Below are 230,686 nucleotides of genomic sequence, written 5' to 3'. Positions count from 1 at the left end.
TCCTACCACACGTAAATTGCCATCAAGGGTACGCTGCACGAGATCGCCCGAATAGTAATAGTTGTCCTCATCAAAGACCTGTGAATTATGTTCAGGGCTTTGGTAATAACCACAAAAGGTATAAGGTCCCCGAGTCGCAAGCATCCCTATTTCACCTTCTGGGACTTCTTTATACTGCTCATCTACAATTTTGATTTCATCATCAGAACTGATAGGACGCCCTTGGGTTGTAAAGATTTGCTCATCGGAGTCATCGAGTCTGGTGTAATTGACCAAGCCTTCGGCCATTCCAAATACTTGTTGTAATTTACAATTGAGGACTTCAGGAACTTGACGGGCTAAAGATTCAGGGAAACTTGCTCCTCCCACTTGAAGCAACTCTAAAGACTGGATTTGATCTTTATATTGAGCGGCTTTTTCTAGCCACATAATGACAGCACTCGGCACTAAAGATGCCATATTGACTTGATGTCTTTGAATAATAGAGAAGCAATTGAGCGGTTCAGGATTTGGTGCCATAACAACACATCCACCTGCATGTAAAACGCCTAATGCACCGGGTGAACTCAACATAAAGTTATGCGGAGCTGGCAGAGCACACAATAACCGGGTATTTGTGTTTAAACCGCAAATCTCGGCACTGGCCCGCACACTATAGTCATAGTCATTATGCGTGCGTGGAATAAGTTTTGGTGTTCCCGTACTTCCACCTGACAACTGAAAGAAAGCAACTTCATCAGCAGGTGTAGATGAAAAATCGACAAAGGTCTCTGCTGGTGTTTCAATCCAGTCTAATAGTCCGAAATCGGTAGCTTGATGATTGAGCATCAAAATAATTTCAGGACTTAAATCTACTTCATGAAGTGAGTCAATAAATTGATTATTGCTAAAGACTTCATGCTGACGCGAACCAATTAAAAGCTTAGGTTGAATCTGTTTAATAAAGGCATTTAGTTCATATTGGCGATGGCTATATAGTGCATTGAGCACAACCACGCCTGCTTTAAGCAAGGCAAAAAAGACAATATAAAACTCCGTAACATTGGGAAGTTGTACTAACGCAGTATCACCCTTGCCCAAGCCTTTTTCAGCTAGTCGAGAAGCTAAATTCGTTGATAGCCGGTCCAGCTCGATATAACTTAACTGACGCTCACCACAAATAATTGCCGGCGAATGCGGATGCGATTGAACCCCTACCGTTAAAATGCGCGTCAAAGGTTGGTCAATCCAATAACCTTTATTTCGATAGTGTTGCGCTCTCTCTGGAGACCAGTGAACAAACTCAATCAACTGTTTTTTCATGACATTCTAAATATTCAATTTAATTTAATGGTTATCAAGCTATTGATTCTTCTTAAATTTTCTTACATATCGGTATAAATATTTAATTTGAATACCGACAAAAGAAAACTCTTAAGACGGACAAGCTATATATTCACAGCAAAATTGAAAATGATTAACAAATGCAACTGGTAATCATTTTCATTTGTTTGTATGATGCTGAAACAAGATTAATTTGTCAACCGAGTTATCGTTCAATGTGTGAATTAACTTCGATGCAAGCGGCCTGCTGGTTTGGCCGCTCTGGCAACGCAACTTTAGGTGGGGTTGCTGCCCACCTCTATGCAGAATTTGACGGTCAATTTATTGATCTACAAAAATTACATTTAGCACTTCAACGACTTTATAAAGAACACGCTATTTTGAGATTAAGTTTGAGCGCAGATGGCATCGCAAATATCATGTCTGAGAAGGCTCAACAGATATTAGAAGTCGATGATTTTTCAAAGCTTAGCAATCATCAAATTGAGCAAATGCTCATGCAAAAACGGGAGCAATGGACCCATCAAAAACTTGATTTAAGTCAGGGCCAGACTGCAAGATTTTCTGTAAGTGTTCTTAAAAATAACATTTTCCGTTTTCATATAGATACGGACATGATTGCTATAGATCCATCCAGCTTCTTGAATTTAATGGAAGATCTTTCTTTGTTTTATGAAGACCCAGAAATATCATTCTCCCGCCCGCCTAATTTTTTTGACTGGTATCAAAAAATACGGACGGACCCTGACCTAAAAAAATTAAACCAACGAGACCGCTTATGGTGGAAACAACGTTTGCCTCATATTAGCCCTGCTCCGTCTTTACCTTTCATTAATCAAGAATTTAAAACAGCAAAAAGTGATCGTTTAAGAACTTGGTTGTCGCCAAAAGAACGAACAGCATTACAACAACTTGCTAGAGAACAACGCATTACTCTGACTAACCTAATACTAGGTTTATTTGCCTATACGCTTAGTCATGCAACCAAAGATCACAGCTTCCGATTGAATATTCCTACTTTTTGGCGTGAACCGGTTTTAAAAAATGTCGAAGGCACTATTGGTGATTTCGCTAATTTAGTCATTCTAAATGTCGATATGAAAGAGACAACGACCTTAGCCGCATTCTGCAAACAAATAGCAAATCAAATGCTTGAGTTATTAGAGCATTCACATTATTCGGGTGTGAATGTTCTACGTGACCTGTCCCGTTATCATGGTAGTGCACAGATTGCTCCCGTGGTATTTACAGCGGCACTCGACTTAGAAAATGATAATTTACTTTCCGAACGTGTCCGCCGTGTTTTTGGCTCAATGAATTGGGTCATTTCACAAGGACCGCAAGTTGCACTTGATGCACAAGTTGCTCATGTAGATGACGGTATTTTAGTTAATTGGGACATCCGTTTAGATGCTCTACCCAAAGAATGGATCACGAATTTATTTGAATCTTTCATTCATTTACTTAAAAATCTTGCCGCACATCCTGAGCAACTGAATACACAAATTATAAGCCCAGTACAAAATACCTCGTCAGATCGTACGTCTCAAAAACCATTAAACGCGTTACAGCAAGCCTACCTATTAGGTCGAACTCAGGCCCTTCCGTTAGGTGGTGTTGCCATGCAAGAGTTTAGGCAGTATCACGGCAAAATGGATATTGTTTTATTAAAACAACGATTGACAGAAATGGTACGGCGGCATGACAGCTTACGAACCTATATTGATAAAAATAGGTTAGAACAATATGTAAGCGATCAAGTGAGTGTCAATTTAAAAGAAATAGACCTAACGACATGGGAACCTGAACGTGCTGCTCACCACATCCAGTCCTATAAAAATAGTTATACGCATGAGCTATTTGATTTAAATCAGTCGCCTTGGAATATCACCGTATTTTTATTAAAAAATAATCTACTAACGATTTTTGTCCGCTTTGATGCATTAATTTTAGATGGCCGATCTATAGCTTCACTTATGTTAGAGCTATTCGACGGACAACAACATGATATCCAAACGCAAATAGAAGAAAATGAAGCTGAAAATAGCTTACCTGTTCATCAGGAAGATATGGCTTACTGGGAAAGAAAATTTTCTAAATTATCGTCTATTCCAGCGCTTCCTTGGAAAACACCCTTACAACATTTACCGACTTCACGTTACCAACGTAACAGTCTAGTTATAGAAAAAGATCAATTTAAACAGTTGTCTAAAATTGGTGCAAAACATTCACTGTTTAAAAACTCAATTATTATGGCGATTATTTTGGAAGTGCTATCTCATTGGAGCACGGACAAATCTCTATGCGTTGCTGTTCCTACACTTCCCCTCTATGCCGGACCATTTTCAAATAGCTCTACGTTTATTGCTGTTGAGTGGAAAACTTCAGATCAATTTGCTGAACAAGCAAACCGTTTGCAGACGGAAGTTTTAGAGGGTTTACAGCATCTTTCATTTTCAGGCGTTGATCTCGCTCGACTATTATTTGAAAAAGTTGGTGTTGCTCCAGTACTACCAATTGTAATTACAAATGGTTTGTCATGGCCTGTATTATCTGAATCTCATCCTATTCAGCAACAAGATGGCCTTACTCAAACACCTCAAGTTGCAATTGATATTCGCTTTAGCACAAGAAATGACGGCGCTTTAATTTTCGATATTGATTATGCCCAAGAAGCATTTCCTTCCCATATGATTGAAGATTTCTTGAATGCACTGCAATTAGCAATCAAGCAAATTATTGGCTCAGAAATATTCAGTTTTGATCTCAGCAATTTTTTCAATGAGCTTCAAAATAAAAGGCCATATTTTAAGAATACTGAGTCCGACCATTCATCTACACCACTTGAAAATAATACCAAACAGCAAAATCAACTACTCGACATTTATCTAGAAGTAATAGGTCACATGCCAAATAAGGAAGTGGACAACTCAACTCATTTTACTCATCTCGGCCTGCGTCCACATCATTTAAAGGTCGTTTCAAAACGTATTAATGAAACATACGCGATTCAGCTCTCACCTGTTCAACTTATTCAATGTCGCAATATTGCTGATGTAGAGAAACTACTAACACCACATTAATTCGTATTTTTAACTTTCATAACTTTGGAAACAGATAAAGTATAAACATGAAAAAAATAGATATTACCGGAATTGGTATTGGGCCATTCAACTTAGGTTTAGCTGCTCTTTTGTCTCATCATCCCGAAATCAAAAGCGTATTTTTAGAACGCAAACCAGAATTTCGATGGCATGAAGGGTTGCTATTGCAAGGCACGACATTACAAGTTCCTTTCTTTGCCGACTTGGTTACTATGGCCAATCCTTGCCATTCATTAGGCTATATTAATTATTTACATCAACATGATCGTTTACATCAGTTTTATTATTACGACAGTTTTTTAATTCCACGCCGTGAATATGACCATTATTGCCGTTGGGCTTCAAAACAGTTACCAGACTGTCAATTTGGAGAAAACGTAAGTCATGTGGAATATGACGCCAAACTCGATAAATTTATTATAGAAAGTGAATCAGCCTCGGGCGAAAAACAAAAATATATAAGCCAAAATCTGGCGATTGGTATTGGAACTAAACCTCGAATTCCTAAATGGCTAGAAACATGCAAACACCCTTTGGTAAAACATTCTGCGGAGTTTGCAAAAATTCAGGAACAACTCAAACAATGTAAACAAGTCACGGTTATTGGTTCGGGCCAGAGTGCAGCAGAATGTGTACTTGCTTTATTTAATTCACTTACACCAGAACAAGTAAAAGCAGGTGCATCTATTCGTTGGATCACACGTTCTGCCGGCTTTCACCCGATGGAATATTCTAAGCTTGGACAAGAATGTTTTACTCCTGCATATATGCAATATTTCCAAAGTCTGCCTAGAGATAAACGTCGTGATATTGCTGCTAGTCAGGGCCTGATCTATAAAGGAATTAGTTTCTCAACCATTGGTGATATATATGATGTACTTTATGAGCGTTCAGTGGCTGGTGAGAAATCTGGTTTAAGTCTATATACAAGCTGTGAAGTTGTATCGGTTGAAGAACTTGAATCGGGTTCTCTGCGTTTAACCTGTTTGCATACCCAACTCGATCAACGTTGCGATTTAGAAACTGATGCCCTTGTCGCGGCTACAGGCTATGTTCATGATTGGCCAGAATGGTTCCAAAATATGAAAGGTTCTATTTTAGCGGTTGATGATAAAAATGATTGTATTGTTCAAGAAGACTTTACGGCTTTACGTTGTGATCAGGGCCAAGGTCGAATTTTCATTCAAAATGCCGAGATTTTTCAGCAAGGTGTAGGTTCTCCAGACTTAGGGATCGGAGCAACCCGAAACTCAGTGATTATTAATCAATTACTGGGGCGTAATGCTTATCGAATTCCTAAACAGTCTTCTTTCCAGCACTATGGTTTACCAGAATAAAATATGAATATCATAAAAAACCCGCGATTGCGGGTTTTTTATTCGGTTGAAGATTACAACAAATTAAAAGTCATATGATACAGATAGCATATATGTTCTTGGTGCACCTAAAGCCAAATTCGTCAATTGTGGCTGTGCCCAATACGCTTTGTTGGTTAAGTTGTAGATATTGGCACGGAAAGTCACTGGGTGGTTCTCGACTTTCGTGCTATAGCGTGCGCCAACATCTAAGAGCGTACGCCCAGGTACGGACAAGGTATTTTCTGCATTAATATATTGCTTGGAAACTGCATTGATATTTCCTGATAAGGTTAAAATCCCTTGTGCTACTTGAGTATCCCACTCTGCTCCAAGCTTAGCCTGATTTTTTGGCACAGCAACTGCTGTATGACCATCGTTTTTTCCACTCTTAGTCTTAGTAAGTTCAGGATCAAGATAAGTAAAGCCCCCCATTAAACGTACATGTTCAATCGGTGAACCAAAGAATGACCATTCAATACCACGATTTCGTTGTTCTCCATCCGAAACAAAGGTAGATAAGTTATTCACAAGCTTTGAAGGGTCTAAATAACTATTTGGTTTGGTAATTTCGAATGCACTCAAGGTATGCGCAAATGTCCCCAAATCAACCTTCAAACCAAGTTCCTGTTGTTTGGTTTTTTGAGGAGGAAATATTTCCCCTGGATTTGATGCATTTGCAGGTGCCTGATCTCCCTTTGTCAAACCTTCAATATAGTTTGCATAAACAGAAATTTTATCAGTCGCTTTAATCAGTAAGGCGACACCAGGGGTGGTTGCTGATTTAGCATTTTCAGGTAATGTATTAACAGAACTTGTTGCTTTTACAGTCTGATGACGAAGTCCTAAAGTCAACTGTACTTTATCTTGAGCAAACGACAATGTATCGGCTAAACCGAAGCTAGAGGTGGAGAGTGTCGAATGAAATAGAAACGGCGGTGTAAATTCCGGTTTAGGCCCCCAATTTGGATTAGGATCATAAATATTCGTAAAAACAGGTTCACCAAAACCTGGGATAATTCTATAACCATAATCATCTTGTGCATGATTATAGTAAGTTGCGTTGGCGACCCATTGATGTTTCACAGGCCCCGTCTCAAACTTGCCTTTAAAACCTGCATCTGCTGATTTTTTATCGACTTCAAAAGCAAGTTGCCCAAGTGTTGAACTCAGTGTTCCAGTGCTACTCGTAATCGTCCCTGCACTTGCCCCATTATATTTATATTTGGTTGTACTTTGTCCATAAGCCGCATATGCCATTAACTGATCAGAAAAATCATATTCGCCACGAATCATGGCACCTTTATCTTTGGTTTCAACAGAGCCCCAATCCGGACTAAGTAAGGTATCCGCTTTCGGTGGTTTCGGAATTCCAACTGCAGTAGAGACGTTAACACCACGTGTTACACCATCAACATGATCTAAGGCATCGTAAGCATCAACAAAAACACGTGCTTTTTCACCTTGCCAATCTAAGCCAAGCGAAAATAAACGACTTTCTTTCGACTGATCATTAACTGCTGCATCACCATCTCTATACATCCCATTGATACGAACGCCGAATTCTTTATTTTCACCAAATCTTCTTCCAACATCGACATGTCCACCAAACTGAGCATCCGACATATAAGTTGTGGTCAATCGTGCAAACGGTTCATCAGCCGCATATTTGGTCACTAGATTTACCGTTCCACCCACCGATCCTGCTGGCGGCATCCCATTTAACAAAGCGGAAGGGCCTTTCAACACCTCAACGCGGCTAAACATTTCCGGAGAAGTTCGATAAAATGGTGTGATACCGAAAAGTCCGTTCATTGACATATCATTCGTGCTCGAAGCATATCCACGAATATAATAGTTTTCACTCCAACCACCACTTGCACCGTTGGTATATATCGATGGATCAGTTGCTGCAATCACTTCTGTAATATCTTTTGCCTGTTTATCTTCGATATATTTATCGGTATAACTAATCGTATTAAATGGCGTATCTAGAAATTTTTTACTACCGAGAAATCCAACATTGCTCGATGTTGCAACTTGTCCGCCTGCATAAGTATCGTCTTGTTCAGCTTTTACGGTAATTGCTGGTAAAGCTGCTACATTTGTTTGAGCAGCTTGTTGTTCTAGAGTTTTTGTTGAATTATTAATAACAGCAGCATAGGTATTTGATGCACATAGTACAAATACAGTGCCTAATGCATAGCCTAATCGAAGGGCCATTTGTGCAGATGCAACACCATTTAATACAAAAGAACGTTGATTAATTCTTTGATCATTCCCACTTTTAAAATTACGGTTATCGCTAACGTTGTTCATTGAAAGACCTTTAATGTTGTGATTCATTTTTTATTAACTATCTGCTTAAAATACAAAGCAAAATAGTGAAAATTTATGCTGTAAAATTTGATTAAGTGATGTGAGTAAAAATTTATTGGTAGCCTTTTTTCACATCTTCCATCACTATTTTGAGTGAGGTTGGGCTTGCAGCAGTGGTGTACCACGCATCGGCATCGACAAAAATGACACGACCGTTTTTCCACGCTTTGGTTTGACGTAATAATGGATTTTCAACACTGGCAGCATTAATGTTTGAGCGATGTTCCATCACAGCAGTTCGGTCCACGATATAGAGAATATCTGGGTCCGCTTTTTTGATGAATTCACTCGAAATTGGTTGTCCATGTAGACTTGTATCCATCACACCACTTGCAGGCTTTACTCCAAAGGCATTAAAAATAAAGCCATAGCGTGACTGAATACCAAAATTACTAAATGCCCCATTGTTATGAAGAACAACTAACGCTCTTTCTGGGCGATTGGCCGTTACGGCTTGTACTTGCTTCACCTGTTCATCGAGTTCAGAAACTTTCTGGCGGGCTAAATCTTCTTTATTAAATATTTTTCCCAAGGTCATCATATGATCTTTAACCAGACCAATATGATTACTCTCACTATTGTTGAAGTTAATATCGTAGTGAATGGTCGGGGCAATTTTTGACAGTTCCTGATACTGATTAACGTGTAATGGCGTCATCAAAATCAAGTCTGGTTTTAATGCATATATTCTTTCCATGTTGGGCTGCACAATTGCACCCAAATCCTGAATTTGTGTATCTTTTTTATATTTTTCCAAAAAGTGTGGAACATAATCTTTTGGCATTCCCATAATCGGGACATTGAGTTGATCTAGAAAGTCAGCTTCATTCATATCAAGTACGGCAACGCGTTGCGGTAAATGATCTATCACCGTAGTTCCAAGCGCATGTTTCACCGTAATCGGTTCTGCGAGCTTCTGAGAAGCTTGAGTGGTATCTGCAACTTTTTGATCACATGCTTGTAGAGTGACAGCTGCCGCTATGATGAGGGCTACTCCCCCATACTTTTTCTTCCAGTTCATATGTATTCAAGCTCCAGATGAGTTGAAGTAATTACACATACAGCCACGCTCACTGTATGTAATTTCAAAATCAAGCTCGTACAGATCATTTAATTGCGCCTCTGTAATCACTTGTTCGGTTAACCCACTGAAATGAAGCTTGCCGTTCTTCAGCGCGACAATATGGTCCGAATAATTCGTGGCAAAATTGATGTCATGAATGACTAAAATCACAGTGCGCCCTTGTTCATCACATAAGCGCCTGAGTGCGCGCATAATTTGAACGGCATGTTTCATATCAAGGTTATTTAAGGGTTCATCTAATAAAAGTACGTCTGTTTGCTGGGCGATCGTCATCGCCAAAAAGGCCATTTGCCTTTGACCACCACTAATTTCATCTATGTAAGATTTGCGCAGCGGCTCTAAAGAAAGAAACTCAATCGCCTCATCAACCACCTGACGATCTTGCTCGGTTAAAACACCACGGCTATAGGGAAAGCGTCCAAATGACACCAGCTCTTCTACGGTTAAGCGCAAATTAAAGCCGGGTGCTTGACGTAAAGTCGCGACATGCTTCGCATAAACAGCGGTTTTAACATCCGCAATATTTTGATGATTAAGAAAAATCTCGCCTCTATCCGGCTCAATTAAACGTGCCATCATCATGAGTAAAGTCGATTTTCCGGCTCCATTTGGACCAATGAGTGACGTCACCTGACCTGTAGGAAATTCAACATTTACGTCAGTCAGTATTGGCTTATTTCCATATGACTTATTGATATTCTTGACATGAATCATGCAACACCTCGGGTACGAACCGTCAGCGCAAGGAAATAAATGCCACATACCAGATTGACCAAAATGCTGACGGTCGTTTTGTAATTAAAAACGTGCTCAACTAAAATTTGAGCAGCAATAAATATGGCAATCGTGATGGCACAACCCATAGGCAGCGTTAATTTATGCTTATAACTTCTTGCTAGTGCATAAGTAATATTGGCAATGAATACGCCCATAAATACTGTCGGGCCAATCAGACTGGTAGATACCGCAACCAAAATAGCGATCAGGGCTAAATAGAAGCTGACATAGCGGTGATGATGAATGCCTAATGAAATGGCTTGTTCACGTCCTAAAATCAGAACATCCAGAACAGGGAGTGCTTTTCTGCCGAGGAATAGAACAATGACTACGGCTACACTGGCATAAAATAAAGTTTCTGGCTGAGAGCGATTAAACGAAGCATAGCTAAGGCCTTGGAAAACAGAAAATTCACCAGGGTTAATTTTGAGTTGAATAAATTGAGTAACCGTCCCGACGACCATCGTAAGGACTAAACCTAAAAGCAACAGGAGAAACATATCATTTCTGCCATATGGCAATAACCACTTATGGATTACCCACGAATAAAGCAGCATTAAAACGATTGAGATAAAGAAATTACCATTTACCCCTAACTGGCTTAGTCCATGCGTTCCCCAAAAGAACAACAACAAAACTTGCCATAAGAGATAAATCGCTTCATAGCCCATAATGGAAGGGGTCAAAATACGATTACCGACCAATGTCTGAAAAACAATCGAGGAAAAAGCAACACAAATACCGGCTATAACAATCGTGGCAAGACGCAGAAGTCGGTTAGGAATGACGTAATCAAAATCTAACCCTGAGTTTAAAAATAAAAAACCTATTGCTAGACCAATGACAATCAAATAAATCATCCATAGCTTTGTAATACGCATTATCTGAACTCCCTCAAAATGAGGATGAGGAAAATAATTCCCCCCACACCACCTGCGGTAAGTCCAATTGGCACTTCAAATGGATAAATAATTGAACGACCAAGAATGTCGCAAATCAGTAATAGAGACGCTCCACCCAAAGCCACAATAGGCAAGGTTTTAGCTAAGTTCTCTCCGTATTTCAGTGCGACTAAATTGGGGACCACGAGTCCGACAAAAGGAATAGCGCCAACAGTAATCACTGTGGTTGAAACTGTAATGGCAACCAGTATTAAACCAATCGCGGCTATAGCTGCATAACTAAGTCCCAAGCTAGAAGCCATCTCTTCACCCATACCAATCACGGTAAAGCGGTGTGCAAAAAGATAAGTCAGGACAACAATCGGGAAAATAATGTAAATAACTTCATAGTGGCCTTGGACAATTTTTGAAAAATCCCCTAAAAGCCACCCTTGCATACTTTGTAAAATATTAAAGCGATAGGCATAAAACTCAGCTAAGGCACTCAGTACACTGCCGTACATCAAACCAATAACCGGTACTAACACCGTATTTCTAAAACGGATCCGACGAATAATTGCGATATAAATTAAGCTGGCAATAAAACAAAAAATGATCGCAAATATCATCTTACTCAGCGTGCTGGTTACTGGAACTAAAGTTAATGACACTAAAATTCCCAATTTGGCGGCATCTAAACCGCCCGAAGTTTCCGGTTCAACAAACTTGTTACGCACAATGTGCTGCAAGATGACACCACATACTGCCAACCCAATACCGGTGAGCACAATGGTAATTAAACGAGGGATACGGCTGGCTGTAAGAGTGAGCCAACTCTCATGAGAAAAAGAAAATAAGGTAGACCACTGTATTTGCTCAGCTCCGAGCAATAATGAACAAATACATAAAATGATAAAAATACAGAATAAGCCAAATCGCATCAGTGGCGTGCCCCACTTGAGCGTAATAAAGCCGATGCAAATTGCAAATTTAGTCCCATCAAACCAAAGCGAGGGAAAATTTGTTCAACATTTGATGGGCTTATTAACCTTTCATGATTGAATATTCTCATGAAAATTCCTCAATTTTATCGAGACAACAAAATAAGTTCCTTTTGAATAGGCAAAATCACAGCCCTATTCTTAGGATCGTTTTTTTCATCTTTAAATTATTTTTTGCCGAACCAATTTCAAATTAAATAAATATTAATCAATCACTTATTATTAATTTTCTATTTTAAAAATTCGTCATTCTCAATTGGCATTATCTTCTTGCAAATAATAATCTTGATGTAAATGAGAATCAATTATAGTATGTTTAAAGGTAAAATGTAACCCTACTGTTACATCAGTACAGTTCATGTGGACATCAACTCATTAGAAAAAGGTCAATTTTTGCAAAAAAGCAAATCTATAACATTATGAATTATTTGAAATTTAATCTAATGTAAAAAATTTGCGAAATAAAAATTGATGAAAATAGCCATTTGATAAACCAGGATTCATTTATGTTGGAACAATTTTCCAAATCGCCCTCTCTCCTTTCGGTTACTGATTACGAAGAACACATCTGGATGTTGCAACTACAGCAGCCTGAACAAGTTAATCGACGTTTTAATCTGTGGAAAATTAATCAAGGTTTAGACATTCAACTGCTCATTAAAGCTATTCAAGAGATTATTAAAACTACACCTGACTTAAATGTTCGCTATACATTTAGTGATGAAGGTGATTTATACAAATATCCATTTGATGATCATTCAGCTTGCCTAGAATTAAAAAAGAGCAATACAGAACAAGTATTTGAGCAGGTAGCTACCTTAAAAGCGCAATCATGGAATGCAGAATTTCATCCCCCTTTTTTTACAAGTCTCGTAGAAACTGAACAAGACTATTTTCTTATTTTAGCGCTCCACCCGATTCTTGATGAAAGCTATCAAAAGTCAGATTTTATTCAGGCTATACAAAATAGATATCTACAATATTCACCAAATAATATGCCATTGGTGCTGACTGAAATTGATATCTCACATCATCTAGATACAAGTTTCGCAAAAGCGTCAGAACAACCTAACCAAAACTATGTTTCAGAAATTATTTTAGAAGAGTTCCGAAATACTCTCGCTGAACCAGAAATGAGCCAACATGATGACTTTTTTGATTTTGGCGGCCATTCACTATTAGCAACACGAATTATTGGAAATCTACTTAATAAACATGGAATTGAGATTCAATTTAATGATTTCTTTAAATCTCCATCTGCTGCTGACTTAGCTCAATATGCTTTTGTTAAATCTGCAAAAACTGAAAAAACTACCTTACAAAGTGTCAATAAAGCCCCGCTTACTTTAGCTCAAGATTTCCTGTGGCAAGCTTATTCTGCATTCGATTTTAGCCCAATTTATAACTTGCCATTTGCCGTAGAATTCCTTGAAGAAATTAATGAAGACATTTTCTTTCAAGCCTTTACAGATATTGTTGAGCGCCATGCAGGTTTACGCACAATTTTTAATAGCGACAATGGTGAAACCTATCAACAGGTTGTTCCTACGTCTGAACTCCAACAATTCAAATGGTTTTGGAACAGTGCTGAAAGTAAAGATGCAACGCTTGCAAGTGAAGCTTCATATAAATTTGATTTAACCCGCGAACTTCCCTTAAGAATTCGTTTAATTCGAAATGCCAAAGGTCGCCAAACTCTATCGTTCTTAGTTCATCACATGGTGATTGATGAATGGTCTTTAAATACGATTATGGCTGACCTTGCGCATGCTTATCTTGCTCGCTCAAATGCTCAAGCACCAAACTGGAAGGCACCTGCCCAATCTATTCTTGATTTTTCTTTACTCCAGCAAAAGCAAGGGATCAACCAAGACCATCTAAATTATTGGACTAACCTGTTAAGAGGAGCAACCAAAGGTCTAAGCCTCCCTGTATCAGAACATGAATTAAATGCTGAAAAGGAAAAACCTCCAGTCCAATGGCTCGAACTTAAATTTGCACCAGAAATGTATGAAAAGCTCCTCGCATTTTCGAGACAACACAGCTCTTCTATTTTCGCGGTTCTCTATACTGCTATCGCCAATGCGTTACAGCAACAAGGTAATTTAAAAGATATTGTGATTGGTACTTCTGCTTCTGGACGAACTGATCCTGAGTTTTTTGATACAGTGGGTTACTTTACGACCATGGTTGCGCATCGCACACAGTTTAGCCCTTCAGATTCATTCCAATCATTGCTCCATAATATCAGCACAATGATTAATACCTCGATGGCCTATGCAGATATTCCAATCAACCATATTCAAAATGCATTAGGAATGAGCGTCGATGAAGGATTGTTATTTGATGTGTTTGTTCATATCCATTCAAATAACGCTTTGAACGGCGCACTCAAAACACCTCAGGGACAAGACCTTCCTTATCGCCAGATCTTGCCCGAACGTGATGAATCGATGTTTGGATTACATTTTGAAATTATGGAAAATGTGATTGATGGACAACATCAGTTAAGCATGATCATTACTTATCAAGCCCACCGCTTCCCGATAGTAACAGTGCAAAGTATCTGTGAAAAAATTAAGGCAACCTTAGCTCAAATCTAGTTGTCCTAAAACCAACCATGTGCTTAAAAGCAAACGGCTCAACTCGGCTTTTAAGCACATTTCAATTTTTCTATTTTATTTGCTGCTCTACTTTATTCACCACATCCTGAATTGTTTTGCAGCTAATGAGTGTATAAAAATCAATTTCTGTATTGAGCTTCTGAGAAAGTTTCTGAGCAATACTCATGAGTTGTTTCGGACGAATTCCTATCGCTAATATTTCACTTCTATAAAAAATATCCATTCTTTCAGCTTGGCTGTCAGCGATGCATTCACGGAAAACCGATAAGACCGAATCTCCCACCTCAGCGACTGATGACAGTGTTTTAGAGGAATTTGTAGCTAACGTAGAAGATACGTAAATTTTCCCCTGAGCGATTTCTTGCACAGCTTTACGATCAATTTTTCCATTTCGGGTCAAAGGTATGGTTTCGATGCCCAAATATTTCGAAGGAATATGTGAACTCGGCAAATGCACTTTTAAAAAGTTCTTTAATTCGGCGCTATTTAAGCGAGTAGTTTTGTATTTATTTTCTAAGGTGTAAACGGCGACTAACTCTTGAGTTTCAGTCGTTGGATGTACACAACTGACCACCACACAATTATGAATATACGGGTTCTTCGTTAAAGCATTTTCAACCTCGGCCGCAGAGATTCTCACGCCTTTTATCTTTAAATAACCTTCCTCACGTCCAGCAAAAATAATATTTCCATCTTCCCTAAAATATCCTTGATCACTCATGCGAAAAGCAGTTTGAGTTTCATTTTCGCTCACTTGAATTTCAACGAAATCTTTATAATTAATTTCCCCATCAAGTAAATAACCATTTGATAAATTCAGGCCGGTCATATACATGGTACCGACCTCGCCCATTTGGCAAGGCTTCAAATTTTCATCCAAAATAAAATAACGGTTATTTTCTAAAGCTTTTCCATAAGGAATAATTTCCTGATCTTGCTCATCAATTTCATGCCATATACTCCAAATTGTGGTCTCGGTAGGTCCACCTAATGAAAATAAACGAGCGTTAGGCAATTGTTGTCTTAACTTCGAGATGAGTGAAGGCTTGATATAGTCGCCACCTTGGGCAATTAAACGCAAAGACTGTAGTTGTTCTTTTTGAACTACGCTGAACAACATATCGACAATGGCAGGCACACTGCTCCAAAGCGTAACCTTGTAGCGATCTACTAAATTGGCCCAGACAACAGCATCTTTACTTTGCTCAAAGGATGGAACCACCAAAGTTGCGCCCACTGTCATTGAAGCAAATACATCAAATACCGACATATCATGATGAAACGGGGTTACCGCCATAATCACATCGTCAGCAGTAATTCTCCATTCCGAGATCGTCTGTTGTAGCGTATTTTCAGTGGCTTGATTATTTAGGACCACACATTTCGGAGTTCCTGTACTTCCCGAAGTATATAAATAATATGCCGGACGTCGGTTAATTTCGGCTTTAAAGCTCGGTTCATACTTAGTTGTGGCCGATAAAATTTCGTTAATATTTAGGTTTTGAACACCTGCAATGGATGAGCCACTCACCACAACATCTGCCCGACTATTCGTCAATAAATAGTTCAGTCTCGACGGTGGTGAATCCATATCTACAGGTAGCCAAATGATGCCCGTAAGCGCACATGCCAAAGCTGTATAAATATGTTCAGGACTTTTTCTCAGGCAAATTGCAACCACTGACCCTGTTGCCAAGTCTTGCTTTTTTAGCGCATACATGACTTTGGCAACCTGAGTCCCTACCTCAGCATAACTAATGCTACGGTCTTCAAAAACAAGTGCTGTTCGATTGGAATTTTGATCAAAAATATTTTCATAAATTTGCTTTAAGAAATTTTCTACGTTGTTATTTTTATCATTCATTTGCCCTAAATTTTGACTCAAATCTTTTAGCATTTATCTTGGTCCTCACCCTATTCTTTATGCAATACCACCCAACCTAATATTCAAAACAAAGTTATAAAAATGTCGTCTTTATCGCTGTTTGTTCGAATAATAGATATCCCAGCACAATAATACAAATGATAATCATTTACAAATACTATTAAGAGATATATCAATTTTCTCCTTTTAAAAGTCATTTATAAAAAATGATAAATATCAAAATAATAAGATATTTTTTGACAGTAATTTTAATCTCATAGAAGTCTATATTTGTGATCTAAAAACCACAATTAATAGTGATTATTATTTACATTTAGAACCAACTTGGTTATCGTAATGAATAGAGAGACTACATCTATATCAATTATTACGCTCTATAGTAATCATGAAGCTTAGGTTGTATGTATGACAAAAATTGCAGAAAAATCGAAACAAGAATATGGCGACTTACTAAAAGAAAAAGACCATTTACAAGATATGGAACAACTTGAGATGACTATTGTCTCGATCCATACGCCGTATCCATCCATTGTAAGAATTCAAGGAAAAATCAACACATTACAGCCAGAGCTTTGGCAAGCTCCCAATTTGGCAATTCGGTTAATTGTGAGCAATCCGCCAGAGGGACAACCCATCTCACGCGTCTATACAGTCCGTTCGTTCAATCCTGTAAACTGTCAAATCGAAATTGATTTTGTTAAACATGAAGATTTAAGCCCAGCAATGGAATGGCTTAATTCGGCTCAAGTGGGTACAAAAATCGGGCTTATTGGCCCCCGCCCTCATTTCATTCCCAATTTCATACATAAAAAACATGTGGTCATGTTTGCCGACGATACGGCTGTACCCGCGTTATATTCAATACTGAATGAATGGGAAAATGGCGTAAGTGCTGATATTTTTATTGAAAGTTTTGAAAAAGATATTGCTAGCCAATTACCCCATCATGACCATGTCAAAATCCATTCGTTCCATAAAGAACATCACACTCCACAAAAAGGTCTTCTTTTAAAAGCAGCATTTGCGCTAAAAACTTATGACAATATTACGATTTGGGCGGCTTGCGAACGCAAAGAAGCAAGAGCTTTACGCCAGTTTTTTCTAGAAGATAAACAGTTTAATAAAAATGACGTGCGTATTGCTGGCTATTGGAGAGATGGCGTGTCAAGTTCAGAACTAGACATACTCCGTGCTCAACATTATCAAAAACATATTCAGCAAGGTAAGACTTTGAATGAATATGATGACCTTGATCTAGCGAATTAAGATAAGCAATTATTTGACTAAAACCTGCTTTGTGCAGGTTTTTTTATGAGTCAACATACATCTATAAATATGAAACTATACGACCATATCAATTATGCAACGACATGTTGCAGTTAACCTATTTTTTAGCCCCACATAGAACATTAAGATATTTCTCAAGAGATAAATAAAAATTTGGGAGATTAGATCATGAATGCTTATCTACATCGTAGTGAAGATCGAGGTCATGTAAAAGCAGGTTGGTTAGAGTCTTATCACAGCTTTTCATTTGGTAGTTGGTACGACCCTAAATATATGGGTGTAAGCGCTTTACGCGTAATTAATGACGACCAGATTGATGCGCATAATGGTTTTGGTACGCACTCCCATGACAACATGGAAATCTTAACTTGTGTGCTAGATGGTGCAATTTCACACCGTGACACCATGGGCAATGAAGGCCAGATTAAAGCGGGTGAATGGCAACTCATGAGTGCCGGCACAGGTGTTGCGCACAGTGAAATCAACAACACTGATACGCCTGTACATTTACTACAAATCTGGATTATTCCTGATGAAAGAGATGCTGAGCCAAATTACCAACAGATTAATCTTGACCCGCGTAAAGATCCAAACAAATGGCATTTAATTGCAGGGCCTGATGCAAATGCACCCATGCATATTCGCCAAAATGCAGAAGTAAAATCTGCCGTATTGGAAAAAGGACATGAGTTAACTGTTGATACAGTTAAAAAAGTGAACTATGTGCACGTAATTTCAGGTGTAGTTCGTATTGGCGATCAAGAAGTTAAAGCAGGCGATGCTTTAGTTTTTGAAGATAAAGCGACAATGCAAGCGATTGAAGACAGTCAATTTATCTGGTTCGATTTACCTTAAAACATAAAAAAGCCCTTTGCATAAAAGGGCTTTTTTTAATCTCCCCCGCCACCACCGCCATCACATCCTCCTGAATCTGAAGATGACGATGAACAGTCATTTGAATAACTAGAGCTATGATGATGACTCGGACTATTATCATGAAAATGATGTGTTGAAGCAGATGAATGATCATGCTCACCAGATGGTGAATAATTTTTTAAATTTCTGAGTAGCGCAATTAAACAAATGAGTCCAATACTAGAAAAAATGACTATGAATATAATAATAAATAACTTCAAATAACGGCCTCCTAGATCAAGCTATAGAGATGTTTGTTGTGTTCCCATTTATTATATGCGTCATGTTTAATAAACAAGTTGTTTTTTGATCAATATAATTTGCATTAAACCAGCCCCGCCAAAAAACAATCCACCACCCTTTCTTGCTCGATTACCACATCCGAGCTTAAAAGCTGAATGATTGCGCCTTCAATCATATATAAAAATAATTTAGCATCCTGAAAAGTTGCATCGTTTTTGAGTGTTCTAAGCTGGCTATAGATTTCATTCATTAACCACGTTCTATATCTCACTGCGACCTTATAGGCTTTTGGATAAGTGAGTTTCGTTTCAAAAATTGCTTTAAATAATAAATAGTACAGCCCTTCTACATCGCTATGTAGAAAGTAAAGTTTTTTTAATTGATCAATCACGTTCATGCGGTTTACATGCTCGGCAATTGAAACTACTTTTTCTTTTAAGCGCTCTTTTTGTACGATCAAACAGATTTCAATAAACCGCTCTTTAGAGTGAAAGTAGTTATAAAAAGTCGCTTTTGGAATTTGTGACTCTTTCACTATTCTGTCGATGCCCACGGTATGAAAACCTTGGTGATGAAAGAGATCAATCGACTTATTTACAACTTTTATGGCACGCGTTGGGAGAACTAAATTTCGCATATTTTTACCGTTATAAATTCTTGTTGTTTCTAAACGAGATACTTTTTTGGGAGAAAAAAAGGCATAGCAAAGCCGTAAGACTGTGCTTGGCACATCTCAAGTTTTATTGTTGATACAAGTTTTTTTGAGCCGTAATGACTTAAAGCCTGAAAACCCTAAAGGGCATCAAGCTGATAAATATGATTTAAGTTGTGTCGTTATAGCTTTTGGCAAAGGCTGCCAAGAAATTAAGAATGTGCAAAGCCAACTCCTTTTTATAGGGAGTTCTGCCAGACGTTAAAAATTATGGTGGCAGAACGGAAGAAGGTTGACAGACTAGTAATAACTCAAACTAGCACACCCGAAGGTGTCCCTCTCCCGTCCTACCGCTACGGGAAAGAGACGAGTGGTCCACCACACACAAAACTATTCCTCAGAAGGAAAAGCTCTGATGCGGGAGTTATTATTCAGCCTGTCAAAGCCGGCTGGCAATGTGGCCAGCAGGCAAAGGATAGTGCTCTGCCCTTTTGCAGTCAAGCACACAAAATGACATTTGCTTTAAAATAGATCATTAAAAAGTAAGGATAAATAATGAATAAGTGATTGTTTAAGAGGGGTTTATAAAGGGGGGATTTGGGTATGTAATTTTGTTCTATAAAATAGACTGATCTATACATTTTGATAACTTGAGAGAAGCTAACTTGCCAAAACCATTTTATGAATAGCTTAATGACCTGCTTTTTGTCGTGATCATTTTTACAACTTGATCTCAATTGGGGGCAGATTTGTATCTAATCCACTACCCGCTTCAATCTTCGCTTTTGATTTTAATTCTAATTGGTCTAATGCAAAATTAGGTATTAAAAAAGGGTTACATGTTATTAAAACGATGTAAACCCTTTATCGTCACATTCATAATCCTAATAAACTTATGTTATTTAAACACTTATCTACTCCTTCTTTTCCTTCTCTCATCTCTCGAGATAGAGTGGAAATAAATAACAGAAAGTCTTTTAGCACTTCTATTTGTGCTTTGGTAAAACAATTTAATAACTTAGAAATTTCTTCAAAAGTATTTGAACTTCTTAAACGATAAAACCAAGATAAAAAACTAGGTGAAGATAGAACTTCGGTGTCTTTTAAAACAGAACTCATAATAGCTGGGGTATAAAACAGAAATCCTTGAGGTTTTAAAAAACTAAAACCCGTATGGTAGTTGTTTAAATATGAAACAGGTATTTCAAAAGGATTACTGTACCTATTATTCATTTTCCTCTTTTCTTTAATTGCATTTACAGCCTCTTTAAAGTCCTCTATAAACCAATTACCAGTCTCAAGAAGGTAAAGTTCCTGCTTTACCCATTCTTCCTCAGTTAAGTTTAAATCAGTGCGCCTTTTATCAAAGTACCAATAACTTGTATCGGCATAGTCTTCCTCAGGTAAGGTATAAGCATCTCCCAGAGTAACATTTTTATACTCTAATATTATTTTCTTCTTTAAAGTCTCTATGTCCATTTTATTGTCCTAGAACCCCTAGATAGCTTTTACAATCATTAGCGGTTGCTTTAGCCGCTCTTGCTTGAATTAAATGTTCTTGATCTTGTGGAGACCAGCATGCATTCTCTGCATCTCTAGCAGCACCCAACTCATTATATGCATTATATCTGGTGAGTAATTGACTTGAATTCATCCCTGCACTACATCCTCCTAGCCCATTAGTAACATCTTTTGCGTAGACAACACGACTTCTTATGGGTAGCCAAGATTCTCGAGAACAAACCCAACAATCACCATTGCTATTAGTTATACCACTTGGGCATCTATTCTCAGCATTGTTCTCAAGCTCTTCAACAACAGATTCAGCCTGAACAGCATCATTTAAAATATTCTGCGTAGCAGCGTTAGTTGCTACTTTAGCATCTGAACTACCAGTATCTGCGTTAGTAATGACTTGTTCTGCTACAGCTTCAAGAGGAAGGTTTTTTTCACCATAGTCTGGATTTTTAGAGGGTGAAAAAGGAACAACTCTGGCAGGTGTTTCGTTAGGGTATCCCCACATACAATCAATGCGATTATTTATATTAGGGTTAATATTGCAACCACCAAAAATATAATCTCTCTTAATTACACTAAAGAATTTTTTGAAAGCATTTTCTGCTTCAGCTATAGTATAAATATATTGAATTCCAGTATATTCTAGAACTTCACTATTGCTATAACGATATTGTTGATCATAATTAATAACTTTATAACGAATTTGATTATTCGCTGGATCTAACACCCAATCAACTGCATCAAGCAATTGATCTACAGCTATAGTTAAAGCAACTCCTGCGGTTCCGCCTCTCAATACCTCAGCTACTTGCTTTGCGTTCGGTGTTACTAATGCAGCTGAAACTCTAGAATCATTAACAGCATCAATTAATGTCGATGCCCCCATAACTGTCGAATTAGTAATAGACCAATTACCTAAAGGTGATATTGTTGGAGTTACCATTAGTGACGAAGCAGTTAAATTGTAATTAGTTACTGTTGGTACTGCTAATTCGATTGTTTGTAATTGTGTCGTCTGAGTATCAGATTGAGACGTATCACTCTGGTTATTATCCCCACACCCCGACAACCCCAATAATAATGCTACTAAAAATAGTTTTTTCATTTATTTCCCCTTATTTTCAAATATTTTATTTTACTTTTCAATCAAAAACTATAAAAAATAAAGCCTCCTAAAGGACTTTATATTCTCACTTGCTTCTTGGGGTTATATTCTCAATCAAGGAGCGAATAATAATCGAGTTCGGATTACCAACTCTGCCAAATATAGAATGAGATAAACATGCATAAAAAAAGGGCTTACATGTTATTAAAACAATGTAAACCCCTTATAAATCTTGGTAGGTATATCCAATACCAAACAAATTTATAATTCATTGATAATTATTGATTTAACAGATAAAAATATATCGGTGATACAAACCATGATACAAAAACATTCCTACTATCTTTACTGTCGCCTTATACCAATACCTATCTTCTCACTCTGATTTAAGAATCAGTTAAATTTTAGAGGTTACAAAGGTTACTGAGGTTACAGCCTTATGGGACAAGGCTTTCAGGGCGTAACCTTTTAGAAAATTGAAAAGGTTACAGATTTCTGAGGTTACATATTAATTTCATAAAAACTTAAATCTATATCGAGAAACACTTCATAAAGCCACATCCACCCATGATAAAAATTCATTCATCCTTGAGAATAAATCCATTGAAGCGAAATGTACATTTCACCTATCTTGAACCTGATTTAGTCAGGGAGAACTACAAATGAATCAGTGGAATTATTCAAATGCCAGAGCACAACTTACTATGATTATGGATCAAGCTGTGGCTGGGTATCCTGTAGAAATTACTCGCAGAGGTCGAGAATCTGCTGTTGTTATTAGCAAAGCATCTTATGAGGCTTACAAGAAAGCAGAATATGATGTTGCTTACTATAAAATTTCAGCATCAAAAGAAAATTCAGAAGCTTAAACCCTCTCCAAAAAACACTCTTTATTCATGCAGCAAGGTTCCATGAAGCTCAATATTTCTTTAATTCAACTTGGTGCCTTGTTTGCATTTATCTCTGCATTTCTTTTTAGCAGTAAAGCTATTTTCATAAAACAGGCATATAGCCTTACTCCGTCATTAGATGCCATTACTCTAATGGCTATCCGAATGGGCATTGCTCTACCCTTCTTTTTAGTTATCTGTTGGTTTTGTCGCCATCAAAATCGCAATATCAAGCTAAAAGATATTCTATATTTACTTTCTGTTGGCTTATTAGGCTATTACATTTCTAGCTGGCTCGACTTCTATGGACTCATGTTTATTACGGCATCACTAGAACGAATTATTTTATTCTTATATCCAACCATGACCGTATTGGCATCAAGTTTTATCCTCAAGCAAAAATTAAGTTCAAAAACGTTATTTGCACTTATCTTAAGTTACGGTGGAACAGTCATTGTGATGCTCCAAGAGCAAAAAACGCTTCCAGATCAACATAACTTCTGGTTTGGAGCAAGTTTAGTATTTGCTAGTGCAGTTGCTTTTGCTTGCTACCTCTTACTTACCCCGCCATTAATCAAAAAATTTGGTTCATGGAACTTAACGGGACTATCTTTATCAGCAGCTTGTATAGGTACTCTTATACATTTTATAGTTGTGACTAGTCATCCTGTACAGCTACTTACCTCTTTACCAGTACAAGTTATTTGGTACGGAATCTGTTTAGGTTTATTCGTTACTGTTCTACCCACACTCTTATTGATATTGAGTATAGAGTACGTAGGAGCAACACAGTCCGCTATTATTTCATCCATTAGCCCTATTGTTACTATTCTTTTTTCAGTCTTCCTTTTAAACGAGCATTTAAATACAATCCAATGGCTAGGTTGTTTTCTTAATATTTTTGGTGTGATGCTTATTACGCTTAAAAGAAAATAAAGCTAATAATTAAATTACAAAAAATATATTTTAAGTATTTTTATTATCTATTTTTAATAATGATAAAAAGTCATTAACTCATGATTATTTATCGTGCTCGATTAACTATTAAAGTGCCCATTTAAAAATTATGATTAATTTTTTAATCGGGTCTATCGTATGAGCCGCCAAATCTCAACCCTAATCGGTGTTTCAGCTTTATTACTTTGGTCCACTTTAGTCGGCTTACTCAGGCTTTCTACAGAAAGTTTTGGTCCAATCTATACAGTGACTTACGTATACACCATCAGTGCTATTATTTTGTTCTTAACATATGGTCTACCCGATTTAAAAAAGGTTTCAAAGAAATTTCTTATTTTATCTAGCTTGCTTTTTGTCGTTTTTGAATTGTGTTTTGCCTTTTCAATTACTCTAGCAAATTCATCAGAAAAATCGATTGAGATGAATATTATTTTTAATATGTGGCCAACTCTCATTATTATTATGTTGGCAGTATTAAAAGAAGAAAAAGTAAACTTAATGACCATATTAGGAGTAATCGTAAGTTTTGCAGGTATAGTTATCATTAACTATCATCCAAACCTAAACTTTATTGATAACTTTTTAAAAAACCCGATTAGTTACCTACTCATTTTTTTAGCAGCTATTCTTTGGGCCGTTTATTGTATCTATACCAAAAAGCAAAGCAATGGAACTAATGCTGTATCACTTTATTTTATCTTAACTGCTATAGCTTTATGGATTCTTACTCTCTCTACTCAAGGTTTTCACCTACCTCATGTAAATGGAATTAACGGCTATATATTCGTCTTAATTAATGCTGTTTTTTTCTCTATGGGCTATCTGGCTTGGAATATTGGTATTATCAAAGGCAACATGCCCGTTTTGATTATGCTTTCTTATTTTTCTCCAATTTTTTCATCAGCATTCTCAGCTTTTGTTTTGAACTCCGATTTAACAATCAATTTTTGGTATGGTGCATTAACGGTTACTTTAGGGTCGTTAATCTGCTGGTACTCAATTCGAAAAAACCATGTTCAACATAACCAAGCGAAATTAGCTTCTTAATTTCTTAGTCACAGCCATCGTATATGGCTGTGACGTTTACTCTTATCAAACTTTATCAATCAAACGTGTAACACCGTTCACAATCATATCGACTGCGATTGTTCCGATTAATAAAGCGGCTAACCTGCCTACAATATCAAAATAACGATCAATGTATTTGGCATGGCTATAACGTAAGTGATCATGAGAAAATTTCATTGCTATCAAAACACTACAACTTAGAAATAGTACTAAGGCGATCACTATAGCGGCCTCTACAAGAGACATACTCATGCCTGTCACTACAGCTGCGCTAATTGTTCCCGGACCAATCATAAAAGGCATAGCGACCGTCCCAGCCAAATGTTCAGGCGCTCCTCGCATTTCACCAATAGTATCGGCACCCTGAAATACATATCGATATCCAATCACTAGAAAAATCAGGCCACCAAAAATCTGAAATGATTCAAACCTTACATTTAAATACCGATTAAAAATTGCTTCTCCACCCCATGCAAATAAGAGAAAAACCACATATGCAATCAGTCCTCCTTGAATCAAAGCCTTATTAAACACTCTGGTTTCTGTATGACGAATTAAACCGATCATATAGATACTCATGAGGAATGGATTAAGTAGTGAGAAAAACAGAATAAATGTACTGATAAATGGTGATGACATTTTTATTATCCTTAAACGATTTCAGGAAGTTTTAAAAAACTCCCTGAAAAATTAAAAAATCCTTATTTCGAAAATGCTTATGGAAGTGATAATTTAGCCATCCTTCCTCCGTCAACTACATAAGTCTGGCCCGTAATAAATGAGGCATCTTCAGAAGCTAAAAAAGCCACTAAATTAGCCACTTCACTTGGCAGACCTATTCGTGCTAGAGGATGAATTTTTCTAATTTGATTTCGAAAACTTTCTGGATCTGGTTGATTACCGATAAATTCATTGTTTAGTTCCGTATCAATCCACCCTGGAGCAATCAGATTGCAGCGAATTTTTTCATGCCCATGATCAATAGCTATTGCTCGTGTTAAACCAGCAAGTCCAGCTTTACTGGCACAGTAAGCTGCGTGTAAAGGATTCGCAGCCATCCCTTCTATAGATCCAATATTTATTATATTCCCACGTGAAATACGTAAATAAGGTATAGCTTCTTTAATTAATAGAAATGGCGCAGTAAGATTAAGATTGAGATGTTTCTGCCACACTTCTAGCGGAATATCCTCAACAGATAGTTCTTTCATCATGCCTGCATTATTAATCAATAGATCAAGTCGGCCTGCACGATGGATAACCTCACGAATTACTTTCGCTGGCATAATAGGATTGGATAAATCAGCTGTTATGCTATTGAAAGTATTGTTTTCTTGACGTTGCACGGTAAATACCGTTGCGCCTTCATTAGCCAAACGTTGAGAAATAGCACTACCAATCCCTGTACTACCACCTGTTACAAGAGCAACTTTGCCTTCAAAGCGTTCCATTGCTAAATCCTTTTAAAAGCTATAAATCAACATTAGATTTAAGAGTTTGTTCCATTTCCCATCATCGCCTGCTGCAAGAGAACTACCATTGCCGCCAACAAACGGATCGTTTTTACTCATCACATATTCGGTATATAAAGAAATATTTTTATAGTCCCACGCCACACCAACGATGTTGCGCTGAGAGTCATCAAATCCATTTTCTTTCTTGTTAAAACCACTAAAAACAACATACGGCGTAACATTGAGCGAATCTTTAACATTCTTAAAGGTGTAACTCGTGTCTACTGTGTAGAAATAACCCTTGTTGGCAATGTCATATTCACCATCAAATGAACCAAAAGTTGAACTAGCTGAACTCAATGAATCTTTATTACTAATCGATTGTCGCCCTCCAGTTAACACGACATTCAGATTCTTATATTTAATACGGTTAAATAGCGCCCATGTATTTCTCGTACCATCAGCAGAAGTTTTTTTATTCTCAATGTCTGAATACCAATAACTTCCCCCAACCGATACCTTGAGATCATCTGTACTTAAAAACTTAAGATCTTGATCTACACGTGCCATCCACATGTTTTTTTCATTAAGGTTGGTTTTGATTGGATCAGATGAGGTGACAACATTAGCCGTATAACGCGCTGAGTCTTTACTAGTCCCGTGATAGTTACCGCCATCAGTTGCGAAATAAGCCAAATCCACTTTAGTCGCAGACGGTAATTCAAAGTGATAGTTTGCTCCTAGATTAGAAGCATCCTGCAAACCCATAGTGTTGTTAATACCAGCGTAAAAGCTGCTATCCCAAAAACGACCTGGACCAAAAGGAATGGGTTGCACACCTAAAGTAATATGATCTGTTGCGTTTAAATGGTAACCAGCATAGCCATAAACTAGAGTCGAGAAATCACAGAATTTATCGTATTGATAACAACGATATTCGACTTTTCCAAACCAGTCGGGTGACTCATAACCTAGTCTTAAAATAGCTGCATCAAATTTTATTTTCTGGTCTGATGCAGACTCGCCGTAATCCTTATCTTGATAATTTCCACGTAAAGCACCTGAAATTGTTAAAGCACCCGTATCACTTTTAGGATCTCCAAAAGTTACTCCGGCAAAAGCAGGTAATGCCATTCCAACCGAAATTAATCCAAATCCAAGTGTTAAATAGACTTTGCTCATTTACAAATCCTTGTTTAAATGAAGATTTGCAGAAAACCTTTCCTGTCCTCTGCTTATTTTTTTCAGACAATACTTCCCTGTTCAGGAGAAGCTCCTGAAATTTAAAATTTTCGTTAATTCGCCTTAGCCCTAATTCAGAGCTATGTTCTCATAAGAAAAAAACGACCCACATTATTCTTTTCCTGAACAATATGGGTCGTTTCTTTTATGCAATTCCGTGCAATTCTTTCCAGTTACCTGGATGTACTACGTAACCAAATACCGCATGTCCACCATAAATGAGTTCGGTTCCTTCAGGAATCCACAACATTTGTCCCGGACGAACTTCATATTTATGACCATTAGCAGTGAGTTCAAAACAGCCTTCGATTACAAAAATGACTTCGTCATAAAGTAATTTCCAACTTACTTCCGCGCCTTCCCAACGTGCAAAACCAATACCCATGTTTGGGGAAACATCAGCTCCTAATGCTCTTGCCACATAAGCAGTGCCGTCTGGTGTTTCGCCACGTAAATTAAAATCAAGTTGAGCGCTATCAACTAATTTTACTTCTTTCATCTATTTCTCCCGCTTACAATTCACTACGACTGCGCCATTTTTCAAATCTAATCCGTGTTCTAACACCTAAACCTAAGAACGGTTCTGGTGGATTTAAGCTAGGCATACCAGTGACATATTGAATATCTTTTAAAGCTTGGGAATCTGAACCAACAACGAGGTCAGCCAATAGCGTTCCAGAAATTGTGCCCCATGCTGCTCCTACACCATTGTCACAAGCACTCGCATAAACGCCGTCTTCTAACTCACCAAAGAAGTTAGTGAAGTTACGAGAAATAGCGTAAACACCACCCCATGTATGGGTAAATGGAACATTCGCTAAATCTGGATAACGATCTAAAAATGCTTTGCGATGATCTTCTTGTATCCAGCGACGATTATCATCGTTTATGTTTGCACCATATTTAGGTACATGTTTATAAGTGTTACGAATTAAGATACGGCGATCAGCTGTCATTCTTAACGTTGTTCCTGCATGATCGGCTGGAGTAAGCCCCCAATCCAACTCACCACGATAAACTTTCATTTCTTGATCAGTTAATGGACGTGTCCAGCTCGCAAAAGTCATGACTGGTAATAAACGGTTCTTCAAGTAACCAAATTCACGCGTAAAAATACTCGTCGCAAGTAGGACTTTAGGTGTTGTGATTGATCCATGATCACCTTGTAAAAGCCATTGGTTATTAGTTTTTTGCAAACTACGAATTGGTGATTGCTCTAATAACTCAACGCTGTCTGGTAAGTGATCACCCATACCCCGCACTAAAGCTGCTGGTTGCATCAAATATGAACCAGGAGTAAAAATCGCACGGCTATAAAAATCTGTACCTAAAACTTTTTTAAGTTCTGCTTTTTCGACCCAACGATATGGTTCACCTAAATCTTTCATTAGGTGCTCAAAATGATTGAGATGCGCTTCACCACGCTCACCTACAGCACCTTGATATTTACCGGCTGCAGACCATTGGCAATCAATGTTATGGCGCTCCACCAAGCCTTGTAATTGAGCAATTGCCGATCGATTCAGACTCAATAATTTTTGCTTATGCGAAGGATCAGGATGTGATAAAGCAAATTTATGCGGTAAATCAATTACAAACCCTGAGTTACGTCCTGAAGCGCCTTCTGCTACACGTTGTGCATCAACTAAAATAATACGGGCGTTCGGTTTGAGTTCAGCTAATCTGCGAGCTGCTGCTAAGCCTGCAAAGCCTGCTCCGATAATGGCATAGTCAGCTTTTTGTGGACCTATTAACTTTTTAGCAGGACCTGCTGGAGGTAATGCCGCATACCAACCACAGGTACTATCATCATTTGGTAAAGCAATCATTTTGTTATTCCCTTAACTTAAACTGTGGATGGACACGAATTTAGTTTTTCAAGCCACTCGCTACGATGGTGCTGTAATTGGCGACCAAGTAAGGCAAAGCCTGTTAATTTGCCTTGTTCATTGTAGAAACCCGCAGCTAATTCGCCGTCATGTTGTTCCACTTTCCACTCACCTGTTCCCATTGCTGGCAAGACAGAAAGTGGCAAAATTGGTGTTTTTACTAGAACTGGTGTTGATTTCAGATCCGCATCAGATGACTGACCTAAAAGGTTATTAACTAAAGCTGGTAAGGCTTGCGTGATTGGATTGATATAAGGTGCCCACTGACCGTTCACTTCTGCACAATCACCTAAAGCAAAAATTGCTGGATCACTACTACGGTGATCAAGTCCAGTACAAATACCACGTGCAGTCTCAAGACCCGCTGCTTGAGCAAGTGCAATATTTGGTCTCAGGCCAACTGCACTTAATACCAAGTCGGTTTCAAATGATTGACCATCTTGGAGTGTTAACTGGTAACGACCGTTTTCAGATTGAATAGAACGAATACTATTTTGTAATTTCCACTCTACGCCTAACTGGCTTAGAGCATTTTGTAGAGCATGACCTAAAGGTTCTGGAATAAGACGTTCCATTGCCCATTTACCAAGACCAACAACCGTAACTTTGATGCCATGTGCAGCTAAATCATTGGCAAATTCACAGCCGATCAAACCGTCACCAAGAATTGTGACATGCTGTTTATTTGATAATTGCTGGCGGAAACGGCGGTAATCCGCTAGATCATTTACGCTTAGTGTTGCCGTCGAATCACCATCTATTGGAATTACAACTGGTGTTGCCCCAGTTGCGAGTACGAGTCTGCCGTAAGGATAATCACCAATAGTGGTTTGAAGCTTTTTATTGGCACGGTCAATATGAGTTACTTTCGTATGTGGGTAAACGCGGATATTTAAACGTTGTTCCCAACTAAGAGCAGTCTCGCGAACTAAACTGTCTCCGTCTTTACCTAATGCTAAAGCATTAGATAAAGCTGGTTTACTGTATAAAGCGCCATCATCAGCAGTAAATACGGTAATAGACAAGTCTGGAGATTGTGCACGTAAAGTTGAAGCCACTTGATAGCCGGCATGGCCACTACCAATAATAACTACAGGTTCAATCACTGGAGCTGCAGCTACTACAGGAATTTCCTCATCCTCAATATCAGTAATATCGAGCATTTCAAAATCAGCTTTACCAACTTGACACTCTGGACACATCCAGTCATCTGGAATATCTTCCCATTTTGTTCCTGGAGCTATCCCGTCATCAGGCCAGCCTTTAGCTTCATCATAGATCCAGCCACAGACAATACATAACCACTTTCTCATCTTGTCTATTTCCCTTATTTCTTACAAATTACACGCCATGTTTCAAACGGATACCGATATTGCGAGTTTGAACATAACTGTAGATGGCTTCCTGCCCTTTTTCGCGACCAAAACCAGATAAGCCCACACCACCAAATGGTGTTTCGATACCGCCAGCAAACCATTCGTTAATAAAGACTTGACCAGCAATAAGTCGGTTTGCTACTCGAAGTGTTTGATTCAGATTTTCACCAAATACACCAGCAACAAGTCCAAAGTCCGTACCATTTGCGATTGCAACTGCTTGGTCTTCATCATCAAAAGGCATGATCACCATTACAGGACCAAACACTTCTTCTTGAGCAATCGACATATCATCTTTTGCTTCAATAATGGTTGGCAGAACGAAGTAACCTTCTAGATCTGCAGCCTTCCCACCTGTTAAAACATTGGCACCTTCTTCACGTGCCTTATCAATCATGGCAAGAATCTGTTGTTGCTGCTCTTTAGATACAACTGGAGTAAGTTCGGCATTACTTTCGCCAATACCTACAGTTAAGCTCTCTGCAAGATTAACTACGGCAGCTTTAACTTCTTCATAGCGACTGCTGTGCACTAATAAGCGAGACATCGCTGAGCAAACTTGACCTGAGTTATAGAAAATCCCAACTTTAACGCTACGTAGTAATTGCTCAAGATCAACATCAGCAAAAGCAATTGCAGCTGACTTACCGCCTAATTCCATTACTGAAGGCGTCGCACGTTCAGCCGCATCTTTCAAAATGCGTTGACCTGTTGGCACTGAACCGGTAAATACGATTTGATTGGTATCTTGGTGCTTAACAAGATGAGTACCAACTTCTGAACCTTTACCACAAAGCAAGTTCACTGCACCTTGCGGAAAACCAGCTTTCTCAATAGCTTTGATGAGTAAAACCATTCCTAAAGGTGAAACTTCAGGTGACTTAATTACAACTGCATTACCTGCTGCTAAAGCAGGTGCTAATGAGCGTGCACAGATTGAGACAGGAAAGTTCCAAGGTACGATTTGAACTGATACACCCATAGGAATATATGAAGTAAAATCAATGTAATCTTTACCTAAAGGTACTGAAATTCCTTCAACTTTATCTGCCATACCCGCGTAATATTCAAAATAGCGTGCTGCCTCATCGAACTCTTCACGTGCCGTATCAACATTTTTGCCATTTTCACGACACAGGATTAATGCACCCTCTTCAGCAATTTCACGAATTGCCTCAGCCGCTTTTAACATCCACGCTGTACGTTTAGCAGGACGAACATCAGTTAAAGCACCACTATTCACACAACGTCGAGCGGCTGCCATCGCGGCATCTGCATCTTCTACACTTGCACGAGCAACTGTTGCAAAAACCTTATCAGTTGCAGGGTTGATAACTTCCAATTGGCGAGAAGCATCTCGCCATTGTCCATCAACATAGTTGAGGTAATGTTGCATATTAAGCCTCCAATGCTTTTTTAGCTTGGCTTGCTAACCATTTTTGGAAGAAGTGGGTTGGTAAATCCATTTCAGGTGAGAAAACTCCACCACCAAAACCAGGTGAATGACGACCTTTTTGCATGGTTTCAACTGCAAACACATCTTCAGCAAATACAACTTTCCATGATTCTAAAGTTGCTTCACGGCATGCATCATATTTAGCGTCTAGTGATTCATCACCAACGTAATACAAGCGTAATTTTTCAATTGTTTGTTCTGGAGCGATTGGATCAATCATCATTGCAAATGCATGATCCGCTTGAATACCTAACAATACGTTCGGGAACACTGCTACATATTCAGCATGACGAAGTTGATCTTCTGGCCAGCTTGGGAATTTTGGTAAATGCGTACCCGCCGTAGCTGATAAGTTATATTTATAACTACCCTGACCAGCAAAACGATCTTCGAACATAATGTTGTAATGATCTTCAAGTTTTGAATACGTATTTAATGCTGGGTGTACCCATGGTAAGTGATAAGCTTCGCAATAGTTTTCAACTGTAAGTTTCCAGTTACTTTTTACAGGTAACTCAAAAGTTGAACCTACTTTACTGCTACGAATAAGCTCTAAACCGTTTTCACCCAAGAAAGGCTTCCAACGTTCAACCAACGGCGCAATATGCTCTTCAAAAGTTGGTGCATCACCAGAGATATTGACGAAAACCATATCCATCCAGATTGCTGAACGGAGAGCTTTTAAACCATGTTTTTCACATTTAAACCGTTCATCTTTATGTTGGTTAATTCCGCCAACATGTGGAGTACCTTTTAAGTTACCATTTAGGTCATAACTCCAAGAGTGGTATTGGCAACGAATCACACCTTCAATAGTGCCTTCTTCTTGCACCAAAATCATACCGCGATGGCTACAAACGTTATGGAAAACTTGGATTTCTCCTTCGCGATTGCGCATCATTACCAAAGGCATGCCCATAAAATTAACAGGCTTCACATAGCTCTTTTTAGGTAAATCTGAAGCAAAACCAATACACACCCAAGTTTTACTTAAAATATTGTCACGTTCAAAATTAAAATATTCGTTACTGGTATATGCTAAATTTGGCATACCATTTGATTCAGTAATAGGATTCAAAACGTTATCGACTTGCTGAACCGTAATTAATTGCTGGCTAACTCGACTATTCATCTGATGATCTCCATATATTTAAAACTAACGCAGAACTCCCTGCGTTGAGATGATTTGCACACTCTGCTATTTCTTTAGAGATTGTGTTAAATATCGATTCATCCGACAAACGACTTTTTAGCTAGGCATATATGAGTTTTTCTCATACGTATGAAACAGATTTAGTTACTACAATTTTTATAAAAACAATTGCTACTCATGACTAAAACTCATTAGTTGGTGAGAATAAATCAGTTGAGCTATCTTCTGCCACCTTACTACTCTGTAATATTAGTATTAAGCAGCTAATCGTTTTTTAGCTGTTGGAAACGCATCGAAGGAGTAGTTATGCGTACAACAACAGGAGTCATGAAAGGGCTTAATCCAACTGTTACTATTGTCTCGAAGTTATTACTCTTCATTTTTATTGCTTTTTGCATTTTTAAGGAAAAACAGGCAGGTGAATATTTTCAACTGATATCTAATACCTTATTACAAAATGCAAAATGGTATCTCTTGTTACTAGCCACAAGCTTATTAGTATTTCTTCTTTACTTATGTATGAGTCGTTTTGGACAAATAAAATTAGGAAAAGATAACGAAAAGCCTGAATATAGTAATTTGGCCTGGATATGTATGCTTTTCTCATGCGGTATGGGAATTGGCCTAATGTTTTGGTCTGTAGCTGAGCCAATCAGTCACTATGCTAGTAATCCTTTTACTCAAGGGCTATCTGATGAATCAGCCCGTATGGCAATGCAGTTAACATTTTTCCATTGGGGACTACACCCATGGGGACTGTTTTGTTTAGTAGCTGTTGCTTTAGGGTATTTTGCATATCGTAAAGACTTACCTTTCGCAATGCGCTCAGTCTTATACCCTCTAATTGGGAAAAAAATATATGGTCCAATTGGAGATATAGTCGATACATTAACTATTATCATTACCGCTTTTGGTATTTCCCAATCATTAAGTATGGGGATTCTTGAGCTAAATACAGGCCTTAATCATACTTTTGGTATTAGTATGGATGTGAAAATCCAATTAATCCTAGTACTAGTACTTTGTGCCCTAGCAACTCTCTCACTTTTATCTGCAATAAGTAAAGGATTTAAAATTATTGCCGAAGGTAATATGGTTCTTTCCTACATTCTAGTATTTGCTATTATCTTTATTGGTTCATCAAGTTACATTTTGAATACTTTTTTTGAAGGTATTGGTGACTATCTACAGAATATTATTGGGATGAGTTTATGGAGTGATGCTCAGAAAGATTCTGGCTGGCAAAACTCATGGACCGCTTATTATTGGCCGTGGTGGATGACTTGGGCGCCATTTGTAGGATTATTTATTGCCCGAATATCAAAAGGGCGTACCATTCGCCAAGTTATTTTAGGCTCACTTGCAGCCCCCACTTTACTTACTTTTCTTTGGATAGCCGCATTTGGTGGGGCCGCACTGAAAATAGAGAAAACTTCCCACCAACAAACATCTTCAACAATTGTTACGAATATCCCTTCTAGTACATCAGTCGATAAAGTTCCAGCTCACGAACTCACTATCACCGAAGCGACTCAACAAGATCCAGCACGAGCGGTATTCGTGTTCTTTGACCATCTCACTCCAAACTCTGATACTAAAATCATTCTCAGCGCCTTACTTTGCTTACTATTAGCCATTCATGTGATTACCTTAGTTAACTCTGGAATATTAGTACTTTGTTTCTTAGATTCTTCTGGTGCAACGGACCCATCAATCGGAATTCGGCTGATTTGGAGTGCTATTATTCCTTTAATTGGTGGAGGACTACTACTAGCTGGCGGTCTAACGGCTATAAAAACAGCTTGTATTATTGCGGGTTTTCCTATCTCGATTCTATTAGGAATTATGGGTTTCTCATTAATAAAAAGCTTACGACAAGATCCGAAATTTCAGGAAAATGAAATAGTTTATATTCAAGCCGATGCTCCCCCCTTGGAGAAAAAATTAGTTCAAACTCCTAAAAAAGAGGATAAAGAATTAAATGATCAACTGATTGTAGAGTAATTAACTATTATCTCCAATTGGCTAGAAGTAAAATCTTCTAGCCAATTTTATAATGTGTAATTTTTCATATTGTCTTCTATCCAACTACCTATGATAAAAACTCACTCAAGAGTGAAAATAAATCGGTTGAGCAAAATTAGTACTCCTCACTACTCTATATTATTCGTATAAAACAGCTAATGATTCTAGCTGTTTGCCACGCATCCAAGGAGGAGTTATGCGTACAACAAGGGTTGCTGAATCCAATTCTGCGGTTTCAATTATTTCAAAAATATTAGTAGTCGCATTTGTACTTTTTTGCGCAATTTATGCAACCGAAGCAGCGAAAATATTTGCTGATTTATCAAGCGCCTTACTGCGCAATATGAAATGGTTCATTTTGCTATCTGTTACAGCGATCTGCTTTTTCTTAATTTATGTCATGTGCAGCCGTTATGGTTTAATAAAACTGGGAAAAGATACAGATAAACCTGAATACAGTTATTTTGCATGGATTTCGATGTTGTTTTCATGTGCCATGGGAGTCGGTTTAGTATTTTGGGGCGTTGCTGAACCAATGAACCATTATGCGAGTAATCCATTTACAAAAGGCTTCACGGATGAAGCAGCTAGTATGGCAATGCAAATTACCTACTTTCACTGGGGATTACATGCATGGTCTGTTTACTGTATAGCAGCGTTAGCAATTGGTTATTTTTCTTATCGTAAAGGTCTACCTTTTTCTTTACGTTCAATTTTACATCCGCTTATTGGCGATCGTATTTATGGTCCTATCGGACATTTTATTGATATTGTCGTAATTGTTGTCACAACTTTTGGTATCTCTCAAACTCTCGCTTTAGGTGTTTTACAAATAAATGCTGGATTACATAAAGTTTTTGGCCTAGAAACCAACACAACTGTTCAATTTATTCTCATGATTACCTTATCCAGTATTGCCACTTTCTCTGTAGTGCGCGGTATTGGTACAGGAATGCGCCGTATTTCTGAACTTAATATTATCCTATCAATCATTTTGATTGTAATCCTTATGCTCATTGGACCTGCTAGATACATTACTAATTCTTACTTAGAAGGTATTGGTAACTATACATCTAATTTTGTAGGCATGAGTTTGTGGAGCGATACTCAAAAAGACTCCGAGTGGCAAAACTGGTGGACAGCTTTCTATTGGTTATGGTGGTCAACTTGGGCTCCATTTGTAGGGATGTTCATTGCTAAAATTTCAAAAGGACGTACTATCCGTCAACTCATTGCAGGTGTGCTTGTTGTTCCAACTTTGGTTACTTTTTTCTGGTTTGCAGTGTTCGGCGGTTCAGCTCTAAAAATTGAGCAAGACTCTCGCCATACATTTGAAAAACAGCAATCAGCTTTGGTAGAGAATACGCAATCAACCACTGCAACAACACATCCTACCATTACTTCTCAAACTGAAGATAAAGCAGAACCACAGGAAGAGTTTACTGGTGGTCCTATAGTAAAAGCGACACAAAAAGACAGTACCCTCGCCGTTTTTGCTTTATTTGATGCTGTTGGAGGAGGAGGTATTTTTGGACAAATTCTTAGTATTGCAACCTGTCTTCTACTCATTACTTATCTTGTAACATCACAAGATGGCGGAACACATGTTCTATGTTTCCTTGATACCTTATCTGAAAAAGACACTCCTATCCGTACTCGTCTTTTGTGGTGTGTGTTTGTTACTGCAATCAGCCTAGGTTTGCTTTATGTAGGAGGTCTCAAAGCGATTCAAGCCGCTGTCACACTATTTGGGTTCCCTATTATTGTTTTGCTCACAATTATGGCTGTAGCACTTATGAAAGCTTTCAGGCAAGAAGATATAGCAAATATTAACGTTGTACCTAAACATCCGAAGATTGAGCCTGAAGCATAATCTAGACTTCTATCTCACAGTTTAGAAGAAAGTTATAATCTAAAACTCTCTTCTAAACTTATATTTTCAATTTAAAACAAATAGTTAAACCATAATAAATTTCTAACAAAGAATTATAGGAAGATAAATCTCATCAAGGAAGCAATATGAAAAATATGAAACTTCATCAAAATCGTATTGGTAATCGTCACCCTGAACATTTAAATATGCATCAGATTGGACCAGGTGATTTAGCTATTTCTGAATGGCAGCAAGCAGGCCTCACTCTTCCTAACCTTGATCGAATGCATCAATATCGTTTAAACCGTATATGTGCTCTACTGAAGCAACAAGGATTAGCTGGAATATTGTTATATGACCCAATCAATATCCGCTATGCTACAGGCACAACTAATATGCAAGTATGGTTATTGCATAATGCTGGTCGATATACCTATATTTCTGCAGAGGGACAGGTAGTACTTTGGGAATTTGACCATTGCGATTTCCTAGCTGAACATTCTAAGGTGGTAACCCAAATTCGTCCTTGTATTTCATGGTTTTATTTTTGTGCAGGTTCTCGCATTGATGAACAAGTGAAAAAATGGGCAAACGAAATTTATGACGTTGTTTTACAATTTGGTAAAGGCAATAAACGAATTGCGATTGATAAATGTAATGACGAAGGTATCAAAGAACTTGAACATCTTGGCTTAAGCATTGAAAACGGCGAAGTTATTATGGAGCTTGCACGTGCAATTAAAGGTGAAGATGAAATCAATGCTATGCGTTGTGCTGTACATGCTACAGATTCAGCAATAAAAGTGATGCATGATCATCTTGAACCAGGTGTTTCAGAACAACGCCTATGGTCATACTTACATGCGGAAAATATTGCACGTGGGGGTGAATGGATTGAAACTCGTTTACTCTCATCTGGCCCACGCTGTAATCCATGGTACCAAGAATGCAGCGGCCGTATCATTCAGAATGGTGAGTTGGTCGGATTCGATACGGATATGATCGGTGCTTATGGTATTTGTGTTGATACTTCACGAACTTGGTTGTGTGGGGATGAAACTCCAACCGATGAGCAAAAACGAATTTATCAGATGGCATATGATCAAATTCACTTTAATACCGAATTATTGCGGGCTGGCATAACTTATAAAGAGCTTACTCATAAGGCTCTACAGTATGATCCAAATGAATATAACCACTATTCATTCCTTTATCATGGGGTTGGATTATGTGATGAAGCACCTGGCATCTACTTTAAAGAGGCTTGGGATAGCTATGGCTATGATGGCGTATTAGAATCAGGAATGGTGATGTGTGTAGAAAGTTATGTAGGTCATAAAGCTGGTGGACCAGGTGTCAAACTTGAAAATCAGATATTAATTACAGAAAAGGGTCCTGAAATTTTAACATTATATCCTTTTGAAACTAAGCTTTTATCAAATTAATTGAAGGTCTTGAAAACTAGAAATATCAAAATTCCTAGTTTTCAAGAGAAAATTATTACTAAAAATTAATTTAGACCTTTTTGTCCAACTTGCCCTGGTAATTGATCTAGCAGCCAACTGCGGAAATGCTTAACACTAGAAGGAATAACTCCCCTATCTGCTGGTTCTAGCATACTGAAATTTGCTTGAGTACGAAGAACAGTCTCAACAGGTCTAACTAAAGCACCACTTTGTAAATAATCATCCACGAGTGAACCCCACGCTAAAGCCACACCCTGACCATTAATTGCGGCCTGCAAAAGCATTGGATAGTTGTTGATATTCACCCTATTTTTTGGTTTTACAATAGGATAATTTACCGCTTCAAACCACTCAGACCAAGTAATCCAATCTTTTTGAGCGTCATCTAAATATAATAGAGCTTTTCCAAAAATCTCTTCGGGAGAGGTATCGTCTTTAAATTGAGCAAGATAATTTGGACTACAAACAGGAAAAACCTCTTCAGGAAATAGTGTAGTAACTCTCATTCCCGCTGGAGGGACACGACAATAAAATAATGCCAGATCGAAGTCCATTTTGTGCAAATCTGAAATATTGTCTGTCGTTAAAATTCTTAAATCAACGCCCTCATTATTCTGTTGAAAAGCAGCCACTTTCGGGAGTAACCAAAGAGCAGCCATAGCATTAGTCGTAGCCACAGTTATTTGATGCTCTCCTTGCCATTTCTTGATTTCAGCAGTAGCTTGGGCGACATCTAATAAAGCACTATAGATCGTTTGATAATATTGCAATCCAGTAGGAGTTAGGGAAATATTTCGATTAGCTCTTAGGAATAATTCCTTACCTAAATATTCTTCGAGCTGTCGAATTTGTCGACTGATAGCGCCTTGAGTAACATTCAATTCGTTTGCAGCTTTTGTAAAACTGAGGTGGCGTGCGGCTGCCTCGAATACAATTAAGCTGTTCATTGGCGGCAATGGCTTAATTTTCATGGACACTCCTAATTTGTCCTATTTCCTTAAAAACTCTTTTCCAATTCGAGTTCTTTTATTCCGCTATTTACTATGAAAATTATCTTTTGAACATACTAATAGCGAATAAACCAGATATTCTCGGCATAAATGGTTTGAATTTCTTCAATTATGATCCATTTCTCAGGAAAGCCCTAAAATCTCATAAATATAATTTAATAAAAAGTGAGTAAAAGTATTCGATCTATGAGTTTTTCTCATTTGAATTTTTTTAAAGAAGTGACTCCTGAAGAATTAAAATTTTAATCAATAAAGAAAATATTTTTTTGTTTGACGTAGTTTGACAAATTCAATGCTTCAAAATTCAGTCAAGGCCTTTCTATATCTAGTTTTTCAAAGAAACTAAAGATAACCGCCGTCAAACAAAAAGCTAAGTTTTTTGCTTTACGTGGCTTTACGAGATGGAGGTTTAGAAAAACTAAAACCCTACTGACCCATAGCGTACGGTGTATTTTTCATAAAACGCTGTAAAGCAAAATTTACTTGGACGTACTTGGACAGGTTTAGATAAATATACTTTCTAGAAATCTGCTTCATCCATTGATATACATAGCTTATAGAGCATTTTAAATTATTATCCATAGCTGAGTCGTCCAAGTAATTACTTAGATGTACTTAGATAGAATTGAATAAAAATCATGTTTTTGCTTTACGTAGCTTTACGAGATGAATATTTAAAAAAGCTACGAACCCTTATGGCACATAGCTTACGGCGTATTTTATATAAATGGACGTAAAGCAAAATTACTTAGACGTACTTAGACAGAATTGAATATAAATCACGCTTTTTGTTGTACGTAGCTGTACGAAATCAAAACTATAAAAAAGCCGAAATCATTGCCCTGCCTAGCATAAATGCTATTTTCAAAAATATTGTTGTACAGCTAAAAGCTCTATTACTGGATAAATAACTAAAGATTAAATTTTAAAATGCTATTTTACGTTGATGTACGTTGATGAAATTCAACTTTTCTAATCTATTAAAATTGCCTGCAAACTTTGCTATATAAAACTTTGAGACAGGTCTTCTGTTTTTAGGAGTTCTATATCAACCTAACTTGCAAACCCTTCATATACACAAAAAGCAGAAGCTTCCTTGACGTACCTTGACGAAATTCAATTTTTTAAAGCTTGTAAAAATATTCTGTAACCATTGGTATATAAAAGATTTAAATGAAAACTAATTAGCTTTTGGAGAGTAACCTGTCAAGGTAAATTGCGAGCACTTTATATAAGTAAAAAAAATGAGAGTTTCCTTGATGTCCCTTGATGAAATTTCAATTATCAAAAATAGATGAGATGTATTATTCGTGTACCTTTGAGAGCAATTTAATGATCTTTCTATAAGTTGGCCATCAAGGAAATGAGAAGTGATTTCGAGTTAAAGTTTTCCCTTTTGTTATACGTAGTCATACAAAATTTAAAAATGAATTTTTAGTTATTTACTCTTACGTAGTCTTACGAGAAGGTATTTGCCGGAAAAGGCGTAAAGCTTGTGCTATATAGGTTAGAACCTATCTCACTAGTATCCAAAAATATAGTGCCGTAAGACTAATTTTGCTAGATGTAGCTAGGAAAAGTTGAAGTAAGGCTTACGCTGTGAAGATCTTATAGCTATTTGAATTGTGTTTTAGATGTTAATTATCTGGCGAGATTCTACAATTTGTAATAAATGTACAGTTCAAAAACTAAAAATACAAAGAATATTAATTTTCAAATAATTCATAAGGTTGGTGGATATATTGAGATGAGATGTTATTATAAAAGATATATTGAAATCCAAAATTTAATAAGAACAACTCAATGCAGATAGATTTAGTATTTAACGATATAAATTCCGAGGTTTGATATGACAAAAAATGATTTTTCTAAACTATGGGAACAGAATACTGAAAACAAACCACCATTAACATTCATATATAACAAATACTTAGATGATATCAACAATGAGGATTTAGCATGTTTTTTTGCTGAAATACACAATAATGGGAAAGTAAATATCTTTAAAGAATTATCAAATCTCGAGTCTTATGAAGATAAAATAGACACATATATGTTAATCGATTTTATTAATAAATCTTCTAAGTACATTAAAAATTCCTCTATAGCTGATCTAGTCTCAACCATTGAAAAATTAGCATTAAAAAATAATATTGAATATTCTCATCTTATAGGTATATATGAAACAATAATTGGACAAGATTTAGAACAGGCGATTTTAGCTTTAGATTATATTCTAAAAATTAATATAGATATTTCTATCAATCTAATCACTCCTACTCTATATGCACTTTCTAGAAATAGTGGAGAAATTTGCTTAGATAGAATCATGAATTTATTGACATCTGAAAAAAATCACATAGTGGCAAATACATTATTAGCCTTAGGAAATATTAAAAATATTCCTATTAATGAGGAAGTCTCAAAATTAATTCTCGAAAAAAGTATTGGTAATTCTAATGAAAATGTTCTTTCTGGTCTTACATATACATTACTTAAATTTTACATTAGAGAAAAAGATCTCAAACTCCAAATTTTAAAAAAACTTAATGAAATAGTAAATCTAGATCCATCAAATCAAATTGTTTTACATTCAATAGCCGTAGAGTTGCAAAGCAATGGAAAAGAATTTGATATTGAAATGATTCAATTTTTATTAGATAAATTAGAAAACGTCGAATTAGATTCAATCAATACATTACGAAAAATAGATCACATTTTATACAACATTTCTTCCCAACATTTTGCAATGGTAATAAAATTTCTAGAAAGAATTTTCATACAATCTGAGCATAAAATTTCCATTAAAAATTTTAATTTTTTCTTATCTTACTACTTGTTAAGTGAAGAAAATAAAGAAGATTTATCATTTTTAATTACCAGATGGTTTCTAAGTAAAGATGGTTTTCTATGCAGATCAGCAGGAAATCTTATTTTAGAAAAAGAAATAGTTATTTATTTTGACTTAAACCAATTACAAGAAAATCATGATAATGATCTTTACTATTTAGCGAGAAAAGCATGTGGCTGGTATTTCACAAATCCAATAACAGCTATTAGTTTAATTTTCTCTACATTGAAAACTTGTACAGATCAAAAAATAATAAAAAAGATTTTTAATTTAATTTTCAACCCTCTTCTTATAAGCTACCCAGGAAAAGTTCATGATTACATAATAGAACAAAGAAAAAAAGTAGATAAAAAAATTAAAAAACATATTGATGAATGTTTAAAAAATTTAGATGAATATCATAAAAACCTTAATGAAGCTTATAAAATTAAGGAATTGAGGCCATCTCAATTAGAGAGCTATACTTATAGAAAATATCAACAAGACTTAATGCAAAAAAGATTTGAAGAACCAAATGAAAACTCTCTAATATCAAGTTTCTCAACAAGCACACTATTATATGGCAATAGTTCAGCTTTTCTTGTGCATACGTCGCAAGGAAGTTTTCGTCAAACAGTCCAAATGCAAAAATTTAGTCATAGTGTAGAATTTCCTTCAATGGAAATATTGGATCCTCTTACTCTTTATAACTTTTTAATTCATTGCAGAGGTGAGGCATTAAAATGAAATTAATTATTAAAGAATACTTAGCCTCTTTAAAAGAAAGAAATGAACTAGATGCACTTTTACCAGACCTGCTTTCTCAGATGGGATTGCAAATTTTATCTGCACCAAGTATAGGAAATCGACAATATGGAGTGGATATTTCCGCATTTGGATCAATAGAAGATGGTCCCCCAAAAATATACTTATTTTCTATCAAATCTGGTCACCTCGGAAGACAAGATTGGGATAGTGGTAATTCTCAAGATTTACGCCCGTCATTAAATGAAATTAGAGATGTGTATATTCCAACCCATATCCCTGTTGAGTTTAAAAATTTTCCAATCGAGATATGTCTCACATTTGGTGGCGATCTAAAACAAGAATTGGAACTAAACATTGCACAATATGAAAAATTAAATTCAACAGATACAGTTAGCTTCACTAGATGGGGCGGCGATCGTATTGCAGGTTTTTTAGAAAAATATCTTTTTAATGAACAATTATTCTTAAATGAAGAGGTAAAATCTTTACTTAGAAAATCTCTAGCATTAGTCGATCAACCTGAGGTTTCTTTCGCAAATTTTAAAAGTTTATTATCTTTTATATTTACTGGACTAGAATTGAAAGATGTAAAAGAACATCTCACTTCTCTTAGACAATGTTATCTAGCTTTAGGTATCCTTAATTCATGGTGTGAAGGTGAAAACAATCTTGAATCAGCTTTCCTATCATCTGAAAGGTTAATTCTATTAAGTTGGACTATTTTTAAATTACATGCGACATCAAAAAACCAAAATTCAAAAAAAGTTAAAAATATTTTTAATTCAATATTAATGCTTTATTTTTCTATTAATCAAAAATATCTCGATAAAATATTGAAGCATTGCAATAAATTACATGCATTATCTGCTGCGGTACATCCTAACTCTGAAGTAGACGTAAATTTAAAACTATTTGATATTTTAGGTAAAACAGCTTTATTTGGTTTATGGTCAAATTGGTTTTATAGTCGTTTATACACTTACAAACAGGAAGAGGTTTTTCAAGAAAAAGCTTTAGAGCAATATGAAGAATTATCAAAATCGATCAAGCAATTAATTTTAAATAATCCTATTTTATTTCAACCATACAAAGATGAGCAAGCTATAGAAATTTCCCTAGCTATTTTATACCTTTTAGAAAATGAACAGAATGATAAGGATATAAATAGCTGGTTAACAGATATGACTCATATTATCTATGAATCATTTAGATCAAATAGAAGATATCCTTCTACTCTTAATGAATATCTTAGCCTTATTCAACATCCAAGTAGTAGCTCTAAAATGTATAGAAAGTCTGTAACGAAAGGTTCAATTCTTTATCCATTATTAGCTTTTTTTTCTTATTACTTTCAAAACACAGAATTATTAAACATCTTAAAAATTATGGTAAAAGAGTATATTCCTGAATGTACAATGCAGATATGGAATCCAGACGAATACTCAGAAGAACATTTCTATAAAAATACTGATATTCATGGTACTACTTTAACTGGTATTTCCTTTGAAGAATTAGATACCGCATTCAAACAAATCAAAAGTGAATGTAAAGAAAATCAGAAAATAAATGACTTATCAGCTATAAAGTATGAGTTTTCTCCTTTAATTCTCACGGCATGTAGGCACTATAGACTGCCTGTTCCTTTCCATTATTTTTTGAGTATGCTTTCAATTCCACTTGATAATTAACTCATTTATTCTTTAATTCTGAATTTTTATATTTTTTATTTGCCAATCAGTCACTCCCATTTCAACAAGGATTTCCTCATCACCGTTTAGGAGCTCCTTATTGGTGTGATGGAAGTACCCTTCTTCATCTTTGCCTAATGTAATTATTGATTGGCCATATGGTGGAGTCTCTTTCTTAAGAGACTTCCACTCATTCACGGCGTACCCTTCTTGCTGCTCAAGCATCCTCAAAAATTCTTTCTTACTCATTGCCATTTTATTGCCCCCGTATTAATGAATTAGATAGAGCTATGTAACCTCAGAAATCTGTAACCTTTTCTCTTTTTTAAAAGGTTACACCCTCAAAGCCTTGTCCCATAAGGCTGTAACCTCAGTAACCTTTGTAACCTCAGTTTTTTCACCATTCCTAGAGTTCATCCAGATCATCTGTAAGTACCTTTTCATTAAATACATACATAGGAATTGCTTTAGGCATGCCATCAATTCCTCTTGTGAGCTTAGTAGACTTGCCATTATTTAGATGATCCAGCCATCTACGTTGTATAAGTAACTTGCCGACACGTTTAGGATTCAGCCCTTTGCAAAGTTCTTTCTTGAACTGTTCCGGATAAACCAAGTATTTCTTTTCGCCGTTCTCAATCTTCCAATAACCTACTCGATTAATAACTTTATCTAGATGTTCCGCATCTGGTGTCATACATTCAAAACGACTATTACCATGTGCTTCAAAGAAAGCTTTAATTTGAGCCAGAATTTCCAGATCTTCATAATTACCAACTCGGTCAAAGCTACCTAACCATTGTTTAAAAACAGCTTGTATAGCACTAAATGCAGTACCATTTTTCCAACCCGTTATTCCGGCTTGTGTTGCCAGTTCTCCAGCTGTAGCAATCAATGCGAATGTATTGGCTACACGAATAATATGTCCTTCTGAATGACCATCAATCAATGGCTCTCGGTATTGCTCCCATAACTGTCGAGCGTGTTTAATAATTTCATTTTTATCACTACAAAGATATTCAAGCCAAGCTATACCCGCTTCACCGTAATACATATTCGAACGTTCTACTAACATTCTGGATTGAATTGCACCATCCGAAGCAAAATCAATACTGTCAAACACGCCATACTCTGACTGATCTACATCAATATCGATTAACCGGATCTCTTGTCCTAGTTTGGCCTTTTGACCATGCTTGGCCATAATATCTTTAAGTCCTTCTTCCCCACTCGACAGAAAGATAAGCTTCCAATTAAAAGCAGGTTTAGCTGTGATTTGCTTGTTTAAACGAGCTTTACCCAATCCATTGGCTAGCATATAAACAATGTTGCCTAACTCTTTAGGATTGGCAATTTCTCCAATCTCATCTAAAGCCAAAAAGCTATCATTGTGCATATAAGCTGTATGCTCCAGAGCATTGCCGGTTGCTCTCCATGTACGATAAAAACGGCTCGGTTTACCCCATACACTACAGCCTAAAAATAATGCTGTTGATTTACCTTTTGATGATTTGCCAACGAAATGAACGCCTGCTCCATTCTGTTGTTCAAGTGGACCTAAAAGCTGGCCAGCAAATGCCGTGCTAATAGCACAAACTAACTTGCTATGGTTCTGTGTGAGCTTAGATACCTCTTCTCTCCATTGAATTAAAGAACCATTGCGTTGATAGCGATTATCTAAACCGTGAACAGCCTGATAGACAATTAAATCGTTATCTTTACTTTGGCCAACTTCACAATGAGGCAATACATATACTGCATCATGCCAGCCTACGCGATCGACACATAAGGCCCTCTGCTCAACTGGATAACTCATCAAATAACTTTGCAATAGACTTCTTGCTTTAGCGTCCGGCGCTATTGTCATTCCTTGATAAGAAAGTGCTTTACGTAGTTCTACGCCGTCAGACTGGAAGAACTCCATAGAAACAGCTTGTAGATGCTTAATACCATCTGGATCGTACCATTCGAGCAACCGTCCCCATGAGGTACTAGAATTATCTCGAGTCAGAGCAACGACTTTAATTGGACTAGAAATATAACGCTTATAGTCATCTCCCTTGTTATTCGTTTCTAAAAAGTACAATCCAGATTCTAAAAGATGAAAGCGTCCATCCCCCCATTTAAATGGCTTGGCCAAATGGCCTTTTGGTAAAGGTTCAGTATGAGGAAGTCTGGCAATGGCTTCTTTTAAAAATGCTGCAACTTCTTTCGGATCTTCATCTTTAGTCAGTTCAATTAGAAACTCATTCTCATCAATTTTCTGGTACTGGTTAATTAAGCGAACACAAGTATTCTGCTCGAGCTTCTGAAAGGCATCATTTTTGAAATATTCAGGTCTTACAGGTAGGTAAAGCTTTTTAAAACCAGCTTGTGTCAATTGATTAATGACAAACTGGATCTGCTCAAAATCAAAAGCCTTAAGCGTTTTTGCTAAGCGAGAAGCACATAAGTTATTGAGTACAACCAGAGCTACAGATAACCCACTAGAAGCAATCTTAAAGAAAGACTCAAGGCTATAAGTAATCATTACAGGCTTGTCATGCTGTAATTCACCATAACAAGCAAACCCTCTTGCTAATCCATCAGGAAAGACAGAAATAGTTTTTCCACTTTCCAGAACGGCGCATTGGATGATACTTAATTCGCCGTTATAGATCGGCAGAATTAAGGGATTAGAGTATTCAACTTTATCTATCTCAACTCTATTTCGATCAATGTAAATGGCCTGATTAGGTCCACCAAAACGCTGGATAATTTTATGCTGAAGATATTCAATTTGATCAGGTGTATATACCTGACAATGAGTCAAAACTTCACTTGACGTCATGTTTGAGGTGTCACGTTTAGTCATGCTTGTGACTCCTCATATTCTTTTTGAAACTTGTCTTCTTGTGCTTTGGAAAACTCCAGATTTTCATCAATCATGCTATCTGTAATACTCAAAAGACGTTTTAAATCTTTAAATACACTTTCTGGCACGCTATAGACTTGTTGTAAGTACTCTGCTGTTTTTTCATATTTACTACGAATGGAATCAAGCATTACGGCGAGGTCAGCAACCTGTTCATATGCCAACGCATAACCTTCAGACACATCACTGGCGTCATAAGTTTTTATAGCAATTTCTATATGAGAATTTTTTAAAGACGAGTTGTTATTAGGCATGATTAATGCGCTCCTAGCGATTCATTAGAAGCTTCACCATTCACGGCCAAATGAGGGTGGCGAAGCTGAAAAGGGTTGGCCGACAGGCTCACTAGGTCACCTGCACACCCGAAGGTGTCCCTCTCCAGCCCCGCCGTAACATGCAGGTGCATAGAGATTTCACGCACAAAAAAAGTCCTATGAGCGGACTGTGCGCCTAGTGAAAACTTGTAACCGGCCAAGGTTAGCTCATCTGCTTTTTGATGAACGTCCTTAGCATAACTAGGCACATGACAGCTTGCAAGAAGTATTGTTAAAAATATGGATAACAGATTCTTATGCTTTTCCATAAGGCGGCTCTCCCATAATACTGGTGAGTAATACCTGAAGGCTACCAGCGTGCAGAACTAAGACATCCTGCACAGATGGGTTTTGCAATAATAATTCTCGAGTATCTTTAACTTCCTGAAGCTCGCCATTTATGGCGAGGGTTTCAATAAACTTCATGGCGTGGTCATTCACAACCAAATCTGCCCTATCATCTTCTTCAGTAAGCGGTGCATAAGAAGCTAAAACAAAACTCTTCATCTTAAGCCCCCTTACCAAAATGTTTAGCTAGAACATTCATACCTTTAGGAAGGATGAAGAACTCTATTTTAGTAAAGGTATATGGATCACCATTAGGTCGAATTCGAGCCACTTCTTCATACTTGGTTTCGCAATAACCACGCTCTTGGCTATAGTAGGTTGAAGCACGCACTCCATTAAGCTTGCGATCCCAAGCGTGTTTACGTAGCCAATTGGCCAATACTTCTCTTTTAATATTTAAGATTTTGCATGCTTGCTGAAACTTCACACCTGCAGGTGTTTGAGTAATGGTGTCGATGGTTCGTTCTAAAGACTGATTCTGAGTTTCAAGATGAATTACTTGCTCTGTATAATCCAAAAGAGCGCGGCGTAAAGCATGAGGATTAGAAATATCTACCACCACTTCATCCTTAACCTTATATTCAAGCTCTCGCCAGCGATCGACTAAACTCGCCGTGAACTCTGGACAAAGCTGAGCAACAACAATAATGCTATCTCGTTTGCCTTGCTCACCTTCAAAAACATATACACCAACTTTTGAAGTAAACCCTAAGTTATTGATTCTTTCGAAATTCGTCATTGGCGTATTTCGAATAACTCCTTTTTGCATAAGTCTCTCAATTGAGACTTTTACATTTCTATGCTCAGATTGAACCAACTCAGAAATTTCCAAACTAGTCATCTTAAGAATTGATTGATTAACTAATTGATTCATTTCTTAAGCCTCCAATTCTGCATTGGCTTGGCTTTTGATTTGGTTGTTATGCCATTCAATTAGTTGTGCATAATCAAAATAGACCGGCGCCTGACGAGTCGTGCCGGCTTTATAAGCTTTAGGGAAAGTTGGATCATTTAAGGTGAGTTCGCGCAAAGCATTACGTTTAATACTCAATAACTCACATGCTTGGTTATACGTAACTCGAATTGGTTGCATTTATTTAGCTCCACATAGGTCTATATTGTGGAGCTAGTATGTTTATGATTTTTATATTGAAAAATATTTGTTCTAGCATAATACCCATTATGCTAGAACAATGGGTATTGTGCTTCCATTTTGGGTGACTTTTAAGATTTGCTATATTTTTTTGATAGCCATAGTTCTATTGTTTTTGGATTTAGATTAAATTTGTTAGAAAAATCTCTCGCACATTTAGAATAGCTGTGGAAGGTACCTTGCTCCCATTCTCTAAAAATTTCACTTTTATAAGAATCATATTTTTTTGCTCTGCTTTTTCCGCCTAATGATTGTATTTTTCCAAAAACATTAGAGTCATTTACTATATGGGAATAAATTCTTCCTATCATGCTATAAATTCTATCAAACGACTCTATTGCAAAGTTTATGTCTTCATCCGTTGGTAATATTTCTTTATCAAAAATATAGAAACATGCTTGATAAGTCATATAAGCATCGGCTAAAGAAATATAAGCATAATCTTCCATTTTTATTTTAGATGCATCTTTAATTTTTTTTATAATTTCATTCTCATTTTTTTCAAAAACGCTTACCACTTGAGGGGTCATTTTATTTTTACAGATATTAATCATACATTCATGTAATAATTGCATATCTTGAATACCTATCGAATCAAAAAGATTAAAAAGATCATTCAATAATGCACTATCAGAATTGTATATTTCTTTTAAGTAGAGAATCAATTCATGTTCTAAATCATCATGTTTTATGGTCACGTATACCTTCCCATAGCATCCCAATAAAAATAGCTAAGCCAATCGAATTAGGTATTCAACTTTCGGGAGCAAACCTAGACCTAGCAAACTAAATATAGATTATATTCAACTATATAAATACATATGAGTTGAAGTTTAGCGACAAATTAAGGCGCACAAATAAGCCTATCAATCTCATCTGCCCACCACTGCATCATTCCTACACGCTCTTCAAAATGGGCCCCTTTGTCATAGACACCTTTAACACCTTTCTTTAAATGTGCCAGTGTGGCTTCTACTACCTGCTCTTTATCGCTAAATCTATTATTTAGCTGAGTACTTGCAATGTGTCTAAAGCCATGAGGATTTTGTCTATCTTTATATCCCAATCGATTCAATGCTGTATTAAATGTATTGTCTGAAACAGGTTCGCTTAAGCTTCCTCTTCCAGGGAAAAGAAAATTAGATTCAGTTTTATAAGTTAATAATTCTTTTAAAAGGACTATGGCCTGACGTGGTAAAGGTACAGCATGAGGAATATCTTTTTTCATGATTACAGCTGGCTTAATCCACACAGCTTTATCAAGATCAAATTGATCCCAAGTGGCATATCTTAATTCGACAGGACGTGGAAACAATAAAGCAAATAATTCCAAACCAATTGCTTTATCCCGTTTAGGATAACTTCTGATAGCTCTAATCAAAGCAGGAAATTCATCAATATCGACAAACTTCATATTTCCACCCTGATTTTTATCAAGATGTTTTGTTATGCCTTCTAACGGATTAAATTTTATTTTCTCTTGGAACTTTGCCCAATCATATGCATTTCGACAATAAGACGTCAGCTTTTCAGTTTGAGTATAAATACCTAAATCACGCTGTAGACTTTGGAAGAAATCAAACCACTCTTTAGGTGAAATACCAGTAAAGTCTCTATTTCCAAATTTAGGAATAATATGTCTTTCGATAGATTTCTTTGCTTTATCAAAAGTATCAAATCCCCAATTTGGCTCTTTAGTATTTAACCAGTCATACATTAGATTTTTGAATAGCAGCGCTTTTTGCTCAGTGGCCTGTTTTCTTATATCTGCCTTAGTTTCTATCATCTCACCATTAGAGAGCTTATTTAATATTTCATTTGCCTTCTTTCTAGCTAATGCTCCACTAATAGCTGGATAAGCTCCTAACCCCATCCATGACCATTTGCCATCAGCCTTTTTATATCTTAATTGCCAAGATTTATTTCCTTTCTTTTGTACGAGGAAATACAGCCCATTACTATCTAGTTCTCTATAGTCTTTATCTTCTGGCTCAAGACTGGCCAAAGTCGTATCAGATAAGGGTCTTTTCTTAATTGCGGTTCTTTTCATACAAATTATGGCAAACAAGCTTGTATCATGAGTTCAGTAATTGAATCATGATACACACGATGATACAAGAATCTGTCTGCTATATGAGTTTATGTTAGTTTATATAAAGCAACAAAAAAGCCCTAAACCATTATAGTTTAGGGCTTTTTCAGTCATGTAAAGCTATTCGAGTTTATATGACTTTAAAATCTTGGTAGGTATATCCAGACTCGAACTGGAGACCTCTACGATGTCAACGTAGCGCTCTAACCAACTGAGCTATACACCTAGAATGGAAAGCATCATATTCATTTTTCAAAAGCAAAACAAGTGATTTTCAATTGAAAAAAATACAAATGAGCAGACTTTAAGCAAACTCTTTTTCATTTTCCAAAAAAGAAAAACGGTACATGGTTTAACCACATACCGTTTCTTTAGCTGACTATTAATCTCAACTTAACAAGGGCATTTCTTTAAATTACCACCTGCCGATGGATATCTCGAATCAACACAATGACGGTAGAAAGTCTTTGCATCCATTGGTGTTAAATCAGGATGATGAGCTTTCATGTGCTCCAGATAAGTTTGATAGTCTGGAACCCCAACCATGAGTCGGAAGCTTTGCTGCAAACGCTGCCACAAGGTTGCAATGCGCGACCAGTTCTTTGGAGAAAGCAATAGCTCTTTTTGTGAGAGCACTGTCATTTTGATGATTTTCGCAATAATGACAGTTCCATTTTTTGCAAATTTAAAATTCATCATGACTCTCCTCGTGGGCTTACCACTTCTGGGTCCGCATATACAGCTGGTGCTTCATGAGCAGTTGGTGTCGGGCTTGCTAATGCACGGCGCACAATACCAATTGCAGCAATGATCATCACAATCGCAACGATCATAAAGAAGCCACAAAGCGCAGCGTTGATTTGATTCGACATCACAATCGTCTGCATTTCTTCGAGTGTTTTTGCTGGTTTTAATATCTCACCACGAGCAATCGCATCTGAAAATCTATTCGCTTGCGCTAAGAAACCAATCTTTGGATTTTCGTGGAAAATCTTTTGCCAGCCCGCAGTCATACAGGTAATGAACAAGAAAATTGTTGGGAAAATCGTTACCCATACATATTTTTCTTTTTTCATTTTAAACAGAATAACTGTACCCAAAATGAGCGCCATTGAAGCCAACATCTGGTTACCCACACCAAATAAAGGCCAGAGTGAATTGACACCGCCTAACGGATCAATCACACCTTGATAGACGAAGAAGCCCCATCCACCTACCGCAACAGCAGTACCTAGCAAATTACCAAAGAATGAGCTTGAAGATTTAACCGCAGGAATAACAATACCCACAGTGTCTTGCACCATGAAACGACAAGCACGAGTACCCGCATCTACAGCAGTTAAAATGAATAATGCTTCGAATAAAATCGCAAAGTGGTACCAGAACGCCATCATGGCACGGCTATTAAAAATTTCCGAAATGATATGTGCCATACCAATCGCAAAAGTCGGCGCACCCCCCGTACGTGAAAGAATCGAGCTTTCACCTACTTCTTGAGCCAACACGGTTAACATTTCAGGAGTAACGACAAATCCTAGATTACGCACAGCTTCTGCCGCTGATTCTACAGTTGTACCAATTACAGCCGCAGGAGCATTAATCGCAAAGTACACGCCTGGATCTAAGACAGTTGCACAGATCATCGCCATAATACCGACGAAAGATTCCATGAGCATGCCACCATAGCCAATCACGCGAATATCAGCTTCGTTATTCACAAGTTTTGGTGTTGTACCACTTGATACAAGTGCGTGGAAGCCAGAAATAGCACCACAGGCAATAGTAATAAATAGGAATGGAAATAAGCTACCAGAGAATACAGGACCAGTACCATCAATAAAATGAGTCACTGCCGGCATTTTCAATTCAGGTAATGCAATCACAATACCCACAGCCAAGCCAAGAATGACACCAATTTTAAGGAATGTTGATAGATAATCACGTGGTGCTAACAATAACCAGACAGGTAAAACTGATGCAATAAAGCCATAAATGATTAAGCACCATGTGAGCTGTGTACCTGTTAAAGTGAAAAATTCACCCCAGTAAGGATCTGCTGCAACATGTCCACCATAAACAATCGCAAGCATCATTAAGACGAAGCCAATAATTGAAACTTCAGCAATACGTCCCGGGCGAATAAAACGCATGTAAACGCCCATAAATAATGCAATTGGAATCGTCGCTGCAATACTGAAAACACCCCATGGACTATGGGCAAGTGCTTTCACCACAACTAATGCCAGTACCGCAAGGATAATAATCATTACACCCAGCGCGCCGAGCATAACAACAATCCCCGCAAAAGAACCGAGTTCCTGTTTTGCCATTTCACCAAGCGATCGACCGTCTCGACGTGTTGAAATAAATAAAACTAAAAAGTCTTGTACCGCACCTGCCAGTACCACACCGACCAGTAACCAGATCGTTCCGGGTAAAAAGCCCATTTGTGCAGCCAAAATTGGTCCAACTAATGGCCCCGCTCCTGCAATTGCAGCAAAGTGGTGACCGAAAAGCACATATTTATTGGTGGGAACATAATCCAGACCATCGGCTAAACGATGCGCTGGGGTTAAACGTCTTGGGTTTAATTCAAATACTTTAGTTGCAATGAATAGACTATAAAATCGATATGCGATGCTATATACACATGCTGCAGCGAGTACAAGCCAAACCGCATTGACATGTTCACCACGGCTGAGTGCCAGCATCCCAAAAGAAATTGCACCTATTATTGCCACTAGGCTCCAGACCAGCTTGGAGGGAAGCGTAGATTTCGCTTGCATTGTGTCCATTCTTAACCTCTCAATAAATAACTACAGCATTTTTATATTGTTATGTACTGTTTTCTAACAAATCCTTGTGACTGTACTCCTCCTTTAATTTTTTTCCTCTTATACTTTCGCATAAAAAAAGGGATGATTTACATCATCCCTTCGATAATAGTGTATTTTTTAACTATTATGCACGCTCTAAATAATCGCCAGTACGAGTATCTACACGAACGCTTTCTTCTTGCTGAACAAATAACGGAACACGAACAACCGCACCTGTTTCAAGCTTAGCTGGTTTACCGCCGCCGCCAGATGTATCACCACGTACGCCCGGATCAGTTTCAACGATTTTCAATACAACGAAGTTCGGTGGGCTTACTGTTAAAGGTACGCCGTTGAACAACATAATTGTACATTTTTCATTTGAATCGTCTTTTAACCATTTAGCAGCATCGCCCATTGCAATTTTGTCTGCAGCGATTTGCTCAAAAGATACAGGATCCATGAAGTTCCACATTTCACCATCGTTGTATAGGTATTCCATTTCAACTTCAACGATGTCAGCTGCTTCTAAAGAGTCACCTGATTTGAAAGTTTTTTCTAATACTTTACCGGTTTTAAGGTTACGTAATTTTACACGGTTGAACGCTTGACCTTTACCTGGTTTTACATATTCGTTTTCCATGATTGAACATGGGTTACCATCAAGCATAACCTTAAGGCCTGCTTTGAAATCATTTGTAGAATAATAGGCCATGAAAGGCACACTCCAAACTTAACAAGTCAACTATGCGATATAATGCGTTGTTGCATTATCTTAATCGTGTCAAATGATAAACTATTTATACCAAGAGCAAAACTGGCAATCTCAACTGAGTGACCTTATTACTGATCCTTCTGAATTGCTAAGCCTACTCGAGTTATCCTCAGAACAGCTATTATCGGGTGCGATTCTGGCTTCTGAAAAGTTTAAATTGCGTGTTCCTCGCGCGTTCGTCGGAAAAATGAACGCTAAAAACCCGCTTGACCCGCTTTTGCTACAAGTATTACCTCATCATTTAGAACTCGAAGAACATCCTGAGTTTGTGACTGACCCATTAGGTGAAGAAGCAGCAAATCAATTACCGGGTGTATTACATAAATATAAATCGCGTTTTTTATTAACCTTGACTGGTGCTTGCGCCGTACATTGCCGTTATTGCTTCCGTCGCCATTTCCCCTATCAAGAAAATTTGCCAAAAAATGAAGACTGGCTAAATATTAAAAATTATATTGAAGCAAACCCAAATATTAATGAGATCATTTTAAGTGGTGGTGACCCGCTTACGCTTTCTAACCGTAAATTGGCACTTTGGTTAGAACGCCTATCATCTCTCAAACAAATCCAGATTCTGAGAATTCATTCACGAGTCCCCATTGTTATTCCTAACCGGATCGACGAAGAGCTAATTTCTTTATTAAAAAACAGTAGGCTGCGTATAGTTCTGGTGGTACACTCAAATCACGCTTCTGAACTCGATGACTTTACTTGTTCAAAATTGTTGCAGTTATCTGACCATCACATTACTGTACTGAATCAGGCAGTATTGCTGAAAGGTGTGAATGATTCTGCCCAGACCTTAGTTGATTTAAGTTATCGTTTATTTGAAGCTCGCGTTATGCCTTATTACTTACATGTTTTAGATAAAGTAAAAGGTGCACAACATTTTGATTTAGAATCATCCAAGATAGATGAGATCTATCGTGACGTGTTAGCGAACCTACCGGGGTATTTGGTTCCTAAACTCGTCAGGGAAATTGCGGGCGAAAAGAATAAAACACCGCTTTTTGGGGCTACAACTTTTTGAGTTATATAATAAGTGATGATGAATAATGCGCTGTCGGACATTTTTCACAATCAAACCGAACTCACTCGTGAACGGTTAAGCTTTTGTGAAGCCAATATTAAAGATCTTAATGAATGGGTCACTACCCTTTCTATTATGCAACTTGGCGATACGTCAAAAGCATTATTCACAGCCATTTTAGAGCTCAACGAGTTAAAGTGTAGTGAGACGCTACGTTTCGATCTCATACAAACGCTTCATCCGACCATTAATAATGTACTCGCCAGCCTAGAGAAAAACTTCTTTAACCAAGGCGTGATTAGTACAGACCGTAATGAGCACATTATTGAATTAGCAATGTTGCTCCGCTGCTATTTTGCCAGTATTTATTTGAATATTGCGCAAAACAGTCATGAGCAACTCCAGCATCAAAAGTTTTCACTCTTTGCTTATAAACAAAAAAAGAATTTGCAAACGGCACGCACCTTATCGACTTTTCATGCTCTAAAGCAGTTAACGAGTCTTCTATATCAACAGCATATGCTCTATAGCGAGCCGCTTAAAGGTCAATGGTTAATTGCGCATCAGCTTTATGAAACCGCAGTTCAACATAAATACCATCTCATCAATATTAACCATATTCAGGGTATTCAACATCCTCTAGCGAATATCACTCAGGCCTATGCTCAACTGATTTTGCTGGATATTTTAAATACCAACCAGATTCGCCAGTCAGAGATTCAGGCACTATTTCAATGTAGTTTTGACTGGGCAAGAATGATTCATATTTTGCCGAAAGATACCGCGTTAACGAAATATGTGGTCGATCCAAATAAAGACCATCCCCCTGTTTATAATACAAAGCGTAGCTCTAACTTTAATCCTAGCATCTTCATTGGTACGCAAGCTTTGCTTGAGCATGTCACTGCAACCATGCATAAAAATGCTCAATATATTTCTAAGAATGAAAAGTTTTATTTAAGCCCAGCTTTAAAGTTTCATGTTCAAACAATTTTAGGAACCACGGCTCAACGTCGTCATGAACGTTATGAGTACAATGCAGAACTTCAAATTTGTTTTGGATTAAGCACTGCTCACTTCTATCTGTCGAAAGCAAAAAACTTTGAAGAAACGCTACAGCTTAACCATAACTATAACTTACAAAGCGAATCTAAAGTTTTATCCAACTTAGAGAAAAAAGAGCAATCAACCAGCTCTTATCAGCGCTTGAGTCGTGAGAGCAAAACCATCTATCAAACTACGGTTCTTGATATTAGTGTCAATGGATACCGTATTAAATGGTCTGGCGAAGCACCGAAAAACTTAAGAACCGGTGAATACATTTTAGTTAAAGAGACTTTGCACGGACAATGGCGCGGTGGCGTGATTCGCTGGATTAAGCAATCGACAGAAAAATCCCTAGAGTTAGGTTTAGAGATTTTGTCGCAAGCCATGTTCCCTTGTTCAGTGCATATCCAAGCTGAGCGCCATACTCGCAATTATCATCCCGCACTATTACTACAAACACAAAATCTAGAAGAAATACAAAACACGCTTATTTTACCGGGCTCTCAAATTTTTAGAGAGCAACAAACAATTCATTTACGATTGGGGACAGAAGAAATCAAAGTGTATCTACTCAAAGCACAACTCATTACGCAAAGTTTTATTCAATTTCATTTCGAGCTTTTGAATGAGCAGCAACAAGGTCTGCTTGATCAGTTCATGATGAAAAAGGGTAATAACTCTAGCACTCAAGATTTATGGGAAGCACTAAAGTGAGAAACTCTTTATTATCTAAAAAGTTAAAACGTACTGAAACACGTTTACTCATTATTGATGACAACCAGCTACGTTATAACCAGATTTTAAATTTATTATTGGGGAATGATTATCAAGTTCAGGCATTATTACTTGATGATTTAAAAAGTTTTGAAAAACAGTTAAATACGCCATGGGATGCTATTATTTTTGGTCGTGCTTATGACCTAAAAATTGAACAAACTCTCTCCCTTATTCAAGCATCTGAACAGCCAAATTTACCTGTTTTATTATTACAACCTGAAGATTATCAACCTCAGCAATATCAGGCGTATATTCAAAAAGGCATTTATGATGTAGTTCCATTAGAACCATTAGATTATTTTTATATCACTCTTATTCGGACGTTGTCATATAGCCAGTTATTACAAACCGAACAACGCCTGACCAATGAGTTAGAAACGATTCACTCTCATACACAAACATTGGTCAATAACAGCCATAAAGCAGTTGCCCTTTTTCAAGAAGGCATGCATGTCAAGGCAAACACAGAATATCTCAACCTTTTTGGTTTTAAGCAAGAAGACGAGATTATTGGTCTGCCCATCTTAGATGTTTTACAACCTGATGATTTAAATTTTTTTAAACAACGATTTAAGAAAATTTCATTAGGCCAATTTGATCAGGCACGTTTTGAAATTCAAAGTCAACATGCAGCAATTGCAGGTAACAATGCTCTAAAACTAGAGTTTATTCCGAGTCAGGAAGAAAATGCGGTACAGTTGACCATTGATTACCAATTGGATTTAGCAACACCTGCAAATACTCTTTTTTCAGAAAAAAATTACAATGTCATTACACCATGGCAACAGATTAATCGTCAGCTAACGACACACCCTGCTCAAGCCAACGCGTTAATTTTATTTCGCTTAACTCAGTGTCCAGAACGAGTATTTCAACAAGATTGGCAAACTCCTGCACAATATTTTAATCAGCTGCAAAGTTTCTTAAAAGAACAGGCACAAATGCCGATTTTTAATATTGAACTTGGTGCCTATGTTGGCGTTTTACAAGCTGAAAACAGCACAGTCCTTAACTCTCAACTGGCTGGTCTGCAAAGTTTGCAAAAAGAGCATTTATTAAAGATCAATGAGCTTAACTACTCAATCCAGTTTAAGCTGAGCTATGCTCCAATTACTGAACCTTTAAATGAAGATAGTTTTGCAAAGCTACTTGAGCAAACAAGTCAGCAAGAGCTACCTAAGGCGCAGGCAGAAATTGAGTTGGCCCCAACCATTGATATTATCTCTCCTGAGCCTACCAACTCGCCTATATCGCTTGATCTAAGCCTTGAGCAAGTCGATGCCCCTTTGCAATCTTCGTTATTGCAGCAATTAAAGCAGCAACTAGCTCGAAGTGAAATTCATTTAAAATATCAGCAGATCTACGATAAGCACGATCAAGAAACCCATAACTATGAGGTGACTAGCGGTTTTATTAGCGATGAACAATGGTATGACATAAATGACTTGACTGAATTAAGAGAAGACAGCGAACTTTCTATCCAATTAGATCGCTGGATTTTGGTTGAGGCATGTAAGCAACTACATAATTTTATTACTCAGTACCCTAAAGCTAAACTGATTATTAACCTGAATATCGATATCTTGCTTAAAGATAAATCCTTCCCAGAGTTAATTTCAAAACTACTCACCATTATTGGGAGTAAGCTTGAAAGCCCACTGGTTTTACAATTTTCAGAACAAGCGATTCAACCTCATCTTGCAATTGCCCAGCAACACATCGCTCGCTTACGTCAACACGGCGCAGAAATTTCGATTCGGGATTTCAGCTCTTCTATTTATAGCGAATCAATATTGCAACAACTAGACGTTCAATATTTAAAACTGCAATCGAAGAAAACAGAGCTATTAAACTCAGATGATGGTCTAACACGCTTACAAGAAAAGGTTTTGAACTATTTGACTGTAAAACCTGTGGGGATTTTACTTGGTGATCTAGATGACATGAACTTATTTGCTAATGCATGGAATGTGGAAACACGTTTCTTACAAGGTCGTTATTTCCAGAAAAAACTTGATCGACTAACAGACGTACAAGACCAATAATGGTTTTGTACTGAAAAACAAAAAACGGGCATAAAGCCCGTTTTTTGTTTCGTGTTGCAGTATTAACGCTTGATAGAGCGAGACATACCAGCAAAACGTTGTTTGAATTTGTCGATACGACCACCAGTGTCTACATTCTTTTGCTTACCAGTGTAGAATGGGTGGCAAGCTGAACATACGTCAAGGTAGATAGTTTCTTTACCTAAAGCAGAACGAGTTTCGATTACGTTACCGCAAGAACAAGTTGCAACTAATTTTTCATATTTTGGGTGAATATCGGCGCGCATCGTCGATTACTCCTAATTGGAAGAAAGGCTTAAGCTGTCATCGCAATTGATCACTCTCAACTAAGTTGAGGACAGGCTCAAAATGAGCAGATCAACACCACAACAGACCATTCTTTTGGCCCACCGAAACCTCTAGGGTTAGAGCTAAGCACAACAAGTGGGCAACATTATACGTCAAATAATTTTCTTTTGCGAATTAATCTTGGGATTTAGCCAAGTAATTTGCGATCACCCCACACACCATTAACTGTATTTGGTGAAAAATCATAATAGGTAACACGATCATGCCTAAAGGTTGGCCAATAAATAAGATTTGCGCCATCGGAACACCACTTGCCAAGGTCTTTTTGGAGCTACAAAAGAAAACTGTAATTTGATCTGCTCGGTTAAAACCTAAAGCACGTGGTAGATAAAGTGCTAATAGCATAATAATTGTTAAAAGTACTGAGCACGCAATTGTTAGAATCAGTAAAGTTTTCCAACTTACTTGATGCCAAAGCCCTGCAACTACTGCTCCACTAAATGCGCCATACACCACCATCAAAATCGAGCCTTGATCGAATGCTTTAACAATACTCGGAACTTTTGCCATATAAGGGAAAATATAAGGACGTAATAATTGACCTAAAATAAATGGCACTAACAGTAATAATGTAATTTGTATAATTGAAGTCGTCGGGTCAAATCCATGTTGGCTTTGGCCTAAAATAAAAAAGCTCACCAAGACTGGTGTAATAAACATACCAATCAAGTTTGAAAAAGATGCACTGCATACCGCTCCCGCCACGTTCCCTTTTGCCACTGATGTAAATGCAATAGAGGATTGAACTGTAGAGGGTAAAAAGCACATAAATAAAAAACCCCAGTACAGCTGTTGACCTAACAGAGGTAATAAAATTGGCTTAGCCAACAGACCAATTACAGGGAAAATAAAGAAAGTAAATGCGAAGACCAGTAAATGCATTTTCCAATGCAAAATACCTTCAATTACAGCCTCACGTGATAGTTTCGCACCATGCAAAAAGAATAAGATTGCAATCGCGACTGTGGTCAGTGTATTGAAATATTGAGCTGCTTGACCACTGACTGGAAAAAATGTTGCTAGTAGTACCATTCCAACTAACAAAACTGTAAATCGATCAAGCGCCAATAACTTCAACATAGCCACATCCTATGATTATTTTAGATAATAAAAACCCAGTTGATAAATTGACCATCTGGTCAAGCGTTCATCATACTGGGCTAAAAAAATAAAGCTAGACTTTTAAGATCTAAATCTTAAAGTGTCATAGTCAATTTTTAGTTATTTGTCGCATTAGCATCTTGTTGAATCAATTCGACTTTATAGCCATCTGGATCTTCAACAAATGCGATAACGGTAATACCACCTTTCATTGGGCCCGCTTCACGCACAACTTTACCACCACGTGCTTTAATTTCTTCACACGCTTTATAGGCATCGTCAACACCAATGGCAATGTGACCATAGGCATTGCCTAAATCATAACTTGATGTATCCCAGTTATGGGTAAGCTCAAGCACGGTATTGGTTTCTTCATCACCATAGCCAACAAATGCTAGTGTAAAGCGCCCTTCTTCATAATCACGCTTACGAAGTAACTTCATCCCTAATACTTCGGTATAGAACTTTAAAGATTGTTCTAAATTGCCTACTCGCAACATTGTATGAAGCATTCGCATATATTTATCTCCTAGGAAACTTTCATTTTGATGATTGATTAGCCAACAACTTACCCACCCAAATCACGAGTAATAAAATTGGTAATCCCATCAAAAATGTAGCCGTAAAAAAGCCTGAATAACCGATATGATTCACTATTGTACCTGAGTAACCACCAATCGTTTTTGGTAACAACAGCATTAGCGAGCTAAAAATAGCATATTGCATGGCAGTAAATGACACACTAGTTAAACTAGAAAGAAATGCAATAAAAACTGCCCCAGCTAATCCGGAGGCTAAGTTATCAAATATAATGCCCATTACTAACCAAACTTTGCTATAAGGAACAACTACTTTTCCTTTCAATTCGATATCCATATTTTTATCAATCGGAATCGCTGGAATATCGGATAAACTCATACGATAACGAGGTTGATTCTCTTCTAGCTGCTTTTGATAAGAATGGTTTAAAGTTAAAGTATGTATTTGCTTATTGGCTTCATAGTTTGCTTCTACTTGTATTGAGTTAAGTTTAGCAAGATCATTTCCAGGAATAATAACATTCCAATCGCTACCTTTAATCTTACCTTCTATTTTATTTTGTGAATTCAATAAAATGCTAACCGATTTTAGCTCACTATTTTTAGGTAGATTCAATAAACTACCATGAAGAATTACATCTTTTTTCAGCTCATCTTTATATAAAAGATTATCTCCACCAATTGCTTGAACATAAATATCTGGTTGTGATTCTGAGTTAAATACTTTTAATGGAAGGTTTATCTTTAAAGGTTCAGCATATCCTACAGGCTGAGAATTAATTGAGACTTCATTCTGAGCTGACGTCAATGTATTACTCGGGAATTTTAGTGACCAATTTCCCACTTCATCAGGGCTTGTAGTATAAGTGTGATCCCCTATATGAACTTGAACATTTTGCATAGTAGCGCCAGATTTAACTAATCCAACAAAAATCAAGTTGGTAGTGCTTGCTAAAATTGCTCCTAACAACATCATTTTCATTACATTATAGCGTTGCGCTAACATTCCTCCGAGAAAACCACCCAATATGACAAAGAAGATTGCAAAAAACTTATTAAACCAAGCAATTTCCTCTTTATCAAAATTTAAGTCTAAATAGAATAAATTAGCCATTACACCAGCAACGACATCTGAAATACGATAAAAACCTATTAGCAATAAAATTGCTAAAGCAACTTTTAATCCATATCGCTTAAAAAAATCTAGTAAAGGTGACAACCATGTTTCTACAACAATTTTCTTATTAATTAGACCAAACTTAATTAACCCAAAAATTACAATAACCGCAATTGATATACTAATTAAAAATTTAATGACTAAAAGTACAAAGTTTAAAAAAGCATCTTCGATAGAAAACGAATCAAAAATTAAACCAATTTGGTAAAAGCTAATCCCAAAAACGATGGTTGAAATAACAAAAACCGAGAATAACTGAAAATAATCTTTAGCTTGATAGTGATGTTGAATACGTTTAACTTCAGGCTCATGAATAAATAATGTTGTAATTATTCCTATACCCATGAGGCCTGCCATTAATAAATATGTAGTTCGCCAAGCTTCATATATATAATTACCAACAGCTGTACCCAGTGAAGCTGCAAATAATAACGCACCTAATTGTGTAATGATTGTAGCAGTACGATATCCAGCATTATACGTTGAAGCTAAAACAGTTTGCACATTAGGATCTTCAGTTAATTCAATACGATAAGCATCAACAATAATATCTTGAGTAGCTGAAGAGAAGCCAAGGAAAATAGCAGCTGCTGCCATAATGGTCAGATTTGAAAATGAGCCAAAATCAGAAGTATTCGGTAAGGGATTTGTAAATGCCATTAAGCAAATTGCACAGATAACCAAAATTTGTGCAACTAATAGCCAACTACGTCTTAACCCCATTTTTCTTGTTAAATAAGGAAGTGGTAATTTATCTATCAAAGGTGCCCAAATAAACTTGAACGAATAAGCCAAAGCTGCCCAAGAGAACATGGTGATAGTACTTCTGTTAATTCCAGCTTCAGTCAACCAAAATGATAAGGTTGAAAAAATTAGAAATATGGGAATTCCTGATGAAAAGCCTAAAAACAACATAATAATTGCTCGGCGATCCAAGAAGGCCATAAAGGAACTTTTCCACCCTTTTGATTCAGCACTCATTCGTTTTTTATTTTCCATAAATTATAAATGTGCCTATTCAAACCCTTCTTACAATTCCTTTCAAGATTCTTTATGCAATCAATTTTGTTTTGGCGATAAAAACGGCAAGTTTGCTTGATATTTTATGCTAAACCTGTATACCTTTAAGCTTCAACCTTCGTTTTCTTTTGCTGGATATCAACAGTGACACAAAAACTTGATCAAGTGACCATCTCAACTTTATCACTCGCTAAAACAAACACCACAAACGTCACAATAAATGCATTTCCTTCAGCTTTTGAGCAACCTGATATAAAAATGACTTTGGATAAAACAGCCTTAAAACCCGAACAACTTACGCATATTCCAGATTTTGAAAATATTCCAGCTTCTACAAAACGTATAAAACCGCTTAATAACTTTTTAGGGCAAGACCGTGCCAAAGCATCGGTAGAAGCCGGTATTTCTTTACCTTACTCTGGCTATAATATTTTTGCAGTAGGAACAGCAGGCTTGGGTAAACGCACCATGATTAAGCGTTTACTCCAACAACATGCGAAAACGATGCCAACACCTGATGACTGGGTATATGTCTATAATTTCAAACAAGCCCGTCAACCGATTGCCCTACGTTTTCCAGCGGGACAAGGAACCAAGTTTCAACATACCCTTCATCAAACTTGGCAAATTATTTTAAAACAGCTTGAACGCCGTTTTAGTGCCGAGACCTATCATAACCGTATTGAGCGTATCCGTGAGGAAACTGGAGATGAACAGCAACAAGCGCTTGTCGAGTTAACCAAAGAAGGTGAAGAACTCGACTTAAAACTCATCTCCCGCAATGAAAAGCATGGCTTTGTACCTGTGCAAGTAAAAGATGATCAGGTACAAGAACTGACTCAAACAGAAATTGATGCTTTAAACACTAAGCAACGTGCTGAAATTGCGGCGAATGTTCGCTACATGGATAAGAAGCTTGAGCGTCTTGGTTTGCATTTAGGTGATTTAGAAGATGACGCACGTGACAAAGTCTCTGTGTTAAATCGAGACATCGCGACCCAAGTGGTTAGGCCACGCATGGATTTGATTTTAAATAAATATGGTCAAGTTAAAGGCCTTGAAGATTATTTAAAACAATATGCTCAAGATGTAATTGATAATGTTGAACTCATTTTAGAGCAAGAAGAAGATGACTTTGCTCCAGCAATGTTCAATCGCGTGCCTGCACGTTATCAGGCCAATGTAATTGTCTCAAACAAACCAAACAGTGGCGCACCGGTTATTTTTGAAGATTTCCCAACGCACTACAACTTGCTTGGTCATGTTGAACAACTTACTCACAACGGCACAATTACCACAGATTTCACTCTCATTCGCCCAGGTGCTCTACATCAAGCCAATGGTGGCTTTTTAATGCTTGAGGCCGAGCAATTACTCGAACAGCCTTATGCATGGCAGGGTTTAAAACGTGCCTTAAAATCAGGTCAGCTCAAGCTTTCTTCTCTTGAACATATGCTGACGTTAACAGGCTCTATCTCGATAGAACCTGCTGCGGTTCCGCTTGATATTAAAGTGGTTCTTATGGCGGAACCTGAAATTTATTATGAAATTTTAGAAGTAGAACCAGAGCTTGGCAGTGTATTTAAAATTCGTGCAGATTTTACCGATACTCTGCAACGTAATGACGAAAATGAACAAGCCTACATGCAGCTAATTGCTGATTATGTACAAGCGGATAAATTACTTCCGTTTGACCGTAGTGCTTTAGCAGCTTTACTTACCGATTCAAGTCGTCAGGCAGAAGACCAAAGCTCACTGTCGTTACATGCTTCTACTTTGGGCGACCTCATTCGCGAAGCACATCACCATGCTTTTAAAGCCAATGAGAAGATTGTAAGCGACCAGCACATTAACTTGGCACTACAACACAGACAGTATCGCTTAGGCTATTTAAGAGAACTTTACTGGCAAGATCTGTCACGTGGAACTCAGTTAATCGAAACTTCAGGTCATCGTTTAGGTCAAATCAATGCCCTCTCTGTCATTCACTATGCAGATGTTGAGTTTGGTTTACCTTCACGTTTGACTGCATCAGTCTATCAAGGTGGCGGCGATATTCTTGATATTGAACGTAGTGTAGAACTTGGTGGTTCACTGCATGCCAAAGGCGTGTTGCTCATGTCTAGCTTCTTGAAAGCTCACTTTGGTCGTGAACAGATTTTACATTTCTCTGCTGCTCTAGCCTTTGAACAAAGTTATGGGCAAGTAGACGGCGACAGTGCAACAGTTGCCGAGCTTTCTGCATTAATTTCTGCAATTAGCCAAATACCAATTGATCAATCTTGGGCAATTACGGGTTCTATGAACCAGTTAGGCCAAGTTCAACCAATTGGTGGTGTAAATGCAAAAATTGAAGGCTTCTATGATGCATGTAAATTACAAGGCTTAACTGGCAAACAAGGTGTCATTATTCCACGTCAAAACATGCAGCATTTGATGTTACGCCAAGATGTGATTGATGCGGTACAAAGTGGTCAATTCCATATTCATGCGATTGATACGATTGATCAAGCGCTTGAGATTTTAATGGCCCGTCCTGTCGGTACACTCGACAAAAAAGGTAAGTACAGTAAACACTCTATTTATGCTGCTGTAATGGAGCAACTCGAATATTGGCAAGCCATTGAAGATGGCGCAGAAATTGAAGAGGAGCCAAAGAAGAAAAAGAAAAATAAGAAAAAAATTAAGAAGCATGAAGAGCTTACGGCAGAAGATCTGCCGCAAGAAAGTGTAGAAGAAGTTGCAACCCTAAAACAGAAGTAATAAAAAAGGGCCTGTCAAATACAGGCCCTTTTTACTTTTAGAGGCGCAAAATTAACGAACGATTTGGATCGCTCGTCCTCCTGCTAACTGACTAAAATATTGTTTAAGTGCTTCAACACAGCGCTGAATTTTCATTGGCTGTTGGTCATGCTTGGCAACTTCTGCATACAAAGTAAAAGTTGGTAATTTCCAATCTGGCATGAGTTCAATTAAAGAACCATTTTTTAACTCTTTTTGAGCATCTAAATATAAAATTCTTGCAATACCATGTCCTTGCTGACATAACGCTTTTGCAACTTGTAAATTATTGCTCTGCAAACGGCTTTGCATTTCAACATTCAGTGTTTCGCCCGTTTTTACATGTTGAAAATGGAAATGGTGCGCGTCATTCATGACATTAATTGATAATAACTCATGATCTCTTAAATCATTAGGATGCACAATTGGACTAGATTGATTCAGATAACTTGGAGAAGCTACTAAAATCTGATCGACAAAAGCCATCGGAATGACAGAGCTGCTTTCTTCTACCGGCGTAGAACTCATGCGCACTGCAATATCAATTCGCTCTTCAATTAAGTCGATATAACGATGCCCAACTTCAAAATGCACAGATAAACCGCGATGAGCTGACATCCAGTGAGATAACGCAGGAATGAGGTGCTGAACTGCTAAATCAGGAGTAGTTGCGATACGCAAATCCCCAATTAAGTCATCCCTCAACTCATTAATTCTGATTTTCCCCCTTTCAGCAGCCGCCAACATTTCTTGACAGCTTGAAAAAAAAGCCTGTCCGGCTTCTGTCAAACTGAGTTTACGCGTGGAGCGATGTAATAGAATTACATCCATTTCATGCTCAAGGGATCGAATCTGCTGGCTCACCGCACTTGTTGTAATTCCTAATTCACGTGCCGCACCACTAAATGAACTTTTTTCAACCACACAAGCAAAAACACCCATCGCACGAAGCTGATCTAACATAGGTTTCCTCAAATCTAATTCTAAATTTATAAAAAAATGCTTATTGTTGTAATGAAAGCAACCAATTATATTATACGAGGAAACCTAAGTTTTATGCATTAGCTATTTTGGTAAAAGATTTATAGGATTAATTGGTTTTCCATCCAAACGGATCTGGAACTCAAGCATGACCTGAGAAGCCCCAGTAGAGCCCATCTCGGCAATTTTTTGTCCAGCAGTTACATTGTCACCGCTTTTCACCAACATCTTGCTATTGTGGGCATAGGCACTGATATAGCCGTCAATATGCTTAATTAAAACCAGATTGCCGTATTCTTTTAAGCCATCAGCTGCGTAGACAACTTGACCATCTGCTGCGGCATAAATAGGGTCACCCTGATTTCCACCATAACGGATTCCTTTGACATTATTTGCCAAATTAAACCCTTGAATCACTGGCCCATTATTCGGTTTTATCCAGCGTAAACTAGAATTTGGTGCAACCGAAGTCACTGTCGTATTCGTTGACGGTGCGGTCGTTGTAGGCTGAGTTACTGGTGTAACAGGTTGTGTGGTTGGTAGAGCAATGGTTTGACGTTTGATTTGCTCAGGTTGTGCCATGACTTGCGTAGATACTGTTCTTGGTGAAGAACCTTTCTTCAAACGCAAAGACTGATTAACATAAATACGATATGGCGGAGCAATATCATTCATTTCGGCAATACTAATATAGTCGAGGCCATAACGCATTGCGATACCACTTAAAGTATCACCTGAACGAACTGTGTAATAGTTAGGAGCCATTGCATAGCGAGAACTATTATTAATTTGCGGTTTAGAAGCACACCCTGCCATAGCAACGGTAAAACCTACAGCCACAGACAACAACATAATTTTCATTATTTTGTCTTTTTGGATATGCACTCTGCTTTGTTGCCCAATTAAATGCATTGATCTCCCTCACTAAATGCTACAAATCATTTCGGCTAAGAGTACCAAAAAAGTAAGAGGAAACACGTTCCTCTTTTTCTTTATTCACAAAGTTATAACATTCGAGGCAAATTATTGACTCAAACTGATCTGTAAATCTTCTAAAACAGCGTAATTTGTTGCATCCATTTGAATAGGGGTAACACTTACATAACCGTTTGCAACGGCAAAGAAATCAGATTGAATCTGGCTAGAAACACGTTGCGGATCTGTAACCGCCTCACCTGCTAGTCCAATCCAGTAAACTTGACGGCCTCGTGGATCGACATGACTGGTAATAGGCTTAGATTGAGCACGGCGACCTTGATATGTAATCTGCGCCCCTTTTAACTGCGGTACGTCAGGAATATTGATATTAAAGATATGTCGCGGAGGCAAAGCTGGTAATCCGCTTGCAATAAAATCATGTACCCACTGAGCAGCCTGAGCATAATCTTCTTTATTGTTATAGGCACGCACATCAGGACCTGCTAAAGACACAGCGATTGCAGGTTGTTTCATTAAACGACCTTCAAATGCAGCACCGACTGTTCCCGAATATAAAACGTCATCACCTAAGTTTGCGCCACTATTGATTCCGCTCACGACCAAGTCAAACTCAAAATCAAACAAACCATTCATGGATAAATAAACACAATCTGCTGGTGTACCATTCACTGCCCAGACATCTTCGGCAATTTGAATGGGGCGTAATGGTCGATCCAATGTTAATGCACTTGAAAAACCACTTCTTTCACTTTCTGGTGCAACCACAACCACGCGTCCAAGTGGTCTTAATGCTTCAGCTAAAGCCTGTATACCTGGCGCAAAAACACCGTCATCATTCGCTATCAAAATATTCACTAAAATCTTTCTCTACAAATAAACCTAAAGGTTTTCACAATTGAATTATTTGTTGAATTATATATATTTATGCCTCCATAGCATTATAAAATTGTGAAAAAATGAAAACTTTCGCTCCTTTTTTTCAGGTATTGGGGATCAGTATCACATTGTGTACGCAAGCGGTTTTTGCAGATGAGGATATCTCAACACAAGAGGCTGATAGCTTAATTAAAGATGACATTGCCGCAACACAAGTTTTGCAGGAAATCTGCCCGGCTTTTGTAGGAGCAAATAAAAAACTTGAGTCAAATGCTCAAAAAATTACTGCAATGTATCTAAGTGGTTATTCAAATAAATCAATGACCTTAGCGACTCTACAAAACGATGCTGAATTTAAAACTTTATTAAATGAAGCACGTCTTGCGGCCAAACAAATGGACCATCATGAGCAACATGAGCTCTGCGAAGAGATTGTTAATTATAAGGAATAGATCTTACTCTTTTGTGATATAGAGACTTAGCCATTTTTGGTTTTCTGTTTTGGCATTAAGCAGAAAACCAACATAACAATACATTTTTTCCATTTTTTTAAAATCTAAATTGGTTAAGCTAAGCGGATATTTGAAAATTTTATTTTGGGTTATCAATGTTTATGAAGAAAAGCTTAGTTCAATCGCTCTCTTTGGTTTTACTTATGAGCATGGCAACAGTTGGTTTTGCTGCTGATAAGAAGAAAACAACTGAAAAGAAAACCGAAAATGAAAATGTTGTTGAAGTGACTCCACAACAAGGCACAACTCCCGAAGAATTAGCAGCAATCCAAGTGCTTTCTGAAATTTGCCCAGATCTTATAGGTAAAAAAGACACTGATTTTGCTCAAGGTTATGAACGTTTAGTTAAAGACTACCTACCAAATGAGTCTGATGCCGTTTCTGCATTAGAAAAACGTAGTAAAGACAAAGGGTTCAAAAAATACTTAAAAGAAGCTCGTAAAGATGCAAAAGCTGCGGGTGATGAGCAAAACACTTTAGTTTGCCAAGACGTGAAAGCATATCAATCGCAAAACTAAATTAGCAAAAAACTCTTGAGTTACAATACTGTTTGAAAAAGCCGACTTCCCCCATAGAAGTCGGCTTTGCTTTATCCTAAAATGCTAGGCTCTTCTGCTTCATACAAGATATTGGAATTACCTAGAATGACTCGAAAAAGCGCTATTGCTGCACTACTCCTCTTACCAAGTTTTTCTTATGCAGCAACTGTCTTATCAGCTCCGCCAGAATTAAATAATAAGTCTTATGTATTAATGGATTATGAGACAGGACAAATTCTCGCTTCTAAAAATGAAAACGAAAAGCTTGCACCTGCGTCTATGACAAAAATGATGACCAGTTACATCATTGAACAAAAATTATTAAAAGGTGAACTGACTGAAAATGAACAGGTTCGTATGAACGAGTCTGCGTGGTGTAAAGGAAGTAGCTCTGAATCGTGTATGTACGTTCCTTTAAATGGCACAGCAACTGTTCTAGAAATGCTTCGCGGTATTATTATCCAGTCAGGTAATGATGCATCAAAAGCAATGGCTGAACATATTGCCGGAAATGAAGGCACGTTTGCTCATATGATGAATCAGGAAGCAAAACGTATCGGCATGGTAAACACTCAGTTTATTAACTCAACCGGTATGCCTGCTGAAGGACACTATTCAACTGCAAAAGATATGGCTGTTTTAGCCCAACATATTATTAAAGACAGTTCAAAATACTACCCAATTTATTCTGAAAAAGAATTTACTTTTAATGGTATTAAACAAGGTAACCGTAATGCCTTGCTTTACACAGACCCAAGTGTAGATGGTTTAAAAACAGGTCATACAGATGAAGCGGGTTACTGCTTAACCACTTCAAGTAAACGCGGTCCAATGCGTTTAGTTTCAGTGATTTTTGGTACTCCAAGCATGTCTGAACGTGCTGACCAAACTCGTGCATTACTGGCTTGGGGTTTCGCTAACTTTGAAACTGCAAATGTTCAACCAGCAAATCAAGTTCTTGCAAAAGCAAAAGTTTGGTTTGGTAAAGAAGATGAAGTTCAAGTTGGTTTAGCTGAAAACTTTAGTGTGACTATGCCTAAAGGCAAAGCCAACGGTATTAAAACTCAACTGGTGGTTCAACCTAACTTAAATGCACCCCTTCAAAAAGGTCAGGTTGTGGGTAAACTTGTTGCTAGCCTAGATGGCAAAGTAATTGCTGAAAAGCCATTAGTTGCATTAAAGCCAGTTGAAGAAGCAGGCTTCTTTGCTCGTTTAATCGACCATATCAAACAATTCTTCAGCAACTTATTCTAATTTTTGAATAGGTGAATTAAGCACTCATGCTATTTAGCCTGAGTGCTTTTTTATTTTATAATTCGACTAAATTTTATTTCGATACTACTCATGGCAAAGAACGTTCGTCCTTATCTTGAACACCACCCTCAAGTAGATTCAACCTGTTATATCGATGATATGGCGGTTGTGGTTGGTGACGTTAGCTTAGCTGAAAATGTTTCTGTCTGGCCTTTTGCAGTCATCCGTGGTGACGTAAATAGTATTCAAATTGGCAAAAACAGTAACGTACAAGACCATTGTATGTTGCACGTTAGCCATAAAAATGACGCTAAACCGAATGGTTCACCTCTGATTATTGGTGAAGATGTAACAGTTGGCCACCATGTGACCTTACATGGCTGCACCATCGGTAACCGTGTTTTAGTCGGAATCAATACCGTTATTTTAGATGATGTGGTGATTGAAGATGATGTGATGATTGGTGCGGGAAGTTTAGTTCCGCCACGCAAAATCTTAAAAAGTGGCTATCTCTATGTAGGAAGTCCTGTACAACAAGTACGACCACTCACCGAAAAGGAACTTGCATTTCTTCCTTATTCAGCAAGACATTACGTAAAAGTGCAAAATAATCATAAAGCTGCACAAGCAAATCAGGATTAATCATCTACCTTGTTTGTGAGTAATAAAAATTCTGCTTTTTAAACGATATGGTTTTGTCGTATTGCTCATATCGTTTAGCAGATCACCGTAGCCAAAAACCCCTAAATTTCGTATTATACGTCTTTTAAATCATGGTGCTTTTTTATGGCCGCATGGACTCCTCATGTCACCGTTGCTACAGTCGTAGAAAAAGACGGACGCTATCTGTTTGTTGAAGAGCATAGCGAAGGTTTTGTGCACACAGTATTTAACCAACCTGCCGGTCATGTGGAGTGTGGTGAGTCATTAACTGAAGCTGCCATTCGAGAAACACTTGAAGAAACAGGTCATCATGTTGAAATTGATGCCTTGCTTGGTATTTATACTTATACCCCACCCATGTTTCCCGACCGCACATATTACCGCTTCTGTTTTCTAGCACATGTCACTCAAGTTGAAAGTAATCCTCAACTTGATACAGATATTGTCGCTGCTGTGTGGATGACACCAGATGAACTCAAAGAATCTGCCCGTGCCCGTAGTCCTCTTGTGCTAAAAGCAGTTGAAGATGCTATGAAAGGCCACCATTATCCTCTATCGCTTATTTATGAGCACCCCTTCTCTCCCTCATTAACTTCTCATTTGGATGCCTAGTCCTATGCAACAACGTGTCATCGTCGGTATGTCTGGTGGTGTAGACTCTTCTGTTTCTGCAGCACTTTTACTTCAACAGGGTTATCAGGTTGAAGGTCTTTTCATGAAGAACTGGGAGGAAGACGACGGCACGGAATACTGTACAGCAATGGAAGACCTAGCCGATGCTCAAGCAGTAGCTGATAAAATTGGAATTAAGCTGCATACAGCAAACTTTGCTATGGAATATTGGGATCGAGTATTTGAGCTTTTCCTAGCTGAATATGCTGCTGGTCGCACACCAAACCCAGATATTTTATGTAATAAAGAAATTAAATTCCGTGCATTTTTAGATCATGCAATGACTTTAGGTGCAGACTTTATCGCGACTGGTCATTACGCACGTCGGGGTGAAACTGCCTATAACTCTAAAGGCGAAGCATACGCACCATTATTACGTGGTGTAGATAACAATAAAGACCAAACTTATTTCTTGCACGCTGTTCATGGTAGAGAAATTAATAAAACTTTATTCCCTGTAGGCGAAATCGAAAAACCTGAAGTTCGCCGAATTGCAGAAGAACTTGATCTTGCTACAGCCAAGAAAAAAGACTCAACAGGAATCTGTTTTATTGGGGAACGTCGTTTTAATGACTTCCTTAAACAATATTTGCCCGCTCAACCGGGGAAAATCGTACTTGATACAGGTAAAGAAGTTGGTGAACATCACGGTCTGATGTACTATACGCTCGGTCAACGTGGCGGAATTGGTCTAGGTGGTTTGAAAGGTGCAGCTGAAGGTGCATGGTTCGTACTACATAAAGATCTTGCCAATAATCGCCTCGTTGTTGGTCAGGGACATGAGCACCCACTCATGCAAAGTACTCAACTTTGGAGTGAGTCAATTGACTGGGTAGCTGGTGAGCAAAATATTCCCGTTGAAGGATTGCGATGTACAGCGAAAACACGCTATCGCCAACCTGATCAGGCATGTACAATTTTTATTGATGAAAACACTGAACACGGTGTTCGCGTTGAGTTTGATGAACCTCAGCGTGCTGTTACACCGGGTCAAAGCGTTGTATTTTATTCAGATGAAGTTTGCTTAGGCGGGGGTGTCATTCACCACACAAATGCCCCTACACCAAATTTTATTTAAGGGAATGAATGGCATGGTGGAGTTACCATTTCAACAATCACAAGCCTTGAATGTTCGACAAAACCGTGCCCTTGCCTTGGCTGGGGTATTTCAGGCCACCCAGCTCACCCATATGACAGCCATGACGGGTCAGCAAAGTATTGGTGAAAGTGGTAACTTCTATTTTGAGCTGTTAATTAAAGCAAGTTTAAATATTCGCCCCACAGCCAACAATGGTGTTCAAACCTTAGATTTTTTTAATCAGTTGGCAGATATTTCTTTAGGGCTTAAAACACTCGAAAATTGTATTACTCAACCTTTTACAAACATGCCTAAATCGCGCCTCCCCAAAATGGGCACGGCAAAACTTCCAATGTCCTACGCGATGTCGCTTTTACAGCTAGAAAAAAAGGTTTATAGCAACCCTGAATATGTCGCAATCATTGAAAAAGCTCAGCAGAAAATTTTAAAACAGTTGTCTTTTTTTGATAATAACTATTTACACCCAAGCATTTTAGCCAATTTAGCACAAACTTATGTTGATACTGCCGGGCAGATTAACCCCCGCATTTTAGTTCGTGGCAATGCAGAAGCTTTTAAAGATACCAACCATACTAACCGCATCCGTGCTTGTCTGTTTACTGGCTTGCAAATGGCCCATTTATGGCGACAACTCGGCGGTAGTTCGTGGAACATGATTTTTAGCAAACGTAAGTTGCTTCAGGATATTCAAGCACTTGCTCGTTTACAGTACCAAGTCGTTTAAGACTATAAACGAGATTTTTTTAGTTTTATGTTTATTCCAACATTAAGGAATCGTTATGAACGCTTTAACCGCTCTATCACCATTAGATGGACGTTATGCCAGCAAATGTGATGCGCTACGCCCTTTTCTTTCTGAGTTTGGTTTAATCCATGCTCGTGTCACTGTAGAAGTGCGTTGGTTACAAGCACTTTCTAACCGTCCGGAAATTGTTGAAGTTGCTCCTTTCTCAAATGAAACAAATGCAGCTTTAGATGCAATTGTTAGCAACTTTTCTGAAGAAGATGCTAACCGTATTAAAGAAATTGAACGTACGACTAATCATGATGTAAAAGCAGTTGAGTACTTCTTAAAAGAGAAGATCGCGGGGATTACTGAATTACAAAATGCGGGTGAATTCATTCACTTTGCATGTACTTCAGAAGACATCAACAACTTGTCTCACGCGCTTATGCTTAAAAACGGTCGTGAAGTTTTAGTATCAAGCATGAAGCAAATCCTTAATGCAATCTCTGCTTTGGCAACGACTCACGCAGAACAACCAATGTTGTCTCGCACACACGGTCAAACTGCTAGCCCAACAACTTTGGGTAAAGAAATGGCAAACGTGGCATACCGTTTAGCTCGTCAGATCAAACAATTTGAAAATGTTGAGTTACTTGGCAAAATCAATGGTGCTGTAGGTAACTACAATGCTCACCTTTCTGCTTATCCAGATGTTGATTGGGCTGCTCACGCACAAGCTTTTGTTGAATCTTTAGGTTTAACATTCAACCCTTATACAACTCAAATCGAACCACATGACTACATGGCAGAGTTGTTTGATGCGTTACGTCGTTTCAATACGATTTTAATCGACTTTAACCGTGACGTATGGGGTTACATCTCTCTAGGTTACTTCAAACAAAAACTGAAAGAAGGCGAAGTTGGTTCATCAACTATGCCACACAAAGTTAACCCAATTGACTTTGAAAACTCTGAAGGTAACTTAGGTATTGCAAATGCAGTATTGGCTCACTTAGGTGAAAAATTACCAATTTCACGCTGGCAGCGCGACTTAACTGACTCAACTGTATTACGTAATATGGGTGTTGGTTTTGCGCAAAGCTTGATTGCTTTCGATGCGTGCTTAAAAGGTGTTGGTAAACTTGAGTTAAATGCAAACCGTTTAAATGAAGATTTAGACCAAGCTCAAGAAGTTTTAGCTGAACCAATTCAAACTGTAATGCGTCGCTACAACATTGAAAAACCATACGAAAAATTAAAAGCATTAACTCGTGGTCAAGCAATGACTCGTGACATGATGGTTAATTTCGTAAATGGTGATGAACTTTCTCAAGTACCAAGCGAAGAACGTGCGCGTTTAGCTGAACTTACTCCTGCAACTTACACAGGTAATGCCGCTGAACAAGCGAAACAAATTAACGATTTAATTAGCAAAATCTAATTAAAAAGTTTACAAAAAGCGGAGCTTAGGCTTCGCTTTTTTATTACACTGATATAAATCACAATAAAGACTTTATAAAATGATCGAAAAACAATTCAAACTTAAACACTATATTGCTCTTGGCCTGCTTTTGATTGCGATTGTCATTTCAGCTATTCAGCCTCTTGAATTTGAAGCCTATTTACTTCACCAAGTGGGCACTGTGTTTATGCTGATTTTGCTCTTTATTATTTTTAAGAAGATTGGACTCGATTTTTTAAGTTTCACATTCTATTTGCTGTTTTTGCTCATCCATATTGTTGGTGCACACTACCTGTATTCATACGTCCCATACAATGATTGGATACAACAGGCATTCAATTTCAATTTAGATCAATATATGGGTTGGTCCCGTAATATGTATGATCGTTTGGTTCATCTTGCCTGTGGTGTTTTACTCTACCCTCTTACTTATCGCGTGTTCCAAGTGTGGTTACCCTCAGCAAAGCCATTTAGTCTATTTTTGCTAGTGGTTCAATTTGTAATGGCATCAAGTGTTTTATATGAACTTATTGAATGGGCAATTGCTATTGGATTATCTCCGGAAGAAGCTGAGAATTACAATGGACAACAAGGTGATATGTGGGATGCCCATAAAGATATGCTGTTAGCGACCATTGGTGCCATTCTCTATGGAATTCCAGCACTCATGATTCCATCTAAAACAAATAACTCATAAATAAAAAAAGCGCTCAATGAGCGCTTTTTTAAGACTATTTTAAACAACAGGATAGGTTTGTTCTAAAAGGCTTTGTAAAACTGAAGAAGTTGTATCAGGTAGAACATGCTCAAGATTGGCTGTCGTATTGCTAGCGTTGGTAGGTATATCACTTTGATCATTTACCTGAGTAGGCTTTAATGCCGCTGAAGACAAAAGTGTTTCAATTGGGTCTGGTTCACTAGACGTAGAGCTTTTTAACAAATCATCTACTGGCACAGATTTCTGCTGCTGAGTATCCGTTTCATTTATTGTGCTATGTACTAACTTTAATGTATTTAACCCAACACTATCAGCAACAGATACAGTTTCTGTATGAGCAGTATCAACTACTACATCACTTAAACTTGCAGTCTTTGGAGCGACCACATAAAACGTAAATGGCGAGCTCACTTCACTTGTAAGTCCTGCCGCATCTGTCTGAGTTAGAGTAATGGTATGTTTACCAATCGCTAAGTCTTTATCGAGTGTAAAGCTCCATGATCGACCACTACTTACATTTACAATCCCAATAGCAACACCATTATCATAAATGGTTAAAGTTGCATTTGCCTCACCAGAGCCTGTGAGCTTTGGTCTTGCATCATCAGTTTCTGAACCAGCAGTAATGGCGCCCTTTAGTGCACCAACATCATCATCCACACTGTTTAAGACAGGTTTTGCAGGTGGTGTGGTATCCTTAGTACCAATAATATCAAGAACCTCAGATTTATTTCCTGCACTATCCATAGCCGAAACTGAAGCATGTTTGTTATCAGTTAAAGCTGGCGAAATGGTAATTGTAAATTTGCCGTTTGCATCTGCCGTTCCCGTACCAATGACCTTACCTGTTGTATCTTTAATTTCAACTTTTGCATTTGCTTCGGTTGTACCTGTTACCGTTGTGCCATCAGCATTGATTTGAGCAACGGGTTTATCAGGTGCAATAGAATCATAACTTGGAGAAATTTCTAAGGGCTTTGACGTATTACCTGCTGCATCTTCAACAACAACGGTTGCCTTTTGTGATTCTTTTAATGCTGGGGAAAGCGTGATTTGAAATTCGCCTTGAGCGTTTGCGGTACCCGTACCAATCACTTTACCATCAGCATCTTTTATTTGAACTTTTGCATTAGGCTCAGTTTGTCCTTCAACCGTGGTACCTTCTTTATTGACTTCAATTAAAGGAACATCTGGAGCGAAAGTATCCTTTCCGGCAATAATTTTAGTTGGTTCAGATTTATTGCCTGCAGCATCTTCAGCTATAACTTTTCCACCTGTGTCACTCGTCAATGGAGGAGTAAGCTTTAAAGAAAAAATACCATCTTTATTTGCAGTTACAGTACCTAATACCTTATCACTAGCATCATAAACAGTAATTTTTGCATTTGCTTCGGCTTTACCTGTTACCAATGAGCCATCATCACTCAGCTGAGTTTGGGGAGCATCTGGACCAATTGTGTCTTTCGTACCTGTAATCGAAGCAGCACTGGACTCACTGCCACCTTCACTTTGAGCTGAAACATTTAATTTATTTCCATCTGTCAAAGGTTTATCGAGCTTAATCGTAAAATTACCACTTGCATCTGCGTTACCTGAAGCAATTACATTTCCACTTAAATCTTTAATATAAATTTTTGCATTAGCTTCGGCTTTACCAGTGACCGTAACAGCGTCATCTGCAAGTTTTACTTCTGTTGGTTTCGCAGTGGTTGGAACATTAACAGGTGAATCATCTTTGTCATCGTTATCAAAAGCCCATAGATATAGACCTTCGGCAGCTAAAACTGCCAAACCTGCTTTTAGGACGTTACCCATCGAAAAAGTTGGGGAATCATCAACTGCCATTGTCGAGGCTGGTTGACTGGTGCCGGTATAGGCTAAATCTGTGACATGGTTTAAACCTGTATAGTCGATCACCTTACCCTGAGCATCAAATTGTGCTTCAACAAATTTTCCATGTTCAGTCGGAAGAACAAGTGAATGTTCTGTTGTATTCGTTGCTTCATTAAAGAAATTTTCTAAAACAATGCTCTCTCCATTTTTTAAATGGATGACTAGACTTCCACCCTGTTTTTCCACCGATGCTATATCTTTTTGACTAACGCCAATTTGAATAATAGAAGGTTTACTTAAAACAACTTTATTGAGCTGACCATCTTGCAGAACGTCCAAACCCTCTTTGGATGCTACAATTATTCTTGTCATTATTTCCTGTCCTAAATTTCAGTTATATTTTTAAATGTCTAACTTTTTAAATATTTCATTTAAAAGCTATTTTATTGCTGTTTAAAATATCAAAGTCAGGTGTTTATCACAATTCAAAAATTATATTTATCAATAATTATTTTTTACTTTCTATTAAAAATCTAAGCGTATTTAATAAGGCAACTGTGAATATTAACTTTATAAAAAAACCAGCATTTAAGCTGGTCTTTTATAACATTTGAATTATATAAACTTATAGTTTTGGATCACGTACCTGCACAAGCGTCGTATTGGCTTTTGCAAGGCTCTCCATTACTTTACTCATCACAGCCGGAATCAAACCATCTGCCATTTGCGCTGCTTGCAAACCTAGCTTTTCACCCAAGGTCGCTTTCTTACGTGTATTAATGACGTATACATCGTGTTGAGGCAAAAGACCCAACAAATATTCATCAGATGTTTGCAGTTTATCAACTAGGTTTAGATCTAGAGCATCTTCACCATACCAATGCTCACCTGTAGCCACTTTATCAACATTAAGCTGTGGGCGATACTTTTCTACAAAGTGCTTAAATAACACATGAGTTTGTTGTAGCTCTTCTTCAAACTTCGCTTTACCTTCAGGCGTATTTTCACCAAACATAGTTACAGTACGCTTATATTGCCCTGCTGTATAAAGCTCAAAGTCCACGTTATGTTCTTTTAAAAGACGATTAAAGTTTGGAACTTGAGCAACCACACCAATTGAACCCACAATAGCAAACGGCGCAGTAATAATTTCATTTGCAATACATGCCATCATATAACCGCCACTTGCAGCGACCTTATCAACACAGATAGTCAAATGGAAGCCTGCATCGCGTAAACGAACCAATTGAGCTGCTGCTAAACCATAACCATGGACCATACCGCCAGGGCTTTCAAGACGAACGACAACACGGTCACGTCCTGCTTTAGCAGTTGCTAAAATGAGGGTAATTTCTTCACGTAAGTTTTCAACTGCCGAAGCTTGGATATCGCCTTTGAAATCTAAAACAAAAATTTTCTGATTATTTTTACGGCGGATTTTTGCTTCTTTCACAAGTTGTTGAGCTAATTGTAATAACTCTAAACGGCTTGCAGTTGTTTGTGCAATTTTTTTTCTCTGTTCGTTTACACGTGCATTTAAATGACTAACACGTATTTCTGCAGGGAGTTTAGGCAAATGGAATAACATAAAATTCTAAGCTCATAAGTTATCTTTTATAGCCTTAAGATGTGGTCCTTTTGATTAAAATTCAATAGCGTTTTTGCAAAATAGAGTCATTTTCATTTATAGAATAAAAAAAAGAGCACATGGCTCTTTTTCTTGTATGACTTACGAATCAACCGAAGCGTCCAGTAATATACGCTTCTGTTAACTGATGGTCAGGCTGAGTAAAGACTTTTTCAGTTGAGTTGACTTCAATCAAATCACCTAAATGGAAATAAGCGGTACGATCAGAAACACGTGCAGCTTGTTGCATTGAGTGAGTCACAATTACAATCGTGTATTGATTCGACAATTCAGAAATCAATTCTTCTACTTTTGCTGTTGCGATTGGATCGAGTGCAGAACACGGCTCATCCATTAAAATCACTTCAGGACTGACCGCAATAGTACGTGCAATACATAAACGCTGTTGCTGACCACCTGATAAACCTGTACCTGGTTGGTTCAAACGGTCTTTAACCTCTTCCCACAAACCCGCTTTACGTAAACTGTTTTCAACAATTTCTTCAAGGTCGTACTTATCACGTGCTAAACCATGAAGTTTAGGACCATAAGCCACGTTGTCAAAAATAGATTTAGGGAACGGATTTGGCTTTTGGAATACCATTCCAACCTGAGCACGCAATAATACAACGTCTAGATTTGGATCATAAATATTGTGATTGTCGAGTGTAATTTTACCTGTTACTCGGCAACCATCAATGGTGTCATTCATACGGTTTAAAGTACGAAGGAAAGTCGATTTACCACAACCTGACGGACCAATAAACGCGATTACTTCGTTTTGGTAAATATCTAGATCAATACCTTTAATGGCTTCAAAATCACCATAATAAACATGGGCATCTTGTGCACTAATCTTGATTTCGGTCGAGTTCTGCTTTTTTGAAGCATGTGGTTCAAAATGCGAAACATACGAAGTGCCATGGTTCAGCGGTTTATCTGTAAATTGCGATTGTTCAGTATTCACTAACTTATCCTTTTCTAAGGAATTCGTAATATCAATAGTATTCATGATTTATCCTCTATTACCAACGCACTTCGAACTTTTTACGTAACCAAATTGCAAGACTGTTTAAACCAATCATTAATGCAAGTAGTACGATAATCGCAGCGGCAGTACGGCCTTCGAAGAAGTTACGCAACTCATTACCTTGCCATAAGTAAACTTGGACAGGTAAAGCAGTTGCTTGATCAAATGGTGTTGTTGGAATACTTGCAACGAATGCACTCATCCCGATTAAAAGTAAAGGTGCTGTTTCACCAAGTGCATGGGCAACACCAATAATTGCACCTGTCATAATGCCCGGTAATGCCAACGGTAAAACATGGTGAAAAATAGTTTGGAACTTAGAAGCTCCCAAACCAAGTGCCGCTTGTCGAATAGAAGGTGGCACAGCTTTTAATGAAGCACGCGTGGTGATAATGACTGTTGGTAATGTCATTAAGCTTAAAACCAAACCACCCACCAGCGGAGCTGATAGAGGTAAATGCATCCAGCCAATGAAAATTGCAGCACCGAGTAAACCAAATACGATTGAAGGAACAGCAGCAAGGTTATTAATATTTACTTCAATAATGTCGGTAAGAACATTTTTTGGAGCAAACTCTTCAAGATAGATTGCACTGGCAACACCGATTGGAATTGCAATGATGATTACAATCAGCATCATGAATAATGAACCCATGAATGCACCTGCAAGACCACTGATTGCTGGTGAACTACGTGAGTCAGGGTTCTTAAATAAGTTCATGTTAAATGTACTTTCAAGAACGCCTTTTGCTTTTAAGTCATCGGCAAGCTTACGCACTTCTGGATCAAGTTGTTGCTGATCATCCGGTAATGAACGATCAATATTACCTTTTAACCAAACATCGACATTCGCATCACCCAAGAAAGTAATATTTTCTTTCTTGCCAATGAGTGATGGGTCTGCAAAAACCATATCACGTAAGCGATAAGCTTCTGAGCTTGCATATAAGCTACTTAAGTAATCACGTTGTGATGCAAGTGCAGGATCTTTAGCAATCATTCCATTTACAATGATGCCATCCCAATCCACCATACCCATCTTAGTTTGCCAATCAACATAACGTTCTTGGTAATGCGCAGGTGTTTCCCCTTGAGTGCGCACAGGCACAGGACCTGCATCAATCACTTTCGGGTCAAAGTAAATTGGAACATTCATACTGGTTTGCCAAAAAGCTGGTAAGCCTTTTGCCAAAATACTACCGAACAAGAGAGCAACGAATGCAAGACCAATGACGACTGCCGAGAAACCCGCAAAGCGGAAAGCTTTTTCTTTGCGATGACGTTTAGCCAAAGATTTTTCAATAACCTGTTTACGTCGTTCACGAGTTTCAGCAGCAGCTTTCGGATCAAATACGTTCTGATCCATAGGAGACGATGTATTTGATGTACTCATTCGTATTGCTCACGGTATTTACGCACAATGTACAGTGCTACAATGTTTAATCCCAAGGTAATCACAAATAGTGTTAAACCTAGCGCGAATGCAACCAATGCTTGTGGACTTGAGAAGTCTGTATCTCCAGTCAATTGTTTGACAATAGTTACTGTCACAGTCGAAACAGCTTCAAATGGATTTGCATGTAAAAGTGGACTGTTCCCTGCTGCTAAAACCACAATCATGGTTTCCCCAACAGCACGAGAGACTGCCAATAAGAAAGCACCTGTAATACCCGGTAAAGCTGCTGGTAATACAACTTGACGAATCGTTTCAGACTTAGTCGCGCCAAGTCCTAAAGAGCCGTCACGCAGTGCACGCGGGACTTGAGTAATAATGTCATCAGACAAAGATGAAACAAACGGGATAATCATAATCCCCATCACAAAGCCAGCAGTTAAAGCACTCGTTGCATTAATCTCTAAACCAATAGAAGCACCAGCTGCTTTAAAGAATGGTCCAATAATCATCATGGCAAATACACCATAAACAATTGTTGGAATACCAGCTAAAACTTCAATTGTTGGTTTTGCCCATGAGCGGAACCATGGTGAAGCATATTCAGCTAAATAAATTGCAATCATTAATCCAACTGGAACAGCAACAAGTAGAGCAATACCACTGACCATGAGCGTACCCCATAGCAATGGTAATAAACCATAACTGCCTTCGGCATTACCGGAAGTACTAAAGCCCGGATTCCACTCTGTACCAAAGAAAAAGTCTACTGGACTAACAAAACGGAAGAAGTGCATTGCTTCGCCAAACATCGACATTACGATCCCGATGGTGGTTAAAATCGCAACGCCAGAACATAAAATCAAAGCAACGTTAATGGCACGTTCAACTTGGTTACGAGCACGGTATTGTTGATTGATTTTTTTCTTAGCCCATACTAAACCTAGTAAAGCTGCACAAATTACAACAGCAAATTTGGCAAAAGAGCCAATGGTTTGAAATTTTGCAAACTGTTGAGCAGCAGCTAATTCATAAGCAGCTGGTTTGTCACTTACTCCAAAACCTGAAGCAATTGATTGAACACGATCAACTAATACACTTCTGCCCGCTTCATCAAGCGAAGCACTTACAGACGCCGGAATATTATTAAAAATAATATGATTTAAAATACTTGGTTCAACCAAGTTCCAAATGATCAAAATTAAAAAAGCAGGGATACCGCACCAAAGACCAACCAGTGCGCCATAATAACCAGGACGAGAATGTAACGTCGCTGAGTTGCTTCCCTTACCTGCTATGTTACGGCTCTTTCTCAGCCCAAGTTGATATGCGATTGCCACAAGGGCTAACAACACACCGATAAGTAGCAGATTCATGTATTCTCCACTGTTTTCTCAATTGTCATAATTTGGAAAAACAAGTTAGACAAAAAGGCTGATGAACTCTTAAGATCACCAGCCTTCATTCAAACTAAATTATTTAACAGTTTTACCTGCTTTAAAGTCAGCCAAAACTTTTGCACGTTCAGCATCAGACATCGCGATTAAACCATCACGCTCAGCTTTAGAACCTTTACCAGTCGCTTTTTTGCTTACGAAATATTCTACATATTGCGGTAAGCCTTTAACTGATTTTAAGTGTTCGCCTTTCACGTAGAAGTACAATGGACGAGATACAGGGTATGTACCATTCAATACTGTCTTCTCAGATGGAACTACGTTGTTAACTGTTGCTACACGTAACTTGTCACGGTTCATGTCATAGAAACTTAAACCAAACACGCCTACTGCGCTTGGAGAAGTCTTTAAGCGAGCCAATGTTTCTGTATAGTCGCCAGCGATTTCAATTACACGACCATCTTTACGGAAAGTAGAACATGCTTTCTTCTGAGCATCTTTATCTAAGCTCTTGAAGTATTCATATGCTTCACAACCAGCTTCAACCATTTTCTCTTGGAAAACTTCACGAGTACCGTGGTTAGATGCAGGGATTACAAGAGTAATCGGCTCATTTGGAAGTGTTTTATCAATTTGGTTCCAGTTTGTATATGGGTTTGGAACCAATTTACCTTTTGAAGGCAACTGAGCAGCTAAAGCAGCAAACACATGGTAAGGTTTTAATTTATAAGCTGCTTTGTTTGAATTAGACGCAAATACAATACCGTCATAACCGATTTTGATTTCTTGAATTTGTTTTACACCAGCTTTATTACAAGCTTCGATTTCTGTGCTTTTGATTTTACGAGAAGAGTTTGCAACATCAATAGTATTGTCGCCAACACCTTGACAGAATTGTTTTAAACCAGCAGAAGAACCACCAGAACCAACTACAGGAGTTTTAAATTGAGGGAAAGTATTACCAAACTCTTCAGCTACAACGCTGGCAAACGGTAATACAGTTGAAGAACCAGCAATTTGAATCGTATCACGAGCTGCATTTGCAGTCGTTGTTACAGCTGCCCCAGTTACTGCTAACGCAATTGCGATTTGACGTGGATTTAAGCGCATTCTGTTCTCTCTCATTAATGCAATAGGTTGTACGTCACTTTTTGTTGAGTGCTTGTACGCTCTTCGATAGCTGCATTGTGAATAGAAAATATGACAATTAAGTTACAGTATGATGACGCTTTAATGATTTCGATATTGTTAACTGTCACATTAATATTTTTTATGTACTATCAATTAGTTATTTTAAATATAGATGTTATTTTACTTTCTATATCAATCTATATTATGACATTTACTAAAAATATTAAATTTTACTTTTCATAAAATATAAAAACAGAAGATATTATAAATATATTAAAATCCGATAATTTACGTCTTTCTTGCTTTTATAATCTAAATATTTTCTTTCATTAAAATTATTATTAAAAATTTCTAGAAAAAATAATTTTCTTTGTAACATGAAAATAATATGACAAAAGATAAAGGGTTACCCATCTTAAGTCAGGTAACCGCAATATCATTGTCAATTTAAACGATTAATTCGACTGTACTTCTGGCAGAACAACCATTTTTTTACGATATTTTAAGAAATACATTACAGCTAAAACAGCAAGCCAGATTGGACCTAAAATAACAGCTAATCTCATATCTGGCGTTAATGCCATAATAATAAGAATAAAGCATACAAAGCTAATGGTTAAATAGTTACTCCATGGGCTAAGAATGCTTTGAAATTTAGTTTGACGTTTTTGCAATTTCATCGCTTTAGTAAATTTCAAATGAGTCACTGAAATCATAAGCCAGTTAATAACAAGCGCTGCGACAACTAACATCATAAAGAGCTGAAAAGCTTGACCAGGAATCAAATAATTCACAACTACACATATTGCTGTAATAGATGCAGAAACAACTGCTGCTGGAACGGGAATACCACGACTGTTTACTTTTTTCAGAATTGCAGGAGCATTACCCTGCTCTGCCAAACCATGCAACATACGACTATTACAATAGATACAACTGTTATAAACCGAAATAGCAGCAATTAGGACCACAAAGTTTAGAACGTTCGCAACACCGTTACTATTTAATGACTGGAAAATCATGACAAATGGACTGCCACCTTCTGCCACCATATTCCATGGATAAAGACATAAAAGAATACCAATTGCACCTATATAGAAAATTAAAATACGGTACACAATCTGATTGACTGCTTTAGGAATAGTCGTTTCAGGTTTCTTCGTTTCCGCTGCAGCAATACCAATTAATTCCAAGCCACCAAATGCAAACATAATGACAGCCAGAGCCATGACAAAACCATGAATTCCGTGCGGGAAGAAACCACCGTGTTGCCATAAATTTGCAATACCTGCTTGCGGACCTGCTGAACCTGAAAGTAAAAGATAAGCACCAAAGCCAATCATGCTTAAAATCGCAACAATTTTAATGCAGGAAAATAAGAACTCGGATTCCCCAAAAAAGCGGACATTTACCAAGTTAATGCCGTTAATTAAAATAAAGAAAAATAAAGCAGTTAGCCATGTCGGAATTTCAGGCCACCAAAACTGTATAAACGTCCCAATCGCACTCAATTCAGCCATGCTGACGAGTACATATAATACCCAATAATTCCAGCCAGACATAAAACCAGCCATTTTGCCCCAGTATTTGTTCGCAAAATAACTAAAAGAACCACTGACTGGTTCTTCAACAACCATTTCACCTAAATGACGCATGATTAAAAAAGCGATCACACCTGCAATTGCATATCCTAATAAGATTGAAGGACCTGCCAGTTTAATTGTTTGAGAAAGACCTAAGAATAAACCTGTTCCAATCGCCCCTCCGAGTGCGATGAGTTGAATATGCCGATTGGATAAGCCTTGTTTTAACTCGTGCTTATTGTTTGCATCCATAACATTATCTCCAATGTTGGTGTCACTTCCTGTACACCTTTATTCAGCACCATATCCGAAGACCAGAAACCGACCTTCGGACATAAGTTTGCTGTAATGTGAGTCCATTTAATTTTTGAGAAGACGTGTCCTGTCTTCTATTTAAAAAGAGATTGCATCCTTACATTTAATCGGTTGGGAACGCTCCTTTAAAACTTCATAACCGCGATCACCGTAGTCAAAACGAGCAATCACAGAAGCAAATTTTTTCAAACTTACCGGCGCATCCATTGCTGGTAGTTTTAATTCAATAAAAGTTAACTGATCATTTTGCTGAAGGTTATCTAAAACGCTCTTCAGCTGTCCTGCAGTTTCAACCACATAAGTTGTATGGCCTTTTTTACCGTTAAATACCGCTGGGATTTCAGTGTATTTCCAGTTTTGCACGTCGTTATAGGCTGCGTTTTCACCCATAATTAAGCGCTCAATGGTGTAACCGCCATTGTTCAGCAAGAAAATGATTGGCTTTAAACCATGACGAATAATCGTAGAAAGCTCTTGTACCGTAAGCTGGAAAGAACCATCGCCAATAAATAAAATTTGACGGCGTTCAGGAGCTGCCAGCAAGCTACCAAGTAAAGCTGGCAAGGTATAACCAATAGAACCCCAAAGCGGCTGAGCAATATATTTAGCTGTAGCAGGAAGCTTTATTCCTGACAAAGCAGAGTTTGATGTTCCCACTTCACCAATAATTACATCATCTTCTTTTAAGAACCCTGAAATGTAATTCCAAAGCACATCTTGGCTTAACTTTTGTTGTGCTGGAGCTTCAACCACTTTCTGTGGTTGTTTTTCAAGAAAAGGGGTGGTCGATTTACGTGGTGCAACTTTTTTATTTAGCTCAACGAGTAACTGACCAATCTCAATACCCGGAAAATCCTGCCCAAAAATATTTAGGCCATAAGATTTAATTTCGATGTAGTTCTTGGTTTCAATTTGATGAGTAAATACAGCCGAACCAACATCGGTAAAGCGTGCACCAACACCAATTAAGCAGTCAGATTGTTCAATAATATTTTTCACATGCGGTTGGCTTGCTCCACCTACATAAGTTCCGATGTAACGAGGTGAGCCTTCATCCATAATATTTTTTGCAGTATTCATACCTGCAAATGGAATTGAGCATTTTTGAGATAAATCATTTAAAAGTGACGTTACACCAAAAACTGAAGCTTCATTATCAATCAAAAGCGCTGGACTCTGTGCATTCTCAATAATGTCACAAAGTTTACTCACCACAGTTTGCAATAATTCAGGTTCAACAGCTGGATAGCTTAAGTCGAGCGGACGCTCAGACACTTCGATTTTAACGTGAGTAATATCGCCTGGTAGTTGAATGTGCACAGGACGGCGTTCAAGGAAACACTGACGTAATACACGGTCAATTTCAAAAGCTGCATTGGCAGGAGTTAAACGTGTTTGAGCAACTGTGAACTCTTTCATACAGTTCATAATATTGTCGTAGTTACCATCGACAAGTGTATGGTGAATTAAAGTGCCCTTTTGAACTGCATGTAAAGGCGGAATACCAGAGATATGAATAAGAGGTACATTTTCTGCATAGGCACCTGCGATGCCATTAATCGCACTTAAGTCACCTACACCATAAGTGGTTGCCAAGGCAGAAAAACCGTTAATTCGTGCATAACCATCTGCTGCATAGGCAGCATTTAATTCATTACAATTTCCAATAAATTCGAGTTGTGGGTCTGCTTCAACTTGTTCTAGATATGAGAGGTTAAAATCACCAGGTACACCAAAAAGATGTTGGATACCCATTTGTTTTAAACGAAGATTTAAAAAGTCACCGATTTCTATGAACATTGCTCTATATCCTTTGAGACCAATTTTTATTCCATAGAAAAATAATATTTCATCTATCTTTTAGATTTCGTGCATAATGAAAACGCATTTTAATAAAAATACATGATTTGTGTATCATAAAAGGATTTTATGCAATGGATAAGTTCGACTGGCAAATCATTCAGGCACTACAAAAGAATGGACGGCTCACCAATCAGGAAATAGGAGATTTAATTGGTTTATCAGCTTCGCAATGTTCAAGAAGAAGGCAACTACTTGAGCAAAAAGGCATAATTTTAGGCTACACCGCACGCATCCAGCAACAAGCGCTAGGGCTGGAAGTTACAGCGATGATTCACATTAATTTAAGGACACACGAGGCAAAATCACAGCAGGCTTTTCAAGAACTGATTGAAGCTGAAGATAATATTCAAGATGCTTTTTCAATTAGTGGTGATGCTGATTTTATTTTAAAAGTTGTCGCAGAAAACTTAGAACAGCTCTCTCAATTTGTGACCGAAAGATTACTTTCTTATAATTTTATTGGTCATATAAAATCTTACATTGTTCTTAAAAAAATTAAAGAACAGAATCATTTTTTAATCAAACCTAAAAGCATGAGCTATCATCACTCCCAATAAACAGCTCAGGTTTTCACTCTTAAAAGTGAAAATAAAAAGGCGGATCTATCATCCGCCTTAAAATGAATATTTAGACTTTACTAATATGGACAGTTTGTCCAATCGTATTTTCAAGCAAGCCTTCCAGACCAAACTCAGCACCTAAGCCAGACATTTTCCAGCCACCAAAAGGTGCATGAGGCAGAACCTCCGCATGGGTATTAATCCAAACAGTTCCGCATTGAAGCTGACTAGCATAAGTCTGAGCTGCTTTAATATCAGACGACCAAATTGAGCCACCTAAACCAAATTCACTGTCATTGGCACGAGCAATAGCATCGTTGATATCTGTATATTTTAAAACAGGTAATACAGGACCAAATTGTTCTTCTTGGACCACACGGCAAGAGTCAGAAACTTCAGTCAAAATAGTGGGTGCAATAAAGTAGCCTTGCTCTGGTAACTGCTGTTGACCAGAAAGTGCTTTTGCACCTTGTTCAATGGCTTCAGCAATAAGGGCTTTCACCTTGTTATATTGCATTTGATTTTGCACAGGACCAAATGTTGTAGAAGATTCCATTCCGTCACCCACAACTTGAGCGTTGGCAATGTCAGCTAACTTTTGAGATAGAGCTTCATATTGGCTTTCATGGACATATAAACGTTTTAATGCCGCACATGTTTGGCCTGCATTTAAGAATGCCATATTAAAAATCTTAGCTGCAATTTCATCTATATTTGCATCTGGTAATACAATACCAGCGTCATTACCACCAAGCTCTAAGGTTAGGTGTTTTAACTGTTGAGCTGCACCAGCCATGATGTGCTGACCTGTTCGAGTTGACCCCGTAAACACAACTTTTTGTACATCTGGATGAGAAGATAATGCTTCACCAATCTCACCAGCACCGACCACAATTGAGATCACGCCTGCTGGAACTTCTTGTTGAATAATTTCACATAAACGCAAAGTTGAGAGTGGTGTGTATTCAGAAGGTTTGCTAATGACCACATTGCCCGCACGCAATGCAGGCATGATATGCCAAACCGCAATCATCAGTGGCCAGTTCCAAGGAGTAATTGAAGCCACTACACCTAATGGTTGGCGATGGCGCTCAATACGCTTGGTTTCACTGTCTTCAATCACTTCAACAGGTAAATCCATAACAGCCGCGTAACGCGTCCAGCCAATTGCGCCCTGCACTTCCATTTGTGCAAGTGCGAGTGGCTTACCCTGTTCAAGCACAACAAGCTCTGCAAGTATTTCTGCGTGCTTTTCAATGCCATCTGCAATCTTATTTAAGATCGACTTACGTTCATCATGGGAAACTTGTTGCCAAGCTTTAGATGCTTGTTTAGCTGCACTCACTGCCTGATTTACTTGCTCAACCGAAGCTTTTGCACAACGTGCAGCAGTTAAACCTGTTGCGGGGTTAAGAATTTCTAGCTCGCCTTGCTCACCTGAACAAAGTTGACCGCCAATAATGAGTTTAAATTCATTGAGCATATTCGCTTGTTGCATTTCTTCTTCCTTGTCTTAATTGTAATTACAGCCACTTACTTTTTTTCAGTTAAAGCGGGATTATTTAAAGTAAGTACGATATTGATATATCAATGTGACCAAAAATATTGGGGACATACCAATACAATAAGAAATTTGCTCCCCATAAATCATGCATAATTATTTTTGTTTTGTGAAAATATGCATGATTTGTGCATGTATTCTTTTCTTCATACACATTTTAAATAAAAACAACCTGCAATAAAAAAAGCCCGGCAATAAACCGGGCCTTTTTTGGTATCAACTCAATTAGTCGATTGGTGGTACATAGTTACCAGAGGCAATCGCATCTTTAATGCGGTCAGCTTCAGCCAATACTTGACCTAAAAGATTTTTAACATTTTCGAATGTCACAACAGGACTTAATGTTGTCATTTTCAATGACTGTACATTACCAACTTTTGTTACACCGATATTTGCTTCACCACGTGCAAACAATTCGTCCGCTACGTTTTGGTTCAAGCTATCGATAAACTCAACTGGGTAGCCTTGTGGCACAACGCGGAACAATACCGAAGCAAACTGAGGCTCAACTAAAAGCTCTAAACCATCAGTTGCCTTGATGTAATCTGCAACTTCACGAGTAAGTTTTACACCATGGTCAATCATTGAACCGTAAAGGTCTTCACCTAGTGATTCAATTGTCATCCACAATTTCAATGCATCAAAACGACGAGTCGTTTGTAATGACTTAGAAACAAGGTTTGGTACACCGTGCTCTTCGTCATAAGCAGAGTTCAAGTATTCAGCTTCGTAGTGCATGAAACGATAGTTCGCTTCATCTTTCAACAAAAACGCACCACAGCTAATGCTTTGGAAATAATGCTTATGGAAGTCGAGGGTAATCGAGTCAGACAACTCAATACCATCAAGCATTGCACGGTAGTCATTTGACAGAATTAATGCACCGCCCCATGCCGCATCGATGTGCATCCATGAACCATACTTATTGGTAATTTCACGGATTTTCTTCAATGGATCAATTGCACCGGCATCAGTAGTACCTGCTGTAGCAACAACACAAGCAACAACTTTACCTTCAGACTGAAGATGCGCCATCGTTTTTTCGAGAGCATCTACATCCATCTGTGCATTTTCATTCACAGGAACAGTCACAACTGACTGGAAGCCCATACCCATCATTGCCATGTTCTTTTGCACAGAGAAATGCGCATTTTCAGAACAAATAACTTTGACGTTTTTCATTGCTTCAGCTGGAATACCATCACGCTGTACAGACCACGGATTACCGTTTTCGTCTTTCCAGTTTTTCGAGATACACCAGTCACGAGCAAGTAACACACCCATTAAGTTAGATTGAGTACCGCCAGAAGTGAAAACACCAGCCTGACCAGAACCATAACCTACTTTTTGACGCAACCAATCAATGAGCTGAACTTCCATTAATGAACCTGCAGGGCTTTGATCCCATGAGTCCATAGATTGGTTAGTTGCATTGATTAACACTTCCGCGATCTGGCTCATCACCATGGTTGGGCAGTGTAAATGTGCTAATGAATGTGGATGATGTACTTTCAAGCTTTTATTCAAGAAAAGCTCAATCATACGTTGAAGAGATTCTTGTACACCCATACCTTCTTTTGAAGGTTGGAAAGAAATTGCTGAACGCAATTCTTTAATGCTACCGCCAGTGTACATCTTTTCATTTTGCAACCATGCTGAAACGGCTTTTACCGCTTCGCCCATTGCTGACTCATAGTCAGCAATGGATTGTGCATCATTGCAGAGTAACGCTTTACGATGTTCTGCAAAATCCACCATACTTATGCGCCTCGTACTGCAACCAATGCTTCTGCAATTGCTTTCTTAAAGCGAGCAACTACTTCAACACACTCGTCTTGAGTGATGATTAGCGGGCAAAGTAAACGAATTACTGTACCGTTACGACCACCTTTTTCAAGCAATAATTTATTGTTGAAACAAGCAGTTTGAATTGCAGCAGCTAATTGTGAGTCGGCAGGATGCGAACCAATACGATCAGCTGGTTTACGCTCGTCCACGATCTCAACACCGATCATTAAACCGCGACCACGTACGTTACCGATACATGGGAATTCTTGAGCTAATTTTTTAAATTCAGCTTGTAAGAAGTCACCACGCTCTTGCGCATTTTGAGCAAGATTTTGTTCGCTAATCGTTTTTAATACGACAAGACCAGTACCCATAGCAAGTTGGTTACCACGGAAAGTACCCGTGTGGCCAGCAGGCTGCCAAGCATCGAATTTACGTTTAATACCTAATACTGCAAGTGGTAAACCACCACCTACTGCTTTAGACATTACAACAACATCAGGTTCAATACCTGCATGTTCAAATGCAAACATTTTGCCTGAACGTGCAAAGCCAGCTTGAACTTCGTCTAAAATTAAAACGATGTTGTGCTTTTCAGTCACTTCACGGATTTTTTGCAACCATTTTACTGGAGCTGTAACTACGCCGCCTTCACCTTGAATCGCTTCAAGAATAACAGCAGCCGGTTTTGTTACACCGCTTTCTACATCTTCAATAAAGTTTTCAAAGTAGTAAGTTAAAGCGTCAACACCTGCTTCACCACCTAAACCAAGTGGGCAGCGGTATTCATGCGGATACGGCATGAATTGTACGCCTGGCATTAAACCATTAACTGCATTTTTTGCACTTAAGTTACCAGTCATAGCAAGTGCACCATGGGTCATACCATGATAACCGCCAGAAAAACTGATCACTGAACTACGGCCAGTGTAAGTTTTAGCAAGTTTGATTGCTGCTTCAGTTGCGTCTGCACCAGCAGGACCACAGAACTGCAAGCAATATTCTTCTTTACCACCAGGTAAATATGCTAACAATGCTTCAGTGAATGCATCTTTTAAAGGTGTGGTTAAGTCTAAAGTATGCAATGGCAAACCACTTGCCAATGTATCTTGAATACTTTGAATCACCGCAGGATGATTATGACCTAAAGCCAATGTACCTGCCCCAGCTAAACAATCAAGGTATTGTGTACCTTCAACATCAGTAACCCAGCATCCTTGTGCTTTCGCTATCGCTAACGGTAATTTACGTGGATAGCTACGAACATTTGATTCCATTTGACTTTGGCGAGTCAAATAATATTCGTTAGTAGCATTAGTGGCAGGGTTAACGGAAGTAACGCTCATATCGGATTACCATCTCTGATAGGGGTAGAAAGAAATAAGTCTGGTGACGATTGGTCCTTTGACTCGGTGCTTTATAGAACTAGCAAAGACACTTATTTTATATCTTGTAACTAGGAGCGCGATGATACCTAATTTTACAAGAAAAAAAACGTCTTTTATGTACTTTACTCATCTAATCTTATTGAAAAAATGTATCATCCCAATAGTTATGATGAATTATCATCATACTATGTGACAACCTAAAGAAAATATTCTTTTTTTATATTACTTTGATTTTTTAAGTTACATTAAAACATTTTAATTTTAAGTTTTTAATTTTTAAAGACTTTATATTTACCAAAATTTAAAAAAACCAGATTTTAATATTACAAATACGCCACAAAATCTGCAAAAGTTATGCATAAGTTATGTTTAACATTTCTTAATGAAAAAAATTAAATTTATATTAATTTTTAAAGGAAAAATTTATGCGTACTTTAGCCCTCTCTACCCTTCTTTTAGGTTCCCTCCTTAGCCCTTTAGTTTTTGCTCAGGATGATAATGCTTTGAACTACAATATTGTGAATGTACAAGCTGAAGCTTCTCGCCAAGTTTCTAATGATGAAATGCATGCAACTTTATATATTGAAAAAAGTAATAAACAACCAGCCGAGCTTTCAAATCAAATTAATCAATTGATGAATCAGGCGCTTAGCGTTTCTCGTAAATATCCTCAAGTCAAAGTGGAAACCGGTGCTCAAAGCACTTATCCAATTTACGATAACGATAGCAATAAGCTAAAAGAATGGCGCGGTCGCGCTGAAATCCGTCTTGAAAGTAAAGACTTTAAAGCTGCTAGCCAGCTAGTAAACGAATTACAGCAAAACTTCCAAACACAATCGATTAATTTTACGGTTTCTGATGAACAACGTAAAAAGGTTGAGAATGAGTTGATGGTAGAAGCATCTAAAAACTTCCAACAACGTGCTCAAATGTTGACCCAAGCATGGAATAAAAACCAATATACCTTGGTTACTCTAAACTTGAATACCAACAATTATTTCCCACAACCTGTAATGCGTGCCAGCATGGCTAAATTCGCTATGGCCGAAGCTGCACCAGCTCAAGACATGGCAGCTGGTGAGTCTAAAATTACTGTAAATGCAAACGGTTCCATTCAGTTTAAATAATTTCTATCTCTAAAAAAGCCGCATGAACGATGCGGCTTTTTTTATCGAGTGATAAAGATATTTAACTCAAATTTTGCAAAGAATCCCACGCAGCTTTTGCCAAAATATCTTTATAAACTTTAGGGTTTGAAGGAACTTTTTGAGATAACCATGCACGGCAATAATTTTCTGTAGACCCGATCACAAGTGAAAGTAATAGCTCATGCGGTATAGATTTTAAAAAGTCAGATTCAGCATAATTTGAAATTGCATTAAAAATTTTTTGATTTCTTAATTTATTTTTCTGGGCGAGACGTTCTTGGTCTTCACCCCCCTGCATCACATTAAAACGAGCAGAGATTAAAAATTTAGCAAACTCTGGCTGTTCACTTACCCAATCAACATAGCTATGGATAAAAGCATATAAAACTTCTTTAAGCGATTTTGTGCACTCAAGATAGTCATCTCTTAAGGCTGCTTGATCATCTAGAGCTGCAAAAAATAAAGTCGCAACAATACCTTCTTTGTTTTTAAAGTGATGATAAATAGCCCCTACACTACTGTCGGATTTTGAACGAATCATTTCAATGCTTGTGGTTTCAATTCCATTTTCTAAAAAACAAAACAAGGCATCTATTAAAATCTGTCTTTTTAAAGCAGCCCTTCTGCCTGGATATAACCGCTCCAATAACGCTTGTGCAGATTGCATCATTTATTCCTTAACCAGTTATCGGAGATATTCTGAATGACTTGACTCATTTTTGTAAACAGAATTATATTCTTTAACAGAACATAATTCTGTTTTTATTATATGGAGCCTTAAATCATGGCAACCACTTTAGAACTTTGGAACAAAGTGTCTAGTTTTCCGAAAGGAAAATGGACTTTCTCACGTATGCTATGTTTGAAAGCCCCTTATTTTGGAAGTATTTCCCCGCTCTTTAGCGAGTTAAAACCCAACTATTGCGAAATATCTATTAAGAAAAAACGCTCAGTACTCAATCACATTGGAACAGTACATGCGATTGCGATGTGTAATATGGCAGAACTGGCAGGTGGAACAATGACAGAAGTTACTGTACCTTCTACACACCGCTGGATCCCCAAGGGCATGACGGTCGAATATTTAAAAAAGGCAGAAACAGACCTAATTGCAATTGCAACGCCTGTAGAAAAAAATTATGACTGGGATAAAGCTGGCGAATATTTAGTAAATGTAGAAGTCCATGACGCTCAAAAAGATAAAGTTTTTCAAGCTACGATTACCATGTGGATTTCTAAAAAGAAATAATAAAAAGCCCTGAACTGATCAGGGCTTTTTTGACTTATTTTTTAAACGGTAAAGCATATTTAAAGATACGGCCTACCACCTGTCCAAACTGTTTAGCCAGACTCGCATTGTTATAATTTAGACCATATTTTTTACATACAGCTTCAACTTTTGGAGCCATTTGGCGATAACGACGCGCCGGAATATCAGGGAACAAATGGTGCTCAATCTGATGACTCAAATGTCCGCTTAAAATATGTAATGCTTCTGAACCTTTTAGGTTAGAAGAACCACGAATCTGGCGCATATACCAGTGACCACGACTTTCATCCTGTAAAACAGACTTTGGAAATACTTCTGCATCTTTTGTGAAGTGACCACAGAAAATAATCGTAAATGTCCAGATATTACGAAGACCATTTGCAACTAGGTTACCAGTGAAAACAGGTAAAGCTGCAGGACCTGCAATTAAAGGAAAGAAAACGTAGTCTTTAAAAAGTTGCGTACCAATCTTTTTATTAACAGGTTTTAACTCTTCCAAGAATTTTGCCATGCTCTTACGTTTATAAAGAACACGTCCAATTTCAAGATTTTGAATGGCTACGCCCCATTGGAACAACAAACAAAATGGAATGCTATAAACAGGTTGAAGTAAGAAACCCGGTTTCCAGCGTTGCTCTGGAAATAGACGAAGTAAACCGTAACCAATGTCATCATCAATACCTTTAATATTGGTATAAGTGTGATGTTTATAGTTATGAGTTTGACGCCAGTTATCAGAAGTACCGACAGTATCCCACTCGTAAGTTTGACCATTAAATTTAGGATCGTTCATCCAGTCATATTGACCGTGCATCACGTTATGACCGAGTTCCATGTTTTCCATGATTTTAGAGAAGCCTAATAGGCCTGTTCCTAAAATCCACGCTGGTGGGAACCAACCTGCAAACAAACATGCTCGGCCTAAAAAGCTACTATAACGAATCGCGGCATAAACACGACGGATATATTTAGCATCTTTCTCGCCCAAATCATCCAATACTTCTTGTTTGATCTGATCGAGCTCTTTTGCAAATGCTTCAAGTTCTGCTGGAGTCAAATCACGATTTTTAGGATTTTTAAAATATTCGACTTTCACTGGCATATTCATAAGAGTTCTCTCTTAAAGATCAATAACTAGATCGGATTGTGCGGAGTTCACACAAATTTTGAGTAATTGGCTTGGTTCAGTGTTTTCACTGCCGTTGAGTAAATTACGTGTTGAACCTTGTGATTTATTACAAACACATTTATTACAAATTCCCATACGACAGCCATGAGTCGGTTTAAGGCCTTCATGTTCGAGGCTGACCAAAATTGATTGGCCTTTAGGAATTGCAATTACCTTATTAGACTGGGTTAATGTGACATTCACATAACCAATATCATCAGCAGAGCTTTCATTTGTTAAGCTAAATGCTTCTGTTAAAACGGCTGGAGCTTTTTCAAAAAGTTGCTCAACTGTCGCCACAAAGCCAGAAGGTCCACATGCATATATGGTGCTATTTTCCAAATCGTCTACTAATGCTAAATGCTCTGCATTTAAACGCTCATCATTTGGGGTCTCTTGGGTATAGAAAACCTGATAACTAAAATTCGGATATTGCTGTGCAACTTTTTCAAAGTATTCAACAAAAGCTGCATCTGAGCGTTGCTTTACCCAATATAAAAGCTGTACTTGAACTTTATCTAACTGCTGACTTTGCTTAATCGCAGTAATTAGGCTCAACATTGGGGTAATACCACTCCCCGCAGCCAACATAATTAAATTCGGTGTTTTGATATTTTGTTGCATGTCGCCATAAGGTCGACCAAGCTCAAAAACATCGCCAATTTGGCTTTCAGCAATAAACCAGTTACTGACAATACCATCCGCAACTTTTTTAACTGTTAAACGTAAGTGCTGCGCATCAATTTGCGTCAAACTATACGTACGTTCATAGCGACGACCAGCAATTTCTACAATCACAGGATGATGCTGGCCTGCAACGCCCATTTTTACTAAGCGATTGCATTTTAGCGTCAAGCTCACCATGTCATGAGCGACAAATTCTTTTTTTACAATTTGAACAAGGCCATGTTTTACGGACCATAAAGGATTAACTTTTTGTAGCCAGAAATTCGCCATTTCTTTATCAAAGATGGCTTGTGTCAATGAATTGAATAGAGAATTTCTCTTTTCGATTGCTTGCATAACTGAAGGCTCTGTCGCTCTTTTTTAATTATTATACACATGTATATATATTTGTATATACACCCGTACTTTTAATTACAATTTCACAAGTTCAGCTTCTAAGGCTATAATCCTGAGAGTTTACAAATATATTGAACAGCATGACCCAATCTTCACTTTCTCAGAACATGAATGACACACCTCTTCAACAAGATGTCATTGAAATTAAAACAGCTACGCGTTCTGTTGGAAGAAAAGCGACAATTACTAAAGAAGAACTTTTTCAGGCCGCTTTAAACCTTATTGGTCCGCAAAAAAGTATTGCTTCATTGAGTTTACGTGAAGTAGCTCGAGAAGCAGGAATTGCACCAAATAGTTTCTATCGACACTTTAAAGATATTGATGAATTAGCAATTTCTTTAATTGACCGTGCAGGTATCGTTTTACGTAAAATTATCCGTCAAGCTCGCCTACGTGCTTCCTTACAAGAAAGTATTATTCGTAGTTCTGTCGATATTTTTCTTCAACAGCTCGATGCAGATGAAGGTAATTTAAGTTTATTACTACGTGAAAGTTTTACAGGTTCCGCTTCCTATAAAGCTGCTGTAGACCGCCAGCTCAACTTTTTTCAGCAAGAGTTGCAAGAAGATTTAATTCGTCTTGAACGCCTAAATAACAATCATCTGTATCATCCAGACCTTGTTGCAAAAGCAATTACTCAACTTGTGTTTCACATGGGTGCCAAAGTCATTGATCTTCCGATCAATCAACGTACAGAAGTTGCTGAACAGACCATGATTATGATTCGAATGATTTTAGAAGGCGCACGTCATCTGGATGAAGCAAAAATTCGCTAAAATTATCTTAGAGATGGCTTGTTGATTAACAGGCCATTTTTACATCTAACTCCTCTATTTTCCAATAAAAATATAATTCATTGATTGAAGCTAAAAGCTCGCGAGAGTATAAATAATCACTTCATTTGCTCTTTCTCCTATATTCCCAACGATCTCAGGGATCCACATGCAAAATTTGAATAATCGTCAAAGTCTGATTGCAAGCTACATTCTTATGGGCATCTTTTTGCTTTCGGTTATCCCATTACATCTATTAGCAAGTTTTTTTGCAGGCTTTCTCATTTATGAAATTATTATTAGCTTAAGTTCGGTGGTAGAACGTTATATTGACGGCCAAAGAGCTCGTATTTTTATTAGTATTTTACTTAGTATTGTTACCATTTCGCTTCTTGGTTTTTTCATTACGAGCCTGATTAGTTTTGTTGTATATGATCTAAAAGGTGTCGGATTACATAGTATTAATAGCAAAGTTGACCAAACACTCCTACATTTACAAGCAGAGATCGGAAAATATCTTCCGGGTTATATTCCTGATAGCGTGACAGATCTAAAAGACGAAATCTTTGCTTTCATGAAAGATAACGTGACCACATTAAAAAATACCAGTTCCGATATCTTGCATAACTTCGTAACTATGGTCATGGGTTTAATTATTGGTATTTTAGTCGCGATACATGGTTTTCACCGCCGTACGCCTCAACCTGTTTTTAAGTCCCTACTTATCCAACGTATTCAAAAATTATCAATTTCATTTAAGAATGTGGTTTTTGCACAAATAAAAATTTCAGCAATTAATACTCTACTCTTTATTTTATTCGCCTTTATTTTATTACCGCTTTGGGGAACTCACCTTCCATTTGCCAAAACACTTACTATTTTGACCTTTATGTTTGGGCTTATTCCAATTTTAGGTAATCTAATTTCAAATACTTTAACGTTTATTGCCGCTCTTACAATTTCTCTAGGACTCGCAAGCGTTGCATTACTTTATCTCGTTATGGTTCATAAACTTGAATATTTTATTAATGCTAAAATTATTGGGCATAAAATCAATGCAAGTGCGTGGGAGATTTTATTGGCAATGTTAATCTGTGAGTCAATTTTTGGCTTAGGTGGTTTAATCGCAGCTCCAATTTTCTATGCATATTTAAAATTAGAACTAAAAGATGCTGGTCTTATCTAATTTAAAATCGATGTATAAAAAAAGCGCCTTATTGGCGCTTTTTTTATTTGAGTTGATTATGGCTTAACCACAACTAATACTTGAATTGCTTCTGGTGTAACAGTTAAACCATCAAGCAAGCCGAGCCCTTCTTTTTGCAGTTTTTGTAAACGGTCAATTTCATCTTGGCGAATACTTGGGTTGAACTGTTTTAAGTAAGTTAAACGGTCAATTTCATATTGCCATTTATTACCATAGTGTTCTTTTGCTTGCTGTTGAAGCTGAGGTAAATCAACTTTCGCAATCTCTAACGCTTGTTTATAGCGCTGCTCAATGATATCACGACGAGCCTTAACCACCTGACGACAGCTATTGCCATCTAAGTGATGTAAATACGGTTTCAAGATTGTCGGATCAATTTTTTCAGACAAATCTTGACCATTTTCACTTAACAATACACGAATAAGCTGCTTAGGTAAGCTCGATGGTAAATTCAGTGACTTCGGTGCAACAACATCTACTTTGAACCAGACTTCAATTAATACCGAACCCTGCTTTAACGCATTCGATTTGAGCACAGCAACATTGGTACTACCAAATGATTGTGTACGGATCATTTCCATAACACTTTCAATAAATGGATGCTCTAAAGTTAAATATTGAGCATCTTCACGAAGCTGAGCTTGATCGCGATAGAAGGTTGCTGTCATCCCCTCTTCGTCTAAAGCTAAACCTTGCACTTGCATTTGGTCAGTCGGTTTAATAATCACCGTACCATTACTTTGCTCATCAAAGTCGATATTGGTTGATGACATGAAACGCTTCACAAACATTGGTAGTGTTGTATTGTCATCATAGTCTTCAAGTGCCTGAACAATTTCTTGTGCCACAATAGGACGACATGAATTATATTCAAGTAAACGATCTCGACCAGCTTGAAGTTCAGCTTCCAAAGCTTGACGTTGAACATTTACTTCTTCAAGCAAATCTTCAAATGTTTGACCTTGGTCTGCAAGTAAACAGTCTTTTAATTCAACAATAAAGTTCTCTTGTAGCGTTTGCGCTGTTGGAGAAATATTGCTGAAAATATTAAGTGCTTCGTTATACCAACGGAACATACGTTCTTGAGCTGTTCCCACAAGATATGGCACATGAATCTGAATACGGTTTTCTTGACCGATACGGTCTAGACGCCCAATACGCTGCTCTAAAACATCTGGGTTAGCTGGTAAATCAAATAAAATTAGATCACTAGCGAATTGGAAATTACGGCCTTCCGAACCAATTTCCGAACACAGTAGAATCTGTGCGCCATAGCTTTCCTCAGCAAAATAAGCAGCAGCTTGGTCACGTTCAAGTAAGCTCATGCCTTCATGGAACATTGCCGTACGAATACCTGCATGTAAGCGCAACACATTTTCTAAAGACTCAACCACTGGTCCGCTACGCGCGATTAAAAGCACTTTTTTATGCTTAAGATCTTTACGTAAAACTTCCATTAACCATGGCACACGTGGATCATTTTGCATCCATGAACCATCAATTTGCGCTTCTTCAGGCCACATCTGCTCACGCAGTTTGCCATCTTTTGACCAATCTTCTGGTGCTGGTAACGGTGCTGGTTGACAATCACGACCTGGGAAGCCCTGAATCGCTTCACGTGTATTACGGAATAAAATACGTCCAGTTCCGTGACGGTCTAATAATTCGTGAATTGCTCTAAAGCGTTGTTCAGGCTGGTCTTCAATACTGTGACCTAATAAACCTTCTAAAGCTGATAAATGCTCTGGCGTTAAAGCTTGATCCGACATGAGCACTTCAGCAATTTTTGCAGTCTGCTGGTACTGAGTTTCTTCATCTAAGAAACGCTCTAAACTACTAAAACGTTGTGGATCAAGTAAACGTAAGCGAGCGAAATGGCTTTCTACGCCTAATTGTTCAGGTGTTGCAGTGAGTAATAATACTCCTGCCGTATTTTCAGCTAACTCTTCAATTAAATCGTAGCGATCATTACCGCCTTCTTCTTCGCTCCACATCAAATGATGTGCTTCATCAACCACAAGCAAATCAAAACCAGCTTCTATGGCTTGCTCACGCAAATCATCATGGTCAACCATTAAGTCAACACTGGCAATAATGCATTGCTCAGTCAAGAACGGGTTAAGCTCTGGATCATGTTCTTTAATAGATGCTGTACGCGTTAAATCAAATAGAGAGAATTGCAAGTTAAAACGGCGACGCATTTCAATCATCCACTGATACTGAAGAGAATCAGGGACTAAAATAAGAATTCGTTCTGAACGTCCTGTTTTAAGCTGTTGGTGGATAATTAAACCAGCTTCAATTGTTTTACCTAAACCTACTTCATCGGCAAGTAAAACACGAGGTGCAAAACGTTTACCAACTTCATGTGCGATATAAAGCTGATGAGGGATCAAGCCAACGCGTGCACCGACCATACCACGTAGAGGGCTATTCTGCATTTGCGCTTGCATCAACATCGCTTCAATACGCAGGTCATACCACTCTTTATAATCAACTTGACTTGCAAGTAAACGATCTAAAGGTTTTGACAACTGAATTTGCGCACCAATACGCGTTTCATTTAACGCTTTACGCTCTTGCTCACCACTTTCTAAAGTACGAACGACGTTGTAACGTAAAACACCATGACGATCTTCAATCGACTCAACGATCCACTTCTGACCTTCTTGATCTTGAACTTCATCATTCGTATTGAAGATGATACGAGATAGTGGAGCATTATTACGTGCATAGACACGTGTCTCATCACTTTTGGGGAATAAAATGCTGACAGATCTTTCATCTACATCAATAAGAACACCTAAACCGAGCTCAGTTTCTGTGTCTGATAGCCAACGTTGACCAATAGCATACTGCTGCAATTTTTCCACCTTTCTCTCAAGTTCGCACTACATATTGTACGATGCAAATTAGCTTATTTTTGCATCTTTTTATGTAGTCTTTAAAGCAAAATTTTGAAGCAAAAAACAATTAAATCGCTTTGCTACAAAAAATTACTCATCAAAAGTTTTTACATTAAAACGGTACAGGACAGTCAAAAGTTAATGTTTCTGCTGTGACAGGATGATTAAAACTTAACTGTTTGGCATGCAAACATAAACGCGGAACAAGTTGCTGCTCCGGTGTTGCATACAGCGTGTCACCTACAATTGGATGTCCAAGATATTGCATGTGTACACGGAGTTGATGGGATCGACCCGTAATTGGTGTTAATTTCACACGAGTTACAGGCTGTCCCTGAATTTGAAAATGTTCTATTGCCTGCCAATGTGTTAAAGCAGGTTTGTTGTGAGAAGCGTCGACAATATGTAAAGGCGGTCGACTTGGGTCATAGATGACAGGAATATCTACAGTCCCTTCACCCTCTAAATGACCTGCGACAAGCGCTTCATATATTTTTGAAGTCTGACGATCTTGAAATTGACGTGCAATTGCACTTTGACCGCGCTTCGATAAACCAAATACTAAAATACCTGAAGTATCTCGGTCTAGACGATGAATGAGCAAGGTTTTAGGTTCAATCGCAACCAACCTTGTCAAAACGCTATCATGTAAATCACCCTTACCAGGAACACTCAAAATGTCCGAAGGTTTATGAATCACCATAAAATCATCATCACGATAGATCAGATGTTCACTTAGAAAATCACTCAAAGTTGTATTCCCAAGGTAAGATGAAAAACAAGCGGGCAATAATAAAAAGCTTACGTCCGAATTACAATGCCGTTCGGGTAAATTAACAGCAGAATTTGCAAATATTATGGATCACTTGAGGTGTATCGTCAGTCAAGACTTCAATAACTGCATAATATGCTGCAATGTCGGTGCTTGCATTAACTCTTCTGCACTTAAGCTTGCACCATTTGCACGCCATAGATCGACCAGATAATTCACAGCAGACTGATCTAGTCCGTAGTTTCTTAAATCAATTTCAGGATGGATCTCCATAGGATGTCGCCCCACCTGTTCAGCAATTGCCAATAAAATTCCTTTATCTGACAAGATATAGGAAGATGGCGCACTTAAAGACCATAAGCGTATTAAAGTCTTTGTGTTTACATGTTGAATGGAGTCAAAACTGATCTTTTCAACCCATTGGATATGCTGCTCTAAGCTACTCGCCAAGATTGCATCATTTACAATACTGACCTGATCTGTAATTGATAAAACAAGCTGCATGACTTGTTTAAACAGAGGCGACAAATCACCTGCCATCATAACTTGGGCTTTAGTATTTGATGACAAACGCTGACCAAGCTCCAACATGGTTTGTTGAAGTTGAGATGTCTCAATAAAAATAACTGGAATCTCGAGTGATTGAGCACGCTTACTCAACAGCTCCAAATGGTTTGCCAATGGTTGCTCAGACCAATCTAGTCGTGCTTTAAGCTCATCTAACCCAACCAATAACAATATACTTTGCGTAGACTCAATTGACCAATTTGAAGTACTTGTAGCTAACTGGATTTTTCGAGGTAAGGGATAAAACATTGTTCTCTACAAATATAAAAAAATAGCTCAAATTAAAAAGCCCGTTTAACACGGGCTTTTTTGCTTACTTCATTTCAGCGAATGTTTCTTTTGCAGCTTGAATCGTAAATTCGATATCTTCATCTGAATGAGCAGATGAAATAAAGCCCGCTTCAAATGCTGAAGGTGCTAAGTTGACTCCACGTTTTAACATACCATGGAAGAACTTTTTGAAAGCTTCAATGTCACAGGCCAACATAGAGTCAAAGCTTGTAATATCTTCTTGGTCGGTAAAATATAGACCAAACATTGCGCCAGCTTGTTGAGTCTTAAATGGAATACCCGCTTCATCAGCTGCAGCTTGTAAGCCTGCAAGTAACTTTTCAAGTTGAACAGATAAATTGCTATAAAAGTCTGGTTGGCGTAAATGTTTGAACATCTCGATACCAGCACGCATAGCAAGTGGGTTACCAGATAATGTACCGGCTTGGTATACACCACCTAAAGGTGCGATACATTCCATGATTTCACGTTTACCACCAAACGCACCAACAGGTAGACCTGCACCAATAATTTTACCTAAAGTGGTTAAATCAGGTTTAACGTTATAAACCGATTGCGCACCGCCTAAAGCAACACGGAAACCTGTCATCACTTCATCAATAATGAATACAGATTTATATTCATCACAAATATCACGAATGGCTTGTAAGAAACCGTCAATCGGTTTCACCATATTCATGTTACCTGCTACAGGCTCAATAATAACACCCGCAATTTCATGACCAAATTTAGCAAAGCATTCTTTTAATGCAGCAATATCGTTGTAAGGTAGCGTTAAAGTGTGCTTAGCAAAATCAACAGGCACACCTTTCGAAGTCGGCTCACCCTCACCTAAAGTGAGTAAGCCCGAACCTGCTTTTACTAAAAGTGAGTCTGAGTGGCCGTGGTAACAACCTTCGAACTTCACAATCTTGTCACGGCCAGTATAACCACGTGCTAAACGAATAGCCGTCATGGTCGCTTCTGTACCAGAGTTCGTCATACGTACCAACTCAATTGATGGCATGATTTCACAGATAATATCTGCCAAGGTTGTTTCATGTACGGTTGGCGCACCAAAACTTAAACCATCTTCTGCTGCTGTTTGTACTGCTTTAATAATTTCTGGATGAGCATGGCCCAAAATCATTGGCCCCCAAGAACCAACATAGTCAACATAACGCTTACCATCTACGTCCCATAAATAAGCACCTTTTGCTTTCTCAATGAAAACAGGTGTTCCTCCAACGCCATTAAAGGCACGTACCGGAGAGTTCACACCACCTGGAATGTGTTTGCTGGCTTGTTTAAATAACTGTTCTTGCTTTGGAGATAAACTCATGGAAATGCTCGTCTTAAATATCTAAAAAATAATTTTGAAAGCTTAAGAAAATAATTGTGCCCAGGCCTGTACACGGGCAGGAATTTCAGCAGTTGATCGGCCTAATATATCACTAATGACTGCACACAGGTCAGCCCCGGCCTCAATCACAGGTTGTGAGTTTTCAACAGTTAAGCCACCAATGGCACAAATTGGTACATCATATTGAGCTGCTGCTTGCTTAATCACTTCTATACCTACATTACCCGCTTCAGGTTTTGTAGAAGTCGCATAGACCGCACCAAATGCAATATAGGTTGCGCCATCTGCAATTGCTTTTTGGGCAAGCTCTAAAGAGTTCAGGCAAGTACGACCAATAATGACACCTTCTGGTAATTGCGATTTTGCATCGGTAATTTCACCATCACTTTGTCCCAAATGCACACCTAAACCGAACTGAGCAGCCAGTTTTAAATCATCATTAATCACAAATGGAACCTGATATTTTTCACATAATATTTTGATTTGTTCAACTTCAGCAGGTTGATCTGCTTTGTCTACTTTTTTACGGCGGTACTGTAAAATGGCGACCTGACGAGTTGCGAGCGCGGCATCTAATTTTTCTAATAATAGTTGGATTGGGTCATCATTGGTAATGAGATATAAACCGCGCATACTCTAGTCTCGCTTTAAAAAACTTGGCTAGTATAACGGATTTATAGAACATCATAAGTACCGATTGATATAGGCTTACCAGTACCAATCGGTATATTTAGAATAGATATAAAAATTAACTCGGAATTTTGTCGTGTTTACGATCAACCAAACTCAAACGGCCACGTACAACATCAGACAACATTCGCCAATCAGAAATAAAACTATAAAAAGGCTGTTTAAAACTGGCAGGCTTATTTTTTTCAAACACAAAATGTCCAACCCATGCATTTGCGTAACCCGCGACCAAACCATAGAGCACATATTTGGCTTGTTTCTTACGGACTGCTTTTGAAAAAAAGTATATGCCAATACTGCTACCCACCACATGCAAACGTCTGCTCATGATGTTACGGTGTTCAGTTAAATAAAAACGATAAAATTCCTGATAGTTTTTAATCGGCAATTCAAACTCTGGCTGAGCTTCATGGCTAAAGTTTATTGGTGCATTCACGATCATCTTCCTGATTTTTATTTGATCAAAACGTCACCTAATTGTACACCTAAATAAAAGTATAGCGTCATATGTTTGATTGTAACTTTGTCTATCAAAACCATTACTTTTAGTACTAAGCTATTATACTTATTCAAGATAGTTTAAATACCTGATTCAGGGAGATATATTATGGTCGAAGTCGAGCTAAAGTTTCAGTTACCTGAATCGAAGAAAAAAACTGTCCAGCAATACTTAAAAAAACATAAAGCAAAGAACATTCACTTACAGGCAAAGTATTACGATACTCCTGATCGACTGCTTGCTAAAAATGGCATGGCCCTACGTCTACGTAAAGAAGATGATCAATGGGTACAAACATTTAAAGCCGCAGGTCAAAGCCACCTACACCGTGTTGAAGAAGAAATTCATTTAGGTAAGTGTGAGCAAGAACCTGACTTAAACCTTGAGTTATACAAAGATAATAAAGAGGTAACTGATTTAATTAATACAGCTTTAGGAACACAAGCTGAAAAACTAAGTTTGCAGTTTGAAACTGATGTACAACGTACCTTTCATGTATTTGAAGCAGACGATACGGCTATCGAAGTTTGCTTAGATGATGGTTTGGTAAAAACAGCAGATGCACAAAGTGTAATTTGTGAAGTTGAATTTGAACTCAAACAAGGTGCAGTAAAAACGCTTATTCAATTTGCCCAGCAATGGATTAATCGTTACGCACTTTGGCTTGATGTAAGAAGTAAAGCCGAGCGTGGCAACTTATTAGCACTAGGGCAAGCAGCCTCGCCTGCTGTTCATGCTAAAGCTTTGACATTAAATAAAGATATTACTGCTGAACAGGCTCTCAAAAAGATTGTCGAAAACTGTTTAGAACAATTTTTGCCAAATATGGCTGTAATTGCCGATGGGGTTGCCGAAGCTGAGCATATCCATCAGGCACGTGTAAGTCTACGACGTTTGCGTAGTGCGTTTAAGCATTTTTCAGGCTGGTCAGGCGAGCTAAATCCACTTTGGGAAGAACAAATTGCTGAGCTTTTCCGTAAGCTTGGCGACACTCGTGATGAAGATGCAATTCGTACCGAAGTGTTACCTGTCATTCAACAACACGGTTCACCTGAACTTTTACTACCAGTTTCAGCCCAGCCCTCAAAAGAACTCTCAACAATCTTTACCTCTGCAGACACGATTAAGCTCTTACTCGGGTTACTAGCATTTGCTTATTCAGAAGAAGACTCAAAGAAAAAAACAAGTGGGCTAAAAAAACACATTAAAAAGAGTTTAGATAAGTTACATCATAAAGTAATTAACAATGCTGAACACTTCTCTGAGCTTGAAGTGACTGAACAACACAAAATAAGAAAGCAAGCTAAGCAGTTACGTTATTGTGTTGAGTTTATTTCGAGTCTTTATCCAAATAAAAAGGTACAACAATATTTAAAACAGCTACAACCTGTGCAAAATACGCTTGGGCAATATAACGATTTATTTATCGCAGAAGGTATTTTCAATAAAGCTGTCGAAAATGACTCATCTTTCTGGTTTGCCCTAGGCTGGGTCAAAGCCAAACAGCCTCAATTACAAAAGCGCTCAGCAAAAGCTTTACAAACTTTTAGTGAGGTTGAAACTTTCTGGTAAGTTATAAAAAGTCGCTGTAAACACGCAGCGACTTTTATCGATACTTACCAAATACTTTCCATACGCCGTTATCTGCTAACGGGTCACTATAGCTATCACTGCGCTGCTTTCTTGGTTTATCGCGAGCATCGACCAATTTAAAATGCGGCTCAACCCCTAGCACAATACCATTGGTATAAAAACGCGAACGGGTATATTCACTTTGCCCGTGCTGGAATACATAGGTTCTTAAATCAATGAATTCACGGTGAGCAACCAGAGCCGCTGTATCGTCGCTTTGCAACCATTCTTGCATCGTAAATATCTGGTCTGTTTCAAACTGCCCGCATTTTTCAATAAGACTCGCCACACCACGGAAAGTTTTAGATTCTTTTGCGCGTGTTTTATTAATCCGAATTCGGTCTACATGAAAAAAGAACAGCGGTAAATTTAAATGACTTGGTAAATGAATGGCATCTGGTAATTCATCTTCCATAAATGGCTGAAAAAGCTCTTGTGCCCTTTCAATTAGCCCCTGCCATTGTTGGTAATAATTTTCGACTTCTTTTTGCAAGCCATAATAAATCGGCAATCCTTCGACATGTTCTAAATATTGAGGTGGGAAAACATGCTGGCGTAATAAAGCAATATCTGTTTTTAAACTTTGAATCGCAATTGCATCTTGCATATTAGGCTCTCCTGCCAATACTTAGGCTATTTACAGACTAAGTCAAAGGTTTTGTTTCCGCAAGCGTTTGCCTATAATAAGCAGCTCTATTTTTGCGGGAATAAGTCATGTCTCAAAAGATTAATGCAACAGATATTACTGAAGAAGAAGCGTTAAATGCTGTTTTCTTTGAGCGTGCGGATGAGTTTATTAAACAGGCTAATGATTTTTGTCGCCCGCCAAAAGATAAAAAAGTAGATCCGGCTGAGTTACGTGGTCAAGTGAGTGCTGCAATGTTATTTGCTACTGCCCGCTTTAATACATGGGTAGCTGCAAATAACTTTAAAGATGGTAATGAAATGCGTGATGCGAAAGATCAGGTCATGTCTTACCTTCTTCAACAATTTCAAATGATGCTTGAAGATAACTTCGATGAATATTGTGAACAATTCGAAAATTATTTACGTTTCCGTAAAAATGAAGATTTTCACGCGCATAAACACGATCATTAATATGATTTAAAGACCCAAATAAAAAGCCACGATTCAGTGGCTTTTTATTTGCGACAAGACTTTATTTTTTTGCTGCCTGACCATATTGATCAGCCATTACCTCGACCAAATGCTCAGGTTTAATATATTTCTTAATTACTCTATTAACGTCAGCAACAGTCAATTTAGTTAACTCTTGATCATGACGAATTCGGTCTTGCAAGGTTTTGCCTGTTTCAAGCTGTAGATTTAACATGCCATGAATATTACGCTCATCTTCTAATGCCGTAACTCGTTTCTTCATGATATCTGCTTTAGCAGCTTCAAGCTCTTGCTCAGTCACGCCATTTTTAACCAAGTCATTTAACACTTTATGTATTGAAGCAGACACTTGTGCTGAACGACCCGAATTATAATTTGCACTAATACTCAAAGCCCCTACATTCGTGTCACGGTCAAGTTGCAGTCCACTTCCAAAACCATACACTAGGGCATTTTTCTCACGAAGCTCTTGAGCCAAACGTGATGAAATTTGAGATTCGCCTAAAATATAGTTCATTAAAATAAGAGCAGATGCATCTGGATGGTTTTTCCCAACTGGCAATGAAAGTACGCTCTGGTAACTACCAAATTCACGTTGCTCAGATAAAACATGGACTTTCTGTGCTGGAAAATCAACGTGATCAATCAAGATTTTTTGATATGGCTGCTTACCATTCCAACGACCAAATTCCTGATTCAGTAATTTCTGCATCTTTTTCGCATCAAATTCACCTGTAATGGCAATTTGAGCATGGTTCATTGCAAAGAAACGCTCATATAACTCTTTCACTTGCTCTTGAGTTGCATTTTTCAACTGCTGTTTTGCCAGTTCAGGTTCAAAGTGATAACGCAAATCACCCGGTTGATATTCTTCAAGTAAACGTGAAAGTGTTAAACCAGCTACCACATCTGGCTCGGTATAAGGACGATCAAGGCTTGATAAACTTTGTGATTTAATTAAATCAAATTGAGATTGTTCAAATTTCGGATTTTTCATCACATCAAGAACAAACTTGAAAAACTCATCAAATTTTTCTGATTTCGACTGAATATTAATGGTCATGCCATTGCCGTCAGCACTTGCATAAGCCGCACCACCTGCATCAATTGATTTATCGGCAATATCTTGCAAACTGTATTTATCAGAACCACGAAGCAATAAGTAGGAAGTTAAATCAACTACCGTACCTTTATTAAATAAAGATTTTTCTGTTCCGAAGTCCATGGTAATCGTTGCATAAGTACGATCATCACGTGTTTCAACTGGGAATAGAGCATACTTCATTCCATTTTTTAGTTTCCCGCGGATAATCTTTTTCTCATTGCCTTCAACGTATTGCTTTGAAGTTTTTAAAAACTCAGCGACTTCTTGTTGATATACTTTCGGATCTTTTAAAGGCTCGGCCTTTACTTCTACCTGATCTAGAGTTTTAGGGGTCTCTTTTGAATTTTGCTGTTGAGCTTTTTTCTGGTCTTCAGGCGTTGGTAGAATTTCACCATCAATACGATGCTCAGCCACAAGGAACTGTTTTAAAGTTTGATTTACTTCATCTAGCTTAACTTTTTCTACTGAATCTAAATCTTTAAAATATTGATCCCACTGCCCACCAGCAACGGTGTAATCACTTAAACGTGACCCCAGTGCCACCGCATCTTTCGTGATTAAGTCGCCTTGGGTCTTCATTAAACTTTTAACACGATTTAATTCAACTTCAGTAAATGGCTTCCCTTTTTCAATGCCCGCTAGCAAAGAGCTTTCAACTTTTTTAGGATCATTACTTGGTGAGTAAATCGCGCCTAAAAACACCACATTAAAATCTTGATCTAACCAAGTGCTAGACTCAACATTTGTGGTAATGCCCGTTTCAACCATGTCCTGATATAAATGACCACTTGGCTGCATGGTATATAACAAAGGGGCTAAAGCGAGTGTTGGCTGAATTTTGGTATTTTTACCATTCATATAGATATGGAATTTAGCCAAATCACTGCCCTTTTTCACCATGAACTGACGATTTTTTATTTTTGTAGAGTCAAGCACAGGAATCTGTACAGGCTTTGGAACCTCTCGTGCCGCAATTGGACTAAAATATTGGTCAATTGTTTTTAAGACATCTGTCTTATTAAACTTACCAGAAATCACCATCACTGCATTATTTGGCGCATACCAGCTACGATAGAACTGGTTCAATTCAGGCATCTTAATAGATTTAAGCTCAGGCAAATCGCCAATCGGTAAACGACCTAAATATTGATTACCATAAGCTGACTTCCACATTTGATCCATCAGTACAGCAAAAGGCTGATCCATACGGACTTCACGTTCGCGCTTTACAATTTCAATTTCGGAAGGAACGAATTTTTCTTGAAGAACTAATTTATCCATACGCTCAGATTCAAGATACAACACTTGATCAAGCGCAGTTTTCTCTGGACGAACGATATTGGTATATTTTGTTGAGTAATAATCGGTGCTGGCGTTTGTCATCAATGTATATTGATCTAAACGACGCTGGAATTCTTCCCCTTTAACATTTTGTGTCCCCTTAAAAGCCAAATGCTCAAGCAAATGAGCTAAGCCACTTTTGCCTTGCGGGTCATTTAATGAACCAGTTAAATAAATGGTATTAATAAAGATTTTATTTTCTTTGTCATTCGGTGCAAGCACAATCCGAAAACCATTATCTAATTTATATTCCTCAATATTTTGCTTACTTTTTACTAATGTAGTTTGTGCCCAAGACGCAGCACTTAAACCAAGAATACATAGGGAGAGTGTCAGTTGTTTAAACTGCATAAACATATAAATACCAATTAATTTGAATAATAAAAAATCAATAGTTGTGGGACTATAGTAGGAAATTTAAACTAATTTTCATAGTAAAGTTTTGAAAAGAAAGCCGTTTATTTAAACGGCCTTATATTTTAAGGAAAAATTTCGGCTTGCATATAAAGCTTCCCATACCCTGAAATCTCAATACGCTCTTCCGTTAGAACATTGCAATATAAAATGCCTCCACGGCTAGATGCCTGATAAGCAATAATATTATTTTTAGCGAGTTTCTCTGCCCATAATGGCGCTATTGCCGTATGAATTGAACCTGTAACTGGGTCTTCATCAATTCCCGCGACAGGAGCAAAATACCGAGATACACAATCATAATGCTGGTCTGCTTTTGAAGTTATTGCAACATCCATCGCTGTAGTTGTAATTGCAGTTCTCTTACCTAGAGCTTTGAGCAAATTCATGTCAGGCTGCTCATCTACCACATCTTGCACTGATTCATACTCAACAATGTAGGCTTGAACATTTTGATAAACTGCTTTAAAAGGCTTTGTTAATGCTTGACGTAAAATAGTTGGATAATCTTCAACTTGATGAGCTTTACGAATTGGAAAATCCATTCTGATTTTGCCATCTTCATCTTGGTGAACCACAAAAATACCCAAATTTCGGACATGGAAATTAATTGTCTTTTTCTCGGTAAAATCTTTAAATATTACAAAAGCGCTGGCAAGAGTCGCATGCCCACAAAAATCAACCTCAACCGTTGGAGTAAACCAACGGATTTCATAATTTTCAGAGTCTATAATTTTTACAAAAGCAGTTTCAGATAAGTTGTTTTCAAGTGCTATCTTTTGCATTAAATTTGCATCTAACCACTCTTTTTCAACAACAACAGCGGCTGGATTTCCACGAAATAACTCTTTTGTAAAAGCATCGACTTGATACATTTTCATGATAGTGCTCTCTTTTGTAATAGGCTCATTTTCGAAAATTATTTAAAAGAAAAACAGATACAGTTTTTTTAAAATTAACATCACAGTGGCAATTTATGCATATAAAAAAACGGCTCATCCAATGTGGAGAGCCGTTTAATACTAATTCTTAATGATGTTGAGTTAACTCAATTTCATCTTCACTGTTTAATATTTCTTTATCAGTCTGGCCCATTAACTGACTCGTCACAACACCAGCAGTCATTGAACCATTTACATTTAATGCAGTACGGCCCATATCAATGAGTGGCTCGATTGAAATAAGCAGTGCAACCAAAGTCACTGGTAAGCCCATAGCAGGAAGCACGATTAGCGCAGCGAAAGTTGCACCACCACCTACTCCAGCAACACCAATTGAACTTAAAGTCACAATACCGACTAACGATGCAATCCACATTGGGTCTAAGGTGTTAATACCCATGGTAGGTGCAACCATCACTGCCAGCATTGCAGGATACAAACCCGCACAACCATTTTGACCAATGGTGGCACCAAAAGAAGCAGAGAAACTTGCAATAGATTCAGGCACACCCAAACGACGAGTTTGTGTTTCAATACTCAGTGGAATACTTGCTGCACTTGAACGGCTAGTGAATGCAAACGTTAAAACTGGAGCAACTTTCTTAAAGAATTTAAGAGGAGAAACACCCGTCATAGTCAAAATAATGGCATGTACGACAAACATAATCGCCAAGCCTAAATAAGATGCAACCAAGAAACCGCCTAGATTTAAAATATCTGCGACGTTTGAACTTGCCACGACTTTTGTCATAAGCGCAAATACGCCATATGGTGTAAGAGTCATCACTAAGCGCACAAGCTTCATTACCCATGACTGCAACGTCTGAATTGCAGTCAGAATACGTTGACCTTTTTCAGCATCATCCTTCATTAGGTTAAGCGCTGCTATACCTAAAAAGACGGCGAAAATAACTACACTGATAATTGATGTTGGGTTTGCACCAGTCAATTCAGCAAATGGATTACTTGGAATAAAGGAAAGAATAAACTGCGGTACACTTAAATCGGTAACTTTACCTACATAATCCGTATTAATCGCAGTTAAGCGTGCAGTTTCAGCAGCACCTTGCACTAAACCTTTTGCCGTTAAGCCAAACAGGTTGGTAACAAATACGCCTACCAGTGCAGCAATCAGCGTTGTAAAGAGTAAAGTACCAATCGTATAAAAACTGATTTTGCCTAAAGATGAGGCTTGGTGTAATTTTGCAACCGCTCCCAAAATAGACACAAATACCAAAGGCATAACGACCATTTGTAAAAGTTTTACATAGCCGTTTCCAACGATATTAAACCAGCTAATAGATTCAGCAAGAATCGGATGGCCACCGCCATAAATCAAATGTAGTCCTAAACCAAACACTACACCTAGAACTAAGCCAGCCAGAACTTTTTTCGATAAGCTCCAGTCTGTTTTACGTGTTTGGGCGAGTAAAAATATTAACCCGACAAAAACCACAATATTGATGATTAAGGGTATATTCATTCCCAAACTCCAAATTATTGCTTGTGTCATCTTTCAAGGGGGCATATTTGACCATAGCCAGCCTATATAAACTACCCTTTTCCACAATTTTATAGCATCAAGATGATTACAAACCTGCGTGAGAATATAAAATGACTTTTAAATACATATATATCACTTTTAATTTATAAATTACGTAAGATATTTATGTATAAAAATCAGCCTCTACTTAAGCAACCTTTAATTCAAATTGTTGCTCAATAAAATGAATGAACTGCTTTAAATTGGTGCCCCATGTTTCTGGTAACTGGGCAACCAAGTAGGTAGTAAACTGAGCAGATTCCGTATTCAGTCCAAAACAATTGACCGAAACTTTATCTTCAACTTTTGTAAGATATGATTTCGGTAATAAAGCAAAACCAACACCCAACTCTACACAGCTCACGATTCCATCAAGGCTTCCCATTTCCATGATTTGTGAAGGCGGAACACTAAAATCATTCAAGAAAAGCTCTATAGCATGTCGATATGAGCAACCTTGCCGAAATGCTATAAATCTAGTCTTTGCAAGGGTTGCCTTGTCTGGAAAGCTCACTTGTTGCTTAGGGCAAACCAGAACCAGTTCTTCGTGCCACACAGGAAAACTATATAATTCAGGAATTGAATGTTTAGATGCTACAAAAGCACAGTCCACTTCTCCCTGATGTACAGCATTTAATAAATAACGGGTTGGATGAGTTTGCAGCTCGATGGGTAAAGTAGGGTATCGCTGCATACATTGATTGAGTAGCTGAGGCAAACGTATCGCGGCAGTTGTTTCCATACTGCCTAAACGAATAGTTTCATTCGGGTCAATATCACCTTCTTGAAACATCTTCTTAGCTTTGTCATGCAGCGCAATCATTTGAACAGCATAACTATGGAGCTGTTGACCGGCATTGGTTAAGGTCACTGGGTTATTACGATTGAATAAAATAACCCCCAACTCTTCTTCAAGTTTTTTTATATGGCTCGTGATATTCGATTGAACGGTATACATTTTTTGCGCAGCTAATGAAAAACTTCCACTATCTGCAACTGCTAAAAAAAACTCGAGAGACTTAAGCAACATAACCCTATCTCAAAATAAGATAATTACCATCATATTAAATCATTTTTAAAGATTTCAAAACTCGCTTTTAATAATAAAAAAATTGAGCATCTTCTCATGTCTACATTTTATCGAATGAGCTTAATTGTCTTTTTAGCAACTTGTTTGGGAATTGGCGTTTTTAGGTTTTCCTATACTGCGCTCATGCCCATCGTAATCGAGCAATATCACTGGACCCATGATTTTGCCAGTTTCTTAGGCAGTGCAAATTTATTGGGATATCTGATGGGTGCCTTATTAGCGCTATTGAGTATTAAGGAAAAGTACATCCCATCCCTCATCGTACTGTCGGCTATAGCTGGCAGTCTCAGCCTACTATGCTGTTCATTCATGGATATGCCTCTGGTGTGGTTCATTGTCTGGCGTACGATTTCAGGTATTGCCGGTGGTTTACTTATGATTTTGGCGCCTAGCTTTGCAATGAAATACATTCCCAACACACAAAGATTAAAAGTTAATTTTTTAGGATTTAGCGGGATTGGCGTCGGCGTTTTATCCGCTACCATTATTATTCCCCTACTTAAAAATATGCCCGTACATTATGTTTGGGATATTTTTGCGGGTCTTTCTCTATTAGGAAGCTTAACTCTTTATCGATTATTAACTCGTAATACAGCACAGATTATTAAAGCGCAATCTACTACTTTACCGGCCTCACAAAAATCACGTTTAGGCATTGTCATTATTATTGCCTATATGTGTAGTGCCTTTGCCTATATTCCACATTCTTTGTTTTGGATGGATTATTTATCTGGAACTCTGCATTTTCCATTACAGCAAAGAAATTTATTTTGGGTTCTCTATGGATTGGGAAGCTGCATTGGTGCACTCATCGCCTATTGCTTAAGCCGAATAATGGGATATTTACAGACTATTAAATGGTTATATGCCATTTACTGCCTCGCTGTTGTTTTACCTTTCCTTTCACAAATGACTTCTTTACTGGCCTTATCTTCGCTTCTGACAGGCTTACTCACTCCTGCAACCGTATTTATTAGTTCTTATAGTCTGCTACAGATTTATGAGCAACGTTATCAAAAGCTTTGGAGCCTTGCCACTATTGGGTTTGCTAGCACTCAGCTTTTAGGTGGGGTTGTTATTAGTACTTTGCATCATTTGCATTGGTCTTATGCCCATCTCTTTCTTTTGGGTGGAATCGTTCTTCTTTTTGCGGTTTGCCTTTTACTACCTATACGCCCTTCTTTCACCTCAACTCTCGGAGAAACCAAATCGTGAAAACTCTGCTCTTTCCTTTATTTCTAGTTGCTTTCGTTCTTGTTATTCAAGCCCTAGACCAGAGTTATCAAAAGAAAACTGGTTTTATTAAAACTCCGAAACATCCCGAATTTATGCAATAAAAAAAGCCCTCAACTGAGGGCTTTTTAATAGAAGATTACTCTCCCATATGTTTAATAATCGCATCACCAAACTCAGAACAACGTAACAAGGTTGCACCCGGCATTAAGCGCTCAAAATCATACGTTACGGTTTTGGCAGCAATTGCTCCAGAAATTCCTTTAATGATCAGGTCAGCAGCCTCTGTCCACCCCATATCACGTAGCATCATTTCCGCAGAAAGAATGATAGACCCGGGGTTTACTTTATCCTGACCTGCATATTTAGGCGCAGTGCCATGAGTTGCTTCATAAACTGCAATTGCGCCACCAATATTTGCACCTGGTGCAATACCAATGCCGCCTACTTCTGCTGCTAAAGCATCAGAAATATAATCACCGTTTAAATTTAGGGTGGCAATCACAGAGTAATCGGCTGGACGCATAAGGATCTGTTGTAAAAACGCATCTGCAATGACATCTTTGATAATGATGTCTTTACCAGTTCTAGGATTTTTAATTTTAACCCATGGGCCACCATCAATTAGCTCCCCACCGAAACGATCCAAAGCCAACTCATAGCCCCACTCTTTAAATGCGCCTTCGGTGTATTTCATGATATTGCCCTTGTGAACCAGCGTCACAGAAGGCTTGTCATTTTCAATTGCGAACTGAATGGCTTTACGGACTAAACGCTGTGTTCCTTCTTTTGAAACAGGTTTAATTCCAATACCACATCCTTCAGGAAAGCGAATTTTTGTGACACCCATTTCTTCTTGAAGGAACTTAATGACTTTTTTTGCCTCTTCAGAATCAGCTTTCCATTCAATACCTGCATAGATATCTTCCGAGTTTTCACGAAAAATCACCATATCGGTTAATTCGGGGTGTTGAACGGGTGATGGAACGCCTTCAAACCAACGCACTGGACGTACGCAAACATACAGATCTAATTCTTGGCGCAAAGCCACGTTGAGTGAACGAATGCCCCCACCTACTGGTGTGGTTAAAGGACCTTTGATTGATACCACAAACTCACGAAGTGCTTCGAACGTTTCTTCGGGCATATAATTGCCATAAATTTTATTGGCTTTTTCACCGCAATACACTTCCATCCATTCGATTGAGCGTTTGCCACCGTAAGCTTTTAAAATCGCAGCATCTACGACTGCTTTCATTGTTGGTGTAATATCCACACCAATACCATCACCCTCAATGAAAGGAATAATTGGATGATTTGGTACGTTCAGTGATAGGTCTGCATTTACTTTGATTTTGTCGCCGTCGGCAGGAACCACGATCTTCTGATAACCCATTGTGTAGATTCTCCCTTTTATAATACTTAATTAACTAAAAATAATTATCGATAAACAATACTTTCAACTTTTATTAACGCATAATAGCTTAATCGAATTTAATTCTTTTTGAGATTTATGTGAGAAATAAGCAAATTTCGCACTTAAATATAGCTCAATGTTTTCTCTAGTTATTTGAAAGAAGAAGCCATTTTTTATGAAAATTGTGATTCTCAACAAGCCATATGACGTTCTCTCCCAGTTTCGTAAAGACGAAGCACATATGACCGTCTCTGACTTTGTTGATGACCCGACTTTACGCTTAGCAGGCCGTCTTGATATGGACTCTGAGGGTTTAGTTTTTTTAACCGATCATGGTGGTCTGAATCAGTTCATTACCAACCCTGCAAATAAAAAATACAAAACCTATTTAGTTCAAGTTGATGGCGATGTAACCGAAGAAGCGCTTGAGCAACTTCGTAAAGGTGTAGAACTGAATGATGGTATGACGCTTCCAGCCAAAGCCATTAAGGTCAGTGAACCTGAATGGTTATGGGAACGTAATCCGCCAGTACGTTACCGTGCAAATATTCCTACATCTTGGATTGAGATTTCAATTTGCGAAGGCCGTAACCGTCAAGTTCGTCGTATGACTTCTGCGGTAGGTTTTCCAACTTTACGTTTAATTCGTACTAAAATTGGCTCAATCGACTTAGTTCAACTTGGCTTAAAACCAGGTGATGTTAAAGAAATTGAACCATTACTCTACCCTGACTTTAAAGATGTGCCAGCTGAACAGCCTTATCGCTCACGTTCATATGTGAAAAAACCAGGCGGTACAGGCGGCAAGCCAATGGTTCGCAAAAACAAAGATGGTTCTGCGAAAAAGTCTGGTACAAAACGTATTTGGCAAATGGATGAAAGCGAGAAACCACGTCGTAAGACCAACGGTACAACTCGTCCAAATACCAAAGCACCACGTGGTCGTGGGCGTAATAATAGTCGATAAACACATTTAAGTTTTAAAGCTCACATCAGTGGGCTTTTTTAATGTCTTTTTATTTTTAGGCAATAAAAAACCGGTGCATATGCACCGGTTCTTAAGCTAATTACTAACGATTTAGTAATTAAGCCTCAACTGTCGCAAGAGCTGCATTGAATGTAGCACTTGGACGCATTACAGCATTTACTTTAGTCGGATCAATTGCGTAGTAACCACCGATGTCCGCTGGTTTACCTTGTACTTGAGCAAGTTCAGCAACAATTTTCTCTTCATTTTCAGCTAAAGCTTTAGCAAGAGGAGCAAATTTAGCTTTCAACTCAGCATCTTCGTTCTGAGCAGCAAGTGCTTCAGCCCAGTAAAGTGACAAGTAGAAGTGGCTGCCACGGTTGTCGATTTCACCAGTACGACGTGATGGAGACTTGTCATTGTCAAGCAATTTACCAGTCGCTTCATCAAGAGTATTCGCAAGTAACTTAGCACGAGCATTATTTTCTTTAATACCCATTTCTTCTAAAGATACTGCAAGCGCAAGGAATTCACCAAGTGAGTCCCAACGCAAGTGGTTTTCTTCAACAAGTTGTTGGACGTGTTTTGGCGCTGAACCACCAGCACCAGTTTCGTACATACCACCGCCCGCCATTAGCGGAACGATAGACAACATTTTTGCAGAAGTACCAAGTTCCATAATTGGGAACAAGTCAGTTAAGTAGTCACGTAAAATGTTACCAGTCACAGAAATCGTGTCTAGGCCACGTACTACGCGCTCAAGTGTGTAACGCATTGCACGTACTTGAGACATGATTTGGATATCAAGACCAGTTGTATCATGATCTTTTAAGTACTTTTGTACTTTCTTGATCAATTCGTTTTCATGTGGACGGTACGGGTCAAGCCAGAAGATTGCAGGCATACCTGAGTTACGTGCACGAGTTACTGCAAGTTTAACCCAGTCACGAATCGGAGCATCTTTAACCTGACACATACGCCAGATATCGCCTTCTTCCACATTTTGAGTCAATAACACTTCACCAGTGTCAAGATCGGTAATGTTTGCAATACCCGCTTCTGAAATCTCAAAAGTCTTATCGTGAGAACCGTATTCTTCAGCTTTTTGAGCCATCAAACCAACGTTTGGTACTGTACCCATAGTCTTCGGATCGAAGTTACCATGCCATTTACAGAAATTGATCATTTCTTGGTAAATACGGGCAAATGTTGATTCTGGCATAACAGCTTTAGCATCATATTGCTTACCATCAGCACCCCACATTTTACCACCAGCACGGATCATTGCTGGCATAGAAGCATCAACGATGATGTCGTTTGGTGAGTGGAAGTTTGTGATGCCTTTTGCCGAGTCAACCATTGCAAGTGCAGGACGGTGTTCTTGACAAGCATGTAAGTCTTCAATGATTTCTTCACGTAATGAAGTAGGAAGAGTTTCGATTTTCTCGTATAACCCAGCCATACCGTTATTTACGTTAATGCCTAATTCGTCAAATAACTTACCGTGTTTTTCGAAAGCTTCTTTGTAATAAATTTTCACACAGTGACCGAAAACGATCGGGTGTGAAACTTTCATCATTGTCGCTTTTACGTGTAAAGAGAATAAAATTCCCGCTTCTTTACAATCATCAAGTTCTTTTTCATAGAAATCACAAAGTGCTTTCTTGCTCATGAACATTGAATCAATGATTTCACCTTCTTGAAGCGCAACTTTTGGCTTAAGAACAATGCTCTTACCACTATTTGTGATAAGTTCCATTTTCACATTACGCGCGCGATCAAGTGTCATTGATTTTTCACCATGGTAGAAGTCACCTTCTTCCATATGTGAAACGTGAGTTTGTGACCACTGTTTCCACTCGCTCATTGAGTGAGGGTGTTTTTTCGCATAGTTTTTAACTGCTGCAGGAGCACGGCGGTCAGAGTTACCTTCACGAAGGACAGGGTTTACTGCTGAACCAAGGCACTTACCATAACGAGCTTTGATTGATTTTTCTTCTTCAGTCGTCGGATTTTCCGGATAATCAGGAATTGCGTAACCTTTTGATTGAAGCTCTTTGATACATGCAGTTAATTGCGCAACAGACGCACTAATGTTCGGGAGTTTGATAATGTTTGTATCTGGATCTTGTGTAAGACGACCTAGCTCTGCAAGGTTGTCGGATACCTTTTGCTCTTCACTTAGGTAATCAGCGAATTCTGCGAGCACACGTGCAGCTACAGAGATGTCACTTTTAATAATCTCGATGCCAGCTGGCTTGGTAAAGGTCTCAATGATCGGCAGTAGCGAATAGGTCGCCAATAATGGCGCCTCATCAGTCAGTGTGTAAATAATAGTTGACTTTTCACCAGCCATATATAGCCCCTTCCGTTTGATTGAGTGTTGAGGACCGAGCTTGTGGCCCAGTGCCTACGAACCGATATGCTTAAATAAAACCCTGAGAGTATCGGCTCTCATTGTCTTCCAGTCAACGAAATATCCAGTGATAACGACATTTCGCAGTGAAATAATACATAATTTAAATCTATTAATAATATTCTTATACCTAACTTAGAGTAATACACACAGCTTTACCAACCTTCTAGGTATAGAACAGTCTTAAATTACATGAGATATCTTTCAGAGTTCTGACAATTATTATACTTTTCATTCAAAACAAACTCAAAGATAACGCGTCTTACTATTTCTTAATACCATTAAAAAAAGAAAAACCGATGTGCAAAACATCGGTTTTTTATAAACTATTTAACTATTATTTAAGCTTTTAACCATTTTTCGGTTTTGGCCTGATCTTCAATGACAAGTTCAACTTCAGTTAAATCAGATGTAGCACACTCAACGTCAAAAGATAGTAACTCATCGCGGCGGAAAGCGAACACTGTATAAGTACCACCCTGCTTTGCATACTTCTCAACAAGTTTAGTGGTCGTTTTTAACCCATCAATTGCAATAATTACATCATTAGCAGAAATACCTGCTTTAGCTGCTGCGCCATCACGACGAGCACTTTGTACGAGTACACCTTCTGGCTTATCAACAAGTTTTAAACCTAGGGGCAAAGATTTGTCAGTTTTAACTCTATAACTTAAGCCAAACTCAGGGAACAATTGATCAAGTGGTAACTCATCAGTGGTATTAATCAAATGATTAATTTGTTCAATCCAGCTATCACCCGTCAGTTCTTTACATAAATCAAAAATGGTTCTTTCATTTACTTGCATACCATTTTGAGTGTTTTCATATAACCGACGCATTAAGGCATCAAGACTAGAACCACGTAGACGTAAACCTAAATCTAGACATAACGCAACTAACGAACCTTTATTGTAGTAACTGGTGCCCGCATTATTCGAGTTTTCATCTTGACGATAAAATTTAATCCACGCGTCAAAACTTGACTCTGCAACTGTTTGAACAAAACGGCCAGGATTTTGCAAATAACGGTCAATTTGTGCTTTGAGTAAATCAAGATAAGACTTCTGTGAAATCACGCCGCTACGTAATAAAATCAAGTCATCATAATATGAAGTAAAGCCTTCAAATATCCAAAGTAAAGAAGTATAGCCTTCTTGATGCAAATTATAGTTTGCAAAGTTTTCTGGGCGAATGAACTTGACTAACCATGAATGAAAATATTCATGACTACATAAGCCTAAAAAGCGTTGATAATCTTTAGAAGGTTCAGTTGGTTCATTCGACTTTGGCAAATCGTCACGTGGTGTGATCAAACTTGTACTATTACAATGTTCTAACCCACCATAACTATTCCCTGTTGCCATAGTCATAAAGGTATAGTTTTTAAATGGTGCTGAACCGAACATGTTTATCTCAGCTGCACAAATTTTTTCAATATCGGCTTTTAGACGATCAATATTCGTATTATGCGAACCAGAAATTACGAACTCATGTTCAATGCCATGGGTTTCAAAACTAAAGCGTGTTTGATCAGCCAATTCAAACGGGCTATCAATCAATTGATCATAATGATCGGCTTTTAAAGTAAATCGACCTTTAACTAAACTCTTTGAAGCTAAGCCTGTTGCTAACTGAAAATGTTTTAATTCATCTGGCAAGAAAACTTCGACTTCACAAGCAGACTGCTCCTGCCCCTCTAAAGCTAAACATACGCATGCTGGATTGATATATAGACGAGTCTGGTCTACATACGCACCACGGACAGACAAATCATATGCATATACATCATATTCAATCGTCATTAATTCATGATCAGTATTAAATAAACGCCAGCGATTCTTGCTCGTTTTTTTAATATCCAGCAAACGACCAGCTTCATCATAAGCTTTAACGGATTCAATATGTTTTGAGAACTCTCGAATTAGATAACTACCCGGAATCCACGTTGGTAACCAAAGTTCCTGATTCGGGTTGGCTAAAAAACGAATTGTCACGTGAACAAGGTGTTGTTTGTAATCATCGAACTCAATTTGATAATGCAACATAAATTCTTCAATTTAAAATAAGAACGGCTTCACATTAGATTATCACTTTTTTGTATCGTCTTGCGTAGATGTATTTTTTGGCAACAATTCCCACTAGCCTTCCATGAAAAAAAGGCATAGCATGCTGTGCATCTGTGTCCCGTATTTGCCAGTGAAAGTTAAGGTCATCCGTGAAATTTTTTCTATCTCTTTTTACCCTCTTTAGTATTTTCTGTACTACTCTAACCAATGCTGCATTACTCAATATTGCACCTGAAAGTGTTGAAGCTGCTGCATGGACTATTGTAGATACTCAATCGGGTCAAATTATTGCTGAGCATAATAGCCATGTACAACGTGCACCAGCATCTTTAACCAAAATGATGGTTGCCTACATTGCCTTAAAAGAGATTAAAGCCGGCAAACTGAAAAAAGAAGAAATCATTACTGCGACTCCAGTGGTTAGTGTTGTGCAATGGGATGAATCACAAATGTATCTTAAAGCTGGTGAACAAATTTCAGTTGATCAGTTATTGGCAGGTTTAATTGTGATGTCTGCTAATGATGCAGCCGTGACTTTAGCTGAAAAAATTTCTGGTGATGTTCCACGCTTTGTACAACGTATGAATCAGGAAGCTCAAGCTTTGGGTATGAAGGATACTCATTTTAGTAATCCTGCCGGAATCACGATGCCTGATCATTTCACTACAGCACACGACCTTAGTTTATTAAGTCAGGCTGTAATTAAGCAGACCCCTGAATATTTACATTATTCAAAAATGCCAAGCTTTAGCTATAACCAACGTTTCCACCACGCGACTAACCTTGCTTTGAAATATGATCCATCTGTAGATGGCTTAAAAACGGGATATACCAAAGCAGCAGGTTATAACTTGGCTTTAACAGCTTCACGTCCTTCATTCTCATCTGACTTAACTCAAAGACGTTTATTGGTCATTGTTTTAGGTACGCCAAGTGCAGTAAAACGCGCTGAGATTGCAGATAAGTTAATGAATCTTGCTTATGCCTATACACGTGATGAAGTGATTATTCCTGAGCAAAAATTAATTGCAGAGCTACCTGTTGTAAAATCGACTTTAAAAATGTTTAAGGTTGAAACGAAGCAACCGACCATTGTAACGACTTCTTTATATGCAGACCCAGCACCAATTGACTTAAATAATTTCGACAATGTGACTCAACGCGTCCAAGTTCTCGACAGCAACATGCAACCAAAGATTATTGCACCGCTCGAAACGACCCAAACTCGTGTAAACATTGAGCTCAACGAAAAACAATTAACTGCACCATTAATGAAAGTTGTAAGTTTGGCAACAGTATCAATTTATCAAAATAATCAACTGATCCGTAGTCTTCAAATCGAAGATAACGTACATATTGAAGAAGCCAATATTTTCCAAAAAATCGCAATGTGGTTTTCTAGCCTCTTCTCTATTTTTTCATCAAGTGAACATAGCGCGGCAAAACTCTACCCTGTAGATTCGCACTAAAAACATCAAATTGTGCACAGACGCACAATAAATTTTATAAATAAAAGATGGCATAATTCAGCCATCTTTTTTTATAGAAAAATAATTAGGTGGAAAAAATGACCCAAAATTTACATCATATTGTCATTGTTGGTGGTGGCGCTGGTGGTTTAGAACTGGCGACACAACTCGGTGAAACTTTTGGGAAAAACCATAAAGCGAAGATTACACTGGTTGACCAAAACCTTACCCATATTTGGAAACCTTTGCTTCACGAAATTGCTGCTGGCTCTTTAAATCCTCACGAAGAACAAACTAACTATTTTGCGCACTCAGAAAAACATCATTATGAATTTGTGCTCGGAACATTAGTTGGAATCAATAAAGATAAAAAATTAATTGAGTTAATTGCCCCTCAAGTGTCTAAGGATCAACAGATTCATTCGCAAGAGCTAAGTTATGACACACTTATTTTAGCACTTGGTTCAGTATCAAATGACTTTAATACAACAGGTGTGCGTGAAAACTGCCACTTCCTCGATAGCAGAAAACAAGCCGATATTTTCCAGCAAGATTTATTACATCTTTATATTGAAGCGCAAAATCAACCTAATCAGCGAACCTTAAATATTGGAATTGTTGGTGCTGGAGCAACAGGCGTAGAGCTGGCAGCTGAGTTAATTGAAACAACCAAAAACTTTTATCGATATGGTTTAAAGAAGATTCATCCAAACCAAGTCAAAATCACACTGATTGAAGCTTCTGAACGTATTTTACCTGCTTTAAGTGATAAAACTGCTGAACACAGTGCTGGGCAACTCAAAAAAATGGGGGTTGAAATTTTAACTCAACACCGTGTTGAAAAAATTGATGAGCATTGCATCTACTTTAGTAATGGCAACCAACTCAAAAGTGATATTACCGTTTGGGCAGCAGGCGTAAAAGCACCTAAAGTACTAGAAAGTTTTACAGACTTTAAACGCGATAACATTAACCGTTTAATGGTCTATGCAACGTTGCAAACCTATTCCGACCCAAATGTATTTGCGTTTGGTGATTGTGCTCATTGCCAACTTGATGCAAGACATCCTCCACTTGGCCCACGTGCTCAAGTTGCAAGCCAACAAGCAAGCTTCTTAGTCGATGCTATGGCTGCTCGACTAAATGGCCGATCACAACCTATGTTTACCTTTAATGAAAAAGGTTCTCTCGTGTCTTTAAGTCGTCATAAAGCCGTTGGAGAATTACTCGGGGACGTAAGCGTGCAAGGCTATATTGCGAAAACGATGTATGTCTCTTTATATCGTTTACATCAAGCAACGATTCACGGATATACTCAAGCTGGACTACTCACAATGAAAGATTTACTTACAAGACGTGTACGTCCAAAAATTAAGCTGTATTAAGTTGAATTTTTTAAGTTCGTCCCTATTTATATAAAAACGCATCAGAAAAAGTGCCAAAGATTAAGATTTTGTAGTCTACAAAATTTATTTTTCACTTTATGATGTACGCTTCAATTGATTGAATGGATCAAAAACATGACTGCTATTGCAAATAACCACGTGGTTTCATTCCACTACAAATTAACAAACGCTGAGGGTGAAACACTTGATCAATCTCAAGGTGAACCACTTGCCTATTTGCACGGTGCAGGCAATATCATTCCTGGTTTAGAAAATGCATTAACAGGTAAAACTGTTGGTGAAAAATTCACTGTTAACGTTCCAGCTGCTGAAGGTTATGGCGAATACAACCCAGACCTAGTTCAAGAAGTTCCAGCTCAAATGTTCCAAGGTGTTGAGAACATTCAACCTGGTATGCAATTCCAAGCTCAAACAGATGACGGCGTACAGATCGTTACTGTTAAAGCGGTTGAAGGCGACAACGTTGTTGTTGATGCTAACTTCCCACTTGCTGGTCAAGATTTAACTTTTGAAGTTGAAATCGTAGAAATCCGTGATGCTTCTCAAGAAGAATTAGATCACGGTCACGTACACGGTGCTGGTGGTCATCACCACTAATTCATCTTTAAAGATGATAAGAGCAAAGCTTCGGCTTTGCTTTTTTTATGTCTTTATTTTTATATAATATTTTGATACTAATTCTTTAACTCATCTCACTCTATAAGGGTCAATTTTCATGTCAAACGTAAATCAGCTAATTTGGTTTCGTCAAGATTTGAGAGTTCGAGACCATGCTGCTTTATGGCATGCCTCTCAACAAGGACCTTGTATTGGATTAATTATTTTATCGCCTGAACAATGGAAAATTCATCACGATGCACCTATAAAAATTAATTTCTATTTGCGTCAACTTCAACAGCTCAAAAAAGAACTAGAACAACTTAATATTCCCCTTATTATCCAAGTCATTCCTTTTTGGAAAGATATCGCTCATTATATTGGTGAACTTAGCACTCAACTTAATATTGAAAATGTCTATTCAAATATAGAAATCGGTGTTAATGAATTAAAAAGAGATAAAACTGTACAAGAAGTTTTAAATCAGCAAGGTAAAGAGCTCTTTTTATTCCATGACCGTACGATTTTTCCTTTACGCTCGATTCGCAATCAGTCACAACAGCCCTATCAGGTTTTCGGTGCATTCAAAAAGGCCTGTTATTCAAAATTGAATATCAGTGGTTTACCTCAATGCTATCCAATTCCTGAAAAGCAAAATGACTACCCCACTTCTTTTTCAGAAATAACCAGCTTAACTTTAGAAGATATCAAAGCGTTTTTTGACTCATCTGATCCTAAAGAGCAAGATGATTTATGGCCAGTTGGAGAAGATTTTGCACTAGAGCAGCTCGATGTATTTATTAAAGATCATTTATCTGATTATAAATTAGAACGTGACTTTCCAAATGTAAAAGGTACTAGCCAACTTTCCCCTTATCTGAACATCGGAGTTTTATCTATTCGTCAATGTTTACAAGCTCTTTTAAGGGTTGAACATGGCAACTTTCATTTGACAAATGAAGGCCAGCAGACTTGGTTAGATGAACTGCTTTGGCGAGAATTTTATCAGCATATTTTATTTGATTTTCCCCATGTTTCTAAACACATTCCATTTAAAAAGGATACTCAGAAAATTAAGTGGAATCACAATCCAGAGCACCTTACCGCATGGCAAACTGGCCAGACGGGTATACCGATTATTGATGCTGGAATGCGTCAACTTTTAAAAACGGGATGGATGCATAACCGGGTTCGCATGATTACTGCCATGTTTTTATGTAAAAATTTGCTTATCGATTGGAGAATAGGTGAACAATGGTTTATGGAGCATTTAATCGATGGTGATTTAGCAGCAAATAATGGAGGTTGGCAATGGTGCGCTTCTACGGGAACAGATGCTGTACCTTACTTTAGAATTTTTAATCCTATTACTCAATCAAAGAAATTTGATCCAAATGGAGATTATATTCGTCAATGGGTTAAAGAATTAGCTCATTTAGACAATAAAGCTATTCATGAGCCCTACTCGACCAGAACGAATATGCAGTTAAAGTATCCAAAATCAATAGTTGATTTAAAGGCAACACGCCTTAAGGCTATTGAAACTTTCAAGAGTATTTAGATAAGAGTTACGTCTTATCTGTTTATTTTTAATTAAAACATAATAACAATATTTGACTAAACAGTGACTTTGATCTACAAATAACCATAATAGCTACTTAAAAAGGCCATAAACAACAATAACTTCGCAATGTCTCACATTTAGTAATAAAAGTATAAAAATTAACATTACAAGAAGGTAGCCATAGCTCGCATGCAACAGCAACAAAAGAACCCTGGAAGAACACTCGTCTTATGGATTATCGCAGCTCATCTATTTATGGGCATAGTGGCTTATGAGTGGTTGCCTGTAAGTTTTAGAGGAAGCTGGATCTTTATTCTTATTCTTTTAATTTCTGGGGCTTTTTTACAAGTCGGTGCATCTTTAATTGTTGGTTTAATTGCGTTCGTAGGCGTTGCAGTATATTTCTTACTCGATTTAGGAGCTCAGACACATATTGAGAGGCAGCTCCTTTTACTTTTTATTATTCCCCTCATTCCACTTTTTCTCAGTGCTATACGCCACAATATTGAAATTAATGTTCAAAAATATCGCGATATTCAAAGTTATGACCGGAATTATCGCCGTGATATTTTCCCACTCAGCGCACTCAAATATTTTCAACGTAGCTTCTTTAAGCTTCTTGATCATCATCACATACAAGACTATGAAGTCTTTGAAATTAGAATTCTCAACCGAAGCTTAATTAAAGAAATGTTAGGCGATGATGTCTGGAAAACCACACAAAATGAGATGATCAAAATTTTAAGCCAACATCATCCACAAGAAATTGTTTTCCAGTTTGCTGATGATGATCTTGAAAATATATACAGTATTGTAATTCGCAAGCAAAAAACGGATGAAGATCCCGATTTCATTAAAAAGCTAAAAGAAATTATGACCTTGCGGCTTGAAGTAGAATACAAAATTATTCAAATTCCACCTGAAGAGGAGATGACTTAATGTCTAATCTCTTTAATATCTGTGGAATTATTATTGCATCTAGCCAGTATCCTGATGCCACGTTACAACAGTTTTATCAGCAATATTATCATTGTGAAATTAAAGCAGAACAAACTAAAACAGAAGTTCAAAGTACAGATGACCTTTCCATGTTTTTCCCCTATCAAGATACATGGTGGCCTGTTTTTACAATTGACCAAATCAGTTCAGATAGTTTCCAACAGCTAATTCATAAAGGAATAAAGCCCGGCATTATATTACCGGATGAAGTTTTCAGCTTTTCTCATTATTTCTTACTCAAAGAAGCAGTCAGCCAAGGTGCTATTCCGATTGCACTTTTTAAACCTGAGCAACCTCAATATTTTGCAGCCAAAGCGACATTTTCGACTGCAATTGGCTTACGGCCACTGGCTGCTTTTGTAAGCAAAGGTTGGGATGAAAATTTAATTTCACAACCTGCGGGTAGTTATCTCATTCAATTTAATCCGTCACAGCTTCCTCTACCTTCTAGAGAAATTAAGCAAAAACAGCACTTATTTTATTCAGTTAAAAGTTTTAATGGCCATATTTCGGGTTATGAAATTATTGTTAATCCTCCTACAGATCTATCGGTAACAAATATTCGATACCCTCAACTCGGCATTTCTTGGAGGTTTAATAAGATTAATTATGTAAGTACGCCTGAAGAAGTAGAGACGAGCCTGATTGGCTACATTTTCATTGCATTAAGTACGGTTGTAGTTCCACTTGATCTTATTTTAACGAGTAATTATCCAAACCTTCTCGGTACATTTGGCAGCTATATTTCTTGGTTTTCACTGGTAGTCGGACTAATTTTATTGTTGTTACTTATCTCGTCTATTATCAGGAGGGTCCGAAAAAATGGCTCCAATTGATATTCTTTTCTTATTTGGCTTTTTGGGAATTTGGATTCCACAGGCATTTTGGGCGTGGCTAAGTTATCAAGCTTGGAAATATTCAAAGACAGCAGAAAAAGAGCTACAAAACCTTCCTATACCAGAGAGATGGCCCGTTTTGAGTGTCTTAATCCCTGCCTATAATGAAGGCGTTGTGATTGAAGATACTTTGCATGCAATTGCTCAACAAGATTATCCAGCCGAAGCATATGAAGTGTTACTGATTAATGATGGGTCAAAGGATAACACACTAGAAATTGCTGAGAATTTGGCACAAATTTATCCTTGTATAAAGATTGTCAATGTTCCTAAAGGCATGGGCGGCAAAGGTAAATCTAGAACACTTAATAATGGCTTACCTCATGCTAGAGGCGAATTGATTGTTGTCTATGATGCAGATAGTACGCCTGAACCCGATTGTGTTCGCTTGCTCGCTCAAACCCTGCTTGCCGATAAAAAATTAGTAGCCGTTAATGGAAAAGTAAGAACGCGTAATTGGCAAGACAGTATTTTGACCCGATTTATCGCAATCGAATTTATTTTTTTCCAATGGATTTTCCAAGGCGGTCGTTGGCAACGTTTTGAATTATCCACATTAATGGGTACAAACTATGTCATTTGGCGTGATGCTTTAGAAACCTTAGGTGGCTTTGATGAAAAGTCATTGGTTGATGATACAGAAATGAGTTTTAGGATTTTTATCGGCCAAAAACGAATTAAATGGGTACCCTATGCGATTGGTTGGCAACAAGATCCACCCTCTTTAAGTGTATTTGTTAAACAGCGCTCACGTTGGACTCAGGGTAACTTTTATGTAACTCGTAAATATTTACCCGTAGCATTAAGAACGCCTTTTCCTATCGGAATTGAAATTCTAAATAACATTATGTGCTACATACTTTTTGTACCCGCTTTATTCTGGAGTCATATCACTTTAACTCTCGGGTTACTGGATATTGCAGGTATTTCAGTTCCAGGGCCATTTACCACTTTGTGGGGGCTCTCATTTTGCCTATATGTTGCACAAATGTGGTTTACCCTTTCACTCGAAAAAGTCAAACCAGAACTCTACTTTTACTCTGTTATATCTTATGTAAGTTACTCACAAATCTTTCTTTTTATTGTATTTAAAGCCGCATATGACATGCTTAAAAATAAAATTCAGGGTAATTCCCTTCAATGGTATAAAACGGAACGTAGCAAGGAGAAAAAATAAATGAAAAAGACTTTTGATATTTATAAAACAGCTCAAGTGCTCCTTGCCAGCACCAGTCTTATGCTCGCCATGTCTACTCATGCCTACACATGGAAATTAGATGATATTAGTACCTCAACTAAATATACGGTGGAGCCTCATTTTTTCTATATTGGCAAAGGTGCTCAGTGGCAAAACATTCAATTTTCAAGTGATTACTCAACGGAAAGTGATACAACTTTACTCGTAAAATATGATGATAAACTCATTTATAACACCACGCTAAGTGGTGATGGGCAACTCAAATTTGACATCCCGGTAAGTCAGAGTGGCTTTCATCGTTTAGATTTTATTATTCAACAATATGCGAAACCCACTACGCTGAATCAAACCAAACAAACATTCTGTACAGAAGATATTGATCACTTAACTTATTTAAGTAATTCCCAAATCGACTTTACACCTATTCGCAATGAATACCGGTTAAAAGATTTACCAGATGCTTTATATAACCCACAAGCGAGAAGGCCCACCCCATTTGTTGGCATTTTAAAATATAACCGTAAAGAGATTATAGAAGCGTCCATGCTCGCTAGATTAGCAAGTTCATGGACCTCAATAACCCCTGTTGAATGGGTCGATTCAGGACAAATCAATTTAAATCCTGAAACCAACTTTATTATTGAAGTGATTCGCTCACCGACGCCATTAAAAGGCGGAGCATTAGTACAAATCACGAAACCTGTAGACGGTGTGCCTACTCTATCGATTACTTACCATTCCCAACAAGATTTAACGAGTGCAATAAATGGACTAATTAATCCTTCTTATGTACAACAATTGAGTACAGGAAACGCAATTTTTCCAAATACGATATCCAATCCCACTTGGGCTCAATTTAAAAAAATTAATACACTTGCCGATTTAGGTATTGAAGATTTCAGATTAAATCATGCTGAAAAAAACTTATATCTTGATTTTCCTTCGGTATGGCAACCAACCGATATTTTACAAGGACAAATTGCACTTCGTATCCAAAGTGGTCTATTAGAAGGTTCTAATATTACGGCTTGGATTGATGGTGGGCTTGCAGGAAGTATGAAAACAGCGGATCTTGCTTCCGATCCAGTAAACCGTCAGTTCAATATTTTTGCAAAAACCATTTCTAATACGACAAATTTTAGTCTAAAGCTAGAGAACTCAGTCATTGCTAATTCACAGTGTTTACCCACTGCTCATGGTTCGCTCTGGATTGATACAGCCAAGTCTACTGTAAAGCTACCTCATAAACTCAAAAATGGCGTAGCTGCAATTTCAATGACTTTAGCAACGACTCCGACTATTGCGATTGATGATCAATCTGGTGCATTAAATATCGCGATTGTATTAGGTCAAACAGCGAAAAAAATGCTTTTAACCCAAGCACCAATGCCTCTCAACCTAGTTCGTTATTTGCCTAGTGCACCTCAATCTATAAATGTGCGCGTAAATAAAGATATTTATCAACAACAGGTATTAATGCATCAGGATATTATTTATGCACCTGCGGCCCAAAATGGTTTCATTGTCAGTTATAACAATAATCGCTTTGATGTGATTACTGACTCACAAGGCGGTGCACAAGCTTTCATGCATCTTTGGGAAAAGATACAGCATAAAATTCCAAACAACGTGACAAAAATGCTGGTTTCAGAAAATGGGAATATCTATGTTTTACAAAAACTCATTGTCGGAAATCAAAAGGCACCTCTAGTCCAACAATCTTCTTTCTTCTTACTAGTTGTGATTATCTCTGCAATTATGATAATAATTATCTTCTTGTGGTACTGGTTAAGACGAAATAATGAAAAAACAGATACCAATTAAAATAGCTGCATTTATTATTTTAATTATATGTAGTGTTGTCGTATATGCGGGGCTTTTCAAACATCAAGGTCAAGCCCCTCATATTGAAGGAATTTTCTGGCAGCCCGACAATAATACAACGCCACCTGAGGGGAATTGGCACTACTTGGGTGTCGATACATTTGTTCCTCAATGGTCTGTGGTTGAATCTAAATCGTGGTGGAAAGAATCAAATTTTCCTCAATGGGAAAAAGCAATTAATTTAGAAAAAATTAAACAAGAGCCATGGGCAAAAAACGTTATATTGGGCCTGGCAGGTGAATATAATGAACCTAAAGCTCGAGCTAATGTTATTGAGTTAGGTGAAAAATCTACCCAAATTATAAAAGAACAAGAAATAGCACCTAAAGGTTATTACTTTCCAGTAGAAGCTGATCCAACTTGGCTACGAGTCAGTGCTTTAGGTCAGGTGCTATCGAAACTTCCTTCACCAGTCTGGGTGAGTATTTATAGTGGCGAAAGTGAGCCTGAAAATTATGATTTGTGGGTTAAAAGCTGGCTACCTGACCATACTGGAGTTTTTTTTCAAGATGGCGTTGGTGTTGGTGTTCGCTCACCTAAACAAGCCAAACATATTTTGGAACAACTTGAACATAAACTTGGAAAAGACAAAGTAATTATAGTGTTAGAAGCTTTTAGGGTAAAAAAGAATGGGCAATTTAGAGCCGCATATCCTTGGGAAATTATTTCTCAGCTAAAAGCATATGAAGGCAAAACTGTTTATATTTTTGATGGTCCTCATTACATGAGCCGCTGGTGCGTTAATATTGTGAGCTTATGGTACCGTCTCACTTATGGTGGTATTCCTACCACCATACATCGAATCAAACAGTAAAAACCCTTAATTATTAAAAATCCTTATAAAAAACGAGTTCTACTCGGGTATTGTTGTAATGATCTTTCGTATTTACTGGCACATCTTTAAAGTAATTGCCATATAATCGTTCTACACGTAATTTTATAGGTTGATAATTAAAAGGCTGCCATGAAATACCTGGACCATATTCAAATAAATTATTGTAATATTCATCTTTAGTATCAGCTAAACCATGCAATTTCAAATAAGCCTGTACAGTGCCCGCTTCTCCTTTATAGACATTCAAACCCGTGCGTAATCTCAAATCACCAATAACGTTATAATCTTCTCTAGAATAAGTTGCTGCATTGCCATATAAATCAGTGAAGTAATCATTAAAACAAAGTGACTGATTACAACTACTTTGAGAATACCACTCTTGATAACCTGTCACCCCACCGACAACACTTTCACGAAACTTATCTCTATTTCGATCAATCAGATCGTAGCTTCCCCCCACTTCTAAATACATGCGCACAGGTATAGAAGTCCAAGGTTGATAATTAGCGCCTACACCTAGAGTTACTGCATTTTCATCAATAATTTCAGGTCGTACTCCGCCCTGAGATTGAGTATCGCGGTTTAAATTTAAAAAGCCATACACCTGTGCTCGACCATTATCGAGGTTCTTACCATAACGGGCTTTAAGTGGGAAAATTACATCGTCATAACGTGACTCATATGAAGGGGCAAAATACACATCACGGAAATAAGTTTTGACCTCTCCTCCACTTAGATTTTTTACAGCCTGTGTCGCTTTAGTCGCAATATCAGCGTCTTTAGATTGGGTAAGCTCTTTAAAAACTACCAACGCCTCTTTATTATTTTTTTGAGAATTTAGTAGATAAGCTTCTTGGAGTTTTAAATTATCATCTGCTGGATCTAGTGCCTCTGCTTTTCTTAAACTTTGTAAAGCTGCTTCTTGTTTCCCCATCCTAATCTGTAAATAAGTTAGACTTTTCCAGACTTTAATATCTTGTGGTGTCATCTCTCCAAGTTCTAATAATAACTTCTCAGCATTTTCAGGTTGAGTTTTCTCAATTTTATAAAATTGGTCCCATTTATCATAAATCGGATTACCCGGTTTATAGTCTTGATTCACAATCTCTTGGGCAAATGTAGTCTCAATACTTAACAGGCCTAAAGCTGGACAGATCGAACCAATAACGATAAAAGAACGGGTTAGAGATTTTATTGTTTTGCTATTCATTGAGACCTCTAGAGTAAAGTGAATAGAATGTTTGCGTAGAAATAAAATTAAAATTTAATCAATAAGTATTATAATTAAACTTATAAATTACACTGTTTAAGTCTGTAGAAGGATTCCATAAGCCGTTCATTTTATCTCCTTTTATATTATGTTTTAGAAAGTACTTATCTGATTGTTTTTCCTATAATGACACATTTTTTAATCGTTTTATTGTAAATAATCTTATAGGATAAGATAAAAATTTATAACTACAAATAGGGGAAAATATGTCCTTTTCTCAACATCCAGAACATCATTTTATTCATCGCTCAGGTTGGTTAAGGGCAGCCGTATTAGGCGCTAACGATGGAATTATTTCCGTTACTAGCCTAATTATGGGAATGGCTGCAAGTGGGGCCACTGCTCATACCCTTCTTATTACTTGTATTGCTGGTTTAATTTCCGGTGCAACTTCTATGGCTGCTGGAGAGTATATTTCTGTAAAATCACAAGAAGATATTGAAAAAGCAGACTTAAAGTTTGAGGCACAAGAACTCAAAAAGCATCCACAACGTGAACTGGATGAACTCACCCAAATTTATATATCAAGAGGTTTAGAACCTGATTTAGCTCTACAAGTTGCTACTCAACTTACAAATCATGATGCATTAGGGGCTCACGCACGCGATGAAATTGGCATTCATGAAAATACCGCAGCAAATCCTATCCAAGCCGCGTTAGCTTCAGCTGGCTCATTTTCATTTGGTGCTTTGTTTCCTATGCTGGCTATTTTACTCAGCCCGGAAGTTTGGATCGAAAAAACCGTCTTAATATTCGGCATTATTTCATTGGCTTTTTTAGGAGCGCTATCAAGTCATTTTGCGGGCACTTCTAAGCTTAAAGGAAGTTTACGTATTACCTTGTGGGGAATTTTAGCGATGGCTTTTTCAAGCTGGATCGGGTCTTTATTTCAAGTTACTCCACTTTAAAAAATCAGAACTTATTAATATTGAAGAACTAAATATTTAAAAACTAAATGCCCAATATTATTTGCGCTTGGTTCTGATTTCACGTTATGGTGAACACAAAGAAATGAGGTGAATAAAATGACCCTATTACAACAACTTGAAATTAAACATCCGATTTTTCTTGCGCCTATGGCAGGTGTATCTACACCTGAACTTGCAGCAGAAGTTTCTAATCAGGGTGGTCTTGGGTCCTTAGGTTTAGGTGCAAATACGGCGCAAAGTGCACGTGAACTGATTTTAAAAACTCAAACACTTACAGAAAAATCATTTCAGGTTAATTTTTTCTGCCATCACCCCGAACAACTGAATTCTCAAACCTCAACACAATGGATTGAATATTTACGTCCACAATTTGAAAAGTTTGGAGAACAGCCACCTCAAAACTTAAACTGTATTTATCCAAGTTTTCTTGATAACGATGATTTTCTAAATGTCGTATTAGAAACCAAACCTAAAGCTGTCAGTTTTCATTTTGGAATTCCTCATCCCCATCAAATTCAGGCATTAAAAGATGCTGGAATTATCACTATGGTGTCTGCTACCAATTTAGTTGAAGCTCAAGCCATTGAAGCGGCCGGTATTGATATTATTATTGCTCAAGGTATTGAAGCAGGCGGCCATCGTGGAATCTTTAATAAGACCTTTGATGCAGCAATCAAAACAAGTGATTTAGTACATCTAATTGTCCAACATTGCAAACGCCCTGTGGTAGCTGCTGGTGGAATTATGAACGGAGCACAAGCACGACATATGTTGAGCTTAGGAGCTACTGCTGTTCAACTCGGAACAGCATTTGTTCAATGCCCAACTTCAAATGCATCTGCCGAATATCGTAAAGCTTTATTTAATGAGTCTGTGACGCAAATCAGCGCCAGTCTTTCTGGACGTCCTGCACGTGGCCTGCTCAACCATTGGCATACTCAAATTGATCTACCCGATCGCCCTCCTCAACCAGAATATCCATATACCTATGATTTGGCTAAGCAACTCAATGCAATTGCAAGCAAGAATAAAGACTATGGCTTCGGTGCTTTTTGGGCAGGTAGTAATGTTTCGCAAATAAGAGAGCTAGATGCTGCTGATCTGGTTAACCAGTTAGTCGTAGAAATGTTAGAAGATGAGTAAATCTAAAAAAGCCAGTAACCGTATACTGGCTTTTATTTAATGAGTTTCTAGTAAATTAACTTGCTCAACTTGTACATCACTCATCAAATTTCCTTCAGCCAATAGCTGATTAAAATAGTTTTCGACTACTACTGCTTGTTCAGCAGTACTTTCAACTTTATACATATTTTGGCGGAATTCGTTACTTGAACGTAATCCTTTGGTGTACCAAGCAATGTGTTTACGAGCAATACGGCATCCAGAATATTCACCATAAAATTGATAAAGTTCTGATAAATGCCCAAGTAATACCTGTTTCACCTCTTCAATATTAGGTGCAGCTAAGTACTCTCCAGTTTTTAAATAATGAGCAATTTCACGGAAAATCCATGGTCGGCCTTGAGCAGCACGACCAATCATGATTGCATCAGCTCCTGTATAGTCGAGCACATATTTCGCTTTTTCAGGACTATCAATATCACCGTTCGCAATAAGTGGAATATTGATTAATTCTTTAACATGTTTGATTAAATCATAGCGTGCCGTATTTAAATACATATCTTCACGGGTACGGCCATGTAACGCTAGCGCAGCAATTCCTGCTTCTTCTGCTCTCTTTGCGACTCTTAAAATATTTTCTTGACCATTTAAAAAGCCCAAACGGGTTTTTAAAGTCACAGGAACATCAACAGCTGCGACAACCGCATCAAGAATTCGCGCCACCAAGTCTTCATCTTGTAATAATGCTGAGCCGGCAAGTTTGTTACATACTTTCTTGGCTGGACATCCCATATTGATATCAACAATTTGTGCGCCATTTGCGACTTGATAACGTGCAGCCTCTGCTAACTGTTCAGGATCAGAACCTGCAATTTGAGCAGAGATTGGGGCGAGTTCACCATCAAAATTTGCACGGTAGAGGCTCTTCTTGCTCATCCGCAAAGTTTTATCGGCAGTCATCATTTCACTGACGGCATGGCCGGCGCCAAAATACTTGCAGAGTGTTCTAAATGGACGGTCAGTGACTCCGGCCATAGGAGCAACAATTAAATTATTTGACAGTTGATAGGGACCAATATACATATATATTCATACAATTGATGATCAACATAGTATACTTCATCCGCTTAATCGGCTCATCTTTTTATGCAGGTGCTTTCCTCGCCATGAACAAACCGTTGTCTTCCCGTTTTTTATTAAAATCATTCGGCATGGCTGCCGTATGCATGAGTTTAGCTGCTTGTGGTGATAAAGCTTGGTGGTCAAACAATGATGAGCCTGAACTAGAAAGCCAACAGATTAAACGTCTAATCCCATCGCGTGTGAATGATCGTGAGTCTTGGGCTAATGATATCGATGATATTATGCAAGACTTAGATGTACCTAAAACTAAAAAAAATGTATGCAGCATTATTGCCGTGGTGGATCAAGAGTCGAATTTTGTAGCAGACCCCCAAGTCCCTGGGTTAGGCACAAAAGCAGTTCAAGAAGTAAATACTCGTTTACAAGAAAAATTCGAAGCTAAACTAGGTCAAAAAATTGGTGGTACAGTTGCAGGCTATTTTGAAGAAGTTCTTAAAACCCAGCCATCACCAGACGACAATTATATGAGTCGGATGCGTAAAGTTAAAACCGAGAAAGAACTCGATTTACTTTATCGTGAAATTTTCGATTTTATGGCCAAGCATTATCATGTCAGCGCTTTAACAGGCGCTGCTAAACTAGTTGGGCAAGATATTGGCGAAAAAATGAACCCTATTACGACTTTAGGTTCTATGCAAGTGCATATTAATTATGCCAAAGCCAATAAACGCTCTAGCATGAATATCGCAGAACTTCGTAATGATTTATACACCCAATATGGCGGTTTATATTACGGTATTCATCGTTTAATGAGTTATCCAGCTAATTATGATAAGGCTATTTATCGTTTTGCTGATTATAATTCAGGTATGTATTCCAGCCGAAATTCAGCATTTCAGAGTATGTTGAATGATTTAACGGATGTTGAACTAGGATTAGATGGTGATTTACTTCTTTACACAAAAGATGGTGATGTACGATCAGCTCCAAGTCAGTCCGAAAAAGAACTCATTACTGTATTTGCAAAAAATAATATTTTGGTTACCCCAAGACAAATTCGTGATGATCTTAAATTAGAAAAAGAGAAAAAGTTTGAAAGTACACAAACCTATATTGCCCTGACTAAACTTTATAAAGCTAAGACAGGTAAAGAACCTATCTATGCGATTATGCCCCAAGTAGTTATTTCTGGGCCAAAATTAAGTCGTGACTATAATACTAACTGGTTTGCAACCCGCGTAAACGGACGATATGAATCATGTATGCAAAGAGCGAAAAGAATAAGACTATAAATAATCTCGCCCTATTCGATTTTGATGGAACCTTGTGTAGTAAAGATAGTTTTACAGGGTTCATCTTTTATGCTTTATCTAAGCGTCACATTGTTAAGCAAGGCTTGAAAATTCTGCCATGGATTCAAGCCTACTATCTTAACTTTTATCCAGCTCATGCCATGCGTGCCAAGTTATTTCGCAGCATGTTTAAAGATACCCCTGCAATTGAATTACAAAGATTAGGTGAAGAATACGCCCAAGAGTTAGTTTCTGCGCTTTCGCCTGAAATTTTCACTCAGTTACAACACCATCAGTTGCGTGGTGATCGAGTAGTATTAGTTTCGGCTTCAATTGATGTCTATCTTGCTCCACTTTGCAAGTTATTAGATATCGAGTTGATTTGTACCGAAACTCAAATTAAAAACGGCATGATGACGGGTTACTATTCCACTCCGGATTGTAGTAGTGAACAAAAGAAGTTAAGAATACATCAGCAATATACGCTACAACATTACCATCAGATTTATGCTTATGGCAATAGTTCAGAAGACCTAGACATGCTCAGTCTCGCCACACATCCCTATATGGTAGGTGAAGATCGTGATTTACCTCGCTTAACACCAGAAAAAAAGCTCGCATAAAGCGAGCTTTTTATTTGAATATAACTTAATAAATTGCCATATGATCACGATGAATCATTTCAAGTGAACGGGCTTCACCAAGCACTTGATAAACCTTATCAGAGGCTAAGCCTTTAATAATTTCAGCAGATCGCGAGCTAAAATTCACTCGACCCACTGCAATACGTTTACCTTGTTTATCAACACATTCAACCACATCACCACGATCAAAATGCCCTTCTACAGTCTTAACTCCAACAGGGAGCAAACTGCGATGCTTCAATTTAATCGCTTCAACAGCACCATCATCAATCACAAGACGACCTGCTGTTTGTAAATGAGCAGCAAGCCACTGTTGATGAGCAGTCATGCGGTCTTTATCAGTAGTAAACAAAGTACCAAGCATCTCACCTGCCATCGCACGTGACAGGACATTATCACTTTCACCACTCGCGATGAGCGTTGGGCAACCCGATTTAGCAGCTAAACGTGCAGCACGAACTTTAGTGACCATTCCACCACGCCCGAGTACACCACCACCACCAGCCATGTCGAATAAATCATCATCCATAGCACGAACGGTAGACATTAATTTAGCATCAGGATTATGACGTGGATCTGAGTCAAACATACCTTGCTGATCCGTTAAAATAATCAGCAATTCTGCGTGAACCTGACCTGCAACCATCGCAGCTAAGGTATCATTGTCACCAAACCGGATCTCATCGGTAGACACCGTGTCATTTTCATTAATGACCGGAATCACACGCCAATCAATCAAGTTTTGCAAAGCATCACACGAGTTCAGATAACGACGGCGATCTGCCAAATCATCATGAGTCAATAAGACCTGAGCAGTACGAATACCATGATTTTCAAGCACACTAGACCAAGTATGAATTAAGCCCATCTGCCCAATTGCAGCACAGGCTTGTAGACTGGGTAGATCGGTGGGTCGACTCGCAAGCTTCATACGAACCATACCTTCTGCTACAGCTCCTGATGACACTAAAATAATTTCGTGTCCTGCATTGTGTAGATCTGCAATCTGTTTCGCCCAATGCGAAATAGCATCCAGATCTAAACCTTGCCCATTAGCTGTAAGTAAAGATGATCCGATTTTAACAACGATTCGTTTACACTCACTGAGCTGACGTTGCCCATCGACCACTTCTATCATGTTTCCCTCGGTTTTCTAGTCACGAACGTAGATGACTTCTACATCATTGTCGTCTTCATCATCGTCAAAATCGTCATCGTCGTCCATCATGCTTTCGAGACGTTGTGCTCGACGCATTGCACGATATGCTTCTTTTGCCGCAATGGTTTGTTCACGTGTTTCAACTTCTAGTTGTTCACGGAAAGCTCTTACTTCTGCTGCATATTCAGGATCTTCAACTTCGCGTTCGCGTTGTTGTTCAATCTGATCCATCAGGTAATACACAACTTCTTTTGTACCTTCGCTTAATAAGCCTGATGTCTTAAAGACAGGTCCAGTCCACTCTAGTTCATCTAGAATATGCTGACACCACTCTTCACGGCTTTCTTCAGCAATCTGATCAAGTTTATTGAGTACTAAAACAACTGGTAATTTCGCCAAAGTAGGTGAAAACTTAGCCAACTCGTTCATAATTGCTTTTGCATTATGCGCTGGATCTGAACCATCGATTGGTTGTACATCAATAATGTGTAAAAGAATACGAGTACGTGCCAAATGCTTAAGGAAGCGAATTCCTAAACCTGCACCCTCTGCCGCACCCTCGATTAATCCGGGGATATCGGCCATTACAAATGAACGATGGCGGTCAGCATCGACTACACCCAAGTTTGGAACCATGGTTGTAAATGGATAATCTGCTACTTTTGGTTTTGCAGCACTTACAGCACGAATGAAAGTAGATTTACCGGCATTTGGCATACCCAATAAACCAACATCTGCCAATACTTTTAATTCAAGACGAATTTCGCGGAACTCACCTTTTGTACCAGTCGTACATTTACGCGGCGCGCGGTTAGTTGATGATTTAAAGTGAGTGTTACCTAAACCACCTTCACCACCACCAGCAACCAGAATTCTTTGGCCGTCTTCAACCAAATCGCCAATAATATCGCCTGAATCTGTATCAACAATTGTTGTACCAACGGGTACTTTTAAAACCACATCTTCACCACCACGTCCAGTACAGTTAGCACCTGCACCGTTTTTTCCACGCTCAGCACGGAATTTACGTGTGTAACGGTAATCGACTAGCGTACTTGTATCGTCATCAGCTTGAATATAGATACTTCCACCACGTCCGCCATCACCACCATCTGGGCCACCAAATGGTACAAATTTTTCACGGCGAAAACTGGCTACGCCATTGCCACCGTCGCCAGCCTCTACGGTAATGACTGCTTCATCAACAAAGCGCATCTGCCAATCCTCTAAAAACTCTAAAACCGCCTATTCTGCCATATTTTCATAAAATTCTCGAATATAAAATGGAACTATTCCATTTATAACGATCTGTTTTATCTTTAATCCACAAGATACTTTTGGATTTGCAAATAGGATTCTTATAAAAAATAAAATTTAACCAATTTTATTTAATTATCAAGGATGCACATTGCGCAGAGGTAAAGTCATTTGCATATCAAGATTGGCTTTTGTTTTTGTCACAGAATTATACATGATGGCATTAAATGATGAGATATTCCCCATTTCCATAGGATCATTCACATCTAGGCTTGGTTTAAACTGATGTTTCACCGATAAATTTACAGGCTCATCGAATTCAAAATAAACAGGCCCATCAAAAACAATTTTAACGGGCACGGTATAACTACGTTTTAAATTAAAAGGCACATCCAACTTAATAGGAATATCTAATTTAAGTGGAAATTTTGGCAAGAATTTACTTTGATAAACCAAATCCGTAGTAGTTTCTAAAGGCATAACCTGATCAATTTTTAGAGTCGTTGAATAGTCAACACTTACTGTAATTGGTGTTTCTACAGCAAAATTTAAATCTGCCAAATATTTTCCTTTTAAAGGTAAAGTTAATTGGCGGTCTATATCTAATGTTGTATCAAGTTTACCAATCGACTGAACTTGTAACGTATTGCCAACTTGAATCTTTGTTTCTAAAGAATCAGGTAAACTAATATCAGCATTATGAGCCGAGACGACTAAATTTGCCTGAATGTTGAGATAAACCCAAAACATAATAGCCGCAAGAATCATCATTAAAAAGAAACTGATTAACATACTCTTGAGTGAACGAAACATTAGCATCCACCCTATTGATCAGCTGTCGTTTGAGATTTTTCTGAGCCTAATACTCGATTTAATCGCATAGTGGACAAAGGAATTTTTAACTCACCATTTGCAATTTTAACAGGCAACGTATTTTTCACATCAACCGAAGCATCTAACGCTGTTTTGACAGGTACATTTAAATTCCCCTCAATTGGGATATTCGTATCTAATCTTGCTTTTAAAGGAATATGTAGATTTTCTTTTAATACTGTGCGTACCGGCGCATCAAATTTTAAATGAACGTTTTGCTCAAGCGGGACACTAATATCAATTGGCACATCAAGTTTTAATGGAATTGTTCCTTTCAATGGCAACGTAATATCACGTCCCAAAACTCTCACTTGAACCTTAGTATCAATTGGTAAATTTTGCTCAACTTTTAAAGTTTCTTTGACAGGAATGGTTGTGCTAATCGGCACCATATTATCGAAGTAAACACGCGGAGTTAATGTTTGTGTTAATGGAATATTCAGTTGCTCATCAATTGGAATGCTGGCATTCACCCGCCCTTTTACATCCACATTTAAAGCATCTTGTACTTTAACTTTAACCTGTAATGGTTCTTGCAAATCAATAGCAACAGCCTGATTTTTCAGTGGAATATAAATATTAAAATGTTTGAATACCCATATTGCAATCAGAACACCACATAAATTGGCAATAATGATGAATATAAAAACGACCAATAAACGTTTAAACTGCGACAATTCCTTTCCCTTACTATTTTCTTTTTTTCCTTAATTTGTATTCTCATTTATTTACAAAAAATAGTCAGCATATATTTTGTACGGTTATAAAAAAACCCAGTCTAAACTGGGTCTTTTTGTGAAAATATTTTATAGATCGTTAAATGATCTTAAGCATTCAATTCTGCTGGAATTTTTTTATAGCTTACGCCGCACATTTGTTCAGCGATACGTAATACTTGGCAGCTATAACCAACTTCGTTATCGTACCAAACATAAGCCGTTAAACGGTTACCAGAAGTAATCGTTGCTTGAGCGTCGTATACGCCTGCTGTACGAGAACCGATAAAGTCACTCGATACAACTTCAGTCGAGTTGGTATAACCAATTTGACCTTGAAGGCTAGAGTTAATCGAGATTTGACGAATGTATTCGTTGACTTCTTCACGATCAACTTCTTTATCAAGCGTTAAGTTCAAGATTGCAAGAGATACGTTTGGTGTAGGAACACGTACAGAGTTACCAGTTAACTTACCTTTCAATGCAGGTAATGCTTTAGCAACTGCTTTAGCTGCACCAGTCTCTGTAATTACCATGTTCAAAGTAGCAGCACGGCCACGACGATCTGCTTTATGGTAGTTATCGATTAAGTTCTGGTCATTTGTAAATGAGTGAACAGTTTCAACATGACCGTTAAGAACTTTATATTTGTCATCCAATACTTTAAGAATTGGAGTAATTGCATTTGTTGTACAACTTGCAGCAGAGATGATTTTGTCTTCATCTAAGATATCTGTGTTGTTTACACCAAATACAACGTTTTTCATTTCGCCTTTACTTGGTGCAGTCAATACAACACGTGCAACGCCTGGGCATTTCAAGTGTTGGCTTAGACCTTCAGCATCACGCCATTTACCAGTGTTGTCGATTAAAAGTGCATTTTCAATACCGTATTCAGTATAGTCAACTTCACTTGGGCTAGACGCATAAATTACTTTAATGAAGTTACCGTTAGCAATGATTGCTTCGTTTTCTTCATCAACAGAAATTGTACCAGCGAAAGTACCGTGAATAGAGTCACGACGAAGTAAAGAAGCACGTTTTGCCAAGTCACCGTCAGAAGACTTACGTACAACGATTGCTTTAAGGCTTAAACCACGACCTAAACCTGATTGACTAATGATTAAACGAGCCAAGATACGACCAATACGACCAAAACCGTAAAGAACTACATCTTTAGGTTGTTCAGAAGTTGCGCTACCTTTGATTGACTCAACTGATTGAGCAACAAAAGCATCAACATCACCGCCTTTTTCTTTGTATTCAACAGCAAGTTTACCGATATCAACTTCTGCAGAACCAATATTTTCAACTTTTGCTAAAGCTTCTAAAATTGGGAATGTGTTTACAACAGAAAGCTCAACGTCTACAACACGTGTACGACGGTGAGTTTTCAAAATTTGGATAACAGAACGGTTAATTAAAGAGCGACCGTAAACAGATACGACAATATTTTTTTCACGGTATAATTGACCGATTAATGCAATCATACGTTCCGCGATTTCTTCACGGTTTTTCCAACGGCCTTGGTGTTCAGCGTGCAGGGCGATGATAGTGTCTTTGCTCACAGATACGTCCTCTAATTAATTATATCTAGGCGTGATTTTTAAAACCCCGTAATTGTAATGGAATTATTGGCAAGAATGAATCAAAAGCTGACGTTAGTGACTAGATTTTCCTAAAATTCATCATAAATTCATAAAATACCTATAATTATTTTTTATTATCTTATTGTTTAAATCAGCTAAATTTTTGCTTTTTCTTACTTTTTAGATTGTAACGAACTAATTGAACTCATCATTTTTTAATCTTTTTTGATATTTCGTGATATTAAGTTGCAGATTTTGGGCTTTTTGCCGTTGTTGATAAAGATGAATTGCCCCTTCTAAAACGAGTACAAAAACAGCACACCAAATCGGAATATAAGTGAACCATTCTTCCTGACCAATACTCTCCCCTAAAACTAAAGAAGCTAAAGCAAGTAATACTGGCTCTAAATATCCCAACAGGCCAAACACAACTAAAGGTAGAAAACGACTCGCGAGAATATAACTTCCCAGCCCAATAGCACTTAGAATTCCAAGGCCTACAATGACCAAGCCAAGCGTAGGCTGATCAAAAAATTTACTATATGGCAGTAAACCTGTATGTGTTAAATAAACCGCAACTGGCATGATAATGACCAAATCCCACCAGAAGCCACCTAAGTTGTCTGTTTTAATTTTCTTACGTAATAAAAAATAAGCTGAATAGCCAACTGCTACCAATGCAGTTTCCCAAGCAATGCTTCCTAAACGCCATATCTCATGACTAACTCCAATGACTGCAAGAATAATTGCGACCCATTGAAATTTTGATATTTTTTCGCCATACAGCACACTTCCAGCCAATACTAGAACAAGCGGCAATAGAAAATATCCTAAAGATACTTGTAGGCCTCGCCCATGCATAGGCCCCCACAAAAAAAGCCAAAGTTGTACTGAAGTTAAAACGGAGGTGATGATTAACAACAATAATAAAGATGGCTTAGCCAAAATACGCTGATAGATATTTTTGATATACGCTAAATCACCACTCCACCACATAAATAAAGTAAGGAACGGTAATGTTGCAATAATCCGCCATCCAAAAGTTTGCTCACTATCTAGCTGGCTTAATAATTGAGTATAAAAATAAAGTACACCAAAAGTGAATGATGCCATGACAGACAAGATCACGCCCTTAAACATCATCAACCTCTTAGACTTTAGTAAAAATAGCTCCCTACAATACTTGATTTATCCACTATAAAAAAGAAAAAACCATGTAAAAACATGGATTCTTCTTAACCCGACATACACCATTATTCTTTATGTTCTGTACGGATAACATCTCGGATATCAAAACCTAATGTTTTTGCATAATTTAGATATTCATCTACCACTTCTTGCTCAGGATGAGGAGTTCTTGATAGAACCCAAAGATATTTACGTGAAGGCTCGCCTACTAAGACCGTCTGATAGTCTTCATCAAGTTTTAAAATCCAGTAGTCCCCGCGAATTACTGGAATCCACCTTACCGCTTCAGGTAAAAAACTAACTTTCAATTTAGTGTTATATGGTGGGTTAACCACAAAGGCTTCCCCGATAGATTGCTGTAATTGTTTTCGATTATCGTAACAGCGATTATCTACAACTACATTTCCATTTTCGTTTAAGGTGTAAGTTGCTGATACGTTATAAGCACATTTTTTCTGGAAAAATGCAGGCTTACGAGCGACTTCATACCAGACACCTAAATATCGGTCCAGTTCAACTTTATAAACAGTTTGCAACGGTTTCGGCTGAGCATAGACATAGGTTCCAACAGCTAAACCAGCCAAAACGACACCGCCCAACGCAATTTTAGCCAGACGCCAACTGGCTTGCGGAACATTATTTCGAAATGCCATTGTTGCCCTCAACGATTAGTTGTGAATGCAAAAGAACTCAAATATCTACAGTAGCTTGTTTTTTAAACACATTATGTAGCGTTATGTATTCGTTTATTGCAACATTTGCGCTTTTAGTCGAATGATTTCATCACGTATCCGTGCTGCCTGTTCAAACTGCAAATCTTTCGAAGCTTTTAACATCTCTTTTTCAAGCTTAGTAATATGCTTACTAAACAATTTTGGATCAGAGAGAATATGCCTTTCATCGGCACTTAAAGCTTGTGCTTGTTCAAGCACCTTCTCATCAATTTCATCATCTGAAAGCACTTCGCCTGAATCAATTTCTTTGATGACCTGACGAACAGCACTACGTGGCGTAATACCATGCAACTCGTTGAACTCGATTTGTTTAGCTCTACGGCGCTCAGTCTCATCTATTGCTTTTTGCATAGAATCAGTAATTCGGTCAGCATATAAAATTGCTTTACCTTTTATGTTACGCGCAGCTCGGCCAATCGTTTGAATGAGTGAACGCTCTGAACGTAAAAAACCTTCTTTATCTGCATCTAAAATAGCAACTAAAGAGACTTCTGGCATGTCGAGACCTTCACGTAGTAAGTTAATACCAACGAGAACGTCGAAGACACCTGTACGTAACTCATGAATAATTTTGACACGTTCAACCGTATCAATATCTGAGTGTAAATAAGCGACTTTAACCCCGTATTCTTTTAAATAAGAAGTGAGGTCTTCTGCCATACGTTTTGTTAAAGTGGTTACCAACACACGTTCATTTAGGTTCTTACGAATATTAATCTCAGAAAGAACATCATCAACTTGAGTTAATACAGGACGAACTTCAATTTCAGGATCGATTAGTCCTGTTGGACGTACCACTTGCTCAACCACTTGGTCAGACTTTTCCAGCTCATATTTAGCTGGTGTCGCACTTACAAAAATGGTCGTCGGTACAATACGCTCCCACTCTTCAAATTTCATTGGTCGATTATCAAGTGCACTTGGCAAACGGAACCCGTAATTCACTAAATTTTCTTTACGTGATCGATCACCTTTATACATCGCCCCAATTTGCGGAACAGTAACGTGTGATTCATCAATAATCAACAATGCATCTTCTGGTACATAATCAAATAAAGTTGGAGGCGCTTCACCAGCTGGACGACCAGACAAATGTCTCGAATAGTTTTCGATACCATTGGTATAGCCCAACTGTTGCATCATTTCCAAATCATAGCGGGTGCGCTGCTCAATACGCTGGGCTTCCAACAATTTGTCATGTTCACGGAAGAATTTAAGTTGATCTTGCAACTCATCTTTAATCGTATCAATGGCACGAGTCAGATGATCTTTTGGCGTTACATAGTGACTTTTTGGATAAATCGTAACACGTGGAACTTTACGAACCATTTTACCGGTTAGCGGATCAAACCAACGGATGGAATCAACCTCGTCATCAAATAGTTCAATACGAATCGCATGTTGATCAGATTCGGCAGGGAAAATATCAATAATTTCGCCGCGAATTCGATATGTACCACGTAAGAACTCAAGTTCATTACGCGTATATTGCATTTCAACTAAACGACGAATAATTTCATCACGACTTACACGATCACCCTCAACCACATGCAGTAACATTTGCATATAGGCATTTGGGTCGCCCAAACCATAAATTGCAGATACCGAAGCCACAATAATTGCATCACGACGCTCTAATAAAGCTCGTGTTGCTGACAATCGCATCTGGTCGATGTGATCATTAATGGCTGCATCTTTTTCAATAAATGTATCTGAGGATGGAACGTAAGCCTCAGGTTGATAGTAATCATAATAGCTTACGAAATACTCAACCGCATTATTTGGGAAAAACGCTTTAAACTCTCCATAAAGCTGGGCAGCTAAAGTTTTGTTATGGGCCATCACAATTGTAGGTCGCTGTGTTTGAGCGATTACATTTGCCATGGTATAGGTTTTACCCGAGCCAGTTACACCCAGTAATAACTGATTACGAAAACCATGCTCGATACCATTTACCAGCTTTTCAATGGCCTGTGGCTGATCACCTGCTGGCTGATAATGAGTGACCAAATCAAAAGGTTGATTTTCGTTCAAAGTTATCTCTCTTTATGAAAAAATTGAATTTAACGTCTTCCCTTTTAATGGGGATTTTTATCTTAATTTAAAGTCTAAATTGGGCTGGAAATTCAATGTAAAAGATTAAGCATCTTAACACTTGACCAATACCCTAATCGGTTGCAACATGAAGCTATCCATTAAACAAAAAGTATAACCATGACCTATCAATATCATGATGAAAGTATTGTAACCGAACTTCCCGAAGATACAGTTTTTGTATTTGGAAGTAATCTTGCCGGACAACACAGTAGCGGTGCAGCACGTGTGGCAAGTCAGCACTTCGGAGCAGTTGAAGGTGTAGGTCGTGGCTGGGCTGGACAAAGCTTTGCAATTCCAACTTTAAATGAACACATTCAACAAATGCCACTTTCCCAAATTGAGCACTATGTTGAAGACTTCAAAATTTATGCAAAAAACCATCCTAAAATGAAATATTTTGTTACTGCTTTAGGTTGTGGTATTGCGGGTTATAAAGTTTCCGAAATTGCTCCACTTTTTAAAGGTATTTATCACAACGTTATTTTTCCAGAATCTTTTAAACCTTATGTTGAAGATAATGCGGTATCTCAGTTTCCGACTTTAACTCAAAAGATGGTACAAAGTTTCATAAACGATGAAGTTATTTTTTACTTTAATTATGGCAGTGAATCTTTTGAAGAAGCTTTAGATAAAACTGATTTATCAGATGCTGAAAAAGCCATAGCGCTTATTGTTTTAAATGAAGAGTTGTATCCGCGAGATCGTTATGGACGAGGCCGTGACCATGAGCTTAATGATATTTTAGGTAAGCTCAATGGTAAAATTTTCAATCTTCATGGAAATTCTGAGGGTGCCATGATTTTTGTGAGTGCTGTCGTTGCACTCATGGAACTTTACGATTTTGATGAACAAGACTTTATTAAACTATGGCGTGGCGAAAAAAACATTGATCACCCTATTAATCGTTAAGTTTTCTTATAAATTTATGAGCTAAGCAGATAATCTCTGCTTTCTCCTTATTTATTTTTACTTACATTTAATCTTTTTATTTTTAATTATTCTAATAGATTTAAACTCTTTATCCTCCCAAATATTAATTTTTCTCATTATACTTCAAGGCAAACTGAATACTTAAAGAAACACATGGAAACTTTAGATTCTTCGATTTTTGACCTTAGCCCCATTCCAATGTGGATTGAGGATTTCAGTGAAGTTAAACAACAATTTGATTTATGGAGAAATCAAGGTATTGAAAACCTTTATGATTTTTTAAATCAAAATAAACATTTAGTTATCGAATGCGCCCATAAAATTAAAATAGTTCGTGTTAATCAAAAAACCTTAGAACTTTTTGAAGCAACAACACACGAAGAACTATATTCGAATTTGAATCTTATTTTTAAAAAGGAAATGTTCGAATCACATATTTATGAGCTTGAAGCGTTATGGAATGGTAAAACCCATTTTTCAAGCACTACTGTAAATTACACCTTATCAGGAAAACGTATTGATGTTCAGTTAAGAGGGTCCATTTTACCTGATTCTGAATCCACTTTTGAACGGGTATTAATTACTACCGAAGATATCACCCCATATCAAAATGCACTTCGTCAGGAAGAGAAAAATCGTCGCTTAGCTGAATCTATGTTTATTTACTCACCTACATCTCTTTGGGTCGAGGATTTCAGCCGTATAAAGAATAGAATTGATCAACTTAGGCTATTGGGAATTGAGGACTTTAGAACTTTTTTAGATGTCCATCCTGAATTTGTCCGCCAATGTATAGAAGATATTTTAATTTTAGATGTTAATCAGGCGACTCTTGATTTATTTAAAGCTCCTGATAAGTCGACACTTTTAAGAAATACACACAAGATTTTTGCTGAAGAAATGATTGAAACCTTTCGGGAGCAACTCATTGAATTATGGCAAGGTAATATTCATCATAAACGTGAAGCTATTAACTACGCTTTAGATGGCCAAATAAGAAATGTGTTGCTTCAATTTACCGTTTTTCCCGGATATGAAGATACATGGGGATTGGTACAAGTTGCATTGACAGATATTACGGCTCGGAAAAAAGCAGAAAACTATCTTGAATATTTAGGACAACATGATGTCCTTACCAAACTCTATAACCGTGCTTTTTTTACAGAGGAACTTAATCGTTTAAACCGAAGTATTATTCGTCCTGTTTCTTCAATTTTTTTAGATATGAATGGTTTAAAGGAAACAAATGACCAGTTTGGACATGATATTGGAGATGGTTTATTACGTCGTGTTGGAAATATTTTAAGTCAGGCTATTTCAAATACAGCCTATACAGCATCTAGAATCGGTGGTGATGAGTTCGTGATTTTAATGCCGGGGGCAGATGAAGCGAATGTTCAAATTATGCTTCAAACGATTCAAGAGCTTTTTAATATCGACAATCAATATTATTCAAGCCATCCAGTTAGTATTGCAATTGGACATGCAACCACTCAAACAAATGAACAAATTGAGGACATGTTAAAGCGAGCCGACCACCACATGTACCAAAAGAAAAAAAGTTATTATCAGGAAATTTTACTCAATCCATAAAAAAAACAGGCATATTGCCTGTTTTTCAAAATTAGCGTTTTCCCATAGAACGACGTGTACCACGTGGAGGCATCCAAGTTCTATCTGCGTATTGCTCTGGCTTTGGACGCACTTGGTTGTGTACCGCATCGTCGGCTTGATTGCTTTCATTCGGCATTGGGAATGGCAATTTCACCAAAGCCTTTTTCTGTTTTGGCTGTTGCTCAGTCATGATTCATTCTCGAAATTTCGATTGCCAGTTATTATAAATGATTTTTCTCACTTCTTTCCAAAAAAGCTTCAATTGTATAAATCTTGCTTAAGAATATTACTAAACTAAACTTTTTTACATCTGAGCAGGATCACATCCGCAAATTGCTTAATTTTTGCGATAAGATAGGATGCTTTTTATTTTTAATCCCATAAGAGGAATATTGCCGTGGACGTACGTCTTTCTGATCGTGTCAATGCTATCAAACCGTCCCCTACACTTGCTGTAACGAATAAAGCTGCTGAGCTTAAAGCTGCAGGCAAGAACGTGATTGGTTTAGGCGCTGGCGAGCCAGATTTTGATACCCCTCAACACATCAAAGATGCTGCAATTGAAGCGATTAATAATGGTTTCACCAAATATACGGCTGTAGATGGTACTCCTGGGTTAAAAAAAGCAATTATTGCTAAATTTAAGCGTGATAATAATCTTGATTATCAAGCGAATCAGATTTTGGTTTCATGTGGTGGTAAGCAAAGCTTCTTTAACTTGGCGCTTGCTCTATTAAACAAAGGCGATGAAGTGATCATTCCAGCACCTTTCTGGGTAAGCTATCCAGATATGGTCATTATTGCTGAAGGTACTCCAGTCATTGTGAAATGTGGCGAAGACCAACGTTTCAAAATCACTCCTGAACAATTAGAAGCTGCGATTACACCTAACACTCGTCTAGTGGTATTAAACAGTCCATCTAACCCAACAGGCATGATTTATAGCAAAGCTGAATTAGAAGCTTTAGCTGAAGTTTTACGTCGTCACCCACAAGTATTTGTTGCATCTGACGATATGTATGAACCGATTCGTTGGGAAGATGAGTTCTATAACATCGCAACTGTTGCTCCAGATTTATATGACCGCACAATTGTTTTAAACGGTGTGTCTAAAGCATATGCAATGACAGGTTGGCGTATTGGCTATGCGGCCGGTCCAGGAAAAATCATTGGCGCAATGAAAAAGATCCAATCACAGTCAACTTCTAACCCGACTTCTATTTCGCAAGTTGCTGCTGAAGCTGCATTGAATGGTCCACAAGACGTTTTACAACCTATGATTGAAGCGTTTAAACGCCGTCATGACTTAGTTGTAAATGGCTTAAATGATATTAAAGGGATCTCTTGCTTACCTGCTGATGGCGCTTTCTATGCCTATGCAAACATTCGCCCTCTTATTCGTGCAAAAGGCTTAAAGTCTTGCACAGAGTTCTCTGAATGGTTACTAGAAGAAACTGGCGTAGCAGTAGTTCCTGGTGATGCATTTGGTTTGGGCGGTTTTATGCGTATTTCATATGCAACAGCTGATGAAGTACTTGTTGATGCATTAGCACGTATCAAAAAAGCTGCTGACTCAATTGAAGGTGTAGATGCTGCTATCGCTTCAATTGAAGCTGAAAAAGCTGCGAAATAATCTGCATTTTGCATAAAAGGGGTTCTCTTGAGAGAACCCCTTTTTTAATTCACTTATGCATTTTTGGTTTTTTGAGGTCTTACATAAATAACCAATAAAATTCCAAACAAAACCATAAAACTCGATAAAATCACTCGCCCTGTCACAGCCTCATTTATAAATAGGCTTCCACCTATAATTGCCAAACATGGCACACTTAGCTGCACTGTACTCGCTGTCACTCGATCAATATGCTTCAAAATTGCATACCAAAGTACATAAGCCCCACTTGAAGTGACACCACCAGACAAAATCGCTAAGGTCCATCCTTGCACGTCAATATATCGATCTTCGGCAAGTAATATATTCGCCAACAAAACGATTGGCACAGCTAGCGTAAAATTTGCCAACGTACTACCAATAGGTTGCGTCATATTGCGACCAGCAATGCTATATCCAGCCCATGCTAAACCAGACATCACCATAATTAGAGCATATTCCCAATCAGGCGCTTGAGCACCGGGTAATAGCAAAACAATGATTCCAGCTAAAGCAATACCTAAGCCTATACCACGGTATCTGCCAATCTGCTCACCTTGCGAATAGCCATAAAGCACCATGGTCAGCTGTACAACCCCAAACAATAGTAAAGCACCAATACCAGCATCGATTTGAAGGTATGCATATGAAAATGCCAAAATATAAACTGCTAGAAAAAATGCGTTTTTTAAACTCCATTGGACTTTGGCTTGAGACGATTTTGAATATAAAAACAGCCCCAATAAAACAACTGCACCGCTTCCCACTCGTACTAGGCTAAAAGTCATTGGGTCAATATGTTCGCCTGCCAGAGCCAAACGACACAATACAGAATTTGCTGCAAAAGCCGCCATTACAAGTGCAATTTTAAAAAGCATTGTCCTTATGCTCCTGTTATTTCTTATAGTGTAAAAGAAGTCTTTCTTATCTATCTAATTCATTATGCAAATCATTTAATTCGTTTTTTATAATAAAGGAAATTTATATTAAATAGACAAGTTTTGAAGATTCAACTTATCAGTTCAATTTTTAACTATAGAATTGACTCAACTAAAACTTAATAATAGGCTAATATTAAGTTCCATTTTAGAACTTAAAGAATTAAAGGACTCAAAAAATGAAAAATCCGATGGAAATGACTGGCCTTGAATTTTTACAAGCTATGATTGAAGGCCATATTCCACCTGCCAGTATTAGTAAAACAATACCTATGCAACCTACTGAAATTTCAGAAGGATCTGTTACTTTTAAAGCTCAAGCAGATCATAATCATCTAAATCCACTCGGTGGCGTACATGGTGGTTTTGCTGCCACCGTCCTAGATTCAGTGACTGGCTGCGCAGTACATACGATGTTACCTGCGGGTGTAGGTTACGGCACAATCGACCTTAACGTAAAAATGTGCCGCCCTATTCCCCAAAATCAGGCTTTAATTGCAACAGGCAAGGTTATTAATTTAAGTAAAAATTTAGGTATTTCTGAAGGAAAGATTATTGATGAGGAAGGTAAACTGTATGCCTATGCAACAGCAACCTGCATGATTATTCGTCCCTAAGGATTAAAGGCAGCCTTAAACCGCTGCCTTTTTTATTGAGTAATTTTCATTATTTGGACGTTCACAAGTTTGTGCAATCACATAGGGTGCCCAAATATTTTTAAGTTGAAGTTCTATAATTTCTTGATGCTCGGCAGACCATGCTAAAACTTTATTTTTACCGAACAGTAACTCCCCTTCCACTTGAAAAATATATAAAGATTTGGAGGAGTTTAATTGGTGCGAGCTTTTTAAAACTTTAAGTGAATTATGCACATTCCATTTAGAGCTAAACCAAAGCTGCAATAAATCGCCTAAATACAAATCCTGCTTTTTGAAAGGATAAGCATTAATCCATGCACCTTCTACAGGTGTGTAATAAGATTCTGATTGATTTAAGATATTCAGATAATTGTGTTGATAGAAATCAAAATTAGAAAAAATAGAAGCGATCGTAAGCGTTTTCATACTTATCTCCGATTTAGCCATTTTAGTGCTGGCAAGTTGGTTTAAATCCACACTGTTTGGATTTCTCCAAACGCTTGTTCTTTTTTGAATTTAGCAATTGATTTTTTAAAGCGCAAGTAATTTCTTAACCCATCACTCAACTGATCAAATAAAAAGCATATGACACAAAAATGAAGTAAAAATGACAATTTAGACTTGACCCTTCTCAAAATCTCCTTATAATCTCATGCAGATTCTCCCATAGCTCAGTCGGTAGAGCGACGGACTGTTAATCCGCAGGTCCCTGGTTCGAGCCCAGGTGGGAGAGCCAAATACTAAAAAGCCCGCAGCATTAAAGTGGGCTTTTTTTTGCTATAAATTTATCAATATTTATAAAAAATCCTCTATCAGCAGATAGAGGATTTTATTTTTTCTTAGAGTCTTCGTTAGATTTAACGCTCTAACCTAACTCGAAAGAATATATTTTCTTCTCAAATTATTATTCCACTTCAACCACTTTTAAAGGATTAAAAGATTGAGTGGTCGGCATCATTTCAATACGATTAATATTAATGTGTGGAGGTTGTGAAGCAATCCAAGCTACTGTATTTGCAATATCTTCAGGCAAGAGTGGATTCTTTTTATCATATAGACTGTTTACTTTATTCTCATCACCTTTAAAACGTACTAAAGAAAACTCTGTACCACCGCAAAGCCCTGGTTCAATGTTAGTTACGCGCACACCAGTACCAGCCAAATCTGCACGAAGATTTAGACTAAATTGCTCCACAAATGCTTTGGTTGCCCCATACACATTGCCCCCTGGGTACGGGTATGTACCTGCAATAGAGCCCATATTAATAATCAAACCTGATTTTTTCTTTACCATACTTGGCAAAATTAATCGGGTAATCGTAACAAGCCCCTTCACATTGGTATCAATCATCGTGTACCAATCATCTAATTCTGCTTTATCTGCGGATTCCAATCCTAATGCCAATCCAGCATTATTCACCAATAAATCAATTTGACTGATTTGAAATTCGGCTGGTAAATCAAGCAATACTTTATTTATATTTTCTGCCGTATCTGTCATATCAAATACTAAGGGATAGAATTTTTCACCGAGCTCTTGTTGTAATTCTTTTAACTTTTCTGCTCGTCTTCCACAACCAATAACGTTATAGCCTAACTCAATCAGTTTTTTTGAAATACTATAACCAAAGCCCGCTGAGGCACCTGTAACTAATGCTAACATTCTTATATCCTTAGAAATAATCAACTATTTTAGCTAAACCGATCTTGAACAGATTTATCTTTATATTTACATAATATTCGTTATTACTTTAAAAAATAAAAGATTTTTTTGAAAAATTAATTTTAAAGAATTATATAGTTATAATAAAAAAGTTTATCTAGAGAGATAAACTTTTTTATTTCAATCATCTAAGATTAGACTGGTACGCCACTATGAAAACGGAAAGTATCATCTGGTGTTAAAATCAAATTCTTTTCAACCTCACGAATATGATCAATTCGCTGCTGAATATCCTCTTTGGGATCTTTCATTTTTGCAGTTTTTGCCACATCAAGTGCAAGAGCCAGATAGTCTTCAAAATGACGAGACTCTGACTTAAGCAAGTATCGATAATAACGTCCTAACTCATCATCTACACGCGGTGCAAGTGCATAAAAACGCTCACATGAACGAGCCTCTACGAATGCACCAATCACCAGCACATCAATTAAAGCTTCAGGCTCATACGTACGGATCTCTTTACGCAACCCACCTGCATAACGTCCGGCACTTAAACCCGTCCACTCTTGACCACGCTTAGCCATAAGCTCAAGCACTTGTTCGTAGTGAAGCATTTCTTCTCGTACAAGTTGAGCAAGTTTTACTTGTAAGTCAGGAAAGAAGCTATAGCGGAACATTAAATTCATTGCTGTACTAGCAGCTTTCTTTTCACAATTAGCATGATCTTGCATCAAGATATCTAAATTATTGATTGCTTCATCCAACCATGCATTTGGTGTTTGACATCCTAAAAAGGCCACCACAGGTTGCATTAATTCATCGTAATTGATACTCGACATAACCAACTATCCTGCTGCCTGAATCGCTGTTTTCATATCTTTAACAGCTTGAACCAGACCTACAAAAACACTTTCAGCAATAATTGAATGACCAATGTTTAATTCATGAATTTGTGGAATAGCTGCAATTGGCGCAATATTTTTAAGGTTAAGGCCATGACCTGCATTTACAACCAAACCTTTTGAAGCTGCATATTCAACACCTTTGATAATGCGCTCTAACTCGGCTTGTTGATCTTGCTTTGTTTCCGCATCTGCATATGCACCCGTATGCAACTCAATCGTAGGTGCGCCACACGCAACTGCTGCATCAATTTGAGCCAAATCAGCATCAATAAATAATGATACGTCGCAACCAATAGCCGCTAAAGTTTGAGTTGCAGCTTTAACTTTTTCAAAGTTACCCACTACATCCAAACCACCTTCAGTTGTTACTTCTTGGCGTCTTTCTGGCACAAAACACACGTGCTGTGGCTGAATTTCTTTCGCAAACTCGACCATTTCATCAGTAACAGCCAACTCTAGGTTCATACGCGTTTTTAATAATGGACGCATGCGACGCACATCGTCATCTTGAATATGGCGACGGTCTTCACGCAAATGCAAAGTAATCCCCTCTGCACCAGCTTGTTCACAAATAAGAGCAGCTTCCACAGGGTCTGGATAAGTAGTACCGCGCGCCTGTCTCAAAGTAGCAACATGGTCTATGTTTACACCAAGCAATGCAGCCATAAATAAATCCTAATTACGATTGAGTTTGAGTATTTTGAATCCACAATTGTCGACTTTTTAGGGGACGATCTCCTAAAAGCGATGTAATCATTTGGCGGTATAGTTTACCTAATAATTGCAATTGTTCGTGAGAAAAATCCTGACCTTGCTCATAATCCAACATAGATAAAATTGCTTTACCTGACAATGAAGAACGACTTGCCTGAACAACGGGCGCAAAACCTTCAGTCACCTGAAATTGATAAAACTGATGAGCTTGTATTGGCTGTTGTTGAGTATCGATTGAGAAATCAATCGCGTAACCAAGCTCAGGAAGTAAAACATGTTCGAACTGGCGTAAAATTTGTCTCAGAAAAAGATCAGGATTTTCGTGAGAAGACAATTGCTGTAATTGAAGCAGTGTTAACTGATATTGTTCAAAAGATTGCGGCATTGCCTCTTCTAAGGGGCAAAGTCTAAGAACAATTTCATTTAAATAAAATCCGGCAAAAAAAGCATCACCAAAAAAGAAAACAGGCTGATTTAATATTTCCAGCTTAGCAAAATTTTTGAGTTCACTTTTACCCGTGGCTTGTAGCCGAATAGGCTGATATTGAGGGGGAGGAGTCTGCCTTAAGATGCCATCGACTCGCCCATATTCCTGAGTAAAAAGATGCACAATATGACTTTTTTCACGGTATTTACGGTGATGAATCATATATCCATGGAGGACTTCATTGCGCATCATAAAAAGAATCTATTCCTCAGATTCTTTTTCTTTTTTATCATCCTCATCATCACCGTCAGGAATAACAGCACCTACAACAGCTGCTGTACCTTTAACTACACCTTTAGTAGTTTTATAGGCGATACCTACTGGTACGGTTACAAGTTTATATACACAACCTTGTAACATCAATGTACATCCAACTATAGCGATTAATGATGTAATTGTTTTCATACCAGCATCCTTATCCTTTAGATATCACTGTATCCTAAGCTTTTTAGAGCACGCTCATCATCAGACCAGCCACCCTTCACTTTTACCCAAAGTGTGAGCATAATTTTTTGCTCAAACATTTTTTCCATGTCTTTTCGAGCATCCATACCAATCGTTTTAAGCTTGGTTCCTTTCTCACCAATTACAATGGCTTTTTGACCAGCACGGTCCACAAAAATCGTTGCATCGATATAGGTACAGGCTGGTTTTAAACGACCAGTTTTTTCATTAACAGTCGCTTCTTCCGTTTTGAAAGATTCAATTTGTACTGTTAAATCATAAGGAAGCTCTTCACCCAACTGACGCATGATTTTTTCGCGAATAATTTCACTCGCCAAGAAACGCTCAGAGCGGTCAGTAATCTGATCAAATGAATACAAAGGTGGCTGATAAGGAAGATACTTCTCAATCGTTTCACTCAAATGTTCCAAGTTTGCACCACGTAATGCAGAAACAGGAACAATCTCAGCAAAATTCATAAGTTTGGCACGTTCTTGAATGAGAGGAAGAATCTCTCTTTTATCTTCAAAAGTGTCCGCCTTATTAATGACCAAAATAACCGGCATTTCAGCATTCTTGAGTTTCTCAAGTACTAAATCGTCATTTTGAGTCCACTTATAAGCATCAATAACAAATAAAACTAAATTAACGTCACGTAATGCAGAGTGTGCAGCACGGTTCATCATTTTATTAATAGCACGCACTTCTTTTTTATGCATACCTGGGGTATCTACATATACCGCCTGCATTTTTTCACGTGAATCAATACCAATAATTTTATGACGTGTTGTTTGAGGTTTACGCGAAGTAATAGAAAGTTTTTGACCCAATAAATGGTTCATGAGGGTAGATTTACCCACATTTGGACGTCCCACAATCGCCACAAATCCGCTCTTAAAATCCGAAGGGATTGTTACGCCTTTGGAACTAAAAAATTGATCAATCAGATTATTAGGATCTTGGTTTTCATTTGAATCTGGATTGATTTGATCAGAATGCATCGACATGCAGGTTATTGCTCCAATAACTTTAAAATTTCCGCCGCTGCTGCCTGCTCGGCAAAACGACGACTTGAACCCTCACCATAAATCTTCGGTAAACCATCTACCACACATTCAACTTTAAAGTGCTGATGAGGTGCATCACCCTGAATATCTACAACCTCGTAAACAGGGAGAGGTTTTTTACGTGCTTGTAGATACTCTTGTAAACGTGATTTCGGATCTTTGAGTTGATCCGTAGGTTCTATATGGTCTAAATAGGGTATGTACCATTTTAGCACAATATCTTTAAGTAAGTTGAGATCACCACTATCAAGATAAATTGCACCAATAATCGCTTCTACCGTATCTGCTAATATTGACTCACGATGATGACCACCAGATTTCAACTCACCTGTGCTTAATATTAAACACCGACTAAGTTGCAAATCGGTTGCAATCTTACCTAACGCTTCCTGACGAACTAAAGTCGCACGCATACGTGTGAGACGACCTTCATTTTCATTTGGATAGGCATGATATAGATAATTAGCGATTATCATGCCTAATAATGAATCGCCCAGAAACTCTAAGCGCTCGTAATTGTATTTGTGACTCACCGAACGATGAGTCAAAGCTAACTGTAACAATTCAAGCTGCTTAAATTGATATCCGATTCGACTCAGTAAGCGAGGATCACTTAGTTTGAACTGATGTTTTATCAAAACTCTTCTCAAATGTTAAAACTAAATCAATATTAAATAAGAAAGGTTTTCTTACTTCATATTTCTTTTTGACCGTTAGACCTGACTGATTAAACACTTGAGCGATCTCTTTAAAGTGAAGATCACGAATATTGTTCATTTCGAGTCGCTGATCCATTTGTGTTACAAACTTTTGTGGTGTGATCTCAGAAGAGCTTTCTTGTAAAAGCTCTTCTATCTGATTATTAATCAGCCGATCATCCCAATATGCTGGCCAGACTGCAAGTACAGCTTTTACTGCAACTGCAAATATAACCACCCCAAATAAAATTGCTAAATACGAAGTACCCTGTTGTGCCTTACGCATTTCTTTTTTTCCTAATGGTTGTTTTTAATCTATTTTTCCATTTCGGCTAAAGTTAGGAAGATGTAAGCCCGGTTCTTTATGCATCCACACATAGAATGCTCGTCCTGTTAAGTTTTCTTCAGGCACAAAACCCCAGAAACGACTGTCTGCACTTTGATCGCGGTTATCCCCCATTGCAAAGTAATGTCCTTTTGGTACAGTCACTTCCCAATATAAACCGTCTTGGTTTGCATATTTACCATTTTCAACATAATTGATAAACGGTGCTTGGCGCGCCACATTTACGCCTTCAAGCTCGCGCATCGTAAAGGTATGCTCACCAATCGTCTCTTTATGATAAATAGACGTTGGCGTATCCATCACATCTTTTTCACGACTGAACTGTGTTAATACTTTCGGTACTTTTTGCCCATTAATAATCAATTGCCCATGGTCATAAACAATATGTTCACCAGGTAAACCGATTACACGTTTAATATAACTAATAGTCGGTTGAGGTGGATAACGGAATACAATTACATCACCACGCTTTGGTTCACCAACATCAATAATTTTCTTATTAACGATAGGTAAACGTACACCATAATCAAATTTATTCACCAGAATAAAATCACCAGTTTCTAAAGTTGGCACCATAGAGTCCGATGGAATATTAAATGGTTCATAAAGAAATGAACGGAGCACAAGTACTACAGCTAAAACTGGCCAAAAGTCATAGGCCCATGTAATGACAAAATTTTCGTTCCCGCGCCCTTTATTTGCACGCTGTTTTAATACAAGTTTATCTAACAACCACACTGCAAATAGAATCAGCGTAACTGGAACAAGAATTAAATTAAAATCAAAATCCACATGACCTCACTCGCAGCCTCGCTGCTTGTATTACAGTGGGGAAAGGAAATTAATCACTTCCCCACCCTTATTTCTTATCTTTCTACTTTCAATACAGCCAAGAACGCTTCTTGTGGAATTTCAACACTTCCCACTTGTTTCATACGTTTCTTACCTTCTTTTTGTTTAGAAAGTAGTTTTTTCTTACGCGAAACGTCACCACCATAACATTTTGCCAATACGTTTTTACGCATCGCTTTTACGGTAGAACGGGCAATAATTTGCGCACCAATTGCAGCCTGAATGGCAACATCGAACATTTGGCGAGGAATTAAGTCTTTCATTTTCTCAACCAATGCAATACCACGATGGCGTGCATCATTTCGGTGGCAAATCATAGCCAAGGCATCAACCTTTTCGCTATTAATTAACACATCAACCTTAACTAAAGCTGAACTTTCAAAACGTACAAAGTTATAGTCTAACGATGCAAAACCACGAGAGCATGACTTTAATCTGTCAAAGAAATCCATAACGACTTCAGCCATCGGGATTTCAAAAGTAATAGAAACTTGGTTACCCAGGAATTTCATATCTTTTTGTACACCACGACGTTCGATACATAGCGTCATTACGTTCCCTAAATATTCTTGAGGAACAAGGATATGACATTCAGCAATTGGTTCACGCAAATCTTCTACAGTCGATCCATCCGGCATTTTTGATGGGCTATCGATGTAAATCGTTTCGCCTTTCTTGGTTAATGCTTCATAAATTACGGTAGGCGCAGAACTAATCAGATCAAGATCGTACTCACGCTCTAAACGCTCTTGTACAATTTCCATGTGCAGCATACCTAAGAAGCCACAGCGGAAACCAAAGCCTAAAGCATCTGAACTTTCTGGCTCAAAGAATAAAGCCGAGTCATTGATCTGTAATTTTTGTAATGCTTCACGGAATGGTTCAAAGTCACTCGCATCAATCGGGAAAAGACCAGCATATACTTGCGGTTTAACTTTTTTGAAACCCGGTAAAGTTGCAACATCTGGTGTAGTAGCAAGTGTAATGGTGTCACCTACTGGCGCACCAAAAATATCTTTAATACCCGCAATAACAAAACCTACTTCACCAGCTTCAAGAATATCTGTTTCAGTATGCTTAGGGTTAAATACACCTACAGAAGTGACCGGATGAGTTTGTCCTGTCGATTTAACCAACATTTTGTCGCCCTTGCGGATACGACCTTGTTTAATACGAACAAGAGAAACTACGCCTAAGTAGTTATCAAACCATGAGTCGATAATTAATGCTTGTAAAGGTGCTTCACGATCACCTTCTGGTGCCGGAATAACATCGACCAAACGCTCGAGTACACCGTCAACACCTAAGCCAGTCTTTGCTGAACAAGTTGGTGCATCTGTCGCTTCAATCCCGATAATTTCTTCAATTTCATGAATTACACGTTCAGGTTCAGCCTGTGGTAAATCAATTTTATTTAGAATAGGAAGAACTTCGAGACCTTGCTCAATTGCTGTATAACAGTTTGCAACTGATTGTGCTTCAACGCCTTGTGCAGCATCTACAACCAATAGTGCACCTTCACATGCAGCTAATGAACGAGAAACTTCATATGAGAAGTCAACGTGCCCAGGCGTATCAATAAAGTTCAGTTGATATTCCTGACCATTTGGATGGGTGTAATACAGCGTGACGGAAGCGGCTTTAATGGTAATCCCACGTTCACGCTCAAGCTCCATTGAGTCTAAGACTTGGGCTTGCATTTCACGATCTTGTAGACCGCCACACATCTGAATAAAACGGTCAGCCAATGTAGACTTACCATGGTCAATGTGGGCAATAATCGAGAAATTTCGTATATTTTTGATATCGACGGATTTTTTAGCTTGCGCCATGGGTTACCTTGAGAAAATATAGAGTGCTATGTAGCTTGTTTTAATACACAGCCAAAGCGGTTAAATAAATTGCGTGAGATTATAACAGATGCATATTTTAAAGTATCCAAAATAATCATGAGCTTTGTACTTATGTTTTAAAAAAGGACAGTCAAAGTAAGCGTATTGCTTCAAATTATCGAGCATACGAAACGGTAAAATCATAAGGGTTTATGCTTGAGTCAAGCGGCTTGTATGCATGGGTAAAAGTTGGCGACATTCGTTTTGGACGCCCTGTAGCAATTTCAATACATGCCCATTTGGTATTTCCAACAAATAATACGGCCTGATCTGATGGACGGAAAAACACATACTGGCGGAAAGAATAAAGCGCATTAATATCATCTAACCATGTACGTAACACAATTTGTTCGCCTTCAAACGCAGCTTTACGATATTGCACATGATGCTCAACCGCGACCATTGCATGTTTTAACTCAAGATACTTAGTTACCCCTACTCCCAAAGTTTCAACATGAGCAGCAGCTACATCCTGCATCCATTGAACATACATCACATTATTTACATGTCCCAACGCATCAATATGATGTGGCTGCACCTGAATATGTAAATCAAAAATACTACTCACAAATGAACACTCTTATTTATTAACTTTAAAACTGAAATTAAGTGTAGGTAGATATCACTAAACGCTCAAGTTAAATAACAAAAACCACCCATTTTAGGGTGGTTTATTAATTTGGTTGAGGGTTATTGAATACGTAAACCAAGCATCGCTCGCTGTCCCTGACGAATAATAGCAACGCGTGCTACGGTATTTTTCGGCAAGTTAGAAACAACTTTTGCAAAATCCTGACTATTTAAAATTTGGCTATTATTGACTTGCGTAATTACATCGCCCGGAATGATATTTGACAAAGATGCCAAACCACCACGGCGAACATCTTGTACAAAAATACCACCTTTCACGTTCAACGCATTTTTTTCCGGTTCAACTAGATCACGAATACTCATGCCTAAAACTGGCCCTTTAGATGCAGCACCTTGTGCACCAGTAGCAGGTGTTTCATCTGGAGCAGTCGTTAAGGTTGCTGAAATATTACGTGTTTTATCATCACGTAACACTTCAAACTGAACGGTTTGATTTGGCTGTACTTTGTTTAATGCATAGAGTAAATCACTTGTACGAAGTACAGGCGCACCATTTAATTTTAAAATCACATCTCCAGCTCTTAGCCCTGCTTTTTGTGCAGGTGAGTTCGGAGAAATTTGAGTAATTAAAGCACCTTCGGGTTTTGGTAATTTGTAGGCATCAGCAAGGTTTCGATCAATATCTTGCATCATCACTCCTAGATAAGAGCGTGTGACTTTACCTTTTGTTTTGAGCTGGTCGGCAACATCCATTGCTACATCAATCGGAATAGAGAAAGACAAGCCCATATAGCCGCCAGTACCACTAAATATTCGAGAGTTTACCCCGACCACTTCACCATTTTGATTAAATAATGGACCACCAGAGTTACCTGGGTTTAAAGCTACATCAGTTTGAATAAACGGCACCGAAGTTTCACCGCTCATGTTGCGTGATTTTGCACTAACAATGCCTGCCGAAGCTGAGTAGTCAAAGCCAAACGGCGAACCAATAGCTAAAACAGGTTCTCCGACACGTAAACGATCAACATTTCCTACTCGTAAAGCTGGATAGTTAGTTCCATTTACTTTTAACAAAGCAACGTCTGTACGCTCATCACTACCCACTACGGTTGCATCAATTTCACGGCGGTCATTTAGAGTGATGCTGATACGAGAGGCATTTTCAATCACATGGTGGTTTGTGAGTAAGTAACCATCTTTACTAATGAAGAATGCACTTCCGTAAGCTGTTTTTTCTTGTGGACCTTGTTGCTGTGGAATGATGACCTGATTGCCAAAGAAACGTTTTAAAATTTCAGGAACTTGCTGCTGCAACAGTTCATCCTGAGTCATTTTTTTTACGACATTTACACTCACGACTGCTGGACTAACTTGTTCAACAAGATTTGAAAAATCAACAGCAGCATTTGCTTGAACAGCAGCAACTGTAAATACCGCTGCATACATTCCTTGTTGTAAATAGCGAGATTTCATTCGGTGCTCACCCACAATTGGTCTACGAGAATAAGGATAAAACTGTTGTATCACAACGCTTTGAGGTTGTGCGTAACAATATGTTTATTTGTAATACGTCATCACAAGGATTATTTTACGCATTGCAACTTTTTAAGCCAATTGCAATTTTTCTCTGAGTTAGAGCGCTTAAGCTCTTGCCTTTTTAGGTAAAAAGGGGTGTCATTAGCGGACGTTTTAAATTGATGCGAATGGACATGCCTAATTTACAGACAATTCACCACTTTGACGTGATTATTGTGGGCAGCGGCGGCGCTGGTTTAAGTCTGGCTTTATCGTTACCAAATCATTTTAATATTGCAGTTTTAGCCAAAGCTGCTCTAACCGAAGCAAGTACCTTTTATGCTCAAGGTGGCGTTGCTGCTGTTCTTGATGAGACTGACTCTATTCAACAGCACATTAATGACACTATGATTGCAGGCGCTCATTTATGTGAAATGGACGCGGTACAACATACCGTAGAAGGCGGCCGCCCTTCTGTTGATTTTCTTTTAAAACAAGGTGTGCAATTTACCCTCGATGAGGATGAGCAACTTCACTTAACTCGCGAAGGTGGCCACTCACAGCGCCGCATTATCCATTCTGCTGATGCAACAGGCAAAGCCATTTCAACTACTTTGGTTGAGCGTGCCAAAGAACGTAAAAATATTACTATTTTTGAAAACTATATTGCGATTGATTTAATCACTTCGCATAAATTAGGTCATATTGACCAAGCGAATCGTGCTATTGGTTTGTATGCATTAGATGAAAATACTGAAAAGGTTCATACCTTCCTTGCACCATTCACCGCGCTAGCTTGCGGCGGTGCGATGAAAGCCTACCTATATACATCTAATCCAGATATTGCTACAGGTGATGGTATTGCAATGGCTTTCCGTGCAGGTTGCCGTGTAGCCAATATGGAATTTAATCAGTTTCATCCAACGTGTCTCTATCACCCTCAAGCACGCTCGTTCTTAATTACCGAAGCTATGCGTGGTGAAGGTGCTTATTTGCGTCTACCTGATGGCGAACGTTTTATGTTGCGTTTTGATGATCGTGCAGAACTGGCTCCTCGCGATATTGTGGCACGTACAATTGACCACGAAATCAAACGTCTCGGTATTCGTCATGTCTGGTTAGACATTACCCATAAATCACCTGAGTTTATTAAAGAGCACTTCCCTACACTCTATGCAAGATTACTTGAGTTAGGTATCGACATTACCAAAGACATGATTCCTGTGGTTCCGGCAGCTCACTATACATGTGGTGGTGTTGTGGTTGACTCAAATAGCCAGACGGATATTGAAGGTCTATATGCCATTGGTGAAACGTCATATACGGGCTTACATGGTGCAAACCGTATGGCAAGTAACTCATTACTTGAGTGCTTCGTTTACGGTATGAGTGCAGCAAAAGATATCGAAAATAAATTTGATGAAAACTTCAAATTACCTGAAGTACCAACTTGGGATGACTCACAAGTAACTAATCCAGATGAAGATGTTGTGATTTTACAAAACTGGGATGAGTTACGTTCGACCATGTGGAACTACGTTGGTATTGTAAGGACTACTAAACGTTTAGAACGTGCTTTACACCGTATTGAAATGTTAAAGCGCGAAATTACTGAATATTATCAAGATTACCGTGTCAGTAAAAACTTGATCGAGCTGCGTAACCTTGTTTTAGTATCTGAAATGATTGTGCGCTGTGCTATGCAACGTAAAGAATCACGTGGTCTACATTACACTCTCGATTATCCGGAAACTTCGAGTGAGATTCGTAAAACGGTTTTAACTCCTCCAAATTTTGCGGTAGAACAGCCCTTAGTTAATACTGATAGTTAAGCTATTCTTCTACTCTACAAAAAAGCACAGCTCTGGCTGTGCTTTTTATTTGCTTTGATATTTATGGTCTAGGTGGGATTGAATAAGTCGCGGTCACATGCGCAACGGGTTCATCCAAACCGACTGAATAAATCCAGACTTCCCCAACAATCAAGCTCTTTCCGACCTTCATGAGTTTACATTCACTACGTAAGTCTTGATCACCCGCGGGTTTTCTTAAAAAATTAATATTAAAGTTGGTTGTCACAGCCAAACCAACAATACCGATCTCACCTAATATCGCAATATATAAAGCAAAATCTGCCAAAGTCATCATGGTTGGGCCAGATATGGTGCCACCGGGACGTTGATGTCTTTGATCAACATGATAATAAACAACTGCTGCTTTGGGTGTGACTGATTCAATCGTGCAATGTTCAAGACTGGGTGGAAATTCCTTTTCAAGAAATGCCACGATTTCTTCTTTTGAACTTTTCATCCTTGTTATTCTTCAATCTATAAAATCATATGTAAGATAGCATAAGAAAATAACAGATCTTTTCTATGACGTTTTAAATCAGAATTAACGTCATTTTTAACCACTCCCATTTTTATAAGAGTGGCTCATTCAATTGCTTATCCTAAATATTGCAATGCCTGTTCGAACACCTGATCAGGACTTTGAGTTGCATCTATTCGCTTAATACGTTCTGGTTCAGCTTTCCATAAGGTTTCATAACCTTCACGAACCTTAGTAAAGAAGCTTAACTTTTCTTGCTCAAAACGGTCTAAAGCTCCGCGTTCACGCGCACGGTTCATACCCAGTTCAATTGGCGCATCTAACCAGAAAGTCACCTTAGGCATGCGTGAAACAAAATTCTGATTTAAAAGCTGCAATTTATCTTGGCTTAAACCGCGACCAGAACATTGATAAGCAAAACTTGCATCAGTAAAACGGTCACTTAATACAATTTTATTAGATTCTAGAGCTGGCAAAATAACCTGTTGTAAATGTTGAGCACGTGCCGCATAAATGAGTAGTAACTCAGTATCATGACTCATATTTTCATCATGATTCACAGCCAAAAGCATTGAACGAATTTGTTCAGCTAGCGGCGTCCCACCCGGCTCTCGAGTTAAAACAACTTGTTTGCCTTGCTCTTCAAAATGCTGATGAATTTTTCGAATGAGTGTAGTTTTACCTACCCCTTCCGTGCCTTCAAAGCTAATAAACATCTCTTTTCCTTATTTCTTCGATCTCAACACGGATAAATAGTCCTGCACCGCTTGATTATGCGCTTGCAAACTTGCCGTAAATTTATGTCCACCGTTACCAGTCGCTACAAAGTAGATGTTGTTTGAGTTATCTGGATGTAACGCTGCTTCTATTGCTTTTTGGCTTGGTAAAGCAATTGGAGTTGGCGGTAAGCCATTAATGGTATAGGTATTATATGGCGTTGGGGTACGCAGGTCTTCTCGGGTAATATTACCTTTATAGTTATTCCCCATACCGTAAATAACAGTAGGATCTGTTTGTAAACGCATACCGAGTTTTAAACGGCGGACAAAAACGCCAGAAACTTGTGCAAGTTCACTGTCTAAACTTGTTTCTTTCTCAACAATAGAAGCCATAATTAATGCTTCATATTTGTCTTTATAAGGTAAATTCGGCGCGCGATTTGCCCAAGCTGTATCTAGAGCTTTTATTTGACGATGATATAAATCGGTAAGAATTTTCTTGTCAGTCTCGCCTTTGGCAAAGAAATAAGTATTCGGCGCGAACAAGCCTTCCGGATGATCGAAAGGAATCCCAAGCGCTTTCATAAGCTGATCATTAGGCAAATCTAATATTGTATTTTTTACGTTTTTATCATTTTTGAGTGCAGTAATAAGCTGCTTAAAAGTTGTACCTTCAATCACCAAAACACGGTTCATCTGAGCATTATCAGCGTCAGATAGCATCTCTAACACTTGTCTTACGCTCATCCCTTGTTCAATTTCATACACACCAGCTTTCATACTGTCATGAATCATAAACTTTTGATAAAGCTTCAATATGATAGGAAAGCTAATTTTGCCTTCTTTCGCCAAACGATCAATAAAACCAGAATAAGTTTCCCCAGATGTAATCGATAACATCTGTTTTTTTCCTTCGATAGGATAAGCCTTAAACAAACTTGACCATAAAATGGCAAACGTAAAGATTAAAACAATAAAAAGGCCAATTAGAACCAATCGCTTAGAAAATTTTGGAGCTTGTTTTTTGTTATTTTTCTTGGCGTTTTTTGCTTTCGCATTGACAGGTGGCTTCGGCATATTAATGAATCTGATTTAAGTTAAGGATATGAAATAAATCTATGCATGCCTGTGTATCTAGCGTTTTCTCGCCTAAATGAGTAACCACTCGCATAGGGTTTAAAGCATTACAAAAGAATAGACTTTGTATTTCAGATACTTCATCTAACTCTATTACACGTACTTCACAGGCAATACCATGGTGCTGCATACGTGCCAGAATTTCTGCCCGCATTACACCGTGGACGCCATTATAGCGAAGTTCAGGAGTAATCCATCTATCATTTAAACGAATAAAACAATTACTACTGACCCCTTCAACAATATAACCTTGTACATCAGTAACTAATGCTTCATCCCACCCGAGTTGATCTGCTTCTTTTTTTAGCAATACTTGTTCAAGGCGGTTTAAAGATTTAAGTCCGACTAAGCTCGGCATGGTTAAACCTAGGGCCTGGTTTAAAACACCACACTGGATAGAGTCAGGCACAAATGGCTTTAAAGCTTTTGGATAAAACCAGATATAAATATCGGCCTCATGTTTCGGCAAACTATAACCGCGGTCGCCTTCCCCACGACTAATCACAATCTTCAAAGTGCCATTGAGTACGAGGTTCTGCTTTTGCAGCTGCTGCAAACTCAGTTCAATTAATTCAAAATTCGCAGTCAAAGACAGTCTTTGACATGCAAGTTTTAGACGTTCCCAATGTCTTTCTTTAAGCTCAATCTGGTTTTGAAAAACACGAATTGTGGTAAAGCATCCATCTCCATAATGAAAGGCTCGATCTAATAAAGGAATAGTCTCAACGGGTTGCCCATTTTTAAAACACCACATGTTTGTTTCATCCTTTGCTAAAAGCCGCCCCACAATACAACACCTTTCATTTAAATAATAAATGATTGATTTTAAAAAATTATACCGATTTCGTATCTACTTTTGAAACTTGTTATATATCAAGATTTAAGAATAGTTTATCTCTTTTTAATATTTCTATTTTTTTCATATTAAATTCGTTTTTTATTATTTTTTTAGAATAAAGACTAGCGCTATTCTGCGTTCATGTTTTGAACATTTCATATTTTTTGAGGACTTATCTCATGCGTTTTTCTCAATTAAAAGTCGGGGTTATCGCTGCACTTCTTTCTGTTTCATCATTTGCAGCCCAAGAATTTTTAAACGTCTCTTACGATCCTACTCGTGAGTTATATACAGATTTCAACAAACAATTCGGTACTTACTGGAAGCAACGTACTGGTCAAGATATTGAGTTTAAACAATCACACGGCGGCTCTGGTAAACAGGCTCGTGCGGTTATCGATGGCTTAAATGCAGATGTGGTGACATTAGCACTTGCCGCAGATATCGATGAAATTGCTGAAAAAGCAAAATTACTTCCAACTAACTGGCAGAAAAAGCTGCCACAAAACTCAACACCATATACATCAACGATTGTGTTTTTAGTGCGTAAAGGCAATCCAAAACAAATTAAGGACTGGGCTGATTTAATCAAACCAGGTGTAGAAATCATTACACCAAACCCGAAAACCTCTGGTGGTGCTCGTTGGAACTATCTTGCAGCATGGGCTTGGGCAAAACATCAACCAGGCGGCAATGACGCGAAAGCACAAGAATACGTTCGCCAAATTTATAAACACACTAAAGTTCTAGATTCGGGTGCACGTGGTGCAACGACTACTTTTGCTGAGCGTGGTATTGGTGATGTATTGCTAGCTTGGGAAAATGAAGCTCATTTAGCCATTCGTGAGCAACCAGGCAAATTTGAAATTATTACTCCGTCTCTTTCGATCTTAGCTGAGCCTCCAGTTGCAATTGTGGAGAAGAATGCAGCTAAAAAAGGCAACTTAACCATTGCTAAAGGTTATCTCAACTATTTGTACTCACCTGCTGGCCAAGAAATTGCAGCGCGTAACTTCTACCGTCCTCGCAATGCAGCTGTACTGAAAAAATACAGCAATGTATTTAAGCCATTGAAGCTTGTAACCATTGATAAAGAATTTGGTGGTTGGACAAAAGTACAAAAACAACACTTCGATAATGGTGGTGTTTTCGATCAAATCGTGAAAATCAATAGTGCAGAGAAGTAGTTCTTTGCATTAAAGATAAGGAGAACAGACATGATTCACACTGTAATTGTTCCGGGTGTAGGTGGCAGTGAACATCAGCATTGGCAATCTTGGTTGCAGCGTCAACTCGTGTCTAGTTCTCGTGTTGAGCAAAAAAACTGGGATAGACCTTTACTAAACGAATGGATTGAGCAATTTGTTAAAACAGTTCAAGCAGCTCAAGCCCCTGTTCAAATTGTTGCGCATAGTTTTGGATGCTTAACGAGTGTTGCTGCTTTAGCTGAGTATCCAGAATTAAAAAGCCAAGTTAAGAAACTTATTTTAGTCGCTCCAGCGAATCCGGCACGCTTTGGGGAAGCAGGGTTTGCTCGTCATAGCTTAACTGACTACAAAGCGTATTTTCATCAATTAAAAATTGATGTGCCTGCAACGCTGCTCATTAGTGAAAATGATCCGTGGCTTGGCCTTTTTGATGCTTTACAACTTGCAAAAGCATGGAAGTTAAATCCAATTAATCTTGGTGAAGTGGGTCATATTAATGTTGCCTCAGGTTTTGGGCCATTTCCAGATTTACTGAATTATTTGATTCCAGAAGATTCGATGTGTAGTCACTCATCTATCGACCCGGTAAAAACACATTTCTCTTTGAAATTTGCTTAATACCAATCTTTATACCGCACCGTTTATCTTTATTTATTCGCTTACTGGTTTCAGCAGGCTTTTCTCTTTGAGGAAATATCATGTCGCAGCGATCCCGAGTGCTGCCTGGGTTTGGTCTATCTTTGGGCTTCACCCTCGCCTATGTGTCTTTTATTGTGCTTATTCCATTAGCCGCAGTCTTTATCAAATCATTTGGAATCGGATGGGACGGATTATGGGAAATTTTAACGTCTGAGCGTATTTTAAAATCGCTTCAACTCAGCTTTAGTTCAGCTTTAATAGCAGCGTCTATTAATGTTGTGTTTGGCCTACTTTTGGCTTGGTGTCTTGTTCGTTACAACTTCCCAGGAAAACGTCTGGTTGATGCTCTAGTTGACTTACCTTTTGCTCTACCAACCGCAGTTGCAGGTATTGCTCTTACTTCGCTCTATGCACCTACTGGCTGGATCGGTCAATATCTGGAGCCACTCGGTATTCAGGTTGCCTATACGCCAATCGGGATTACGTTAGCATTGGTATTTATTGGTATTCCATTTATTGTAAGAACAGTTCAACCAGTACTCAGTGATATCGAAACTGAGCTTGAGGAAGCTGCTTCGGCACTCGGCGCAAATCGCTGGCAAACCATTACTAAAATTATTTTACCAATCTTATTACCTGCTCTATTTACAGGTTTTGCTTTGGCATTTGCCCGCGGCGTGGGTGAATATGGTTCTGTTATTTTCATTGCCGGCAATCAACCATTTAAAACAGAAATTGCTCCACTCATGATCATTTCACGTCTTGAAGAATATGATTATGCAGGTGCAACAACGATTGCTGCGGTCATGTTAGTTCTCTCTTTCATTATTTTATTTGCTATTAATTTACTTCAAGTCTGGGCAAACCGTCGTACGGGGAGAGATATCACATGAACCTACATACCGACAGCAATGCACTTGCCTTAAAGTTGCAATCTCGTGACGCGACACGCGAACCGACTTGGGTACGTTATACCCTCATTACTATTGCACTGATCTTCTTTCTCAGTTGCCTGATGCTGCCACTCATTCTGGTTTTTGTAGAAGCATTTAAACAGGGGCTTGAAGTCTATGTTCAGGCTTTGATTGATCCAGACACGCTATCGGCGGTGAAATTAACATTACTCACCGCAGCAATTGCAGTTCCGGTTAACGTGATATTCGGTGTTGGCGCTGCATGGGCTGTTTCTAAGTTCCAGTTTAAAGGCAAAGCTATTTTAACTACCATTATTGATATGCCTTTTTCGGTTTCACCCGTTATTGCAGGTTTAATGATTGTACTGATTTTTGGTGCACAAGGCTGGTTCGGCGGCTGGTTAATGGATCATGACATCAAGATTTTATATGCCGTACCTGCAATCGTTTTGGCCACTATTTTTATTACAGTTCCATTTGTGGCGCGTGAGTTAATTCCACTCATGGAAGCTCAGGGAACAGAGGAAGAAGAAGCAGCAATTGTACTCGGTGCTTCAGGTTGGCAAACTTTTTGGAAGGTCACCCTCCCTAACATTAAATGGGGTCTGATTTACGGCGTGATTTTGTGTAATGCTCGTGCAATGGGTGAATTTGGCGCAGTATCAGTGGTTTCTGGTCATATCCGTGGTGAAACCAATACCCTGCCATTGCATGTCGAAATTTTATATAACGAGTACACATTTAGCGCAGCCTTTGCCGTGTCCTCACTGCTTGCCTTCTTAGCTCTTTTAACACTGATTTTAAAAACTTGGTTAGAGCTACATCAAGATAAACCAGAACCGCATTCAACTGATTCGTAAGGAATGAAATCATGAGTATTCAAGTTAAAAATATTGAAAAACACTTTGGTGCATTCCATGCGCTTAAAAATATTTCCCTAGACTTTCCAGAAGGTGAACTGGTTGCATTACTTGGTCCATCTGGATGCGGTAAAACAACGTTACTTCGTATTATTGCAGGTCTAGAATCAGCTGATGGCGGTCAAGTGTTACTTGAAGGTGAAGATGCGACTAATGTACATGTACGTGAGCGTCAGGTTGGCTTTGTATTTCAGCACTATGCTTTATTCCGTCATATGACCGTATTTGACAATATTGCCTTTGGTTTACGTGTTCGCCCTCGTGCAACACGCCCTTCGGAAGCTGAAATTAAAAAACGTGTTACTCGTTTACTTGATCTAGTTCAACTGGGCTTTTTAGCAGACCGCTACCCTGCCCAGCTTTCAGGCGGACAACGTCAACGTATTGCTTTAGCACGTGCTTTGGCTGTAGAGCCTCGTGTGTTATTACTGGATGAACCATTTGGTGCTTTAGATGCCAAAGTTCGTAAGGAATTACGCCGCTGGTTACGCAACTTACATGATGAGTTGCATATCACTTCAATTTTTGTAACTCACGATCAGGAAGAAGCGCTTGAGGTTGCAGACCAGATTATTGTCATGAATAAAGGTAATGTTGAGCAGATCGGCTCACCTCGTGAAGTCTACGAAAAACCTGAAACGCCGTTTGTATTTGATTTCTTGGGTCAGGCAAATCGATTTGAAGGTGAAAACACCGGCGGTATTATCCGTATTGGCAATGACCGTATTCAATTACCGACAGCAGTTGAAGCACCTCAAGGAAAAGTGATTGCTTTTGCCCGTCCAGATGAGTTACATATTCACTCGCAACCGCAAGCGAATACCATTGAAGCGACATTTGTACGTGAAATCTGGATTGCCGGAAAGGTAGTGGCCGAATTACAAGACCGTAATGGACGTTTAATTGAAATTGCTCTGAGCAGTGAAGCTGCAAAATTACATGCATTTAAACCAAATCAAACTGTTTGGGTGAGTGCATCACAATTGCACTTGTTTGCAGACCAAGTTGCTTAAGAAATATATTTGGTGAGGAAATATCTTGCGGATTTTTTAGACGCTCCTCACCTCTTTTGAGGAAAAGTGTAAATGAACTTTCAACAATTAAGAATTATCCGAGAAACAGTACGCCAAAACTTTAACTTGACGGAAGCATCGGCTGCACTCTACACGTCTCAATCGGGTGTAAGTAAACACATTAAAGATTTAGAAGATGAATTAGGTGTTCAACTTTTCGTTCGTAAAGGTAAACGCCTTTTAGGTTTAACTGAACCAGGCCAGTCACTTCTTAGCATTGTTGAACGCATGTTAGTAGATGCTGAAAATATTAAGCGACTTGCCGAAGATTTTAATAAGGTTGATGAAGGGACATTAACGATCGCAACTACTCATACTCAAGCGCGTTATGTATTACCTCCGATCGTCAATCAATTTAAGAAATTATTTCCAAAAGTTCACTTGATTTTACAACAAGCTAGTCCTGTCGAAATTTCAGAAATGCTATTACAAGGTGAGGCAGATATTGGAATTGCAACCGAGTCTTTAACGACTGAAGAAAATCTGGCTAGCATTCCTTACTATCAATGGCAGCACAGTATTATTACCCCGCAAAATCATCCTTTAGTACAGGCAGAAAAGATCACTTTAGAACTTTTAGCTGAATATCCGCTTATTACTTATCATGGTGGTTTTACAGGTCGATCTAAAATTGATAAAGCCTTTGATGAAGCCCAACTCGACGCAGATATCGTAATGTCAGCTCTTGATGCCGACGTTATTAAAACCTATGTAGAACTGGGCATGGGTGTCGGTATTGTCAATGACGTAGCTTATGATACAGAACGTGATTATCGCTTAAAGCAAACCAAGACTGATATTTTTGGTGTTAATACGACATGGATTGCAGTCCGCAAAGGCCACTTATTACGCGGTTATGGTTATGAGTTTATTTCGTTATGCTCACCTGATGCAGATATTAAAGCGCTTAAGAAAATCGCTTACCCAGATGAATAAAAATTAAGAAAAAATAAAAGAGCTTTTTAGCTCTTTTATTTTATTAGAGTTAAAAAAACGAGCCGTAGCTCGTTTTTCTTTTTGATCTTACCAGTAGAAGTTCACACCTACTTTACCAACTGGCATCCATTGGTATTTATCATCATTACGAATTTCATTTGCTTCTTTATCAACTGCATCTTGGGCAGATGTTGGGTTACCAGTTACAGGAGAAAGGTTATACTGAGTTAACTGAACTTGTGGATTACCAGTATAGTAGGCACCTACCTCACCAAATACACCCCAGTTTTTGCTAATTTTTGGAGCAAAACCAAAACCTAAGTATGGAGCGATATCATTCTTGTAAGACATTTTACCTCTTACACCGCCCTCTTGACCAGCAACCGCTTGTTGATAGTTCTTACCATCAATTGACAATGTTTCACCATTACCAATACGTTTAGCTAAGTCATAATCATTATCTAGATAAGCAGCACCCGCAGCTACATATAAGCCTTGAGCCCAACGGTTAGCACTTGCACCCCATGGACGAATTTCAGCATTTAAATAGATATTGTTATTATCCATATCTAGGTCATATTTAGTACCATTTACAGAAACATCATCTGTCCACGAAATGTCACCACCATTATAACCAAGAGCTAAACCTACATATGGGTTTGCTTGCCATAATAAAGCACCACCGTAACCAGTTGTACCTACCTCAGCACGTGCCCCCACAGGAATTAATTGGTTTTTGTCAAATGCGTAGCTGTCATGAACAACGGCTTCATCTGCCATAGCAGCGCCAGCAGCGAATAAAGCTGTTGTAGTGACTAATACACGTAATGCTTTCATAGTTTTCTCCTCAAAAAGGCTCTGTTTTTAATTTATTCATCTTGTGACTGAAATCATAATAATGACAGCTTAGATTCTTTTTTATACAAAAAATGCTAGATTTCTGTTATTTTTTGATACAAATTGAGTTAAATTTTTATTTTCAAATCATTTTTGTGTAAAAAACACTTGATTATCTAATAAGCTTATTTTGATTTATCTCATTTATATCATCAATTAAACGTAACACGTTTTTTGAAAGATTCTTGTCACAAATTAGTGTAAAATCTTTAAAATTTTTTATGGAAGGAAGATCATGTCTCAGCTTTCTACGATCATTGAGCAAGCATTTGAAGACCGCGCAAATTTTACTGCAGCAGATTGTTCAAGCGAAATTCGCCAAGCTGTTGAAGAAGCAATTGCTGGTTTAGATAACGGTACACTTCGAGTTGCTGAAAAAATCAATGGTGAATGGGTTGTTCATCAATGGTTAAAAAAAGCTGTTTTATTATCATTTAAACTAAATGACAATAAACCAATCGAGTCATGTGATCTTCGTTTCTACGACAAAGTTGAAACTAAATTCTCTGGTTGGACTGAAGAGCAATTTAAAGCTGCAGGTGTTCGTGTTGTTCCTCCTGCTGTAGCACGTCGTGGTAGCTTCCAAGCTAAAAATGTGGTGTTAATGCCATCTTATGTCAACATTGGTGCTTATGTAGATGAAGGCACAATGGTTGATACATGGGCAACTGTAGGTTCATGTGCTCAAATCGGTAAAAATGTTCACTTATCTGGTGGTGTAGGTATCGGTGGTGTTTTAGAACCATTACAAGCTAACCCAACCATTATTGAAGACAACTGCTTTATCGGCGCGCGTTCAGAAATCGTTGAAGGCGTTATTGTTGAAGAAGGCTCAGTAATTTCAATGGGCGTTTTCATTGGTCAATCAACTAAAATTTATGACCGCGAAACTGGCGAAATCCATTATGGTCGTGTACCAGCCGGTTCAGTTGTAGTTTCAGGCAGCTTGCCATCTAAATGTGGTACTTACAGCTTATATGCTGCAATTATCGTGAAAAAAGTTGATGCAAAAACACGTGCAAAAACGAGCTTGAACGATTTGTTACGCGCTGACTAATTTGTTATAAATCTCTTGCGGAGCTTTAACACTCCTCATCTCTACGGTCAACACTGATCGTAGAGATTTTATTTTTTTATATAGTGTGGTATTTCTAGAATGGCTTCCTTACGTTCCTCTGCAATTCCTGTCTCAGACCCTGCGTCCGGTTTACGCATTACCGAGATTTTTTACTCGTTGCAGGGTGAAGCAAACGCCTCTGGCCTACCGACTGTATTTATCCGTCTAACGGGCTGTCCATTACGTTGTAGCTATTGCGATACCACTTATTCTTTTGAAGGTGGTGAACGTTTTTCACTTGAACATATCATTGAAACAGCTACACAATTTCAAACACCTTATATTTGTGTGACTGGTGGTGAACCTCTCGCACAGCCAAACTGTTTGATTTTATTACAACGTTTATGTGACGCAGGTTTTGATGTTTCTTTAGAAACCAGTGGCGCTCTTGATGTATCAAGAGTGGATCCCCGTGTTTCAAAAGTCCTCGATTTAAAGACTCCAACTTCTGGTGAAGAACATCGTAATCTCATCAGCAATCTTGACCATTTAACACCACATGACCAAATCAAATTTGTGATTTGCAATCGTGAAGACTATGAATGGTCAAAGCAACAAGTTGAAAAATATCAACTGCACACAAAAGTCAGTACCGTTTGGTTCTCCCCTGCCTTTGCAGTTGAAAAAGGTGCTGTAGGCCTGCCACGTCTAGCACGTGATCTGGCACAGTGGATACTTGATGATAAATTACCTGTTCGTTTCCAACTTCAGTTACATAAACTGCTTTGGAACGATGAATCAGGTCGTTAATCACTCAATAAAATAAATCATTCCGAATATGGAGAAAAATATGCGCCCTCGTGCCATTGTTTTACTTTCAGGCGGCTTAGACTCAACCACTTGCCTAGCTTGGGCACAAGCGCGCTATGAATGTATTGCTATTAGTTTTATGTATGGCCAACGCTCAACCACTGAACTTGATGCTGCAAAAGCATTAGCTCAGCGTTCAGGTGTTGAACATCGTGTAATTAATATTGATCTAGCAAATTTAGGTGGATCAGCACTTACAGATCACAACATTGCCGTACCAGAGCAGTTACAAGAAGGTATTCCTGTAACTTATGTACCAGCGCGTAACACTATTTTCCTTTCATATGCTTTAGCAGCAGCCGAAGTATTTAATGCTGAAGCAATTGTTATTGGCATCAATGCCGTTGATTATTCAGGATATCCTGACTGTCGTCCTGAATTTATTGATGCTTTTGCCAATATGGCTCGTTTAGCAACTAAAGCTGGCGTAGAAGGAAAACCACTTAAGTTTGAAACACCCCTGTTACATTTATCCAAAGCGAATATCATACGTTTAGGGATTGAACATGGCGTAGACTATAGTCAAACGGTATCTTGCTACCAAGCAGATGCTCAAGGACGTGCGTGTGGTAAATGTGACAGTTGCCGTTTGCGTAAAGAAGGCTTTATCGATGCCGGTGTTACTGACCCAACACGCTATATACCGTAATAAGTAGGTAAAATTTATGAAGTTGTTAAAATCAAATCTTATTCTTTCATCTTTATTCTCAGCAGCTGCACTTATGGCTGGTTCAGCTCAAGCAGCTGAAAACCCAGTTCAAGCGGCATATAAAAGCACTAACGTTAAAGGCGCATTAGTTAACGTTTGTAAAGAACAAACTGCTAAAGGCGGCAAGTTAAGTTCATCTGAAGTTAGCAAATTCTGTAGCTGCCAAGTTGAAGCACAAGGTAAAGTGACTGAAGCACAAAAATGGGAAATCCAAAGCGCAATCAATGCGAAGAAAAGTCCAAGTTCTTTAGGATTTGTACAACAACAAAACCGTGATCTTAAAGCATGTTTCGGTCCTCAGTTAACAACTAAGCTTGAAAAATTAACTGAAGAAGCTATGAAAGCAGCTCAACAAGCTCCTAAAAAATAAGCTTCTAATGTTCCAAATTAAGCCTGCATTTATGCAGGCTTTTTTGTAGCTCTGTTAAAATCACAGTACTTTTGATCAATTCTTTTAAAATAAGCAATGCAAGAACAGTGGAAAACGAATGCTAACCATAAAAGGTCTATAGTCTCATTTAGTGGAGGTAAAGACAGTTCGCTGGCACTCTACCATGCAATGCAGACTGGTGAAGTGATTGGATTGATCGTTATGCTAGAAGAACAAGGCCAACGTTCTCGTTCACATGCTATGCCTCTTGATATTATTCAAGCACAAGCTAAAGCAATCGGCTTACCCGTATTTATGGCTTCATCAAGCTGGAATGACTATGAAGCTAAATTTATTGAGTTACTCACTCAGGCAAAGCAACAAGGAACCGAGGTACTGGTTACAGGTGATCTTGATATGCCTGAACATGGCTGTTGGCATGATCGAATAACGCAACAAGTGGGACTTCGATTAGGAATGCCTCTTTGGCTACGTCCACATCGTGAAGTTGTTGAGGAATTCATTACTCTTGGATTTCAAAGTGTCATTGTCACTGTGAATCTAAAACTAGGAATGAAGGTCGAAGATTTAGGTAAAACCTTAACTTTAGAATACATCCAAGAACTTGAGAACCGTGGCATTGATCCATGTGGTGAGGGCGGAGAATTTCATACGACTGTAATTGATGGGCCAATTTTTAACAAAGCTATTCCTGTAAGAAAACTCAATATTGTTTATCATGAGGAATATGCTTTTTTACCACTTGAATTAGATCAAATTTAACTTTTAAAGGATAAGAAATGTCTGAGAATATTCAACTGCCAAATCAGGTGTTCCCTACCACACACGGTGAAGTGAACTTGACCGAAGTCGAAAATGAATGGTTAATCATTTACTTCTATCCTAAAGACTCAACACCAGGGTGCACAACGCAAGCAGTTGGTTTTTCTTGTTTGAAAGATCAATTTGAAGCTTTAGGTGCCCGTATTATCGGTGTTTCACGTGACTCAGTGAAAGCCCATCAAAATTTTACAGAAAAGCAGGCACTAACAATCGATTTAATTAGTGATAAAGAAGAAGTTCTTTGTCATCATTTTGATGTGATTAAAGAAAAGAATATGTATGGAAAAAAAGTAATGGGTATTGAACGTTCTACTTTTATTTTCCATAACAAAACTTTAGTTAAAAGCTACCGTAAAGTTAAAGCAGCTGGGCATGCAGAGCAAGTTCTAGAAGACTTAAAAGCTCTACAAACAGCTTAGTAAATTTAAATATCAAAGAGCGAGCGTAAAGCTCGTTTTTTGTATATGCACAAATTACTTACTCCTTTACTTTGGCGTATGATAAAGACATTAGAATAATTCACGCTAAGGTATTTACATGGGTCTGCTCAAAGTTTGTAATTTACTGTCTAGTGGCCTTGTTATTTCTGCATGCTCTGCTAGTTCATCCAGTATGCCGCCCTCAATGACATCATCTACACCACAAGTTGAAACTCCACCTATAAAAATAAGTTGTCAAGATTTACAAAATCCGGCCTATCAACAAGCTGTACTTAAAATAATTAATCAGATTCGCCAGCAATCACGCCAATGTGGTCGACAATATTTTTCTGCAACCAGACCACTCAGTTGGAGCAATAATTTATACAAAGGTGCCCTGTCTCATAGTGAAGATATGGCAAAACACAAATTTCTCGGACATGTTGGCTCCACTGGCCTAGACTTAAAATCACGGTTGAAACTTTATAATACACTTGGTAAAGCCAATGGTGAAAATGTCGCGAGTGGACAGAAAACATTAGATGAAGTGATGTCTAGATGGCTGTCGAGCCCCTTACATTGTAGTAATCTAATGAATCCCAGATTTACAACCTATGCAATTGCTTGTGCTTCTGATCAATCTGTAAAACAAAAGAGCTATTGGACTCAACAATTTGGTACACGTTAAAAGGAAAAAAGATGCAATCAGGTTCAATCACCCCTATTTTAAGAATTTTTGATGTTGAGTTAGCTCAATCATTTTATCTTGAGTTCTTGGGTTTTCAGCTTGATTGGCAACACCAATTTGAAGACAACTTTCCGCTATATTTACAGATTTCCAAAGACGATTGCGTGATTCATTTATCTGAGCATTTTGGTGATGCAAGTCCACATAGTGCAATCCGCATTTATTGGGAACATATTTATGAGTTGCATAGTGAACTAAGCAAAAAAGACTATAAATTTTCTAAGCCTCAGGTAGAAAAAACAGATTGGGAAACACTTGAACTCAGCATCACCGATCCTTTTTCCAACCGAATTATCTTTTGGGCAGATGCTTAATCGATATAGATTTATTCAAAATCATCGAGATTAGAACGATCATCTTCTTCAAAACGTTGTTGCAGCTGTTGATAAGTACGTGTTTTTTTAAATTCATCCAAAAATCGAATAGTTCCTACAGGGAAAAATTCTGTTTGAATTTCACCACGATAATAAGCTTCACGCATTGGCGTTGCCGAAATAGAGTCTTTTAAACTATCAAGCTCAACCATAATCCACTCTGGAAATAGTCTCAAATAATATGAAGACTCATCTTTAAAATGCCCAATCAGACCAACTTTTGAGTTCGGTTCAATTACACCATTCACTAAAGATTTGACTTGTTTTACCCACTTTTCGTCATTATAAACATCAACCACATGTACAAATTTAATACGCTTTTGCTCTTCGAGAGAGAAATTAGATAAAATCATTTGCTCTCGTTCAATTGCAAGAAATGGATTTTTAATATTACGTTCCATTTGAGCAGAGCCTAGCGCCAAAACCACATAATGGCTTTGCTGTAAGGCAATTTCAATTGTCTGCATATGAGCCAAATGAAATGGTTGAAAACGCCCTATAAAAACGAGATAGTCAAATTTATACATAATTAGATTTTCACTTTTTATGAACTCACCAGTTAACCGCATTACAAAAAATATGCGCCATAATGAGAACCTAAAAATTAACAACGTGGTTTAAAGCAAGGATAGTACGATGACACTTAGCTGTATTCAACAACCTCATCAACATTTACACGCAAATTTAGAAGGTGGCGTACTCACCTTAGCCATAAATCGTCCAGAAGCAAAAAATGCACTGTATGGCGAACTTTACTTATGGATTGCCAAAGCACTTGATGAAGCTGACCAAAATAAAGATGTACGAATAGTCGTTCTACGTGGTGCCGAACATGACTTTACCGCGGGTAATGACATGAAAGATTTTATGGGTTTTGTACAAAACCCTAATGCAGGCCCAGCAGGTCAAGTTCCTCCTTTTGTACTCCTTAAATCTGCTGCCAGATTATCAAAGCCGCTTATTGTTGCAGTAAATGGTGTAGCAATTGGTATCGGCGTTACGATTTTATTACAGGCAGATTTAGTCTTTGCTGACAACACTGCCCTTTTCCAAATTCCATTTGTTAGTCTTGGTCTTTCTCCTGAAGGCGGTGCAAGCCAACTATTGGTTAAACAAGCCGGCTATCACAAAGCAGCTGAACTTTTATTTACTGCGAAAAAATTTAATGCAGAAACCGCAGTACAAGCAGGTTTAGTGAATGAAGTCGTTGAAGATGCTTATGCAACCGCTCAGGCAACCGCTCAACATTTAGCAGCTTTACCGCTTGCATCGTTAAAGCAAACAAAGGCATTGATGAAACATGATTTAGATCAAATTATTGAATGTATTGATCATGAAGCTGAAATCTTTATGCAACGCGTTCAATCACCAGAAATGCTGGAGGCTGTACAGGCATTTATGCAGAAACGTAAGCCAGATTTCTCGCAGTTTAATTAAAAATCAATTTCTATGATTTGAATAAACTCAAAGGCAGGCTCTTCGTAAGGATGGCTTGCCTTTAATGCTTTTGCTACAGCCTTGGCATTTTCTTCAATTACAATTGTTTCAACTCGCCACTCATCCACTTGTTCAAGCTCACCCAGCTCGCCAATATAAGGATCTGCGCCTTTGACTGGTTTAAATTGCCCTATTCCTTTCACTTGCCATGCACAGTGTTCATAATTACCGATACTGCCCGCACCAGCAGAAAAAATAGCTTGTTTAGTCGACTCAAGATGTGAATCAGGCACGTAATAAATCAGTTTTAACATGGTAGAATGACTCAAAACTAGTGAAATTGCTTTAAATCATACCGTCAAAAAAGCTTCTAAATCAAAGTCAGCTCATCATTACCAAATAATTTGCTCCAATAAAGAGGATCTGAATGGCAAGCGCCAAGCCAAATAAGCGCCAGCCCTTATCTTTGGTATACATTGTTCTTATGTGATACTTATTTTTCATCATTTTGATCTCCGATTTTTATCGTTGTTACAGAGAAAGCAAAAATTGATCCAATTTTAAACAAACTATAAAATGTTAAATAGCCAAATGTCTATAGGCTTATAATTTTTCTAAACTGCTTAAAAGAGCTACACTCATTTATATAGCTCTTATTCTTAACAAAATTTTAAAATTCAGCATACTAGCGGCATCTTTATAATTTTAAGCAGTCGATTTCTTTAAATATCTGTTCTCATATATTGTCATCATAAATGCTAAACCACATAAAATGACGAAGCCACCAGTCATTGGAATTAATGTGCCGTTATATAATTGCCCAATAATAGATGCAAGAATAAGCGACAAAACAGACGAAGCTGCACCAATAATAGCCGAAGCCATACCAGCAACATGTCCCATCGGTTCCATTGCAATCGCGTTTAAATTACCAAATAGAGTTCCAAATAATAAGAACAAAATGCAGGCATAAAGCATAAACATCCAGAATGAAACAGCCACGCCTAAAAGTTGAATTCCTAAGAAAGCCAAAGAAATTAAGCACAAACCTAGAAAACCATAAATACAAATTGGACGCATACCAAACTTCATCACAATTTTAGAATTTGTAAATGAAGCGACTCCCATTACACCTGCAAGCACAGCAAAATAAGCGCTAAACTCTTGCCCTGTTTTACCAAACTGCTGCATAAAAATTTGTTGAGAAGTTCCCAAATAACCAATGAATCCACCAAAACAGAAACCTGCACATAGCAAATAGCTCATGGTGGTTTTGTTACTTACGACTTCTTTAAAGCCTTCCTGAAATGCTTGTAGGCGCATAGGTAAACGATTTTCGGGAAGTAACGTCTCTTCCAAACGTAAAGCAACCCATGCCCCCACAACTGTGGCATAGACCATATATAAAACAAAGATCTCACGCCAACCAAAGAAATGGATAATGAGCTGTCCCAAACTTGGTGCAATTGCTGGGGCAACCATAAACACCATCATGATTAAAGACATGATGCGAGCCATTTGAGCTCCGCTGTATTTATCTCTAACAATTGAAATAGTAGCAACATAGGGCCCTGAAACACCAATACCTTGAATAAAGCGCCCAACTAAAAACCACTCAAAACTTTGTGTAGTAAAACACAACAAACTTCCTAAAAAGTAGATGATGATCCCAGCAAATAAAATACGCTTACGACCAATCGCATCGGATAGAGGTCCAGCAATGAGTTGCCCAATTGTCATGCCAGAGAAAATACCAATGATGACCCATTGCGTCTGATTATTATTCTTTAAGTCAAAAACTCGTCCGATTTCGCCCAAAGCAGGTAGGACGGCATCTATTGAAAAAGAAACAATCGACATGAGCAATGCCATGAGCAATGCAAATTCACGGAAATGGATTTTTGATTTCATTCTTCTTCTCTACTATTTATTCTATTTAAATTGTACAACATACAAATAAGCCACCTGACGGTGGCTTATTTCAGTCTTTATATTAACCAATAAACTTACGTGCGTTACGGAACATACGTAACCATGCACCATCTTCAGTCCACTCTTCTGGACTCCAAGAGTGTTGAATTGCACGGAAAGTACGCTCTGGGTGCGGCATCATAATCGTTGCACGACCATCTTTAGAAGTTACACCTGTAATCGCTTCTGGCGAACCATTTGGGTTCAATGGGTAATGTTGAGTCGGGTTACCGTGGCTGTCAACATAACGCAAAGCAACTTGGTTAGCTGCATTTAAGCTTGCAATATCAGCTTCACTTGCAACCGCACGACCTTCACCGTGTGCTACAGCGATCGGTAAAATCGAACCTTCCATTCCATTAAGCAATACAGAAACAGATTTTTCAACACGAACGTTTACGCTACGAGCTTCAAAAACTTCTGACATATTGCGATGGAAACGTGGCCAGTGGTCAGCACCCGGAATAAGTGGTGCTAATTGTGACAACATTTGGCAACCATTACAGATACCTAAGCTGAACGTATCTTCACGGTGGAAGAACTGTTCAAACTGATCACGTAATTTCGCATTGAACAATACTGATTTTGCCCAGCCACCGCCAGCACCCATGACGTCACCGTAAGAGAAACCACCACAAGTCACTAGACCTTCAAAATCACTTAGACTAACGCGACCAGCAAGTAAATCACTCATGTGCACGTCAACAGTATTGAAACCCACCTTATCAAAGGCTGCTGCCATTTCAATATGACCGTTTACACCTTGCTCACGCAAGATCGCCATATTAGGACGACGTGTGTTAATGAACGGTGCTTCAATAGGTTCATTCAAGTCAAATGTTGGTTTAGCAATTAAACCTTGATGTGATTTATCAGTAATTAAAGCGAATTCTTGGTCAGCAGTTTCTACGTTATCACGTAAACGTTGGATCTGATGAGATACCTCAGACCAAGCTTGTTGCAATTCTGCACGATCTAAAGTCAAACCGTTTACAGATAATTGATCTGTGTTGTTTACACGACCAACTACTGCAATTGCGTCTTTTAAGCTAGAAGCAGCAACTTCTGCTTGTAAAGCGTCCCAATCAGTTGCTTTGATTTGAAGAACTGCACCAATTTCTTCAGCAAATAAACTTGCTGGAGTTTGGTCTTCTAATGCAACACCTAAACGTGCAGCAAACATCATTTCAGCAACAGTTGCGAGTAAACCACCATCACCAATGTCATGGTAAGCTTGAATCAAGCCACGGTTGTTCCAATCTTGAATTAAAGCAAAGAACGCTTTGAAATCATCAAAACTATCAACATCTGGAGTGATGGAACCGATCGCTTTATATACTTGCGCAAGAATCGAACCACCTAAACGGAACTGACCTTTAGATAAATCAATGCGTACAAGTACTGAATCTTCTAAATTCTTAAGTTCAGGTGTTAAAGTCTTACGAACATCAGCTACTGGAGCAAATGCGGTAATTACACCAGTCATTGGAGACGTTACAGCTTTATCTTCACCGTTGTCATTCCAAGTGGTACGCATTGAAAGTGAGTCTTTACCTACAGGAATCGCAATTCCTAAAGCTGGACACATTTCCATACCAATCGCTTTCACACCTTCGAACAATGCTTGGTCTTCACCTTTTTGACCAGCAGCAGCCATCCAGTTTGCAGAAAGTTTGATATCGCTAATTTGTTCAATGTTTGCACATGCAATATTGGTAATTGCTTCAGCAACTGCCAAACGCGCAGATGCTGCTGGATTTAACAATGCAACTGGTGGACGTTCACCCATCGCCATTGCTTCACCAGTGAAGTCTTGTAAGCTTGTAGTCGTCACTGCTGCATCCGCGACAGGAATCTGCCAACGACCAACCATTTGGTCACGCGCAACCATACCAGTAATTGAACGGTCACCAATGGTGATTAAGAATGACTTAGATGCAACTGTTGGATTTTTCAATACGCGGAAAATCGCATCTTTCAAATCAACTTTTGAAGCGTCAAATTCATTCCCTTTACGCTCAATTGTTTCGTAAGAACGTTGCATACGCGGTGTACCACCAAGCATCACTTGCATTGGGATATCAACTGCATTGTTTTGGAACAATGGATCTTCAACAGTTAGATGACGTGCTTCAGTTGCTTCACCTAACACGGCAAACGGACAACGTTCACGAGCACAGATTGATTCGAACTGTTCTAAAGACTCTGGACGAATTGCAAGAACATAACGCTCTTGTGCTTCATTTGACCAGATTTCCATTGGGCTCATGCCCGGTTCTAATGAAGGAATCTTACGAAGGTTAAGAACTGCACCTAACTCATGATCGTTCACAAGTTCAGGCATAGCATTTGATAGACCACCCGCACCAACGTCGTGTACAGAAACGATTGGGTTAAAGTCTTCTAAACGCCAGCAAGTATCAATTACTTCTTGGCAACGGCGTTCCATTTCTGGATTTTCACGTTGTACAGAAGCGAAATCAAGGCTTTCACCCATTGTACCGCTGTCTACAGAAGATGCTGCACCACCGCCAAGACCGATTAACATTGCAGGGCCACCCAATACAATGAGTAAATCACCTGGTTGAATCGCATCTTTTTCTACGTGGTCGGGGCGAATGTTACCGTAACCACCAGCGATCATGATTGGCTTATGGAAGCCCTTCACTTCACCATTTACATTCTGTTCAAAAGTACGGAAATAACCATTTAATGCAGGACGGCCAAATTCATTATTAAATGCCGCGCCACCTAATGGACCTTCAATCATAATTTGTAATGGCGATGCCATACGTGAAGGTTTACCGTAGTTTTCTTCCCAAGGTTGTTCAAAACCAGGAATGTTTAAGTTAGAAACTGTAAAGCCTGTTAAGCCAGCTTTTGGTTTACCACCACGACCAGTTGCACCTTCATCACGGATTTCACCACCTGAACCTGTTGCAGCACCAGCAAATGGAGAGATTGCTGTTGGGTGGTTGTGAGTTTCAACCTTCATTAAAATATGAGCAGCTTGGCTCTTATATTTATAAACAAAGTGACCGTTTTCATCCGCTTTTGGATAAAAACGCATCGTGTCATAACCCACAATTACTGAAGCATTATCTTTATATGCTGATAACACATCAGTTGGTGATTCTTTATAAGTATTTTTAATCATCTGGAACAATGATAATGGTTGTTTTTCACCATCAATTGTCCATTCAGAACCGAAGATTTTATGACGACAGTGTTCAGAGTTCGCCTGTGCAAACATCATCAATTCGATATCATTTGGATTACGACCGAGCTTACCGAATGCTTCAGTTAAGTAATCAATTTCTTGTTCAGATAATGCAAAACCAAACTCATTGTTCGCTTTAACCAAAGCTTCTTTGCCTTGACCCAAGATATCAATTGAATTTAATGGTTTTGGAGCTGTTTCTGAAAATAATGCTTTTGCATCATCAATTTGAGCAAAAACTGTTTCTGTCATACGGTCATGAAGTACTTGTTTAACTTCATTAGTAATTTCTGAAACACCTTTTAATGTAAATAAAAGACCGCGTTCTAAGCGGTGAACTGGTGTATTACAGTTTTTGAAAATATCAGTTGCTTTAGAAGACCAAGGTGAAATAGTACCCACACGTGGTGTTACTAAAATCTGAATCTCATCACTTGCAGGTTGACGAAGTTCAAAAGACTCACCGTCATTTAATAATTGCAAAGCAGATTGATGTTGCTGCTCGTTGAGCGCTTGATCAAACAAATAGACCCATTGGCTGTCAAAAGATTGAACAGAACTAATTGACGATAAACGTGTTAATAGTTGAGCTTTCTTAAAAGAAGAATGTGCTGCTGCACCGGCCACGATAAACATGTTGATTTTGGCTCCACGGGCAGGTCTTGTGAACCTTACCGCAATGTGACTTTAGAGAGAGCGCATATTCTACTGCGTCTTGCTAAAATCAGCTAGATGTAGAATCAGTATTCTGTAACCTAATTCTGCAAGAAGTGATTTGTTTTTTGTTCAAAATCATTTTTTTAAGCATTATAGGTAAAAATAAATTGTTTCATGTTTATTCAATAACATAATAAAACCTGAACTAAGACAAACTATGTCGCACCAAGCTAGTGCTTTTAAGTTTTTTTTGGCATGATCAAGCTTTATAGTTTTGAATAATGATAAATGGAACAAATGCGTTGGTTAGAGCTGCTTTCTGCAGTTCGTTTAGGTAGCAAAAAAAGTAGTACAGAACTGGCTCGTAGCCCATTCCATAAAGATTATGACCGCATTATATTTTCTCAAAGTTTTCGTCAGTTAAACCGTAAGACGCAAGTTCATCCACTCGCACAACACGATGGCATTCACACTCGCTTAACACACTCCCTTGAAGTTTCCTGCATTGGCCGCTCAATGGGTATGCTTGCCGCAGAAAAAATTAAAAATGAATTACCTGTCTGGATTTCCCCTGCCGATGTCGGTGCAATTATTCAAGCAGCCTGCCTTGCACACGATATTGGTAACCCACCTTTCGGTCACGCAGGTGAATATGCGATTCGCGAATGGTTCGATGATGCATCACATGATGATTTTTTAAAAAAACTAAGTCCCGAAGAAGAAGCCGATGTTCGCCAGTTTGAAGGTAATGCTCAAGGATTACGTTTATTAAGCCGCATTGATTATCATCCAGATGATGGAGGTATGCGTTTAACTTATGCAACTTTAGGCGCTTATTTAAAGTATCCATGGCTTTCAAAAACAATTGCTTCGCAGGGTGATCGACCTTCACATCAACGAGCAAAGTTTGGTTGTTATCAATCTGAAAAAGAAATTTTAAAACAGATCGCTGAACAGCTTGGGCTGATTCAACTCGGTGAATATCATTATTGCCGCCATCCGCTCACCTATTTGCTAGAAGCGGCTGATGACATTTGTTATGCCCTCATTGATTTAGAAGATGGCATTGTCTTAAATATGTTGACTTACCAAGAAGTTGAACCCATTTTCTTAAATCTTATTGCTGACTATGGCCAACCTGAAGAGTTATCGCATCCAATTAGTACATGGCAACAAAAAATCTCAGCATTACGTGGTCGAGTCATGAAACGTCTTGTTGATGAAGTGACTACGGCTTTTGCCAAACATCATTATGAAATCATTACAGGTCAGCTTAAAGGCAACCTTTTGCAATATTGTTCACCCGATATTGCAAAAGGTATCGAAACTGCCAAGAATCTGGCACGTGACAAAATTTTTGAGCACCCACAAAAATCTGGTTTAGAAATTATTGCGCATCAAAGTTTACAAACGATTTTGGATGCATTTGTACCACTCACAACGCCACATAAATCTTTAAGCTTTAAAGAACAACGTTTAATGTCTATCCTTAACCTATACGGTGCTAACTTTAGCAATAATCACTACAGCAATATCATGCAGGTACTCGATATTATTAGTAAGTTCTCAGATCATCAGGCTTATAGCTTGGCGCAAGAGTTGCAAGGTAATAAAATTGGCTTGTTTTAAGCTGGCTTGATATAGAAAGAAATAAAACCAGTGTCGTTTTCAATTCATTTTAGAACGACCAGATTTACAGTTATGAATAAGTGAAATTACGCTATGATCGGATGTTTAATTGGCGAAGTGTTTGCCCTAGAAGCCCCTACTGTCTTACTGAATGTAAATGGTGTGGGTTATGAAATTGATACGCCACTTTCAACATTTTGCCAATTACAAAAAGGCCAAAAAGTTACGCTATGGACGCATTTGGTTGTCCGTGAAGATGCGCAGCAGCTCTATGGTTTTAGTGATGCTCAAGAGAAAACAATTTTCCGCACCTTATTAAAAGTAAATGGTGTCGGTCCAAAAATGGCATTAGGCATTTTATCTACGCTAAGCGTTGAATTATTGGTTCACACTATTGAACATGATGATGTGAATACTTTGGTCAAAGTTCCAGGTGTAGGCAAAAAAACGGCTGAACGTTTAATGATTGAACTTCGTGACCGTTTCAAAACATTAGCTCAAGGCACTTCAACTGCAGCGACCATGCCTCAAATTCAATTTGCTGCAAACTCTCCTGTCGCAGAAGCAGAAGCTGCGTTGCAATCTTTAGGTTATAAACCACTTGAAGCACAAAAAGCTGTTGCAGCGGTTAAAGCCGATTACACAGAATCAGCCGATATTATTCGTGCTGCTCTTAAATCCATGATGAAGTAAAACACTTATGCAAGACCGTCTAATCAGTGGAACAGAAAAACCTGAAGATCATTTTGATCGGGCTATTCGACCGACTTCTCTTGCCGACTATATTGGGCAACCAGTCGTACGCGAGCAAATGGAAATTTTCATCGGTGCGGCTCGTGGTCGTGGTGAAGCTCTCGACCACACACTGATTTTTGGTCCGCCCGGCTTAGGTAAAACCACACTTGCTAATATTATTGCACGTGAAATGGGTGGCAATCTTAAATCGACTTCAGGGCCAGTATTAGAGCGTGCAGGTGATTTAGCGGCAATGCTCACCAATCTTGAAGAGGGCGATGTTTTATTTATTGATGAGATTCATCGTCTTTCACCAGTAATTGAAGAAATCCTCTATCCAGCAATGGAAGATTACCAACTCGATATCATGATTGGTGAAGGCCCTGCTGCCCGTTCAATTAAACTCGATTTACCCCCTTTTACACTCGTTGCTGCGACCACACGTGCGGGCTTGTTGACCTCACCACTACGTGACCGCTTCGGTATTGTTCAACGTCTTGAGTTTTACTCTGTAGAAGACTTAACTCACATCGTGTCACGCTCTGCAAACCTCATGGATGTACCTATTACAGTTGAAGGTGCAGAAGAAGTAGCACGCCGATCACGCGGAACACCTCGTATCGCGAACCGTTTATTACGACGTGTTCGTGACTATGCACAAGTAAAAGGTACAGGCGAAGTGACTCATGAAATGGCACAACGTGCGCTTGATATGCTCAATGTCGATAAAGCTGGCTTAGATACCCTAGACCGACGTTATTTGAGTATGTTACTAGAGCGTTTTGATGGTGGCCCTGCCGGAGTTGAAGCCCTTGCAGCAGCTATGGCTGAAGACAGCGGTACGCTTGAAGATGTGATTGAACCTTATTTAATTCAACAAGGTTATGTCATGCGTACTGCACGAGGTCGCATCGCAACCAACCAATCTTATTTACAGTTTGGAATGACACCACCTGAGCCTAAAAACTAACCAAAGGAAGAGAATTTTCTCTTCCTTTTTTAATTCAATCAAGCTATCTAATTAAAAATAATAATTATCTTATCAATAAATTAGCGACTCTATACCTTTTAAGTCTTTCTTTATACCTTATTGATTTTTTAATATTTTTCAAAACTGAATTATAAGAAATCTAGATAGTAAATCTTATGAACAATAATATTTTTAGGATAAGGATATGTATAAAAAAACTGCTTTATTTTTGCCACTCGTTCTAATGAGCCAGCTAAGCCTAGCAGATTGGGTAAAAGATGCTGCACAACAAAATGAAAATCAGGTCATTCAATTAAGACAACATATTCATGAACATCCTGAACTAGGCAATATGGAATTTAAAACATCTGCACTGATTCAAAAAGAATTGAAGTCTTATGGCATTCAGGTCAAAACAGGTTATGCAAAAACAGGCGTAATAGGTATTTTAAAAGGCAATAAACCTGGCCCTATCATTGCACTTAGAGCCGATATGGATGCACTACCTATGGAAGAAAAAAGTGGTGTTCCCTTTGCGAGTAAACAAAAAGCAATTTATCAAGGTAAAGAAACTTACGTCATGCATGCTTGTGGGCATGATGCACACACAGCAATGCTATTAGGTGCAGCAAAAATTCTAGCAGCCAATAAAGATAAAATATCGGGTACCGTCGTCTTTGTTTTCCAACCAGCTGAAGAAGGTGGAGCAGATATAGATAACTTCACACAAGGTGATCAAATCGGTTCAAGAAAAATGATTGCAGATGGTGCCTTTAAAGACTATAAACCAGAAGCTATATTTGGAATGCATGTCATAGCAGGCATGAAAAGTGGGCACCTTTATTACAAGGATGGCGCTATTTTAAATAGTGCAGACCACTTACGCATTCAGGTCAACGGCAAGCAGGTGCATGGTTCGACGCCGTGGTTAGGCAGAGATCCGATTTATGCATCGGCACAAATAATTAATAATTTACAGAGTCTTATTAGCCGCAGGACCGATCTAACTAAAGGCATGGGTGTAGTTAGTATTGGCAATATTCAAGGCGGTACGGCAGGCAATGTGATTCCTGAACAGGTCAATATGATCGGGACTATTCGCTCTAACAACGAACAGATACGGACAAATATCTTAAAAAGCTTACCAGCCATGATAGAGCATAACGCTCAAGCCAATGACGTGACTGCTAAAGTTGAAATTGCGCCTTATGCTCCAGTAACTATGAATGACAAGGCGCTTACTCAATTTATTCAGCCAACATTAGCCAAAGTTGTTGGAGATTCAAAATTGCATGTTTTGGACCATAATGAGAGCGCAAGTGAAGATTTTGCTTATTATGGAAAATTAATGCCTTCATTCTTTGTTTTCTTAGGTGCAACACCAGAAAATCAAGACTTGAGCCAAGCTGCACCTAATCATAATCCTTACTTTATTGTAGATAATAAGGCCTTAAAAGCAGGAACCGAACTACATGTAAGATTCGTATTAGATTATCCGAATATATCAAAACAAGTTCAAAACGCATGGAAGCCCTCTTAACTTAAAACCATGCTAGCCATAGAGTTCGCCGCTTTGTGATTAGAAATACCGCAGTCGCAATTGAAAGGTTGTGCCATAGGACTTAGTATGCAATCTGCTAAACTGCCCCGTATTTAAAAGCATAGATATGGCTTTTGAGTAGAGCTAATGTTTTATTCAACGCCATATTTTAAATATAAAGCTCTATAGTGAACTAAAACGGAATACTCTCATGGCGAATCATTTTGAATTCAACATTCGTGTTTATATTGAAGATACGGACGCAGGTGGTATTGTTTACCATGCCAACCATATTCGCTATATGGAACGTACCCGTACCGAATGGCTCCGCGCTGCTGGCGTTGATCATTACTGGCACCAAAAAGACTACAACTTCGTCGTATATAAAATTGACGTAAAATATATGCGTCCTATTTTAATGGATGATTTAATTACTGTTACAGCACGTGTAGTTTCATGTAAAGCTGCGTCATTTGTGTTGCAACAAAATATTTATCGTGGTGAAATCTTGCTTGCTTCTGGTGAGGTTGAGTTGGCATGTTTAAGTAAAGACTTAATGCCTCGTCGTCTTCCAGAAGAAATACGTGATCTTATTCGTAAAGAATTGGAACAAGACTAAAAAAACAACCGGCATATGTAACCTATGGCAACAAACATTGAATCAACCCTGCATATTTCTGACCTTATTTTACAAGCAAGTCCAGTCGTTCAGTTGGTCATGCTAATTTTATTGTTAGCATCGATCTTTAGTTGGTATCTGATTGCCAAGTTACATATGAGTTATAAAAAAGCACATCAAGACGATGAACATTTCCAAAAAATGTTCTGGTCTGGTGCTGAACTCAATACGCTATACAACAACGCTCAACTCAACTCAAAGCGCTCAGGTCTTGAAGATATTTTTTATCAAGGTTTGAGCGAATTTTTTAAACTCAAAAAACGTCAGGCTCCTGTTTCACAAACAATTGAAGGCACTGAACGTATTTTGCGTGTAGGTTTAAGTCGTGATCAGAGCCATTTAGAATATGGTTTAGGGACTTTAGCAAGTATTGGTTCTGTAGCACCTTACATCGGTCTATTCGGCACCGTTTGGGGTATTATGAATGCCTTTATCGGTTTGGCTGCCGTTGATCAAGTAACTCTGGCAACTGTTGCACCAGGTATTGCCGAAGCCCTTATTGCAACCGCAATTGGTTTATTTGCTGCAATTCCTGCCGTATTGGCTTTTAACCACTTCACTGCTAAAAGTGAAAGTGTTTATTCTGATCGTGCTTTGTTTGCTGAAGAGATGATTGCATTATTGCAACGTCAATCTGTGGGTTCATCACAGGAAGATGCATAATGGCAATTCAGCGTTCAGGGCGCTTTGAGCGCATAAAAAAACCATTAAAAAGTGATATGAACGTCGTACCTTATATTGACGTTATGCTCGTGCTTTTGGTTATTTTTATGGTCACTGCTCCTATGATTACCAGTGGTATCAAGGTTGATTTACCTCAAGCAAATAACCATCCAATCGAATCAAAAGATATGCCAGCTATGGTAACAATTGGCAAAGATGGCAATATTTATCTTCAATATGAAGATTACAAAGATAATGAACCATTATCTCGTGAAAAACTCGAAGCAGTTTTAAGCGATGCTCAAAAACAAGCTGAACAAGAAAACAAACAACTCACAGTTTTAGTCAATGGTGATAAGTCTCGTCCTTATGGTGAAGTCGTATCATTAATGGCGAGTTTACAAGAAGCAGGTTTAACTCAAGTTGGCCTTCTGACAGAGCCTTTAAAATAAGCTATGAACAAAAATCAAAAGCCGCCCTTTAAACAAAATGCGATTGCATTGAGCTTTACACTCGGAGTTCATGCAATTGCCATTGTTGGCTTGCTTTTTTTAGGCTTGAGTAAACCACCTGAACAGCCAAAAAAGCTAACAACTATTTTAGTTAAGCCAGAAGATTTACCCCCTCCTTTAGCCAAAGAAATTGAACAAGAGACTACAGCTACGAATGAAGCAAAAGAGGTATTAGCCCCTATTGTGGATGAAACACTACCTCAGAATCTTCCAGTTGTACCTCCTCCTCCAACGGCTCAACAACTTGCTGCTCAAAAGCAAAAGGCCGAACAGGCCCAGCAAGCCAAGTTAGCTGAACAAAAGCGTAAAGCTGAAGAAGCTGCAAAAGCGAAGCAAGCAGCAGAACAGCAACGCGTAGAGGAAATACAAAAACAGCAGGCTGAAGCTAAAGCAAAATCAGAAGCCGAACAAAAGCGTAAGGCCGAACAAACGGCAAAAGCTCAAGCAGATGCTAAAGCTAAGCAAGAGCAAAGTGAAGCTCGTAAAGCTGCTGAAGATGCTAAACGTAAAGCTGAGGCTGATGCAAAATTAAAACGTGAAGCTCAAAAGGCCGAAAATGCTAAGCTTCAAGCACAACAAGAAGCTAAGCGAAAAGCCGAAGCTGATGCTAAAGCTAAACAGCAAAAAGCTGCCGATGACGCTAAACGCAAAGCTGAAGCTGCTACTAAAGCTAAACAGCAAAAAGCCAATGAGGATGCCAAACGTAAAGCTGAGGCTGATGCTAAAGCTAGGCAACAAAAAGCTGCTGACGATGCTAAACGTAAAGCTGAAGCCGATGCGAAAGCTAAGCAACAAAAAGCTACTGACGATGCTAAACGCAAAGCTGAGGCCGATGCCAAAGCAAAACAGCAAAAAGCTGCTGACGATGCTAAACGCAAAGCTGAGGCTGATGCTAAAGCCAAGCAAAAAGCTGCTGACGATGCTAAACGTAAAGCTGAGGCTGATGCTAAAGCCAAGCAAAAAGCTGCTGACGATGCTAAGCGTAAAGCTGAAGCGGAGGCCGAAGCAAAAGCTGCATCTGCTCAAAAAGCACAAGAAGAAGCAGCTCAAAAGAAAGCTGAAGCTAAAAAAGTTGCTTCTTCAGCTAGACGAGATTTTGAACAAAAAATTCGACGCTCTTGGGATGTTCCAACTGGTAGTAGCGGTAAAACAGTTGGTGTACGTTTTACTCTCTCCGATTCGGGAAGCGTTAACTCTATTGTGATCACGCGTTCAAGTGGTGATGATGCCTTAGACGCAAGTATTAAAGCTGCAATTCAAGCCGCAGCGCCATATCCTATGCCATCAGATCCAGATGCAAGACGTGAAGCAAGAAGTGTTAGCTCTACATTTAGAGCGCAATAATTTTGGAAGAGTTACATGCTTTAAATAGTTTAAGGCATGTAACTATGCTACAAAATCAACAGTCACAAAAATACCTGATATGACTTTAAACTTATGAATACGAGCCGCAAACACCTGCTATCTTTAGCACTGATCACTGCCTTAAGCCCTATTGCTTCCACCACTGCTTTTGCCCAGTTATATCTGGAAATTGCCAAAGCGCCAGATCAGGCACCCAAAATTGCTATTGTCCCGTTTACCAATGACAATGGGCTCTATCCTATTGTTGAAACAGACTTAAACCGTTCTGGGCGCTTTACAAGTTCATCTAAAAATTTGCCTGCCAATGCTGCAATCAATCAGATTCAAGCTTCTGACTGGCAAACTGCTGGTATTCCATATGTAGTTACTGGACAAATTAAACAAACAGCGACAGGTTTTGAAGTTCACTACCAACTTTATGATGTACAAAAGCAACAATACATTTTAAATGAGCTTTTAAATGTACCTGCTTCACGCATACGTCAAGCTGGTCATATGGTAAGTGATGCTATTTATCAAGCGCTTACTGGTATTCCAGGTGACTTTAGCGGCCGTATTGCTTATGTATTAAGAAACCCTGCAACACCTGCGGAGCGTTATACGCTACAAATTGCAGATACGGATGGTGAACAACCAAAGACTGTTTTATCATCCCGTGATCCAATTCTTTCTCCGGCATGGACACCGGATGCTAAAAAAATTGCTTATGTTTCTTTTGAAACTAAACGTCCAGCAATTTATTTACAAGATTTATCAACTGGAACACGTGAAGTACTTACCAGTTTTAGAGGCCTAAACGGCGCGCCAAGTTTCTCACCAGATGGCCAATCAATGCTGTTTACAGCATCGATGAATGGTAACCCTGAAATCTATCAAATGGATTTATCAACACGCCAAGTCAAACGCATGACAAATGACTCGGCAATTGATACCGAAGCACGTTATACACCAGATGGAAAATCTTTTATTTTCACTTCTGACCGTGGTGGCTCTGCCCAAATTTATCGTTATACCTTTGCTGATGGTTCAGTAAAGCGTTTGACATTTAAAGGCTCATTTAATGCACGCGGAACTTTAAGTGCAGATGGCAAAAAGATTGCACTTGTTCATCGCCCAAGTGGCAGCAGTTATAAAGTTGCAATTCAAGACATTAATACTGGCATCACCAATATTCTTACCCCAACTAGTTTAGATGAATCACCAAGTTTCTCACCAAATGGGCAAATGGTGGTCTACGCAACTCGTGAAGGCAACCGTGGCTTGTTGTCTATTATGTCTACTGATGGACGTTTCCGTATGAATTTACCAAGCGAACAAGGTGAAGTACGTGAACCAGCCTGGGCACCAAAATAACTTTTAATTCCATTGACGGAGATGATCATGAAATCAATCAAATATTTAGCTCTACCCTTTCTTAGCGTAGCACTCGTAATGACAGGCTGTGCTAGCCGTAAACCTGCAGCGACGACCACGACTGGTACAAATCCAAGCACGGTAAACACTTCTGGTTTAAGTGAAGATGCTGCATTAAATGCCCAAAATTTGGCAGGTGCTTCATCTAAAGGTGTAACTGAAGCAAATAAAGCGGCTTTGGCTAAACGCGTTGTTCACTTTGATTATGACAGCAGCGATTTATCTACTGAAGACTACCAAACACTTCAAGCTCACGCTCAGTTCCTTATCGCAAATGCAAATTCCAAAGTTGCATTAACAGGCCATACAGATGAACGTGGTACACGTGAATACAATATGGCTTTAGGTGAGCGTCGTGCTAAAGCTGTACAAAGCTATTTAATTACCAATGGCGTAAACCCGCAGCAACTTGAAGCTGTAAGTTATGGTAAAGAAGCTCCTGTTAATGCAGGACATGATGAATCAGCGTGGAAAGAAAACCGCCGTGTTGAAATTAATTACGAAGCAGTCCCTCCTTTACTAAAATAAAGGATATGCAAAAAACGCTCATAAAAATATGAGCGTTTTTTTATTACTTAGAAGATTTCTTTTCTTCTTCAGTATGTTGCATTGACTCAATCAGATCATGCTTATTGAAGTCTTTATATTCAGGTTTTGCCTCGTAGTCTTTCCACGCTTCCTGAACATTTTCTTTCGAAATTTCATCTAGATTGATTGGTTCACCTGCCGTGGGGGTCGCATCAAACTTCTTCGTTGTCATTTCGATTCTCCTACAAATATACAGTCCTTTGTGATGCAATCAACATACCATTTTAATTGGGAGCTTGTAAGCATAAATCCAACACAAATAAAGTAAGATAATTTTTATTTTGTGACATTCTCATCTAGAATATGCCACGTATTTATCTGACTCATTTTGATGCTTGAAGCACAGGAGCTTTTTTTATGTCCAACCTCACTTTGTCCCAATTTTTACAACAACAAAAAGGGAATCTAACACCTGAGTTGGCTCAAGTCATCGATACTATTGCCACTACTTGTAAAACGATCGATCAAGCCTTACAAAAAGGTGCACTCGCTGGTATTTTAGGTAGTGCTGGCAATGAAAATGTTCAAGGTGAAACACAAAAAAAACTAGATGTAATTTCTAATGACTACTTAATTGATGCTTTAAAAGTGCATCCACATGTGGGTGGTCTCGCTTCTGAAGAGCTTGATGATTTCACCCCTGCACAAGAAAATGGTGAATATCTGGTTTTATTTGATCCATTAGATGGCTCAAGCAATATCGATATCAACATGTGTGTAGGCACAATTTTCTCTATCCTTCCTGCAAAAAATGCAGTAACACAAGCAGAAGATTTCATGCAAGCTGGTACACAACAAGTTGCTGCGGGTTATGTACTTTATGGTCCATCAACTATGATGGCTTTAACAGTTGGAAATGGCGTAGCATTCTTTACTTTAGACCCAGAAACTCAAACTTTCTTACTCACAACTGACAATGTTCAGGTTGCAGCAGATACTCAAGAGTTTGCAATTAACGCATCGAACCAACGTCATTGGGAAAATCCTGTAAAACAATATATTGATGAATTACTTGCAGGTAAAACCTCTGTTCGCGGAAAAGATTTCAATATGCGCTGGGTCGCATGTATGGTGGGTGATATTCACCGTATTTTATGTCGTAGTGGTATTTTCCTTTATCCATATGACTTAAAAGATCCGAAAAAAGCAGGTCGTTTACGTTTAATGTATGAAGCAAATCCAATGAGTATGCTCATTGAACAAGCTGGTGGTGCATCAACTACAGGCCGTGTTCGTATTTTAGATATTGAACCAACCGAGCTTCACCAACGTGTTCCTGTAATCATTGGTTCTAAAAATGAGGTTGAACGCGTAACAAGCTACCACTAATAATTTTAATTACTTAGGGCATCATAGTATGATGGTGCCCTTTTGTTGGATATTTTCTTATGGCGGTTATTTTTTTAGAATCAAAAGACAATGCAAAGATTAAACATTTGCGTGGATTAATCGAACTCAGTAACGCCCGAAAAAAGCACCAACAAACCGTTCTTGAAGGCACTCATCTTTGTTTAGCTTGGTTACAACAGCAAAAGAAGATTTTTTCTTTATTTACGACTGAACAGGCATTAGAACACGAAGATTTAAAAAAAATAATTGAACTGCATCAAGGTCATATCTTTGTTATTAGCGAAGTTTTATACAGAGATTTGAGTACATTAGGTACGAGTTTACCTTGTTTAGCTATTATTGACCTGCCTAAAACTGCATCTACTATCGACTATAAGGTAGATACCTTAATTCTTGAAAATATTCAGGATCCAGGTAACGTAGGTACTTTACTACGTTCAGCAGCAGCAGCAAATATTAAACAAATCATTTGCACACAAGGCTCTGCATCCCTTTGGTCACCACGAGTTTTAAGAGCGGGTATGGGCGCTCATTTTAGCTTACATTGTTTTGAAAACTTCCAGCTGACAGATATCCTTCCAAAATTCCAAATTCCAGTTTTTGTTACAAGCTCTCATCGCTCAACGAGTCTTTATTCAAAAGACCTTTCAAAGCCGTGTGTCTGGATTTTAGGAAACGAAGGTCAAGGCGCTAGTGATTACGCATTAGATCACGCACAATCAGTGACTATTCCCCAACCGGGTGGACAAGAGTCATTAAATGTGGCAATTGCAGGATCTATTTGTTTTTTTGAGATGGTCCGCCAACGCCAATAAAACGTTAATTTATTTTACATCTCACATATTTGTGAAAAAAATCAATTACACTAGTAAAAAATAACCGATTGTTGTCAACCTCCCACCTCTTTTCAACGTTATATAAGAGATATATTGAAGATAAGGTGGGTATGTCCAATGACAGGATTTTCCATCTCCATGGATTTAGCACCGAAAAAGTCTCGATCGGAAACATCTAGTGCTCATGCCAGCACGGCTGAGCAACGCCTGAAAGTTTTCATGCAAGATGTTACTGGTCGTGCTTTGGTGATGATGGAGAGTGCTACCCAAGGTCAACAAGGTATTGCGATGGATTTGGTTCAAGAAGCATTTATTGCTTTACACAAATCTTATGCCGATAAAAGTACTGAGGAATGGTATCCCCTGTTTTATACTATTTTGAATAACAAACTTCAGGATTGGCGCCGCAAAGAATCTCGTAGAGCAAACCCATTTTCATTCTTCAAAAAAGTTAATCTGGATAATGACGACGAAATTATCGATGTAGTTGATGAAAAAGCTATTAATCCTGCAGATTTTCTAGATCAAGCGGTAACGATAGAGGAAATTCGGGAAGCGATTGAAAAACTACCTGTTCGTCAACAACAGGCATTTATGTTACGTGCGTGGGAAGGGTTTGACACCCATACAACAGCTCAGATCATGAACTGTACCGAAGGTAGTGTGAAAACCCATTATCACCGAGCAATTCAGGGACTTAGAGAATACTTGGCACATTTAAATCCCTCGGGAGGTTCTGATGAATCATGATGATTTCACTAAAAAGGTGACCTCCAAACTTGATAGTTTGGCAGATCATCATAAAAATAAAACAGTGGTCATGAATCATGTGCTTGACCATATTCAACAAAAACCAGCCTCTTATTATAGTGTCTGGAAAATGACTGGTTTCGCACTTGCTGCAGCGATTACAGGTTTTGTAATTCTGCCAAATTCAGTCGAAATTGTGGATAAGCCACAAAATCAAGTGATTGTAAATCCTAAATTATCTCCACAAATGGTGGAAGATTTAGAGATGTTAATGGTGTTGGGTGAGGATAAAGTACAACATGGCAGCTAAAAAATTAGCGCTTATCCTGTGTTCATTAAGTTTCTTGCAGACAAGTTTTGCAGGTTTTGAACGCTTTTGGATTTTTTCTAAAGATGCCAATGCACAAGTGGATGACACATGGGATGCTCTTTCTGAAGAAGAGCAACGTGCAGTCATTAAACGTTACCAGAGTTTAAAAGAGTTACCAGCAAATCAGAGTAATAACTTACAGCAACGCATGGACTGGTTTACTCAACTTCCTGAAGCTGAAAAACAAAAAATGCGTGAAGCTTGGCAAAAGATGAGTACACAAGAACGTAAAGACTTACGTGAGCGTATGCTTAAAGCGAATGGTGAAGAAAGAACAGCTATTCGTGAAGAATATATGAACAAGTATTTAGAACACTAAGTTATTGTTGAGTTATCAAATAGGTGAAATCTAATCACTTAATTATTTTGATTTCATTTCTTATAAAAAGCCTCCGATTGGAGGCTTTTTTATTCTTTGAGTTTATTTACGATAACGTCTATAAGCTAGTAAACCTAGTAAGGATGCCAAAGATAAAATTCCGAGGCTACCACCTCCGCCCCCACCACGTGTATCGTCTGTAGTAGTAGCAGTACTTACAAGGTTAATTGTGCCAGCTTTAGGTGAGATTTTCCCATCAGCGTCATAAACATTATAACTTAACGAATCATTAAAAGTATTAAATACACTATTTGCCTGAATATAGATATTTCCACCATAACAAATCTTATCCTTATCATCTTTCGGACATGGTCCTTCACGATCAGCCTTAACCACTTTAAAAATACCATCTTTCGATGTTTTGCTCGGTAAATAAATTGGCAACTCAACACCATCTTCATTTACCCAAAATTGTGATTTTGGCTTTAAAAGTGTATTTACAGGCCCATCACCATCATCATTCGCATATTTAAGCAAATTCAATGGAATAGTTTCATTTGCAAGATATTTAAATGTAATTGTTCCATCGCCAGAAACTGGTTCAATATTATTAAAACGAGCTTTTATCAGACCGCTTGAGCTTAATTTATTATCAGCTGTTGTAATTGTATATTTGCAATAAGCATAGGTACCAGCTTGAGTCACGATATCGTCTTTGCGATAAAAAACAATTTGTTGTAAAGTACTATTCCACTCACAGAATACCTTGTCTTTGTCAGATAAATCTTTAACTTGTTGAGCATCATATTTATCATCAAGCGCTCCAATACCTAATGGCTCGGTTGTAATACGATAGTCAGTTGTGTTGAAGAATTTCAGCACATGATTAGCATCTTCAGCCGGTAAAGGTAAATCGTAGTTCTTTAAATCAAGATAAATCGCTCGATATTTGAGATTTGCCTTAGTGGTATCAATTAGATTCTTAAACTCAGCTAAACGTACTTTATAATAAGTAATAAAGTTAGAAGGTGTCTTAGGGTCTTTAATATAATTATCAAATAAATCATAATTTTGTTGATAAGTATCAATTAAAGTTGTTAATGAAATATTACTAACATCCTCTAAGTCACCTGAAGTGAGTTTCATTAACTCAACGGAACCAATATCACAGCTATTGCGACTTCCCGATTGGTAATATGATGTACCGTCTGTCAGACGGTTTAAACCACGTTGGTCAATTGTGGCACAGCTTCCTTTACTATCTTGATCAACATCAATTAAATCTATATTAGAAGAAATATTTTTTGGATAATAAATAGGTAGGAACCCAGTATAAGCTGTTGCTGGTTCTACTAAAGGACTTAGTAGATTACTAAATGATTGTGTACTGATATCAACATTGGTCTGTCCATCAGGTAAAGATTCTTTAGGAACGTCACATTTTGCTGTCGCCGATTTCCAATCAAGCGCATTGAAACTCAGCGTTAAACCTACATTCTTTTCCTCTGCTACCGCACCTAAAAGATATTTACAGGCATAACTTCCAGTATTATAAGCGAGTACGTTAAAACTTAACTTTTTTGCGCCTAGTTTGTCGTAGAGGAAAATACTATTCGCGCTGTTTTCAACAACTGTATTATTTAAGAGTACTAAACTACTGCTTGAACTTAAAATACTTGATGAATTGGCTGGATTATTAGTATCGCCAGTAAACTTGATAATACTGCCATTAGTACTATTTGCTATATTTTTTGCAATAGTATTAACAGATAACGTCGCAGTAGGTTTCCCACAAAACTCAAATGTACTTGTTGAAGCTGTATTTCCATTATTCACAATACTATTTGATGTGAGAGTAATAGTACGGGGTGCATAGACAGTGTCACTAAAACATCCCATTGATAAAACACTGCCTTGTGTTGCGTTATTGCCTTTCAGTAAAGAATGATTTACTGACAAAGTAATATTAGGTGAAGCTAAATAAATTGCTCCGCCGCTTGTTGCCCGAGATGATAGAATCTGGCTATTTTGCAAAGCAATATCAGCACCAGCATAAATCGCTCCCCCCTGACCAGTTGTGAGGCCATTTTCAAGAATTACATTATTTAAGCTTAAGGGCTGTTTATAAGTAGTCGTATTGAAAATACGTGATTTAACTTGAGCATTAATACGTGTTTGTAAGTCAAGCTGTGCGGGATAATCATTGGTTAATACGCTTTTTTTCTGCCAATCTACGGGATCAGCTCCAAAAATAGCAATATTTGCATTTGGTACTAATTCCTTGGTTAAAGTATAAGTTCCAGATTGAAGCTGAATAGATTTTTGTGTAGTTTCACGTGTATCAATAACCGTGCATCCACCATACGATTTACGCAACTCAGCTGTCTTTATTGCTTCACGCAATGAGCAGGCATTCGTATTGTCACCATCTTCATCATCAAAAGTTGTAACATCAATTCTTCCAGTCGTTGTATCTGCAAATAATGGCATTGCAGCAATCACAGCTAATACTAAAAAAGCCTTTTTATAATTTTTCATAGCCTTCATCATCCTTGATTATGACTTTAAACGTCTTAAAGCAATTAAGCCAAATAGACCTAAAACTAAACCACCACCTACACTTCCCCCGCCACCCGTGCTTACGGATTTATCTTCAATACCTGATGGCGGATCTTGCACAATTTGAACTGGAATTGTTAAATAAACATCCGCAGCATCATTAAAACGTGTGGTAGTAGTAACAACCAAGAGATTAAATACATCTGCTCCATGCCAGTTTCCATTTGGAACATAAGTTAAGTTACCCTGAGCATCGATAGATAAAGTTCCTTTAGATGGTGTACTTGTTTGAACAATCTTCATACAGCCTGACTGCCAAACCTTACCATCTGTTCTTTTTCCAAACATTTTTTCACATGTTTGTGGAGAAACTAACTCACCATCACCTACCACATCGGCAATATTAAATTTGGCAATTTCGCCATATTTAATGTCTTGACCATGTGTACTAATATCATCGCGGTTGGTAATTAATTCAATCGCCCCTAAATCACATAACTCATCATAACCACTTCGATTCTTTCCACGTTGATCTTGCTTTTCACAACTCGCCAAACCGACAGAAGTTCCATCACTATATAAACGACCTTTGTTAATTAACAAAGATTGTGAAAGACTAGTATATTTATCTAAAACACGAGGTTTAAAGAATCCTAAAAAACTATCACTTGGTGTTGAATATGGACATAGCAATCCATCTGCTGGTGGTACATCACAAGTTCCTTCATCTGCATTTCCAGCAATTAGTTTTTCGCTTGCAGGATATATAATATTTGGTAACTCTGCTGAAGCATTACGGTTACATTCCGTTGTTACTAAATTACTTTGCACAATCGTTTTATCTGTTGTAGATGCCTTACAGTTTGTTGTATTACCTATTAAAATACTGTTAGAGACTGAAGCATTACCCTGTGGAGCATCAAAAAATAAACCTCCCACGTTTTTTATCATCGTAATATTATTTACAACCATTCCATCACGGACATTGGCAATAAAACTACCCTTATTATGAAAAATCGTACTATTACTCAAACCAATAATACGAGAGGTTAAGTACCCCCCTGTACTTTCATCTGCAAATTTAGTTTCAGCATGAAATAGTCCACCATTTGCTGCGGTCACTTCATTATCACGCACTACAGAGCGACTAATATAATAAAGTGGCATATCACTATATAAAACGCCTCCCTGACTTGCTTTATTATTCTGCATTAGGCTATTAGTAATAGTTACCGAACCCGCTGTTTTTGTAGTATTTGATAAATTACCAGCGTTATAAATGGCTCCCCCGTTTGTTGCATAACCGTCCATTAAACGCGAATTTTGAATCACCAATTGTTCATGATTATAAATTAATCCACCGTTACCTTGAGGTATTACACTCTTTGAGCCAGCACCTTTTAAATTGACATCAACAAACAAAACTGTAAAAGAAGCTTTTTCAACACTATCATCATCTATACGGAATAGTTGATCCGTACCTATCATTTTAATCGTTGCATTATGAGAGTTGGGTGCTCCTTCCTCAACCAGAGTAGAATCATTTTTTGCGGTACTAATAGCTACAGGAACAGTAATTACTATACTTTTATTTAAAGTATATTCTTTATCACGCTGCAAAATAATATTTGATGAAGCATCTTTATTTCCGCAACCATTGTAACCATTTGCATACTTTTCAACATCAGCAGCATTGGAAGATGCACGATATTTTAGAAATTGTATTGCTTCACGTAATGAACAGACTGTGTTATCAACATTTTCATCAGTTGTAGTTGTAACTTGAATATCGGCAGAATAAGCGTGTCCAGCAATAGCCAATAAAGCAAAAGCAATGCTCCGTTTGAGCATACCCATCTCCTTACATCTTTTTTTCATTTTTCTTTGTCAATATTGCAAAATTTCCGCTTTTGCAATCGCATCCTTTGTGCGTACTTTGTCACAGGAAGTAGAATTTCTCAAGACATTTTGGTCGGTCTATAGAGTCATTTTTGTTCTAGATTACAAAAAGCTTCATACGTTTAAAAAAGTTTTTTAAATACGAAAAAGTAGCTTCTTAAAAAAATCAAAAAAAATTTAGCAGTTATAAATATAACTATTCTGAAATGAAAAAACTTATGTCTAGAAAGCCATTTTTTATTGTTTGAAATAAATTTAGTCAAAACAGCAAACTTAAGTTAAAGAAACTTATTGTTGATACTCATCAATCAAAGCGTAAATTTGCCTTAAAGTCGCATTAGAAAGTTTTGTTTTTTCGCCTTTGAGCAGTTTTTCTAACTGAGCAACAGTTTGCAATAAAAGAGAAGCTTGATGAGGACCATGTAATAACAGGTAATCAACAATCTGTTGATCAAAGTGGATACCACGTCTAGCCATTACAGATGTCACCAAGGCATAACGATCTGCATATAAACTTCCACTCGGCACTTTTACACTAACGGCTTGTGTAAGTCGTGATTGTAAGTCTGGCAATTCAAGCTTTAATTCGATCGGCGCTACACGCGAGGAAAATACCAGTTGTCCTTCATGATTATTCATTAAATGGAAAACAGCTTTTTGCCAGTGAGGCACTCCACTAATCGATTCAATATCATCTAAAGCGACAAGATCATAATGTTCTAAAGAGGTAATTGCTTCAATAGGTGCATCAAGAAGTTCAAGCAAAGATACTTTAATCGCAGATTTGCCTATTTCTAAATAAGAATCACAAATTGCAGAAAGTAAATGACTCTTCCCCGTCCCCGCTCCACCGTAAATATAGAACCTATTCACCAGACCAGCATGAAGTTGACGCACGGCATCGACTACATGCCCCCAACCCGGTCCCGAAAAATCACTGATTCGGGCATCAAGTTGAGGTTCTATATCCAGTTGGAGTTGACGCATATATTGAATTAACCTTGAAATTATTTCTGGTTAGGGGATTTCAGTTCATCTGTATCTTGCTGTGTTTTAACTTCAAGATCAAGCTTAGTGCTTTCAGTTTGTACATGAATTTGCTCAATATCGCCATGTTGGATTACTAATGTAGAAGGTGGAGCATAAAGTGAGCTTCTTTCGTAGTTATCTCTTAAGTGTTTTAACAACACTACAATAACGGCTGCCACCGGCAATGCAATTAACATTCCCAAGAAACCTGCAAGCTGAGCTCCTGCCAATACTGCAAAAACCACCGCTACAGGAGATAAACCAATTTTATCGCCCAATAGGAATGGTTGTAGAATATAGCCCTCTACCGCTTGACCAACCATAAAAACTATACCGACGAGTAATAAATGTACCCAATCCAAGCCGAACTGGAACAAGCTGGCTATAACAGCTGCAATAATACCTACGGCAAAGCCTAAATAAGGAATAATACTGGCAAGACCAGCCACCATACCAATAATCAAGCCAACTTCCAAACCAATGAGCTGTAAGCCAACTGCATAGACTATGCCGAGTAATAGCATGACTAGAAACTGACCTTTAACAAATGCCCCTAAAACGCTATGGCATTCACCAACGATCTGTAAGGTAGTTGCTTCATATGGACGTGGAATGAGACGACGTAAGTTTTGTAACATACGTTCCCAATCGAGCAAGAAATAGAAAGCAATAATAGGAATTAAAACAACCGTTCCACCAATCTGAATAAAATTCAAACCAGATTGAGCTAATTTTAATAACACTGCCTGAATGCTGTCTGCACTATAATTTGTTTGGACATACTCCATCACAGCTTTAGACAACTGCTCTGTGTCAATTTCCATTTGCTGGACATTAAATGTCGAAGATACCCAAGGTAAAAAGGTAGCATTAATCCAGTGAATACCTGCTGGAATACTATCGCGGGCATAAACTAATTGTTTCCAGATGAGTGGAACCAAATACCAAAGTGCAATAGTTAAGGTTACGCCTATTCCGACGAATACCACGCTAATTGCTAACCAGCGAGGCAATTTCATTTTTACCAGCACGTCAACAAGTGGACTGAATAAATAAGCCAGGAAAAAAGCACCGATAAAAGGAATGACTACAGGCTTGAGTAAATACAACACCCATACCAGCAATACAATACCTGCGAGTAAAAAAATACGGCGCAGTATACGATCTTGCATAAAATCTAGCCTTTTTTGATTTAATCGTTATAAATGAAAAAATATTTTTATTAAAGATAGCATTTTCGAGCATAAATAACATAAGAGTTTCGTATATTCAGGTTATAATCTGCCGCCAATGCGGAGACTTCATTTATGAGCAACTCAACTTCTACCCCAAATACCGGTTTAAGCTACAAAGATGCGGGTGTTGACATTGAAGCGGGCGACGCACTGGTCGATCGTATCAAGTCAGTCGCTAAACGTACAAGTCGTCCTGAAGTAATGGGCGGGCTTGGTGGCTTTGGTGCACTATGCAAAATTCCTAAAGGTTATGAAGAGCCTGTTTTAGTTTCTGGAACCGATGGTGTAGGAACTAAATTACGTTTGGCACTTAATCTAAATCGTCATGACACAATCGGCCAAGATCTTGTGGCTATGTGTGTAAATGACCTTTTAGTTTGTGGTGCAGAACCATTATTCTTCCTTGATTATTACGCGACTGGTCACTTAAATGTTGACGTTGCTGCAAATGTTGTTACTGGTATTGGTAAAGGTTGTGAGCTTGCAGGTTGCGCACTTGTAGGTGGTGAAACCGCAGAAATGCCAGGCATGTATGAAGGCGAAGATTACGATCTTGCTGGTTTTGCCGTTGGTGTTGTTGAGCAAAGTAAAATTATTGATGGCTCTAAAGTAAAGTCTGGTGACGTACTTATTGGTGTTGCATCAAGTGGTGCTCATTCTAATGGTTACTCATTACTACGTAAAATTTTAGATGTTAAAAACGTTGATTTAACTCAAACAATTGATGGACGTCCTCTTGCTGATGTAGCAATGGAACCAACTCGTATTTATGTAAAACCAGTTCTTGAACTCTGCAAACAAGTTGATGTTCATGCTATGGCACACATTACTGGTGGTGGTTTACCAGGTAACTTACCTCGCGTATTACCAAATGGCGCACAAGCAGTGATTGATGAATCTTCTTGGGAATGGCCTGAATTATTCCAACTTCTACAACGCGAAGGCAATGTAGAACGCTTTGAAATGTACCGTACTTTTAACTGTGGTGTAGGTATGGTCATTGCTGTTGATGCAAATGATGCTGAAAAAACAATTGAAGTACTTAATGCTCAAGGCGAAAAAGCTTGGAAAATTGGACATATCCAAGAAAATGCTGAATCAGTGGAAGGCGCAGACGAAAAAATCCGTGTGATCTTTGCATGATAAAAATTGCTGTTCTAGTCTCTGGGAACGGTAGTAATTTACAAGCCTTGATAGATGCAAATCTATCAGGGCAAATTGTAGGTGTACTGTCTAATAAAGCAGATGCTTATGCCCTAGAGCGCGCTCAAAAAGCCAATATTGCTACCGCTGTTATCTCCCATAAAGACTTTCCAACCCGCGAAGTGTTTGATGAAGCAATGCATCAGCAACTCTTAGCTTGGCAAGTAGATGTGGTTATTTTAGCTGGCTTCATGCGTATTTTAACACCAGCCTTTGTCAATAAATGGCAAGGAAAAATGCTGAATATACATCCTTCGCTTCTTCCTGCCTACAAAGGTGTAAATACTCACCAACGTGTTTTAAATACAGGTGATCGTTTACATGGTTGCACCGTGCACTTTGTAACGGCTGAACTGGATTCTGGTCAATCAATTGCCCAATCCGCTATTTCAGTTAAAGAACATGATACTGCCACTTCATTAGCAAATCGAGTGCATGCACTTGAGCACTTTATCTACCCACAAGTAGCAGAGTGGTTATGTAACGGTCAACTTACATGGAAAGATGGGCAAGCCTATTTCCGTAATCAAGTTCTTGAACACCCTATTCGTTTTGCAAGTTGGTAAAATGTTTTACTAACTTGCAAAAAATAAAAAAGGACATGCCAGCATGTCCTTTTTTATAAGTCTAAAAATTAATTTGGCTGATGATGAATCAATTTCTTTATAGAGTTTACTGTATCAATAGGATGTTCTAGAGGAAACATATGCCCGCCCTCAACCACAGTAAACGGAATTCCCATTTTTCGCTTTGCCATTTGAGGAAAGCCTCTTTTTAAGAAATCACTTCCTTTACCCACAACTAAATGTACAGGCATCTTAGGTTTTGGCATAGGCAGCCACCACCAAGAAGGATTCTTACGGAAAATCGCAACTTCATCTTCACGAGAAATAGTTAAAGTTACCCCACCGCGAACCGAATCTTCTTTCAAAGCATAATCAATATAAGCTTGAAAACAATCTTCATCAAAATCTTTGTAGAATCCTTTAGGACGTAGTAATTCAGCCGCCTGCTCTCTCGATTCCCAATGTTCACGGCGACGTGCAGATAAGCCCGCTGGTGTCATCGCATCAACCAATTTAGGACGAAATAATTTTGCCATATGAAAAGCAAATGAATATCGTCCTAAAATAAGAGGCGGGTCTAACATAATAACTTGAGAAAAAAGTTCAGGGCGTCGAAAGGATGCCATCAGCGTTAGCACCGAACCAAGAGAGTGGCCTAGTCCAATGACTTTACGCCCTTTCGCCTGACGTACAATACTATCAATAACCTGATCAACCAAAGCAGGCCAATGATTCGTCACGGGATAGCGCTTATCAGGACCAATCAAGCGAACGTAAATAACATCATATTCCCCTTTCAACTGGTCAAACAGTTTTTGATACACTTTTGATGGTACGCCATTGGCATGAGCAAAGTGTATAACTGGTTTCATTGACATACCGCTATCCTAAAAATACAGATTTATTGTAATTTTGCGCTTTGACGAGTTTGCACTTCTTGAACAATAGATTCACTTACCCCTTGCCCAATTTGTGCACCCATACGACCTAAAATGGATTGTAATGGGTTGCGCTCAATTGTGTAGTCAACTTTATTATCAAGGTTTAGTTCACGCATCAAGCTCGTAATATTACCTGAACGGTCAGCAACACCCAATTGGATTGCTTGTTCACCAGTCCAGAATAAGCCAGAAAAAATAGCTGGATCATTCGATTTCAAGCGCTTACCACGTCCTTCTTTAACTGCAGTGATAAAGTGAGTATGAACATTATCAAGCACAGATTGAATATGTTGCTTTTGAGCAGGATCAATCGGTTTTGTCATACTTAAAATGTCTTTATTCGTTCCGGCAGTTAAAGTGCGGTCTTCAATACCGAGCTTCTGAGCTAAACCAGTAATTCCATAATTAGGCATGATGACACCAATTGAACCCACTAAACTTGATGGATTGACAATAATCTCATCCGCAGCAGAAGCGATATAGTACGCACCCGATGCCCCCATATCACCAATAACGGCATAAACTTTCTTATCAGGGTGCTGTTTTTTCAAATAACGAATTTCCTGCCAGATTTCATCAGACTGAACTGGAGAACCGCCAGGTGAGTTAATGTTAAGTGCAACAGCCTTACTATTTGAGGCTTCAAAAGCACGTTTAAGCGCTTTATTGGTATCTTCACTATTTACCGCTTGATTGCTTGAAGAATCAATTGTTCCAATAATATCCACCACTGCCAAATGAGCACTACTGCTACTTACAGCAGAGCCTTCTTTGCTGGTTGAACAGCCTTTACCCATGAGTACAATAATGAATAGTAAATAAATAAAAGTTAATGTTTTAAAGAAGATACCCCAACGACGACTACGGCGTTGCTCTTCTACTGAAGCAAGTACAGCCTTCTCAAGAATTTGCCATTCCGGTCCATTTTGTTTAGGGATTATAGGTTCATTTTGTGGTTTTGGTGGCCAATCGGACATAAAATTCCAATCCAAATCAATCTAAAATGATGTCATTATATACGTTGATTTGATAAAAACTGTCTAAATAATATGATTTCATTTATAATATTTTTATCTTTTTTTACTTGTTGCCTCCTTTTTACCGCGATAGATGACCAAACTAGATGTAAAAAGCATGAACTATTACTTACTTAAAACTTTTAGCCGTCAACCAATTCAATTTGGACGTTTTATTGCCCGTATGTTGGCAGGGTTAGTCAATACTTTAAAAATTACTAGAACATCAAAGAGTATAGAACTTAACTTACAAATTGCACTTCCCCACTTAACACCACAACAACGAATACATATTACACAACAAGCTATTCGTAACGAGTTAACCTCATACTTCGAATTTTTAAGTATTTGGGGCTCATCAAATAGTAAGAATATTTCACGTATTCACCATATTGAGGGTGAACATTACTTTCATGAAGCACTGGCAGCAAAAAAAGGTGTGGTTTTGATTGTTCCACACTTTGGTACATGGGAAATCATGAATGCTTGGTGTGCCCAGTTCACTTCCATGACTATTTTATACAAGCCTGTAAAAAATGTAGATGCAGACCGTTTTGTTCGAGAAGCCCGTAGTCGTGAACAAGCCAACTTGGTACCTACCGATGAAACTGGTGTTAGACAAATTTTTAAAGCGTTAAAACAAGGTGAAACCACTGTAATTTTACCTGACCATACCCCAAATGTTGGTGGTGATATGATCAATTATTTTGGTGTACCCCTTGCCTCAAGTAATTTAAGTGCCAAGCTCATTCAAAAAACCAAGGCCAAGGCATTATTTCTTTATGCGATTCGTAATGATCATGACGGTTTTACGATGCATATTGAACCTATGGATGAGAAGATTTACGAAGGTAGTGCCGATGACGGAACCTTTGTTATTCATCAAGCCATTGAACAGCTGATCCAACAGTATCCAGAACACTATCACTGGAGTTATAAACGTTTTAAAGCAAATCCTGCTTTAGATAATCTTTATAATCTTGCTCCAGATGAAGCACTTAAAATTGTGGCTAAGCTTAAAGCAGAAGCTTCACAAATGCCTGTGAAGCCAAGTACGCTCGAAACGTCGAGTGTATAAAACCATCTCATGATTGCGAGATACAAAACTTAATGTTCCTTGCCCAACTGTGCTTTTAAACGGAATATGAAGCGCTTGTACTCTCGCCAAAACCTCTTTGCTTGGGTGCCCATATCGATTATTAAAGCCAGCCGAGGCAATCACAAGCTTTGGCTTTAATGTGGCTAAAAAATCATAAGCCGAACTATGCTTACTCCCATGATGACCTAATACCAAAACGTCTACCTTTAAATCTGGATATTCTTTCATGAGTTGATATTCTGCTTCCCACCCCGCATCACCCATAATTAGATAATTTTGATAACCTGTTACCTGTTTCAAGTGAATATAAACCACACAAGAATATTGATTTTGATTTGAAGAAACTAAATTTAAATCCTTTTCCATAGGCCAAAGGATTTCAATATCTAATTGTGGATATTGCCATTTTTGCCCTTGATGACAATAAGTAAATGGTTCTTTAATTTGTTCTGTCCATAATTCATTTGATATGACTTGTTTAATAGGAAAAGCCTGTGCGATAGAAGGAAATGCTCCGCTATGGTCTTGGTCAAGATGAGATAGTATGACGTGATCTAATTGTTTAATTCCTTTTTGACGTAAATATGGGATCACCACATTTTGACCAATACTAAAAGCCTTTTCATCATAAGACCCACCCGTATCGATTAGCCATGTCTGCTGCGGGTGCTGCAGGAAAATAGCTTGTCCCTGTCCTACATCTATAATATTGATTTGAATTTGCTGGGACGACTTATTCGGAATAACCAAGGGTAAACAGCATATGAGCCCCCAAGATTTTGGTAAAACCCCACGCGGTAAAAATAAGATAATAATAACGAAGCTAAGGCAAACTAAATCAAGTGGTGTCAGGCTAAAGCCTTGTAATGGTAATGATAGCTTTTCTAAAAGATCAAAACATGTCAGTACTATACTAATCAGGACATTATTAATTTGAAAAAGTAAATTTCCGAATGAGTTAAAAATAAGCCATACACAAGCTGCAAAAATGTTTAAAGGAACAATCACTCCTCCGAGTAAAGGAACAGCAATAATATTTGTAAAAGGAGCAACCCATGAAATCTGTTGAAAGAAAATCAACATTAAGGGACATAAGGCAATAAATATTTTGCCTTGAGATTCAATTAAAATTTTACTAAAAAGAATGATTCTAGATAACAGACTCGTTGAAACAAGATTTGGAACCTGTTCAATAGTTTGATAAATCCGTAATAAAATAAAGCAGGAACCATAAGAGAGCCAAAAGCCTGCAGATAAAACACTGAAAGGATCGAAAAATAAAAGTAGACTTGCACTGTAAACTAACAGTGAAAATGGCCTAACAGGCAGTTTAATCAATAATAAAGAAGCAAATAAAACTACTGAAAGTAAAGTTCTTAAGGCGGGAATTTCAAAACCAACAAATGCGGTATAAATCAAAACACCGAAACATAATGGAATCATGGCCCAAATTTGTTTAGGTTGATGCAAATAAAGCTGCGGATAATAACGTCGTAATAATTGATGTAATCCCCAAGACAACATGATGGCAAAAATGAGCACATGAGGCCCTGAAATCGCCAATAAATGAGAGATTCCTAATTCCTTAAATTGATTTTTAATCTCATCATTTAAGAGACTTTCATCCCCTGTTAATAAAGCTAATAATAGTCCCTTATTCTGCAAAGGAGATTGTTTCAGCATTAATCTAAATTTTAGACGCAATTTTTCTATATTTAATTTTTGTCGGTTAAAAAACTTTTGTTGATCTTTTAAATGATGTTGATAACCCAACCGATAAATTTCATCAGAGCTTAAAGGCTCAATATGCTGAACACTAAAACCAGACATTATATTTCGCTGAATAAACCATTGTTCTTGATCAAAAGCTCCTGCCACTGCATAACTATGAGCTGGTCTGGTTTTACCCGAAATTCGATAGTAATGACCTAATTGTAATATTGGCTCATCTATGGCTGAGTTTACTTTCTGATTTTTTAAATATAATAGCCAAGTGACGGGATGTAAGGACTGCCCTAGTACCTGAACGGGTTGCTGTGTCTTATCTTCTTTTTCTTCACTTATGCGGTCTACATACACAACTATATCTAAAGATTTAGGCTGCATTTGTCGCAGTTGTAATCTTTTATTTAAAGCATGCTGAGCATATTGATGTCCTATAATAAAAAGACTAATAGCGCAGACTAGACAGTAAATGGCTTTTAATATGGGCCGATTTAAAAATGTATGCCCCTTAAAAATATAAAAAATAAAACCTATAACGATTAATACTTTACCGATCCAACCATATTGCATGATGAGAGGGATATCTATCCCCATAAATGCAATACCCCCAATCCACCCCATTAAAATAAATTTTAACATTCAACGTCATAATCATTATCTTTTTAAGGGCAAAATTAAAGCCCAACTGAGTGGGCTTTAACAATGTGATTTAATGACAATTTTTAAGAACCACTCACCCAGAGTCCATCTTGCATATGCAAAATAGAATCAGCAGCCTGAGCTAAATGCTCATCATGGGTCACAATTAACATTGCCATGTTTAGTTCTTTCTTAAGATCGGTCAGTAACTCAAAAATACCTAGAGCTGTTTTACGGTCCAAATTACCTGTTGGCTCATCTGCTAAAACAACCGCAGGTTTAGTGACTAAAGCACGCGCTAAAGCCACACGTTGGCGCTCACCACCCGAAAGTTCACCTGGCTTATGATCCATACGATGAGATAACCCAACTCGATCAAGTAAATATTCGGCTTGTGCTTTTACCGATTTAAATTGGCTATCTGCTCGAAGCATTAAAGGCATCGCCACATTTTCAAGCGCAGAAAACTCAGGTAATAAATGGTGAAATTGATAAACAAAACCGAGGTATTGGTTGCGTTGAAAACCACGCTCGGCTTCACCTAAATTATCAAAACGCTGACCATTTAAAAATACTTGCCCTTGAGTTGGTTGCTCTAAACCGCCTAGTACATGAAGCAAAGTACTTTTACCTGAGCCACTTGCACCGACAATCGAAACAAACTGCCCTGCTTGAACTTGTAAAGAAAGACCTTTAATGACTTCAACTTTAGATTTACCGTCATCAAAATGTTTATATATTTCTTTTGCTTCTAAAACAATTTTACTCATAGCGCAGAGCCTCGGCAGGTTGAACTTTGGCAGCACGAAGTGCCGGATAAATAGTCGCCAAGAAGCTTAAAAGTAAAGAAACAATCACGATAATCGTCACATCTTGCCATCTTAAATAAGATGGAAGGTAATGCACAAAGTAAGCATCAAATAGATTTAAGCCCAACACATTATTAAACCATGAAATGATATCGCTAATGGTTAAAGCTAAAATAACACCTAAAACCGTACCTGCAACTGTACCAATCACACCAATCACGGTGCCTTGAACCATAAATATTTTAGTAATCATTGATGGCGAAGCGCCTAAAGTACGCAAAATTGCAATATCTGATTTTTTATCAGTTACCACCATGACCAATGACGAAACAATATTAAATGCTGCAACCACGATAATAAGTACAAGCAATAAACCGACTAAAGTTTTTTCCATTTGAATGGCATTAAATAAATTGCCATGCGTATAGGTCCAGTTCGTCGCATAGAAATTGCTTGGTAAACTTTTCACCAAATCATCTGCAACTTGTGGCGCTGCAAAAATATCATCTAATTTTAAACGGACACCTTGGGCACCATCTGGTAAGCGTAATAAGGTTGAAGCATCGTATAGAGCGATATAACCCACCATAGAGTCCACTTCAGCGCCTACACTAAAAATACCCACCACTTTAAAACGCTTGAAACGAGGTACAACACCTGCTGGAGATGGCGTTGCTTCAGGTAAAACCAATGTCACGCTGTCATTTAGACGTAAGCCCAATGAATCAGCCATATCTTTACCAAGAACAATACCAAACTCACCCTTTTTAAGTGAATCTAAGCTTCCGGCAACAATATGATTTTGAATAATAGAAACATTCTTTTCATATTTTGGATCAATACCTGTCACCATAATACCAGCGACTTGCCCTTGCGCAGTTAACATACCTTGCAATTGCGTAAAAGGTGCAACCCCAGTTACATGTGGATGATGTTCAACTCGCTTCACCAGCTCCGGCCAATCCGTGAGAATTTGTGTAGATGAAACTGTCGCTTGCGGCACCATTCCTAACACACGGTTTTTCAATTCGCGATCAAAACCGTTCATGACAGAAAGTACCGTAATCAATACAGCGACACCGAGTGTCAAACCGACCATCGAAACCAATGCAATAAAAGAAATAAAATGATTACTGCGTCTTGCGCGAGTATATCTCAACCCTATATACAGTGAGATTGGTTTAAACATACCTTCTAAATCCAAGGTCATTGATGGAAAATAAAAGATGTTGATGTCAAATTGCACCCACATCGACTATTTGACCATACCGTTAGATGCTGTATTAAGGTTTAAAAATCAGTAATTTCTGACTTATCCTTAACAATCCTAATATGATATTGCTGCGCTATTTTCTACTACTTAAGTTAGGAGATCAATTTGATCATGCATTTCGCTACGAATTAGAACAATTTAATGAATAAGCTCAACAAATTACCCAAATCTTCTCCTATTTAGACTTCATATGTTGAGCAAAGTTCCGGTTTGCTTGAATGTCTTTATAAAAATATAAAAAGAGTCCAGACAAGATAATGAAAGCACCCACAAAAACCATAATTGAAAGCTGCTCATGATTTAAAGCTGCTCCAATTATCATAGCGATCATTGGCGTAATTACTGTCGTTAAAGATAAGGTGGTTGCCTGAATATTTTGTATAAGTTTGAAATAGCAGAACATAGCAACCAGTGAAGCCATCAGTACCGTATAAATTAATGCAAATAAAGATTTAGCTTCTGGTAAATGGGTCGGTGCATATTGCCAAATAAATGGAATAAAACAACTAGCAAAAATAGAAGAAACTAAAATAGAACCTGTTGCTTGAGCCATCGGCTGAATTTGTGCATTAACTTTCTTAACCCAGAAGATTGAAAAAGAATAAACAAACACACTGATCAGCATAAGAACTATACCAAATGGATGCACATGCTGATTTTCACCGCTCAAACAAATAATAGCTAAACCACTGACCGCAATTGCCATGCCCAGCCATTGCAGCTTATAAAGTTGTTGGCCAAATGCAAACCGACCAATAAGCCCCGCCATAATAGGTGCTAAACCAAACATAAGTGCAATCATGCCTGAACTTAAATATTGAGTCGCGGCATAGGTAAAAATTTGAGAACCAATTAAGCTAAAAGAACCAGCTATATAACTATGTACTGCTTGTCGATGCGTCGGAAAAGGTGTTCTTAAAATTAGCAATATGATGACTGCCAAAGGCAATGCAATAAAAAAGCGTAATAACAATGCCCACATCAGATGTAAATCTGACACACTCCAGACGATTGCCAAAGGAGTTGTTGCCCAGATAAACACTAATAAGACATAGGTTAAAGCTAAATTGGTTTGCGATGGCATGTGATGCTCACTTAGCTGTTTTACGTTTTTGCTTTAAAATCGTTTGATCTAATGAACTTGAAAATTCACGTTTATCTCGTTCGGAAATAGGAGGTGGTCCGCCAGTTTGCACACCCGCACCACGAAGCGTGTCCATGAAATCACGTAGATGTAAACGCGCTTTAACATTCGCAGTTGTATAAACTTCACCACGCGGATGAATAGCAACTCCGCCTTTCTCAATCACCTGAGCTGCCAGTGGAATATCTTGTGTAATCACAATGTCATTCTCGACCATGCGTTCGACAATTTCTCTATCTGCCTGATCGGCGCCACTTAAAACCTGTATTGATTTAATGCGAACAGAAGGCGTAATCCCAACATTTTGATTGGCAACAAAAATAACTTCTAATTGATAACGATCTGATGCACGTAAAATTACTTCACGTAAAATTTTTGGTAAGGCGTCTGCGTCTACCCATAGCTTAAATGGCAGCACGTTATTCTCTATTTCCACTAAAAATATAAGTCTAACAGATGCCTTTCTAAGGTGAGTAGAAATAAACATTAAACTTATTTTTAATTTCAATATTTCAAGTTTTAGAAACTAAACATACTTTTAATTTATAAATAGAAACGGCACTTTCCTTTAAATGACTAAATACGCGCTTTTACAAGAGAATTTACATATGGAGACTTGAAAAATAGCAAACACCCTCGATTTAATATAACAAGTAATGTGAACCCAACAGCATCGTGCTTATGAAAAATCAAAACAGTCCAGAAGTTATTAAAGTAAATGACCAAAATTTTGGTAGTCATGGAGAACATTGGAATCTATTGACGTCCCATCCCGAAACAGATGTACCAAAATGGTTAGGACTGGCTCTTGATGCACCTGTAATGCCAATGGGCTTATGCGAACATGAAGAAGATATGGATCAATCTTTTTGGTTGATCCAAGGCCCACAAGACCAAAAAGTTACGATCAATCAAATTATTGCTGTTGAAAACCAAAAACCTCGCGCGCTTAAAACCGCCTTTCCTAGTTTTGAAAGTCCATATCAATATAATGCGAAAATTGAACGCATCATTACTTGCGACTCTGCGACACAAGCCGTATTAAGTTTAAGACTAAATAAAAATACAACTGTTTATGCTTTTGATAATTTATTTAGTGTTAACTACTGTCAATATGATAAAAATCAAAACTATCAAGTTCAATTTAATGCATGGGCTTATGAATTAGAACCTGTTCCAGCAGGCGAAAAAATTATTGTTGATGATCCAGCTTCGATTAAACATCACCGCGCATTAAATGCAATTTTAACTGAACATAATGGGGTTGCTCCTGAAAACTTACAGGAACTCATTAATGAATGGCAACCAAAAACTCCAGAAGATCAAGAACCTGTAACCGTTGATTTTTCTAAAATGGTCGCTTATTTATATGGCGAAAATCTTGGTCAAGAAGATGAAGCATGGTTCCAAGGTAATATTGTTGGCAAAACTTCTATGACATTTATGGGAGAAGAATATGCTCTTTATGATGTTACTTTGGTTTTAGAAGATGATCTTCCTGCCATATTAGTGCGCATTGCAACCAAAAACGATTTGTATAAAAACTTTAATATTGGCGAATATATTCGCGGTAATATCTGGATTCAGGCGACTATTTGTGCTAAAAAGGGTGAAACTAATTGAATTTCACTAATATTTTAATAATTAGGTTATTGAATGAAGATTATACCCGAACAAACTACCAGCCTCATTCAATCCAGTAGCCTGCGCGTAAAGGTCGATACTGGTGCGTTTTGCTTTTTTGTCTTGGGTATGTTCTTAGCTGCCATATTCATGCACCAGTTTGGTTTAGTTCCTTTTTAATTTATAAATTATTCAATAAATAAAGCCCTCAAATGAGGGCTTTATTTATTTGATTTGCTTAACCATTACGCTTTGCAAAATCATCCATAAAGTTAATTAAAGCCTGTACACCTTCTAAGGGTACGGCATTATAAATACTTGCACGCATACCACCTACCGAACGGTGTCCAGCTAAATTCAACAAATGGTTTGCTTCCGCTTCTTTTAAGAATTGCTTTTCTAAAGCTTCATCTGCCAAGGTAAACGGTACATTCATAATTGAACGGTTTGGAATTGCAATCGGATTGTTGTAGAAATCGCTTGAGTCGATATAACCATAGAGCAACTGAGCTTTTTCAAGGTTCACTTTATGGATAGCATCTACCCCCCCCTGCTCTAGCAACCATTCAAATACTAAACCAGACAAGTACCATGCATAAGTCGATGGTGTATTTACCATAGAACCATTTTTCGCTTGGTCGCTATATTTTAAAATACTTGGAATTTCTGGTTTAGCTTGATCAAGTAAGTCATCGCGAATAATGACAATTGTTAAACCAGCAGGACCAATATTTTTTTGTGCGCCCGCATAGATCAAACCAAATTTGGTTACATCTAATGGAGCAGATAAAATACTTGATGAATAATCACAAACAAGTGGCGTTTTTACATCAGGAATTCCTGCGAACTGTAAGCCACCAATCGTTTCATTATCTGCATAATGTACATATGCTGCATCATCAGACAAATTCCATTCGCTTTGTTCAGAAATTGCGAACTTACCATCTACTTTAATGCCAGCTTCTACAACATTAATATCGCCATAACGTTTTGCTTCTTTTAATGCTTTTTCAGACCAGATACCAGTATGAATATAGTCGGCTTTACTGTTCTTACCTAAAAGGTTTAAAGGAATCGCAGAAAATTGTAATGACGCACCGCCTTGTAAAAACAGTACTTTATAGTTTTCTGGAATGTTCATTAACTTACGTAAATCTGCTTCAGCTTTTTCAGCTACAGCAACATAGTCAGCACTACGGTGACTCATTTCCATGATGGATAGACCTTTACCTTGCCAATCCAACAATTCTTGTTGAGCTTTTTCTAAAACGGCAGTAGGTAATGCAGCAGGACCAGCACAGAAATTGTACGCGCGCATGATTTTTCCCTTGTATAAAGTCAAACACAATAAAAATGGCATTTAACCACAGATTGCTTAAGCTTGCAGCAGCTTCTCAAGTAAATATTTCAATGCTGGACTGTATTTAGCTTTATTTTTTCAATTATTGTCATCGTTATTTCTTTAGTTTTAATGACCAGCTTCCTCATTTAAAAAAATTTTAAGCAAAAAGATCAACTTGACTTGTGATTATAATTTCACATACCTTGATAGCTATTACAAAAATATTGGCTTAGTAAATTCAATAATTAAAGGAGCTAAAAACCACTATGTTTTTATACAAATGTATAATAAACAAGATGATAATTGAATTTAATAACAAGAAATTTAAACTATAAGGGATGCCAAAAATTGTTATTTAAAATGCCAACACATCGATATAGATATTCTATTTTTCCCTTTTCATTTAAACCAAAACATCTTGCTTTGGCTTTAGGCTTTTTTTTCACTAATCATTTATACGCCGGAAGCTTAAGTTATGCTGAAGCAGAACAACAAGCTTTGAAAAGTTCATATAGTACTCAAGCCAACCAAGCATTACAGCAAGCATCTCAATTAGAAGCTGAAGCAGTAAAGGGCCTCGGATTACCTAGAGTTGATTTAAATGTGAGAGCCTACGCTTTTCATAGTGAAACAGATGTACCTCTTGGCTCTTTTAAACAAAAACTTGAGAATGATTTAAGCCAAGGACTAAATGACAAACTTTCACAGTGGAACAATGTCATTCCATCAGATGTGCTGGGACAAGTTCAAGAAGGCGCAAACCAAACTATCCATGATGGTGTAAATCGTTTTCCCGATTATGCGAATCTGACTATTGAAGATCAGGTGGTACGCCCTTCCATTTCAGTTGTTATGCCACTCTATACAGGCGGCTTAACCAGCAGCGCAAAAAAAATAGCAAATATCCAAGCGCAGCGTTCGGAACTTTCAAGCCAACAACAACAAGATATACAGCGCTTCGAAGTCGTACAAAGTTACTTTAATGTGCAATTACAACAACAACTGGTCGCGAGTAGCTTATTTAACTTTAATGCGATGCAAAAACATTACAGCAATGCCCTAAAGCTCGAGCAACAAGGGTTTATTAGCAAAGGGCAACGCATGCAGTTTGAAGTAGCGCGTAATAATGCGGAACGTACTTTACAAAATACTCAAGCCAACTTAAATGCCAGTCGCTTTAGCCTTAATAACCTTTTACATCAACAAAATAATGTGGATTTAAGTACCCCATTATTTGTAAACAATACACCAAGCCAAACTCTAGAATCACTTTTAACTAGTTATTCGCAAAAATCTAGCTTAGTACAAAAAATGCAGATGGATACTCAACTGGCTAATGTTAATATTCAAGCTCAACAAGCTGCAAAAAAACCAAGTCTTTTTGCCTTTGGCGAATATGCGCTTGATGAAAATGAAAACTGGATTGTCGGTGTAATGGCAAAATACAACCTATTTTCAGGTGTAGATAAAAATAAGAATATTCATGCTGCCGAATTGAAGCGCTACGCTTCTGAGCTCATGACTGAACGAACCAAGCAAGAGATTGAAGCTCTTTTGAATAAGTCATATAACGAGCTTAACTCTGCTCAGCAAAGTCATCAGCTTTTACAAAGAAACGTAAATGCTGCTCAAGAAAACCTACGTATTCAAGAACTTTCTTTCCGCGAAGGAATGGGTACAGCAACCCAAGTGATTGATGCGCAAAATGCATTAAGTGCGTTAAAAACTGAAATGGCTTTAAATGCTTATAAATATGTCATGTCACTCGCGACTTTACTGCAAAGTCACGGCTCAATTGACCAGTTTAAAGCTTACGTTAATCAACCACATACCGACTATATACGTTAATGGGAGTATAAAATGAATCAAGACTCAGCTCATTCAGAACAAGATTCTCCTGTTGCGGATACGGCAGAAACCAACAAAGCTCCAAAAGATGATCAAGCTAGTGATAAGCAAGAAACAAGCACAAATAAAAATGACACCATCCCCTCTAAAAATTCCAAAATTAAACTGATTATTGGCCTGATTATCATTGCCTTATTAGGTTTAATTATTTTTGGTTTGTGGAAAAGCTATCAACCCAAACCTATTGAACTACAAGGCCGTGTTGAAGCTGAAACTGTTCACGTAAGTACAAAAGTTCCAAGTCGTATTGAAGAAATTTATGTACAAGAAGGCCAGAAAATTTCCAAAGGTCAGCCCCTTGTTCGTTTGGTTAGCCCTGAAATAGAAGCTAAAAAGCAACAAGCTTTGGCTACCTTACAATCTGCTTTAGCATTTCAATCTACGGTAGATCGCGGTTCTCAACAAGAAAATATCGATACTCTTTATGCCAACTG

208 protein-coding genes, 2 tRNA genes and 2 pseudogenes (2 of these 212 cut by a window edge) are annotated in these 230,686 nt (G+C 38.1%); 93 read left to right on the top strand and 119 right to left on the bottom strand.

Annotation, left to right across the window (positions count from 1 at the left end; genetic code table 11):
* Positions 1-1,302, bottom strand: the 5' portion of a protein-coding gene (gene basE / locus HLV59_RS05340) for a (2,3-dihydroxybenzoyl)adenylate synthase BasE (protein ID WP_171429481.1). It extends 327 nt beyond the left edge of the window; 1,302 of the gene's 1,629 nt are visible here — the first part of the coding sequence; the start codon lies at positions 1,300-1,302; its stop codon lies off the left edge, out of view.
* Between the two features lie 161 nt (positions 1,303-1,463).
* Here basE and basD point away from each other — a divergent pair, with 161 nt between their 5' ends.
* Complete coding sequence (gene basD, locus HLV59_RS05335) at positions 1,464-4,406, top strand: acinetobactin non-ribosomal peptide synthetase subunit BasD (protein ID WP_216606758.1); 2,943 nt, start codon at positions 1,464-1,466, stop codon at positions 4,404-4,406.
* A 47-nt stretch (positions 4,407-4,453) separates the two neighbouring features.
* Positions 4,454-5,764 (top strand): putative histamine N-monooxygenase, encoded by a 1,311-nt coding sequence (basC, locus tag HLV59_RS05330; protein ID WP_171429480.1) that lies wholly within the window; start codon positions 4,454-4,456, stop codon positions 5,762-5,764.
* A gap of 63 nt (positions 5,765-5,827) precedes the next feature.
* On the opposite strand, the gene bauA is transcribed toward basC, so the two are convergent.
* From bauA to HLV59_RS18770, 6 genes are all read right to left on the bottom strand, one after another.
* Positions 5,828-8,128 (bottom strand): TonB-dependent ferric acinetobactin receptor BauA, encoded by a 2,301-nt coding sequence (bauA, locus tag HLV59_RS05325; RefSeq protein ID WP_171429479.1) that lies wholly within the window; start codon positions 8,126-8,128, stop codon positions 5,828-5,830.
* An 85-nt stretch (positions 8,129-8,213) separates the two neighbouring features.
* Positions 8,214-9,182 (bottom strand): siderophore-binding periplasmic lipoprotein BauB, encoded by a 969-nt coding sequence (gene bauB / locus HLV59_RS05320; RefSeq protein WP_086394232.1) that lies wholly within the window; start codon positions 9,180-9,182, stop codon positions 8,214-8,216.
* A gap of 6 nt (positions 9,183-9,188) precedes the next feature.
* Positions 9,189-9,959: a ferric acinetobactin ABC transporter ATP-binding protein BauE gene (bauE, locus tag HLV59_RS05315; protein WP_171429478.1), complete on the bottom strand. Its 771-nt coding sequence runs from the start codon at positions 9,957-9,959 to the stop codon at positions 9,189-9,191.
* On the bottom strand, positions 9,956-10,903 hold the full coding sequence (gene bauC / locus HLV59_RS05310) for a ferric acinetobactin ABC transporter permease subunit BauC (RefSeq protein ID WP_171429477.1): 948 nt from the start codon (positions 10,901-10,903) through the stop codon (positions 9,956-9,958). The genes bauE and bauC overlap by 4 nt, the downstream gene beginning before the upstream one ends.
* Positions 10,903-11,844: a ferric acinetobactin ABC transporter permease subunit BauD gene (gene bauD, locus HLV59_RS05305; RefSeq protein ID WP_001210791.1), complete on the bottom strand. Its 942-nt coding sequence runs from the start codon at positions 11,842-11,844 to the stop codon at positions 10,903-10,905. Before bauD ends, bauC begins: the two co-directional genes overlap by 1 nt.
* Complete coding sequence (locus tag HLV59_RS18770; RefSeq protein WP_001218004.1) at positions 11,844-11,975, bottom strand: hypothetical protein; 132 nt, start codon at positions 11,973-11,975, stop codon at positions 11,844-11,846. The genes bauD and HLV59_RS18770 overlap by 1 nt, the downstream gene beginning before the upstream one ends.
* A gap of 501 nt (positions 11,976-12,476) precedes the next feature.
* On the opposite strand from HLV59_RS18770, the gene basB reads away from it, so the two are divergent.
* A complete protein-coding gene (gene basB, locus HLV59_RS05300) occupies positions 12,477-14,507 on the top strand; it encodes an acinetobactin non-ribosomal peptide synthetase subunit BasB (protein WP_171430580.1) in 2,031 nt (676 codons plus the stop codon).
* Between the two features lie 70 nt (positions 14,508-14,577).
* Here the strand turns inward: basB and HLV59_RS05295 are convergent, their stop codons facing one another.
* Positions 14,578-16,425 carry an AMP-binding protein gene (locus HLV59_RS05295; protein ID WP_171429476.1) on the bottom strand — a complete coding sequence of 616 codons (1,848 nt, stop codon included), beginning with the start codon at positions 16,423-16,425 and terminating at the stop codon, positions 14,578-14,580.
* Between the two features lie 393 nt (positions 16,426-16,818).
* Here HLV59_RS05295 and HLV59_RS05290 point away from each other — a divergent pair, with 393 nt between their 5' ends.
* Together HLV59_RS05290 and HLV59_RS05285 are read left to right on the top strand one after the other, a co-directional pair.
* Positions 16,819-17,679: a siderophore-interacting protein gene (locus HLV59_RS05290; RefSeq protein ID WP_171429475.1), complete on the top strand. Its 861-nt coding sequence runs from the start codon at positions 16,819-16,821 to the stop codon at positions 17,677-17,679.
* A 189-nt stretch (positions 17,680-17,868) separates the two neighbouring features.
* Positions 17,869-18,555, top strand: a complete 687-nt coding sequence (locus HLV59_RS05285) for a pirin family protein (RefSeq protein WP_171429474.1) — start codon at positions 17,869-17,871, stop codon at positions 18,553-18,555.
* A gap of 35 nt (positions 18,556-18,590) precedes the next feature.
* Here the strand turns inward: HLV59_RS05285 and HLV59_RS05280 are convergent, their stop codons facing one another.
* The 4 genes from HLV59_RS05280 to HLV59_RS05265 all read right to left on the bottom strand — a co-directional run bounded on the left by HLV59_RS05280 (position 18,591) and on the right by HLV59_RS05265 (position 22,133).
* Positions 18,591-18,836 carry a hypothetical protein gene (locus tag HLV59_RS05280; RefSeq protein ID WP_078225176.1) on the bottom strand — a complete coding sequence of 82 codons (246 nt, stop codon included), beginning with the start codon at positions 18,834-18,836 and terminating at the stop codon, positions 18,591-18,593.
* A gap of 104 nt (positions 18,837-18,940) precedes the next feature.
* The gene (locus HLV59_RS05275) at positions 18,941-19,495 is read right to left on the bottom strand and encodes a TetR/AcrR family transcriptional regulator (protein WP_171429473.1); all 555 of its coding nucleotides are present in this window, start codon (positions 19,493-19,495) and stop codon (positions 18,941-18,943) included.
* A gap of 891 nt (positions 19,496-20,386) precedes the next feature.
* Positions 20,387-20,989 (bottom strand): DUF6714 family protein, encoded by a 603-nt coding sequence (locus tag HLV59_RS05270; RefSeq protein WP_171429472.1) that lies wholly within the window; start codon positions 20,987-20,989, stop codon positions 20,387-20,389.
* Between the two features lies 1 nt (position 20,990).
* Positions 20,991-22,133, bottom strand: coding sequence for a hypothetical protein (locus HLV59_RS05265; protein WP_171429471.1), 1,143 nt, complete (start codon positions 22,131-22,133; stop codon positions 20,991-20,993).
* Between the two features lie 662 nt (positions 22,134-22,795).
* Here HLV59_RS05265 and HLV59_RS05260 point away from each other — a divergent pair.
* The 3 genes from HLV59_RS05260 (at position 22,796) to yddG (ending at position 25,027) form a co-directional block, all read left to right on the top strand.
* Positions 22,796-23,002 carry a type II toxin-antitoxin system Phd/YefM family antitoxin gene (locus tag HLV59_RS05260; protein ID WP_171429470.1) on the top strand — a complete coding sequence of 69 codons (207 nt, stop codon included), beginning with the start codon at positions 22,796-22,798 and terminating at the stop codon, positions 23,000-23,002.
* A 42-nt stretch (positions 23,003-23,044) separates the two neighbouring features.
* Positions 23,045-23,959: a DMT family transporter gene (locus HLV59_RS05255; RefSeq protein ID WP_216606757.1), complete on the top strand. Its 915-nt coding sequence runs from the start codon at positions 23,045-23,047 to the stop codon at positions 23,957-23,959.
* Between the two features lie 159 nt (positions 23,960-24,118).
* Positions 24,119-25,027, top strand: a complete 909-nt coding sequence (gene yddG / locus HLV59_RS05250) for an aromatic amino acid DMT transporter YddG (protein WP_171429468.1) — start codon at positions 24,119-24,121, stop codon at positions 25,025-25,027.
* A gap of 45 nt (positions 25,028-25,072) precedes the next feature.
* Here the strand turns inward: yddG and HLV59_RS05245 are convergent, their stop codons facing one another.
* The 9 genes and pseudogenes from HLV59_RS05245 to HLV59_RS05210 all read right to left on the bottom strand — a co-directional run bounded on the left by HLV59_RS05245 (position 25,073) and on the right by HLV59_RS05210 (position 33,597).
* Positions 25,073-25,687: a MarC family protein gene (locus tag HLV59_RS05245; protein ID WP_171429467.1), complete on the bottom strand. Its 615-nt coding sequence runs from the start codon at positions 25,685-25,687 to the stop codon at positions 25,073-25,075.
* 77 nt (positions 25,688-25,764) lie between these two features.
* Positions 25,765-26,499 carry an SDR family NAD(P)-dependent oxidoreductase gene (locus HLV59_RS05240; RefSeq protein ID WP_171429466.1) on the bottom strand — a complete coding sequence of 245 codons (735 nt, stop codon included), beginning with the start codon at positions 26,497-26,499 and terminating at the stop codon, positions 25,765-25,767.
* A gap of 12 nt (positions 26,500-26,511) precedes the next feature.
* On the bottom strand, positions 26,512-27,684 hold the full coding sequence (locus HLV59_RS05235; protein ID WP_171429465.1) for a hypothetical protein: 1,173 nt from the start codon (positions 27,682-27,684) through the stop codon (positions 26,512-26,514).
* A 205-nt stretch (positions 27,685-27,889) separates the two neighbouring features.
* The gene (locus HLV59_RS05230; RefSeq protein ID WP_003650499.1) at positions 27,890-28,243 is read right to left on the bottom strand and encodes an ethanolamine utilization protein EutQ; all 354 of its coding nucleotides are present in this window, start codon (positions 28,241-28,243) and stop codon (positions 27,890-27,892) included.
* A 13-nt stretch (positions 28,244-28,256) separates the two neighbouring features.
* Entirely contained in the window at positions 28,257-29,573 is a 1,317-nt protein-coding gene (locus HLV59_RS05225; protein WP_171429464.1) for an NAD(P)/FAD-dependent oxidoreductase, read from the bottom strand.
* A 17-nt stretch (positions 29,574-29,590) separates the two neighbouring features.
* Positions 29,591-30,796, bottom strand: a complete 1,206-nt coding sequence (locus HLV59_RS05220; RefSeq protein WP_228721997.1) for an NAD(P)/FAD-dependent oxidoreductase — start codon at positions 30,794-30,796, stop codon at positions 29,591-29,593.
* Positions 30,785-30,946 (bottom strand): annotated as a pseudogene (locus HLV59_RS18630) (rubredoxin); the annotation flags it as partial. The pseudogene HLV59_RS18630 and the gene HLV59_RS05220, both read right to left, overlap by 12 nt.
* A 28-nt stretch (positions 30,947-30,974) precedes the next feature.
* Positions 30,975-32,405: an aldehyde dehydrogenase family protein gene (locus tag HLV59_RS05215; RefSeq protein WP_171429462.1), complete on the bottom strand. Its 1,431-nt coding sequence runs from the start codon at positions 32,403-32,405 to the stop codon at positions 30,975-30,977.
* Between the two features lies 1 nt (position 32,406).
* Positions 32,407-33,597: an aromatic ring-hydroxylating oxygenase subunit alpha gene (locus HLV59_RS05210; protein ID WP_016140397.1), complete on the bottom strand. Its 1,191-nt coding sequence runs from the start codon at positions 33,595-33,597 to the stop codon at positions 32,407-32,409.
* A 327-nt stretch (positions 33,598-33,924) separates the two neighbouring features.
* Here HLV59_RS05210 and HLV59_RS05205 point away from each other — a divergent pair, with 327 nt between their 5' ends.
* From HLV59_RS05205 to HLV59_RS05195, 3 genes are all read left to right on the top strand, one after another.
* On the top strand, positions 33,925-35,622 hold the full coding sequence (locus tag HLV59_RS05205; protein ID WP_171429461.1) for a BCCT family transporter: 1,698 nt from the start codon (positions 33,925-33,927) through the stop codon (positions 35,620-35,622).
* Between the two features lie 217 nt (positions 35,623-35,839).
* Positions 35,840-37,516 carry a BCCT family transporter gene (locus tag HLV59_RS05200; RefSeq protein WP_016140395.1) on the top strand — a complete coding sequence of 559 codons (1,677 nt, stop codon included), beginning with the start codon at positions 35,840-35,842 and terminating at the stop codon, positions 37,514-37,516.
* Positions 37,517-37,662: 146 nt separating this feature from the next.
* The gene (locus tag HLV59_RS05195) at positions 37,663-38,961 is read left to right on the top strand and encodes a M24 family metallopeptidase (RefSeq protein WP_171429460.1); all 1,299 of its coding nucleotides are present in this window, start codon (positions 37,663-37,665) and stop codon (positions 38,959-38,961) included.
* Positions 38,962-39,026: 65 nt separating this feature from the next.
* Here the strand turns inward: HLV59_RS05195 and HLV59_RS05190 are convergent, their stop codons facing one another.
* Positions 39,027-39,953: a LysR substrate-binding domain-containing protein gene (locus tag HLV59_RS05190; RefSeq protein ID WP_016140393.1), complete on the bottom strand. Its 927-nt coding sequence runs from the start codon at positions 39,951-39,953 to the stop codon at positions 39,027-39,029.
* 1,888 nt (positions 39,954-41,841) lie between these two features.
* Between HLV59_RS05190 and HLV59_RS05185 the strand changes: the two genes are divergently transcribed.
* Together HLV59_RS05185 and HLV59_RS05180 are read left to right on the top strand one after the other, a co-directional pair.
* Positions 41,842-43,569: a hypothetical protein gene (locus tag HLV59_RS05185; RefSeq protein ID WP_171429459.1), complete on the top strand. Its 1,728-nt coding sequence runs from the start codon at positions 41,842-41,844 to the stop codon at positions 43,567-43,569.
* Complete coding sequence (locus tag HLV59_RS05180; protein ID WP_171429458.1) at positions 43,566-45,278, top strand: hypothetical protein; 1,713 nt, start codon at positions 43,566-43,568, stop codon at positions 45,276-45,278. Before HLV59_RS05185 ends, HLV59_RS05180 begins: the two co-directional genes overlap by 4 nt.
* A 12-nt stretch (positions 45,279-45,290) precedes the next feature.
* Here HLV59_RS05180 and HLV59_RS05175 read toward each other — a convergent pair whose 3' ends face one another.
* From HLV59_RS05175 to efp, 13 genes are all read right to left on the bottom strand, one after another.
* Complete coding sequence (locus tag HLV59_RS05175) at positions 45,291-45,533, bottom strand: hypothetical protein (protein ID WP_171429457.1); 243 nt, start codon at positions 45,531-45,533, stop codon at positions 45,291-45,293.
* 151 nt (positions 45,534-45,684) lie between these two features.
* Entirely contained in the window at positions 45,685-48,132 is a 2,448-nt protein-coding gene (locus HLV59_RS05170; protein WP_171429456.1) for a DUF927 domain-containing protein, read from the bottom strand.
* Positions 48,129-48,446 (bottom strand): hypothetical protein, encoded by a 318-nt coding sequence (locus HLV59_RS05165; RefSeq protein WP_032037860.1) that lies wholly within the window; start codon positions 48,444-48,446, stop codon positions 48,129-48,131. The genes HLV59_RS05170 and HLV59_RS05165 overlap by 4 nt, the downstream gene beginning before the upstream one ends.
* 2 nt (positions 48,447-48,448) lie before the next feature.
* Positions 48,449-48,775 (bottom strand): hypothetical protein, encoded by a 327-nt coding sequence (locus HLV59_RS05160; RefSeq protein WP_032037858.1) that lies wholly within the window; start codon positions 48,773-48,775, stop codon positions 48,449-48,451.
* On the bottom strand, positions 48,762-49,013 hold the full coding sequence (locus HLV59_RS05155) for a hypothetical protein (protein WP_171429455.1): 252 nt from the start codon (positions 49,011-49,013) through the stop codon (positions 48,762-48,764). The genes HLV59_RS05160 and HLV59_RS05155 overlap by 14 nt, the downstream gene beginning before the upstream one ends.
* Before the next feature lies 1 nt (position 49,014).
* Positions 49,015-49,728 (bottom strand): phage antirepressor KilAC domain-containing protein, encoded by a 714-nt coding sequence (locus HLV59_RS05150; protein ID WP_171429454.1) that lies wholly within the window; start codon positions 49,726-49,728, stop codon positions 49,015-49,017.
* A 3-nt stretch (positions 49,729-49,731) separates the two neighbouring features.
* Positions 49,732-49,947, bottom strand: a complete 216-nt coding sequence (locus HLV59_RS05145) for a transcriptional regulator (protein WP_171429453.1) — start codon at positions 49,945-49,947, stop codon at positions 49,732-49,734.
* 131 nt (positions 49,948-50,078) lie between these two features.
* Entirely contained in the window at positions 50,079-50,705 is a 627-nt protein-coding gene (locus HLV59_RS05140; RefSeq protein ID WP_171429452.1) for a hypothetical protein, read from the bottom strand.
* 146 nt (positions 50,706-50,851) lie between these two features.
* Positions 50,852-52,057 (bottom strand): tyrosine-type recombinase/integrase, encoded by a 1,206-nt coding sequence (locus tag HLV59_RS05135; protein ID WP_171429451.1) that lies wholly within the window; start codon positions 52,055-52,057, stop codon positions 50,852-50,854.
* Between the two features lie 191 nt (positions 52,058-52,248).
* Positions 52,249-52,325: transfer RNA gene (locus HLV59_RS05130), tRNA-Val, on the bottom strand.
* A 167-nt stretch (positions 52,326-52,492) separates the two neighbouring features.
* Complete coding sequence (locus HLV59_RS05125; protein WP_002118393.1) at positions 52,493-52,798, bottom strand: YbdD/YjiX family protein; 306 nt, start codon at positions 52,796-52,798, stop codon at positions 52,493-52,495.
* The gene (locus HLV59_RS05120; protein ID WP_171429450.1) at positions 52,795-54,894 is read right to left on the bottom strand and encodes a carbon starvation CstA family protein; all 2,100 of its coding nucleotides are present in this window, start codon (positions 54,892-54,894) and stop codon (positions 52,795-52,797) included. The genes HLV59_RS05125 and HLV59_RS05120 overlap by 4 nt, the downstream gene beginning before the upstream one ends.
* A 166-nt stretch (positions 54,895-55,060) precedes the next feature.
* Positions 55,061-55,630: an elongation factor P gene (gene efp / locus HLV59_RS05115; protein ID WP_002118666.1), complete on the bottom strand. Its 570-nt coding sequence runs from the start codon at positions 55,628-55,630 to the stop codon at positions 55,061-55,063.
* 73 nt (positions 55,631-55,703) lie between these two features.
* On the opposite strand from efp, the gene epmB reads away from it, so the two are divergent.
* The 3 genes from epmB to HLV59_RS05100 are packed head-to-tail and all read left to right on the top strand — an operon-like array spanning position 55,704 to position 60,589.
* Complete coding sequence (gene epmB / locus HLV59_RS05110; protein ID WP_057106448.1) at positions 55,704-56,720, top strand: EF-P beta-lysylation protein EpmB; 1,017 nt, start codon at positions 55,704-55,706, stop codon at positions 56,718-56,720.
* 15 nt (positions 56,721-56,735) lie between these two features.
* Positions 56,736-58,481 carry a hypothetical protein gene (locus HLV59_RS05105; RefSeq protein ID WP_016146037.1) on the top strand — a complete coding sequence of 582 codons (1,746 nt, stop codon included), beginning with the start codon at positions 56,736-56,738 and terminating at the stop codon, positions 58,479-58,481.
* Positions 58,478-60,589 carry an EAL domain-containing protein gene (locus tag HLV59_RS05100; protein WP_171429449.1) on the top strand — a complete coding sequence of 704 codons (2,112 nt, stop codon included), beginning with the start codon at positions 58,478-58,480 and terminating at the stop codon, positions 60,587-60,589. The genes HLV59_RS05105 and HLV59_RS05100 overlap by 4 nt, the downstream gene beginning before the upstream one ends.
* A 62-nt stretch (positions 60,590-60,651) precedes the next feature.
* On the opposite strand, the gene rpmE is transcribed toward HLV59_RS05100, so the two are convergent.
* The 4 genes from rpmE to HLV59_RS05080 form a co-directional block, all read right to left on the bottom strand.
* Positions 60,652-60,876 carry a 50S ribosomal protein L31 gene (gene rpmE / locus HLV59_RS05095; RefSeq protein ID WP_001200845.1) on the bottom strand — a complete coding sequence of 75 codons (225 nt, stop codon included), beginning with the start codon at positions 60,874-60,876 and terminating at the stop codon, positions 60,652-60,654.
* 196 nt (positions 60,877-61,072) lie between these two features.
* On the bottom strand, positions 61,073-62,044 hold the full coding sequence (locus HLV59_RS05090) for a bile acid:sodium symporter family protein (RefSeq protein ID WP_171429448.1): 972 nt from the start codon (positions 62,042-62,044) through the stop codon (positions 61,073-61,075).
* A 131-nt stretch (positions 62,045-62,175) separates the two neighbouring features.
* The gene (gloA, locus tag HLV59_RS05085) at positions 62,176-62,577 is read right to left on the bottom strand and encodes a lactoylglutathione lyase (protein WP_062849980.1); all 402 of its coding nucleotides are present in this window, start codon (positions 62,575-62,577) and stop codon (positions 62,176-62,178) included.
* A gap of 22 nt (positions 62,578-62,599) precedes the next feature.
* Complete coding sequence (locus tag HLV59_RS05080; protein WP_171429447.1) at positions 62,600-64,774, bottom strand: AmpG family muropeptide MFS transporter; 2,175 nt, start codon at positions 64,772-64,774, stop codon at positions 62,600-62,602.
* Between the two features lie 165 nt (positions 64,775-64,939).
* On the opposite strand from HLV59_RS05080, the gene HLV59_RS05075 reads away from it, so the two are divergent.
* Positions 64,940-67,558, top strand: coding sequence for a Lon protease family protein (locus HLV59_RS05075; RefSeq protein ID WP_062849981.1), 2,619 nt, complete (start codon positions 64,940-64,942; stop codon positions 67,556-67,558).
* A gap of 51 nt (positions 67,559-67,609) precedes the next feature.
* Here HLV59_RS05075 and HLV59_RS05070 read toward each other — a convergent pair whose 3' ends face one another.
* From HLV59_RS05070 to surE, 3 genes are all read right to left on the bottom strand, one after another.
* Complete coding sequence (locus HLV59_RS05070) at positions 67,610-68,539, bottom strand: LysR family transcriptional regulator (protein WP_002118686.1); 930 nt, start codon at positions 68,537-68,539, stop codon at positions 67,610-67,612.
* A 102-nt stretch (positions 68,540-68,641) separates the two neighbouring features.
* Positions 68,642-69,469, bottom strand: a complete 828-nt coding sequence (locus HLV59_RS05065; protein WP_002119027.1) for a peptidoglycan DD-metalloendopeptidase family protein — start codon at positions 69,467-69,469, stop codon at positions 68,642-68,644.
* A 111-nt stretch (positions 69,470-69,580) separates the two neighbouring features.
* Positions 69,581-70,351, bottom strand: a complete 771-nt coding sequence (surE, locus tag HLV59_RS05060) for a 5'/3'-nucleotidase SurE (RefSeq protein WP_032055287.1) — start codon at positions 70,349-70,351, stop codon at positions 69,581-69,583.
* A gap of 101 nt (positions 70,352-70,452) precedes the next feature.
* On the opposite strand from surE, the gene HLV59_RS05055 reads away from it, so the two are divergent.
* The 9 genes from HLV59_RS05055 to HLV59_RS05015 all read left to right on the top strand — a co-directional run bounded on the left by HLV59_RS05055 (position 70,453) and on the right by HLV59_RS05015 (position 77,997).
* Entirely contained in the window at positions 70,453-70,824 is a 372-nt protein-coding gene (locus HLV59_RS05055; protein ID WP_151747845.1) for an MCR_0457 family protein, read from the top strand.
* A gap of 155 nt (positions 70,825-70,979) precedes the next feature.
* On the top strand, positions 70,980-71,402 hold the full coding sequence (locus HLV59_RS05050) for an MCR_0457 family protein (protein WP_016146046.1): 423 nt from the start codon (positions 70,980-70,982) through the stop codon (positions 71,400-71,402).
* 126 nt (positions 71,403-71,528) lie between these two features.
* Positions 71,529-72,677: a D-alanyl-D-alanine carboxypeptidase PBP5/6 gene (gene dacC, locus HLV59_RS05045; RefSeq protein WP_016146047.1), complete on the top strand. Its 1,149-nt coding sequence runs from the start codon at positions 71,529-71,531 to the stop codon at positions 72,675-72,677.
* A 90-nt stretch (positions 72,678-72,767) separates the two neighbouring features.
* Positions 72,768-73,319 (top strand): gamma carbonic anhydrase family protein, encoded by a 552-nt coding sequence (locus tag HLV59_RS05040; protein WP_171429446.1) that lies wholly within the window; start codon positions 72,768-72,770, stop codon positions 73,317-73,319.
* Positions 73,320-73,463: 144 nt separating this feature from the next.
* Positions 73,464-73,952, top strand: a complete 489-nt coding sequence (locus HLV59_RS05035; RefSeq protein WP_016140363.1) for an NUDIX hydrolase — start codon at positions 73,464-73,466, stop codon at positions 73,950-73,952.
* Between the two features lie 4 nt (positions 73,953-73,956).
* Positions 73,957-75,090 carry a tRNA 2-thiouridine(34) synthase MnmA gene (gene mnmA / locus HLV59_RS05030; RefSeq protein ID WP_005073282.1) on the top strand — a complete coding sequence of 378 codons (1,134 nt, stop codon included), beginning with the start codon at positions 73,957-73,959 and terminating at the stop codon, positions 75,088-75,090.
* Between the two features lie 13 nt (positions 75,091-75,103).
* Positions 75,104-75,835, top strand: coding sequence for a high frequency lysogenization protein HflD (gene hflD / locus HLV59_RS05025; protein ID WP_031949000.1), 732 nt, complete (start codon positions 75,104-75,106; stop codon positions 75,833-75,835).
* 55 nt (positions 75,836-75,890) lie between these two features.
* Complete coding sequence (gene purB, locus HLV59_RS05020; RefSeq protein ID WP_031949001.1) at positions 75,891-77,279, top strand: adenylosuccinate lyase; 1,389 nt, start codon at positions 75,891-75,893, stop codon at positions 77,277-77,279.
* Positions 77,280-77,358: 79 nt separating this feature from the next.
* Entirely contained in the window at positions 77,359-77,997 is a 639-nt protein-coding gene (locus HLV59_RS05015) for a DUF2238 domain-containing protein (RefSeq protein ID WP_057106455.1), read from the top strand.
* Between the two features lie 39 nt (positions 77,998-78,036).
* On the opposite strand, the gene blp2 is transcribed toward HLV59_RS05015, so the two are convergent.
* The 8 genes from blp2 to HLV59_RS04975 all read right to left on the bottom strand — a co-directional run bounded on the left by blp2 (position 78,037) and on the right by HLV59_RS04975 (position 90,127).
* Positions 78,037-80,223 carry an Ig-like repeat protein Blp2 gene (gene blp2 / locus HLV59_RS05010; RefSeq protein WP_171429445.1) on the bottom strand — a complete coding sequence of 729 codons (2,187 nt, stop codon included), beginning with the start codon at positions 80,221-80,223 and terminating at the stop codon, positions 78,037-78,039.
* A 253-nt stretch (positions 80,224-80,476) separates the two neighbouring features.
* A complete protein-coding gene (gene sohB, locus HLV59_RS05005; protein ID WP_016146054.1) occupies positions 80,477-81,439 on the bottom strand; it encodes a protease SohB in 963 nt (320 codons plus the stop codon).
* Between the two features lie 148 nt (positions 81,440-81,587).
* Entirely contained in the window at positions 81,588-82,490 is a 903-nt protein-coding gene (gene pstB / locus HLV59_RS05000; RefSeq protein ID WP_031949005.1) for a phosphate ABC transporter ATP-binding protein PstB, read from the bottom strand.
* A gap of 13 nt (positions 82,491-82,503) precedes the next feature.
* Positions 82,504-83,901, bottom strand: coding sequence for a phosphate ABC transporter permease PstA (gene pstA / locus HLV59_RS04995; RefSeq protein ID WP_061875668.1), 1,398 nt, complete (start codon positions 83,899-83,901; stop codon positions 82,504-82,506).
* A complete protein-coding gene (pstC, locus tag HLV59_RS04990; protein WP_016146057.1) occupies positions 83,898-85,277 on the bottom strand; it encodes a phosphate ABC transporter permease subunit PstC in 1,380 nt (459 codons plus the stop codon). The genes pstA and pstC overlap by 4 nt, the downstream gene beginning before the upstream one ends.
* Before the next feature lie 99 nt (positions 85,278-85,376).
* Positions 85,377-86,408, bottom strand: a complete 1,032-nt coding sequence (locus HLV59_RS04985; protein WP_005073265.1) for a substrate-binding domain-containing protein — start codon at positions 86,406-86,408, stop codon at positions 85,377-85,379.
* A 476-nt stretch (positions 86,409-86,884) separates the two neighbouring features.
* Positions 86,885-88,264 carry an amino acid permease gene (locus tag HLV59_RS04980; protein ID WP_016146058.1) on the bottom strand — a complete coding sequence of 460 codons (1,380 nt, stop codon included), beginning with the start codon at positions 88,262-88,264 and terminating at the stop codon, positions 86,885-86,887.
* 141 nt (positions 88,265-88,405) lie between these two features.
* Positions 88,406-90,127, bottom strand: a complete 1,722-nt coding sequence (locus HLV59_RS04975; RefSeq protein WP_171429444.1) for an alpha-keto acid decarboxylase family protein — start codon at positions 90,125-90,127, stop codon at positions 88,406-88,408.
* Between the two features lie 134 nt (positions 90,128-90,261).
* On the opposite strand from HLV59_RS04975, the gene HLV59_RS04970 reads away from it, so the two are divergent.
* Complete coding sequence (locus tag HLV59_RS04970; protein WP_004700117.1) at positions 90,262-90,747, top strand: Lrp/AsnC family transcriptional regulator; 486 nt, start codon at positions 90,262-90,264, stop codon at positions 90,745-90,747.
* 70 nt (positions 90,748-90,817) lie between these two features.
* On the opposite strand, the gene HLV59_RS04965 is transcribed toward HLV59_RS04970, so the two are convergent.
* The 3 genes from HLV59_RS04965 to HLV59_RS04955 all read right to left on the bottom strand — a co-directional run bounded on the left by HLV59_RS04965 (position 90,818) and on the right by HLV59_RS04955 (position 95,445).
* Positions 90,818-92,248, bottom strand: coding sequence for an aldehyde dehydrogenase family protein (locus HLV59_RS04965; protein WP_171429443.1), 1,431 nt, complete (start codon positions 92,246-92,248; stop codon positions 90,818-90,820).
* Between the two features lie 288 nt (positions 92,249-92,536).
* On the bottom strand, positions 92,537-94,069 hold the full coding sequence (locus tag HLV59_RS04960; RefSeq protein ID WP_004790855.1) for a pyridoxal phosphate-dependent decarboxylase family protein: 1,533 nt from the start codon (positions 94,067-94,069) through the stop codon (positions 92,537-92,539).
* A gap of 2 nt (positions 94,070-94,071) precedes the next feature.
* Positions 94,072-95,445 (bottom strand): diaminobutyrate--2-oxoglutarate transaminase, encoded by a 1,374-nt coding sequence (locus HLV59_RS04955; protein ID WP_002118718.1) that lies wholly within the window; start codon positions 95,443-95,445, stop codon positions 94,072-94,074.
* A 467-nt stretch (positions 95,446-95,912) separates the two neighbouring features.
* On the opposite strand from HLV59_RS04955, the gene HLV59_RS04950 reads away from it, so the two are divergent.
* The gene (locus HLV59_RS04950) at positions 95,913-96,614 is read left to right on the top strand and encodes an SIMPL domain-containing protein (RefSeq protein WP_031949009.1); all 702 of its coding nucleotides are present in this window, start codon (positions 95,913-95,915) and stop codon (positions 96,612-96,614) included.
* A 61-nt stretch (positions 96,615-96,675) separates the two neighbouring features.
* On the opposite strand, the gene HLV59_RS04945 is transcribed toward HLV59_RS04950, so the two are convergent.
* The gene (locus HLV59_RS04945) at positions 96,676-97,302 is read right to left on the bottom strand and encodes a TetR/AcrR family transcriptional regulator (RefSeq protein ID WP_171430579.1); all 627 of its coding nucleotides are present in this window, start codon (positions 97,300-97,302) and stop codon (positions 96,676-96,678) included.
* Between the two features lie 117 nt (positions 97,303-97,419).
* Here HLV59_RS04945 and HLV59_RS04940 point away from each other — a divergent pair, with 117 nt between their 5' ends.
* Positions 97,420-97,884 carry a hotdog fold domain-containing protein gene (locus tag HLV59_RS04940; RefSeq protein ID WP_031949011.1) on the top strand — a complete coding sequence of 155 codons (465 nt, stop codon included), beginning with the start codon at positions 97,420-97,422 and terminating at the stop codon, positions 97,882-97,884.
* Between the two features lie 34 nt (positions 97,885-97,918).
* On the opposite strand, the gene HLV59_RS04935 is transcribed toward HLV59_RS04940, so the two are convergent.
* Together HLV59_RS04935 and HLV59_RS04930 are read right to left on the bottom strand one after the other, a co-directional pair.
* Positions 97,919-99,013 (bottom strand): fatty acid desaturase family protein, encoded by a 1,095-nt coding sequence (locus tag HLV59_RS04935; protein WP_016146065.1) that lies wholly within the window; start codon positions 99,011-99,013, stop codon positions 97,919-97,921.
* Between the two features lie 12 nt (positions 99,014-99,025).
* On the bottom strand, positions 99,026-100,096 hold the full coding sequence (locus HLV59_RS04930) for a ferredoxin reductase (protein ID WP_016146066.1): 1,071 nt from the start codon (positions 100,094-100,096) through the stop codon (positions 99,026-99,028).
* 140 nt (positions 100,097-100,236) lie between these two features.
* On the opposite strand from HLV59_RS04930, the gene fabR reads away from it, so the two are divergent.
* Entirely contained in the window at positions 100,237-100,932 is a 696-nt protein-coding gene (fabR, locus tag HLV59_RS04925) for an HTH-type transcriptional repressor FabR (RefSeq protein ID WP_016146067.1), read from the top strand.
* Positions 100,933-101,098: 166 nt separating this feature from the next.
* A complete protein-coding gene (locus HLV59_RS04920; protein ID WP_016146068.1) occupies positions 101,099-102,115 on the top strand; it encodes an AI-2E family transporter in 1,017 nt (338 codons plus the stop codon).
* A gap of 56 nt (positions 102,116-102,171) precedes the next feature.
* On the opposite strand, the gene rapA is transcribed toward HLV59_RS04920, so the two are convergent.
* The 6 genes from rapA to HLV59_RS04890 form a co-directional block, all read right to left on the bottom strand.
* Positions 102,172-105,009, bottom strand: a complete 2,838-nt coding sequence (rapA, locus tag HLV59_RS04915) for an RNA polymerase-associated protein RapA (protein ID WP_081173077.1) — start codon at positions 105,007-105,009, stop codon at positions 102,172-102,174.
* A gap of 145 nt (positions 105,010-105,154) precedes the next feature.
* The gene (locus HLV59_RS04910) at positions 105,155-105,793 is read right to left on the bottom strand and encodes an RluA family pseudouridine synthase (RefSeq protein WP_005307342.1); all 639 of its coding nucleotides are present in this window, start codon (positions 105,791-105,793) and stop codon (positions 105,155-105,157) included.
* 132 nt (positions 105,794-105,925) lie between these two features.
* Positions 105,926-106,630, bottom strand: coding sequence for a phosphopantetheine-binding protein (locus HLV59_RS04905; protein WP_171429442.1), 705 nt, complete (start codon positions 106,628-106,630; stop codon positions 105,926-105,928).
* A 64-nt stretch (positions 106,631-106,694) separates the two neighbouring features.
* Positions 106,695-107,993 carry a glutamate-1-semialdehyde 2,1-aminomutase gene (gene hemL / locus HLV59_RS04900; RefSeq protein ID WP_031949015.1) on the bottom strand — a complete coding sequence of 433 codons (1,299 nt, stop codon included), beginning with the start codon at positions 107,991-107,993 and terminating at the stop codon, positions 106,695-106,697.
* 42 nt (positions 107,994-108,035) lie between these two features.
* Entirely contained in the window at positions 108,036-108,647 is a 612-nt protein-coding gene (thiE, locus tag HLV59_RS04895; RefSeq protein WP_171429441.1) for a thiamine phosphate synthase, read from the bottom strand.
* Between the two features lie 115 nt (positions 108,648-108,762).
* Positions 108,763-109,146 (bottom strand): DUF962 domain-containing protein, encoded by a 384-nt coding sequence (locus tag HLV59_RS04890; protein ID WP_171429440.1) that lies wholly within the window; start codon positions 109,144-109,146, stop codon positions 108,763-108,765.
* A gap of 165 nt (positions 109,147-109,311) precedes the next feature.
* Between HLV59_RS04890 and HLV59_RS18825 the strand changes: the two genes are divergently transcribed.
* Positions 109,312-110,775: a CHAD domain-containing protein gene (locus HLV59_RS18825; protein ID WP_171429439.1), complete on the top strand. Its 1,464-nt coding sequence runs from the start codon at positions 109,312-109,314 to the stop codon at positions 110,773-110,775.
* Between the two features lie 34 nt (positions 110,776-110,809).
* Here the strand turns inward: HLV59_RS18825 and HLV59_RS04880 are convergent, their stop codons facing one another.
* Positions 110,810-111,442, bottom strand: coding sequence for a hypothetical protein (locus HLV59_RS04880; RefSeq protein ID WP_016140335.1), 633 nt, complete (start codon positions 111,440-111,442; stop codon positions 110,810-110,812).
* Between the two features lie 107 nt (positions 111,443-111,549).
* Here HLV59_RS04880 and HLV59_RS04875 point away from each other — a divergent pair, with 107 nt between their 5' ends.
* Entirely contained in the window at positions 111,550-111,933 is a 384-nt protein-coding gene (locus tag HLV59_RS04875) for a DUF3144 domain-containing protein (protein WP_002118682.1), read from the top strand.
* Positions 111,934-111,994: 61 nt separating this feature from the next.
* Here HLV59_RS04875 and HLV59_RS04870 read toward each other — a convergent pair whose 3' ends face one another.
* The 4 genes from HLV59_RS04870 to HLV59_RS04855 form a co-directional block, all read right to left on the bottom strand.
* Positions 111,995-114,757: a M16 family metallopeptidase gene (locus HLV59_RS04870; protein WP_081173067.1), complete on the bottom strand. Its 2,763-nt coding sequence runs from the start codon at positions 114,755-114,757 to the stop codon at positions 111,995-111,997.
* A gap of 122 nt (positions 114,758-114,879) precedes the next feature.
* Complete coding sequence (locus tag HLV59_RS04865; protein ID WP_081173065.1) at positions 114,880-115,695, bottom strand: PhzF family phenazine biosynthesis protein; 816 nt, start codon at positions 115,693-115,695, stop codon at positions 114,880-114,882.
* A gap of 148 nt (positions 115,696-115,843) precedes the next feature.
* Positions 115,844-117,238, bottom strand: a complete 1,395-nt coding sequence (locus HLV59_RS04860; protein ID WP_002118474.1) for an L-cystine transporter — start codon at positions 117,236-117,238, stop codon at positions 115,844-115,846.
* A 208-nt stretch (positions 117,239-117,446) separates the two neighbouring features.
* Positions 117,447-118,328 (bottom strand): LysR family transcriptional regulator, encoded by an 882-nt coding sequence (locus HLV59_RS04855; protein WP_061875477.1) that lies wholly within the window; start codon positions 118,326-118,328, stop codon positions 117,447-117,449.
* Between the two features lie 96 nt (positions 118,329-118,424).
* Between HLV59_RS04855 and HLV59_RS04850 the strand changes: the two genes are divergently transcribed.
* Together HLV59_RS04850 and HLV59_RS04845 are read left to right on the top strand one after the other, a co-directional pair.
* Positions 118,425-119,603: a YbfB/YjiJ family MFS transporter gene (locus HLV59_RS04850; RefSeq protein ID WP_214286623.1), complete on the top strand. Its 1,179-nt coding sequence runs from the start codon at positions 118,425-118,427 to the stop codon at positions 119,601-119,603.
* Positions 119,600-119,725 carry a hypothetical protein gene (locus tag HLV59_RS04845; protein WP_013197121.1) on the top strand — a complete coding sequence of 42 codons (126 nt, stop codon included), beginning with the start codon at positions 119,600-119,602 and terminating at the stop codon, positions 119,723-119,725. The genes HLV59_RS04850 and HLV59_RS04845 overlap by 4 nt, the downstream gene beginning before the upstream one ends.
* 35 nt (positions 119,726-119,760) lie before the next feature.
* Here the strand turns inward: HLV59_RS04845 and icd are convergent, their stop codons facing one another.
* Positions 119,761-121,017: an NADP-dependent isocitrate dehydrogenase gene (gene icd, locus HLV59_RS04840; protein ID WP_005067916.1), complete on the bottom strand. Its 1,257-nt coding sequence runs from the start codon at positions 121,015-121,017 to the stop codon at positions 119,761-119,763.
* Between the two features lie 196 nt (positions 121,018-121,213).
* Here icd and HLV59_RS04835 point away from each other — a divergent pair, with 196 nt between their 5' ends.
* On the top strand, positions 121,214-122,005 hold the full coding sequence (locus HLV59_RS04835) for an rRNA large subunit pseudouridine synthase E (protein WP_031949024.1): 792 nt from the start codon (positions 121,214-121,216) through the stop codon (positions 122,003-122,005).
* Positions 122,006-122,123: 118 nt separating this feature from the next.
* Here HLV59_RS04835 and HLV59_RS04830 read toward each other — a convergent pair whose 3' ends face one another.
* Both HLV59_RS04830 and HLV59_RS04825 read right to left on the bottom strand, forming a co-directional pair.
* Positions 122,124-124,361 carry an NADP-dependent isocitrate dehydrogenase gene (locus HLV59_RS04830; protein ID WP_031949025.1) on the bottom strand — a complete coding sequence of 746 codons (2,238 nt, stop codon included), beginning with the start codon at positions 124,359-124,361 and terminating at the stop codon, positions 122,124-122,126.
* 401 nt (positions 124,362-124,762) lie between these two features.
* Positions 124,763-126,466, bottom strand: a complete 1,704-nt coding sequence (locus HLV59_RS04825; protein WP_081173057.1) for a M61 family metallopeptidase — start codon at positions 126,464-126,466, stop codon at positions 124,763-124,765.
* Positions 126,467-126,636: 170 nt separating this feature from the next.
* On the opposite strand from HLV59_RS04825, the gene HLV59_RS04820 reads away from it, so the two are divergent.
* From HLV59_RS04820 to HLV59_RS04780, 9 genes are all read left to right on the top strand, one after another.
* The gene (locus HLV59_RS04820; RefSeq protein ID WP_061875473.1) at positions 126,637-127,956 is read left to right on the top strand and encodes a D-alanyl-D-alanine carboxypeptidase PBP6B; all 1,320 of its coding nucleotides are present in this window, start codon (positions 126,637-126,639) and stop codon (positions 127,954-127,956) included.
* Between the two features lie 98 nt (positions 127,957-128,054).
* Positions 128,055-129,341, top strand: coding sequence for an NAD(P)/FAD-dependent oxidoreductase (locus HLV59_RS04815; protein ID WP_171429438.1), 1,287 nt, complete (start codon positions 128,055-128,057; stop codon positions 129,339-129,341).
* A gap of 135 nt (positions 129,342-129,476) precedes the next feature.
* Entirely contained in the window at positions 129,477-129,959 is a 483-nt protein-coding gene (locus tag HLV59_RS04810) for an FKBP-type peptidyl-prolyl cis-trans isomerase (protein ID WP_002118581.1), read from the top strand.
* A gap of 118 nt (positions 129,960-130,077) precedes the next feature.
* A complete protein-coding gene (locus tag HLV59_RS04805) occupies positions 130,078-131,520 on the top strand; it encodes a cryptochrome/photolyase family protein (protein WP_171429437.1) in 1,443 nt (480 codons plus the stop codon).
* A 192-nt stretch (positions 131,521-131,712) separates the two neighbouring features.
* Positions 131,713-132,462 (top strand): hypothetical protein, encoded by a 750-nt coding sequence (locus tag HLV59_RS04800; RefSeq protein WP_081173051.1) that lies wholly within the window; start codon positions 131,713-131,715, stop codon positions 132,460-132,462.
* Positions 132,462-133,358, top strand: coding sequence for a hypothetical protein (locus HLV59_RS04795; RefSeq protein WP_062850007.1), 897 nt, complete (start codon positions 132,462-132,464; stop codon positions 133,356-133,358). The genes HLV59_RS04800 and HLV59_RS04795 overlap by 1 nt, the downstream gene beginning before the upstream one ends.
* On the top strand, positions 133,345-134,595 hold the full coding sequence (locus HLV59_RS04790) for a glycosyltransferase family 2 protein (protein ID WP_016146089.1): 1,251 nt from the start codon (positions 133,345-133,347) through the stop codon (positions 134,593-134,595). Before HLV59_RS04795 ends, HLV59_RS04790 begins: the two co-directional genes overlap by 14 nt.
* Positions 134,596-136,440, top strand: coding sequence for a hypothetical protein (locus HLV59_RS04785; protein ID WP_171429436.1), 1,845 nt, complete (start codon positions 134,596-134,598; stop codon positions 136,438-136,440). It abuts the gene before it with no gap.
* A complete protein-coding gene (locus tag HLV59_RS04780; protein WP_171429435.1) occupies positions 136,418-137,314 on the top strand; it encodes an alpha-amylase family protein in 897 nt (298 codons plus the stop codon). Before HLV59_RS04785 ends, HLV59_RS04780 begins: the two co-directional genes overlap by 23 nt.
* A 13-nt stretch (positions 137,315-137,327) precedes the next feature.
* On the opposite strand, the gene HLV59_RS04775 is transcribed toward HLV59_RS04780, so the two are convergent.
* Entirely contained in the window at positions 137,328-138,545 is a 1,218-nt protein-coding gene (locus HLV59_RS04775) for a tetratricopeptide repeat protein (protein ID WP_216606756.1), read from the bottom strand.
* A gap of 266 nt (positions 138,546-138,811) precedes the next feature.
* Between HLV59_RS04775 and HLV59_RS04770 the strand changes: the two genes are divergently transcribed.
* Both HLV59_RS04770 and HLV59_RS04765 read left to right on the top strand, forming a co-directional pair.
* Positions 138,812-139,513: a VIT1/CCC1 transporter family protein gene (locus HLV59_RS04770; protein ID WP_171429434.1), complete on the top strand. Its 702-nt coding sequence runs from the start codon at positions 138,812-138,814 to the stop codon at positions 139,511-139,513.
* Positions 139,514-139,630: 117 nt separating this feature from the next.
* Positions 139,631-140,677, top strand: coding sequence for an NAD(P)H-dependent flavin oxidoreductase (locus HLV59_RS04765; protein ID WP_171429433.1), 1,047 nt, complete (start codon positions 139,631-139,633; stop codon positions 140,675-140,677).
* 36 nt (positions 140,678-140,713) lie between these two features.
* Here the strand turns inward: HLV59_RS04765 and dusB are convergent, their stop codons facing one another.
* Positions 140,714-141,739: a tRNA dihydrouridine synthase DusB gene (gene dusB, locus HLV59_RS04760; RefSeq protein ID WP_016146096.1), complete on the bottom strand. Its 1,026-nt coding sequence runs from the start codon at positions 141,737-141,739 to the stop codon at positions 140,714-140,716.
* 83 nt (positions 141,740-141,822) lie between these two features.
* Between dusB and HLV59_RS04755 the strand changes: the two genes are divergently transcribed.
* Both HLV59_RS04755 and HLV59_RS04750 read left to right on the top strand, forming a co-directional pair.
* On the top strand, positions 141,823-143,031 hold the full coding sequence (locus HLV59_RS04755; protein ID WP_031949037.1) for a DUF1615 family protein: 1,209 nt from the start codon (positions 141,823-141,825) through the stop codon (positions 143,029-143,031).
* On the top strand, positions 142,998-143,654 hold the full coding sequence (locus HLV59_RS04750; RefSeq protein ID WP_016146098.1) for an HAD-IB family hydrolase: 657 nt from the start codon (positions 142,998-143,000) through the stop codon (positions 143,652-143,654). Before HLV59_RS04755 ends, HLV59_RS04750 begins: the two co-directional genes overlap by 34 nt.
* Before the next feature lie 25 nt (positions 143,655-143,679).
* On the opposite strand, the gene proB is transcribed toward HLV59_RS04750, so the two are convergent.
* The 8 genes from proB to uvrB form a co-directional block, all read right to left on the bottom strand.
* Positions 143,680-144,813 carry a glutamate 5-kinase gene (gene proB, locus HLV59_RS04745; RefSeq protein ID WP_031949038.1) on the bottom strand — a complete coding sequence of 378 codons (1,134 nt, stop codon included), beginning with the start codon at positions 144,811-144,813 and terminating at the stop codon, positions 143,680-143,682.
* A 15-nt stretch (positions 144,814-144,828) separates the two neighbouring features.
* On the bottom strand, positions 144,829-146,049 hold the full coding sequence (cgtA, locus tag HLV59_RS04740) for an Obg family GTPase CgtA (RefSeq protein ID WP_002118576.1): 1,221 nt from the start codon (positions 146,047-146,049) through the stop codon (positions 144,829-144,831).
* 180 nt (positions 146,050-146,229) lie between these two features.
* Positions 146,230-146,904 (bottom strand): hypothetical protein, encoded by a 675-nt coding sequence (locus tag HLV59_RS04735; RefSeq protein ID WP_171429432.1) that lies wholly within the window; start codon positions 146,902-146,904, stop codon positions 146,230-146,232.
* A gap of 11 nt (positions 146,905-146,915) precedes the next feature.
* Positions 146,916-147,641 carry a hypothetical protein gene (locus HLV59_RS04730; RefSeq protein ID WP_016146102.1) on the bottom strand — a complete coding sequence of 242 codons (726 nt, stop codon included), beginning with the start codon at positions 147,639-147,641 and terminating at the stop codon, positions 146,916-146,918.
* A 149-nt stretch (positions 147,642-147,790) separates the two neighbouring features.
* Positions 147,791-149,248, bottom strand: coding sequence for a glyceraldehyde-3-phosphate dehydrogenase (locus HLV59_RS04725; RefSeq protein WP_005067858.1), 1,458 nt, complete (start codon positions 149,246-149,248; stop codon positions 147,791-147,793).
* 216 nt (positions 149,249-149,464) lie between these two features.
* Positions 149,465-150,412: an EamA family transporter RarD gene (gene rarD / locus HLV59_RS04720; protein WP_171429431.1), complete on the bottom strand. Its 948-nt coding sequence runs from the start codon at positions 150,410-150,412 to the stop codon at positions 149,465-149,467.
* A 110-nt stretch (positions 150,413-150,522) separates the two neighbouring features.
* On the bottom strand, positions 150,523-151,110 hold the full coding sequence (locus HLV59_RS04715) for a lipocalin family protein (RefSeq protein ID WP_125697510.1): 588 nt from the start codon (positions 151,108-151,110) through the stop codon (positions 150,523-150,525).
* Positions 151,111-151,203: 93 nt separating this feature from the next.
* Positions 151,204-153,225, bottom strand: a complete 2,022-nt coding sequence (gene uvrB, locus HLV59_RS04710; RefSeq protein ID WP_171429430.1) for an excinuclease ABC subunit UvrB — start codon at positions 153,223-153,225, stop codon at positions 151,204-151,206.
* Between the two features lie 180 nt (positions 153,226-153,405).
* On the opposite strand from uvrB, the gene HLV59_RS04705 reads away from it, so the two are divergent.
* Together HLV59_RS04705 and HLV59_RS04700 are read left to right on the top strand one after the other, a co-directional pair.
* Complete coding sequence (locus HLV59_RS04705) at positions 153,406-154,197, top strand: A1S_2505 family phage non-structural protein (protein WP_171429429.1); 792 nt, start codon at positions 153,406-153,408, stop codon at positions 154,195-154,197.
* A 174-nt stretch (positions 154,198-154,371) separates the two neighbouring features.
* Positions 154,372-155,811, top strand: a complete 1,440-nt coding sequence (locus HLV59_RS04700; RefSeq protein WP_171429428.1) for a sensor domain-containing diguanylate cyclase — start codon at positions 154,372-154,374, stop codon at positions 155,809-155,811.
* A gap of 31 nt (positions 155,812-155,842) precedes the next feature.
* On the opposite strand, the gene HLV59_RS04695 is transcribed toward HLV59_RS04700, so the two are convergent.
* On the bottom strand, positions 155,843-156,022 hold the full coding sequence (locus HLV59_RS04695; RefSeq protein ID WP_002118942.1) for a hypothetical protein: 180 nt from the start codon (positions 156,020-156,022) through the stop codon (positions 155,843-155,845).
* Positions 156,023-156,229: 207 nt separating this feature from the next.
* Here HLV59_RS04695 and HLV59_RS04690 point away from each other — a divergent pair, with 207 nt between their 5' ends.
* Positions 156,230-157,465, top strand: a complete 1,236-nt coding sequence (locus tag HLV59_RS04690; protein WP_171429427.1) for a pyridoxal phosphate-dependent aminotransferase — start codon at positions 156,230-156,232, stop codon at positions 157,463-157,465.
* Between the two features lie 53 nt (positions 157,466-157,518).
* On the opposite strand, the gene HLV59_RS04685 is transcribed toward HLV59_RS04690, so the two are convergent.
* Complete coding sequence (locus HLV59_RS04685) at positions 157,519-158,361, bottom strand: DMT family transporter (protein ID WP_171429426.1); 843 nt, start codon at positions 158,359-158,361, stop codon at positions 157,519-157,521.
* Between the two features lie 239 nt (positions 158,362-158,600).
* On the opposite strand from HLV59_RS04685, the gene HLV59_RS04680 reads away from it, so the two are divergent.
* A complete protein-coding gene (locus tag HLV59_RS04680; RefSeq protein ID WP_002119022.1) occupies positions 158,601-159,038 on the top strand; it encodes a PaaI family thioesterase in 438 nt (145 codons plus the stop codon).
* Between the two features lie 15 nt (positions 159,039-159,053).
* Here HLV59_RS04680 and HLV59_RS04675 read toward each other — a convergent pair whose 3' ends face one another.
* Together HLV59_RS04675 and HLV59_RS04670 are read right to left on the bottom strand one after the other, a co-directional pair.
* A complete protein-coding gene (locus HLV59_RS04675) occupies positions 159,054-159,485 on the bottom strand; it encodes a hypothetical protein (RefSeq protein ID WP_171430577.1) in 432 nt (143 codons plus the stop codon).
* Between the two features lie 41 nt (positions 159,486-159,526).
* Complete coding sequence (locus HLV59_RS04670; protein ID WP_171429425.1) at positions 159,527-159,673, bottom strand: hypothetical protein; 147 nt, start codon at positions 159,671-159,673, stop codon at positions 159,527-159,529.
* A gap of 46 nt (positions 159,674-159,719) precedes the next feature.
* Between HLV59_RS04670 and HLV59_RS04665 the strand changes: the two genes are divergently transcribed.
* Positions 159,720-159,795, top strand: a tRNA-Asn gene (locus HLV59_RS04665).
* 168 nt (positions 159,796-159,963) lie between these two features.
* Here HLV59_RS04665 and HLV59_RS04660 read toward each other — a convergent pair.
* The 12 genes from HLV59_RS04660 to HLV59_RS04605 form a co-directional block, all read right to left on the bottom strand.
* The gene (locus HLV59_RS04660; RefSeq protein WP_016146112.1) at positions 159,964-160,722 is read right to left on the bottom strand and encodes an SDR family oxidoreductase; all 759 of its coding nucleotides are present in this window, start codon (positions 160,720-160,722) and stop codon (positions 159,964-159,966) included.
* A gap of 194 nt (positions 160,723-160,916) precedes the next feature.
* Positions 160,917-161,561 (bottom strand): tRNA-(ms[2]io[6]A)-hydroxylase, encoded by a 645-nt coding sequence (gene miaE / locus HLV59_RS04655; RefSeq protein WP_031949047.1) that lies wholly within the window; start codon positions 161,559-161,561, stop codon positions 160,917-160,919.
* Positions 161,562-161,567: 6 nt separating this feature from the next.
* Positions 161,568-162,293, bottom strand: coding sequence for a pyridoxine 5'-phosphate synthase (gene pdxJ, locus HLV59_RS04650; protein WP_171429424.1), 726 nt, complete (start codon positions 162,291-162,293; stop codon positions 161,568-161,570).
* Positions 162,294-162,306: 13 nt separating this feature from the next.
* Positions 162,307-163,020 (bottom strand): DNA repair protein RecO, encoded by a 714-nt coding sequence (gene recO, locus HLV59_RS04645; protein WP_171429423.1) that lies wholly within the window; start codon positions 163,018-163,020, stop codon positions 162,307-162,309.
* A gap of 9 nt (positions 163,021-163,029) precedes the next feature.
* Positions 163,030-163,233: an NF038104 family lipoprotein gene (locus HLV59_RS04640; RefSeq protein ID WP_005067833.1), complete on the bottom strand. Its 204-nt coding sequence runs from the start codon at positions 163,231-163,233 to the stop codon at positions 163,030-163,032.
* A gap of 17 nt (positions 163,234-163,250) precedes the next feature.
* Entirely contained in the window at positions 163,251-164,273 is a 1,023-nt protein-coding gene (era, locus tag HLV59_RS04635) for a GTPase Era (protein ID WP_014207367.1), read from the bottom strand.
* A gap of 11 nt (positions 164,274-164,284) precedes the next feature.
* Positions 164,285-164,977: a ribonuclease III gene (gene rnc / locus HLV59_RS04630; protein WP_005067830.1), complete on the bottom strand. Its 693-nt coding sequence runs from the start codon at positions 164,975-164,977 to the stop codon at positions 164,285-164,287.
* A complete protein-coding gene (locus HLV59_RS04625; protein WP_032055219.1) occupies positions 164,949-165,323 on the bottom strand; it encodes a DUF4845 domain-containing protein in 375 nt (124 codons plus the stop codon). Before HLV59_RS04625 ends, rnc begins: the two co-directional genes overlap by 29 nt.
* A gap of 24 nt (positions 165,324-165,347) precedes the next feature.
* A complete protein-coding gene (gene lepB, locus HLV59_RS04620) occupies positions 165,348-166,175 on the bottom strand; it encodes a signal peptidase I (protein ID WP_171429422.1) in 828 nt (275 codons plus the stop codon).
* A gap of 74 nt (positions 166,176-166,249) precedes the next feature.
* Positions 166,250-168,067, bottom strand: coding sequence for a translation elongation factor 4 (gene lepA / locus HLV59_RS04615; protein ID WP_171429421.1), 1,818 nt, complete (start codon positions 168,065-168,067; stop codon positions 166,250-166,252).
* Positions 168,068-168,242: 175 nt separating this feature from the next.
* Positions 168,243-168,695 carry an acyl-CoA thioesterase gene (locus HLV59_RS04610; protein ID WP_002118612.1) on the bottom strand — a complete coding sequence of 151 codons (453 nt, stop codon included), beginning with the start codon at positions 168,693-168,695 and terminating at the stop codon, positions 168,243-168,245.
* Positions 168,696-168,817: 122 nt separating this feature from the next.
* Positions 168,818-170,194 carry a Do family serine endopeptidase gene (locus HLV59_RS04605; protein ID WP_057106501.1) on the bottom strand — a complete coding sequence of 459 codons (1,377 nt, stop codon included), beginning with the start codon at positions 170,192-170,194 and terminating at the stop codon, positions 168,818-168,820.
* 230 nt (positions 170,195-170,424) lie between these two features.
* Here HLV59_RS04605 and nadB point away from each other — a divergent pair, with 230 nt between their 5' ends.
* Entirely contained in the window at positions 170,425-172,068 is a 1,644-nt protein-coding gene (nadB, locus tag HLV59_RS04600; RefSeq protein ID WP_171429420.1) for an L-aspartate oxidase, read from the top strand.
* Between the two features lie 61 nt (positions 172,069-172,129).
* Here the strand turns inward: nadB and HLV59_RS04595 are convergent, their stop codons facing one another.
* From HLV59_RS04595 to pabC, 4 genes are all read right to left on the bottom strand, one after another.
* The gene (locus HLV59_RS04595; protein WP_171429419.1) at positions 172,130-172,546 is read right to left on the bottom strand and encodes a PaaI family thioesterase; all 417 of its coding nucleotides are present in this window, start codon (positions 172,544-172,546) and stop codon (positions 172,130-172,132) included.
* A gap of 137 nt (positions 172,547-172,683) precedes the next feature.
* Complete coding sequence (gene tmk, locus HLV59_RS04590) at positions 172,684-173,283, bottom strand: dTMP kinase (protein ID WP_133747129.1); 600 nt, start codon at positions 173,281-173,283, stop codon at positions 172,684-172,686.
* Between the two features lie 9 nt (positions 173,284-173,292).
* The gene (gene mltG, locus HLV59_RS04585; protein ID WP_016146124.1) at positions 173,293-174,363 is read right to left on the bottom strand and encodes an endolytic transglycosylase MltG; all 1,071 of its coding nucleotides are present in this window, start codon (positions 174,361-174,363) and stop codon (positions 173,293-173,295) included.
* A gap of 1 nt (position 174,364) precedes the next feature.
* Positions 174,365-175,177, bottom strand: a complete 813-nt coding sequence (pabC, locus tag HLV59_RS04580; protein ID WP_016146125.1) for an aminodeoxychorismate lyase — start codon at positions 175,175-175,177, stop codon at positions 174,365-174,367.
* Positions 175,178-175,440: 263 nt separating this feature from the next.
* On the opposite strand from pabC, the gene HLV59_RS04575 reads away from it, so the two are divergent.
* The 6 genes from HLV59_RS04575 (at position 175,441) to HLV59_RS04550 (ending at position 180,951) form a co-directional block, all read left to right on the top strand.
* Positions 175,441-176,448: a sulfate ABC transporter substrate-binding protein gene (locus HLV59_RS04575; RefSeq protein ID WP_001212602.1), complete on the top strand. Its 1,008-nt coding sequence runs from the start codon at positions 175,441-175,443 to the stop codon at positions 176,446-176,448.
* 30 nt (positions 176,449-176,478) lie between these two features.
* A complete protein-coding gene (locus HLV59_RS04570; protein WP_171429418.1) occupies positions 176,479-177,087 on the top strand; it encodes an RBBP9/YdeN family alpha/beta hydrolase in 609 nt (202 codons plus the stop codon).
* Positions 177,088-177,167: 80 nt separating this feature from the next.
* The gene (gene cysT, locus HLV59_RS04565) at positions 177,168-178,001 is read left to right on the top strand and encodes a sulfate ABC transporter permease subunit CysT (protein ID WP_016146127.1); all 834 of its coding nucleotides are present in this window, start codon (positions 177,168-177,170) and stop codon (positions 177,999-178,001) included.
* A complete protein-coding gene (cysW, locus tag HLV59_RS04560) occupies positions 177,998-178,882 on the top strand; it encodes a sulfate ABC transporter permease subunit CysW (protein ID WP_171429417.1) in 885 nt (294 codons plus the stop codon). Before cysT ends, cysW begins: the two co-directional genes overlap by 4 nt.
* A gap of 11 nt (positions 178,883-178,893) precedes the next feature.
* Entirely contained in the window at positions 178,894-179,955 is a 1,062-nt protein-coding gene (locus HLV59_RS04555; RefSeq protein ID WP_016146129.1) for a sulfate/molybdate ABC transporter ATP-binding protein, read from the top strand.
* A 72-nt stretch (positions 179,956-180,027) separates the two neighbouring features.
* Complete coding sequence (locus tag HLV59_RS04550) at positions 180,028-180,951, top strand: CysB family HTH-type transcriptional regulator (RefSeq protein WP_062849811.1); 924 nt, start codon at positions 180,028-180,030, stop codon at positions 180,949-180,951.
* An 87-nt stretch (positions 180,952-181,038) separates the two neighbouring features.
* Here the strand turns inward: HLV59_RS04550 and carO are convergent, their stop codons facing one another.
* The gene (carO, locus tag HLV59_RS04545; RefSeq protein WP_057106511.1) at positions 181,039-181,788 is read right to left on the bottom strand and encodes an ornithine uptake porin CarO type 1; all 750 of its coding nucleotides are present in this window, start codon (positions 181,786-181,788) and stop codon (positions 181,039-181,041) included.
* Positions 181,789-182,083: 295 nt separating this feature from the next.
* Here carO and dapD point away from each other — a divergent pair, with 295 nt between their 5' ends.
* The 8 genes from dapD (at position 182,084) to HLV59_RS04505 (ending at position 187,178) form a co-directional block, all read left to right on the top strand.
* The gene (dapD, locus tag HLV59_RS04540; RefSeq protein ID WP_004699931.1) at positions 182,084-182,905 is read left to right on the top strand and encodes a 2,3,4,5-tetrahydropyridine-2,6-dicarboxylate N-succinyltransferase; all 822 of its coding nucleotides are present in this window, start codon (positions 182,084-182,086) and stop codon (positions 182,903-182,905) included.
* A gap of 99 nt (positions 182,906-183,004) precedes the next feature.
* Positions 183,005-183,715, top strand: coding sequence for a 7-carboxy-7-deazaguanine synthase QueE (gene queE, locus HLV59_RS04535; protein WP_031949059.1), 711 nt, complete (start codon positions 183,005-183,007; stop codon positions 183,713-183,715).
* Between the two features lie 40 nt (positions 183,716-183,755).
* Positions 183,756-184,424, top strand: a complete 669-nt coding sequence (gene queC, locus HLV59_RS04530; RefSeq protein WP_016146134.1) for a 7-cyano-7-deazaguanine synthase QueC — start codon at positions 183,756-183,758, stop codon at positions 184,422-184,424.
* A 16-nt stretch (positions 184,425-184,440) separates the two neighbouring features.
* A complete protein-coding gene (locus HLV59_RS04525; RefSeq protein WP_016146135.1) occupies positions 184,441-184,854 on the top strand; it encodes a hypothetical protein in 414 nt (137 codons plus the stop codon).
* 96 nt (positions 184,855-184,950) lie between these two features.
* The gene (locus HLV59_RS04520) at positions 184,951-185,637 is read left to right on the top strand and encodes a Dph6-related ATP pyrophosphatase (protein WP_016146136.1); all 687 of its coding nucleotides are present in this window, start codon (positions 184,951-184,953) and stop codon (positions 185,635-185,637) included.
* Between the two features lie 17 nt (positions 185,638-185,654).
* On the top strand, positions 185,655-186,116 hold the full coding sequence (locus HLV59_RS04515) for a peroxiredoxin (RefSeq protein WP_016146137.1): 462 nt from the start codon (positions 185,655-185,657) through the stop codon (positions 186,114-186,116).
* A gap of 118 nt (positions 186,117-186,234) precedes the next feature.
* The gene (locus HLV59_RS04510; RefSeq protein WP_171429416.1) at positions 186,235-186,804 is read left to right on the top strand and encodes a CAP domain-containing protein; all 570 of its coding nucleotides are present in this window, start codon (positions 186,235-186,237) and stop codon (positions 186,802-186,804) included.
* 11 nt (positions 186,805-186,815) lie between these two features.
* Entirely contained in the window at positions 186,816-187,178 is a 363-nt protein-coding gene (locus tag HLV59_RS04505; RefSeq protein WP_002118499.1) for a glyoxalase superfamily protein, read from the top strand.
* A gap of 11 nt (positions 187,179-187,189) precedes the next feature.
* Here HLV59_RS04505 and HLV59_RS04500 read toward each other — a convergent pair whose 3' ends face one another.
* Positions 187,190-187,765: a nicotinate-nicotinamide nucleotide adenylyltransferase gene (locus tag HLV59_RS04500; protein WP_081033830.1), complete on the bottom strand. Its 576-nt coding sequence runs from the start codon at positions 187,763-187,765 to the stop codon at positions 187,190-187,192.
* A 109-nt stretch (positions 187,766-187,874) separates the two neighbouring features.
* Here HLV59_RS04500 and HLV59_RS04495 point away from each other — a divergent pair, with 109 nt between their 5' ends.
* Positions 187,875-188,675, top strand: coding sequence for an enoyl-CoA hydratase-related protein (locus tag HLV59_RS04495; RefSeq protein ID WP_171429415.1), 801 nt, complete (start codon positions 187,875-187,877; stop codon positions 188,673-188,675).
* Here HLV59_RS04495 and HLV59_RS04490 read toward each other — a convergent pair.
* The 4 genes from HLV59_RS04490 to purL form a co-directional block, all read right to left on the bottom strand.
* Positions 188,672-188,989, bottom strand: coding sequence for an NGG1p interacting factor NIF3 (locus HLV59_RS04490; RefSeq protein ID WP_171429414.1), 318 nt, complete (start codon positions 188,987-188,989; stop codon positions 188,672-188,674). The genes HLV59_RS04495 and HLV59_RS04490 overlap by 4 nt on opposite strands.
* 67 nt (positions 188,990-189,056) lie before the next feature.
* Complete coding sequence (locus HLV59_RS18765) at positions 189,057-189,182, bottom strand: KGW motif small protein (protein ID WP_002118600.1); 126 nt, start codon at positions 189,180-189,182, stop codon at positions 189,057-189,059.
* 198 nt (positions 189,183-189,380) lie between these two features.
* Entirely contained in the window at positions 189,381-190,586 is a 1,206-nt protein-coding gene (locus tag HLV59_RS04485; RefSeq protein WP_171429413.1) for a multidrug effflux MFS transporter, read from the bottom strand.
* Between the two features lie 82 nt (positions 190,587-190,668).
* A complete protein-coding gene (gene purL, locus HLV59_RS04480) occupies positions 190,669-194,502 on the bottom strand; it encodes a phosphoribosylformylglycinamidine synthase (protein ID WP_171429412.1) in 3,834 nt (1,277 codons plus the stop codon).
* Between the two features lie 309 nt (positions 194,503-194,811).
* Here purL and HLV59_RS04475 point away from each other — a divergent pair, with 309 nt between their 5' ends.
* The 10 genes from HLV59_RS04475 (at position 194,812) to pal (ending at position 204,557) form a co-directional block, all read left to right on the top strand.
* Entirely contained in the window at positions 194,812-196,152 is a 1,341-nt protein-coding gene (locus HLV59_RS04475) for a deoxyguanosinetriphosphate triphosphohydrolase (RefSeq protein WP_171429411.1), read from the top strand.
* Between the two features lie 93 nt (positions 196,153-196,245).
* Entirely contained in the window at positions 196,246-196,845 is a 600-nt protein-coding gene (ruvA, locus tag HLV59_RS04470) for a Holliday junction branch migration protein RuvA (RefSeq protein WP_032053016.1), read from the top strand.
* A 7-nt stretch (positions 196,846-196,852) separates the two neighbouring features.
* Complete coding sequence (gene ruvB / locus HLV59_RS04465; protein ID WP_002052424.1) at positions 196,853-197,857, top strand: Holliday junction branch migration DNA helicase RuvB; 1,005 nt, start codon at positions 196,853-196,855, stop codon at positions 197,855-197,857.
* 205 nt (positions 197,858-198,062) lie between these two features.
* Entirely contained in the window at positions 198,063-199,397 is a 1,335-nt protein-coding gene (locus HLV59_RS04460) for a M20 family metallopeptidase (RefSeq protein ID WP_171429410.1), read from the top strand.
* Positions 199,398-199,608: 211 nt separating this feature from the next.
* Positions 199,609-200,016 carry a tol-pal system-associated acyl-CoA thioesterase gene (ybgC, locus tag HLV59_RS04455; RefSeq protein WP_001273591.1) on the top strand — a complete coding sequence of 136 codons (408 nt, stop codon included), beginning with the start codon at positions 199,609-199,611 and terminating at the stop codon, positions 200,014-200,016.
* Positions 200,017-200,040: 24 nt separating this feature from the next.
* Entirely contained in the window at positions 200,041-200,739 is a 699-nt protein-coding gene (gene tolQ, locus HLV59_RS04450) for a protein TolQ (RefSeq protein WP_016140259.1), read from the top strand.
* Entirely contained in the window at positions 200,739-201,191 is a 453-nt protein-coding gene (gene tolR / locus HLV59_RS04445) for a protein TolR (protein WP_016146149.1), read from the top strand. The genes tolQ and tolR overlap by 1 nt, the downstream gene beginning before the upstream one ends.
* A gap of 3 nt (positions 201,192-201,194) precedes the next feature.
* Positions 201,195-202,595: a cell envelope integrity protein TolA gene (gene tolA / locus HLV59_RS04440; RefSeq protein WP_171429409.1), complete on the top strand. Its 1,401-nt coding sequence runs from the start codon at positions 201,195-201,197 to the stop codon at positions 202,593-202,595.
* 93 nt (positions 202,596-202,688) lie between these two features.
* On the top strand, positions 202,689-203,969 hold the full coding sequence (gene tolB / locus HLV59_RS04435) for a Tol-Pal system beta propeller repeat protein TolB (RefSeq protein ID WP_016140256.1): 1,281 nt from the start codon (positions 202,689-202,691) through the stop codon (positions 203,967-203,969).
* Between the two features lie 27 nt (positions 203,970-203,996).
* On the top strand, positions 203,997-204,557 hold the full coding sequence (gene pal, locus HLV59_RS04430; RefSeq protein WP_002118513.1) for a peptidoglycan-associated lipoprotein Pal: 561 nt from the start codon (positions 203,997-203,999) through the stop codon (positions 204,555-204,557).
* A 43-nt stretch (positions 204,558-204,600) separates the two neighbouring features.
* On the opposite strand, the gene HLV59_RS04425 is transcribed toward pal, so the two are convergent.
* Positions 204,601-204,789: an NF038105 family protein gene (locus HLV59_RS04425; protein ID WP_016146153.1), complete on the bottom strand. Its 189-nt coding sequence runs from the start codon at positions 204,787-204,789 to the stop codon at positions 204,601-204,603.
* 185 nt (positions 204,790-204,974) lie between these two features.
* Here HLV59_RS04425 and HLV59_RS04420 point away from each other — a divergent pair, with 185 nt between their 5' ends.
* The 5 genes from HLV59_RS04420 to HLV59_RS04400 all read left to right on the top strand — a co-directional run bounded on the left by HLV59_RS04420 (position 204,975) and on the right by HLV59_RS04400 (position 208,242).
* The gene (locus HLV59_RS04420; RefSeq protein WP_031949073.1) at positions 204,975-205,946 is read left to right on the top strand and encodes a class 1 fructose-bisphosphatase; all 972 of its coding nucleotides are present in this window, start codon (positions 204,975-204,977) and stop codon (positions 205,944-205,946) included.
* A 59-nt stretch (positions 205,947-206,005) separates the two neighbouring features.
* Positions 206,006-206,782: a TrmH family RNA methyltransferase gene (locus HLV59_RS04415; protein WP_016140253.1), complete on the top strand. Its 777-nt coding sequence runs from the start codon at positions 206,006-206,008 to the stop codon at positions 206,780-206,782.
* A 159-nt stretch (positions 206,783-206,941) separates the two neighbouring features.
* On the top strand, positions 206,942-207,553 hold the full coding sequence (locus tag HLV59_RS04410) for an RNA polymerase sigma factor (RefSeq protein WP_171429408.1): 612 nt from the start codon (positions 206,942-206,944) through the stop codon (positions 207,551-207,553).
* Positions 207,543-207,863, top strand: a complete 321-nt coding sequence (locus HLV59_RS04405) for a hypothetical protein (RefSeq protein ID WP_002118556.1) — start codon at positions 207,543-207,545, stop codon at positions 207,861-207,863. The genes HLV59_RS04410 and HLV59_RS04405 overlap by 11 nt, the downstream gene beginning before the upstream one ends.
* Entirely contained in the window at positions 207,853-208,242 is a 390-nt protein-coding gene (locus HLV59_RS04400) for a DUF3106 domain-containing protein (RefSeq protein WP_016140251.1), read from the top strand. The genes HLV59_RS04405 and HLV59_RS04400 overlap by 11 nt, the downstream gene beginning before the upstream one ends.
* Positions 208,243-208,344: 102 nt before the next feature.
* Here HLV59_RS04400 and HLV59_RS04395 read toward each other — a convergent pair whose 3' ends face one another.
* The 4 genes from HLV59_RS04395 to cxpE form a co-directional block, all read right to left on the bottom strand.
* Positions 208,345-210,780, bottom strand: a complete 2,436-nt coding sequence (locus tag HLV59_RS04395) for a CSLREA domain-containing protein (protein WP_171429407.1) — start codon at positions 210,778-210,780, stop codon at positions 208,345-208,347.
* An 18-nt stretch (positions 210,781-210,798) separates the two neighbouring features.
* On the bottom strand, positions 210,799-212,658 hold the full coding sequence (gene rbtA / locus HLV59_RS04390) for a rhombotarget A (protein ID WP_171429406.1): 1,860 nt from the start codon (positions 212,656-212,658) through the stop codon (positions 210,799-210,801).
* Between the two features lie 330 nt (positions 212,659-212,988).
* Positions 212,989-213,687: a DnaA regulatory inactivator Hda gene (hda, locus tag HLV59_RS04385; protein ID WP_171429405.1), complete on the bottom strand. Its 699-nt coding sequence runs from the start codon at positions 213,685-213,687 to the stop codon at positions 212,989-212,991.
* A 20-nt stretch (positions 213,688-213,707) separates the two neighbouring features.
* Complete coding sequence (gene cxpE, locus HLV59_RS04380; protein ID WP_016146159.1) at positions 213,708-214,901, bottom strand: chloramphenicol efflux transporter CxpE; 1,194 nt, start codon at positions 214,899-214,901, stop codon at positions 213,708-213,710.
* A 135-nt stretch (positions 214,902-215,036) separates the two neighbouring features.
* Between cxpE and purM the strand changes: the two genes are divergently transcribed.
* Positions 215,037-216,107: a phosphoribosylformylglycinamidine cyclo-ligase gene (gene purM, locus HLV59_RS04375; RefSeq protein ID WP_017385817.1), complete on the top strand. Its 1,071-nt coding sequence runs from the start codon at positions 215,037-215,039 to the stop codon at positions 216,105-216,107.
* Positions 216,104-216,733: a phosphoribosylglycinamide formyltransferase gene (gene purN, locus HLV59_RS04370; protein WP_016146161.1), complete on the top strand. Its 630-nt coding sequence runs from the start codon at positions 216,104-216,106 to the stop codon at positions 216,731-216,733. Before purM ends, purN begins: the two co-directional genes overlap by 4 nt.
* A gap of 68 nt (positions 216,734-216,801) precedes the next feature.
* On the opposite strand, the gene HLV59_RS04365 is transcribed toward purN, so the two are convergent.
* Positions 216,802-217,611 carry an alpha/beta fold hydrolase gene (locus tag HLV59_RS04365; protein ID WP_171429404.1) on the bottom strand — a complete coding sequence of 270 codons (810 nt, stop codon included), beginning with the start codon at positions 217,609-217,611 and terminating at the stop codon, positions 216,802-216,804.
* A 23-nt stretch (positions 217,612-217,634) separates the two neighbouring features.
* A complete protein-coding gene (gene sppA, locus HLV59_RS04360) occupies positions 217,635-218,651 on the bottom strand; it encodes a signal peptide peptidase SppA (protein WP_016146163.1) in 1,017 nt (338 codons plus the stop codon).
* Positions 218,652-218,784: 133 nt separating this feature from the next.
* Between sppA and HLV59_RS04355 the strand changes: the two genes are divergently transcribed.
* On the top strand, positions 218,785-219,768 hold the full coding sequence (locus tag HLV59_RS04355; protein ID WP_081172989.1) for a lysophospholipid acyltransferase family protein: 984 nt from the start codon (positions 218,785-218,787) through the stop codon (positions 219,766-219,768).
* On the opposite strand, the gene HLV59_RS04350 is transcribed toward HLV59_RS04355, so the two are convergent.
* The 3 genes from HLV59_RS04350 to HLV59_RS04340 all read right to left on the bottom strand — a co-directional run bounded on the left by HLV59_RS04350 (position 219,721) and on the right by HLV59_RS04340 (position 224,151).
* Positions 219,721-222,153 (bottom strand): DNA internalization-related competence protein ComEC/Rec2, encoded by a 2,433-nt coding sequence (locus HLV59_RS04350; RefSeq protein WP_171429403.1) that lies wholly within the window; start codon positions 222,151-222,153, stop codon positions 219,721-219,723. The two genes, HLV59_RS04355 and HLV59_RS04350, sit on opposite strands and share 48 nt — an antisense overlap.
* Positions 222,154-222,236: 83 nt before the next feature.
* Positions 222,237-222,923 (bottom strand): lipoprotein-releasing ABC transporter ATP-binding protein LolD, encoded by a 687-nt coding sequence (gene lolD / locus HLV59_RS04345; RefSeq protein WP_057106242.1) that lies wholly within the window; start codon positions 222,921-222,923, stop codon positions 222,237-222,239.
* Positions 222,916-224,151 carry a lipoprotein-releasing ABC transporter permease subunit gene (locus tag HLV59_RS04340; RefSeq protein WP_004790618.1) on the bottom strand — a complete coding sequence of 412 codons (1,236 nt, stop codon included), beginning with the start codon at positions 224,149-224,151 and terminating at the stop codon, positions 222,916-222,918. Before HLV59_RS04340 ends, lolD begins: the two co-directional genes overlap by 8 nt.
* Before the next feature lie 149 nt (positions 224,152-224,300).
* Between HLV59_RS04340 and HLV59_RS18610 the strand changes: the two are divergent.
* Positions 224,301-224,381 (top strand): annotated as a pseudogene (locus HLV59_RS18610) (PilZ domain-containing protein); the annotation flags it as partial.
* 29 nt (positions 224,382-224,410) lie between these two features.
* Here HLV59_RS18610 and HLV59_RS04335 read toward each other — a convergent pair.
* A complete protein-coding gene (locus HLV59_RS04335) occupies positions 224,411-225,319 on the bottom strand; it encodes a DMT family transporter (RefSeq protein ID WP_057106243.1) in 909 nt (302 codons plus the stop codon).
* Positions 225,320-225,326: 7 nt separating this feature from the next.
* Positions 225,327-225,815 carry a YaiI/YqxD family protein gene (locus HLV59_RS04330; RefSeq protein ID WP_079748489.1) on the bottom strand — a complete coding sequence of 163 codons (489 nt, stop codon included), beginning with the start codon at positions 225,813-225,815 and terminating at the stop codon, positions 225,327-225,329.
* 245 nt (positions 225,816-226,060) lie between these two features.
* On the opposite strand from HLV59_RS04330, the gene HLV59_RS04325 reads away from it, so the two are divergent.
* The gene (locus HLV59_RS04325) at positions 226,061-227,002 is read left to right on the top strand and encodes a hypothetical protein (protein ID WP_061875429.1); all 942 of its coding nucleotides are present in this window, start codon (positions 226,061-226,063) and stop codon (positions 227,000-227,002) included.
* A 33-nt stretch (positions 227,003-227,035) separates the two neighbouring features.
* Positions 227,036-227,182: a hypothetical protein gene (locus HLV59_RS04320; RefSeq protein WP_005038822.1), complete on the top strand. Its 147-nt coding sequence runs from the start codon at positions 227,036-227,038 to the stop codon at positions 227,180-227,182.
* A 58-nt stretch (positions 227,183-227,240) separates the two neighbouring features.
* On the opposite strand, the gene serC is transcribed toward HLV59_RS04320, so the two are convergent.
* Positions 227,241-228,320 (bottom strand): 3-phosphoserine/phosphohydroxythreonine transaminase, encoded by a 1,080-nt coding sequence (serC, locus tag HLV59_RS04315; RefSeq protein ID WP_171429402.1) that lies wholly within the window; start codon positions 228,318-228,320, stop codon positions 227,241-227,243.
* Between the two features lie 384 nt (positions 228,321-228,704).
* Here serC and HLV59_RS04310 point away from each other — a divergent pair, with 384 nt between their 5' ends.
* Together HLV59_RS04310 and HLV59_RS04305 are read left to right on the top strand one after the other, a co-directional pair.
* Positions 228,705-230,192 (top strand): TolC family protein, encoded by a 1,488-nt coding sequence (locus HLV59_RS04310; protein WP_171429401.1) that lies wholly within the window; start codon positions 228,705-228,707, stop codon positions 230,190-230,192.
* A gap of 12 nt (positions 230,193-230,204) precedes the next feature.
* A protein-coding gene (locus tag HLV59_RS04305) for an HlyD family secretion protein (protein ID WP_081172983.1) crosses the window boundary here: on the top strand, positions 230,205-230,686 show its start. 640 nt of this gene lie beyond the right edge of the window; 482 of the gene's 1,122 nt are visible here — the first part of the coding sequence; the start codon lies at positions 230,205-230,207; its stop codon lies beyond the right edge, outside the window.

This window comes from Acinetobacter lactucae (assembly GCF_013122135.1).
Classification (GTDB): Bacteria; Pseudomonadota; Gammaproteobacteria; order Pseudomonadales; family Moraxellaceae; genus Acinetobacter; species Acinetobacter lactucae.
The sequence above is the reverse complement of the archived record's forward strand: the minus strand, read 5'-3'. Positions and strand labels throughout refer to the sequence as shown.

Bases quoted from the DNA above. Each gene is read 5' to 3' on its own strand.
- basD (WP_216606758.1), top strand. From the start codon at position 1,464: ATGCAACTGGTAATCATTTTCATTTGTTTGTATGATGCTGAAACAAGA.
- basC (WP_171429480.1), top strand. From the start codon at position 4,454: ATGAAAAAAATAGATATTACCGGAATTGGTATTGGGCCATTCAACTTA.
- bauA (WP_171429479.1), bottom strand. From the start codon at position 8,128: ATGAATCACAACATTAAAGGTCTTTCAATGAACAACGTTAGCGATAAC.
- bauB (WP_086394232.1), bottom strand. From the start codon at position 9,182: ATGAACTGGAAGAAAAAGTATGGGGGAGTAGCCCTCATCATAGCGGCA.
- bauE (WP_171429478.1), bottom strand. From the start codon at position 9,959: ATGATTCATGTCAAGAATATCAATAAGTCATATGGAAATAAGCCAATA.
- bauC (WP_171429477.1), bottom strand. From the start codon at position 10,903: ATGCGTATTACAAAGCTATGGATGATTTATTTGATTGTCATTGGTCTA.
- bauD (WP_001210791.1), bottom strand. From the start codon at position 11,844: ATGCGATTTGGCTTATTCTGTATTTTTATCATTTTATGTATTTGTTCA.
- HLV59_RS18770 (WP_001218004.1), bottom strand. From the start codon at position 11,975: ATGAGAATATTCAATCATGAAAGGTTAATAAGCCCATCAAATGTTGAA.
- basB (WP_171430580.1), top strand. From the start codon at position 12,477: ATGTTGCAACTACAGCAGCCTGAACAAGTTAATCGACGTTTTAATCTG.
- HLV59_RS05295 (WP_171429476.1), bottom strand. From the start codon at position 16,425: ATGCTAAAAGATTTGAGTCAAAATTTAGGGCAAATGAATGATAAAAAT.
- HLV59_RS05290 (WP_171429475.1), top strand. From the start codon at position 16,819: ATGACAAAAATTGCAGAAAAATCGAAACAAGAATATGGCGACTTACTA.
- HLV59_RS05285 (WP_171429474.1), top strand. From the start codon at position 17,869: ATGAATGCTTATCTACATCGTAGTGAAGATCGAGGTCATGTAAAAGCA.
- HLV59_RS05275 (WP_171429473.1), bottom strand. From the start codon at position 19,495: ATGCGAAATTTAGTTCTCCCAACGCGTGCCATAAAAGTTGTAAATAAG.
- HLV59_RS05270 (WP_171429472.1), bottom strand. From the start codon at position 20,989: ATGGACATAGAGACTTTAAAGAAGAAAATAATATTAGAGTATAAAAAT.
- HLV59_RS05265 (WP_171429471.1), bottom strand. From the start codon at position 22,133: ATGAAAAAACTATTTTTAGTAGCATTATTATTGGGGTTGTCGGGGTGT.
- HLV59_RS05260 (WP_171429470.1), top strand. From the start codon at position 22,796: ATGAATCAGTGGAATTATTCAAATGCCAGAGCACAACTTACTATGATT.
- HLV59_RS05255 (WP_216606757.1), top strand. From the start codon at position 23,045: ATGAAGCTCAATATTTCTTTAATTCAACTTGGTGCCTTGTTTGCATTT.
- yddG (WP_171429468.1), top strand. From the start codon at position 24,119: ATGAGCCGCCAAATCTCAACCCTAATCGGTGTTTCAGCTTTATTACTT.
- HLV59_RS05245 (WP_171429467.1), bottom strand. From the start codon at position 25,687: ATGTCATCACCATTTATCAGTACATTTATTCTGTTTTTCTCACTACTT.
- HLV59_RS05240 (WP_171429466.1), bottom strand. From the start codon at position 26,499: ATGGAACGCTTTGAAGGCAAAGTTGCTCTTGTAACAGGTGGTAGTACA.
- HLV59_RS05235 (WP_171429465.1), bottom strand. From the start codon at position 27,684: ATGAGCAAAGTCTATTTAACACTTGGATTTGGATTAATTTCGGTTGGA.
- HLV59_RS05230 (WP_003650499.1), bottom strand. From the start codon at position 28,243: ATGAAAGAAGTAAAATTAGTTGATAGCGCTCAACTTGATTTTAATTTA.
- HLV59_RS05225 (WP_171429464.1), bottom strand. From the start codon at position 29,573: ATGATTGCTTTACCAAATGATGATAGTACCTGTGGTTGGTATGCGGCA.
- HLV59_RS05220 (WP_228721997.1), bottom strand. From the start codon at position 30,796: ATGCTCGATATTACTGATATTGAGGATGAGGAAATTCCTGTAGTAGCT.
- HLV59_RS05215 (WP_171429462.1), bottom strand. From the start codon at position 32,405: ATGCAACATTACCTCAACTATGTTGATGGACAATGGCGAGATGCTTCT.
- HLV59_RS05210 (WP_016140397.1), bottom strand. From the start codon at position 33,597: ATGAATAGTCGAGTTAGCCAGCAATTAATTACGGTTCAGCAAGTCGAT.
- HLV59_RS05205 (WP_171429461.1), top strand. From the start codon at position 33,925: ATGCGTACAACAACAGGAGTCATGAAAGGGCTTAATCCAACTGTTACT.
- HLV59_RS05200 (WP_016140395.1), top strand. From the start codon at position 35,840: ATGCGTACAACAAGGGTTGCTGAATCCAATTCTGCGGTTTCAATTATT.
- HLV59_RS05195 (WP_171429460.1), top strand. From the start codon at position 37,663: ATGAAAAATATGAAACTTCATCAAAATCGTATTGGTAATCGTCACCCT.
- HLV59_RS05190 (WP_016140393.1), bottom strand. From the start codon at position 39,953: ATGAAAATTAAGCCATTGCCGCCAATGAACAGCTTAATTGTATTCGAG.
- HLV59_RS05185 (WP_171429459.1), top strand. From the start codon at position 41,842: ATGACAAAAAATGATTTTTCTAAACTATGGGAACAGAATACTGAAAAC.
- HLV59_RS05180 (WP_171429458.1), top strand. From the start codon at position 43,566: ATGAAATTAATTATTAAAGAATACTTAGCCTCTTTAAAAGAAAGAAAT.
- HLV59_RS05175 (WP_171429457.1), bottom strand. From the start codon at position 45,533: ATGGCAATGAGTAAGAAAGAATTTTTGAGGATGCTTGAGCAGCAAGAA.
- HLV59_RS05170 (WP_171429456.1), bottom strand. From the start codon at position 48,132: ATGACTAAACGTGACACCTCAAACATGACGTCAAGTGAAGTTTTGACT.
- HLV59_RS05165 (WP_032037860.1), bottom strand. From the start codon at position 48,446: ATGCCTAATAACAACTCGTCTTTAAAAAATTCTCATATAGAAATTGCT.
- HLV59_RS05160 (WP_032037858.1), bottom strand. From the start codon at position 48,775: ATGGAAAAGCATAAGAATCTGTTATCCATATTTTTAACAATACTTCTT.
- HLV59_RS05155 (WP_171429455.1), bottom strand. From the start codon at position 49,013: ATGAAGAGTTTTGTTTTAGCTTCTTATGCACCGCTTACTGAAGAAGAT.
- HLV59_RS05150 (WP_171429454.1), bottom strand. From the start codon at position 49,728: ATGAATCAATTAGTTAATCAATCAATTCTTAAGATGACTAGTTTGGAA.
- HLV59_RS05145 (WP_171429453.1), bottom strand. From the start codon at position 49,947: ATGCAACCAATTCGAGTTACGTATAACCAAGCATGTGAGTTATTGAGT.
- HLV59_RS05135 (WP_171429451.1), bottom strand. From the start codon at position 52,057: ATGAAAAGAACCGCAATTAAGAAAAGACCCTTATCTGATACGACTTTG.
- HLV59_RS05125 (WP_002118393.1), bottom strand. From the start codon at position 52,798: ATGATGAATTTTAAATTTGCAAAAAATGGAACTGTCATTATTGCGAAA.
- HLV59_RS05120 (WP_171429450.1), bottom strand. From the start codon at position 54,894: ATGGACACAATGCAAGCGAAATCTACGCTTCCCTCCAAGCTGGTCTGG.
- efp (WP_002118666.1), bottom strand. From the start codon at position 55,630: ATGGCCTATTATTCTACAAATGATTTCAAAGCAGGCCTTAAGGTTATG.
- epmB (WP_057106448.1), top strand. From the start codon at position 55,704: ATGATAAACTATTTATACCAAGAGCAAAACTGGCAATCTCAACTGAGT.
- HLV59_RS05105 (WP_016146037.1), top strand. From the start codon at position 56,736: ATGATGAATAATGCGCTGTCGGACATTTTTCACAATCAAACCGAACTC.
- rpmE (WP_001200845.1), bottom strand. From the start codon at position 60,876: ATGCGCGCCGATATTCACCCAAAATATGAAAAATTAGTTGCAACTTGT.
- gloA (WP_062849980.1), bottom strand. From the start codon at position 62,577: ATGCGAATGCTTCATACAATGTTGCGAGTAGGCAATTTAGAACAATCT.
- HLV59_RS05080 (WP_171429447.1), bottom strand. From the start codon at position 64,774: ATGGAAAATAAAAAACGAATGAGTGCTGAATCAAAAGGGTGGAAAAGT.
- HLV59_RS05070 (WP_002118686.1), bottom strand. From the start codon at position 68,539: ATGTTAGATCAGCTTCGTGCGATGGGTGTTTTTGCTTGTGTGGTTGAA.
- HLV59_RS05065 (WP_002119027.1), bottom strand. From the start codon at position 69,469: ATGCATTTAATTGGGCAACAAAGCAGAGTGCATATCCAAAAAGACAAA.
- HLV59_RS05055 (WP_151747845.1), top strand. From the start codon at position 70,453: ATGAAAACTTTCGCTCCTTTTTTTCAGGTATTGGGGATCAGTATCACA.
- HLV59_RS05050 (WP_016146046.1), top strand. From the start codon at position 70,980: ATGTTTATGAAGAAAAGCTTAGTTCAATCGCTCTCTTTGGTTTTACTT.
- dacC (WP_016146047.1), top strand. From the start codon at position 71,529: ATGACTCGAAAAAGCGCTATTGCTGCACTACTCCTCTTACCAAGTTTT.
- HLV59_RS05040 (WP_171429446.1), top strand. From the start codon at position 72,768: ATGGCAAAGAACGTTCGTCCTTATCTTGAACACCACCCTCAAGTAGAT.
- HLV59_RS05035 (WP_016140363.1), top strand. From the start codon at position 73,464: ATGGCCGCATGGACTCCTCATGTCACCGTTGCTACAGTCGTAGAAAAA.
- mnmA (WP_005073282.1), top strand. From the start codon at position 73,957: ATGCAACAACGTGTCATCGTCGGTATGTCTGGTGGTGTAGACTCTTCT.
- hflD (WP_031949000.1), top strand. From the start codon at position 75,104: ATGGTGGAGTTACCATTTCAACAATCACAAGCCTTGAATGTTCGACAA.
- purB (WP_031949001.1), top strand. From the start codon at position 75,891: ATGAACGCTTTAACCGCTCTATCACCATTAGATGGACGTTATGCCAGC.
- HLV59_RS05015 (WP_057106455.1), top strand. From the start codon at position 77,359: ATGATCGAAAAACAATTCAAACTTAAACACTATATTGCTCTTGGCCTG.
- blp2 (WP_171429445.1), bottom strand. From the start codon at position 80,223: ATGACAAGAATAATTGTAGCATCCAAAGAGGGTTTGGACGTTCTGCAA.
- sohB (WP_016146054.1), bottom strand. From the start codon at position 81,439: ATGTTATTCCATTTGCCTAAACTCCCTGCAGAAATACGTGTTAGTCAT.
- pstB (WP_031949005.1), bottom strand. From the start codon at position 82,490: ATGAATACTATTGATATTACGAATTCCTTAGAAAAGGATAAGTTAGTG.
- pstA (WP_061875668.1), bottom strand. From the start codon at position 83,901: ATGAGTACATCAAATACATCGTCTCCTATGGATCAGAACGTATTTGAT.
- pstC (WP_016146057.1), bottom strand. From the start codon at position 85,277: ATGAATCTGCTACTTATCGGTGTGTTGTTAGCCCTTGTGGCAATCGCA.
- HLV59_RS04985 (WP_005073265.1), bottom strand. From the start codon at position 86,408: ATGCGCTTAAATCCACGTCAAATCGCAATTGCGTTAGCAGTAACTGGG.
- HLV59_RS04980 (WP_016146058.1), bottom strand. From the start codon at position 88,264: ATGGATGCAAACAATAAGCACGAGTTAAAACAAGGCTTATCCAATCGG.
- HLV59_RS04975 (WP_171429444.1), bottom strand. From the start codon at position 90,127: ATGTTCATAGAAATCGGTGACTTTTTAAATCTTCGTTTAAAACAAATG.
- HLV59_RS04970 (WP_004700117.1), top strand. From the start codon at position 90,262: ATGGATAAGTTCGACTGGCAAATCATTCAGGCACTACAAAAGAATGGA.
- HLV59_RS04965 (WP_171429443.1), bottom strand. From the start codon at position 92,248: ATGCAACAAGCGAATATGCTCAATGAATTTAAACTCATTATTGGCGGT.
- HLV59_RS04960 (WP_004790855.1), bottom strand. From the start codon at position 94,069: ATGGTGGATTTTGCAGAACATCGTAAAGCGTTACTCTGCAATGATGCA.
- HLV59_RS04955 (WP_002118718.1), bottom strand. From the start codon at position 95,445: ATGAGCGTTACTTCCGTTAACCCTGCCACTAATGCTACTAACGAATAT.
- HLV59_RS04950 (WP_031949009.1), top strand. From the start codon at position 95,913: ATGCGTACTTTAGCCCTCTCTACCCTTCTTTTAGGTTCCCTCCTTAGC.
- HLV59_RS04945 (WP_171430579.1), bottom strand. From the start codon at position 97,302: ATGCAATCTGCACAAGCGTTATTGGAGCGGTTATATCCAGGCAGAAGG.
- HLV59_RS04940 (WP_031949011.1), top strand. From the start codon at position 97,420: ATGGCAACCACTTTAGAACTTTGGAACAAAGTGTCTAGTTTTCCGAAA.
- HLV59_RS04935 (WP_016146065.1), bottom strand. From the start codon at position 99,013: ATGAATATGCCAGTGAAAGTCGAATATTTTAAAAATCCTAAAAATCGT.
- HLV59_RS04930 (WP_016146066.1), bottom strand. From the start codon at position 100,096: ATGCAAGCAATCGAAAAGAGAAATTCTCTATTCAATTCATTGACACAA.
- fabR (WP_016146067.1), top strand. From the start codon at position 100,237: ATGACCCAATCTTCACTTTCTCAGAACATGAATGACACACCTCTTCAA.
- HLV59_RS04920 (WP_016146068.1), top strand. From the start codon at position 101,099: ATGCAAAATTTGAATAATCGTCAAAGTCTGATTGCAAGCTACATTCTT.
- HLV59_RS04905 (WP_171429442.1), bottom strand. From the start codon at position 106,630: ATGTTTTATCCCTTACCTCGAAAAATCCAGTTAGCTACAAGTACTTCA.
- hemL (WP_031949015.1), bottom strand. From the start codon at position 107,993: ATGAGTTTATCTCCAAAGCAAGAACAGTTATTTAAACAAGCCAGCAAA.
- thiE (WP_171429441.1), bottom strand. From the start codon at position 108,647: ATGCGCGGTTTATATCTCATTACCAATGATGACCCAATCCAACTATTA.
- HLV59_RS04890 (WP_171429440.1), bottom strand. From the start codon at position 109,146: ATGATCGTGAATGCACCAATAAACTTTAGCCATGAAGCTCAGCCAGAG.
- HLV59_RS18825 (WP_171429439.1), top strand. From the start codon at position 109,312: ATGGTCGAAGTCGAGCTAAAGTTTCAGTTACCTGAATCGAAGAAAAAA.
- HLV59_RS04880 (WP_016140335.1), bottom strand. From the start codon at position 111,442: ATGCAAGATGCAATTGCGATTCAAAGTTTAAAAACAGATATTGCTTTA.
- HLV59_RS04875 (WP_002118682.1), top strand. From the start codon at position 111,550: ATGTCTCAAAAGATTAATGCAACAGATATTACTGAAGAAGAAGCGTTA.
- HLV59_RS04870 (WP_081173067.1), bottom strand. From the start codon at position 114,757: ATGTTTATGCAGTTTAAACAACTGACACTCTCCCTATGTATTCTTGGT.
- HLV59_RS04865 (WP_081173065.1), bottom strand. From the start codon at position 115,695: ATGAAAATGTATCAAGTCGATGCTTTTACAAAAGAGTTATTTCGTGGA.
- HLV59_RS04860 (WP_002118474.1), bottom strand. From the start codon at position 117,238: ATGAATATACCCTTAATCATCAATATTGTGGTTTTTGTCGGGTTAATA.
- HLV59_RS04855 (WP_061875477.1), bottom strand. From the start codon at position 118,328: ATGTTGCTTAAGTCTCTCGAGTTTTTTTTAGCAGTTGCAGATAGTGGA.
- HLV59_RS04850 (WP_214286623.1), top strand. From the start codon at position 118,425: ATGTCTACATTTTATCGAATGAGCTTAATTGTCTTTTTAGCAACTTGT.
- icd (WP_005067916.1), bottom strand. From the start codon at position 121,017: ATGGGTTATCAGAAGATCGTGGTTCCTGCCGACGGCGACAAAATCAAA.
- HLV59_RS04835 (WP_031949024.1), top strand. From the start codon at position 121,214: ATGAAAATTGTGATTCTCAACAAGCCATATGACGTTCTCTCCCAGTTT.
- HLV59_RS04830 (WP_031949025.1), bottom strand. From the start codon at position 124,361: ATGGCTGGTGAAAAGTCAACTATTATTTACACACTGACTGATGAGGCG.
- HLV59_RS04825 (WP_081173057.1), bottom strand. From the start codon at position 126,466: ATGTTGCATTATCAAATTGAGTTCGATGATTACAAACAACACCTTGTT.
- HLV59_RS04815 (WP_171429438.1), top strand. From the start codon at position 128,055: ATGACCCAAAATTTACATCATATTGTCATTGTTGGTGGTGGCGCTGGT.
- HLV59_RS04810 (WP_002118581.1), top strand. From the start codon at position 129,477: ATGACTGCTATTGCAAATAACCACGTGGTTTCATTCCACTACAAATTA.
- HLV59_RS04805 (WP_171429437.1), top strand. From the start codon at position 130,078: ATGTCAAACGTAAATCAGCTAATTTGGTTTCGTCAAGATTTGAGAGTT.
- HLV59_RS04800 (WP_081173051.1), top strand. From the start codon at position 131,713: ATGCAACAGCAACAAAAGAACCCTGGAAGAACACTCGTCTTATGGATT.
- HLV59_RS04795 (WP_062850007.1), top strand. From the start codon at position 132,462: ATGTCTAATCTCTTTAATATCTGTGGAATTATTATTGCATCTAGCCAG.
- HLV59_RS04790 (WP_016146089.1), top strand. From the start codon at position 133,345: ATGGCTCCAATTGATATTCTTTTCTTATTTGGCTTTTTGGGAATTTGG.
- HLV59_RS04785 (WP_171429436.1), top strand. From the start codon at position 134,596: ATGAAAAAGACTTTTGATATTTATAAAACAGCTCAAGTGCTCCTTGCC.
- HLV59_RS04780 (WP_171429435.1), top strand. From the start codon at position 136,418: ATGAAAAAACAGATACCAATTAAAATAGCTGCATTTATTATTTTAATT.
- HLV59_RS04775 (WP_216606756.1), bottom strand. From the start codon at position 138,545: ATGAATAGCAAAACAATAAAATCTCTAACCCGTTCTTTTATCGTTATT.
- HLV59_RS04770 (WP_171429434.1), top strand. From the start codon at position 138,812: ATGTCCTTTTCTCAACATCCAGAACATCATTTTATTCATCGCTCAGGT.
- HLV59_RS04765 (WP_171429433.1), top strand. From the start codon at position 139,631: ATGACCCTATTACAACAACTTGAAATTAAACATCCGATTTTTCTTGCG.
- dusB (WP_016146096.1), bottom strand. From the start codon at position 141,739: ATGTATATTGGTCCCTATCAACTGTCAAATAATTTAATTGTTGCTCCT.
- HLV59_RS04755 (WP_031949037.1), top strand. From the start codon at position 141,823: ATGAACAAACCGTTGTCTTCCCGTTTTTTATTAAAATCATTCGGCATG.
- HLV59_RS04750 (WP_016146098.1), top strand. From the start codon at position 142,998: ATGTATGCAAAGAGCGAAAAGAATAAGACTATAAATAATCTCGCCCTA.
- proB (WP_031949038.1), bottom strand. From the start codon at position 144,813: ATGATAGAAGTGGTCGATGGGCAACGTCAGCTCAGTGAGTGTAAACGA.
- cgtA (WP_002118576.1), bottom strand. From the start codon at position 146,049: ATGCGCTTTGTTGATGAAGCAGTCATTACCGTAGAGGCTGGCGACGGT.
- HLV59_RS04735 (WP_171429432.1), bottom strand. From the start codon at position 146,904: ATGTTTCGTTCACTCAAGAGTATGTTAATCAGTTTCTTTTTAATGATG.
- rarD (WP_171429431.1), bottom strand. From the start codon at position 150,412: ATGATGTTTAAGGGCGTGATCTTGTCTGTCATGGCATCATTCACTTTT.
- HLV59_RS04715 (WP_125697510.1), bottom strand. From the start codon at position 151,110: ATGGCATTTCGAAATAATGTTCCGCAAGCCAGTTGGCGTCTGGCTAAA.
- HLV59_RS04705 (WP_171429429.1), top strand. From the start codon at position 153,406: ATGACCTATCAATATCATGATGAAAGTATTGTAACCGAACTTCCCGAA.
- HLV59_RS04700 (WP_171429428.1), top strand. From the start codon at position 154,372: ATGGAAACTTTAGATTCTTCGATTTTTGACCTTAGCCCCATTCCAATG.
- HLV59_RS04695 (WP_002118942.1), bottom strand. From the start codon at position 156,022: ATGACTGAGCAACAGCCAAAACAGAAAAAGGCTTTGGTGAAATTGCCA.
- HLV59_RS04685 (WP_171429426.1), bottom strand. From the start codon at position 158,361: ATGCTTTTTAAAATTGCACTTGTAATGGCGGCTTTTGCAGCAAATTCT.
- HLV59_RS04680 (WP_002119022.1), top strand. From the start codon at position 158,601: ATGAAAAATCCGATGGAAATGACTGGCCTTGAATTTTTACAAGCTATG.
- HLV59_RS04675 (WP_171430577.1), bottom strand. From the start codon at position 159,485: ATGAAAACGCTTACGATCGCTTCTATTTTTTCTAATTTTGATTTCTAT.
- HLV59_RS04660 (WP_016146112.1), bottom strand. From the start codon at position 160,722: ATGTTAGCATTAGTTACAGGTGCCTCAGCGGGCTTTGGTTATAGTATT.
- miaE (WP_031949047.1), bottom strand. From the start codon at position 161,561: ATGTCGAGTATCAATTACGATGAATTAATGCAACCTGTGGTGGCCTTT.
- pdxJ (WP_171429424.1), bottom strand. From the start codon at position 162,293: ATGGCTGCATTGCTTGGTGTAAACATAGACCATGTTGCTACTTTGAGA.
- recO (WP_171429423.1), bottom strand. From the start codon at position 163,020: ATGATGCGCAATGAAGTCCTCCATGGATATATGATTCATCACCGTAAA.
- HLV59_RS04640 (WP_005067833.1), bottom strand. From the start codon at position 163,233: ATGAAAACAATTACATCATTAATCGCTATAGTTGGATGTACATTGATG.
- era (WP_014207367.1), bottom strand. From the start codon at position 164,273: ATGCATTCTGATCAAATCAATCCAGATTCAAATGAAAACCAAGATCCT.
- HLV59_RS04625 (WP_032055219.1), bottom strand. From the start codon at position 165,323: ATGCGTAAGGCACAACAGGGTACTTCGTATTTAGCAATTTTATTTGGG.
- lepA (WP_171429421.1), bottom strand. From the start codon at position 168,067: ATGGCGCAAGCTAAAAAATCCGTCGATATCAAAAATATACGAAATTTC.
- HLV59_RS04605 (WP_057106501.1), bottom strand. From the start codon at position 170,194: ATGAAATCTCGCTATTTACAACAAGGAATGTATGCAGCGGTATTTACA.
- nadB (WP_171429420.1), top strand. From the start codon at position 170,425: ATGGACATGCCTAATTTACAGACAATTCACCACTTTGACGTGATTATT.
- HLV59_RS04595 (WP_171429419.1), bottom strand. From the start codon at position 172,546: ATGAAAAGTTCAAAAGAAGAAATCGTGGCATTTCTTGAAAAGGAATTT.
- tmk (WP_133747129.1), bottom strand. From the start codon at position 173,283: ATGTTTATTAGCTTTGAAGGCACGGAAGGGGTAGGTAAAACTACACTC.
- mltG (WP_016146124.1), bottom strand. From the start codon at position 174,363: ATGCCGAAGCCACCTGTCAATGCGAAAGCAAAAAACGCCAAGAAAAAT.
- pabC (WP_016146125.1), bottom strand. From the start codon at position 175,177: ATGTGGTGTTTTAAAAATGGGCAACCCGTTGAGACTATTCCTTTATTA.
- HLV59_RS04575 (WP_001212602.1), top strand. From the start codon at position 175,441: ATGCGTTTTTCTCAATTAAAAGTCGGGGTTATCGCTGCACTTCTTTCT.
- HLV59_RS04570 (WP_171429418.1), top strand. From the start codon at position 176,479: ATGATTCACACTGTAATTGTTCCGGGTGTAGGTGGCAGTGAACATCAG.
- cysT (WP_016146127.1), top strand. From the start codon at position 177,168: ATGTCGCAGCGATCCCGAGTGCTGCCTGGGTTTGGTCTATCTTTGGGC.
- cysW (WP_171429417.1), top strand. From the start codon at position 177,998: ATGAACCTACATACCGACAGCAATGCACTTGCCTTAAAGTTGCAATCT.
- HLV59_RS04555 (WP_016146129.1), top strand. From the start codon at position 178,894: ATGAGTATTCAAGTTAAAAATATTGAAAAACACTTTGGTGCATTCCAT.
- HLV59_RS04550 (WP_062849811.1), top strand. From the start codon at position 180,028: ATGAACTTTCAACAATTAAGAATTATCCGAGAAACAGTACGCCAAAAC.
- carO (WP_057106511.1), bottom strand. From the start codon at position 181,788: ATGAAAGCATTACGTGTATTAGTCACTACAACAGCTTTATTCGCTGCT.
- dapD (WP_004699931.1), top strand. From the start codon at position 182,084: ATGTCTCAGCTTTCTACGATCATTGAGCAAGCATTTGAAGACCGCGCA.
- queE (WP_031949059.1), top strand. From the start codon at position 183,005: ATGGCTTCCTTACGTTCCTCTGCAATTCCTGTCTCAGACCCTGCGTCC.
- queC (WP_016146134.1), top strand. From the start codon at position 183,756: ATGCGCCCTCGTGCCATTGTTTTACTTTCAGGCGGCTTAGACTCAACC.
- HLV59_RS04525 (WP_016146135.1), top strand. From the start codon at position 184,441: ATGAAGTTGTTAAAATCAAATCTTATTCTTTCATCTTTATTCTCAGCA.
- HLV59_RS04520 (WP_016146136.1), top strand. From the start codon at position 184,951: ATGCAAGAACAGTGGAAAACGAATGCTAACCATAAAAGGTCTATAGTC.
- HLV59_RS04515 (WP_016146137.1), top strand. From the start codon at position 185,655: ATGTCTGAGAATATTCAACTGCCAAATCAGGTGTTCCCTACCACACAC.
- HLV59_RS04510 (WP_171429416.1), top strand. From the start codon at position 186,235: ATGGGTCTGCTCAAAGTTTGTAATTTACTGTCTAGTGGCCTTGTTATT.
- HLV59_RS04505 (WP_002118499.1), top strand. From the start codon at position 186,816: ATGCAATCAGGTTCAATCACCCCTATTTTAAGAATTTTTGATGTTGAG.
- HLV59_RS04500 (WP_081033830.1), bottom strand. From the start codon at position 187,765: ATGTATAAATTTGACTATCTCGTTTTTATAGGGCGTTTTCAACCATTT.
- HLV59_RS04495 (WP_171429415.1), top strand. From the start codon at position 187,875: ATGACACTTAGCTGTATTCAACAACCTCATCAACATTTACACGCAAAT.
- HLV59_RS04490 (WP_171429414.1), bottom strand. From the start codon at position 188,989: ATGTTAAAACTGATTTATTACGTGCCTGATTCACATCTTGAGTCGACT.
- HLV59_RS18765 (WP_002118600.1), bottom strand. From the start codon at position 189,182: ATGATGAAAAATAAGTATCACATAAGAACAATGTATACCAAAGATAAG.
- HLV59_RS04485 (WP_171429413.1), bottom strand. From the start codon at position 190,586: ATGAAATCAAAAATCCATTTCCGTGAATTTGCATTGCTCATGGCATTG.
- purL (WP_171429412.1), bottom strand. From the start codon at position 194,502: ATGTTTATCGTGGCCGGTGCAGCAGCACATTCTTCTTTTAAGAAAGCT.
- HLV59_RS04475 (WP_171429411.1), top strand. From the start codon at position 194,812: ATGGAACAAATGCGTTGGTTAGAGCTGCTTTCTGCAGTTCGTTTAGGT.
- ruvA (WP_032053016.1), top strand. From the start codon at position 196,246: ATGATCGGATGTTTAATTGGCGAAGTGTTTGCCCTAGAAGCCCCTACT.
- ruvB (WP_002052424.1), top strand. From the start codon at position 196,853: ATGCAAGACCGTCTAATCAGTGGAACAGAAAAACCTGAAGATCATTTT.
- HLV59_RS04460 (WP_171429410.1), top strand. From the start codon at position 198,063: ATGTATAAAAAAACTGCTTTATTTTTGCCACTCGTTCTAATGAGCCAG.
- ybgC (WP_001273591.1), top strand. From the start codon at position 199,609: ATGGCGAATCATTTTGAATTCAACATTCGTGTTTATATTGAAGATACG.
- tolQ (WP_016140259.1), top strand. From the start codon at position 200,041: ATGGCAACAAACATTGAATCAACCCTGCATATTTCTGACCTTATTTTA.
- tolR (WP_016146149.1), top strand. From the start codon at position 200,739: ATGGCAATTCAGCGTTCAGGGCGCTTTGAGCGCATAAAAAAACCATTA.
- tolA (WP_171429409.1), top strand. From the start codon at position 201,195: ATGAACAAAAATCAAAAGCCGCCCTTTAAACAAAATGCGATTGCATTG.
- tolB (WP_016140256.1), top strand. From the start codon at position 202,689: ATGAATACGAGCCGCAAACACCTGCTATCTTTAGCACTGATCACTGCC.
- pal (WP_002118513.1), top strand. From the start codon at position 203,997: ATGAAATCAATCAAATATTTAGCTCTACCCTTTCTTAGCGTAGCACTC.
- HLV59_RS04425 (WP_016146153.1), bottom strand. From the start codon at position 204,789: ATGACAACGAAGAAGTTTGATGCGACCCCCACGGCAGGTGAACCAATC.
- HLV59_RS04420 (WP_031949073.1), top strand. From the start codon at position 204,975: ATGTCCAACCTCACTTTGTCCCAATTTTTACAACAACAAAAAGGGAAT.
- HLV59_RS04415 (WP_016140253.1), top strand. From the start codon at position 206,006: ATGGCGGTTATTTTTTTAGAATCAAAAGACAATGCAAAGATTAAACAT.
- HLV59_RS04410 (WP_171429408.1), top strand. From the start codon at position 206,942: ATGGATTTAGCACCGAAAAAGTCTCGATCGGAAACATCTAGTGCTCAT.
- HLV59_RS04405 (WP_002118556.1), top strand. From the start codon at position 207,543: ATGAATCATGATGATTTCACTAAAAAGGTGACCTCCAAACTTGATAGT.
- HLV59_RS04400 (WP_016140251.1), top strand. From the start codon at position 207,853: ATGGCAGCTAAAAAATTAGCGCTTATCCTGTGTTCATTAAGTTTCTTG.
- HLV59_RS04395 (WP_171429407.1), bottom strand. From the start codon at position 210,780: ATGAAAAATTATAAAAAGGCTTTTTTAGTATTAGCTGTGATTGCTGCA.
- rbtA (WP_171429406.1), bottom strand. From the start codon at position 212,658: ATGGGTATGCTCAAACGGAGCATTGCTTTTGCTTTATTGGCTATTGCT.
- hda (WP_171429405.1), bottom strand. From the start codon at position 213,687: ATGCGTCAACTCCAACTGGATATAGAACCTCAACTTGATGCCCGAATC.
- cxpE (WP_016146159.1), bottom strand. From the start codon at position 214,901: ATGCAAGATCGTATACTGCGCCGTATTTTTTTACTCGCAGGTATTGTA.
- purM (WP_017385817.1), top strand. From the start codon at position 215,037: ATGAGCAACTCAACTTCTACCCCAAATACCGGTTTAAGCTACAAAGAT.
- purN (WP_016146161.1), top strand. From the start codon at position 216,104: ATGATAAAAATTGCTGTTCTAGTCTCTGGGAACGGTAGTAATTTACAA.
- HLV59_RS04365 (WP_171429404.1), bottom strand. From the start codon at position 217,611: ATGTCAATGAAACCAGTTATACACTTTGCTCATGCCAATGGCGTACCA.
- sppA (WP_016146163.1), bottom strand. From the start codon at position 218,651: ATGTCCGATTGGCCACCAAAACCACAAAATGAACCTATAATCCCTAAA.
- HLV59_RS04355 (WP_081172989.1), top strand. From the start codon at position 218,785: ATGACCAAACTAGATGTAAAAAGCATGAACTATTACTTACTTAAAACT.
- HLV59_RS04350 (WP_171429403.1), bottom strand. From the start codon at position 222,153: ATGTTAAAATTTATTTTAATGGGGTGGATTGGGGGTATTGCATTTATG.
- lolD (WP_057106242.1), bottom strand. From the start codon at position 222,923: ATGAGTAAAATTGTTTTAGAAGCAAAAGAAATATATAAACATTTTGAT.
- HLV59_RS04340 (WP_004790618.1), bottom strand. From the start codon at position 224,151: ATGTTTAAACCAATCTCACTGTATATAGGGTTGAGATATACTCGCGCA.
- HLV59_RS04335 (WP_057106243.1), bottom strand. From the start codon at position 225,319: ATGCCATCGCAAACCAATTTAGCTTTAACCTATGTCTTATTAGTGTTT.
- HLV59_RS04325 (WP_061875429.1), top strand. From the start codon at position 226,061: ATGAAAAATCAAAACAGTCCAGAAGTTATTAAAGTAAATGACCAAAAT.
- HLV59_RS04320 (WP_005038822.1), top strand. From the start codon at position 227,036: ATGAAGATTATACCCGAACAAACTACCAGCCTCATTCAATCCAGTAGC.
- serC (WP_171429402.1), bottom strand. From the start codon at position 228,320: ATGCGCGCGTACAATTTCTGTGCTGGTCCTGCTGCATTACCTACTGCC.
- HLV59_RS04310 (WP_171429401.1), top strand. From the start codon at position 228,705: ATGCCAACACATCGATATAGATATTCTATTTTTCCCTTTTCATTTAAA.